At 46.1% G+C, this 179,368-nt stretch carries 157 protein-coding genes, 1 tRNA gene and 2 pseudogenes; 69 read left to right on the top strand and 91 right to left on the bottom strand.

Annotation, left to right across the window (positions count from 1 at the left end):
* From QUB30_RS06845 to QUB30_RS06825, 5 genes are all read left to right on the top strand, one after another.
* Positions 1-1,407 (top strand): SUMF1/EgtB/PvdO family nonheme iron enzyme (locus tag QUB30_RS06845; RefSeq protein WP_333330949.1); only part of this gene is annotated, 1,407 nt, incomplete at its 5' end.
* Positions 1,408-1,650: 243 nt separating this feature from the next.
* Positions 1,651-1,899, top strand: coding sequence for a type II toxin-antitoxin system ParD family antitoxin (locus tag QUB30_RS06840; protein ID WP_333330946.1), 249 nt, complete (start codon positions 1,651-1,653; stop codon positions 1,897-1,899).
* Entirely contained in the window at positions 1,896-2,222 is a 327-nt protein-coding gene (locus QUB30_RS06835; RefSeq protein WP_333186360.1) for a type II toxin-antitoxin system RelE/ParE family toxin, read from the top strand. The genes QUB30_RS06840 and QUB30_RS06835 overlap by 4 nt, the downstream gene beginning before the upstream one ends.
* Positions 2,223-2,919: 697 nt before the next feature.
* Complete coding sequence (gene purF / locus QUB30_RS06830) at positions 2,920-4,386, top strand: amidophosphoribosyltransferase (protein WP_333330943.1); 1,467 nt, start codon at positions 2,920-2,922, stop codon at positions 4,384-4,386.
* Between the two features lie 744 nt (positions 4,387-5,130).
* Positions 5,131-6,207: a DUF3474 domain-containing protein gene (locus QUB30_RS06825; RefSeq protein ID WP_333330940.1), complete on the top strand. Its 1,077-nt coding sequence runs from the start codon at positions 5,131-5,133 to the stop codon at positions 6,205-6,207.
* A gap of 338 nt (positions 6,208-6,545) precedes the next feature.
* Here the strand turns inward: QUB30_RS06825 and QUB30_RS06820 are convergent, their stop codons facing one another.
* Together QUB30_RS06820 and QUB30_RS33775 are read right to left on the bottom strand one after the other, a co-directional pair.
* Positions 6,546-7,445: a calcium-binding protein gene (locus QUB30_RS06820; protein ID WP_333330937.1), complete on the bottom strand. Its 900-nt coding sequence runs from the start codon at positions 7,443-7,445 to the stop codon at positions 6,546-6,548.
* A gap of 243 nt (positions 7,446-7,688) precedes the next feature.
* Positions 7,689-7,949 (bottom strand): annotated as a pseudogene (locus QUB30_RS33775) (zinc ribbon domain-containing protein); the annotation flags it as partial.
* Positions 7,950-8,840: 891 nt separating this feature from the next.
* On the opposite strand from QUB30_RS33775, the gene QUB30_RS33770 reads away from it, so the two are divergent.
* A complete protein-coding gene (locus tag QUB30_RS33770) occupies positions 8,841-8,906 on the top strand; it encodes a hypothetical protein (RefSeq protein ID WP_445300470.1) in 66 nt (21 codons plus the stop codon).
* A 678-nt stretch (positions 8,907-9,584) separates the two neighbouring features.
* Positions 9,585-10,712 (top strand): glycosyltransferase family 4 protein, encoded by a 1,128-nt coding sequence (locus QUB30_RS06810; protein WP_333330934.1) that lies wholly within the window; start codon positions 9,585-9,587, stop codon positions 10,710-10,712.
* Between the two features lie 272 nt (positions 10,713-10,984).
* Here QUB30_RS06810 and QUB30_RS06805 read toward each other — a convergent pair whose 3' ends face one another.
* From QUB30_RS06805 to QUB30_RS06770, 8 genes are all read right to left on the bottom strand, one after another.
* Positions 10,985-12,196, bottom strand: coding sequence for a glycosyltransferase family 4 protein (locus QUB30_RS06805; RefSeq protein WP_333330931.1), 1,212 nt, complete (start codon positions 12,194-12,196; stop codon positions 10,985-10,987).
* Between the two features lie 379 nt (positions 12,197-12,575).
* Entirely contained in the window at positions 12,576-12,800 is a 225-nt protein-coding gene (locus tag QUB30_RS06800) for a hypothetical protein (RefSeq protein ID WP_333243376.1), read from the bottom strand.
* A 240-nt stretch (positions 12,801-13,040) separates the two neighbouring features.
* The gene (locus QUB30_RS06795) at positions 13,041-13,781 is read right to left on the bottom strand and encodes a low-complexity tail membrane protein (protein ID WP_333330928.1); all 741 of its coding nucleotides are present in this window, start codon (positions 13,779-13,781) and stop codon (positions 13,041-13,043) included.
* A gap of 303 nt (positions 13,782-14,084) precedes the next feature.
* Positions 14,085-17,264, bottom strand: coding sequence for a translation initiation factor IF-2 (gene infB, locus QUB30_RS06790; protein ID WP_333330925.1), 3,180 nt, complete (start codon positions 17,262-17,264; stop codon positions 14,085-14,087).
* 381 nt (positions 17,265-17,645) lie between these two features.
* A complete protein-coding gene (locus QUB30_RS06785; RefSeq protein WP_333330922.1) occupies positions 17,646-17,960 on the bottom strand; it encodes a YlxR family protein in 315 nt (104 codons plus the stop codon).
* Between the two features lie 85 nt (positions 17,961-18,045).
* Positions 18,046-19,335 carry a transcription termination factor NusA gene (gene nusA, locus QUB30_RS06780; RefSeq protein ID WP_333330919.1) on the bottom strand — a complete coding sequence of 430 codons (1,290 nt, stop codon included), beginning with the start codon at positions 19,333-19,335 and terminating at the stop codon, positions 18,046-18,048.
* 198 nt (positions 19,336-19,533) lie between these two features.
* Positions 19,534-20,001: a ribosome maturation factor RimP gene (rimP, locus tag QUB30_RS06775; protein ID WP_333330916.1), complete on the bottom strand. Its 468-nt coding sequence runs from the start codon at positions 19,999-20,001 to the stop codon at positions 19,534-19,536.
* Between the two features lie 583 nt (positions 20,002-20,584).
* Positions 20,585-21,958, bottom strand: a complete 1,374-nt coding sequence (locus tag QUB30_RS06770) for a hypothetical protein (RefSeq protein ID WP_333330967.1) — start codon at positions 21,956-21,958, stop codon at positions 20,585-20,587.
* A 690-nt stretch (positions 21,959-22,648) separates the two neighbouring features.
* On the opposite strand from QUB30_RS06770, the gene QUB30_RS06765 reads away from it, so the two are divergent.
* Both QUB30_RS06765 and QUB30_RS06760 read left to right on the top strand, forming a co-directional pair.
* A complete protein-coding gene (locus tag QUB30_RS06765; RefSeq protein ID WP_333330913.1) occupies positions 22,649-24,148 on the top strand; it encodes a GUN4 domain-containing protein in 1,500 nt (499 codons plus the stop codon).
* Positions 24,149-24,450: 302 nt separating this feature from the next.
* On the top strand, positions 24,451-24,630 hold the full coding sequence (locus QUB30_RS06760) for a hypothetical protein (protein WP_332955199.1): 180 nt from the start codon (positions 24,451-24,453) through the stop codon (positions 24,628-24,630).
* Between the two features lie 113 nt (positions 24,631-24,743).
* On the opposite strand, the gene QUB30_RS06755 is transcribed toward QUB30_RS06760, so the two are convergent.
* Positions 24,744-25,271 carry a P-loop NTPase family protein gene (locus tag QUB30_RS06755; protein WP_333330909.1) on the bottom strand — a complete coding sequence of 176 codons (528 nt, stop codon included), beginning with the start codon at positions 25,269-25,271 and terminating at the stop codon, positions 24,744-24,746.
* A gap of 356 nt (positions 25,272-25,627) precedes the next feature.
* Here QUB30_RS06755 and QUB30_RS06750 point away from each other — a divergent pair, with 356 nt between their 5' ends.
* Both QUB30_RS06750 and rph read left to right on the top strand, forming a co-directional pair.
* Positions 25,628-26,188 carry a nucleoside monophosphate kinase gene (locus QUB30_RS06750; RefSeq protein WP_333330964.1) on the top strand — a complete coding sequence of 187 codons (561 nt, stop codon included), beginning with the start codon at positions 25,628-25,630 and terminating at the stop codon, positions 26,186-26,188.
* A gap of 131 nt (positions 26,189-26,319) precedes the next feature.
* The gene (rph, locus tag QUB30_RS06745) at positions 26,320-27,036 is read left to right on the top strand and encodes a ribonuclease PH (protein WP_333330906.1); all 717 of its coding nucleotides are present in this window, start codon (positions 26,320-26,322) and stop codon (positions 27,034-27,036) included.
* Between the two features lie 67 nt (positions 27,037-27,103).
* On the opposite strand, the gene QUB30_RS06740 is transcribed toward rph, so the two are convergent.
* Together QUB30_RS06740 and QUB30_RS06735 are read right to left on the bottom strand one after the other, a co-directional pair.
* Positions 27,104-28,039, bottom strand: coding sequence for a tetratricopeptide repeat protein (locus QUB30_RS06740; protein WP_333330903.1), 936 nt, complete (start codon positions 28,037-28,039; stop codon positions 27,104-27,106).
* A 27-nt stretch (positions 28,040-28,066) separates the two neighbouring features.
* Positions 28,067-29,446 (bottom strand): NB-ARC domain-containing protein, encoded by a 1,380-nt coding sequence (locus QUB30_RS06735; RefSeq protein WP_333330900.1) that lies wholly within the window; start codon positions 29,444-29,446, stop codon positions 28,067-28,069.
* Positions 29,447-29,674: 228 nt separating this feature from the next.
* Here QUB30_RS06735 and QUB30_RS06730 point away from each other — a divergent pair, with 228 nt between their 5' ends.
* On the top strand, positions 29,675-29,968 hold the full coding sequence (locus tag QUB30_RS06730) for a hypothetical protein (RefSeq protein WP_333330897.1): 294 nt from the start codon (positions 29,675-29,677) through the stop codon (positions 29,966-29,968).
* 37 nt (positions 29,969-30,005) lie between these two features.
* Entirely contained in the window at positions 30,006-31,049 is a 1,044-nt protein-coding gene (locus QUB30_RS06725) for a ricin-type beta-trefoil lectin domain protein (protein WP_333330894.1), read from the top strand.
* 205 nt (positions 31,050-31,254) lie between these two features.
* Here QUB30_RS06725 and QUB30_RS06720 read toward each other — a convergent pair whose 3' ends face one another.
* Positions 31,255-31,899: a Uma2 family endonuclease gene (locus QUB30_RS06720; protein ID WP_333330891.1), complete on the bottom strand. Its 645-nt coding sequence runs from the start codon at positions 31,897-31,899 to the stop codon at positions 31,255-31,257.
* A gap of 115 nt (positions 31,900-32,014) precedes the next feature.
* Here QUB30_RS06720 and QUB30_RS06715 point away from each other — a divergent pair, with 115 nt between their 5' ends.
* The gene (locus tag QUB30_RS06715; protein ID WP_333330888.1) at positions 32,015-32,578 is read left to right on the top strand and encodes a Uma2 family endonuclease; all 564 of its coding nucleotides are present in this window, start codon (positions 32,015-32,017) and stop codon (positions 32,576-32,578) included.
* 64 nt (positions 32,579-32,642) lie between these two features.
* On the opposite strand, the gene QUB30_RS06710 is transcribed toward QUB30_RS06715, so the two are convergent.
* The gene (locus QUB30_RS06710) at positions 32,643-38,156 is read right to left on the bottom strand and encodes an AAA family ATPase (protein ID WP_333330885.1); all 5,514 of its coding nucleotides are present in this window, start codon (positions 38,154-38,156) and stop codon (positions 32,643-32,645) included.
* A gap of 911 nt (positions 38,157-39,067) precedes the next feature.
* Here QUB30_RS06710 and bchB point away from each other — a divergent pair.
* From bchB to QUB30_RS06695, 3 genes are all read left to right on the top strand, one after another.
* The gene (bchB, locus tag QUB30_RS06705; protein ID WP_333330882.1) at positions 39,068-40,591 is read left to right on the top strand and encodes a ferredoxin:protochlorophyllide reductase (ATP-dependent) subunit B; all 1,524 of its coding nucleotides are present in this window, start codon (positions 39,068-39,070) and stop codon (positions 40,589-40,591) included.
* An 83-nt stretch (positions 40,592-40,674) separates the two neighbouring features.
* Positions 40,675-40,896 (top strand): hypothetical protein, encoded by a 222-nt coding sequence (locus tag QUB30_RS06700; protein WP_333330879.1) that lies wholly within the window; start codon positions 40,675-40,677, stop codon positions 40,894-40,896.
* On the top strand, positions 40,893-41,177 hold the full coding sequence (locus QUB30_RS06695; protein ID WP_333330876.1) for a type II toxin-antitoxin system mRNA interferase toxin, RelE/StbE family: 285 nt from the start codon (positions 40,893-40,895) through the stop codon (positions 41,175-41,177). The genes QUB30_RS06700 and QUB30_RS06695 overlap by 4 nt, the downstream gene beginning before the upstream one ends.
* A 37-nt stretch (positions 41,178-41,214) precedes the next feature.
* Here the strand turns inward: QUB30_RS06695 and QUB30_RS06690 are convergent, their stop codons facing one another.
* From QUB30_RS06690 to QUB30_RS06680, 3 genes are all read right to left on the bottom strand, one after another.
* Positions 41,215-41,832 (bottom strand): Uma2 family endonuclease, encoded by a 618-nt coding sequence (locus QUB30_RS06690; protein ID WP_333330873.1) that lies wholly within the window; start codon positions 41,830-41,832, stop codon positions 41,215-41,217.
* 121 nt (positions 41,833-41,953) lie between these two features.
* Complete coding sequence (locus QUB30_RS06685; protein ID WP_333330870.1) at positions 41,954-42,583, bottom strand: Uma2 family endonuclease; 630 nt, start codon at positions 42,581-42,583, stop codon at positions 41,954-41,956.
* Positions 42,584-42,694: 111 nt separating this feature from the next.
* Positions 42,695-42,868, bottom strand: coding sequence for a hypothetical protein (locus tag QUB30_RS06680; protein ID WP_333330867.1), 174 nt, complete (start codon positions 42,866-42,868; stop codon positions 42,695-42,697).
* A 232-nt stretch (positions 42,869-43,100) separates the two neighbouring features.
* Between QUB30_RS06680 and QUB30_RS06675 the strand changes: the two genes are divergently transcribed.
* Positions 43,101-43,283, top strand: coding sequence for a ribbon-helix-helix domain-containing protein (locus tag QUB30_RS06675; RefSeq protein ID WP_333200861.1), 183 nt, complete (start codon positions 43,101-43,103; stop codon positions 43,281-43,283).
* A 446-nt stretch (positions 43,284-43,729) separates the two neighbouring features.
* Complete coding sequence (locus tag QUB30_RS06670) at positions 43,730-44,188, top strand: hypothetical protein (RefSeq protein WP_333073129.1); 459 nt, start codon at positions 43,730-43,732, stop codon at positions 44,186-44,188.
* A 254-nt stretch (positions 44,189-44,442) separates the two neighbouring features.
* Here QUB30_RS06670 and QUB30_RS06665 read toward each other — a convergent pair.
* The 3 genes and pseudogenes from QUB30_RS06665 to QUB30_RS06655 all read right to left on the bottom strand — a co-directional run.
* Positions 44,443-44,577 (bottom strand): annotated as a pseudogene (locus QUB30_RS06665) (Mo-dependent nitrogenase C-terminal domain-containing protein); the annotation flags it as partial.
* A gap of 120 nt (positions 44,578-44,697) precedes the next feature.
* Positions 44,698-45,522, bottom strand: coding sequence for an SGNH/GDSL hydrolase family protein (locus QUB30_RS06660; RefSeq protein WP_333330865.1), 825 nt, complete (start codon positions 45,520-45,522; stop codon positions 44,698-44,700).
* A 730-nt stretch (positions 45,523-46,252) separates the two neighbouring features.
* The gene (locus tag QUB30_RS06655) at positions 46,253-46,630 is read right to left on the bottom strand and encodes a Mo-dependent nitrogenase C-terminal domain-containing protein (protein WP_333330862.1); all 378 of its coding nucleotides are present in this window, start codon (positions 46,628-46,630) and stop codon (positions 46,253-46,255) included.
* Between the two features lie 471 nt (positions 46,631-47,101).
* Between QUB30_RS06655 and QUB30_RS06650 the strand changes: the two genes are divergently transcribed.
* Positions 47,102-47,692, top strand: a complete 591-nt coding sequence (locus QUB30_RS06650; RefSeq protein ID WP_242723176.1) for a rhomboid family intramembrane serine protease — start codon at positions 47,102-47,104, stop codon at positions 47,690-47,692.
* A 123-nt stretch (positions 47,693-47,815) separates the two neighbouring features.
* Here the strand turns inward: QUB30_RS06650 and QUB30_RS06645 are convergent, their stop codons facing one another.
* Positions 47,816-50,725, bottom strand: coding sequence for a PAS domain S-box protein (locus QUB30_RS06645; protein WP_333330856.1), 2,910 nt, complete (start codon positions 50,723-50,725; stop codon positions 47,816-47,818).
* Positions 50,726-50,916: 191 nt separating this feature from the next.
* On the opposite strand from QUB30_RS06645, the gene QUB30_RS06640 reads away from it, so the two are divergent.
* The 4 genes from QUB30_RS06640 to QUB30_RS06625 all read left to right on the top strand — a co-directional run bounded on the left by QUB30_RS06640 (position 50,917) and on the right by QUB30_RS06625 (position 52,351).
* Positions 50,917-51,111, top strand: a complete 195-nt coding sequence (locus QUB30_RS06640; protein ID WP_333330853.1) for a hypothetical protein — start codon at positions 50,917-50,919, stop codon at positions 51,109-51,111.
* Between the two features lie 440 nt (positions 51,112-51,551).
* Positions 51,552-51,935, top strand: a complete 384-nt coding sequence (locus QUB30_RS06635) for a hypothetical protein (RefSeq protein WP_333330850.1) — start codon at positions 51,552-51,554, stop codon at positions 51,933-51,935.
* Between the two features lie 9 nt (positions 51,936-51,944).
* Entirely contained in the window at positions 51,945-52,088 is a 144-nt protein-coding gene (locus QUB30_RS06630; protein ID WP_333330848.1) for a hypothetical protein, read from the top strand.
* 74 nt (positions 52,089-52,162) lie between these two features.
* A complete protein-coding gene (locus tag QUB30_RS06625) occupies positions 52,163-52,351 on the top strand; it encodes a DUF2949 domain-containing protein (RefSeq protein WP_333241833.1) in 189 nt (62 codons plus the stop codon).
* 307 nt (positions 52,352-52,658) lie between these two features.
* On the opposite strand, the gene QUB30_RS06620 is transcribed toward QUB30_RS06625, so the two are convergent.
* The 12 genes from QUB30_RS06620 to QUB30_RS06565 all read right to left on the bottom strand — a co-directional run bounded on the left by QUB30_RS06620 (position 52,659) and on the right by QUB30_RS06565 (position 63,422).
* Positions 52,659-52,735: transfer RNA gene (locus QUB30_RS06620), tRNA-Met, on the bottom strand.
* Between the two features lie 118 nt (positions 52,736-52,853).
* Entirely contained in the window at positions 52,854-53,807 is a 954-nt protein-coding gene (locus QUB30_RS06615) for an asparaginase (RefSeq protein ID WP_333330845.1), read from the bottom strand.
* 180 nt (positions 53,808-53,987) lie between these two features.
* The gene (locus QUB30_RS06610) at positions 53,988-54,497 is read right to left on the bottom strand and encodes a CGLD27 family protein (RefSeq protein ID WP_333330842.1); all 510 of its coding nucleotides are present in this window, start codon (positions 54,495-54,497) and stop codon (positions 53,988-53,990) included.
* 2 nt (positions 54,498-54,499) lie between these two features.
* Complete coding sequence (gene rsfS, locus QUB30_RS06605; RefSeq protein ID WP_333330839.1) at positions 54,500-54,919, bottom strand: ribosome silencing factor; 420 nt, start codon at positions 54,917-54,919, stop codon at positions 54,500-54,502.
* Between the two features lie 137 nt (positions 54,920-55,056).
* On the bottom strand, positions 55,057-55,689 hold the full coding sequence (gene yqeK / locus QUB30_RS06600) for a bis(5'-nucleosyl)-tetraphosphatase (symmetrical) YqeK (protein ID WP_333330836.1): 633 nt from the start codon (positions 55,687-55,689) through the stop codon (positions 55,057-55,059).
* Positions 55,643-55,888, bottom strand: coding sequence for a hypothetical protein (locus QUB30_RS06595; protein ID WP_333330834.1), 246 nt, complete (start codon positions 55,886-55,888; stop codon positions 55,643-55,645). Before QUB30_RS06595 ends, yqeK begins: the two co-directional genes overlap by 47 nt.
* Before the next feature lie 340 nt (positions 55,889-56,228).
* The gene (locus QUB30_RS06590; protein ID WP_333330831.1) at positions 56,229-57,497 is read right to left on the bottom strand and encodes a WcaI family glycosyltransferase; all 1,269 of its coding nucleotides are present in this window, start codon (positions 57,495-57,497) and stop codon (positions 56,229-56,231) included.
* A gap of 164 nt (positions 57,498-57,661) precedes the next feature.
* The gene (locus tag QUB30_RS06585) at positions 57,662-58,099 is read right to left on the bottom strand and encodes an ATP-binding protein (RefSeq protein WP_333241818.1); all 438 of its coding nucleotides are present in this window, start codon (positions 58,097-58,099) and stop codon (positions 57,662-57,664) included.
* Positions 58,096-58,419 carry a hypothetical protein gene (locus tag QUB30_RS06580; protein ID WP_333330828.1) on the bottom strand — a complete coding sequence of 108 codons (324 nt, stop codon included), beginning with the start codon at positions 58,417-58,419 and terminating at the stop codon, positions 58,096-58,098. Before QUB30_RS06580 ends, QUB30_RS06585 begins: the two co-directional genes overlap by 4 nt.
* 222 nt (positions 58,420-58,641) lie before the next feature.
* Entirely contained in the window at positions 58,642-59,640 is a 999-nt protein-coding gene (locus QUB30_RS06575; RefSeq protein WP_333330824.1) for a sugar transferase, read from the bottom strand.
* A 373-nt stretch (positions 59,641-60,013) separates the two neighbouring features.
* Positions 60,014-60,682 (bottom strand): DUF3318 domain-containing protein, encoded by a 669-nt coding sequence (locus tag QUB30_RS06570; RefSeq protein WP_333241813.1) that lies wholly within the window; start codon positions 60,680-60,682, stop codon positions 60,014-60,016.
* A gap of 1,684 nt (positions 60,683-62,366) precedes the next feature.
* Positions 62,367-63,422, bottom strand: coding sequence for a hypothetical protein (locus QUB30_RS06565; protein ID WP_333330821.1), 1,056 nt, complete (start codon positions 63,420-63,422; stop codon positions 62,367-62,369).
* A gap of 16 nt (positions 63,423-63,438) precedes the next feature.
* Here QUB30_RS06565 and QUB30_RS06560 point away from each other — a divergent pair, with 16 nt between their 5' ends.
* Positions 63,439-63,696: a hypothetical protein gene (locus QUB30_RS06560; RefSeq protein WP_333330817.1), complete on the top strand. Its 258-nt coding sequence runs from the start codon at positions 63,439-63,441 to the stop codon at positions 63,694-63,696.
* Between the two features lie 145 nt (positions 63,697-63,841).
* Here the strand turns inward: QUB30_RS06560 and QUB30_RS06555 are convergent, their stop codons facing one another.
* From QUB30_RS06555 to QUB30_RS06530, 6 genes are all read right to left on the bottom strand, one after another.
* On the bottom strand, positions 63,842-64,210 hold the full coding sequence (locus tag QUB30_RS06555) for a type II toxin-antitoxin system HicB family antitoxin (protein ID WP_333330814.1): 369 nt from the start codon (positions 64,208-64,210) through the stop codon (positions 63,842-63,844).
* Positions 64,182-64,451 (bottom strand): type II toxin-antitoxin system HicA family toxin, encoded by a 270-nt coding sequence (locus QUB30_RS06550; RefSeq protein WP_333330810.1) that lies wholly within the window; start codon positions 64,449-64,451, stop codon positions 64,182-64,184. The genes QUB30_RS06555 and QUB30_RS06550 overlap by 29 nt, the downstream gene beginning before the upstream one ends.
* 84 nt (positions 64,452-64,535) lie before the next feature.
* The gene (locus tag QUB30_RS06545) at positions 64,536-65,945 is read right to left on the bottom strand and encodes a ferredoxin:protochlorophyllide reductase (ATP-dependent) subunit N (RefSeq protein ID WP_333330807.1); all 1,410 of its coding nucleotides are present in this window, start codon (positions 65,943-65,945) and stop codon (positions 64,536-64,538) included.
* Between the two features lie 476 nt (positions 65,946-66,421).
* A complete protein-coding gene (locus tag QUB30_RS06540) occupies positions 66,422-67,900 on the bottom strand; it encodes a DUF5331 domain-containing protein (protein WP_333330804.1) in 1,479 nt (492 codons plus the stop codon).
* Positions 67,901-67,934: 34 nt separating this feature from the next.
* Positions 67,935-68,801 (bottom strand): ferredoxin:protochlorophyllide reductase (ATP-dependent) iron-sulfur ATP-binding protein, encoded by an 867-nt coding sequence (gene bchL / locus QUB30_RS06535; protein WP_333237439.1) that lies wholly within the window; start codon positions 68,799-68,801, stop codon positions 67,935-67,937.
* A 658-nt stretch (positions 68,802-69,459) separates the two neighbouring features.
* A complete protein-coding gene (locus QUB30_RS06530) occupies positions 69,460-71,643 on the bottom strand; it encodes a CBS domain-containing protein (RefSeq protein ID WP_333330800.1) in 2,184 nt (727 codons plus the stop codon).
* Positions 71,644-71,793: 150 nt separating this feature from the next.
* Between QUB30_RS06530 and QUB30_RS06525 the strand changes: the two genes are divergently transcribed.
* On the top strand, positions 71,794-74,349 hold the full coding sequence (locus QUB30_RS06525) for a PhoD-like phosphatase (RefSeq protein ID WP_445300469.1): 2,556 nt from the start codon (positions 71,794-71,796) through the stop codon (positions 74,347-74,349).
* A gap of 47 nt (positions 74,350-74,396) precedes the next feature.
* Here QUB30_RS06525 and QUB30_RS06520 read toward each other — a convergent pair whose 3' ends face one another.
* The 8 genes from QUB30_RS06520 to purS form a co-directional block, all read right to left on the bottom strand.
* On the bottom strand, positions 74,397-74,744 hold the full coding sequence (locus QUB30_RS06520) for a type II toxin-antitoxin system PemK/MazF family toxin (RefSeq protein WP_333157691.1): 348 nt from the start codon (positions 74,742-74,744) through the stop codon (positions 74,397-74,399).
* Entirely contained in the window at positions 74,741-74,971 is a 231-nt protein-coding gene (locus QUB30_RS06515) for a hypothetical protein (RefSeq protein WP_333309948.1), read from the bottom strand. Before QUB30_RS06515 ends, QUB30_RS06520 begins: the two co-directional genes overlap by 4 nt.
* Before the next feature lie 17 nt (positions 74,972-74,988).
* The gene (locus tag QUB30_RS06510) at positions 74,989-75,114 is read right to left on the bottom strand and encodes a hypothetical protein (RefSeq protein WP_333330794.1); all 126 of its coding nucleotides are present in this window, start codon (positions 75,112-75,114) and stop codon (positions 74,989-74,991) included.
* A gap of 209 nt (positions 75,115-75,323) precedes the next feature.
* Positions 75,324-77,528 (bottom strand): hypothetical protein, encoded by a 2,205-nt coding sequence (locus QUB30_RS06505; protein WP_333330791.1) that lies wholly within the window; start codon positions 77,526-77,528, stop codon positions 75,324-75,326.
* Positions 77,521-79,572, bottom strand: a complete 2,052-nt coding sequence (locus QUB30_RS06500; protein ID WP_333330787.1) for an ATP-binding protein — start codon at positions 79,570-79,572, stop codon at positions 77,521-77,523. Before QUB30_RS06500 ends, QUB30_RS06505 begins: the two co-directional genes overlap by 8 nt.
* A 210-nt stretch (positions 79,573-79,782) precedes the next feature.
* The gene (locus tag QUB30_RS06495; protein WP_333330783.1) at positions 79,783-80,565 is read right to left on the bottom strand and encodes a DUF4058 family protein; all 783 of its coding nucleotides are present in this window, start codon (positions 80,563-80,565) and stop codon (positions 79,783-79,785) included.
* A gap of 138 nt (positions 80,566-80,703) precedes the next feature.
* A complete protein-coding gene (purQ, locus tag QUB30_RS06490) occupies positions 80,704-81,405 on the bottom strand; it encodes a phosphoribosylformylglycinamidine synthase subunit PurQ (protein ID WP_333330780.1) in 702 nt (233 codons plus the stop codon).
* A gap of 282 nt (positions 81,406-81,687) precedes the next feature.
* A complete protein-coding gene (purS, locus tag QUB30_RS06485) occupies positions 81,688-81,972 on the bottom strand; it encodes a phosphoribosylformylglycinamidine synthase subunit PurS (RefSeq protein ID WP_190655998.1) in 285 nt (94 codons plus the stop codon).
* 143 nt (positions 81,973-82,115) lie between these two features.
* On the opposite strand from purS, the gene QUB30_RS06480 reads away from it, so the two are divergent.
* Positions 82,116-82,508, top strand: coding sequence for a Fur family transcriptional regulator (locus QUB30_RS06480; protein WP_172184862.1), 393 nt, complete (start codon positions 82,116-82,118; stop codon positions 82,506-82,508).
* 68 nt (positions 82,509-82,576) lie between these two features.
* Here the strand turns inward: QUB30_RS06480 and QUB30_RS06475 are convergent, their stop codons facing one another.
* Both QUB30_RS06475 and QUB30_RS06470 read right to left on the bottom strand, forming a co-directional pair.
* Positions 82,577-83,536 (bottom strand): SPFH domain-containing protein, encoded by a 960-nt coding sequence (locus QUB30_RS06475; RefSeq protein WP_333330775.1) that lies wholly within the window; start codon positions 83,534-83,536, stop codon positions 82,577-82,579.
* Between the two features lie 112 nt (positions 83,537-83,648).
* Positions 83,649-84,080, bottom strand: coding sequence for an NfeD family protein (locus QUB30_RS06470; protein ID WP_333237466.1), 432 nt, complete (start codon positions 84,078-84,080; stop codon positions 83,649-83,651).
* A 334-nt stretch (positions 84,081-84,414) separates the two neighbouring features.
* On the opposite strand from QUB30_RS06470, the gene QUB30_RS06465 reads away from it, so the two are divergent.
* Complete coding sequence (locus QUB30_RS06465) at positions 84,415-86,583, top strand: protein phosphatase 2C domain-containing protein (protein ID WP_333330771.1); 2,169 nt, start codon at positions 84,415-84,417, stop codon at positions 86,581-86,583.
* A gap of 254 nt (positions 86,584-86,837) precedes the next feature.
* Here QUB30_RS06465 and QUB30_RS06460 read toward each other — a convergent pair whose 3' ends face one another.
* A complete protein-coding gene (locus tag QUB30_RS06460) occupies positions 86,838-87,422 on the bottom strand; it encodes a calcium-binding protein (RefSeq protein ID WP_333330767.1) in 585 nt (194 codons plus the stop codon).
* A gap of 119 nt (positions 87,423-87,541) precedes the next feature.
* Complete coding sequence (locus QUB30_RS06455; RefSeq protein WP_333330764.1) at positions 87,542-87,877, bottom strand: hypothetical protein; 336 nt, start codon at positions 87,875-87,877, stop codon at positions 87,542-87,544.
* A gap of 126 nt (positions 87,878-88,003) precedes the next feature.
* Here QUB30_RS06455 and QUB30_RS06450 point away from each other — a divergent pair, with 126 nt between their 5' ends.
* Complete coding sequence (locus QUB30_RS06450; RefSeq protein ID WP_333330761.1) at positions 88,004-91,615, top strand: WD40 domain-containing protein; 3,612 nt, start codon at positions 88,004-88,006, stop codon at positions 91,613-91,615.
* Between the two features lie 114 nt (positions 91,616-91,729).
* Here QUB30_RS06450 and QUB30_RS06445 read toward each other — a convergent pair whose 3' ends face one another.
* The 4 genes from QUB30_RS06445 to QUB30_RS06430 all read right to left on the bottom strand — a co-directional run bounded on the left by QUB30_RS06445 (position 91,730) and on the right by QUB30_RS06430 (position 95,926).
* On the bottom strand, positions 91,730-92,818 hold the full coding sequence (locus tag QUB30_RS06445; RefSeq protein WP_333330961.1) for an ABC transporter ATP-binding protein: 1,089 nt from the start codon (positions 92,816-92,818) through the stop codon (positions 91,730-91,732).
* Between the two features lie 223 nt (positions 92,819-93,041).
* Positions 93,042-94,103 carry a spermidine/putrescine ABC transporter substrate-binding protein gene (locus tag QUB30_RS06440; protein ID WP_333330757.1) on the bottom strand — a complete coding sequence of 354 codons (1,062 nt, stop codon included), beginning with the start codon at positions 94,101-94,103 and terminating at the stop codon, positions 93,042-93,044.
* Positions 94,104-94,154: 51 nt separating this feature from the next.
* Positions 94,155-95,012 (bottom strand): ABC transporter permease, encoded by an 858-nt coding sequence (locus tag QUB30_RS06435; protein WP_333330754.1) that lies wholly within the window; start codon positions 95,010-95,012, stop codon positions 94,155-94,157.
* 65 nt (positions 95,013-95,077) lie between these two features.
* Entirely contained in the window at positions 95,078-95,926 is an 849-nt protein-coding gene (locus QUB30_RS06430; RefSeq protein ID WP_333330751.1) for an ABC transporter permease, read from the bottom strand.
* Positions 95,927-96,027: 101 nt separating this feature from the next.
* On the opposite strand from QUB30_RS06430, the gene QUB30_RS06425 reads away from it, so the two are divergent.
* Positions 96,028-97,539 carry an FAD-dependent oxidoreductase gene (locus tag QUB30_RS06425; RefSeq protein ID WP_333330748.1) on the top strand — a complete coding sequence of 504 codons (1,512 nt, stop codon included), beginning with the start codon at positions 96,028-96,030 and terminating at the stop codon, positions 97,537-97,539.
* 261 nt (positions 97,540-97,800) lie between these two features.
* Here the strand turns inward: QUB30_RS06425 and QUB30_RS06420 are convergent, their stop codons facing one another.
* Positions 97,801-98,214, bottom strand: coding sequence for a peptide chain release factor 1 (locus QUB30_RS06420; protein ID WP_333330744.1), 414 nt, complete (start codon positions 98,212-98,214; stop codon positions 97,801-97,803).
* A gap of 165 nt (positions 98,215-98,379) precedes the next feature.
* Between QUB30_RS06420 and QUB30_RS06415 the strand changes: the two genes are divergently transcribed.
* Positions 98,380-98,586: a hypothetical protein gene (locus QUB30_RS06415; protein WP_333330742.1), complete on the top strand. Its 207-nt coding sequence runs from the start codon at positions 98,380-98,382 to the stop codon at positions 98,584-98,586.
* Between the two features lie 239 nt (positions 98,587-98,825).
* Complete coding sequence (locus tag QUB30_RS06410) at positions 98,826-99,248, top strand: DUF6335 family protein (protein WP_333330739.1); 423 nt, start codon at positions 98,826-98,828, stop codon at positions 99,246-99,248.
* Positions 99,249-99,341: 93 nt separating this feature from the next.
* Here the strand turns inward: QUB30_RS06410 and QUB30_RS06405 are convergent, their stop codons facing one another.
* Both QUB30_RS06405 and QUB30_RS06400 read right to left on the bottom strand, forming a co-directional pair.
* A complete protein-coding gene (locus tag QUB30_RS06405; RefSeq protein ID WP_333330735.1) occupies positions 99,342-99,443 on the bottom strand; it encodes a winged helix-turn-helix domain-containing protein in 102 nt (33 codons plus the stop codon).
* Between the two features lie 82 nt (positions 99,444-99,525).
* Entirely contained in the window at positions 99,526-99,702 is a 177-nt protein-coding gene (locus tag QUB30_RS06400) for a hypothetical protein (RefSeq protein ID WP_333330732.1), read from the bottom strand.
* 475 nt (positions 99,703-100,177) lie between these two features.
* Here QUB30_RS06400 and QUB30_RS06395 point away from each other — a divergent pair, with 475 nt between their 5' ends.
* The gene (locus QUB30_RS06395) at positions 100,178-100,879 is read left to right on the top strand and encodes a DUF4079 domain-containing protein (RefSeq protein ID WP_333330728.1); all 702 of its coding nucleotides are present in this window, start codon (positions 100,178-100,180) and stop codon (positions 100,877-100,879) included.
* 165 nt (positions 100,880-101,044) lie between these two features.
* On the opposite strand, the gene QUB30_RS06390 is transcribed toward QUB30_RS06395, so the two are convergent.
* The 3 genes from QUB30_RS06390 to QUB30_RS06380 all read right to left on the bottom strand — a co-directional run bounded on the left by QUB30_RS06390 (position 101,045) and on the right by QUB30_RS06380 (position 106,353).
* Complete coding sequence (locus QUB30_RS06390; protein ID WP_333330724.1) at positions 101,045-101,923, bottom strand: sugar ABC transporter permease; 879 nt, start codon at positions 101,921-101,923, stop codon at positions 101,045-101,047.
* A gap of 321 nt (positions 101,924-102,244) precedes the next feature.
* Positions 102,245-103,708, bottom strand: a complete 1,464-nt coding sequence (locus QUB30_RS06385) for a CIA30 family protein (protein WP_333330721.1) — start codon at positions 103,706-103,708, stop codon at positions 102,245-102,247.
* 122 nt (positions 103,709-103,830) lie between these two features.
* Positions 103,831-106,353: an ATP-binding protein gene (locus QUB30_RS06380; RefSeq protein WP_333330718.1), complete on the bottom strand. Its 2,523-nt coding sequence runs from the start codon at positions 106,351-106,353 to the stop codon at positions 103,831-103,833.
* Between the two features lie 489 nt (positions 106,354-106,842).
* Between QUB30_RS06380 and QUB30_RS06375 the strand changes: the two genes are divergently transcribed.
* A complete protein-coding gene (locus QUB30_RS06375; protein ID WP_333330715.1) occupies positions 106,843-107,217 on the top strand; it encodes a hypothetical protein in 375 nt (124 codons plus the stop codon).
* A gap of 125 nt (positions 107,218-107,342) precedes the next feature.
* On the opposite strand, the gene QUB30_RS06370 is transcribed toward QUB30_RS06375, so the two are convergent.
* Both QUB30_RS06370 and QUB30_RS06365 read right to left on the bottom strand, forming a co-directional pair.
* On the bottom strand, positions 107,343-108,203 hold the full coding sequence (locus QUB30_RS06370; RefSeq protein ID WP_333330712.1) for an Hpt domain-containing protein: 861 nt from the start codon (positions 108,201-108,203) through the stop codon (positions 107,343-107,345).
* Between the two features lie 170 nt (positions 108,204-108,373).
* Positions 108,374-109,300: a DMT family transporter gene (locus QUB30_RS06365; RefSeq protein WP_333330708.1), complete on the bottom strand. Its 927-nt coding sequence runs from the start codon at positions 109,298-109,300 to the stop codon at positions 108,374-108,376.
* A 292-nt stretch (positions 109,301-109,592) separates the two neighbouring features.
* Here QUB30_RS06365 and QUB30_RS06360 point away from each other — a divergent pair, with 292 nt between their 5' ends.
* Complete coding sequence (locus QUB30_RS06360) at positions 109,593-110,393, top strand: SDR family oxidoreductase (RefSeq protein WP_333330705.1); 801 nt, start codon at positions 109,593-109,595, stop codon at positions 110,391-110,393.
* Between the two features lie 94 nt (positions 110,394-110,487).
* Here the strand turns inward: QUB30_RS06360 and QUB30_RS06355 are convergent, their stop codons facing one another.
* Positions 110,488-111,297, bottom strand: coding sequence for a calcium-binding protein (locus QUB30_RS06355; protein ID WP_333330702.1), 810 nt, complete (start codon positions 111,295-111,297; stop codon positions 110,488-110,490).
* 206 nt (positions 111,298-111,503) lie between these two features.
* On the opposite strand from QUB30_RS06355, the gene QUB30_RS06350 reads away from it, so the two are divergent.
* The 7 genes from QUB30_RS06350 to QUB30_RS06320 all read left to right on the top strand — a co-directional run bounded on the left by QUB30_RS06350 (position 111,504) and on the right by QUB30_RS06320 (position 120,063).
* A complete protein-coding gene (locus QUB30_RS06350; RefSeq protein WP_333330698.1) occupies positions 111,504-112,484 on the top strand; it encodes an ATP-binding cassette domain-containing protein in 981 nt (326 codons plus the stop codon).
* A 79-nt stretch (positions 112,485-112,563) separates the two neighbouring features.
* A complete protein-coding gene (locus QUB30_RS06345; protein ID WP_333330695.1) occupies positions 112,564-113,352 on the top strand; it encodes an ABC-2 family transporter protein in 789 nt (262 codons plus the stop codon).
* A gap of 294 nt (positions 113,353-113,646) precedes the next feature.
* A complete protein-coding gene (gene nirB, locus QUB30_RS06340) occupies positions 113,647-116,208 on the top strand; it encodes a nitrite reductase large subunit NirB (RefSeq protein WP_333330692.1) in 2,562 nt (853 codons plus the stop codon).
* A 203-nt stretch (positions 116,209-116,411) separates the two neighbouring features.
* Positions 116,412-116,771 (top strand): nitrite reductase small subunit NirD, encoded by a 360-nt coding sequence (gene nirD / locus QUB30_RS06335; RefSeq protein WP_333237529.1) that lies wholly within the window; start codon positions 116,412-116,414, stop codon positions 116,769-116,771.
* 212 nt (positions 116,772-116,983) lie between these two features.
* A complete protein-coding gene (locus QUB30_RS06330; RefSeq protein WP_333330688.1) occupies positions 116,984-119,077 on the top strand; it encodes a HEAT repeat domain-containing protein in 2,094 nt (697 codons plus the stop codon).
* A 97-nt stretch (positions 119,078-119,174) separates the two neighbouring features.
* Positions 119,175-119,336, top strand: a complete 162-nt coding sequence (locus tag QUB30_RS06325) for a helix-turn-helix transcriptional regulator (RefSeq protein WP_333330685.1) — start codon at positions 119,175-119,177, stop codon at positions 119,334-119,336.
* 226 nt (positions 119,337-119,562) lie between these two features.
* Positions 119,563-120,063 (top strand): hypothetical protein, encoded by a 501-nt coding sequence (locus QUB30_RS06320; RefSeq protein WP_333330682.1) that lies wholly within the window; start codon positions 119,563-119,565, stop codon positions 120,061-120,063.
* Here QUB30_RS06320 and QUB30_RS06315 read toward each other — a convergent pair.
* On the bottom strand, positions 120,056-120,754 hold the full coding sequence (locus QUB30_RS06315; RefSeq protein ID WP_333330678.1) for a hypothetical protein: 699 nt from the start codon (positions 120,752-120,754) through the stop codon (positions 120,056-120,058). The two genes, QUB30_RS06320 and QUB30_RS06315, sit on opposite strands and share 8 nt — an antisense overlap.
* Before the next feature lie 798 nt (positions 120,755-121,552).
* Between QUB30_RS06315 and QUB30_RS06310 the strand changes: the two genes are divergently transcribed.
* Positions 121,553-122,236 (top strand): hypothetical protein, encoded by a 684-nt coding sequence (locus tag QUB30_RS06310; RefSeq protein WP_333330958.1) that lies wholly within the window; start codon positions 121,553-121,555, stop codon positions 122,234-122,236.
* Positions 122,237-122,815: 579 nt separating this feature from the next.
* On the opposite strand, the gene pirA is transcribed toward QUB30_RS06310, so the two are convergent.
* Positions 122,816-122,965 (bottom strand): arginine synthesis PII-interacting regulator PirA, encoded by a 150-nt coding sequence (pirA, locus tag QUB30_RS06305; protein ID WP_172185012.1) that lies wholly within the window; start codon positions 122,963-122,965, stop codon positions 122,816-122,818.
* Between the two features lie 263 nt (positions 122,966-123,228).
* Positions 123,229-124,401, bottom strand: a complete 1,173-nt coding sequence (bioF, locus tag QUB30_RS06300) for an 8-amino-7-oxononanoate synthase (protein ID WP_333330675.1) — start codon at positions 124,399-124,401, stop codon at positions 123,229-123,231.
* Positions 124,402-124,467: 66 nt separating this feature from the next.
* Between bioF and QUB30_RS06295 the strand changes: the two genes are divergently transcribed.
* Positions 124,468-125,403: an exopolyphosphatase gene (locus QUB30_RS06295; protein WP_333330672.1), complete on the top strand. Its 936-nt coding sequence runs from the start codon at positions 124,468-124,470 to the stop codon at positions 125,401-125,403.
* Positions 125,404-125,522: 119 nt separating this feature from the next.
* On the opposite strand, the gene QUB30_RS06290 is transcribed toward QUB30_RS06295, so the two are convergent.
* The 8 genes from QUB30_RS06290 to QUB30_RS06255 all read right to left on the bottom strand — a co-directional run bounded on the left by QUB30_RS06290 (position 125,523) and on the right by QUB30_RS06255 (position 134,525).
* On the bottom strand, positions 125,523-125,756 hold the full coding sequence (locus tag QUB30_RS06290; protein WP_333330667.1) for a hypothetical protein: 234 nt from the start codon (positions 125,754-125,756) through the stop codon (positions 125,523-125,525).
* An 11-nt stretch (positions 125,757-125,767) separates the two neighbouring features.
* The gene (locus QUB30_RS06285) at positions 125,768-126,889 is read right to left on the bottom strand and encodes a glycosyltransferase family 4 protein (RefSeq protein ID WP_333330664.1); all 1,122 of its coding nucleotides are present in this window, start codon (positions 126,887-126,889) and stop codon (positions 125,768-125,770) included.
* Between the two features lie 193 nt (positions 126,890-127,082).
* Positions 127,083-129,896, bottom strand: a complete 2,814-nt coding sequence (locus QUB30_RS06280) for a chloride channel protein (RefSeq protein ID WP_333330661.1) — start codon at positions 129,894-129,896, stop codon at positions 127,083-127,085.
* Positions 129,897-129,978: 82 nt separating this feature from the next.
* A complete protein-coding gene (locus QUB30_RS06275) occupies positions 129,979-130,677 on the bottom strand; it encodes a haloacid dehalogenase type II (protein WP_333330657.1) in 699 nt (232 codons plus the stop codon).
* 14 nt (positions 130,678-130,691) lie between these two features.
* Positions 130,692-131,648, bottom strand: coding sequence for a GDSL-type esterase/lipase family protein (locus tag QUB30_RS06270; RefSeq protein ID WP_333330654.1), 957 nt, complete (start codon positions 131,646-131,648; stop codon positions 130,692-130,694).
* Between the two features lie 100 nt (positions 131,649-131,748).
* On the bottom strand, positions 131,749-133,044 hold the full coding sequence (locus QUB30_RS06265; RefSeq protein ID WP_333330651.1) for a TldD/PmbA family protein: 1,296 nt from the start codon (positions 133,042-133,044) through the stop codon (positions 131,749-131,751).
* A gap of 447 nt (positions 133,045-133,491) precedes the next feature.
* Positions 133,492-134,352 (bottom strand): Tab2/Atab2 family RNA-binding protein, encoded by an 861-nt coding sequence (locus QUB30_RS06260; RefSeq protein WP_333330648.1) that lies wholly within the window; start codon positions 134,350-134,352, stop codon positions 133,492-133,494.
* Between the two features lie 32 nt (positions 134,353-134,384).
* On the bottom strand, positions 134,385-134,525 hold the full coding sequence (locus tag QUB30_RS06255) for a hypothetical protein (protein WP_333330645.1): 141 nt from the start codon (positions 134,523-134,525) through the stop codon (positions 134,385-134,387).
* A gap of 98 nt (positions 134,526-134,623) precedes the next feature.
* Between QUB30_RS06255 and QUB30_RS06250 the strand changes: the two genes are divergently transcribed.
* Complete coding sequence (locus tag QUB30_RS06250) at positions 134,624-135,409, top strand: nucleotidyltransferase domain-containing protein (protein WP_333330642.1); 786 nt, start codon at positions 134,624-134,626, stop codon at positions 135,407-135,409.
* A 62-nt stretch (positions 135,410-135,471) separates the two neighbouring features.
* Positions 135,472-136,194 (top strand): pyridoxine 5'-phosphate synthase, encoded by a 723-nt coding sequence (locus QUB30_RS06245; protein WP_333330639.1) that lies wholly within the window; start codon positions 135,472-135,474, stop codon positions 136,192-136,194.
* Positions 136,195-136,579: 385 nt separating this feature from the next.
* Here the strand turns inward: QUB30_RS06245 and QUB30_RS06240 are convergent, their stop codons facing one another.
* Positions 136,580-136,717, bottom strand: coding sequence for a hypothetical protein (locus QUB30_RS06240; protein WP_333330636.1), 138 nt, complete (start codon positions 136,715-136,717; stop codon positions 136,580-136,582).
* A gap of 32 nt (positions 136,718-136,749) precedes the next feature.
* Between QUB30_RS06240 and QUB30_RS06235 the strand changes: the two genes are divergently transcribed.
* Positions 136,750-137,496, top strand: a complete 747-nt coding sequence (locus QUB30_RS06235; RefSeq protein ID WP_333330634.1) for a hypothetical protein — start codon at positions 136,750-136,752, stop codon at positions 137,494-137,496.
* 91 nt (positions 137,497-137,587) lie between these two features.
* On the opposite strand, the gene QUB30_RS06230 is transcribed toward QUB30_RS06235, so the two are convergent.
* Entirely contained in the window at positions 137,588-138,610 is a 1,023-nt protein-coding gene (locus tag QUB30_RS06230) for a tetratricopeptide repeat protein (RefSeq protein ID WP_333330631.1), read from the bottom strand.
* A gap of 351 nt (positions 138,611-138,961) precedes the next feature.
* Positions 138,962-139,324, bottom strand: coding sequence for a hypothetical protein (locus QUB30_RS06225; protein ID WP_333237624.1), 363 nt, complete (start codon positions 139,322-139,324; stop codon positions 138,962-138,964).
* 421 nt (positions 139,325-139,745) lie between these two features.
* On the opposite strand from QUB30_RS06225, the gene deoC reads away from it, so the two are divergent.
* The 6 genes from deoC (at position 139,746) to QUB30_RS06195 (ending at position 146,243) form a co-directional block, all read left to right on the top strand.
* The gene (gene deoC, locus QUB30_RS06220) at positions 139,746-140,426 is read left to right on the top strand and encodes a deoxyribose-phosphate aldolase (protein ID WP_333330628.1); all 681 of its coding nucleotides are present in this window, start codon (positions 139,746-139,748) and stop codon (positions 140,424-140,426) included.
* Between the two features lie 234 nt (positions 140,427-140,660).
* Complete coding sequence (gene recO, locus QUB30_RS06215) at positions 140,661-141,536, top strand: DNA repair protein RecO (protein ID WP_333330625.1); 876 nt, start codon at positions 140,661-140,663, stop codon at positions 141,534-141,536.
* Positions 141,537-141,767: 231 nt separating this feature from the next.
* Entirely contained in the window at positions 141,768-143,339 is a 1,572-nt protein-coding gene (locus QUB30_RS06210; protein ID WP_333330622.1) for an MFS transporter, read from the top strand.
* Positions 143,340-143,365: 26 nt separating this feature from the next.
* A complete protein-coding gene (locus QUB30_RS06205; protein WP_333330619.1) occupies positions 143,366-144,592 on the top strand; it encodes a glycosyltransferase family 4 protein in 1,227 nt (408 codons plus the stop codon).
* 90 nt (positions 144,593-144,682) lie between these two features.
* A complete protein-coding gene (locus QUB30_RS06200; RefSeq protein WP_333330616.1) occupies positions 144,683-145,111 on the top strand; it encodes an NUDIX hydrolase in 429 nt (142 codons plus the stop codon).
* Positions 145,112-145,325: 214 nt separating this feature from the next.
* Positions 145,326-146,243 (top strand): NAD(P)H-dependent glycerol-3-phosphate dehydrogenase, encoded by a 918-nt coding sequence (locus QUB30_RS06195; protein ID WP_333330614.1) that lies wholly within the window; start codon positions 145,326-145,328, stop codon positions 146,241-146,243.
* 235 nt (positions 146,244-146,478) lie between these two features.
* Here QUB30_RS06195 and QUB30_RS06190 read toward each other — a convergent pair whose 3' ends face one another.
* From QUB30_RS06190 to QUB30_RS06180, 3 genes are all read right to left on the bottom strand, one after another.
* Positions 146,479-146,709 carry a hypothetical protein gene (locus QUB30_RS06190; RefSeq protein WP_333330609.1) on the bottom strand — a complete coding sequence of 77 codons (231 nt, stop codon included), beginning with the start codon at positions 146,707-146,709 and terminating at the stop codon, positions 146,479-146,481.
* A gap of 82 nt (positions 146,710-146,791) precedes the next feature.
* On the bottom strand, positions 146,792-147,097 hold the full coding sequence (locus tag QUB30_RS06185; RefSeq protein WP_333330607.1) for a small RNA NsiR4-regulated ssr1528 family protein: 306 nt from the start codon (positions 147,095-147,097) through the stop codon (positions 146,792-146,794).
* Positions 147,098-147,416: 319 nt separating this feature from the next.
* The gene (locus tag QUB30_RS06180; protein WP_333330604.1) at positions 147,417-148,403 is read right to left on the bottom strand and encodes a threo-3-hydroxy-L-aspartate ammonia-lyase; all 987 of its coding nucleotides are present in this window, start codon (positions 148,401-148,403) and stop codon (positions 147,417-147,419) included.
* A 220-nt stretch (positions 148,404-148,623) separates the two neighbouring features.
* Here QUB30_RS06180 and QUB30_RS06175 point away from each other — a divergent pair, with 220 nt between their 5' ends.
* From QUB30_RS06175 to phnE, 3 genes are all read left to right on the top strand, one after another.
* On the top strand, positions 148,624-149,598 hold the full coding sequence (locus QUB30_RS06175) for a phosphate/phosphite/phosphonate ABC transporter substrate-binding protein (protein WP_333330601.1): 975 nt from the start codon (positions 148,624-148,626) through the stop codon (positions 149,596-149,598).
* Between the two features lie 155 nt (positions 149,599-149,753).
* Positions 149,754-150,494, top strand: coding sequence for a phosphonate ABC transporter ATP-binding protein (locus QUB30_RS06170; protein ID WP_333330597.1), 741 nt, complete (start codon positions 149,754-149,756; stop codon positions 150,492-150,494).
* Between the two features lie 115 nt (positions 150,495-150,609).
* The gene (gene phnE / locus QUB30_RS06165; RefSeq protein ID WP_333330594.1) at positions 150,610-151,404 is read left to right on the top strand and encodes a phosphonate ABC transporter, permease protein PhnE; all 795 of its coding nucleotides are present in this window, start codon (positions 150,610-150,612) and stop codon (positions 151,402-151,404) included.
* A 118-nt stretch (positions 151,405-151,522) separates the two neighbouring features.
* Here phnE and QUB30_RS06160 read toward each other — a convergent pair whose 3' ends face one another.
* Positions 151,523-157,459, bottom strand: a complete 5,937-nt coding sequence (locus QUB30_RS06160) for a calcium-binding protein (protein WP_333330592.1) — start codon at positions 157,457-157,459, stop codon at positions 151,523-151,525.
* Positions 157,460-159,134: 1,675 nt separating this feature from the next.
* Here QUB30_RS06160 and QUB30_RS06155 point away from each other — a divergent pair.
* The 3 genes from QUB30_RS06155 to QUB30_RS06145 all read left to right on the top strand — a co-directional run bounded on the left by QUB30_RS06155 (position 159,135) and on the right by QUB30_RS06145 (position 163,374).
* Positions 159,135-160,808 (top strand): CHAT domain-containing protein, encoded by a 1,674-nt coding sequence (locus QUB30_RS06155; RefSeq protein WP_333330589.1) that lies wholly within the window; start codon positions 159,135-159,137, stop codon positions 160,806-160,808.
* Positions 160,809-162,405: 1,597 nt separating this feature from the next.
* Positions 162,406-162,816: an AbrB family transcriptional regulator gene (locus tag QUB30_RS06150; protein WP_172184952.1), complete on the top strand. Its 411-nt coding sequence runs from the start codon at positions 162,406-162,408 to the stop codon at positions 162,814-162,816.
* A gap of 90 nt (positions 162,817-162,906) precedes the next feature.
* On the top strand, positions 162,907-163,374 hold the full coding sequence (locus QUB30_RS06145; protein WP_333330585.1) for a regulatory protein RecX: 468 nt from the start codon (positions 162,907-162,909) through the stop codon (positions 163,372-163,374).
* A 119-nt stretch (positions 163,375-163,493) separates the two neighbouring features.
* On the opposite strand, the gene QUB30_RS06140 is transcribed toward QUB30_RS06145, so the two are convergent.
* The 3 genes from QUB30_RS06140 to QUB30_RS06130 form a co-directional block, all read right to left on the bottom strand.
* Positions 163,494-163,991: a DUF4385 domain-containing protein gene (locus QUB30_RS06140; RefSeq protein WP_333330582.1), complete on the bottom strand. Its 498-nt coding sequence runs from the start codon at positions 163,989-163,991 to the stop codon at positions 163,494-163,496.
* Positions 163,988-164,413, bottom strand: a complete 426-nt coding sequence (locus tag QUB30_RS06135) for a DoxX family protein (RefSeq protein WP_015177615.1) — start codon at positions 164,411-164,413, stop codon at positions 163,988-163,990. The genes QUB30_RS06140 and QUB30_RS06135 overlap by 4 nt, the downstream gene beginning before the upstream one ends.
* Positions 164,414-164,705: 292 nt before the next feature.
* Positions 164,706-164,840: a hypothetical protein gene (locus QUB30_RS06130; protein WP_333330579.1), complete on the bottom strand. Its 135-nt coding sequence runs from the start codon at positions 164,838-164,840 to the stop codon at positions 164,706-164,708.
* A 586-nt stretch (positions 164,841-165,426) separates the two neighbouring features.
* On the opposite strand from QUB30_RS06130, the gene QUB30_RS06125 reads away from it, so the two are divergent.
* From QUB30_RS06125 to QUB30_RS06100, 6 genes are all read left to right on the top strand, one after another.
* Positions 165,427-165,918 carry a DUF4168 domain-containing protein gene (locus tag QUB30_RS06125; RefSeq protein WP_333330576.1) on the top strand — a complete coding sequence of 164 codons (492 nt, stop codon included), beginning with the start codon at positions 165,427-165,429 and terminating at the stop codon, positions 165,916-165,918.
* A 259-nt stretch (positions 165,919-166,177) separates the two neighbouring features.
* Positions 166,178-166,615, top strand: coding sequence for an urease accessory protein UreE (gene ureE / locus QUB30_RS06120; protein WP_333330573.1), 438 nt, complete (start codon positions 166,178-166,180; stop codon positions 166,613-166,615).
* 265 nt (positions 166,616-166,880) lie between these two features.
* Entirely contained in the window at positions 166,881-167,594 is a 714-nt protein-coding gene (locus QUB30_RS06115; RefSeq protein ID WP_333330570.1) for an urease accessory protein UreF, read from the top strand.
* 23 nt (positions 167,595-167,617) lie between these two features.
* Positions 167,618-168,214, top strand: a complete 597-nt coding sequence (ureG, locus tag QUB30_RS06110) for an urease accessory protein UreG (protein ID WP_333330567.1) — start codon at positions 167,618-167,620, stop codon at positions 168,212-168,214.
* Positions 168,215-168,364: 150 nt separating this feature from the next.
* Positions 168,365-168,814 (top strand): type II toxin-antitoxin system antitoxin SocA domain-containing protein, encoded by a 450-nt coding sequence (locus tag QUB30_RS06105; protein ID WP_333206695.1) that lies wholly within the window; start codon positions 168,365-168,367, stop codon positions 168,812-168,814.
* 97 nt (positions 168,815-168,911) lie between these two features.
* On the top strand, positions 168,912-169,211 hold the full coding sequence (locus QUB30_RS06100; RefSeq protein WP_333209543.1) for a hypothetical protein: 300 nt from the start codon (positions 168,912-168,914) through the stop codon (positions 169,209-169,211).
* A gap of 38 nt (positions 169,212-169,249) precedes the next feature.
* Here the strand turns inward: QUB30_RS06100 and murG are convergent, their stop codons facing one another.
* Positions 169,250-170,314, bottom strand: coding sequence for an undecaprenyldiphospho-muramoylpentapeptide beta-N-acetylglucosaminyltransferase (gene murG, locus QUB30_RS06095; RefSeq protein WP_333330564.1), 1,065 nt, complete (start codon positions 170,312-170,314; stop codon positions 169,250-169,252).
* Positions 170,315-170,532: 218 nt separating this feature from the next.
* Here murG and QUB30_RS06090 point away from each other — a divergent pair, with 218 nt between their 5' ends.
* Together QUB30_RS06090 and QUB30_RS06085 are read left to right on the top strand one after the other, a co-directional pair.
* Entirely contained in the window at positions 170,533-171,438 is a 906-nt protein-coding gene (locus QUB30_RS06090) for a nuclear transport factor 2 family protein (protein ID WP_333330561.1), read from the top strand.
* Between the two features lie 328 nt (positions 171,439-171,766).
* Entirely contained in the window at positions 171,767-172,555 is a 789-nt protein-coding gene (locus QUB30_RS06085; protein WP_333330558.1) for an SDR family oxidoreductase, read from the top strand.
* Between the two features lie 1,115 nt (positions 172,556-173,670).
* On the opposite strand, the gene QUB30_RS06080 is transcribed toward QUB30_RS06085, so the two are convergent.
* The 3 genes from QUB30_RS06080 to QUB30_RS06070 are packed head-to-tail and all read right to left on the bottom strand — an operon-like array spanning position 173,671 to position 175,863.
* A complete protein-coding gene (locus QUB30_RS06080; protein WP_333035640.1) occupies positions 173,671-173,892 on the bottom strand; it encodes a hypothetical protein in 222 nt (73 codons plus the stop codon).
* Positions 173,889-175,658: a S8 family peptidase gene (locus QUB30_RS06075; RefSeq protein ID WP_333330555.1), complete on the bottom strand. Its 1,770-nt coding sequence runs from the start codon at positions 175,656-175,658 to the stop codon at positions 173,889-173,891. Before QUB30_RS06075 ends, QUB30_RS06080 begins: the two co-directional genes overlap by 4 nt.
* A gap of 49 nt (positions 175,659-175,707) precedes the next feature.
* Complete coding sequence (locus QUB30_RS06070; protein ID WP_333330552.1) at positions 175,708-175,863, bottom strand: hypothetical protein; 156 nt, start codon at positions 175,861-175,863, stop codon at positions 175,708-175,710.
* A 50-nt stretch (positions 175,864-175,913) separates the two neighbouring features.
* Here QUB30_RS06070 and QUB30_RS06065 point away from each other — a divergent pair, with 50 nt between their 5' ends.
* Positions 175,914-176,330 carry a hypothetical protein gene (locus QUB30_RS06065; protein WP_333330955.1) on the top strand — a complete coding sequence of 139 codons (417 nt, stop codon included), beginning with the start codon at positions 175,914-175,916 and terminating at the stop codon, positions 176,328-176,330.
* Positions 176,331-176,617: 287 nt separating this feature from the next.
* Entirely contained in the window at positions 176,618-178,324 is a 1,707-nt protein-coding gene (locus QUB30_RS06060) for a pentapeptide repeat-containing protein (RefSeq protein WP_333330549.1), read from the top strand.
* 247 nt (positions 178,325-178,571) lie between these two features.
* Here the strand turns inward: QUB30_RS06060 and QUB30_RS06055 are convergent, their stop codons facing one another.
* The gene (locus QUB30_RS06055) at positions 178,572-179,294 is read right to left on the bottom strand and encodes a patatin-like phospholipase family protein (RefSeq protein WP_333330952.1); all 723 of its coding nucleotides are present in this window, start codon (positions 179,292-179,294) and stop codon (positions 178,572-178,574) included.
* Positions 179,295-179,368 lie beyond the last annotated feature (74 nt).

The following is a 179,368-nucleotide window of genomic DNA, read 5'->3' as shown; positions in this document are numbered from 1 at the left end:
GAACAAATGCAAGGGGGTGAAGCTTATGCAGCAAGCGATTTGTTCAGTTTGGGGGCGACGGCTTTTCATCTACTGACGGGGGTACATCCTTATGGTTTGTGGACGGAACACGGTTATAGTTGGACAGGAAATTGGCAGCAACACTTGAAAAGTCCCATAGACAAGGGATTGGAAATGATTTTATCTAAGTTGTTGGCAAAAGATATCCAGCAGCGCTATCAATCAGCAGATGAAGTTTTAATAGATTTTCAACGTCAGTCAATACCAACTCCCGCACCGATACTAAACCCCACAGTCCCTGTGATTCCACAACACTCTTTGCCGTTACAAACTAACACAACAAGGCGAGGTTTATTGCAATTAGCGGGTTTTGCTGGGGGAGGATTTGCATTAGCCCTGCTGAGTCAAAGTTTGTTGAACAACAAATCTTCTTCATCTTCACCAAATCTTCCACCTTCATCCAAAAATGAGCAGCCATCTCCTAAATCATCAGCTCAAAAATCATCTCCAAAAACTACAGCTAAAAAATCATCGCCAAAACCATCTCCACAATCTGTAGCAGAAAGTCCATCGCCAAAACCATCTCCAAAACCATCTCCAAAACCCGCACCAGAAACTCCAAAACCTCAGCCATTTTCCAATGCTTTAAAAAGCTTTACTTTTGAAATAGTGACAGTCAACTCAACGGGGCAAATCGCCAACCGCCGTCAAGGACAAGCACGGGTTTTTATAGAAAATATGGGGAATGGTATTACTCTAGACATAGTAGCAATTCCTGGCGGCAGTTTCCTGATGGGTTCCCCCGATACGGAAGCCGGACGAAGTAGCTATGAAGGGCCGCAGCGTACCCTGAATATGCCTGCTTTTTTTATGGGTAAATACGAGATCACTCAAGAACAATACCAAGCGGTGATGGGAAATAACCCTTCTGAGTTCAAAGGTGCGAAACTTCCTGTCGAAAAAGTAAGCTGGAATGATGCTGTGGAATTCTGCAAGCGGCTTTCTAAAAAAACAGGCAAGACTTATCGTTTACCTTCACAAGCGGAATGGGAATATGCTTGTCGCGCCGGAACTAAAACACCTTTCTCTTTTGGTGAAACAATTACCTCAGATTTAGTTAATTATAATGGCAATAATCCCTACGCTGGGGCATCGAAGGGACTTTTCCGCAAACAAACAACGGATGTCGGGAGTTTTGATCCCAATGCTTTTGGACTTTATGATATGCACGGAAATGTTTGGGAATGGTGCAGTCATCTCGACAACGATCGCAACGATCGCCCGGTGCGGTGTGGCGGTTCCTGGAACGACACTGCGGTGAATTGTCGCAGTGCGTATCGTCTTAGCAATTCGGCGGGCGATCGTTACTCAGACATCGGTTTTCGCGTGGCTTTGGTTTCCGCCTAGTCTCCGGTTTCCGTTGCTGTACAGTAGTCTCCCGCGAGGATTTTTCTTTTAAGGCTTGGCGGTTTCAACCTGGTTTATAAATATAGTCCTGGACGCATCAAAACCTTCATAACCGGGTTTTTTGCAGTTTTTGTGGTCTGTAGCCCGTCTTCTGGGCAAAAAAACCCGGTTTCTGACCACCCGTGCATAAGTCCTATAATAGTTAAAATATGCCAAGGTCACACATCAGGAAGGATAAAAAATATGACCCTCAATCTTCCTCTTCCCGATTCAATTCAAAATTTTATTAACGAACAAGTGGCAATCGGAGGCTACAGTAATGCAGCGGAATACATTTTGCACCTAATTCGCCAAGAACAAGCAAGAGCCGCGCGGGTTGAGTCGTTATTGTTGGCTGGTTTGGATAGTGGCAGTTCTATAGAGATTACCGATGATTGGTGGGAGCAAAAACGCGCTCAGTTGGTGCAGAAACTTGACCGACAGCAGCAATGACTAAACGGATTGTCATTACACCAAGAGCAAGTCAAGATTTAGACGAAAATTTTGCTTATATTGCTCAAAATAATCTTGATGCTGCATTGCGTTTTTTTGATGCAGCACGTCAGACATTTGCGAAATTGGCTCAAATGTCGGGAATGGGTCGCCTGTATCCGGTTCAAAATCCACGGTTGGAGGGTTTGCGAAGATTATCCGTTAGGGGCTTTGAAAATTATCTGATTTTCTATCTGTCTTTTGATAACTATATTGAGGTAGTGAGAATTCTGCACGCAGCGAGAGATTTAGAGGAAGTTTTGTCAGGAGATGAAGCTGATTGACTTTGTAGATTAGGAAAATTTTTCAGGCTGCCAAATCTCCATCCCACGGTTCACTCCTATTGACATTACTTAATACTCTATCGCGCCCAAATTGACTTTACATAACCACACAGATTCCCATGATGATATAGTAGGTCAATTTTATGAATAAGTCAAGCTCGATCGCCCTTAAATCCTAATATTTCAAAAAGCCACTCAAGCAATTTACTAATTTATTTGCCATTGCACGATCGCCTATTTTTTCGTTCCCCTCTGCTGGGAAGAGAGTTTGACTCTTAAGCGGTTTCAAGAGACTGTTGGCGAATTTAAAAATGGTTTCACCCCTCACCCCTAAAAATGGTGGCTCGGGACTAAATGTTTAATTAACCATATAGCTATTAACTAGCAAGAGCGAACCCAAATGCTGCATTCCAGATGTGAGGGGTAACACCCTTGGCGAATTCGCCAACAGTATTTTTCTATCACCGAATCCCTCGCCTGCCGTTAATCAAGGTTAGTATAGGATTTGGCGGCGATCGATACTACAATGCCATTAAACGCCGCATCGCTTCTGTCTGAAATGCTACACGAGTTGGAAATAATGACAGATCCGTGGCAAGATTAAGGGAATGTTAAGTTATGCGACGCTTTCGCAAACAAGATTTCCCGCTGAAACTGTCCCCCTAACCCACCTTCCCCATTAGGAACCCACCCATCTATGATTCCCAACCATTCCTTCGCGGCTGACGAGCATTCTAGCAAACCCGACAAGCCCGAGGAAGCTTGTGGCGTTTTCGGTATCTACGCACCGGGTGAAGATGTCGCCAAGTTGACCTACTTCGGTTTGTATGCCTTGCAGCACCGGGGTCAGGAATCAGCAGGAATTGCCACCTTTGACGGTGAAAAAGTCCACCTGCACAAAGATATGGGACTGGTTTCCCAAGTCTTCAACGAATCGAGTTTAGGTCACTTGCCCGGTAACTTAGCCGTAGGCCACACTCGCTACTCTACTACCGGCTCCTCGCGCGTGGTCAACGCTCAGCCTGTGGTTGTCGAAACTCGTTTGGGAAGTCTGGCTCTAGCACATAACGGGAATCTTGTCAATACAAAAGAATTGCGCGAAGAATTGCTGTCTCGGAAGTGCGAGTTTGTCAGCACGACGGATTCAGAGGCGATCGCAGTGGCGATCGGTTCGGAGGTAGACAAGGGCAAAGACTGGCTGGAAGCAGCGATCAGCGCCTTTGCTATGTGCCAAGGAGCCTTTAGTTTGACGATCGCCACCCCCAAAGGCGTGATGGGAGTCCGCGACCCCCAGGGCGTCCGCCCGTTGGTAATTGGCATCCTCCCCACAACTCCGGTACGATACGTTTTAGCATCGGAAACTTGTGGCTTGGATATTATTGGTGCTGAATTTTTGCGGGACGTAGAACCGGGGGAATTAGTTTGGATTACAGAGGAAGGTATGGCTTCCTTCCACTGGAGTCAGCAACAAAAGCGCAAACTTTGCATCTTTGAAATGATCTATTTTGCTCGACCCGACAGCCAAATGGAAGGTGAAAGTTTATACAGCTACCGACTGCGGATCGGGCGTTTGTTGGCAGCAGAATCTCCGGCTGATGCTGATATAGTCATCGGCGTTCCTGATTCTGGAATCCCAGCGGCGATCGGCTTTTCTCAAGCTTCCGGCATTCCTTACGCCGAAGGATTGATTAAAAACCGCTACGTGGGGCGCACTTTTATTCAACCGACTCAGACAATGCGGGAGTCAGGAATCCGCATGAAACTCAACCCTCTCAAAGATGTGTTGGAAGGAAAACGAGTAATTATTATCGATGATTCGATCGTGCGCGGCACTACCAGTCGCAAAATCGTCAAAGCCTTGCGGGATGCGGGCGCAACGGCAGTTCACATGAGAATTTCTTCGCCACCGGTGACACATCCTTGTTTCTACGGGATCGACACCGACAATCAAGATCAGTTGATTGCTGCTACTAAGTCAGTCGCAGAAATCGGCGTCCAAATTGGGGTTGATTCTTTGGCTTTCTTGAGTTGGGATGGAATGCTGAAGGCGACTAACGAAGACCCGATGAGTTTTTGTTCGGCCTGTTTCACTGGTGATTATCCCATCGACGTTCCAGAAATGGTAAAACGGTCTAAGCTCATATTAGAAAAAGCTGGAACCTAGAAAATCAAAAAGCGAGAAAGCGATCGCCCGTTACTTTCCGCAATTTAGGGATTTTCAAGTTTTTCTGGTAAGTCATTGCCAGAATGTGTGTAGAAATGTTACATTAACTTAGCTTTAGCAATTCTTGCAGACTTGGTGAACTGTAGTGAACACTCGCTTGGGTAGAACTTGTGTGAAACCCAACCCTCGGATTGGAGATTTGAGATTGGAGAATTGGAGATTGGAGATTTGAGATTTGTGCTTGAATCTAAAATCGCCAATCTAAAATCGATGGTTTTTCCCTACACTCTCGTTCACAATTCCTGCTCGAAACGCTGTATGCTACCTGCAGACTGGAGGTAGTTCCTCCAGATGTCCACTCTCAGATGGAAGTCGCATTTCGCACCAACAACGGGCACATGAGATTTTTTCAGATAACAGGGTCGATCGCACTAATTTTTCCCACACAAGTATTCCACAAGCCAACTTGCTTGAGAATCGCGGACGGGCTAATCCTGCGAACTAAAGAACTTTAGAAACCCTTGCAGAGTAAAAATATGGCTCCTTGCAGGTTGAATGTTACCTCACCTGCATAGGGATACAACCCCCCGACTCATGTCGGGAAGAGCCAAAAAATTTAGATCTTAGTTAAGCCCCCAGATTCATCTGTGGAGTGAATCTAAAATCTAAAATCTAAAATCTAAAATCGATTGACTGTTACAAGGCGGAATGCGGTTTCTCAAGTCAGCTTAAATCGGAAACTTCGTGCAATCAAATACTGTTCTCAATCCCCCGAGCAATCAAGACTCGTTCTCTCGTACAACAGAGTTACCTTTTACTCTTGCTGATATCAAGGCAGCCATTCCAGCCCACTGTTTTGATCCATCGGCATGGAAATCTCTGGCTTATTTCTTTTTAGATATTGGCATCATCGCAGGTTTGTATGCGATCGCCTACACCCTCGATTCCTGGCTTTTTTACCCAATCTTTTGGTTGATGCAGGGAACCATGTTTTGGGCATTGTTTGTAGTGGGCCACGACTGCGGACACGGTTCATTTTCTAAGAGCAAATGGCTCAACAACCTGATCGGACACCTCTCCCACGCTCCAATTCTGGTGCCCTTCCACGGTTGGCGGATCAGTCACAGAACCCACCACGCGAATACAGGCAGCTTAGATAACGATGAAAGCTGGTATCCCGTGTCGGAGAGCCATTACGAACAAATGCGCTGGTACGAAAAGCTGGGACGCTTCTATTTGATGTTATTTGCCTACCCAATTTATCTGTTTCGCGGATCGGGCGAGCGGCCAGGTTCTCACTTCATGCCCGGTAGCCCGCTTTTCCGTCCGTCCGAAAAATGGGATGTGTTGACGAGTTCCGCATCCTTGGTACTGATGGTAGGCTTTTTAGGCGCGCTAACCTATCAGTTTGGTTGGCTGTTTTTACTCAAGTTCTACTTGGTTCCCTATGTAGTGTTCGTGATGTGGCTGGATTTGGTAACATTCCTGCACCACACAGAAGCCGATATTCCCTGGTATCGCGGTAAAGATTGGTATTTCTTGAAAGGTGCATTGTCTACGATCGATCGCGACTACGGAATCATCAATTCCATCCATCACGACATCGGGACTCACGTAGCCCACCACATTTTCTCGACGATGCCGCACTATCACTTGAAGGAAGCAACGGAAGCCATCAAGCCAGTGTTGGGCGATTATTATCGCAAGTCAACCGATCCAATTTGGAAGAGCTTTATTCGCTCTTACTGGGATTGTCATTTTGTCTCCGATACAGGTTCTGGAGTTTACTACGAATCACCTAACAGTCGGCGATCGAATTGAGTTAGCAGGTTAACTTAAAACTCTTTAGACTCAAAAACCCGGTTTTCTTGAAAAACCGGGTTTTTTGAATTTATAGAACCTATTTGACTTCTTTTAGCGATCGCGTATGGTAGTCGATCGTTTCACAGTAGCCGATGTTTTCACAACAGTCGATCGCTCATAGCAGTCGATATTTTCACAGCAGTCGATATTTTCATAGCAGTCGATCGCTCATAGCAGTCGATCGCTCATAGCAGTCGATCGGCCTCAAAAGCTCTTTTTTGAGGTCGTTCTGTTTAAAGCCAAGCTCGGAAACCCGGTTTCTTGAAGAAACCGGGCTTCTATTTCACTGCTTATGACTACGCCACGACGAGGAAGTCTGTATTGGAGAGGTTATCCGGAGAACCCACAATTGTGGCAAACAGACCACCACCTACCCCAAAGCCTGGCGCATTACCGTTCTGGTTGTACCACACCTTGCCAGTCTGACGGTTGTAAACAATCTCATCCAAGCTGTTTCCTGCTACGCCGACTTCGACTGCGGCAGCCGCATTGATTGTCGAAAAGTCTCCAGCCAGCAAAATATTACCAGCACCCGTTTCGAGAGCTGCGAAAACTGTCTTGTCCAGGACAATTTTATCGGTCCCAACCACGAAGTCATTGATTGTATCTACACCAGCCCCAGGAAGAGCCGTATTGAAGAGGAATCGGTCAATACCAGCACCCCCAGCTATGTTGTCATTGCCAGCACCCCCAGCTATGTTGTCATTGCCAGCACCCCCAGCTATGTTGTCATTGCCAGCTAAACCATTGAGGGTATTGTTGCCGCTGTTACCCGTGATTTGGTTGCCGAGGACGTTACCCGTACCGTTGATATTGGCAGCTTCGGTGAGGACTAGGTTTTCCACGTTAGCATCGAGGGTATAGCTGGCAGAAGACCGGACAATATCGATGCCCTGATTGGAATCCTCAACCAGATTGTCGGTGGTCCTGTTGACCAGGTAAACGTCGTTACCAATTCCACCGAAGAGGTTGTCATTACCCTCTCCAGTTGCATTAAAGGTGTCGTCGCCTTCCCCACCGTACATGAAATCTAGACCTGCGCCACCAGTTAGCAAGTCATTTCCCGAATCGCCATAGATATTGTCGTTACCACCACCCCCATTGAGGATGTCATTTCCACCAGCCCCAAAAATATTGTCCGCTGCTACACCTCCAGTAAGGTTGTTAGCAAGATTGTTTCCGAATAAATTTGCCATGATAGTTGCCCCTGAAAAATTTCAGTACATTAGATGTGAATTTGCAGGCTAAAAAATGGCTGTGAATAACTCTCAGATGTTAAAATTGCCAAGCTCAATTAATACAAGCCTTGACAAGAAATTTTTACCTTGACACTGAAGAGTTGTATCAGTAAAAACTCTGATGAGATAAATCCCCCACTCCTCTAAGATTCATCGTTGCAATTACTGACTTCAGCAACCTATTTATTGACACTCCCCGACCTAAAGGCACGAGGATTCTTGATTCATAGAGCCAACTTGCCGATAAGCGAATTGCTTTAACATTAGTAGCGGTCAGCTCTCCACAAGCGTGTAGGGCTTCACCCCCAATTGCCCGTAAGCCCTACGGTACTTAATCTCCGACTCAGGATATTCTTCGCGGCCTTGTGATCTCTATCTAAAATACATCCACACTCACAAACATGAGTAGGTGTGGATAGACTTTTGACAGGCCACCTTCCCGCAGTTAGAACATTCTTGAGATTGCGCTTACCTAGAATCACTCTAGGTATAATTCGGTATGACGATACTTTTATAGCAAGTATCACTTAAGTAGTGCTAGATTGTTAGCAAAACTTTACAAAAAAGTTGAGTTATTGATCGTGTCTGCTAAACTTATAGCAGAGCTTGGAGTCCAAGATAAATCACGAAAAAAGAACAGCATTTAAATAAAAAATAAGAAATCTTAAAAATAGAAAAAATTTTTATAAATATTTGCCGATATCGTTTTGGGACTAGACTATATTTAGTTTAAAAGTCACAATAAGAAAGACATAGTATAAAAAAACGCTAAAAAATGTCATAAAATTTTAAATAAAAAGGAGATTAAACTTAATGGAATAGCTGAGAAATTTAAATAAAAAAGGTTAATTAATATATTTTGTATTTTTAATTATTTTTAGTTTAAAAATTCTAAAATTATTAATAGTTAATAGCTGATACATAAAAACATACGCAGGTACTTACGCAGTAAGTTTTCCTAAAAAAAGCGAAAATAGCGAACGTTATTAATAATGTTATTTGTCATCAAAAGTAAGACGAACGTACAAAAAAAATGAAACATAATTGCCTAACTTTTATTAATAATTATTGCCCCTAGAATATACCCGAGACTACAACTTAAGTGCATGGGTATAGCCTTCGATAAAAGAATGTATTGCCAATCAAGTTTTGAGGTTATTTTTTTAAGAGCTAGAGTATTTATTAGACTTCTAAAAAAAAATGGTGCGAGGGATCGCCAGCTATAATATGATTTTACCTAAATTTACATGAGTCAAATGCGAGCGCATATCGAAAAAAAACCTGCCGATGCAAACTAGATTAGTCAGGGTTTATTATTATTATTAACAAATAATTGCGCTAAGTATTTAGGGAATTAATAATAAGTTAAAGTTTATAAAACGCAGTGCATTTGGGTTTAGCAATTTTCATGTTTTTTAAATTCGAGCTTTGCTTTTTTGGCTGTTTCCTAAACATTTACCATACTAAAGACGGAACTGCTAAATATACTCACCTGTAGAAGAGTTAATGAATTTAACTCGTATCGTAATCAGCGTTACTTTTATCAACGGGGTCGAGCGGGCGGCAACCAGGCGAGCGGCATGATTCCTAGCTAGAGCCTTTCTCAGTAACATGAGGTGCTCTCGAATCTAGGGCATAGGGCATACCTCACTTTATTGAGCACTGCTATATATTTGTCACCCCCCCTGGAGTGAGAGCTGATCCACGACCGCGATCGGGGGGGCTGTAACCCAATTGCTTTGCGTCAGTTATTTTAGTCAGTAATATCCCGGGGTTGAGTATGTGTCGCAGGAATTTTAAGCTCCAAGTTTTAACAAATGGTTGAAAACTCATATTTAGTAGGAAACTAAACAGATTTAAAAAAATTAGTTCGTTTTAGATGCTACTTTTTAATGATTTATAACGAAAATATATAGTTATTTTTTAGGGCCTTGTCAGTGATTTCACTTAAGTGTTATCCTTTCAGAGTACAATTACTGTCAGGTTACGGAACCTCCTTTTAAATAAAACGAGACTGCTCGCCAAACCGAGGAGCCATGTCCGATCTCAATGTTTAGATAAAAGCAGAAAAACTTTAGTGAACGGAAGATTAACGCTATGTTAAAACTGAGTGCTTTATTTCCAATCCATTGCAATGACCGAGCCATCAGCCACGTATTTTTTTCAGTGTGCAAAGAATGGCAAGACCCTGAGCTGAAGGCTCGCATGGTTGTCCCGAGTTGCGATCGCTCGTGCCGCGACTCCAATATAGTTGAAGCAATTCCCTCATTTCTGAAAAAACTTTATTACCTCAGCCCTAGTCTTCCCAAAATCAAGGCAGAGAAGCGTTTTCTCAAAGATATCAAAAATTTTGATGCTGCCTACTTGTGGCCCGGTATCTCATTAGATACTGTAAAGAGCGTTAACAAGCAAAGTAAGCCAATTTTTTGGGAGCGAGTTAATACTTGTCAAAGGCAAGCTAAGAGTATTCTGGACGATGCTTACTCTCGCTTGGAATTGCAACCTCAACACCAAATTACCCCAGAAACAATTCAGATTGAAGAGCAAAAACTCAAGGTAGTTGACTTTCTGTTTTGTCCCAGTCCGGCAGTAGTAAAATCGTTTCAAGAAGCCGGAGTGCCTGAAGAGAAACTGCTTTTAACGACAGAAGGTTGGTCGCCAGAGCGTTTCCCGAATTATCAATCCCAAAAACCGCCGTCAGAGGAAGTTAACATCCTTTTCTTAGGTTTTGCCTGCGTCCGCAAAGGGACTCACCTGCTTTTGCAGGCTTGGGAGCGAGCAGGGATTAAGGGAAAACTGACAATTTTTGGCAAACTCGAACCGGCGATCGCTCAAACTTGCAGCCATTTGCTGGAACGTCCTGATGTAGTTCACTTTGATTATGCCTTGGACTACAGTTCTGCCTATCGCCAAGCTGACTTTTTTGCCTTTCCCAGTCTGGAGGAAGGTAGCGCACTCGTTATCTATGAAGCAATGGGTCACGGTTTGCCGATTCTCGCTTCCCCGATGGGAGGAGGCGGTGTTGTGCGTGATGGTATTGACGGCATAATTCTCGATCCTTACGATACAGACGCCTGGGTGGAGGGACTGCGAAAACTATCTCATTCTCCTGAGTTGCGTGCTAAGATGGGAGCCGTCGCCCGCCAGCGAGCTTTGGAATTCACTTGGCCACAAGTTGCTGCTAGGCGCGGAGAGCAGATTCTGCAAAAAATGAACGCAAAATGACAACTAAATAGGACAGGACTGACGAAGAGTCGTGATTTACTAAAATATTTAAGAAACGACTCTTCGTCCTCACTACTTGCCTGATGGTGGTTATATGACAGGACTACATATAAGTCCTACTCAAGTTTAATTAGGTTGACCTAATTGGCGTTGCTGATTTACGGTATGCAAGGCAAAATATGCAAGTCATAGAAACCATTTTCGACACAGTTTCTGGATTTTAAACTTATGTTTTCATACCCTGATTAAGCAACGCCACCTAATTATTAACTTTATCTTGAGTTGTAGGCTCCAGAACCTAGTCGTTGTTCAAATAACGACTGCTTGCTTTCAGGAGAATCCTCCAGCCAGCGATCGATCAAATCCGCCCATTTGACAGGCAGGCGCAACTGATGCCAGGTTGAGTGAGAAGCGACAGAAATATTGTGGTAAAGCCCTGAATCAGAAATAACTTTTTCGATACATTCGGCTAAAGCCAGAGAGTTCCCCGCCTCAAAAATCATCGAATTAATACCGTGTTTCAAGTGGGTTTTAAACATCGGGTGATCCGAAGCTACTATCGGTGTTCTAGTGCGTAAAGCGTGCTGAATTGTCAGCGGAAAACCTTCGGGATATTCGTGCCTGCTAGTAACTAAAACGAGATCTGATTCTCTCATTAAAGGTTCTAAAGTCTGAGTTGGCACGATTCCCAGAAATTCTACAGAATCTTTAATTTGCAACTGTTCGACTCGCTGGGCAAAAAACTCTTCTTCGCCTTTCCCTGCCATTTTTAAGTGAACTGATATATTCCGCTCTCTTAACTTTGCTACGGCTTCTAGGATGTCGCCAACTCCCTTGCTTTGTATTAACAAGCCTGCGTAAAATAGTTTCAAACTTTTGATGCCAGCAGGAATTGTTTTCGGCAACAAAGAGCCTGGATTAGTCTCTATCAGAAAATCCCAAGGAATTATTTTATCGGGTTTTACTCCAATTTCCTTGAACAATAAAGATGAAGTAATGCCGTAAGTCCCAACCCATTCTATTTGCTTATTATTCAACAACTTAGCGAAGAAATAGTTGCGGATTTTATTGCGCCAAGTTGTTGTTGCAATAGATTCTGCAAATACAGCGAGGGTTCTAATTTTATTTTTAATTGCCCACTTAAAAACGTCTGGAATGACAGTCCGCATGATTAAGTGAGTCGGATTTTGTGCAGCAATTAATTCGATCAATTTTTGGGAATTAATTGGATAACTAAATCCGCAAGCGATCGCTCGTACGCCGTTTTCTAGAACCTGCTCGTTAAATTCTGGTGCCATGCAGCAGATAACCGTTACTGACTCCGCTCGTTTTGCCATCTCGGTAACGGCATCAACAGAATATTTTTGAGCGTAGTATGTTTCGCTTCCACCTTTGGCTAAACGCTCAAAGGCTTCTGCATAATCGCCGGCATACTGAACTATGACTAAGCGCATTTTCCTCAACTCTGATTGTAAAGTATTCATAAGACTTACGGTGCCAAAGATTTGTAATCAGGTTTATGTGGACGGTTTGATGTACTGCCACTCTAAAACTGTTCATTTTATTTTGCTTCAGCCTTATTATAAATAGTTTTGGCAACAGTCACGTCAATAGATAGCGGCCGCAGTCGCTTTGTATGGGGGGTTTCAAGCTAATTTTATCTTGATTTTTCTGAGAGTGTGTTGCAAGTAGAATGCGGAATTAATCCCGACTAAGTAACGAGAAATACTGTCCCCTGCAATTTGATGTCCGAAGTTGCGATCGGCACTCACTGTCGGCACTCACATACCATATTGGAGGGGATGCCAGCAGAATTTGCCTGTAAAATTCACAAACCGTTACAATATTTGGTTTTTAGGGCATTCAGTAAGCCAAAGTTTCTAAAGTTTCCCGCAGATAGGAGCGAACCTGCTGATCGATGGTGGCATTTTCCTGTTGGCGCTCAAAATTGAGTTCTAGCTGCCAGCGTTGAAATCCTGAACTTGCGCCGATCGCGGATTTGAGACTGCCCCAGATTTCAGAATCTGCGCACAGCTCGATCGGCTCTGCGGCGTTAGGTTCTTGTGCGAGCGGTAGATAATTCGCCATATTGTTATACCTCTGTTTTAATCCCCTGTAAGGATTGAAAGCTTACTTTGACACTCTCTATTATAGATTCTTCTCTCCAAATAGCCCATATAAAATATCCACACCCTGCGATTAAAAATTAAATATTAAGACTATTAATAATCTCAATCAGAGGACTGACACTACCTATTTTTGTAGAGCATACATCTGTCCAAATGAAGGTAGCTTAAACTACAATTATACCCATCTTAATTTTTTATTTCACTTTTTTTCGCTCGACTGTTCGGGTAGGGATGTAACGCCGTTGGTGTCAGCAGTTTTTGGGCTGACAATACTGCCGGCTGACGAATTCCCTATGCCCGATGCTGGTTCAATTGACTCTGCGGGTGGAGCCACAGCGGCAGTTGTCTCGACGGCGAAAGCCGGCAAAAGTCGATCGACTTGCCAACCCGCGATCGTAAAATCCTGCCGAATTTTTTCTAAAATATGAGGCTTTGTGGCTGCAAATTCCGATTCCGGGGTCAGCAAAACAGCGATGACACTAGCAGACACCTGCAAAAACAAATTGCTAGCTAAAAAAGCAGAAGCTGCCAACAACAATCCAGCCCACCGCCAGGAAGGAGGAAAGGGAGCCACCGAAGCAGCGAGGGGAGCGAATCGGTAGAGCTGCCACAAAATTACTGCCAGTAAAAGAGCGACAAAAAGAGCTAGTCCTTGATTTAACTTAGTTTTAAACCGAGTCAGAATCCGGTGCTGCGCATTAGTTAAATTCTGCGGTTTCACCGCCACAACTAAAATACTAAAAATGTAAAAAGGGCGGAACCACTGCATCCACAGCACAGGAACAATACCTGCTACAGCCACTAAAAACATTTCTAACCATACAGGAAGCAGGGGAGAACCCACTGCAAGTCCCAGCAAGCACAGTCCCAGGAAAATCGGCAGTGCAGCCGCCCCAGAAAGGTGAATCCACAAGAAAGGATCTGACCAAAAAGAACGCACTTTAAATAGTTATGAGTTTTGATTTTTGAATTTTTAGTTTTGAGAGTCTCGGACGCACTCTTGACCCAGAAACCCGGTGTGAGGAGTACATATCTAGCTGTCAAACCGAGGACTTACGGGAAGAAACCCGGTTTCTTTCCGTAAGTCCTATTTGAATGCGTGAATTTTGAATTTTAAGTTAAAAACCAAAGTTGCGAGTGATGACTTTTTGAGTATTGAGTGAAGAGAATAGTTGGGAGGTAGAGGCAATTTAATTGCCTTTGCTCAAAACTTCTCTTCCACCTCAACACTCAAAGCTCAAAACTATTGAGATAGAGTCCGCCGCTTAGTAACCATCCGGTAGGCTTCAATAATATCGCCATCCGCCCAGTCGCTAAACCCGCTCAAAGAAATGCCGCATTCAAAGCCAGCATTGACTTCCTTGGCATCTTCCTTCATCCGTTTCAGGGAGTCGAGGACGCCTTCGTAAACGACATTGTTGCTACGGCGCACCCGCACCTTGCAGTTACGGATGACTTTACCAGAGAGTACCATACATCCAGCCACAGCCCCGCGACCGATCGCGAAGACAGCGCGCACTTCCACGCTTCCCAGAGGTTCTTCCACCAGTTCTGGTTCCAGCAAGCCTTCCATCGCCCCTTGAATGTCATCCAAGAGGTTGTAGATGATGCTGTATTCCCGCACGTCTACGCCCGCTTGGTCGGCCGCTTGGCGAGCGCCGCTGGCGAGAGTAGTATTGAACCCGATAATCACAGCATTGCTGGCTGCGGCGAGGTCAATATCCGTTTCTGTGATTTCCCCAGGAGCAGATAGCAGCAGTCTGAGTTGAACTTCTTTTTGAGGAAGTTGAGTCAGAGCGCCGACAATTGCTTCGAGCGAGCCTTGAACATCTGCCTTCAAGATCAAGTTTAGTTCCTTGAGAACGCCTTCTTTAGCTTGTTGAGAGAAGCCGCTGAGGCTGATCCGGCCGCCTTGCAGGAGGCGCGAATCTCGTTGGAATGTAGCTCTTCCAGAGGCGATCGCCGCTGCTTCTTTTTCGTTTTGGAAGACATCAAACTCGTCTCCCGCGCGAGGAACTTCCCGCAGCCCCAGCACTTCCACCGCAAAGGATGGAGTTGCTCGATCTACGCGATCGCCCCGGTCGTCGATCATTGCCCGCACCTTGCCCAGAGCCGAGCCTGCGACCACAATATCGCCCACTCGCAGAGTACCGTTCTGCACCAGCAGAGTTGCCACAGGCCCCCTTGCCTTGTCGAGGTGAGCTTCAATCACCGTACCCTTAGCCGGTCGGTTCGGGTTGGCGTTGAGGTCTTCCATTTCCGCGACTGTCAGAATCATTTCCAACAGCGTATCCAGGTTTTCGCCTCGGATAGCGCTGACTGGAACCATCGTGATATCGCCGCCCCAGTCATCTGCGACCAAGCCGTACTCAGTCAGCTCTTGCTTCACCCGTTCCGGCTGAGCGCCCTCCTTGTCTACTTTATTGATAGCAACGACAATTGGCACTTTCGCCGCTTTGGCGTGGCTGATAGCTTCAATTGTCTGAGGTCGCACCCCGTCGTCCGCCGCCACCACCAAGATAGCGATGTCCGTAACCCGAGTTCCCCGAGCCCGCATCGCTGTAAAGGCTTCGTGCCCCGGCGTATCCAAAAATACCACCTGCTGGCTCTTGCCTTCGTGTTCCACATCCACGTGGTAAGCACCGATGTGCTGGGTAATCCCCCCAGCTTCTCCTTGAGCCACCTTGGTTTTGCGGATCGAGTCAAGCAAGGTAGTTTTGCCGTGATCCACGTGTCCCATAATCGTTACCACTGGCGGACGGCGTTCGAGGTATTCCAAATCGGCTGCATCCAGCATCTCGATCACTTTGAGTGCTGGGGCTGCTTTTTCTGGGGTTTCCACCTCTACGCCCATTTCTTCGGCTACCATTCTCACCGCTGAAATGTCCAGGGTTTCGGTAATGTTGACCGCAATGCCTTTAGAGAAGAGCCGCTTAATAATTTCGGTTTCGGGAACAGCCAAAGTAATTGCTAGTTCTTGAACGGTCATCGGCCTGCTCAGCAGCAGTTTTTCTGGACGTTCTACCTTAGCTTCGGCTGTTTTGCCCCGGTTGCCGCGTCCCCCGCTGGAACCTGAAGAAGAACTCTTATCGTGAGAAGGGCCTGGTCTCTTATTTTTTCCGCTGCTTCCGGGTGCGCCGGGAGTTGGTGTTGACTTGGGTGCTGCTTGTCCCTTCGCTTTAGCTGGGCGGGCTAGGGACAGGCTGACCGTGACTGGTGCTGGCAGATCCAAGCCGTTTTCTAAGTCATCGTCATCCTCGTCTATGGGTTTGAGGCGAGAACGTTTTGCCTTAACTGCCTTGGCAGCTTTGGCAGCATCTGAGTTTTCGTCATCATCTTCTTCCCAAATGACCGATGTCTTTTTGGCAGGACGAGGGAGGGAGGGCCTTTCGAGGAGAGGAATCTCCAGCAACGGCGTATTATCTTCTTCATTGTCATCAGTGTCATCCCCTATGGCTCCGGTGTCACCGCCGCGGCTACGCAGCCCGGTAGCTGACGTTGCGGGGGCCAGGCTCCGGCGCGGGCCACCGGGCTGGGGTCGATCGGCAAGTGGAGTTTTTACTGGGCCGCCAGCGCCTTCTCGGCGCGGTCTTTGCGCGTCGCGAGATTCGGTAGCTCCCGGTGCGGGTCTGCTGGGGCGACTCGGTTTAGCCGGCGCTTCCAGAGTTTCTGCCTGTTCTGATTGCTCTTGCTCGGTTTTGGCAAGTTTGAGTACCGGCTTGTTTCCCAGATTTTGTGGGGTGCGGTTAGCCGACTCAGACGCCGGTCTGACTGGCGGCGACGTGAGTTTTGCCGAGGGCCCGGGAGGGGGTACCTGCTGGCGCTGGGTGCGTTCCGGAGCCTTTTCCGACGGCGGTTGAGGTGCCGCAGGTGTCTGAGCCTGGGCGCTGGTTTCCGGGGCGATCGCACCTACAGTTTCCGACCCTGTTTCCGACACTGTTTCTGACGGAGCAGCCGAGACAGCCACATTTGGCTTCGACAGTACAGGTCGATTGATATTTGGTTTAGCGGGAGGCTGGAGTTGTTGAGCTGCGGGCGATTTGGGAGGAGTTGCCACGGTTGCCGCCGACTGGTCTTTTTTCTCCTCGTTGCCCGCAGGCTGGGAGTTTGCACCAGCCTGCCGTACTTTTGGACTGCGTATTTCTAAAATTTGCTGCTTTTTTTGTTGGTCGTTAGGGTGAGGGCCAGATTCTCTAGATGGCGCTGCTGCTCTTTCGGGGGGAGCTGGCTTGCCGGGGGAAGAGTGGCTGCTGGCTACGTATTTTTCCGCCGTTTTGCGAATGCGTTCTGCTTCGGATTCTGTAATTGTGCTGCTGTGGCTCTTGACTGAAATATTGAGCCGCTCGCAAACTGCCAAGATGTCTTTATTATCCAAATTTAGTTCCCGTGATAATTCGTAAATTCTTACTTTGCCGTTGTTCATCCACTCTGCCCTCTTTTGTGCCAACCAGTTTTTACATTTTGATTTTTTGTTCTAATGACGACATCATTCGCTGTGATTGATTCAGTGTCAGGAATCGGGGTTTTGGTACTCGCTCAGCAATTTTATCTAAAAGATGCAACTTGCTGAAGTCTGCGGTTGGAGAATTCTCAAGTCTGTTTTGGAACTTGGAACTCTAAAGTCTGAATTTTGGCAACAGCCACAAATCAAGCTTCAAAGTTTACCTTTCCACCTTGAGGATACCTCTGCTAGTACCCTACCCTTATCTAATCTGACACAAATCTTTCCAGACTGGTGGGCAGATCGGATTGGGGTTTTATAGCTGGCGCTACCGGTAATTACTGGTAGGGCTGCCAAGAGGGTTTATACAGTCGATGCCGAACTCTTGTCGGTTTTTCGTCCGGCCCGGCCAGAGTAAGATGTACAGTCAGATGTGGCTAAACGCTGCCAAAGTGTTTGGTACAGTTCGTCAGACACAGGCGCTTTGAGCGATCGCCCAAGTCGATTTTTTTTCTGAGCTGCTTTGAGGCATTCTGCTTCCGGACAAAGGTAAGCGGAACGACCGAGGCCGCGATCTAATTGTACCTGATGAGAAGGATAGAGCCTGACAACTCGCCAAAAAGCTTCCTTAGGAGCTATTTTTCTACAACTTGCACAGCACCGGTAGTTCGGTTTCATCGGAGTAGGGGGAGAGGGGGGGAGTAGGGGACAAGTCCTGATTGTCTCCCGATCGGGAAAATCGTGTGTGTGAATGTCGCAGTTGTTAGACTGTGGCTTCGGTTTCCTCGGTGGCGGCTGCCTCCTCTTCCTCAAATTCTGCTATTTCCTCGTCGCCGTCGAAGTCTGATGCTTCGTCTGCGTCGTAGTCGCCTGCTAGTTCTTCGAGCCTGGTTGCTTCTGCTGCCAATTTGGTGTCTTCGGCGGCGCGATCGTACTTAGCAATATCTTTGATATCGATTTTCCAACCGGTGAGGCGGGCTGCGAGGCGGACGTTCTGACCTTCTTTGCCAATGGCAAGACTCAGTTGGTCTTCAGCGACCAAAATGTGAGCTCTCCTGCCTTCTGGAGCAACTAAACGCACTTCATCTACTCTAGCGGGACTTAGAGCGTTGGCAATATAGGTTGCCGGGTCTGGAGACCAGCGGATCACGTCGATTTTTTCGCCGCGCAATTCGTTGACTACTACCTGAATCCGCGATCCCCGCGCTCCGATGCAGGCTCCTACGGGGTCTACGTCGCGATCGAGAGTATCAACTGCTATTTTAGTCCGGGGGCCGACGTGCCGGGATGGCGGATTTGCCTCCCTGGCTACGGCGACAATCCTCACCACCCCGTCTTCTATTTCTGGTACTTCGTTAGCAAACAGGTAAACCACCAAACCTGCGTCGGCTCTAGAAACAAGTAACTGCGGCCCTCTAGTAGAACCTTCGCCTACTTTTTTGAGATAAACCTTGAATGTAGCGTTGGCGCGGTAATTGTCGTTGGGCAACTGTTCGCGCTTCGGGAGTTCGGCATCTACTTCTGGCTGACCGAAACTGCTGGTGACTGCTAAAATTACCGACTGCCTCTCAAACCTGAGCACTCTTGCTTGAAGAACGGTTTCTTCTAAATCTTTAAATTCTTCTTGAATCATTTTGCGCTGTTGGTCGCGCAGTTTTTGAGCCAGGACTTGTTTGGTCTGGATAGCGGCCATGCGACCAAATTCTTTTTGATTTGGTGTTACGTCTACGAGTACGATGCTCCCAGGCTGAGCTTCGGTGGCTACTTCTTGCACTTCGGAAAGTGAGATTTCGTGATCGGGATTGATGACTTCTTCGACAATAGTTTTATTTGCTAAAACGCGGAAACCTTCTTGTTCAGCGTCGAGTTCTACATCAAAGTTGTCGAAGTATTCTTCGCTGAAGTGGTCGAGTTTTTGGGTGCGGCGGTAGCGTTCGTATCCTTTGAGCAGGGCTTCTCGCAAGGCTGCTTGGACGGCGTGTTTGGGTAAATTTCGCTCTTTGCTAATACCTTCGACCATTTCTTTTAGTCCGGGCAGGGGAACCATTGACATATAAAACACTCCTTTTTTGCTTGGGTAATAAGTAACTGGTAATTGGTAATTGCGGATGGTAAGTGATGAGTGATGAGGAATTAGTTACAGAATTCAATTGGGTTAAATAGGCGTTATAACCTTTTTTTGTTTCACTTTAACCCGTAGTTATAGTTTTTATAACTCCCAACTCACGCACTCAAAATTCAAAACTTCCCTTTACCTCTCTTTGCCTTCGTCTAGTTCAACTTTGACAATCTGAGGGCGGGGAATTTTAACCTGTCGCCCTTTTTGATTGAGATAAACCGCTGTTTCATCCCGGCCCACGAGCAGTCCTTTCCACTCTTTGATTCGCGAGTCAGGTTCGGTGGCTTTGACTGTCACGGGGAAACCTTTAAAGGTAATGAATTCTCGATCGCTGCTGAGCAATCGGGATATGCCGGGACTAGAAATCTCTAGCACGTAGGCGTCGGGTATGATTTCGGATGCGTCTAACTCGGCTTCGAGGGCTGTGCTCATCCGCTCGCAGTCGGCTAAACCTGTGTCTTGCTGGAGGTTGCGAATATCTACCCGCAAGACGGGAGGATTTTGGTTGGTGTGAAACACTGCTCCCACTACTTCCAATCCCAGTGTTTCCGCAACGGGGGTAGCTAAGTCAATGATTTGTGGGATTAGAGGATGAGTCATATCGAATACTTAAGTTAAAACTCCTGAACTCGGACACGGGCATGGAAAAATTTGGTGTTGAGATTGCTTGGCTTTGAGGTGGTTTTATGGGGTCGCTGCGACTTTTGTCTTCAACTTTGGGACTTTACGCAACATCCCTGCCGGGGCTATCACGGGGGGATTACCCCTACTAGAGCAGTCCTCAACTTGCAAGTCTGACGCCCTGAGTTCTTTTCCTGCGACTAATGCAACAAAAAAAGTGGGCTTGACCCACTCCTAGGTAAAACACTTTCTTCCAAGAAGTTTGAGGACTCCCTCCGATCGAAGGCAGGCCTCATTTCTCAGTTTAGCTCGATCGCCCGCCCACTGACAAACCGATCGCGCCGGGGGGAGTGTCTGAAGAGGTGACTGGGGGAGTGGGGGAGTTGAACAGAGGAGGAAAGTTGGGAAAATCTTCCTTCTTGCCTCAACATCCATCGGTTAAATTCATTACATAAATCAGTTAAATCCCCTACACTGCTTCGTTAGCGAACTTCCCTCGAACCTCGAACCTGAAAATCCATCCGTTAAATCAGTTGCCGAACTTCCTTCAATATCGGTTAGCTTAACGCGGGGCTATCCGTTGCAGTTCTTTGGCTTGTTCTAAAATTTTCTCGAAGTCTTCTTCGCTCAACCGCTGAATGTAGTTGATTTTAAACTCTTCTAGGAAGTCGCACAGCAGCAGTTGTATTTCTTGCCAGGTTTGCTGCTGTTGCAGTTCGGCTCCCAAAGCTTGCCCGAAATGTTGGACTAGCTGGCTTGAGAGTTTGGTGCCGATGGGGTCTTCACTGGCGATTTTGAAGGCTTCGTAGGCATCTTGGGGGCCGAGTGTGACTAATTTGGATAGTTCTGCAACTAATTGCTCTGCTAGCTGTGCGGGCAGGTTTCCCAGTCCGGGTACTTGCTTCCATCCTTGATAAAGGGGGGATTGTTTGAGAAATATTTCTATATTGTACCGCAGGAGGGCTTCTAGGTCGGGCTGGAGTTGGGGGAGGACTTTGTAGACGGTTACTTGGACTAGATGCGTGGCGATCGCTTCTATTTCATTGATATTGTTTATGTCTAGATAGCGCTGTTTTTGGGATTGAAATAGTTGACGAGCTAGTTCGCCTGTGGTAATTGATTGTTGCATCTGGTTGATGAGTTGAATTACTACTACTTCGGTCAATTCTTGGGCGAAGTTGGCGACGAAACCTCGGCTGATTTGGGTGCGTATGGATTGGAGATCCGGGATTTTGGCTTGGTGGATGCGAATTGTGACGGGTAATACTCGCAACAAGCGCCAGAATGGTAGGAGCAGGAAGATGTCGTACCACCGCCAGAGCATGGCTGCTCGCCAAGTAACGCTGCGGTGGCGGCGGCTGATGAAGTAGGTGCGGGCTAGAAATTCGATCGCGAATATAGCAATAAATGGCAGGTCTATTTGCCAGAAATTGTCGGTAAATTCGCCGTTGTCTCCGATCTCGCGGTAATAGTTGGTGGCGATTAATGGCTTGATTTTGGTGTCAAACCACTTGATTTCTTGTTGCCAGCCTTGTTTGTTTAAATAGTCTTGGCTCCAAAATGTTTGGAATGATTGTTTGGCGGAGTCTTGGGGATTCGGGGCGCGATCGCGCATCCGGTCTTTGATTTTTTCAAGGGTGCCGCTTTTTGATGCTACTCGAAAGGGATCTTCCTCGATCATTTTCGCGCTCAGATTGTTTATTTCCTGCAATTTGGCTGCTACTTGGGGAGAGGGCAAGCCTGTTTGCACTACTTGACTTTTTAATTCTTCTAAGGTTTCTAGATATTTCTGGGTGTCTCGGTGGGGTTTAATTCCTTTAAATGGGTCGTATACTTGAGTTAGAACTGGCAGTTGCCGGAAGTAGAAATCTCGCCAGGGGACATAACTTATGTCAAATAATACTAAGCTTAAATTTCCTAGGGCTACCAGTGCCATGAACCGCTCAAACCAGGGTACTTTTGGCGATTCTTTGCGGGATTTGGAAGTTGGAGAGGGCTGTAATTTTGGTGTCACTGGCAGTTCCTAATTAAGTTGACCGAGCGAAATAAATGTAACTGGTAATAGCTGAACAAAGGAAACAGGAAAAAACGGGATAATTTTCTGTCTGGCTCGGATTGCGATCGAGCCAGCTAGTATCTATTTTAACGTGGGTTTGTTGGGGAATTTTGGATTGTTGATTGGGCGGGCTTAGGTAAAATTTTATACGGGTAAAATATTAAGGTCGATTGAACTTGAGGGAAGCAGCAGCTCCCGTCAGTCTGCTTCTCTGTAGCAATAAAATTATATCTCAGGTGGAATCCTAAGTTTTTTTTCGGCGTTGCAAAGCTAACTAGGCGGAGAATAAATTACTATTTCTGTTTAATCTCCTGGCTATTTGACCGCTAAATCAAATGTATTGCACCTATCGAAGTTTAAGGTTAGATTTGGACTTCGAGTTTGAGCTCAAACCCTCAAGAGAGTTATACTTGCTCAGGGGCAGTCTGGCGAGAGCGCCTTCTCAGAGGGCGAGGGTGGCTGCCGCCTCGGTAAGGTTCGGGGTCTCGCCTCAACAAAAAACCAGCTCGCGATCGGACTCTTGAATAATATGAAATCCTGACTATAATTTTGTTCGCATTTTTTTAATATATGACATACTGCCTTAATCTCGATTGCCCAAGAGACAAGCGTCAGAACCCACCAGGCACAAAGTATTGTCTTAATTGTGGTTCAAAGCTGCTGCTAAAAGACCTTTATGCAGCAACTGAGCCGCTGCGCGACGGAGGATTTGGCAGGACTTTTCGAGCTGTTAATCATGGAAAATTTGAGGAATTGTGCGTGATCAAACAGTTGTCGCCCCCTCAAGAATTTCAGCGGAAACCCGGTCATTTTAAAAAGTATGTTCGACTGTTTGAACAAGAGGCAAGGCGGCTTTATGAACTGAAACACTCGCAAATACCTCAGTTAATTTCTTATTTTCAGGAAGATGGGCGCTTGTATTTGGTACAAGAGTTTATTGATGGCAATAATTTAAAAGATGAGTTAGAAAACTACGGTGCTTATAGCGAAGTCAAAACTAGGGAACTGCTCTTAGATTTGTTGCCTTTGTTGAAGTTTGTTCACGATAGAAATGTAATTCACCGCGATATTAAGCCTGAGAACGTGATCCGCAGATCTCGGGATCGCAAGTTGGTACTGATAGATTTTGGAGTTTCCAAACAGGTAGTAACAGCTTCTCCTAACCAAACGGGAACTAAGTTAGGAACTCCCGGTTATGCGGCTCTCGAACAGCGTCACGGTAAGGCGGTTCCTGCTAGCGACCTTTACAGTTTGGGGGTGACGTGCATTCGCTTGCTGACTTCTGTTATGCCTTATCTCGATATCTACGGGGACATTCACGATGACCTTTACGACCCGCTTGAAGGTCGCTGGCTTTGGAGGGAGGCTTTGCCGAAAGGAACGCAAATTAGCCAGGATTTAGGTCAGGTTTTGGATAAATTGATTCAGGAATATGTTAAAGACCGCTACAAGTCTGCCGTAGAAGTTTTGGAGGCTTTAAAACCTCCTATTCTTGTTATCCGACCGCCGAAAAAGTTGCAGCAGGCAACTGTTATTAGTTCTTCTGTTTCGACTCAAATTGTGACTGAGACTCCGGTAGTTTCTGTAAATTTAGAGTCGGAAAAAGGGATTGATTATTCTCAGTTAGAAAGGCTGCTGGCGGCTAAAAATTGGCGGGGTGCTGATGAGGAAACTTCTGTAAAAATGCTGGAGGCTATGCAGCAAATTTCACGGGGTTATTTGAGCGAGGAAGATATTAGGAAGTTTCCAGCTAAGGATTTGCAGACTATCGATCAACTTTGGGTTCGGCACAGTCACCGCAGATTCGGTTTTTCTGTGCAAAAGGGTTTGTGGGTAAAGTCGGGGGGAAGGGCTGGTGTTTATGATGCTAATGTTTGGGAGAAGTTTGGCGATCGAGTGGGTTGGCGGGTTAACAGCCAGTGGGTATACTATTCGGAGCTGAATTTTACTTCTAAGGCCAAGCCTGGACATTTGCCAGGGGGGACTGTTTTTGGGTGGGAAGGCGGGGTTTTATGCGGTGTTTTAGGTTTGGGTGGGGTCTGGTTTCTGCTGTCGCGGCGGGATTTGTAGAAGGAAGGTAGAAGGCAGAAGGCAGAATTTATTAGTCACGCTGCACCCCAAGCCAAGTCGAAGTGTTAATAATTAAATAGTTTTGAGTTGCGAATTAAAGAGTTAACAAGTTTTGAGTTTAATCATAGGTTATGTAGAAATTAGGTATAAAAAAAGCGGCAAATAAGATATAATCACAAACTATTTTTTTTGTGCTATGTTCTTAGAGAAGGGCAAGTTTACAAAGTCAAAAGCCAGTCCTCGGCCATGGCAAAGCATGGGGACTGGCTTTGGCTCCAATTTACCAAGGAGATATATCTATTATGTTGCAAGAAAAACGTCTCAAGCCGTGGACTGTAGTTCGCTCGCTTCCAAATGTGGAAAAGGTGGTTGTGGGTGAGTTTCGCAGTTGGTCTGATGCAGACGGTCACTTGAAAATTCTCAAGCGGATGGTTCCGGCGGATCGATTGACTGTTGTGTTCGATCCGGTAGTTCAAGCGTAATGTCGCTGCTAAATTGAGCGGCGTGCGATCGCTCTTTGAGCTAAGCGATCGCCTCTTTTTTTACATACAAAATGCGACCGCAAAAAAGGCGATCGCAAATGGAATCATTGTCCTTAACTGCGGCGAATTTCAGTAATTTGGTCGGCAACATCCAAAATTCTTTGGGGCATGGATGGCCCGGTAAAAATCATATCCAAATGATGTGGCTTGCTGTCAATCAATCCCAGCACTTCTGCTTCGGGAATCAAGCCCAAATTAACAGCTAAACTCAATTCATCAAGAATAACTAGCGCATAACGGCCTTCCCGCACCGCATTTTGAACGTACTGCCACAATTGTTCGATCGATCGCGTCTCCAGCTCATCTAAATCAGCATTCTCAATGCAGCGTGACAAATCGCAGCGCACCCAATCTAAATTTTGCCCCAGCCGCACCGGATGCTGATGCCCTTGATTAATTCCCCCTTTGAGGAACTGCACCGCCAGCACCGGAGCTCCCTGTCCTGCAATTCGGAGCGCCTGAGCCATGACACTGGTAAAAAAGCAGCGGTGCGGACCTGTAAAGACTTGCACCAGCCCTTGAACTGTGTAGGGCAAGCTGTGGGTTAAATTGAGTTTAGGGGTTTGTAACTGAGCAACCATAGGGCAATATTTAATCAGCAACTAAGTCTTGAGTGCAGCTCCGACCTTGGCGTGCCTGAAGCCTGCTTGACAATATATAGTGTACTGGGCCGAGTGCATATCCGATCGAACGCTAGATATACAAGTTGTCAAAAGCTAGTGCCAGTGGCATTCGCAGTTGTTTGTGGGATTTGGGAACTCAATTACCACTTACGCAGAAACCAGTTTTTTTTACCAAAATCCGCCGGGAGCGCGACAGTTATACAGTCATAGGGTGAAAAACCAAGGTGATGAGAGTCTTGCTGCGTCCAGGACTCTCAAGAAAATGTACGCACATCGCGTAAAATTTGAATGTCGCGGCACTAGGAGCAGGTACTGTGAGATTGGTGATTCTGGGAGGGCCAGGAGCGGGAAAGGGAACTCAGGCACAGCAATTGTGCAGCAATTTGAGCATTCCTTTGCTTGCAGTAGGGGACATTCTCCGCGCGGAAATCGCAGGTGAAACAGACTTGGGCAAATTGGCGGTGCCTTATGTCGAAAAAGGAGAGTTAGTTCCCGATGAAATTTTGATTAAATTTATCGGTCGCCGGCTGCTGCTGTGGGATGTCTTTAATGGCTGGCTGTTGGAGGGATATCCGCGAACGGCGTTTCAGGCTGAGGAATTGGATTTTTTATTAGAGGAGTTGGCCCAGGAACTAGATTGGGCAATTTGGCTGAAAGTGCCGATCGAGGTTTTGCGGAGCAGGTCGATCGAACGAGATCGATCGGATGACCATCCTGAAATTTTACAGCGTCGGCTCGATTTGTTCCACGAACGCACTATTCCTCTTTTAGAGTATTACGAATACCGCAACAAACTGTTAACTGTCAATGGCGACCAATCCCCAGAACAAGTCCAGCAGGATATTCTCCAATTGATCGAGGCTAAGGTCAAATAGTCATAGCATTTTAGATATTAGATTTTAGATGGGAATGACTGCATATTTAACGAATCAAAAAAATCCGAAAGATTAATCCCCAATTCCAAATTTTTAATTCCCAATTCCCCATTACCAATTATCTAAATATTATGTCTTTCCAGCGTCCTGACGGCAGACAACCAAATCAACTTCGTCCGATTAGTTTCGATCGAGAATTTACCAAATTTGCTAGCGGATCGGTGCTAGCGAAAAGTGGCGATACTCAGGTACTTTGCAGCGTTACAATCAAGCCGGGAGTGCCGAGATTTCTGGAGAATACCGGACAAGGTTGGCTAACAGCGGAATACCGAATGTTGCCTGGTTCTACGCCGCAGCGACAAGAGCGGGAATTTATGAAATTATCGGGACGCACTCAAGAGATTCAGCGGTTGATTGGGCGCAGTTTGCGATCGTGCTTGGATATGCAACTATTGGGAGAACGCACCATACTTGTCGATGCGGATGTTTTGCAAGCGGACGCGGGGACTCGCACGACTTCAATTACTGGCGGGTTTGTGGCTGTGGCTGATGCTTTGAATAAGTTGGTGCAAAAAGGTGATTTAGTGCGATCGCCCCTGATTCGCCAAGTCGCGGCCGTGTCTGTGGGAATTTTGGAAGGCGAGCCATTTTTAGATTTGAATTATCTTGAAGATGTGGCGGCGGAAATTGATTGTAATGTGGTAATGAATGGAGATTTGAATATCATCGAAATTCAGGGAACTGCGGAAGCAGGAAGTTTCAGTCGGAGTCAGTTAAATCAAATTTTGGATGTGGCAGAAACTGGGATTCAGGAATTGTTGGAGGCTCAGCGGCAAGCTTTGGTTTAGTAGGTAAATCTAATTCCATATCTATTTAGAAATAGAGTAAATCCGGTATAGTCTCACTATTCCAAGGTCAAAAGATTGTCTTTGACAGCAATTTTTCCTTGAAAATAGCAGCTCGCTCCCGTACAGAGGTAATTTCAGTACCAGCAACATTCTCGGCTTCACCTGCAAGTTTTATAGCCTCTTCCTTGTTGCCCTTTACCTCTTCTAACTCAGCTAAACTTAGTAGTAAATTAGCTATTGTATCATTGCGACTAATTTCTCTGCTGACTAGGAGGCAGTCTTCATAGCAACGTCTAGCTTGCTCGTAATCTCCTTGTAGAAAGTGACATTTTCCCAAATTCATTATTAGCTCGGTTTGATAGTAGCGATATCGAATTCTCTTATGAGGATAATCTTCTAGCAAAACTTGATAGTTTTTTAGAGATAGATTAAACTGCTGATAACTCGCAGAAAAATCTCTCAACTCAAGATACACGCATCCAATAACATTTGGTAACTCTGCTTCATGAAGAGCCAATTGATCGTCAATAGGTATTTGACTGCGCTTGGTATTCAAAATATCCCAAGCTTGTTGATAATGCTCTAAAGCAAGTTCATACTGCTTTTGCCGATTTGCTAAATTTCCCAAATAGCGTAGCAACTTACATTCTTTTGAAAATTCTTTAAGCAATTGATACTTCTGTAGCGATTCCTGGAAATTTTGCTCAGCCCGGACAAAATCTTCACCTTCCATGCAAGCGTAGCCCACTTCACCTAATAGCTGTGCTTGAATCTTGACATCATTTATATGTCTAGCAGCTTTAAGAACGATCTTACCGCAGCGAAAATAATCGTTCCAGTAACATTCAAACCATAGTTTTCCACTAACTTTTTCCCACACCTTAAATAGTAAGTTGAATGAATGTTCACTTTCATCATTTTGTGATAAACACATCTCGGTCCACCGACTCAAAGCACTAAATAGATTGGTTCTCTCTTCTTGTAATGTTAAATCTATATTCATAATTACCTTTCCATTTAATTGTCTGGATTAGTCAATATCGTACTTCCATTTTGCGATCTGTTCCCATTCCTGAAGTGATAGTTGCCACTTATCTACCAATCCTCCCCGCAGGCTGCGTCTTACCCAAGGATGCAAGTTATAGCGCGGTTTACCTTTGGCATCTGTTTCCTTTTCAATCAAATACCACCGCCCCAGTTCGCGCCGCGTTACAATCCAGTCAGATTCCTGTACCTGTCTAGCACCAGACAATTCTTCCCAAGTCACACCTGCATCAGAGTTCCCCATGTAACGGAGTACGTTCTTAGTTACATTGCTAATTCGCTGCCAAGCTGTCTTTAGGGAAAACTCGTAAATTTTTTCAACATCTCCGCCAGCTTGTTCTAGTGCCGACAACACAGGCTCCAATGTACCATCGTCAAAGACACGCCCAACGATAAAATGTAATGCAAGCGGAGCACCGCAAGATAAATGATAGACTTGTTGAAGTTGCTCTGTGTTTGCTTGTAGTATTGCAGGTACATTTTTGTATTTAGCTTCATCTTGCAACAACTGGTAAGAGCTGTTCTCTTCCAAGGGCGGAATATTAATCAGTCCAACATAAGAAGCATTCGTTTGGAAGCGACTGGTTAGTAATACCCGACTAGGGTTAAGCATTTCATTAAGTTTGGGTAAAATTTCCTCAAGTTGTGCGGTTTCAGCATTGTCTAGTACAATCAGCCTCTTTTCTTCTTTAATGCGCTGGTGAACTCGCTTTACCGAACAGCCATCTAGTTGATGGGCAATCTCTTGAAGTAACTGATTCCAACTAAGCGCCTCATCTCGTGCTGACTGGCTGATTTTACCATCTGAAAATTCAGTGTCTCTTGCTTTAACCCATAGCACATCCGCAAAGAGATTGTTACGCACTGCTGCCATAGCAACTTTACAGGCTACTTCTGTCTTGCCGTACCCCGCACTACCGCATAGAGAGAGGATAGGTGCTTCTTGCGGGTCGTTTAGCCGATGTAACACATCTTCGCTGAAACTCTCTCTTCCCCACACCTTTCGGCATCGTAAATTGGGAATCCATATCCCACGCTGGTTTTTGCTGTAAGCGTCAATTGGTTGTAGTGGTAATACGTTAATTTGGTCTTCCAGTGAAGGTGTTGTGCTGGCAACAGATACCACAGGTAAATCTGTTTCCTGAATTTCGCTGGGTTCAGCAACTTCTTCCCATTTAACACCCACCACCTCACAAATATTTATAAAAGTATCTCGATCAATCCGCTCTCCCTTCAAAAACCGCTTCAACGTTGAGATTGAGGTAAAAGCAGCTTGCCGCCACTTTTCTTGAGTCCAGCGTTTCTTGCGTCTAGCCTCCTTAACAATTTTTAGCCCCTGTTCTGATGCCCTCAGCTTATCAGCCATACTTCACCATTATCCTAAAATTGCTTGCTCTGAGCCAATTTTAGCTCACTTTGGTTCAGTAACAGAAGCAGTGAAGCATTTAGTGAGCTATTTACTGAGCTAAAAGAATGAGCCAAACTGAGCCGTCAAGCCAACTTGTATCTGAGATATTAGAAATATGGGAAGCCAATTGTGGAATAACCAAGGCAATAACGAAAATCGATCACATTCTTAGCTAAATTCATTCCAATGTCAAAGTCAGCACTTTTTTTATGGCGATTAACTTTTTTAATCGCTTTGCAATTGACTATTTTATTTTTAGGTACAAAAGCACAAGCAGGAGGTGGAGACTCAGACTCTGTTGATTCAGAATCAGAAAATCGACCAAAAATAATTAATGCTACTGCCAACATTAAATGGGATAAATGGAGTCAACCTTATTGGTTGAATGCCCAAGTTTGTCGGGACAGAGCTGGCGATACTGCCTGTTTCCGATCTGATACTGCTAGAAAATTGGGCTGGAATATTCCTGAACGTAATTAATCTAAATTACTCATCTCATCATTAGGGGAGTCTGACAATGAATTTCAAAAAAGTTCAAAAATTTGCTGCGACCGCCATTGCTAGTGTTTCTTTAGTAGCTACAGCACAGGCAGCTCAAGCATGGGAAACTTTTCAGGTAAATGGTGGATATGCACTGAATACAAATAACTCTTTTCGGTTAATTGACGGTAATCCTCGGATGTCTCTTTATCAGCATAATATCAACGATCCTGACCAACAATTCGATCGTTTACCTGGTAAATCGGGGACACTTTTACGTCATCGTTCTACAGGAAAGTGCTTAAATGCTTATTTGCCCGCCCAAAACAAAGAAATAAATGTTTGGTCTTGCAACGCAGGCGATCCCGATCAAAACTGGAATTTACAGAGTGTTGGTAATGGAGAGTTATTAATTAGCCGTACTGGAACTAATTTTTGTATAGACTCTCCTACTCGTAGTAATAATGGCAGGATTCATCTAATTACTTGCAATCCTAATAATGCGAACCAGCGTTGGAAAAGCAGTGCTAGTAGTGTAAGCGGTAACATTGATTTACCTTTTGGTCGAGGTCAAACTTGGTATGTTTGTCAAGGCTATCAAAATAGCACCATCAGTCATAACGTTAACACTGGCAGTACCTATGGTTTAGATTTGACTTTCTCAAATCGAGACTTTGGTACAAATGGTTGTTATGCCTCTGACAGCAACGTCAATAAATCGGCAAATAAACAAGTTTTATCTCCTGCATCTGGGACAGTTTATCATGTGGCTGGAACCTCAGATTTAGTTTGCTTATCTATTGACCAAAATCGTAGTCTTTTGATTGGTCATATAAATCGTAGTGTTGCTAATGGTCAAAGAGTGAGCGCAGGTCAAGTCCTAGGTACAACCCTTTCTTACACACTAGCGAGTAATAAATATGCCCACATTCATTTAGAAGGACGACGTAGCTCCAAGTGTGCAGTGGGAACTTCAGTGCCTTTAACTGCTCCTAATGGACTTCAGCTTATGGGTGTGGGAGATTTACCCGATCTCCCTGGTAGTAGCGATCATTTTAAACGTGGTTTAACTAGACCATAGTTCCTGAGACATCTCCGAAAGTTTCCCAACCCCTTCTACTATTAATTTTTGAGGAGATCGCAATCAAGTATGTGACTCCTCAAAAGTAACTTATTCAACCGCCAGATTAGGAAACTATTGTGCCCACGCACGGGGGTCTCGCCTGTGCAATAGATCGATTCAAAAAAGAGCGTAAAGCGCAGCTATCTCGTAGGCGATCGCCATTTCATTCCCCTGACTGAATTTGACTCCTCACCCACTGCATAAACCCTCGAATCATCGATGTTTCCCCCACATCTTTTTGCGTTTCCAAAAATCCCATAATCTGAGATGGCGACAAAAAAGGAAAGTGAGGAGAAACCTGGCGTTCTACATATTGCTGACTTTCTAACTGATAGAATATTAAACGCGAACCGTCATAACGCCAAACCTCTGGCACGCCCAAACTCGCATACAATTCCATGCGGTTGATAGAACTGCTAGTAATATCAATCTCGATTACTAAATCAGGTGGCGGATATTCATTTAAGTCAATTTGATTTACAGCTCGAATAAGTCGCTCATTCTCGATATAGTAGCACTGCTCCGGTTCTAATCCGCGAGCCAAATCCTCGCGCTTGCAAGTTCTCGAACCCAAGCTGCGAATTTCTACATTTAACTCTTCGGTTACTGTTTCTACAAAACGTCCTAAGATTTGTTTGTTACCTTCATGTGGATCTGATGGAGTCATAATTTCTAATGTTCCGCGATCGTAAGTTAAACGAATTCCCCGCTGTTGCGCTAACTCGTTTACCAGAGATTCGTAAGTCTGCCAGCTAATATTTTTCAGCACAACTCCCGGTTGTGGGGTTTGAATCAGGGTGGCTGTCATGGCTACCTGCTTGCTTTTTAGCTTATTTATTACATCTTAGCAAAACTCGGTTTAATTAAAGGGCGATCGCCATCTTCGAGCTATTATAAAAACAGACTTCATTCCCGATCGCATTATGGTTGCTTTACCCGATCGCACATTGATGACCGCAGAAGAATACCTGGCTTGGGAACCCACCCAAGAGGAACGCTACGAGTATTGGGATGGCGAAGTCGTCGCCATGACTGGCACAACGCGCAATCATAATCGGATTGCAGGCAATTTCTTCAGAATCCTAGATGACGCCCTTGTCGATCGCCCTTGCGAACCTTACATCGGAGATATCAAAGTCCAAGTGGAACCAGGACGAAAGTATTTTTATCCTGATGTTGTCGTAACTTGCGACGATCGTGATAACGATCCGCAATTGGTGCAATTTCCTTGCTTGATTATCGAAGTTTTATCACCTTCAACAGAAGCAGTAGATCGGGGTATCAAATTTGCTAATTACCGCCAATTTTCAACGCTACAAGAGTATGTATTGATGCAAGTTGAACAGCCAGGAGTAGAGATGTTTCGCCGCAATCAACAGGGGCAATGGGTGCTCTCGGAGTATGGTTTGGGCCATTCTTTGCAACTTGAATCGGTGGATGTAGAAATTGCGATCGCAGATTTATACCGCCAAGTACAATTTTCTTAGTCTCGCGTTGCGCGGACTTGATTTGACAAAAAGCGAATTCCATTCGCCCTTGTTTTTTATTTACTTACAAAAAATGCCGTGGGGCGATCGGAATTTCAATAATAAACTCGCTCCCCTCTCCCGGTGCAGACACGCAAGTCAACTTTCCGCCGTGAGAACTAACAACAATCGAGTGAGAAATAGACAATCCCAAACCTGTTCCCGAACCCACAGGCTTAGTTGTAAAAAACGGATCGAATATCTTGTGCAGCACCTCAGTGCTCATCCCAGGGCCGTTGTCAGCAATTTTAATTATAGCAGAATTCCTGTCTGTCACCTCTGTAGAAATTGTAATAGCAGGCTGTTTCTGAGAGCTTTCCGGGCAATCTCTGGCTAAGAGGAGAGCATCGATCGCATTTGTCAAAATATTCATAAACACCTGATTCAACTGCGACGCATAACAAGTAATTAGCGGTAGATTGGTGTACTTTTTAATCATCTCAATCCCCAAACGGCCGCCCTCTTTTCTCAGGCGCGGTTGCAGCAGCATCACCGTACTGTCGATGCCTTCATGAATATCTACCGACTTCATTTGCGCTTCGTCGAGGCGCGAGAAATTCCGCAAGCTGAGCACAATATCCCGGATTCTTTCCGCTCCTAATTTCATGGAATCCAGAAGCTTTTGCAAATCTTCGGTCAAAAATTCCAGTTCTATTGTTTCTATTTCCTCTAGGATTTCATCAGCAGGTTCGGGATAGTGCTGCTGGTAAAGAGCGATCAATTTTAGCAAGTCTTTAACGTATTCGCTAGCCGGATTGAGATTGCCGTAAATGAAACTTACAGGATTATTAATTTCGTGAGCTACACCAGCCACCATTTGACCCAAACTCGACATCTTTTCCGTTTGAATTAACTGAGCTTGAGTTAGTTTAAGCTCGCGCAAAGTTTGTTCTAAACGCTCGTTTTTTTCATTTAACTCCTGGGTTCGCTCTTGCACTTTCTGCTCCACTGAATTGTAAAGCAGAGCATTGTCCAAAGAAATAGCAACTTGGGAAGAAAGTAGCCTTAAAACTTCCAATCTGTGGGAATTAAACGCCCCGACAGTTAAGTTATTTTCTAAATAAAGAATACCGATTAGTTTGCGTTGATTGATGATCGGCGTACATAAAAGAGATTTGAGCTGGTGTTTGGCTACGTAAGGATCGGCAGTAAATCGTCCCTCAGCAGCCGCATTGCTCAACACCAAGTCCGAGCGAGTCCTTTCCACATAATTAATCACCGTCACAGGTAAATCCTGACATTCTTCAACAGGCGTAAATTGCAGCACCGCTACATCTTCAGCAACTACTGACGCTTTAGCAGAAATTAACAGTTTTCCATCTCTAAGCAAGATTAAAAAACCGGATTGTGCGCCCGCGTTTTCCAGCGATATCCTCATCAAAGAAGCCAGCAACTTGTCGAGTACAATTTCGCTGGAAATGGCCAGAGATGCTTTCATTACAGTTGCTAAATCCAGCACTCTCGCATCGCTGCCAGTAGAAGTATGAATAGTTGTTGTAGCTTGATTGTTGTTAAAACTTCCGTTGAGCGGGGTCATTTCCCGCAACTGCGGATACTTCTCTTCTAAATCTTCAACTTTGCGGACTGCGCCCCAGCGCAAGTAGCACGAGTGAGCTTCGCGCAAGTGGATTTTGGCATATTGATATTTGCCTTTACTCAACCAAAATTTAGCTGCTAGTTCATTGGCGAGCGCTTCATTTTGGACAAACTCATTGTCTTGGGCTAAATTTATAGAAAAATCGTACAGTTCTACAGCTTCTGAATCTTTCTTGGAAATTCTGGCTATTTCTGCTTGTACTAAAAGGTACTTGTGCAGAAAATTCTCGGCACAGTTGTCTGACCAAATTTTCATCTGTTTTTGATTGGTCTCTAACTTTTCCAGGTATTGCTTTTGCTTCTCTTCTGAAACATTTGGGAAAACAGCAGCTAAAACTAGAGAAAAGAAAAAATTCCATTCGGTAGCAGGTATTGCTCCGGTAATAAAAGATAGCTGTTTTTCTACTTCTAAAGCTAGTTGCAGTGCTTCGTTGAAATTGCCGTACCAGTACATTACCTGGCATTTGCGAATCTGATAAAGGCACAGCGAGTACAAATTTTGATGAGCTTGACAGTTGTGTACGTATTCAGCTTCGCTGAGATCTTCGCTTTCAAATACAAACTTTTCAGAAGTGAGTTTGCTCAAGTTGCGCAGAATTAAGTCTGCCCCTAATAATATATCGGTTACGAGCTGATTTTTGGTTTTTTGGCTGAACTGCAAATACCTGCTCGTGTCGGCCAGAATTTGCGAGATTTCTTTACCTTGAAAAAAGTAATTGGCTATGCGGTTGGATAGAATATAACCTGCATACTCTAAATCTCCTGATTCTAAAGCTGCTTGATATCCTTCATTGCTAATCGTGTGGGAATCTTTGATGTGGTTGAACCAGTAATAAAAAATACTGACCAGGGATGAACAAGCTCTGCACTTCAAGCCGATATTGCCAGATTTTTCGCTGAGATTCAGCGACAGCAAGCCGAATTGATACGCAGCTTTGTAATCTCCCGAAACTGCGTTTAAGAACATACCGTAGCCAGCATAGCAAAGAGAGGCTTCGGGTACTAAACCGTATTGTAGAGAAAGATTGACTCCTTTTAAAACGCTGACTTTCCACAAGTCGGGATTTTTGAGGTACGCCGATGTGAGCAAGTTTGTAATTAATTTGACTGCAACTTTTTTTTCGGGTACAGTCATTTCGGGGGCGTCAATCAGGGAAGCTATTTCTCTACCTGCTAAAAAGTTAGTGGCTGCTGCAAATTCTTCGGATATGACTTTTTGGAGCCCGTCTAGCGGCAAGTCAATTCCCAGCAAGTTCAAAGCTTTGATTCCGGCTTTAACGGCTTCCTCGTACTTCGCCCGGAGGGTATACTGCACGATCAGCAGGTTGTAAATTTCTACTTTTTCTAAGGCCGATCGCGCTTTTTCCAAAGTTATGTTGATAAATTCTTCTGAATGCTCGAAATAGCCGTTTAAATACTCAACATTGGCCCGCTCCATGTGCAAGGCAAAGGCTAAATCGTAGTGGGAATCCCAAATATCGGCGGTCAAACCGTCCATGCCTGCGGTCAAATACTGCAAGGCAGCAACATAAGCAGTGGCATCTTTGGCTCTACGGGCCGCGTCTAAATTCAGCGTTGCCAGTTCAATTAATTCTCGATCGTCTCTAATTAGCGATCGAGCCACATTCAAGTGATCGACTAATTCAAAAATTCTGTCAGCGCGATATTCAGCGGGAGTGTTTTCGAGGATTTGCCTGCCTATTTTCAGGTGAACTGCCTTTTTTTGCGAGTCGTCGATCAGAGCGTAAGCTGCTTGCTGTACGCGATCGTGCAAAAATTTATAATTGAGAATTAACAGCGGAAACAGCACGTAATCTAATGACTTGCTTTCCAATTCCGAAGTTGGCAGGATCAGTCCAGACTTAATCGCTGGCAACAGGTGAGAGAAAGTTTCCGAGGCTTCTTTTTCATTAATTAAAGAAAGAGTATTCAAGTCAAATTCGTTGCCCAAACAAGCCACTAAACGCAAAACCTGCTGCGTTGAACTTGGCAGTTTTCTCAATTTTTGTACCATCAAATCTACTACATTGTCAGTGATAGCGCACTGCTCAATTTGAGTCATATCCCAATGCCAGCCGCCCTTGCTCCCCGACTGGGGCGGGTGAAAAACTAGCAGGTTTTCCTGATACAATGTTTGCAGGAATTGATTGACAAAAAAAGGATTTCCGTCGGTTTTGCTGACTACCAGTTCAGCTAAGGGTTTGACAGATTCTCGATCGCTGTGCAAAGTCTCGGCAATCAAATGAGTGATGTTTTCCACTCCCAGCGGCGACAAAGCAATCTGATTAACGATGGCTTCCTGATTTCGCAGCGTCTCCACAGTCATCATTAAAGGATGAGTCGGACTGACTTCATTATCCCGATAAGCGCCAATTAAAAACAGATATTGGGTAGCTTCATCTGTCATCATCAATTCGATCAGCTTGAGAGTAGCAGAATCAGCCCACTGCAAATCGTCCAGAAAAATTACCAGCGGATGTTCTGGCTGGCAAAATACGCGAATGAAATTTTGAAATACTAAATTAAAGCGGTTCAGAGATTCCGTCGGGCCCAATTCAGCTACAGGAGACTGAGATCCGACAATTAGTTCAACTTCGGGAATTACATCAATAATAATTTGTCCGTTTTGACCGAAGGAACTGCGGAGTTTTTCGCGCCAAACGGCTAATTGAGTTTCGCTTTCAGTTAACAGTTGCCGCACCAATTCCGAAAAAGCGCTGACAACTGCCGAGTAAGGAATAGTCCGCTTGTACTGGTCAAACTTTCCCCAAATAAAATAGCCGCGCCTGCGGGTAATAGGTTTGTCTAAAATCTTCACCATTGCAGATTTGCCAATGCCCGAATAACCGGCAATCAGCATCATCTCGCTGCGGGATTTATGCTGTCCTCTCGCCAGCACAGACAGGGAAGTTTCTTTTTTCGATTTGATCTCTTTCTTGATAACGGAAATTTGGGAATCTTCGATGCGATAGCCTCGATTATTTGTTGCTGCTACCCGTTCAAATGCAGCTAAAAGAGTTTCAACTTCTCGCTGTCTGCCGTAAAGTTTTTGAGGAATTTGAAATTTGTCGGAAATATCTTGGCTGCCGAGAGCCAACTCGGAAATAAATTCAGAAGTTTGCAACTGAAACAGACAGGATTCCAAATCAGCTTTCAGTCCCCAAGCACTTTGATAGCGCTCCTCAGCAGTTTTTGCTAACAATTTCATCACAATATCTGAAATAGCTTTAGGAATTTCCGGTGCAATTTCAGCGAGAGGTACTGGCTGTTTGGCGATGTGACAATGAACTAACTCCATTGGATCTGTAGTGGTAAAAGGGAGCTGTCCTGCTAGGATTTCATAGAACGTGACGCCGAGGGAATAAAAATCTGTGCGGTAATCAATTATCCGGTTCATTCTGCCAGTTTGTTCTGGCGACATATAGGCTAAAGTGCCTTCTAAAAAATTTGTATTTTTATTCGTAACGTTTTCCAGATTTGATGCAGTTGAGATGCTAAAATCTATGAGTTTAACTTGTCCGGTAGCAGGATTAAAAACTATATTAGAGGGGTTAATATCTTTATGAATTACATTTTTGGCGTGAATTTCTCCTAAAGTTTCAGCAACTTTGATTGCCGTAGTCAAAAATCCTAAAATGGTAAACTTCTGGGTGGTCATAAAAATTTTTAAAGATTCGCCACCAAAATCTTCTAAAATCATTGCCAGACTATTTCTAACCTGCTGCAACTTGTACACTTTGACAACTCCGTCCAGCAGCTTTAAGTTGGCAGTAATGTCATATTCGCGCTTGTATCTATTCAGTTCTTCAGGAGTCGGATAGTCTTCTTTGATAAGTTTGATAATAACAGGTTGATTGTCCTGCTCGTTGTGGCCCCGGTAAACCAGGGAAGTGCTGCTTTCATAAATGAGAGCGAGAACTGCAACGCCGGGAATTGCCATCATAGTTGGGTTCTCTCAAATTAGGTGTGCTTGGTCAATGTTACAGGACTGACGCGCGGCGGGCTAGAAACCGGGTTTCTTCGTTGCTAGTGGTTGACAAACCCAAGATTTTTTCGTATAAACCGGGTTTCTTTTCGTAAATCCTATGTTATTCTTCATTATCGCTCAAGAGCTATCTTTTGGGATGTGTGGGAAGGCAACCCTTGACAGCAAAAGCTGCTGACAAAACCGCGCTGGGGCTTTCGTTACCTCAGCAGTTAGGTTAACAAGATCGCAAATACAGTAGTTGTGCAAGGATTTACTCTAATACTCGATCGCCACGCTGACAACTAAATCATCTCAGCTTCCAAGCAATTGCTTGATTTTAGCCGCTCGCCACCACATCTCGTGAAAATACGCAAGTGCTGAAAGATTTATTTTTTTGGTGACAAGGCGCGAATTGTGGGTGCTAAAAAAACCGGGCGGTGCAAGTCTTAACTGCAATTCGGGGCCGAGGCGCTGAGGGAAGTAAGTGTTGCTTCGGGAGCGGCAATTTCCCTCAATTATATCTATTTTGGCTCATCTATTAACAATACTAACTGACAGTTAAAGTAAAGTAAATTTGACCAAAAATGCAGAATTATTGCACCTTGTCTGGTGGGCGGCAGCGAGCCCTACATTAATCAAATTTGCCTAACTCTTAAGAAAATTTGACGAAAGATTAAGAATTATTGCCTTAAAACCGAAGTAAAGTTGTTGGAATTGCGAGTCAAATCCCAAGCAGCAAAAGCGTTTGAGCATTTCCCAAATCTGTAAATCCTCAGAAAGTTACTATTTCTAAAGGATTCATCCGGTGAGAAAATCAGAAACAACCTTAAAATTTAGCAGTAATCGCCCGATCGGGCAATTCTCAAGCAGCACCAGGAAAAATACCTATGAAATTGGCTTATTGGATGTACGCAGGGCCAGCCCACATCGGCACTTTGCGCGTTGCCACTTCCTTCAAAAACGTCCATGCAATCATGCACGCACCGATTGGAGACGACTACTTCAACGTTATGCGTTCCATGCTGGAGAGGGAACGGGACTTTACCCCAGTAACTACCAGCGTCGTTGACAGACACGTACTGGCGCGGGGTTCGCAGGAACGGGTGGTGGACAACATCACCCGCAAAGACAGAGAAGAGCACCCAGATTTAATCGTGCTCACCCCGACTTGCACCTCCAGCATTCTGCAAGAAGACTTGGAAAACTTCGTGGAGCGAGCTCAATTGGATGCCAAAGGCGATGTAATGCTGGCGGATGTCAACCATTACCGCGTCAACGAACTGCAAGCAGCCGATCGCACTTTAGATCAAATCGTCCAATTTTACATTAACAAAGCCCGCAAAAAAGGCGATTTGGAAGGTAAAAGCGAAAAACCATCGGTCAACATTATCGGTATGTCTACGCTGGGTTTCCACAACCAGCACGACTGCACCGAGTTGAAGCGTTTGATGGCAGATTTAGGCATTGAAGTCAACGAAGTTATTCCCGAAGGTGCTTCGGTTCACAACTTAAAAAGACTGCCGCGCGCTTGGTTTAACTTGGTTCCTTATCGGGAATTGGGGATGATGGCCGGGGAGTATTTGCAAAAAGAATTCGGCACGCCGATGGTGGATATTACGCCGATGGGTGTGGTGGAAACGGCGCGCTGTATCCGCAAGATTCAGCAAGTTTTGAATGCTCAAGGTGCGGATGTTAATTACGAAGATTTTATTGACCAACAAACTCGATTTGTGTCGCAGGCTGCTTGGTTTTCGCGATCGATCGACTGCCAAAATTTAACCGGCAAAAAAGCCGTCGTATTTGGCGATAATACCCACGCTGCGGCGATGACGAAAATTTTGGCTCGCGAGATGGGAATCCACGTTGTGTGGGCAGGAACCTACTGCAAACACGATGCTGACTGGTTCCGGGAACAGGTTAGCGAGTATTGCGATGAAGTGCTGGTGACGGACGATCACGGGGCGATCGGAGATGCGATCGCCAAAGCGGAACCTTCGGCGATTTTCGGCACCCAAATGGAACGCCACGTTGGTAAGCGCTTGGATATTCCCTGCGGCGTAATTGCTGCACCGATTCACGTCCAAAATTTCCCGATCGGCTACAAGCCATTTTTGGGTTATGAAGGCACGAATCAGTGCGTAGATTTGGTCTACAATTCCTTCACTTTGGGAATGGAAGACCACTTGCTGGAAATCTTCGGCGGCCACGATACCAAGGAAGTGATTACGAAGGGTATTTCGGCTGATTCTGATATGGGTTGGACGAAGGATGGACAGGCAGAATTGAATAAAATCCCTGGTTTTGTGCGGGGTAAGGTGAAGCGGAATACTGAGAAGTTCGCGCGCGATCGGGGGATTGATAAGATTACCGTTGAGGTGCTTTACGCAGCGAAGGAATCTGTCGGCGCGTAGTTTATTGGTAGGGTGGGCATTTGCCCACCTCACTTAGTAAAATAGAAATGCACTGTCACTTTTCAAACATAGAAAAGTTCTTTATGGCTAATTCTGTTGCTTTCCAGACCGCGATCGAATATGTAGAATCTCTGGCAATTGAAGAGCAAGATTTGTTAATTGAATTAATTCAGAAACGGCGAATTGAAAATCGGCGAGTCGAAATTGCGAGCAATGCAAGAGAGGTTTTGGCTGCTTTAAAAGCCGGCACAGCAAAGCGAGGCAACTTTGCACAGTTAAAAGCTGATTTACTGGATGAAGAATGAAAACTCTAGTTTGGAACAACAGTTTTAAACGGGCTTTTAAACGGGTTATCAAGAGAAATCCGCAATTAGGTGAGAAAATCTTTTCGGTTTTGGAGTTGTTAGTGAACGATCCATTTTCTCCTCCATTGAAGCCACATAAACTGCGGGGGCAATTAGAAGGACTTTGGGCTTGTTGGGTTGAGTCCGATTGCCGAATTATCTATACTTTTGAGCAAGATAATGAAACGCAAGAGGAATTGATCGTCTTGATTGATATTGGGACGCATGATGAAGTATATTAAGTAACGATCGCCCTTTTTAAACCAAGTGCGATCGCCCTCACTCCTCATTTTGACTATCTTCTTGCTCAACTTGCTCAAAATTCACTTTCTTATAAATAGCAGATAGAGGAACTTCTAACTGGAAGGAATTAAACACTAAAGCCGTATCTTCCTCATCATATTCGCTATACAACCATCTTTTATTCTCGGTTTTAGAATACTGCTCGATTTTGATTTTTGTTTGGTCAATCAGAATGTATTCTCGAAAAGAAGGAATAGTTTTGTAAAATGCAAACTTGTCAACTCGATCGTAATTTTTAGTAGACTTTGATAAAACTTCCACAATCGCTTGAGGGTTGGTAATCGTGTCTGTGCGATTGTTGCGGTACTCAGGTAGCCCAAAAATTACCATTACATCGGGATAAGTGTACAGTCGCACTTTTGGTATCCACAGACGCACGTCACCGATGAAGACATCATACTCTTGTTCTGGAAGAGCGAAATTTAAAGCAATGTAAACGTTTCCTGCGATCCGATTGTGATTGGTAGATCCGCCTGTCATAGGAATAATTTCCCCGTCGAGATATTCGCTTTTGTACTCTGCTGTTTCTTCCAGTGCTAAATATTGCTCTTCTGTGCAGTAACGTGGCTCGATTGTTTGCAAAGTGCCTGTCATGCTGATGTTCTCCCACAATGATGTTGAACAAATATTTCTTTTGAGTACGCGCGTGCGAAGCTATCCCGAAGGGAATCGCTCACTTAAAAGATAACCTGCATTTCCACAAAAGCGATCGCCCTTATTCCTCCCCGCTTTCTTCTGGCTCATTCTCCGCCTCAAAATCCACCTTCTCATAGACATCTGCCAGCGGCACTTCAACTTGAAAGAAATTAAAAACTAGCGCCACATCCTCTTCATCATACTGACGGTACGACCACCGCTTATTTGCCAACTTACAATACTGTTCTACATAAACCTGAGATTGATCGATCAGAATATACTCTTGAAATGTCGGCAGCGTTTGATAAAACTTAAACTTATCACTGCGATCGTAAGCTTTCGTAGATTTCGATAAAACTTCCACAATCACTTGAGGATTCATCACCGTATCCTGGCGATTATTGAAATACTCAGGTTTCCCCGGAATTACCATCACATCGGGATAAGTATAAGTTCGCTTTTTCGGCAGCCACAGACGCACGTCGCCCATGAAAACATCATAGTCAAGTCCCTTAAGAGCAAGACGTAATGCTATGCTCATATTCAGGGCAATGCGATTGTGATTTGTAGTTCCACCTGTCATTGGAATAATTACTCCGTCGCGATATTCACTTTTGTACTCTGCTGCTTCTTCCAGGGCTAAATATTCTTCTGGAGTGAAGTAGCTTTGTGCTGTTGGCTGTTCTGTTGCTTGTAGAATAGCTGTCACGGTTTTTTCCCCAACTCAATTGATATTTTGCGTCCAGTTTAACATTGCGCGAAATTGCGATCGCCCTCCTCAAACCAAGGACGATCGCACTTAATCAACTCACAACCAAAATTAATCGATCGGATCGAAAACTAGAGTCAATCGAGCAGCCGGAAGCAGTTGTTTGAGAACTCGCAAATGACCATCTGCATCAGACCAACTGCGAAAGCGACCGACAACGACCTTTTGTAGATTCGGAAGCAAACGAACCACAATCCACGGCTTGAGACGTTTCTCATACGGCATAATAGGTGTATCTCCTTTGTAAAGGTATCTCCTTTGTTAATGGGAGCCATAGCCAGTCCTTGCTTTTCCACGGCGGGGGACTGGCTTTTGACTTTGCACCTGTGGTGTGCTGTACAAATTATTGCACAAAAGGCCCTCATTGGTAGCAGAAAATTACTAAAATAGCGTTATAACACCGCGATCGGCGTAAACTTGTATGATTGGGAGCGTTCACAAACAGTAAATATTGACAGTGAGCAAGCGCGTTCACATCACACTCCCCGACTACATCTATGAATCCTTAGAACTGTGGGCCGACCGGCAAGGTAGACCCACAGCTAGTTTGATCGCTTTTATCGTTGAAACGGCGGTTTTGGAAGCGAAAAAAAAGGGAGATTTACCTTCTGAACCTGAAAAGCCCAAAAGCGGCGCGTAAAGACTTCCCTCCTGGGTTGCGGGTGCGTGTCGCCCCGCACTTATCGAAATTGATGAAAATTAGCATCCGCGCCCGCAGTTGGCGCACAATATTTAAAATAATTCTCTGCTTTGTCCTCGCGATCGCCTATTAGTACATAAGTCCTCTCAGCAATCGAAAGTGCCAGTTATTTAATTGTCCGCCGGCTAGTCAGTTGCAGGGAAACTCACAGAAAAATATCATTCTCAGTAACGAGATTTCGACTATACATTCAATCCTATTGTGGGGCGGGCTTCTAGCCTGCCCCTAAAAGCTTATTGAGAATAGTGCCCGATCTCAGGGGAAACGGAAATTTCATCCAAGGATTTCCTCCTTGAGGCCAATTGTGAAAACTGTACAGTTCGATCGCCCTCATCAATCCAACTTACCTAGATTAGACGCATCAACATATTTTAAAGGAATGACTTATGAACTTCACAGCAAGACTCACACAAACCAGCTTACTCGGTTTAATGCTATTTGCCAGCAATCCAGCGGCAACCTTTGCTTTAGGACAATCGAACACAAGCACTGCACCAACAGCGTCTCGCACTCAGTCTCCGATTGAAACCATACAAATAGCTAATGTATCCACTCCCCAAAAACTGGTGAGGGATTTTTGTGCTCGCAAAAGACAGAAAGTGGAAAACTATTTCGAGACCAGCAACTTTCGGATTTATCTGTGCTACAACCACGCCAATCAACTATATTACTACGGCGTTAAAAAGAGTAACGGCAGCACGATCGCCCTGCGTGCTCGAACTGAAGAGGGGACTGGTTACGTGGCCAAAAATGGCACCTACGATTACATTGTTACAGGAGCCAGCCTTAGTATTTATAACAAAGGCAAACGCATTCTCGAACAACGAGTGATTCGCTCCCTTTAGTATTTAAATGCGATCGCTCTTTCAAGTCCCGACTTCTTCAAAAAGCTGGGGATCTAACAGAATATCTGGCTTTTATGCTGAGGCAGACGAAAGTTTGTGTAATTTCACCTCGAACTCAAATGACCGGTTCTTCGCCACATTTGAGTTTGAGGTTAACAGGTTGCAACCGCGGAATAATCTCAAAATAAAAAAACCCTTCTCAACAAGGAGAAGGGAGGGTGAAAAAGCAGTGAGAAATTTAAGTTTTTGCAGAATTAACAATAACGAGTTACATCTTCGCCACACTCGTCAGCCAAATAACACAAAGCTCGAAAGTGCAGCCCAACCCCTTGCTCGTAAAGCGGATTTAACTTGCACAATGGCGGAATGGAAAATAAAGTGCGATCGCCCACGAGGAAAATTTCTACAATATCAGATGAGCCAATCTTGCTCTCATGCAAAAAATTATGTCAACCTCTACGAAAAGGCAGCATCCCGATATTGTGGCGCCCCGAAAGCCTAATAATAATTTACCGAAGCATCCCCAATTCCGATTTAATCATCCCGCTTTCCTGCACAACAGCCGACGCCGCTTCCCCCAAAATCCTGTGTGCAGCCGTCGTCGGATGAATGCCGTCCCAAAACAAAAATCGATCGGGACTACCACAAACACCTCCACCCGATAAACACGCACTCGTCACATTAGTCAAGGCATATTTAGCCGGAGAAGCAATGGCTTCCCGATAAAGCGCATGAGCATCAAGAGTCGCAATCTTTAAGTCAGAATGCTGTTGACTTAATACCTTAACCGTTCGCCTCAAACCCTGATTGTGTGCTTGTGTTAATGCAGTGAGCCTTGCAGAATTAGTGCCTGTTCGGGTCGCCGGTAACTGCCCCAACTCGGGTAAATTTGCTAGCAGGATATTTTTGGCACCCACACCAGCAAGAGATGCGATCGCCTTCGCCACATTTTCAACGGGAATATTCGCATTATTTCCCCCCTGCAAATAGTCATTCGCCCCCGCCCACAGTACATACAGCGCATTAGGATTTGCCTGTTTTTGCGAGTTAGTCCATGACTGAACTTGAGTTAACAAACCAGGGACAAGGCTATTGCGTTCGCTCCCCGTTGTTGCACCTCCATAAGCCAAATTAGTGACTCGTTCAGGCTGCAACTTCAGGCGATCGGCAAGATATTCTACCCAAACCTTACCATTCGAGTAACGCCCTTGAAAGTAAGTCGAACGAGGCGGATATTGACCCCCGCTTGCTCGAAACACCATTCCCATATCCGAAAGACTGTCCCCAAATACATAAAGTTCATTGACAGCCTCAGAAGTTTGAGCTGATAGCATGAGTGAAACCATAAAAGATAAAAGCGCAATAATTACTGCAAAAAAAGTTCTTTTTAACACTTGGTATTAGTTAGATTCGTAAAATATTTGATAATTTGTGTTGATAATTACCGAGTTCGTGATTTTAACATTGAGTTTTACTTATATTCTTGAAATAGCTTAAATATTTGCCTCAATTACTAATCTATCAATTTTGGGAAAAATGTAGGGAGTAAAACAGAACTTTAATTGTGGGTTGCCTCACTCCACGGCTCAACCTACATAAATTGGTGATGTCCTTGACACTTTTCTCATGGTATCTAGCTCATAGCGCTCTAGAGGGGATAAAACCGTACATCTTTTGGGAGATTACCCAATAAAGTTAGGCAAGAGGCGAACCAGCAGCATCCCGGTTTTAAGCTAGCACAAGCTTTAAAACGCTCCTTTTGTTCAGGGGTCATAGCCACTCCTCCTACGAATGCAGTTCACGCTTCTGTTGACGCTCTACCTATTATCCTCTCTTGATAGTTGTTTTACCTAACCGGACTCCTCCCTACAAAAGCCTCCCAAACAACCACCCTTGAGATAACTATCAATCACGAAAAAAAAGAATTGATTCAAAACTGATTTACTGGGCGATCGAGAAATTGACCGCACTTTTGTTCCTGGAAAGCCGACACAAAACAAAAACCCTCCCCAACAAGGAGAAGGGAGGGTGAAAAGACAGTGAGAAATTTAAGTTTTTGCAGAATTAACAATAAGGAGTTACATCTTCGCCACACTCGTCAGCCAAATAACACAAAGCTCGAAAGCGCAGCCCAACGATTTGCTCGTAAAGCGGATTTAACTTGCACAGCGGCGGAATGGATAATAAAGTGCGATCGCCAATTTTGACTTCTCGCTCAAACGGACACTGGCTGGGAATAAACTTACACAGCAACCGAGCCAATTTTTGACTTTTAATTGCAGTGTTATCAAGCCATTCTTTTAGCGGATGCAAGGGGTCAAAGTGTGGCTTTTGACCGTAAGGGTGAGAATTTGTAGCGACATTAACGGCGGTTTCTTGTTTACCAAATCCTACCCAATTTGGCAGAGTTCGGTAGGAGACTGTATGCTCAAATACGTTCATTTTGCTCTGTTCCTCTTTTATAACGAGGTGCCAAGAACTCTCTGTAGAGCTTGTGCGATATTATCTACAATCAGTATCTACAGCATCTCGTTTTGCTTTACCGGATTGAACTTCTTAAATTAATGACTTAGGGCGAGAAAAGTAGTTCCTGATTTTTTTTAAAAGGCGGTGTGCGCTCTAAAAAGTGTCCTCATTTCAAGCCCAACAATTGATTGATAGGGTAAAAATTCTGTCTTCTACGTTTTAGCTTCAACCTTCGGTTGACTCTCCTTTTGTAGTTCAATTACTATTGTGAGGCATCCAGGTGAATTATCCTATACGTGAAAATGCGGAACTTTTAATAAAACTTATCATATTTCTAAATAAGCTCTGCTGCAAAAAACCCTGAAACCTCGCCCCAACTATCTTTGCTCGCGATCGCCCAGAAACTCCTACAATTAGAAATAATCGGTATCACCGCCCTCACAACCCATGAGTAACCCAGAAACCAAAGCTATCACCCGCGAATTGCAAAGCCACGCCGCCATTCTCGGTGGCTTCGTCTCCCTCCTCTGGATTATCGAAATTGTCGATGTATTCCTATTCCGAGGCAGGCTGAATGCCTACGGAGTCCGCCCCCGCAGCCTCGACGGACTTCAAGGCATCCTGTTGATGCCTTTTCTGCACGGCAGTTTTGCTCACTTAGCCGCCAATACCCTCCCTTTAGTGACATTGGGTTGGTTGATCATGCTGCGAGAAATTAGCGACTTTTTTATAGTGAGTGCCGTAACCGTGCTAGTCAGCGGATTCGGAGTTTGGCTGACTGGCGCGCCCTATTCCGTTCACATTGGTGCCAGCGGATTAATCTTTGGTTACTTCGGCTTCTTACTGCTGCGGGGCTATTTTGAACGCAGCTTTACATCTATTTTGGTATCTTTAATTGTTGGTTTCTTCTACGGCAGTTTAATTTGGGGGGTTTTGCCCTCGCAGCCGGGAGTTTCCTGGCAAGCGCATTTCTTTGGCTTTGTCGGTGGCGTATTAACAGCCCAACTTTTGGGGCGGCAGAAACGGCAAATTAGCTAGGATTAGGACTTATGGTGCAGAGTATCATCACCTTGGTTTATTGCCCCAAAGTTCTGTGAAAAGATAGGTTTTTGGTCAACAAACCAGGTGTCTTTTGTAATAATTGCGTCGCCGACAGCAAGACTAACTGCTGACCAATAATTCAACGCGGGCCGGCAAGCACACAGTAAAAACCGAACCAGAACCTAACTCGCTTTCAACGTGCATATCGCCACCCATCATCACGCAAAAGTGACGGCTAATAGTCAATCCCAAACCCGTGCCGCCGTACTTGCGCGTAGTTGATGCGTCGCCCTGCATAAATGCTTGAAATAAATGCTGCAATTGTTCGGGGGAAATCCCAATGCCCGTATCAGCTACGCGAAAAATTATTGAGTCGGAAGGTTCTGCTATTTCTTGAGTGGTTAAGCTGTCATGTTTAACTCTTTCAATGCAGAGGGTAATAGTGCCACCTTCCGTAAATTTGGCTGCATTGCTCAGCAGGTTGAGCAATATTTGACGAGTTTTGGTAATGTCAGCATACATCACTCCCAAGTCGCTACCACAATCAACTTCAAACTTATTAGAATTTTTATCTACCAAGGGTTTCACAGTAGAAACTACCTCGTCAATTAAATTAACCGGATTGAAAGTTTCTAAGTAAAGTTCCATCCGACCCGCTTCAATCTTAGAAATATCTAGAATGTCGCTAATTAAAGATAGCAGGTGTTTGCCCGCTGTTTGAATTTTTTCCAAGTCGGGGATAAAATCTTCGCAGCCTAAATCCTCGGCGTCTTCTTTGAGCATATCGCTGTAACCAATAATCGCGTTGAGGGGAGTTCGCAATTCGTGGCTCATATTAGCTAAAAAGGCGCTTTTGGCTTGGTTTGCAGCTTGAGCAGTTTGAGCGACTTTTTGGAATTCTTCTGCTAATTTGCGCTGGGTAATATCTTCGGCAATACCGACGATTCGGTAAATTTCTCCGGTTTGGCTGCGGACTGGAAAAGCCCGATCGCGCACCCAGCAAACTGAACCTTCCGTTGGCGTAGCCCCCGTAGGGGATCGCACTACCCGATACTCTTCATCATAATCACCCCGCACCTGTTTCTCAAAAGCAGCCTTGACGCGATCGAGATCCTCCGGGTGAATAGCATCCCAAAAAGCCTCCGGTTCTGACTGCAAACTCTGACAGCTCAAATTCCATATTTTCTCGCAAGCAGGACTCACATAAAGTAGCCGCTTTTGATTGGGTTCTCTAATCCAAAATACCTCATGAATATTTTCTGCCAACTGACGAAACCGCTCCTCGCTAGCCCGCAACTTCTCCACAGCACTGTGAAATTCAGTCACATCCTGAATCAGCGATGCCACCCCGATAATGCTGCCGTCAGCATCAACCAAAGTTGTATTGTACCACTCGCAAAGAATAATTTTGCCGTCTTTTCTGATATTCTCGTTAATGCTACTAATTCCTCCTTTATTAGTTAGCAAAGTGATAGATAGTTGCCTGACATACTCCTTAGCGCTTTCAGGAACTATGAGATCGACTCCGTGGCGTCCCATTGCTTCCAAGCGGTTGTATCCAAAAATTCTTTCTGCTGACAAATTCCATTCCGCTACTTCAAAATTTAGATCCCATTCAATCGCCCCCAAAGGAGTTTGGTGAAGATGGAGAGCCAGTTTTTGCTGCGATTTTTGCAAATAAAGAATTAATTCATTTTTGTCGGCGATCGCAGATTCTACCCGCTCTTCTAGAGTAGTAAACGACTCTTCCAATTGACCGGCCATCGTATTAAAAGAGCGAGCCAGGACACCCACCTCATCCTCCCGGTCTACAGACGCCATCAAGCCGGGATCTACGGCCATCCCGTCCCATTCTCCTCGCGACAAAGCCTCCGCAGCCTTGCTCAGACGCTGAATCGGTACAACAATCCACCTAGAAGTCAGAGCGCCAATCGCCGTTGCCACAACCAAAGCACCGAAACACAGCAACACTGTGTAGCGAGTGTTGGCGTTAATCCTTTCCATAAAATCGGCTTCAGGAACAGCCACCACAATCAACCAATCGAGACCCCTGCTGTCTGAGAGCGGCGTCACCTGTAGAAATTGCCGTTGACCGTCGATCGTAAAATCTAACTGGCGAGAACTGTCTATTTTGCGCAAGTCCCCGAAGCGTTCTGTCAAATAGCGGGCTGTCGATCGAATCAGAACATTATTGCTGCTCGTTGCCACAATCCGTTTCGGAACGCCGTTGCTAACAATAAATGGCGGTTCCAGAGTAGAATTAGCCACCAATTGCCCCGACCTTTCTACAATAAAAGTCTGTCCTGATTTGCCAATTTTTAGAGTTTCCAAAAATTGATTGATCTTGGAAAGTGCCAAATCACAACCCAGGATGCCAATCAGTTTACCATCCTCGCTATAAACTGGTTGAGCAGCCGTAATCGCTAGTTTGGGAGCATCAAAATAAGTATAAATTTTACTCCAAGTCGGTTTCCCTGCCTGCACTGGAGCTATGTACCAAGGTCGAACGCGGGGGTCGTAGTTGAGAGTAGTTTTTAATAGGTTGGTTGCTTCCCCGAACTCTGAGGGCGCGTAGCTTTGAAAGTTATAGCCAGTAGATTGATTAGAAATCTGAACTTGCAGCTTGCCATCGTCTAGGCGTTCAACTCCAATAAAATCTTTTTCTTGAGAGGCGAATTGAATGTAGCTAATTTTATCAAAGGTTTTGATTTGTTGGGAGAAGTAGCGTTGCAAATTATCAGTATCCTGCACGTTCAAAATGCCGAGACGGATGGCATCGGCATTGAGCTGATTAATTTGGTGGGGTGTTTTGAGATAAGTATAAATATGTTGCTGGATGCGCGATGTGACTTCTGCTCGCAGTTGTGCAGCAACATCGTTAACGGCTATCCGCCCGTTCCGCAGCGACAGCCACCCCGTCAACCCTACCGCAGCGAAAGTCTGGAGGGCAAAAGGCACAACAAGGACGATGCGAATTGGCACTTGGCCCGACATTTTTAAAATCGGGTCGGTCAGATATTTGATTGGCATGGTAAAGCAGAACGATTATGAACCCACAACATTCCGGTCATTCGATTTTAGATTTTAGATTTTAGATTTTAGATTGACACCACGGATAAATCCGGGGGCTTGAGGATGCAAGGATTTTGGATTTTAGATTGACACCACGGATAAATCCGGGGGCTTGTACCATCAAGAAATTATTGGTCAAGTACAACCTGATGAGCGCAGATTTTGAAGTTGAGATGGTTTTAGTAGGCAAAGTGCTGTTAATAACTCGCAATCTGCCGCTGGCAACGGAATTTTCAACGACCGCCACCGCCATCTTAGCGCGCTCGGGAGCTCTGGGAACATTGGCGATCGAGATGAATGCAGTATCAATCCTGAATGCACTCTACACGCTCATAATATTATAGATTTGAGATTAAAGAATTAAAGAATTGGGAAAGACAGATTCTGTAAGGGTTTAGAACTTGCCTGCTATTGCATTCTTTTTTTTTACTGGTATCTGAAACCGGGTTTTTTTAGCGTTTTGGCTGGCTGCAACTAACTATTTTCGTGAAAAAACCAATTGGTGAATAGCCGCCCGTTCATCCACCACTAACTATTTTTCCACTCCTGACCCGCCCTAATCAAACAAATCGAGTTTTTGGTTGACTCATTCCTGAAATGACCTATTCTGGGGTTTCAACCGGGTTGCTGGGTCAGTTCTGTTTTTCCGATAGCGCGATCGAAAGTTATAAGTTTTCACAGAAACTTTAATTGATATATCCACAAGCAGCTACTTTTGATAGAGTACAACTTAATTCCGGCTCGGTACAATAAGCATAGTAGGATGCAACTAGCGGAGGCATGGATGATGAACGCAGTTATTGCTACTCTTGGCACTGCTCTTGGACTGAGTTCAATTTTTATCGGTTTGACCCCGGCGGTTCTCGCCCAACCAAGGCTGCAACCAGCGCCCCAAAATTCGGAAACGACTTTATCTGGGGACTCCCTCAGGAGTGTGGAGGACAGAACCGTAGACTCGGACTACCAAAACTTGATTGGTGAATCTGAAACCGCGGCTAATTCTGCTAGAAGGGAAAGCAGCTTGGGCGAGACATTTCGCCTCAGAATCGATGGCCCATTGGAATTTATCACTACTCCTTCGGACGCCCAGCGTCAAGGAAATCCTTTACCTCCAAAACAAACCGACAGTGGCACAGAAGCGGGAGTTCAGCTTCAGCTAGGACTTTAGCAATTTTAAATGAATTCATTTGAAGCAAGCGATCGCAAAACCCAATTTTTGATTCTCAGACCTGTGACTGCGATCGCCTTTTTTTATGATTTTTATCACAATTTGCGTGCGTTTTCCATCACACCACATCGCCGCTTTTCAACAGATAATTAGGACTATTAAACTTCCGATACAGCCTGATTAGCTACATATCTTTACAAAAGCGCATACAACTGGCGGTGAAGGTGATGGGAAAAGCTCAACTGATCGATTATTTGCGGGGAGAGTTGGCGATATCGAATTCGGCGATCGCCGTGGCTCTCCGCCACGGTGAACAAGATGGCAGCCAATTGCCTATGGTTCTGTGGCAGTACGGGTTAGTTACCCTGGAACAATTAAACCTGATTTTTGATTGGATGGAAGCCCAGCCGATTTAGCAATTTCCAATTGAGAGTTAAAAAATATGGATCTCGGATTGCAAATTTTTGACAAATAAAGCTTGCACAAACGCTCGTCGAAAAGTATAGGGTTAAGTGTTTAGGTTGAGGGTGGGTCTTATTTTTTCCCATATAAAAATACAAATATACGGTAGGGACACAGCACTGCTGTGTCCTCATTTTTGTTGCCACCTAAAATAAACTGCTTTCAATCTGTCGAAGAGGCGATCGCAGACGGCATCAAACAGAGGGTATAAAACAAATATCCCAGCAACTTTTAGGCTACCGGGGCTTGTCTTAGTTAATTTGGTGGCGGGAAGTGGATTTGAACCACTGACCTTCGGGTTATGAGCCCGACGAGCTACCAGGCTGCTCTATCCCGCGTCGCTTTTTGTATTCATCTAGTATAAACATATCTTTCTGAAAATTGCAACCCCTAAATCAAAAAAACTTTTTAGATTATGGGAGGGGTTGCTCAAATCGGCTCAGAGTCTCGATCGCCCTAAAGCATCGAAACTTCCCCGATTACCTCCAAGCGCTTGAAGTCACTGAGAGTTAGGTAAGTCTCCGCCAGAGTTTCGGCGATCGTCGGAGTAATCCACCCCAACTGCTTGAGCAAGTGAATCGCCACAGCAAATTGAGCGCGCTTTCCTCCATCCGTCACCTTAATTGCCAAGCCCATGCCTTCGCCAACGCGGCCAATGCACTGCACCCCTTCGGCGCCGGACTTGCTCACCAATTCCCCTTGAGTCAAGCGCATCAGTTCCGTGTCAAATTTGCCCTCACCGGCAACCATCATCGGGTGATGAGTCATAGCGCGGACAATCCGCTCCATCTCCACATTGTCGCCGGAAGCCAATTTAGCGTACAAAGAGGCCATTTGCCCCAACTGCAACAGATAGGTAGGAGCGCCGCAGTCGTCACGAGCGCTGATAAACTCTTCGGCAGGCATTGCCAGCAACTCAGCCACTTTGCCCAAAATAAGCTGCTGGACAGGATGTTTGCGGCGTAAATAAGTGTCCAGTGGCCAGTGCAGTTGCTGGCAGACAGCCAGCATTCCGGCGTGTTTCCCGGAGCAGTTGTATTGCAGGGGGCTCTTTTTGCCTTCGGGAATGGGGCATTGAAGTTTAGAGGGGTCAATGTCGCAGCGCCACAGTACGTTAAATACCTGGCGCGATTGCTCGATCGTACCTTGATGGGAACTGCAAATAATCGCTAAATCTCGATCGGTCAATTCGTAGCGTTCTAAAGTGCCAGTCGCCGTCACCGCCAAAGCTTGAAAAGGCTTGAGTGAAGAACGGACAAATGAGGCCGTTTCCGAGTTACCAGCAACCGACAAAACGCGGCCGCGGTTGTCACAGACAGCAGCTTGGGCGCGGTGCCTCGATTCCACAATACCTTCGCGCAGCAGTGTGACTTCCAATTCGGCAGCTTGGGTTCGTTTTCCCCTTGTCATATCAATTTTAGATTTTAGATTTTAGATTTTAGATTGGGGTTCAGGAAGTTATGAGTTGCGAGCTGGCAGTTACGAGTTGTAAAGTTAATCTTTGTGCGATCGTTTCTGACTCATGCACCCCGTGTGTGTTGTTGGCTGTGCGCGGCTATCTCAAAACTCAAAACTTCCTTGCATTTCCGATTACAAACAACTCCAAATTAGTCCCCCGGCAACCAGCAATACTGTCAAACCATAAAATGTCTGCCGCAGACGCCTGAGAATTGGTTCTAGTTGGTAGTTGACAATCAACTGATCTTGAAGCAAAACTTCGGGAGTTTTAGGCCAAGATTGACAATCGTACCAGCCAGACTCTTCGTAGACGACCGTGGGATTTGAAAGGCGCGATCGCACGTAGAACCAACCCAAGTAGAGTCGCAGCAAAGCTAATCCTAGAATAAAACCGGCACCTGCGGCACTGCTGAGGACAAACTGAGCTGGATACTTGACAGGAGCAAAGCTAGAAGCAGCTATCGGCCCCGATACCAAGCAACTCCAAGCCCACACCCAAGCTAGTTTTGCCAGGTATCCGGGCCAATTGAGTGTTACCCAGCTAAAAAACCAGGATTCTTTAAGTTCTTGGTATTCATTGATCGGTCGCTGTTCTTGCGGAACGGGACAAATAGAAGCAGAAACGTTTTTCACATTAGCCATCCTCACGGCGCGGGGGAAAAGTCAATGCGTTCGGCGTGTCCCCAGAACGCTTCTAAATTGTAGAACTCCCGCTCTTGAGGCTTCAAAATGTGAATAATCGCGTCGCCGTAGTCCATGACTACCCAACTAGCGTCTGATAGGCCTTGTGTACGCAGTGGCAAGCGTTGCCACTCTTCTTCCACTTGGTCTGCTATCGCTTGGGAGATGGCTCGTACCTGCACGTTGGAAAATCCGGTGACGATCGCAAAGTAGTCTGCCAAATAGCATACTTCTGCCACTCGGAGCAATACAATATCTACTGCTTTGCGGTCATCGGCTGCTTGGGCAACGGTCATGATCATGCCGCGGGCTTCGTCTGAGGAGGTGCCGTCGGTTGCTGTAGACTGGGCCCTGGAGTATTCGAGTTGAGTTAGATCTGACATTCAGTGTTTAAGTTCCTAATTGATAGGGTAAGGAGAAATGGGTGCGCTTTCGCGATCGGTTGTTGGCAGTTTGAGACGGGAAATAGGAGTTAGGTTGAAGCCAAAAGTAAGGACAGAATTTCTGGTGAATTTTACTTTCAACTTGTGATTTGTTCGATCGACTTCTGGGTCGAATTTCCTGTTTCCGGCGATCGAGCCATCAGCAGCGCCCAATTCCGCGTAAGTACGGTGCGGGGGTGGATGTAGCAGCGAGTTTCTAGCAAATATTTAAGAGAATAATCGCTAGTTTGCCACACGGCTGCATAAAGATTTTGCAAGCTTGCCTCGCGCAGTGCTTCTAGTTGGGCTGTGTTGCCGCGGCTCGGCTCTATGGTATCTGCTATGAATACGGTACAACTGAGCTGGCTCATGTTTGGTCTGCCGAGGGTGTGATTGGCGATTGCTTCCAAAATTTCTCGATCGACCACCCCGAATTCGTCTCTAGCGACGATCGCGCTGGCATCTGCGTGCAGCAAATGCGGGTGCGCTTCCAACACTGAGTCTAACTCTAAACCTTCCGCCGAGGCCATTTGCAGCAGCAGTTGAGGTTTAAAGTATTTTGCCAAATCGTGTAACAAACCGGCCGATCGGGCTTTTGCTTCGTCCAGACCGTAATGGCGAGCCAAGTCACCTGCTACCTGTTCGACTCCCAGAATATGTTTGATGCGGGCAGCAGGAACGCGGTCACAGAGCCAAGCTAGGACGTTTTCGCGCGCGGGTGCAAGTGTCAAATATTAACTCCAAAATTGTATGATCTACTATTTTAGCGTTTTCTTTTAATGGACTGCTGTGTGGCGTAACGGCGGTTTCGTGACATCTGCGGTGCTTCCGGGCGATCGGCTGTTTGGGAGTCCATACCCGAACAATTAGTCTAATGTAGTTGGTATTTTTGGTAATTATCTCATTTTTTATATTTTTAGTCAGTGCCATCAAAGGTTATTTTATAGTTGCTAGACTTCTGGCTTCTATGGTAATTTTGATTACCCTTTTGTTGATAAAATTAGGGGATGTTCGATAAAAAATTTAATCATAATTGCTGTTATTGGCAGTCAAAAATCTTTATTAATTTATTGCTGTTTTACTTTTAATTTGTGCAGTAATGTCTGTCTGGATGGTTCGGTAACAGTTCCGGTTCTGGTATATTGGGGAATTAAATCAATCGCTCCTCAGTATTTCATTTTTTTTGTTTATCTTAACGAGCGTTATTTCTGTACAGCTTGGAACATCTTTTGGCACTGTCACCACGAGCGGTTTCAATCGCTTATATTATTTATTTTGGCAGAGCTGCCAATATTTTCTGAGCATGGCTGGCTGCAACCGCCGCAAATAAACCTTCATAATGATTCAAAGCTTCCTCAAATCCGTAATTCTCAACAGCATAATTTCTGCCTTGCTCGCCCAACGCATCCACGAGAGCGGGATTTAAGTACAAATCCTCAACAGCCTCGGCCAAAGCCTGCGGATCTTCCGGCGCTACCACCACCCCGCCACCGCTTTGCTGCACTGCTTTCTGGGCCGTACCAGTTTCTGGAACCGAAGCCAAAATTGCCCGGCCGCTGGCGAGAATTACTTGAATTTTTGAAGGCATATTGAAGTTAGTAACGCGGCGCTTTTGTACTACTAAACTAACATCAGCAGCAGCTAACAATTCTGGCAATTTTTCTCGCGGTTCAAATGGTAGCAACATTACATTATTAGCTTTGTAAGTTTCGCAATCTTTTTGCAAGCGGGCGAGTGCTGTTGATTCCCCTACTATTACAAAAGCGATTTCCGGTATGTGCTTCAAACGAGCGGCTGCTTGGACAACTGTTTGCAAGCCTTGAGTGAGGGCAATATTGCCAGCATAGAGAACGACAAATTTGCCCTTGAGTTTGTGAGTTTCTCGAAATGAGTTATTTTCCTTGGGTAAGGGGCGAATGAAATTGACATCAACCCAATTGGGCACGCAAACTATTTTTTCCGGGGGTACTCCCTGAGAGTGCAATTTTTTGATAAAACCGCTGTCGATGACGCTGACTTGGCTGGCTGTGCAGTATGCCAATTTTTCCAAAGCGTCAGCAATGCGAACTAGCAGTCCGTTTTTTTTGACCAAGCCGACGCGCACGGCTGCTTCTGAGACGATATCCTGAACGTTGAGGACGATCGGGCAAGCGCGAATCCAGCCGTAAAAGGCGACTGGGACGCAAATCGGTAAAGGGGGCATGGTCGAGAAAATCACGTCGGGACGCCAGCCTCTGAAGGCTTGGACGGCGCTGGAGACGACAAAACTGCCGTCTAGCACAAGTCGGTCTAGGAGGCTGGGGTGGGGGCCGTTGACACGCAGATAGCTGCGCTGAATTGTGACGCCGTTGTGTTCTTCGGTGAGGTACAATTTGCCCTCATATTGCGGATAAATCCGGCGCTGCGGATAGTTGGGCATTCCTGTGACGACTCGGACTTGGTGGCCGCGCTTGACTAGGCCTTGCGCTAGTTCTGTCATCAGGGGGGCAATGCCGATCGGCTCTGGATAGTAGTTATAGGAATAAATTAAAATACGCATAATATTTATTTTGAAGCAAATTGTCCTGCCGCCGCGTGCCTCGAGCCTGCACCCGCAGAATTGCACAGGATGTGCTTGGGTTCCTGGTAGCACAACAGGGGGCGGCGCTGTGACCTTCCACGGGAGCGAAACAAACCGCCCTGGCTCGGGCGGGTCTCGCGCCATCAGGTAAGGTTTTTGCGCATTACCAGGCAGTTGCGGCGATCGTCGGTACGGATATACCGAAGGTCGTCTGTGAGCTTGTACATGAACACCAGTCCCCTTTCTCCTTCTCTGTCCAAGGGATCGCGCTGCTCTTGCATGATCGAGTGCAGCTTTGCTTCGAGGTTGAACGGTTGACCCCTGTCCCAAATCCTAATTTCTAAGTAATCGGCAAACACTTTTACCTCAATGTCGATCGGCGTCGCGGGGGGCAAGTTCTGGTGAGCGTGGCGGACAGCGTTTGTAAAGCCTTCGTTGATTATCAGCCGACACTGCCACCAGAAATCCGCTGGCAGCAGCGGCAAAACGATATTCTCCAACCATTCCAAAACGGATGTTAAAGCCTTCAGGTCAGTTTCAACCTGAAGGTGCGACTCGGCCTTTGGTTGCTTGTCTTTCATCTTTCTTCCCCCTGGTCGGTTCCCACCCCCGCTGTACTCAGCGCAGGTGGGAGAGGAAAAGGAGGGCAAGGTCTTGGCAACATATTAGTTAAGTCAAGCTTGAGTTGAAGAAGCCCGTTTTGCCTCAAGGTGAGCATTCCTTTCGCACCATTTACTCGCACAGGAAATGAGAGACTTCCGATACTGTAAACCGCCTCGGTAGGGCGTATAAATAGGGAAAATTCCAGAGTCAGCTTGCGAGGATTGGTTTGAGCTTCGACCGCGTTAGCAGTCGGTACTTTTCTAAACCCACCTGAGTTAGGGTCGTCCTCAAAAACCATGCTGGGATTATTCGAGTACGACCTCGAACTCGCAAATTGCTAATTAATGCTCTGATTGCAGAGCTGGCAACTAGCTACGCATTTTCTTCGGTGTGAATTTTAACACTTAATCCTAGCGTAGGTATCGCTACCGATCGCCTGCTTGAGTAAGTATCGAGTTCGAGTTCCCGCTACCCGTCGGCAACAGGACCTGAAAGTTGAGCGGTGGGTTTTTGACCGTTCCTACACAGCGCCGCTATTTTTGTTAAACAGGACTGTTACGGTTTTAACAATTAGTTTCAAGTCATACATCAGGCTCCAGTTTTGTTGGTATTTTAAATCTAAACGGATGACATCTTCAAAATCGCGGACTTGAGAGCGACCGTTGACTTGCCATTCCCCGGTCATCCCGGGTTTGACATCCAAACGCTGCCACTGAGGGACTTCGTAGCGCTCCACTTCGTCTGGGGTAGGCGGTCTAGTCCCGACTAGACTCATTTCGCCTTTAAGCACGTTCCAAAACTGCGGCAGTTCGTCGAGACTGGTTTTGCGCAAGATGCGCCCGACTTTGGTAATCCGCGGGTCGTTGTCATTTTTGAAAAATGCGCCAGAAGCTTGGTTTTTGATTTGGGCTTTCATTGCTTCGGCGTTGGTACACATCGAGCGAAATTTCCAAATCCGAAATTGTTTGCCCATCCAGCCACAGCGGGTTTGACCGAAAAATATCGGGCCTGGATCGTTGATAGTGATAGCTGCAGCTATGGGTACAAGCAAAATTCCTGTAATCACCAAACCGACTATTGCCCCAACGATGTCTATCAGCCGCTTCACCCACGATTGCACTGAGGGGTGGGTCATCGGTAGCTGATTGTCCGAGGGGTTGGTCTCTGTGGGAGTTGAGGTTGCAGAGGGCTGCTCGATCGTCAGCACTTGATCTAGACTGGTGAGAGCAAATACTGCCATCACCTGCGGCTTAAGGCTGCGGAGCACTAAGTCGCTATCCCGCTGTTTGGCAAATTTCAGATTGCTAACTAAAGCACCGATCCCGCTACTGTCGATGAATGTCGTCTGACTGAAGTCTAGGACAATCTTGCTGGGAACGGTGCTTCCAGAGAAAAGTTGCTGGCAGGTTGTCTTGAAGTTTACGGCTTCAAGTACGCTCAAGCGCACGGGTATGTGAACTGAGGGAATCTCGTCCAAGTACGTAACCCGAAAATCTGCCTCTGGGGTTTGACTGACCATGAAGTCCTAGTTTCAAATTTCAAGCTGATGTCTTTAGCCTATTCTGTCCTAGCAGCTCCACCTTAGGCTAGCTTTATACAAACTTTACAAAAACGCCTTAAAACTCGCCCGCCGCGCGTGATATCACAGCCAAAGATAGACTTGAGTCTACCAGTCAAAGTTTTGGTCCAAAGATTTTTGAACGCAATCGCTGCCAAACTTTGACATCGGAATCAAGATTTTTGGGGATTCAGGCCGATTAATCTGGTCGTTAATAATTTTCGTGCCTGTCGTGCAGGGGATAGCGACCGCAGTTAACAGCTAACAGTTAATAGGAAAGTCAAAAGTTAACTGTTAACTGGAAAACCCCCGTACCAAGCGTCGGGGGATAAGATTAGGAATTGTAGACGTTTTCTGACTGGGAGGTTTCGCGGGTGATGGGTTTGACTTTGGCTTTGGCTTTGGCTGCGTTGCGTTTCAGCGCCTGGAGACGAGCTTCGTATTTAGCCCGCTGCTGTTTTTTGGAGGTTTGCTCGATTAAAGTTTTTAAGGCGCTGCCGAGGCTTTTGTAGGCGTTTGGGAGTGTGTAGCCGAAGCGGGTGGCGAGGGCGAGGGCTTTTTCGTCTGCGTCTACTGCTTCTTTTAAACTTTTCTCTCCGTTATTTTTTTGGTAAAGTCTCCAGCCGGAGACGCCGCAGAGGGAGAGGGCCAGTATCAGCAGCAAGCCGTCTTGCACCCAAAGTTCGCCGACGGCACCGCCCATGCCAATGGCGAGGGCTGCCATTTCCCAACCGTCTCTGGGGATGGTGTCGTTTTGGATTCTGGCAACTTCGTGCCAAAACAGGAGGTTACGCTGATCCATTGCTAGCTGTTCCCAGCGGATCAGGTCTATTTGGATTTCTACCTGGTCTTTGCCTATTTCTTCGCTGCGGATCAGGGTGGGATTAACTTCTATTGTTTTTTCTACTGTTACCCAACTTTGGAGTTCTGGGGGCAGTATATTTTTCAAGCGCCGGATCTCACTCATCTCGGCTCTTGCTGTAGAGGTTGCATAGGATGTCATAGCTCCGGCCTATTGATTTTCCAAAGGTTAATATGTGTCTATTTCTGGAGTATAGCAAACCTTGAATCCAAATACAGTCTAGCAACGGGGGTCGATCGACCAATACTTGCAAATTTACTTGATTTTACTCGAAGAGGGCGATCGCAACTGCCGACTCGATCATTTCCTTTGGAGTATTTGATCGACGGTTGGATTTGCCGCAATTTCGACCAAACAGACAAAACTTCCGGCTTAGAAGTTATGCCATTTTGAACTCCCACCCCTCCGTCCAATACTTCAGAAATTTTCTAATAACCGTGCCGCCGAGCTTCGCCTGTAAAACTCACTACCCTCTAACTCTACTTCGGTTTATGAGAGCTTTTACATTGTTCTACTGCAACTGCCAAAAGTCCAGCAATCCATAATCGACATCAACATTTTTTCCCTCTTCCTCTCGAAACTCCATCACTTCTAAACGGATAATTTTCGGGGAGTTCGACGGTCGATAAACTATAGCAAATCTCCATCATTTGTGTACAACCATCATATTTTTTTAGGATTTAAGAGGATTGAAAAAAATAAAATTAAATCCAAGTTGCAATAGTTTCTTAACCATGCTAAAATTTTGACAGCTATCGTAAAAACCTCTAAGATGTTTTTACCTTGTAGCCCAATAGTTTATACATAATTTTCTGCTGATTCATAATGGCTAAATAAACAACAAGTTATTGACCATTCCGACTGTAATTTACCCTCGTTTTTCCTGAGCGATTAATAGCTGCTGCATTTTTTGATTTCTCTGCTACCTAGCACCATCCCAGATTAACAACATTTTTTTAGGTGGATTTTTTTAAGTTATTCAATAAATTTTACGGTATTTTCTATATTTCCCGCTTTACATAGCTTCACAATAAATTATGGACTCACTAGATTTAATGCACCTCCGGTAAGTTTTTTGATCTCGTTGATTATCCAGATTGACTCCCGATCTTTTATTGACGCTAGCCCCATAAGTAGTTACAAATACCATTACCTTGGAACTGACACTCATCTAAGCCATGCACTAGCAGTTATCCTACTGCTAGTGCATGGCTTATACTTGGATAATAGTTTTTGGGAAAAATAGCATTTTTTATGAATAACTTATCGTTGTTTTATCGATGATTTTTATACCTTGGCTTTCTGGCAGGTTAATTAACCGCTTTCAAGATTCGATACTAACTTGACCCGCATTTAAATATTAAATAATAATTTAACCTCAAAAATCTTTCTAGTTCTCAGCTATTTTGGTTTTGGGGTTGAGATAGGGACTGGATGCGTTGCGGAAAGCTGTTTGGCCGTTTAATAGCTTTTTGAACCTTGATATTTTAACTTTAATTACACGATTACAGGCTAAGTATTTTATGTTATTTTGTGCAATACAACTTCTTGAAACTTCTAATCTTGTTTCCATTTATTTATCGATAACTAAATTATTTTAATCCGATTTAAATAGTTTGAACAATCTTCCATTAGATGATGATATTTGTTATAGTAATAAAAGCGTGCAACTCTTCTAGGTATTCCTCTATCCTATCTTTTTTGGGGCGTTGCTGATTAACGGTATGAACCTACTTTTTTCGGAAGTTACAACAAAATTAACCATACTTGGCTTATGGCAATTGTGAAATATTCAATTATACCTGTATTAAGCAACGCCAAATGATTAAAGTGACTTGAGAAGACCGCTTTCTAACTGATAAATTGCTGCCATGATTCCGCTTTCAGGATTTTTTAGAAGAGCTTTTTTGACATCTTTCAAGTATTCTACAATGTGTTCCCGCAAAATCGGTCTTTCTACTTTGACTGTGTGATTGTAATCCCACAAATCCCAAATGATAATCCCGATGCCGACAATAGGGTCGATTAAACTTACTCCCAATTGACTAGCCACTGTACCGCCTGTTTTTGTGGCTACCTTGGCGGCAGCTTTGCTGGCAACTTTTGCGGTAACTTTGCTGCCAACTTTAGCTGCTACTCCCAAAATTAAGGGTTTAGCAATTAAGTAGCCGCTGCCGCCAACTAATACTTTTAATGATAGATTCGAGACGTTTCCTTTGTCGCTAATGGTGGTGGCAATATCGTTCAGGTATTTGTCCCACTGTACTTGCGGTATGTTATAATTGTTTTGAACTACTTTCACATTCTTGCTAACTTCTGATATATACAAGTTAGCAGTATCTTGAGTGATTAATTGAAATCGCAGTTGAGCGTTTTTGGGTACCAGCACTCGGTTAGCAAATTCTCTTTGAAAGTCTTCGGTTAATTTTTCGGAAACAGCTTGAGAAGCTGCTGTCATATCAAATCTGTTGAGGACGGCAGATTTCACGAAATTGAAAGGTACGGTAAACTCCATCTTTTTTTGATTGAAGTAATCGAAATACCAATCGAGGAAACTGTTGTCAACCCGCGCGATTACTTCTGTTTCCCATTTGTCCAACTCTTTAGATGCGAAAGTTTCGGCAGTTATATGGGATTGTTGGATGGCGTTTTTAACGTCTTGATTCACTTTGCTAAAATCGTGCGGCGGCGAGACTACAACTGCTGTGGTTCCGGTATTTGTTAGTGACTGGGAAATTAGAAAGTTACCGCATAGGGGAATGATGACTACTAAAATTACGATCGTCCAAATCATCGGTGTCACAGTTTTGATAAACTGACCGATAACTCTGAGACGTTCTGTTTTCTCTGAATAGCTAATTTCTTCCTTGTCTTGACTCATGGCGGTTTCTCAACTGATGAGAGTTGGGCTAGTTTCGATTATAGGCGATCGTACCTGCGATCGTGTTACGGGCGCGTGGCCTGAGATTCTGGAAAGGTTGGGGAAAAGTCCGCGCGAGGGAGGCTACCCCAAAGGGAATCGCCAGTTTTTAATTCTTGACTGCATAGAAATTAAAGTGGTACTATTTTTGAATATATCTCAAGCTGTTAATATGACCTTAGATCCTTATTGTAAATTGATTGAAAAGTACGATCGCACTCTTCATCCGCGTTAATCTGCGTTAATCTGCCTGCATCAGCGGTTCATAAAAAAATAAAAGAGCGTGAAGCGAAGCTATCCCGTTCGCGAAGCGTTCCCGAAGGGTAGGGAATCGCCCTTTAACCCTCCCTCAAACTCGATCGTCCTTATCTGATTATCTTTTAACCTGCTTTACTTAACACAACCAGAATGTACTGGTCAAGACTAACTCCTTCCCTTTCCGCTTTTTCTGCTAAACTCAAATGTAGAGATTTAGGAATCTGTAAAGATAGACTTCCGCTATACTCAACCTCCGTTGCAGGTAAAGGAATCTCATGTCGGCACTCATAAGCAGTCTCTATCCACAATTCCCTAGCTTCCTCAATGTTCTCCATTGCTTCTGACAAAGTTTCTCCTACAGACATACAACCTGGAAGGTCTTTGATGAGGACTGTATAGCCTCCTTCTGGATCTGGGTAAAAACTTATAGCATATCTCAGGCTCAAGTAATACTCTAAAGATTTATTCTTCACTTCTATTTTCTGATTCATTGCTCCATTCCTCCAGTTTTAATAGCGCAACAATTTGCTTTACATATATTCCTTTTACCTTTTGACCGCCTTTTTTAGGAACTGTAATATTTAATCCATCAGCATTGACAAAAGAATGGTGACTTCCTTTCGATCGCTTTTCTTCAAATCCAAAAGCTTTGAGAAGATAGCACACATCGTCAAAGCGCACTTCTGGTGGATTTGCTAAAAATTGTTCTACCAGTTTCCCTAACTTGCCCATGAAGTTTTACAGATGCTTGTACTATTCTAATAAAAAAGGGCGGGCCTTGCCCACCCTCGCTAGGAGTCAGGTGAAATTCACAAATTAAACTTTCGCTTCATTCTTCACCAAATTACCCCAACCCAAATCCTTCAGCGAATTATTCCGGCGCAGCGGACGAGTCACCAACTCCAAAATATCCCGCGCATTACCAAAGCCGTGAATCTGAGCAAAAGTAAACTCAACAGACCACTTAGTATTAATTCCCCGCGCTTCCAAAGGATTAGCGTGAGCCATACCAGTAATCACCAAATCAATATTCTGCTCGTAAATCCGCTGAAGCTGATTGTAATTGTCCGGTTTCTCCACAATCCGAGGAGTAGGAACTCCCATCTCGTGACAAGTCTTTTCTAACAAAGCCAATTCTGCCGCCTGATAGCGCTTGTCCATGTAAGGAATGCCGATTTCCGGGCAAGTCATGCCACAGCGAATCAAGAAACGTGCTAAAGAAATCTCTAGCAAATTGTCGCCCATAAAGAAGACAGATTTGCCGCGAATTATTTGCAGGTAATCTTCCAAACCCGCCCAAATTTGCGCTTCCCGTTCGTCCAAACCTTTTGGTTCAATTCCCAACACTGAGCAAATCTTTTCAATCCAAGCGCGAGTTCCGTCAGGGCCGATCGGGAATGGCGCACCAATTAGCTTACACTTGCGGCGGCGCATCAACGTAGAAGCAGTACGCGACAAGAAGGGATTCATGCCCGATACATAATAACCTTCTTCCAAGACTGGCAATTCAGTGTAGCGCTTGGAAGGAAGCCAACCGGAAACTTTGATTCCTTGTTTCTTCAATTCTAAGGTTAGCTGAGTGACAACCGGATCGGGCAAAGAACCGAAAAGTACCAGCGGTGTGTGCTTGACATATTCGGATTCATCTGCTGCAACTTCCTCTTTTTTCTTGCCGAAATTCAGCAGTTGAGAGATAGCATTGCGTTCTTGCTTCTGAGATTCCATCACGGGCGCTTTCTCAGGACATTTAGCAGCCATCGCTGCTAAAACGGTATCTTCCCCTTGAGTAAAAGCGTAATCCAAGCCGTTAGCGCGAGCAGTGACGATGGGAATGCCAATTTCGGCTTCCAGCTTGGGCGCTAACCCTTCCAAGTCCATTTTGATGATTTCGGTGGTGCAAGTGCCGATCCAGACAATTACACTGGGGTTACGATCGCGCTTAATTTGCAAGCACAGCCGCTTCAACTCCTCATAATCGTTTAACTGAGCGGAAATATCGCCCTCTTCCAACTCAGCCATCGCATACCTAGGCTCAGCAAAAATCATCACGCCCATTGCATTTTGCAAGAAATAGCCGCAAGTTTTAGTACCGATAACCAAGAAAAAGCTATCTTCAATTTTTTGATAAAGCCAAGCTACGCAGCTAATCGGACAAAAAGTGTGATAATTACCAGTTTCGCATTCAAAGTTTAAAGCTTCGGGTTCAGTAGTAGTAATAGCAGTCATATCTCAAATCTTCTCCCTTTAAATTGTTTTTCGTCTCGAACAGGACAGGCTCGCTAAGCGAGGAAATACCTGTATTTTGCGATCGCCTCGCTGCTCTCGCGGACGAGAGAAATAGGTTGTTTTTCCTCTCAAACGCGAACAGGCAAAGGAGCGAAAAAAAATCTGTTTTTTGCGTTCGCGCTTTCGCAGCGAACAATAATAGAAATACCTGATTTTGGGCTAATTCCTCTGAAAAATAGATGCAACAAGCTCAATATTTCCGCAGCCGCAGCATCCAAAATTTGAGCTGAAAAATTCTGCGCGAGGGCATATAATCCCTCACAGCAGGGATTTAGTTTTCTTCCACTCGCTCCGGCAAAAAGCCTTTTGGCAGTTGTGAGTTTGAGCTAATTAAAAATTAACAACTCGCAACTCACAACTCACAAATAGAGCGGGAAACTTCATCACTAGGAGAGACTCGGGCGATCGCAACAACCTTACTTAAAATCAGATAAAAAGCCGGAAATTTCTTCATCCTCATCGTCGGAATCCAAATCGCCGAGACCTAGAGCATCTAAATCATCTTCGTCAGGATCTCCGGTAGTTGCTTCCCCCAGATCGTCAAGTCCGAGATCGTCGAGGTCATCGTCATCCGATACAGAGAAATCGTCAATACCGTCTTCGTCCAAGTCGCCCAGATCCATATCTAGGTCATCTGAGGTCGGTGCCCCAAACGGATCGGGTATTTCTTCGGCGACAAACTCTGCATCTTCTTCCCCAAACGGATCGGATATTCCCGATTCGAGATCCCCAGAGGTCAAAGTCCCAAATTGTGAGGCTTCTTCTTCGTCATCGTCGAGGTCGAGACCGTCCAAAGCCGAGGCTTCTTCTTCCTCGTCATCGCCGAAGCCGAGACCGCCCAAAGCCGAGGCTTCTTCTTCGTCATCGTCGAGGTCGAGACCGCCCAAAGCCAAGGCTTCTTCTTCCTCGTCATCACCCATATCAAAGTCAGATATGGCGTCTTCCTCGTCGTCGCCGAGACCGAAGTCAGATACGGCGTCTTCCTCATCGTCGCCGAGACCGAAGTCAGATACGGCGTCTTCCTCATCGTCTTCGAGACCGAAGTCAGATACGGCGTCTTCCTCATCGTCTTCGAGATTGAGACCGTCCAAAGCCGAGGCTTCTTCTTCGTCATCGTCGATGTCGAAGTCGGAGACAGCTTCTTCCTCGTCATCGCCTAGGTCGAAGTCGGAGACAACTTCTTCCTCGTCATCGCCCAGGTCGAAGTCGGAGTCAGCTTCTTCCTCAAACTCATCAAAGGATTCCTCCTCGGAGCTCAGTGCTGACGCTGCTGCTGCCAGACCGGCGGATCCGGCGACTCCGGCGACTACTCCGGCTGCTGCTAAGGCCGCACCGCCCAATTTATTAGATTTGGCATCACCGGGTGCAGCTTGCTCGATACCTGCTGCGGGTGCAGCTTGCTCGATACCTGCTGCGGGTGCAGTAGTTGCGGTTTGAGCGGCTGCGGGTGCAGTAGTTGCAGTTTGAGCGGCTGCGGGTGCAGCAGTTGCAGTTTGAGCGGCTGCGGGTGCAGCAGTTGCAGTTTGAGTGGCTGCGGGGGGTGCTGTGGCTGCCGCTGGCGGTGCTGCGGTTGTGGGAGATTGGCCGGCCGTCTGTGGCGCGATATTTGAGGGCATACCCAGCGCCAGGTCGGGGTCAAAATTTAGCCCCAACACTTCGATCAGGCTGTCTGCATCCGGCTTGAGTTTTGAGAAGGGCAGCATTAATTGCTGGAGTTCCGGCTCCAGGGCAGCCGCAATTCCCAGGATGAGGTAAGAAACAGGCCTTTTCCCGCCGTCGGGTGTGGCGACCGTGTTGTCAGCCGTCATGTGCAGGAGCAGCCAAGCCCGATTTACCTGGTAGTAGTCCAACCACTTCTGTTTGAGAGCAACTGAAAAAGTATCAAAAAAAGCCATAACCTCTTTATCCTCATCCTGATCGCTAGACCTATTAAACCATCATCAGGTCTAGCTCATCTTCCTCCTTCTTGACCACAGGTTGAACTGGATTTAGATAAAAATCTGAAAGCAACGAGAATAATTCGCGATCCGGCAAGTCGTTGGGCACTACTCCTTCGGGTCTTGCCAAAATCTGGTCGGCGATATTGAGGTAGTAATCGCAGACGTAGTTTAGGGAAGAATCGGTCTCGGCCATTTCAAACAAAGTTTTGCCTTTGACACGAGAAACGCGGATGTCTTCAATCAGGGGCAGCACTTCGAGCACTGGCATGGGTACGGAGTCTACGTACTTGTCGATCAAGTCGTGCTTTGAGGTGCGGTTGCCAATTAAACCGGCGAGCCGCAACGGGTGAGTGCGGGCTTTTTCGCGGACTGAGGCGGCGATGCGGTTGGCTGCAAATAAAGCGTCGAAGCCGTTGTCGGTAACAATCATGCAGTAGTCGGCGTAGTTCAATGGGGCTGCAAAACCGCCACACACTACGTCGCCGAGCACGTCGAACAGGATGATGTCGTATTCCTCGAAGGCATTGAGTTCTTTGAGCAGTTTGACGGTTTCGCCTACTACGTAGCCGCCGCAGCCAGCTCCTGCGGGAGGACCTCCTGCTTCTACGCAGTCAACGCCGCCGTAGCCTTTGTAGATGACATCTTCGGGCCAAACGTCTTCGTAGTGATAGTCCTTTTGCTGAAGGGTGTCAATAATTGTGGGGATCAAGAAGCCAGTGAGGGTAAATGTGCTGTCGTGCTTTGGATCGCAACCGATTTGCAAAACTTTCTTGCCGCGCTTGGCTAGGGCAACGGAGATGTTGCAGCTTGTTGTCGATTTGCCAATTCCACCTTTTCCGTAAACTGCGAGTTTCACTCTTTGTTCTCCTATAGGTTTCTATCAAAACGATCGGGGCTGGGGTTTCACGCTTTTTTTCGATCGCCCAACTGCACCCAACTGCAATAGCCCAATTGCAGTCCCCGACTGCAATGCCATTCCTGTGAATTTGGGAGTCGGCGCAACTTAGCTCGTTGAAAGCATTATTAGCTAACTTGCGAGGAAAAGAAAGGGGGCGACCAAATGAAAATGCTAGTAAATTTGTGTATTTTCCATCTTTGGGGATATTAGCTTTTTTTTTGACCTATCAATCTATTTTTATAATGTTTTTAGATTTTTAATTGTTTTTAGAATACTTTCTTAATATAAAGAGGTACAAAAATAAAACAAAAATTAACTTCTCAAACAATCTCGGCTTTTGGCTTTGGGGCTAGGATGCAGGCAGTTGATGGCTTGTGCGGGTAACTTGAAGGGGCACAAAGGGCCTGGTGGATGAGGCAAACTCCAAGTGAGTTGGGCTGATTTGGGTCTGGGGAGGGCAAAGTTATAGGATTTGAGATTTGAGATGTGAGATTTAAGATGGGGAAAGATTGATTTTGCTGGGGTTTCTGGTGTTTTGTAAAAAATTGTGAATATTTAGGAATTGGCGGCGAGTGGGAGATGGGGTGATGGGGAGATTATGATTTCTGCCGCATGACTAATGACTGCTGACTGCTGACTCGTGACAACTGACTATCGGAATCTCGATCGCAAACTCAGTACCCCTTCCAGCTTGCGAAACGCAGTCGAGCCGCCCCCCGTGCTGTTCCACAACTAAGTGGTAGGAAATAGACAGTCCCAACCCCGTACCCTTGCCGACGGGTTTGGTAGTAAAAAACGGATCGAATAATTGGCGGCGAATCTCCTCCGGTATGCCCCGCCCGTTGTCGGAAATGCGGATCGCCACAAAATCACCGCCAACAACTTCAGTGCGAATTGTAATAGTGGGAAGAGTCAATGGAGAAGTAGAATTTAACGGCGGTGAATTTTTCGCATTTCTCCTAGCCCATTGCCCGTTCTGGATTTCTTCATCCAAAGCATCAATAGCATTGCCAAGAATATTCATAAACACCTGATTGATCTGACCGCCGCAGCACTGGATCTGAGGCAAATTGCCGTATTCTTTAATAATGTTAATAGATGGATGTCCGCCGTGAGCTTTGAGCCGGTGCTGCAAAATCAACAAAGTGCTTTCGAGTCCCTCGTGAATGTCAACGAGCTTGATGTTAGATTGATCCGATCGCGAAAAATTGCGCATCGACAAAACTATTTGGCGTATGCGCTCGGTTCCTACTTGCATAGAAGACAGGATCTTAGATAAGTCTTCCACCAAAAAATCGATTTCCATCTCTGTTGCTGCTTCCCGAATTTCCGAGACTGGTTCGGGATAGTGCTGCTGGTAAAGTTCCACGAGTTGAAGTAATTCTTTGATGTAGTGGCTGGCGTGGGAAAGGTTGCCGTAGATAAAATTAACAGGATTGTTAATTTCGTGAGCGATACCGGCAATCATTTGTCCCAAAGAAGACATTTTTTCAGTTTGCACAAGTTGAGTTTGAGTTTGCTGCAACTTTCGCACAGTTTCCTCTAATTGCTGCGCTTGATTTTTCAAGCAAGTTTGCTTTCGGCGCAGCACTTCTTCGACTCGCTGGCGCTTGATAATATCCCGTCTCAACAATTCATTTGATTCTAAAAGTTGAGCGGTGCGTTCTTCAACTTGTTTTTTTAAGTCGTCATGAGCTTGGCGCAGGGCTTCTTGGGCCCGCTGCCGCTCTAAAATTTCTTGCTGCAAAAGTTCGTTGGCTTTCTGCAATTGGGAGGCTCGATCGTCAACTGCTTGTTGCAAAAGCTCGATCGTCCCGTACATTTCTGATTGATTAAAAACTTGCGGCAAACTTGTCACGGAGACAACGCCCAAAAGTTCTCCGTGACTGCCAACTACTACCAAACGGCGGACACAGTGCCGCTGCATCGACTGATGGGCACTCCAGAGGGAATCGGCGGGAGATATGCAAAATAAAGGCGCACTCATTACCCTTGCTGCCGGGATTTCCGAGAGGTTTAATTCGAGGGCGTGAAACTGCACAATATCCCGCTCGGTGACAATGCCGATCGGAATTTGGTAATTTTCTATTGGTGCGATCGCCCGCTGTGGATGCTGAGTTCGCTCTTCGACAATGACGACGCAACTAACTCGATACTTGACCATGAGTTCGGCTAAATCGAGGGCTGAGGCAATTTTTGGGGCCGAAATGACATCTTTAGTCATGACATCTGCTGCACAGCGCAAATTGGTTAGCAAGTTAACCGGTTGCAGGGCTTCGTGAATGGCTTCGCGGGTGATGATGCCGAGAAGCCGCGAGTCTTCGTCCACTACGGGCAAATGCCGAATCTGATGCTGGCGCAACGTGAATATAGCTGTGAAAATATCTTGAGACTCGGATTGTTTGAGGGTAATGGGCGATCGAGTCATTACGTCAGCAATTGTCAGTCCTACCGCACAAGCTGCTACGGTAGTTAGCTTGACGATATCTCGTTCTGTAAAAATGCCGATGGGCCGATTATCTTCCACAACTAACACGCAACTGCGCTTGGCCGGACTCGGAAGAGCGTGTGGTTTTTCGCCATAAAGCAGACAGGAGACACGCATCGGGTTCATCAAAGCCAACACTTGGGCGATCGGGGTTTCTGGAGCCACGGTGAGGGGGTGGCGGTCGATCGCCCGATCTAAAGGTGACGAGTAGAGCGGCGGACTGTTGGGCCGCCCGGCGGGTTCTGATGTTTTAATTGCTGGCGGCTGCGGGGCTGAATCTAGGAACTGCTGTAATTTTTCTTCTTGTAGCATGGTTGATTATTAATTTTAGTTAATGAATTGTTACAATTTTGCAGACTGGGGTTGGCAGACTTAGCATTAATTAAGCGGATTACAGATGCTCGATCGCCTGAAATTTCATTGCTAGAAAACCCCTGATTGAATTTTTATTTTTTAAATCCTATGTCGTGGACGCCATTAAGTCATCGAATTCATCATTTGCCGCTCATCCTTGCGGGCCCGATTTTGCGCCGGACTGAAAGTCGGGCCGTGACAGTTTGGCTGGCTCTGAAAGCACCCCGCCAAGTCGAACTCAAGGTTTATTCGACAGAGGGCGGAACCGGCGAAATTGTCGGGGTGCCGTTACTCCAAGGTGCGAGCTCTACCGTGCAGCTCGGCAAATACCTGCACGTAGTGGCGGTGACTGCTAAACAGATCGACAGCAATGTCTTGACATCCGGGCAAATTTATGCTTACGACATTGAGTTTGCTGGGGGCCGCGAGTCGCCGTCGGTTGGAGTCCCAGAAAATGAGAAAGAAAATCTCATTTCTTGCCTGTGGCCGGCATCCCTTGATTTGTCGGCTTTGGGCCCGGAGACGATCAGTTATTTCGCTCACCAGTTGCCGACTTTTGCCCTGCCGCCGAAAGATTTAAACTATTTGCGTATCGTTCACGGTTCTTGTCGCAAGCCCCACGGAGACGGCAGAGATGCCCTGCCAATTTTGGATAATTCGATCGAACAGTTTGCAAGAACGGCCAATAGCAGACCCCACCAACTGTTTTTAACGGGCGACCAAATTTACGGCGACGACGTTGCCGATGCGATGCTGTGGGCCCTGACTGATGCTGGCGATACCCTGTTGGGCTGGGAAGAGAGTCTACCCCTGATGGATGATGCCCAAATTAAAAAGAATTTGTGTATCAGTATACCTAAAAATGCGGAAAACGAAAATGCAGTTGGTCATGAGAGGGAAATTTTTAGAGAGTCACCTATTGAGAAACCCTCTGATGCTAAGTATGAGTCCAAAAAACCAATTGAGTTACAGCCGGGGACTCGCAGCGATATTGCCAGAGATTTTGGCGGCTTTACGGCGATGTTGGTGAATAAACCCAAAAATGCTAAAAGTCACTTGTTTAGCTTGGGCGAATATTGCGCGATGTATTTGTTAGTTTGGTCGCCGGTACTTTGGTGCGAGCGTTTTCCGAAGGGTAAGGATATTTGCCCAAATTCTAAGCAGGCCAAAGTCTGGGATAGAGAAGTTGTTGAACTTGACGGTTTTGCTCGCAATTTGTGGAGGGTGAGGAGGGCGCTAGCGAATATTCCTAGTTATATGATTTGCGACGACCATGATGTTAGCGACGATTTGTATTTGAATCGAGAGTGGTGTTACCGGGTGCTGGGGAAGCCGCTGGGCCGCCGCGTGGTGCAGAATGCTTTGGTGGCTTACGCTGTGTTTCAGGCTTGGGGAAATACGCCCGCACAGTTCGATCGCGAAAAACCGGGTGATAAATTATTAAAAGCTGCTGAAAAATGGTCGGATTCGGCGGGGACTGATGTTTCTGCTTGGGAGGAGGCGGCTTCGTATTTGGGAATTCCAGGACTCGACCCGAAAACTCATTTGCCTAAGTTGAAATTAGATGAAGATGTTTTTATTTTGGATCGGGAGGGCGAGGGTGTAAGTGAGGTTTTGAATTGGCATTTTACTGTAAGAAGTTTTAAGCACGAGGTGATTGTGCTGGATACGCGGAATTGGCGGGGATATCCGTTAAAAAGCGCGATCGATCCGCCGATGCTTTTGACTCACAAAGGTTTTGAGGAGCAAATTCAGAAACCTTTGAAGGAGACTGAGTTGCTGAATAAAACTGGGGAGTTTGAGATTGAGGCGACGTTGGTAGTGGTGCCGACAAATTTGGTGGGTTTGTGGATTATTGATGCGGTGCAAAAGCGGGATGTCGAACAGGGAAAAGTTTTTAATAGCGATGCGGGGGATGCTTGGAATTTTCACGAGTTGGCTTTTGTGAAGCTGTTGTCGGAGTTTTTTAAGCAGCGCGATCGGGTGATTGTGTTGACGGGGGATATTCACTATGCTGCTGCTGTGCGGCTGAGTTATTGGTCTGATTGTCATTTTGGCGATTCTCGGCCGAATATTGAGCCTTTGAATATGGCCAATTATCAATCAAATTGTCACTATTCTGTGTTGGCGCAGTTGACTGCTAGTGCTTTTATCAATGAGGAGTGGAAAACGCATTTAATTCATACTAAGATTAAGTCGCTGCTTCCTGAGCGATCGCACGAATGTTTGGGATGGAATGAGCCGCTGGAATTAATGAAAATTCCCAGGAGTGGCAACAAGAAAGCTCTGGCGGCTGCTGTCAGGAACAGACAATCTCTGCCTGATTGGGGGTATCGGATTGACTGGATTAAACGGCAAAGAGCTCGGGTGTTTTTGCTGCTAGAAAAGGGAACTGCGTCAGATAGATCGCATAAAAATAAACAATTGCCATTCCTGCGTAGGTTGTGGAATTTTATATCGCTGTTGTGGCGCAATCGCTGGCTGCAAGAGGGTAATGAGATTGTGGGATATAGCAATATTGCGATCGTCAGTTTTCAGTGGCCGGAGGATAGTGATGGGGAGAAGGCGGTGATCCAAAATATTTATTGGCGGCCGCTTTGGGAGCCGGATAGTGTGGTTTACAGTCAGTATTTTGTGCCGCTGGGATTGGATGAGGATGGTTAGATTCCCGGCGGTTTCAATCGCCGTTTCAATCGCGGAGGATTTCTTTTTTAAGGCAAGTAACCCAAGGTAAATAATATGATATTTTCTAATTGTACCAGTATCTCTGGATTGACTTCACCAATTTTATTTCGCAATCTTGTTTTATCCAAAACTCGCAGTTGATGGCACAATGCAACAGAATCTTGAGTCAATCCTCCCTCGCCGCCGGGAATCAAAACACAGGAAGGAAGAGAGGCACGACGCAGATTAGTTGTGAGAGGAATACTGATAACAGTAGTTGTGTACCTCGAAATTGTATCGTTTTGAAAAATAATTGTGGGACGCACGCCTGCTTGTTCGGAACCTTGTGTGGGATCGAGGTTGGCAATCCAGATTTCACCTCGTCTGATTGTCATGCCAAATCCTCATGTTTGAGGAGTTCTGAATATTCGCTGATTCCGAGTTCCGCAAGTTGTCGGTCTTCTTCGGCAAATTCGCTGTAGAGTGCAGCTAAGTTAGTTTCATCGATCGCAGGAATAGTCACTAATCTGGCACGGAATTTCAGGAAGCTAATAAATTCAAATACTTGTTGGAGTTGTTCTCGATCGAACTTTTCTAATTCTTGTTGGATTAACTCTCTCATGACAGTAATTTTTGTTGTCAAGTTTTCTGTATTATAGCCGATCGCCCATCCACCAAAAATGCGATCGCCCCATCAACAAAAAACCCGATCGCCCGATCCACAAAAATCCGATCGCCCGATCGACAAAAAACCCGATCGCCCATCCACAAAAACTCCGGCGGTTGAAACCGCGTCTACACGAGACTTTACCCGCCTTCGCGGGTTGAAGATTTCACCCGATGATTTTCAATCTCCAAATACCCTCTTCGTCCGCGTAGGCGGACATCGTTTGTGTAGACGCGGTTTCCAACCGCCGGGATTTCAACCGCCGAGGATTTCAAATTAGATCGCCCAAATCGACCCAAAAATCCGATTATCGCCCGCCGCTAACTCCCTCCAATCGCAGGAAATGCACCCGGCCCAACGAATCGCCCGCTACAACTGTCACTCCATCCGGGGCGATCGTACAGCACTCAAACTCAACATCTCCGCTGAAGCTAGCAACCTCTTTGCCACTAAGCAAATCCCAGATTTTGAGGGTGTCCCGTGAAGACGAAATCGCTCGTTTGCCGTCGGGTGCGATCGCGACTGCATTTACGAAGCTAGTATGACCCATGAGAGTTCTGAGTTCCGTGCCGCTGTCGATGTCCCAGATTTTTATGGTGTTATCCCATGAACCGGAAATGGCTGTTTTGCCGTCGGGTGCGATCGCGACTGCACGTACCCAGCCAGTATGACCCGTGAGAGTTCTCAGTTCCCTGCCGCTGTCGATGTCCCAGATTTTCAGGGTTTTATCGTCTGAAGCTGAAATCGCTGTTTTTCCGTCTGGTGCGATCGCCACTGCACCTAGGGAGTCAGTATGGCCGGTGAGAGTTCTGAGTTCGGTTCCGCTGTCGATGTCCCAGATTTTCAGGGTTTTATCGTCTGAAGCTGAAATCGCTGTTTTGCCGTCTGGTGCTAATGCGACTGCACCTACCCGTTTATGATCCGTAAGAGTTTTGATTTCCCTCCAGCTAAGCATATGCCAGATTTTAAGGGTGTTATCTGATAAAGCGGAAATTGCAAGTTTGCCATCATTCGATATTGCGACTGCCCTTGCCCAATTAGTATCACCAATGAGAGTTCTCGTTCTCAATTTAGTCCCGTTGTCTGTGTCCCAGACTTTTATGGTGTTGTCTACTGAAGCTGAAATTGCTCGTTTGTTGTGTGCGATCGCGATTGCTAATACATGGCCAGTATGACCTGTGAAATTTCTTAATTCGCTACCGCTATCTAAGTCCCAGATTTTTAGGAAATTCATTGAAGCCGAAATCGCTGCCTTGCCGTCAGGTGCGATCGCGAGTGCCCTTACCTCATAAGCATGACCGGTGAGAGTTCTCAGTTCGATGCCACTGTAGATGTCCCAGATTTTTAGAGTTTTATCGGCTGAAGCGGAAATTACTCGCTTGCCGTCAGGTGCGATCGCGACTGCACGTATCCAGCCAGTATGACCCGTGAGAGTTCTCAGTTCAGTGTCACTATCAATGTCCCAGATTTTCAGGGTGTTATCGGCTGAAGCGAAAATCGCTGTTTTACCGTCGGGTGCGATCGCGATTGCTGATACCGGCTCAGTATGACCCGTGAGAGTTCTCAGTTCAGTGCCACTATCAATGTCCCAGATTTTCAGGGTTTTATCGTCTGAAGCTGAAATCGCGGTTTTGCCATCCGGTGCGATCGCGAGTTCTGATACCCTGTCAGTATGGCCGGTGAGAGTTTTCAGTTCCCTGCCACTCTCTGTGTCCCAGATTTTCAGGGTTTTGTCCCATGAACCAGAAATCGCTATTAGACCGTCCGGTGCGATCGCGACTGCATCTACCGAGTCAGTATGACCGGTGAGAGTTTTCAGTTCCCTGCCACTCTCTGTGTCCCAGATTTTCAGGGTTTTATCGTGTGAAGCCGAAATCGCTGTTTTACCGTCTGGTGCGATCACGACTCTCCTTACCCACCCAGTATGACCGGTGAGAGTTTTCAGTTCCCTGCCACTCTCTGTGTCCCAGATTTTTAGGCTTTTATCGAATGAAGCCGAAATCGCTATCTTGCCGTCTGGTGCGATCGCCACTGCTACTACCGAGTGAGTATGACCAGCAAGTGTCCGCAGTGCCCCTTCATTTGCCCTTTCCAGATTAGCCTTCAAAGGCCGTAACCAAAGACTATCTTTCCATTGCTTAGCCTGTTCCAACATCTCCTGAATCTCAGGCACTTCAAAATCCAGCAACCTCCCCAACAATTGCCCACCCAGTTGCGTTTTATCCTTCTCCAAAACGTGCGCCGACTTGCGAATTGCCCCTTGAATCAAATTCAGCGTTTCCGTTTGCCCCTCCGACAACAAAACATCAGAAACTCTCGCCAAATTGTAATCCTCAATTAACGCTTGAACCCCCACCGCATCCAACTTCGCCTCAATAAAATCAAAATCCGTCAACAACTGATGCAGCCGTTCCCCTTGAACACTCTCCGCCAAATGCCCCGGCAGAGTTTCCAAAGCATAAAGCCGCTTTTTCCCCGACAGTTTCCCCAACCGTTCTTTAAACTTACTCATCGCCGTACAAATCCTCCCACAAATTATCAGAAATCGCCGTTTCGATATCCCGCAGCGACACCCCAGCTTTCTGCACCACATCTATACGATGCAGAAATCTTTGGAAACTCGCGTGATAGATACTGTAATCGGGAGGACTATCACCGCTACGCCGCAGAAACTGTTCCCAATCATCGAGAACTTCCTGCACATCCAAAGCATCTTCCTCAGCAAAATCCGCCAAAATATCGCAGGAAACCGGCTTGCGAGTTTTGGTCAACAAATAAATCACCTTCAACTTCCGGCGGCGCAATTCTCTATCTCTAACCGCCATTTCCATCCGCGCCCAATGCTTCTCATAATATCCTTCCAACTCCCTCGGCAAATCTTGCAAAGTCACATCGCTGTACTTGCCGCTATCGATATCATTCAGCACATAGCGCAAGTACATAAAGTTATTCTGGCTTTTTTCCGCCACCGCCGCCACAAACTGTTCGCGCTGCAAATTTTGACGGCTAATCCAATTCTGAATTGACACACTGTTGCTGGTGCGTTTGTCAATATAAAGCTTGACATCCGCCAAACTTGCTGCACTGTACTGCAACTGCATTAAATCAAAAAGCTGATGATTTGGCAAAGGCAGAGTTTTGGGCTGCTTCGAGACAATAAAATAAACATTATCCGGCAAAACATCAGGCAAATAGAGGACATTGCTGCCACGCCCCTGATCGCTCATATCGACTTCATCGAGGGCATCCACAACAAAAACTAACTTTTTTCCGCCCAATTTAGGACTGACTTCCCCCAACAATCGACTGAGAAAGTTGCCATCTGTAGTCGCATTTTCTGGCAATTTTGGGTAATCCAGTTTAAAGGCTTGAATTAACTGAGTGCAGGCATTTTCCAGAAATTGCTTTGCCTTAACCGTGCCTTGAGATTGCGAGTTAAAATGGGCAACGCAGCGCCGCTTCATCAGCAGCACTAACTTCGCCATAATTGAAGTTTTCCCGACACCCGGATCTGCTTCTAAAACAAAATATCCTTTCGGCTTTTTCTGCAAGAATTCGATAATTGCTTCAAACACAAATCGGCGGCCAGTAAAGTCTTGAGTCCGGTCTTGAATAATCGTTTCGCACTCGTAGGGAAGCGGCAATTGAGGCGCGGAAGTATCAACAAATCGTTCCAGTGATGTTTTTATTTGCGCCAAATCGTCGCGGATGCCGATTTCTATGGCTGACAATTTCCCCATCACTTGACAAATCTGCTGCCCCGTCGCCACAGCCTCCAACTTTTGCAGAATTGCCCCATTTTGCAGCCCCAAATCTCTCAGTTCTGCCAAAGCAATTTGGTGCAGATTCAACAGCATCGCCGCAAACTTTTCTCCTCCCTTCGCCGCATCCTGTTTCAGCACTTCGCGGTACGCTTTCGGGAAAGTTGCGTACAGTTTGTCCGCGACAAATTCCACAATTTCCGCATCGAAGGATTTCCCCTCGCTGGCCGCGAATTCGTTGACGAAAGTTGCCCAATCTGCCGTTGTCAATCCGGTAACTCGCTCGAACTCCTCGGCATCCGCAGAAAAAATCTTGGTTAACTGGTCTTCGGAAATATTTAAACTCCTTGACAAATCGGCTGTATTCGTATTAATATCCAGCCAGTATTCAGGAGTTTTCTCAGCTAATTGACTGAGTGCTGTTTCAGGATAAGGCAATTTTTTGGTTTCGGCGATCGCAATTAAGCGATCGGACTTCGCAACCTCTCTCAAAATATAGCAGATCGCCTCACCAGCCGCCTTAATCAAATCGTGATTATCGAGAATCCTCGGATTTTTGCTCAACCGTTCGGTCATCCGATTTCCGAGGTCATTAGCCGCGATATTCCCCGCTATACCACTAGCAATCGCCGCTAAGATAGAAACTCCCCCAACTGCGATCGGACCGCCTATCATACCCGCTGCTGCTTGAGTTGCCGGATTGGCGATCGCATTTGAAATAACTTGTCCAATAGCCATCACCGCACTGCATCCAATTACCCTAGTTTTAAAATTAGCTAAGTCCATTAGCGGCATAAAATAAATCTTCCTCTTTTAAATAGTTGGTAGTAATTATATCTCGCCGGCTGCCGCTTAGTCCGTCGGGGGTTGAAATCCACATTATGCACCATTCTCAATAAGTCTTTCATGAACAGGCAAGATGCCTGTTCCACAAAGAGTAAATTTCTTGTGGAACAGGCATCTTGCCTGTTGCTGACAATATAATTAATTATCTCGAAGTTCTTTTTATTGCAAAATTTGGGTAGCCCAAACCCGATCTTCTTCCGATAGAGACGGTACGGGTTCTCGATTATAGTCGATCCGATAATCATAGCCAGCGCGATCGTAAATACCTCCAAATATTTCTGGTAAATTAACAATAGGTTCTACATCTTCCTCGCGCAATGGAAGCGGAAATATAGGTAGAGAATCGCGGAGATTAAAAGCATAAAGTTCGGCAAACGGACGGCGATTACTGGGACTGACCAAAACCCGATAATCGCTTTGAATAGAATTGTTAAGGATCGGCATAGATTCCCCTTTTCGTAGTAAATCGATTTCCACTAAATGAGTTAAACTACCTAAAATACTCTGGCGTTTTTTGAGATAAGTAATTCTTCCTTCTCCACTACGTTTGTTGACAGGAGAAAGAATTTCAATTGCGGTGACAACTTGTTTCGTTGCCATTTCTCGCACTTCCAGATAAGTCTGTTTAATTTTTTCAGGAGCAGGCACTTTAACGGTAGTCGGAAGTGTTACACTTACAGTTGCAACTGAACGAGTAGGAACATCGGGGATATTAGATTGATGCTTAATCGCGACATCGGGGATACCTACTAAAAGGGACTCGTCGTTACTTTCATTTGGATCGGTAATTTCATAGATTCGTTTGTCAATTGCAACCTCATATTTAGGGCGAATTTGAGGCATGATGGTATCAGCGATCGCGATAATCAATCTATTGTGAGTTTCCTGCCAGAAATCGGGGTGTTCTAAGTAGGGGTCCATTCCAGGAAAGGGTGAAGGCATAGGACTGTTTTCCGAGGTATTGACTTTCAAATCATTTTAGCATTTTTAATTTTGTAGGGTGGGTCGCTGCGAGATTTTCGAGTGTCCCTACAAGAGCGACACACCCTACGGTATGTACAACAATGTCGTAAATATTAACTACAAAACAGCAGCAACACTTGCCATCAACAACCCTTGAAACAATTTCACCCCATCAGTTTCGCCCAACATCGGATCGGATGCCCGTTCTGGATGCGGCATCATTCCTAACACATTGCCTTGGCGATTGCAAATTCCGGCAATATTATTTAACGAACCGTTGGGATTCCCAGCATCGCTAATTTTGCCCGCCGGAGTGCAGTAGCGAAACAACACTTGATTGTGATCTTCTAGTTCTGCTAATGTATCGGCATCAGCATAATAATTGCCTTCACCGTGGGCGATCGGCAAATCGATGATTTCACCCGAAGTATAAGCCGCAGTCCAACGAGTATTACCGCGTTCGACTTTCAAAGAAGCGCGATCGCAAATAAAATTCAATCCCGCATTCCGCACCAGAGCACCGGGCAACAAACCAGCTTCAGTCAAAACCTGAAAACCGTTGCAGATGCCTAATACAAGCTTTCCTTGTTTAGCGTGTTCCGCAGTAGCCCGCATCGCGGGAGAAAAACGGGCGATCGCGCCGCACCGCAAATAATCTCCGTAACTGAAACCACCGGGAATTACAATGATATCAATATCCGAAATATCGGTATCTTCGTGCCAAATCATGCGAGTTGGTTGGTGCAGTAACCCTTGAGTCACCCATACCACATCGCGATCGCAATTTGAACCCGGAAAAACAATAACTCCAAATTTCATAAGCTGAAGGAAGAAGGAAGAAGGAAGAGGGAAGAAGGAAGAGGTGTCAACATAAGACTAAAATCTTATGTTTTTCTCCCTTGTATCGAAGTCTAGATCCCCCTAAATCCCCTTTAAGAAGGGGGACTTTGAGTCGTTATAGTTCTTGTGTTTTTAACGAAGACTTTGAATGCTCTTGTCCCCGCTTTTTAACAAAGACTTTCAGAACCCTCTTGTTCCGCCCTTATTAAGGGGGGTTAGGGGGGATCTCCGAGTTGAAAAACACCCTAGGGGCGATCGCATTTATGCCGTCGCTGTCTCCACAGCAACAGGAATTTCAGTCAAATCAAAGCGATAATTTTCAATAACTGGATTCGCCAAAAGTTGGTCGCAAACGCGATCGAGTTGTTCGCGGGCCTCCGATTCACCAGCAGCAGTCAGCGTCAATTCAACGTATTTCCCGATACGCACGCGCTCAACATTGTCGTATCCCATGTGTTGCAAACCAGACTGTACGGCAGTGCCGGCGGGGTCTAAAACCGAAGGGCGGAGGGTAACATAGATTTGGGCAAGATATTTCTGAGTCACGGGAATGTTGCGGTAGGTGATGTGAAAGTTAGCGCCATTTTATTCTACAACCGAGCTGCGCGCCGATCGCCATTTAACTCCCCCAAGTGAGATAGCCTAGAAATAGGGACAAATTTGATTCCAGCAGATTCGAGAAAAAAATTATGAGAACCAACCACACCCGCAGTCAGGAGCGTATTTTAAACTTGCTCAAAGTCCTGAATCGATCGCTCTCAGCGCAAGATATCTACTTAGAACTGCGTAACAGCGACCAAAGCATGGGCTTAGCAACCGTTTACCGCTCCCTCGACGGTTTAAAGCGAGAGGGGTTCGTTCACGTCAGAACCCTCGCTAGTGGCGAGTCTCTCTACGGTGCCGCCCACCAAGATCAACACCACTTAACTTGTCTGGAATGCGGCGCCTCAATTACGATCGACGAATGCCCGGTTCACCACTTAGAAAGCCAACTACAACAATCTCATTCTTTCAAGATTTATTATCACACTTTGGAGTTTTTCGGATTGTGCGATCGGTGTACTTTGGCTCAAGAATCTTAAATTTAGTAATAGGTAATAGGTAATGAAAATAGTCAGCAGTTAACAGTTAACTGTCAACTGCCAACTGGCTAATCAGCCTTATTACCTTCCCCAACAATCGATCGCAATCCCTCCATCGTAGCGGGAATGCTGCGCGGGTCCATAAACATCACCTTGCTGCTGTCGCTGCTGCCAATTTTCAAGCCCATATCCAGATAGTTTTGAGCTAACAAAAATTGTAAAGCTTCCCGGGCAGTGGGGTCATTTTGCAGAGTTTTGGCGATTATTTGCAAAGCCTCAGAAGTAGCTTGAGCTTTCAAAACCTGACTTTGGCGTTCTGCTTGAGCTTTCAGGACGATCGCCTTTTGTTGAGCTTCCGCCTCCAAAATAGTCGCTTTTTGGCGCGCTTCTGCATCCAGAACTTGCGCTTCTGCTTTACCTTTGGCGCTGTTAACTGCTGACTCGCGTTCACCCTCGGATGTCAAAATTGCCGCCCGCTTCCGCCGATCGGCTGCCATCTGCAATTCCATCGATTCCTGTACAGTTTTAGAAGGGATAATATCGCGCAATTCTACCCGCGTTACTTTCACTCCCCAAGGATCGGTAACAATATCTAAATCTCTGAGCAAGATTTCATTAATTTGAGAACGAGCAGTAAAGGTTTGTTCGAGGTCGAGTTGACCCATTTCGGCGCGAATTTGAGTCAGCACCATATTTACCATTGCTGACTGGAGATTTTCTACTTTGTAACAAGCTTTTTCCAAGTCTACAATCCGCCAGTAAACCACAGCATCAACGGTAAAGGAAACGTTGTCGCGGGTAATACAAGCTTGCGGGGGAATATCTAAGACTTTTTCCCGAATTGTTTGCTCGTAAACGACGCGATCGAGAAATGGCGTGACAAAATTCAAACCGGGTTCTAGTTTTTTGCCGCTGTATTTACCTAAAGTTTCCACCAGCGCTTCATTTCCCTGATTGATAATTTTGACGGAACCTGCGAGGGCTGAGCCGCCTAAAGCTAAAAATACAAGTAAAAAAATTTGTTCCACGGTCGCCTCCTATAAATGTTGACTGTTGACTAAAAACTAATGACTAATGATGACTTATGACTAATGACTGATGACTAACTACTAATTGTCTGTGATTAATTACGCATTTTTTTTAAGAATGCAATAAATGTTCTGGCAAAACTATCAGAGTAGTGCCTTTTCGTCCCACGACAATTACGTTTTGGTTGGGAGGGATGGTGGCGTTGGTATCTTCGCAGCGAGCTTGCCAAGAATTCCCCTCATAAATGACTCGGCCGGCTTCTCCGGGGGGAATTTCTGTTAAAGTTTTTGCTTCCTGAGAATCTGCGATCGCCCTTGCCTTGCCTTTTGGTATCAACCGCCGGGACAGCAGCACAAAAACTGTCGAAAATACCATCCACAGAAATATTTGTAAATTAACGTAAGGTAGAACTAGAGAGCATCCAGCTACGGCGAAGGCGCTCAGTCCCATCATAAAAGCGACAAAAGCAGTCGGGAGAAATAGCTCTGCCAAACAGAGCAAAGACCCAGCTAGCAGCCAAAGAAGCGTGGGAGTCCAGATCATAAAAAGAATAGGTGATACTATTTAGATCTTAGATTGGAAATTTAAGATTTAAGAAATGCAAACAACAGACTCTGCAAGGGTTTGCGACTTGCGGACCCTCAGAGCGATTTTTCGCGCCGCAGTATCAGGTTGAGGCTTCCATCGTACTCCAAGTCAGAGTTTAGTAACTTAGATTACAATTTTAGCCGGTGCAGACTGGCAGAAACTACAATTTCTAGGGGCCCAAAGGCAGTTAAGAAATTGATAGGGGCTAAAATCAGTTTATTCTCAAGCTCATGAATTTGGGCTTGCGAATCATATATCTTCAGAATGTTTTTACACAAATTATTTCGATATGATCAGCAGTTTCTCCGAACCCATTTATTGCCCGAATCTTAGCTGTGCCGAGCCACGCAATACCTTTGGCCGCCAGCACTGTGCAGCTTGCGAAACCGATTTAATTTATCGATATTTGTGGGCCGTGGGACAAGCAGCCGAGGAAGTGCCGGCGGGTAAGGTAATAGCCGATCGATATTTTGTCATTGCACCCCAAATCTGGCTCGACAGCCGTCCAGCTTTGCCTCCAAGCGTCCCAGAACAACTGCCGGATAGGATTATGCCTTACCTGCATTTGTATCCCCAACGGCTGCATACGCCTGAAGTATACGGTTTTTGTTCTTTGGGGGAAGCACCGGAAGCGTCAGAGGTGGTGTTGTTAGAAAATGTGCCCATCAATAATTTCGGTCGCCTGTATCCTTCTATTTTAGAAGCTTGGTCTGGGACAACAGCCGCGCGCCAAGTTTACTGGCTGTGGCAAATGCTCCAACTGTGGACGCCGCTGTCGGAACAGGGAGTCGCTTCGAGTTTGCTGGTACCGGAAAATTTGCGGGTGGAAGGTTGGCGGGTACGCCTGCTGGAACTGCACCGGGGCAATTTTGTACCGACGCTGCGGGATTTGGGAGATGTGTGGTCAGGTTTGGTGGAATCCGCGCAACCCGAGGTGCAGTCGAGACTCGGAGAGATTTGTCAGTTTATGCGCCGCAGCAGCATGAATTTGGAGGCGCTGGCCCTGGAACTCAACGATTTACTGTTAGAACAAGCCGCTAAATTGCCCCTGCACTTAGAAGTAGTCGGCATGACTGATACCGGCCCGCAGCGCTCCCAAAATGAAGACAGTTGCTATCCGACTGCTGCGGATTTTCAATCGAGCAAAACTTCAGGGAATGACAAATTAATTCCTTATTTGACAATGGTTTGCGACGGGGTTGGAGGCCACGAAGGAGGAGAAGTTGCCAGTCAATTAGCCGTGCAGTCCCTGAAAGCTTTAATCCAAAATTTGCTCGCAGAAATCGCTCAACAAGAAGAGTTGATGACGCCACCAATGGTAATTAAGCAACTCGAAGAAATAGTGAGAGTTGTGAATAATGTGATTTCCGCTCAAAATAACGAGCAGGGAAAAGAGTTGCGGCAGCGGATGGGGACGACTTTGGTGATGGCCCTCCAGTTGCCTCAAAAACTGAAAATTTCCGAGGATTTGCCCTCGAATAACAGTCACGAACTTTATTTGGTCAATGTTGGAGACAGCCGCGCTTATTGGATTGGCAAAAATTACTGTCACCGCCTGAGTGTGGACGACGACGTAGCCTCAAGGGAAGTCCAGCTAGGACACAGTTTATACTGGGAGACTCAACTGCGATCGGATGCAGGAGCCTTGACTCAAGCTTTGGGCACGCGGGACGCCGATTTCCTGCGCCCGACGATTCAGCGATTTATTGTCGAAGAGGAAGGCTTACTGCTGCTGTGTTCCGACGGTTTGAGCGACAACGACTTGGTAGAGCAGTATTGGGAGAATTACGGCCCAGAGGTGCTTGAGGGCAAAATGTCTTTGGAAGCCGCGGTTCAGTCTTGGATTCGCCTCGCCAACGAGAAAAACGGTTATGACAACACCTCTGTGGTGGCGACTCACTGTCGGATGTCGCCGGAGAGATTGGTACTGTTCCATCCGGCCGTGGCGTCAGCGCCGGCATCAGCGCCGGTGTCAGCCTCGGTGTCGCTGCCGCCGTCCCTGCCGCGGTCCCTCCAGAAGTCCGGGAAGATTCCAGAATCTCAGCTTTCTGAATCGTCCAAACAGTTGTTGTACCCCGAAACTCCCCTCGCCCCGGAACCTGTTCAAAAACCGAAGTTCAAGCTTTTGCTGCCCCTGCTGGGGCTGTTGGGGCTGATGTTAGCCTGCGGTGCTTTAGGTTTGTGGGTGCAAAGCCTCCAAAGCCCCCAGCCAGATCCCGCACAACTTCCGCCACCGCCGGAAACTCCCGCCCCGAGTCCTTCGGAGAGTCCCTCGCCGTCCCCCGAATCGAGTCCTTCTGAGATTCCCTCCCCTGGGGCCGAGAGTCTCTCGCCGTCGCCGGAATCGAGTCCTGCGGAAATTCCGTTGCCCGAAGCGGAAACTTCTTCGCCGTCGCCAGAACCAACTCCTGCGGAGATTCCCGCGCCTTCCCCAGAACCCGAAATTCCCCCACCTTAAAAGTTTGCGAGTTTGGGAACTTGTTGGATGTGCATAACTACAAAAGTCTTTCTCTTGTTTTCACCCTCGGGCTAAAAGCGCGGAGGCTCTCAACTCCGACTCGGTAGTTCGACATCTTCGATCGATAATTTTTGACTCTTTTTAATCGGAACTTCCCCCATAGGGAGAAGTTCCAGTTAGCCTGCGAGTGATGCACCTCTCAAATAGGATTGCGATCCAATCAGTAAGGTTTTGATTGATTTGCGATCGCCAGCCTAGAAGAGGTTATTGCCTGTATTGGTAAACAAGTTAGAACTCGACACAAATTTGTCGTCAACAATGGCAAATAGGTCATTGCCTTTGAATATTTGCGTATCGTTTGCTGCACCACCAGAAACATTTTGGTTAGACACAAATCGGTAATCTGAGACGCTACCTTGGACGGCAATTCTGTCACCGTCAAACGAGTTAAAATCGCGAATTATAGCATGGTCAAGCCCGCTGTAGCCAAAGGGGCCCTGGGCCAGACCAATGACAAATATATCTGCCCCACTGCCACCTGTCAGGGTGTCAAATTCATTCTCAAAAAAAGGTCCAATGCCAATCAGTACATCATTACCTGAGCCACCAGACAGTACGTCATTACCACCAAGACCAAACAGTTGGTCACGGCCTGAGCTACCAAACAGTTGGTCATTACCATTCTCACCAAACAGTTGGTCATCACCCAAGCCACCAAACAGTTGGTCATTACCAAAGCCACCTTGAAGAGTGTCGTTTCCTCCAAGGCCACTGATTATGTCATTCTCAAATGTGCCGATCCGCTTGTCATTGCCTTCGGTACCTGTGATGTTTGCCATGTTACTTTCTCCTGTTGTTTAAAGACAATCACCCAAATAGGTGATTGGGAATTGAGCGAGTCTTGTTGTTGAAATTGCAAGACTTTGTTTTGCTATAAACCCAAGTTAAACAATCGGTATCAGTTCGACGACAAGAAAAAGTCGTAAAAAGTCAGGAAAAAATAGTCTGAAAAAGTCATACGACTTTCGCACGAGCGATCGGAAACCGGGTTGATGGACGAAAATCCTTCGCTGCCAACCGCAGTAAGGATAAAAAACCCGGTTTCTTTGGTATTGGTGCCTAATACTAAATCCGGGTTACTTACCCCGGAAATCGATCGCTGTAGGGAAACGGCACTGCCGTGTCCTCTATCTGTGCACCTTACCTGAAATCTGCTGTAACTGTTGAGAGTGCTATTTTCAGAAAAATCTCGAAAAGTCTTGTTAAAGTAAGAAGACTCAGATTTTGCATCCATAGACTAAGCCGGGGAGACGCCTACCCCACAAGAGGTTAATTTTTCTTGTGTGATGGGCCCTCTTAACCCTTCTCACGCGAATAACCGCAAGATCTCAGGAGACTAAATTAGAGGTGCTGTAAAGTTATGACTGTGGAAGAAGCGCTGAGAATTTTAGATACAGCGATCGCCCCAACTTCCCTCAGCAACATCCAAGAGATTGTATTTCGCGAATCTTGGGAAGGGCTATCTTATTTAGATATTGCAGATCGCGCTGGCTATGACCCTAGTTATATTAAGGACGTGGGTTACAAGTTATGGCAGCTACTCAGTGCTGAACTTGGAGAAAAGGTTACTAAAAGCAATCTTCAAGCAGTCATAGGACGGCGATCGCGTCAGACAACCGTAGAATTACTGAACACAGAGATAGAAAAAATACCACCGCTGCAACAGCAAGCTCAACAACAAGAAATTGCCGCGCACCGCCACTGGGGAGAAATGGTTGATGTCTCCACATTCTACGGTCGAAATCAGGAATTAGTGCGACTGCAACAATGGATTCTTACCGACTCCTGTCGTTTGGTTGGCTTGGTAGGAATGGGTGGAATTGGCAAAACCTCATTGGCTGCAAAAGTAGCGATCGCACTTCAAAATGAATTTGACTTTCTCATCTGGTATTCCTTGCGCAATGCACCACCGCTTGAGGACGTATTATCAACGCTGATTCAAATTCTATCTAACCAACAAGAAATAGCACTCCCGACATCGCTTGAGGCTCAAGTCTCTCAACTGATGGGGTATTTACGCTCCTCACGCTGTCTTTTGATCCTGGATAATTTTGATGCGATTCTAGGGGGTGCGGATGGCGCAATATCCGAAGCAGGGCAATACCGAGAAGGCTATGAGGGCTACGAGGAAGTTCTCAGACGAGTGGGAAGCGAATGCCATTCTAGTTGTCTTGTCTTGACAAGTCGGGAAAAACCCACAGCTTTGATGTCGTTGGAAGGCGAAACCTCACCTGTGCGAACCTTACCCTTAATCGGGTTAAGTTCCTTGGAAGTGCAAGAAATTTTACAAGCCAATAGCTGTTTTTCCGAAACAGCAACCGATTGGATAAATTTAACTCAACATTATTGCGGCAATCCACTGGTACTCAAAATTGTCTCGACAACTGTTCTAGATTTATTTGACGGCAATATTACCAACTTTTTGGAGCATGGAGCGATCGCGTTTGGAGATATCAATATTCTGCTCGACGGACAATTTCGGCGGTTGTCCGACTTGGAAAAGCAGGTGATGTATTGGCTGGCGATCGATCGAGAATGGATTTCTCTAACCGACTTACGGGCAGATTTTGTTTCTATCCCTTCACAATCTAAACTGCTGGATGCTTTGTCATCTCTGAGCCGGCGATCGCTAATCGAGAAGAATGCCGGAAAATTCAGCTTACAACCTGTGGTAATGGAGTATGTTACCGAACAGTTAATCGAAGGATTTGAGCGGGAAATTAAGTCAAAAAATCTCGATTTATTCGTCACCCATGCGCTAATCAAAGCAGAAGCAAAAGATTACATTCGCGAAAGCCAAACTCGATTAATTTTAGCACCGCTGGCTGAACGAATAATGGGGGAATTGCGATCTAAGAAAGATTTTGAATATCAACTAAATCAAGTTTTGTTTTGTCTGCGAGCGCAATTTCCTAATTCAGTTGGATATGGTGGTGGAAATCTGATTAATCTGTTACTTCAACAGAAAATAGAATTAAGCAACTATGATTTCTCGAACTTGAGCATTTGGCAAGCTTATCTCATTGGTACAAACTTGCATGGAGTTAACTTTGCTAATTCCGATCTGTCTAAATCCGTCCTTACCAGTAATTCAAATGGAGCTATATCTGTTGCCTTTAGCCCAGATGGTAATTTTTTGGCAGTTGGCAACCTCGATAGTAAAATTCGAGTCTGCCGCACCCAAGATTATCGAGATTTTCTCACCTGTGAAGGACACACCAGTTGGATTGCTGGTGTCGCTTTCAGTCCCAACAATCAAACTTTAGCAAGTGCATCTTTTGACCACATCGTCAAGTTATGGGATTTGGCTACGGGTGAGTGTATTCAAACATTAACAGAGCATACCGGATGGGTAGGTTCCGTTGCATTTAGTCCCGATGGTCGAACCTTAGCTACTGGGAGTTGGGACTGCACAATTAAGTTGTGGGATGTGGCAACTGGTGAATGTTTAAATACGCTTCAGGGACACGCGAATTTTGTAACGACGGTGATTTTTAGTCCAGATGGTAAGCTTTTGGTGAGTTGTAGTTACGACAAAACTATAAAATTATGGCAGCTTGAAACTGGGGAAGTTATTAACACATTGGAAGGGCATACACACATCATTCGATCGATCGCTTTTAGTCCAGACGGTCAAACCTTGGTTAGCGGCAGTTGGGACTGTACGGTTCGTTTGTGGGATATTTCTACGAGACAATGTTTAAAGATTCTGCGGGCGCATACCGATCCTGTCGTAGGAGTGGCATTTAGTCCAGATGGTTGTGCGATCGCCAGTGCCAGCTATGATTGCACAGTGCGACTCTGGGATGTTGCGACTGGACGGTGTTGCCAAGTTATGCAGAAACACTGCGGTTGGATATGGTCGATCGCATTTCACCCGCAAGGTCATACTTTGGCAAGTGGTAGCTTAGATTGCACCGTTACCCTCTGGAATACGCAAACAGGAGAATCATTGAGAACTTTGTATGGCTACAGCGCTGGGATTAAATCGCTTGTTTTTAGTCCAGATGGGCAGTTTTTAGCCAGCGGTAGCGATGACACAACGCTCAAATTATGGGACGTGCAATCTGGTAAATGCAGCAAAACACTGCCAGGACATACAAATTGGGTTTGGTGTGTTGCCTTCAGTCCAGATGGTCAAGTGCTTGCTAGCAGCAGTAGTCGTGGCATTATCCGTTTGTGGGATGTCGCTACGGGTCAATTGCTGCGGGTAATGCAGGAAGGTAAAAGCATTGCCAACAACTTTGTATTTTCTGTTAGTTTCAGTCCAGATGGTCGCACATTAGCAAGTAGCGATAATTTTCACAATCTCCGATTATGGAATGTTCGGACTGGTGAATGTTACCAAATTTTGTCAGATTGTTGTCGTGCTTGGTCAATTGCTTTCAGTCCAGATGGCACAATTTTAGCCAGTGGCAGCGATGATAGGCTGGTGAGATTGTGGGATGTTTGCTCTGGGGAATGTTTCAAAACCCTTTCAGGTCATACCAGTTTGCTGTTTTCAGTTGCTTTCAGTCCGGATGGAAAGATTTTAGCAACCAGCAGTGACGACAAAACGATAAAACTGTGGGATATTGAGTCGGGAGAATGTCTGAAAACCTTCGAGGGACACAAGGCTTTGGTATGGTGCGTCCGGTTTAGTCCAGATGGGCGAATTTTGGTCAGTGGCAGTCACGATAAAACGATCCGGTTGTGGGATGTGTGCTCCGGGGAATGTGTGAAAATGTTACAGAATGATTCGTCTCAGATATGGGCGATCGCAATTTCTCTCGATGGTAAAACCATAGCCAGCGGCAGTGCCGATGGAACTATTAAGCTGTGGGAAATGGAGACAGGAGAATGTGTAAAAAAAATGCGATCGCCCAGGCTTTACGAAGGTATGAATATTATAGGTGTTACGGGTCTAACCGATGCTCAAAAATCAACCTTAAAAGCACTTGGAGCAGTAGAAATAGATCAGTTTACCTACTGAAAAACCCGTTTTCTTTGGTATTGATGTGTCAGTGCTATACTCATAACTCCTGAGTGCCGCTATAATACCTGCATTCGTGTGAAAATTCGTGTCGTGTCTGCCTTCTTCCTGCTGCTATAAAATACAGATACTTTCCGGCGGCACGGCGACTCGAACGCTGTCGCCGACTTGGTATCGCTGCAAGTCATCTCTGTGCAAGTTTTGTCGGCGAAGGGCGATCGAACTTTTAGCAGTCAACCGTACCGTATAGCGCGTGTCAGTGCCAATATAAATCGCCTCTTCTACTATTCCCGGCCAGCTATTTTCAGCCTCATAATTAGCCGGATAAATAGCAGCTTTTTCGGGCCGCAGCACCAGGGTGACAACTTTCCCAATGGGCATATCTTCTGCTGTGGCAACTAACACGGGCAACTGCTGGTCAACCAACACGATTATTTGACCGTGTGGCTTTTCTATTACTCGACCACTTAAAAAATTGCTGTCGCCAATAAAATCAGCAACAAACCGCGTTTTAGGATATTCATAAATATCAACAGGCGTCCCGACTTGTTGCAGTTTTCCTCCACCCATCACTGCAATTCTGTCCGACATTGTTAGTGCTTCTTCCTGATCGTGAGTCACATAAATAAACGTAATTCCCAATTTTCGCTGCATTTTTTTTAATTCTAATTGCATCTCTTTGCGCAATTTTAAATCCAGCGCTCCTAAAGGTTCATCCAACAGCAAAACAGACGGCTGTTTGACTAATGCTCTTGCTAGCGCTACTCGCTGCTGCTGTCCCCCTGACAGTTGGCGGGGATAGCGTTTTTCTACATCGGTTAACTGTACTAATGCTAAGGCTTCAGCAACGCGATCGCGAATTGTTTTCTGTGGCAAATTCTCCATTTCCAACCCAAAAGCGGCATTTTGTGCTACTGTCATGTGCGGAAATAAAGCATAGTTTTGAAATACCGTATTTACTGGGCGGTGAAATGGCGGGCGATTTTGCATCGGTTGGCCGTGAATGTAAATTTCGCCCGCTGTGGGCATTTCAAAACCGGCGATCATTCGCAAAGTTGTAGTTTTGCCGCAGCCGGAAGGGCCGAGTAAAGAAAAGAATTCGCGATCGTAAATTTGCAGGTTGATGTTGTCTACAGCTAAGAAATCTTGACTGCGGGCGCTTTTAAATACTTTGGAAACTTCTAAAACTTCGACGGCGTGCATTGTGTTAGTATTTGGGAGTAATAAAAATCTGAGTTCGAGTCCGGTTAAACTGATATCTTGCACCATTCTCAATTACTTGTTTAGGAACGGGCAAGATGCCCGTTCCACAAAACTTAATTTTCTTGTGGAACGGGCATCTTGCCCGTTCTTGACGATGGTGCAACTCCAATACAAACCACTCAAAATTTAAGTAAACCAGCCCCGGCAGAAACCTGTTTTATATCTACTTTCCGGCTCCAGCTTTAACTTCCGTCCAAGCTCGATCGTACAATGCGGTTGCTTTCCCGACATCCTCCAATAATTTCATTTTGCCAAACACCTCAGACGGCGGGTAAATTTGAGGATTTTTCAAATCTTTCTGGTCGATTAAACCTCGATCGATTGCTGCTTTGTTTGGCGAGCCATAGTGGATAAAATTGGAAATTTGGGCTCCTACTTCTGGCTCCAAAATAAAGTTAATAAATTTCTCTGCTAACTCTTTTTGGGGCGCACCTTTGGGAATTGCCATGTTGTCAGAAAAAATGATTGTTCCTTCTTGGGGAATAGCGTAACGGATATTGGGATTTTCTGTCATCACTTGGAAAATATCACCGCTCCATTCCATTGTCAGATTTACTTCTCCTTGATCCAGCAGATTTTGACCAGTATCCGGGACAAAAGCGGCAATGATATTTTTACTTTTAATCAGCAAATCGCGGGCTTTGTTAATCTCTTCGGGATTGGTTGTATTTGGGTCAAATCCTAAATACATTAAAACTACTGCAAATGTGTATCTGGCATCATCTTGCCACGCCACTTTTCCGGTATATTTAGAATCGAACATCGCCGCCCAACTGTTGATATCGCCGTTGGTGGTTTTCACGTTGTAGCCAATTCCCATCGTTCCCCACTGGTAGGGCAGGGAATATTTATTCCCCGGGTCAAAAGCTTGATTGATAAACTTAGGTTCGAGGTTTTTTTGGTTGGGAATATTGTTTAAATTCAGCGGCTCAATTATATTTTCTGCGATCATGATTTTCACCATGTAATCGGCGGGAAATATTAAGTCGTAACCGGGGTTTCCCTGTTTGAGTTTGGCATAGAGTGCGTCGCTGCTCTCGAAAGTGTCGTATTGAATTTTAACATTGTTCTCTTTCTCGAATTGGGCGATCGCTTCTGGGGCGATATAACTTGCATAATTGTAAATGCTGAGGACTTGCTGCTGGTTCCCACCTGTGGGGCTACAGCCGAAAGCCACCGTTGCACTCATCACAAACAAAATTAGGAAAGTCAGCAGGCGTTTCATAGGTTGTGTTAGTTGCAGACGACAATAATTATGACACAGAAAGCTATTTTTTTAACTTTTCTGAACTTTTAACGATGATAAAACCAGCAATAAGGAAGCGAACAACATCAAAGTTGAAATGGCATTAATCGCTGGCGTTACTGCAAATTTTATCATGCCGTAAACAAATAGCGGCAGTGTCACCGAACCGACGCCGGTGGTAAAGAATGTCACGACAAAATCGTCCAGCGACAGAGTAAAAGCCAGCAGTGCCGCGCTGAAAATAGCGGGCCAAATTAGAGGGAGAGTGATCCGCCAAAAAGTCAGCCATTCGTTAGCACCCAAGTCAAAAGCTGCTTGTTCTAATTGAGGATCTAGTTCCGCCAAACGCGCTCTGACAGTAATAGTCACAAAGGAAATATTAAAGACAACATGACCGATAATTACAGTAGGTAAGCCGAGGTTGAGGCGAATTCCCGTGAGATTTTCTACGATCCGAAATACTAGGGTAAAGAAAACTAGCAGCGAAATGCCGATCGTAATTTCGGGCATGATAATCGGCAAAAACAGTAAAGCTTCTACTGCTTTGCGCCCGGGGAAATGAAATCGTTCCAATGCTAGCGCGATGGTTGTACCAAAAACGGTTGCTAACAGAGTCGAAATAGCTGCAATTAGCAAGCTGTTGTTGAGGGCTGTCAAGATTCCGGCGCTGCTACTCGTAGCAATCGTCGCGCCTGCATTGCTAAACAAACTGCGGTACCAATCGAGGGTAAAGCCGCGCCAAACGGCATTGAATCTGGAGGCGTTAAAGGAGTAAATAATTAAGATGAGAATTGGCAAGTAAAGAAAGGCAAATGCTAGTGCAGCTTGTACCCAAAGCCACTTTTTGCCGATCGCCCGCACGAGCAAGTCTAGTTTTGTTTTAGTCATCAGTCATTAATAATTAGCGCATTTTAACCTAAATGCAGAGTGCACCGATTAATGTACACCTTACCTTATTGAGGTTCGTCAGACACGCGGAAGTAAATTAACACAGGAATCAATATGATTACCGTCAACAGCATAGAAAGCGCTGAGCCAAAAGGCCAGTCGCGAGCTTTCATAAACTGATTTTGAATCAAATTTCCGACCATAACTGTTTTAGAACCGCCCAATATATCCGGTGTGATGAAAGCGCCGACTGCGGGAACAAAAACCAGAATCGAACCTGCCACAATGCCGCGACTTGTTAATGGTAAAAATACGCGCCAAAAAGTGCGGATGTCATTTGCCCCTAAATCGTGAGCGGCTTCTACCAATGAAAAATTGAAGCGTTCTATGCTAGAATATAAAGGCAGAACCATGAAAGGTAAATAGCCGTAAATAAGACCGATCGCCACAGCGAAAGGCGTAAAAAGCAAGTTTAACGGTTCGCTAATAATTTGCAGGCTTTGCAAGGCTGTGTTAACTACTCCTTCGCTACGCAGGAGTATGATCCAGGCGTAGGTTCTCACTAAAAAATTAGTCCAAAATGGAATAATTACCAGCAAAAGCAAAGCATTTCGCCAGCGGGGAGAACGGGTGGCGATGAAGAATGCTAGGGGATAGCCAACTAACAAGCAAGCGGCTGTTGTTAGAAAAGCCAGCCAGAGCGATCGCCCAATTACTCCTAAAAAAAGTCCGCTGAACAAACGCTGGTAGTTGCTGAGAGTAAATATCCAAGTAACGCCCCCGTAAGTACCGCGTTCTAAAAAACTGTACAACAGTACAATTAGCACGGGCAAAATGAAGAAAACCATCAGCCATGCCGTAGCGGGAAATAATAGCAGCAACAGGTTAGTTTGCTGGCGGTTTTTGACACTCATTATTCACTCAAGCGAAATTTAGCACATAATCCAACACATTTTATATCAAATCCGGATTTTATGAATTATGTCATCATTAATAAATTATCAAGAGGTACGCAATGTCAGCACAATCGTCAACCCCAAAAATAGTCGTCGTCGGTGCAGGATGGGCCGGTTTAGGCGCTACCTATCACCTAGCCCAGCAAGGCTATGATGTCACCCTGTTAGAAGCCGGCCCCTATCCGGGAGGCTTAGTTGCAGGGTGGAAAACCGTCGGCGGGCGTTCCGTAGAAGCTGGGATTCATGGCTTCTGGTATCCCTACAAAAACATCTTTTCCTTAGTCAAGGAATTAGGACTCGATCCCTTCACGCCTTGGACTCGTTCTTGTCAGTATTCACCCGCCGGATTGGAAGTAGAATCGCCGATTTTTCAGGACGAACCGCGGCTTCCCACACCGTTAGGAACCTTTCTTTACACGCGATTTAAAAGGCTGCCATTAGTCGATCGGCTTTCAGCCTTACCCTTACTCTACGCCGTCCTAGATTTCGACAATTCCGACGAAGCTTGGCGCAGGTACGATCGCGTCACAGCCCGCGAATTGTTCAAACAGTTTGGCGTTTCTGCAAGACTGTACCGCGATGCTTTTGAACCGATGTTATTAGTAGGTTTATTTGCACCAGGAGAACAGTGTTCTGCTGCCGCAGCTTTGGGAATGCTCTATTATTTCATATTAGCACACCAACCGGATTTTGATGTAGTTTGGTGTCGCGGAACAGTCGGAGAAAAAATCTTTCGTCCCTGGGTCGAACGCCTGGAAAAACTCGGTGCAAAAGTATTGACAAACCAACGAGTTACTGATTTGATTGTTGACAGCAACAATCAAGCAACTGGCGTTGTTTGCGGCGAAGAAACCTTCGATGCAGATGCAGTTATTTTTGCAGTTGGCGTCACGGGAATGCAAAAAATTATCAGCAGCAGCCCCGCTTTGCAAAGCCGCCAAGAGTTTCGGGACGCGATGAATTTGGGTGCCGTTGACGTGTTAGCTGTTCGCCTGTGGTTTGACAGGAAAATTGACATTCCCCTGCCTTCTAATGCCTGTTTTGGATTTAGTTCAACTACAGGTTGGACATTTTTTGATTTGAATGCTTTGCACGACGAATTTAGAAACGAGCCGGGAACAGTTGTCGAAGCTGACTTTTATCACGCAAATCAATTAATTCCCCTGAAAGATGAGGAAATTTTTTCCCTAGTTCAGCGGGATTTAGCGACTTGCATTCCGGCTTTTCGGGAGGCAAAAGTAATTGACAGCAGCGCGATTCGGCTGTCGCGGGCGGTGACGCATTTTGCCCCTGGCAGCTATCAGTATTTGTTGCCTGCGGTAACAAGTTACGATAATGTATTGATGAGCGGCGATTGGGTTGTGACCCGCCACGGTTCTTGGTCGCAGGAAAAAGCTTATGTTACTGGTTTGGAGGCGGCAAATTTGGTAATTTCGCGTTTCGGCATCGGAAACAAAGCGGCAATTATTCCTGTGGAAGCTGACGAACCGCACATTCAAATCGGGAGAAAGATTAATCAGTTTACTCGCAGTTTGATTAAAACATTCATTCCAGATTTTTGGCTGCCATAAGAAGAAGGAAGTTCGGCAACGGATTATGTAACGGATTTAACGGATGTCAGGAATAAGAAAGAGGGGAGAAGGAAGAGGAAATTTCTTGATTTAAGCGGTAAGGTGCGCATTGCGCACCCTACATATAGACTAATAACCAATGACCGCTGACTGATGATACTATTTTCAAAAAAAAATACAACTGTAGACAAGCTCAAAACCACGAGCTTCGTCAGTCATAGCCAATCTAAAATCTAAAATCTAAAATCTAAAATGGCATGACTATCGCCAATAAGGTCGGCCCTTCCAAAAAACTCCCACCGTAATTCCTATTAGTGCAGTTTCTGATAAACTTGCTAAAGAAGCAGGTATGGGTAGGAATGATTTTAAAACCAAACCCAAGAGCAGGCACAAAACTAAAACCCACAAACTAATTCGGTTGAGCAAAAATTGTTGTTGCCAATACTCTAAAAAGTACACTGCTAAAGCTCCCATTCCCACTGCTGCTGCAAAAGGTATCAATATCCCGAGGGAGGAACCGTAGAGAAGCGTCACCCCGTTGCGGATTGCCCGCGATTGCGTGAAACCCCAGGCTAAAAATAGCTCTAGTCCAATCACGATTGAGTTGACGAGGGCGGCAATTTGCAGCATTTCTCGCCAAGGTAAAAGTTTTAAGCGCCGCAGAAAATTGTTCACGATCGGCAGATTAGGTAGGTTGCTTTGATTTTATAACAGTTTTGCCCTGGCGATCGACCTTTGATGACAATTTGTGAAGTAAAATAAAGATATAGAGCAGTCTCTTGACAAATTAACCCAGAGTACCTGCCTATTAGTTGTTGGAAATGTGAAAGGAAAAAAGTTATGGTGGAGAACACTGTCGATTGTGCTGTAGCTTGCGTCAATGGCTGCGTTCTGGGCGACAAGTGCCCGAAGCGGGAATACGCAGAAGCAACGTCCAACTTTATTGAAAATACTTCTCTGGATAAAATGCTAGAAATAGCAGAGGAAGCGGTGAGAAGGAAACGGATGGAACCCCCCAAATGGATAATTCCTGATTTTCCTGAATAGAATTACCCTCCCCATTAAAAAGCGATCGCCCGTTGCAAAAGGGCGATCGCTTTTTGTATTCCCAATGAAATAGCTGAGCCGACTCAATATATTTCCTGGGATAGAAGCTAAAAGCTGAAATAGCAATTATAATACCACTTAATTATAGCCAATGGCAATATAATAAAAACAATTCTGTTAAAGCCAAATTCGGACATCTTTAATTTAATGTAGTTCAAAAACAAACAGGAGCAAGTATCGTGGCACAGCAAAAGAAAAGCAACGAAAAAACAACAACAGAACGCGATAATTTGGGCGAATTGCCTCAAGAAATTACCGAATCTTACGGTACCGGCGTCATCGATCAACCGGGAGCGAGCCAAGACGACATAACAACCCTGCAGGACAGCAGTTCGGAATACTCTTCCACAACTTCCCAAATCGGCGGCGAGGATGGCGATCCTGCTGCGGAACAAGAAAGTGCCACTGGCGAGCAATCGGTGGGCGGAACAGCGCCTACTCCCGACATGGATATGGTTGACGAACTCGGAGCCGCTGCGGGCATAGAGATGGCCGATGGCGCTATTTTGAACACAACAAATATGCTTGAACATCGAGATGAAAGTCGCTGGGAATTAGACCCTAGTTCTGCGGAAGATTATCAGGAACGACCGGATTTATAGGTCTATTTGGGATAAAAAAATAGGTAGTATAATATGAGCGGGTTGACCATTATCCATACTTCATATCCCAAGTATTTGTAAATCCGCCCCTCATCACTTTTGCTCTCGAAGCACATATCCAACTCCCCGAACAGTATGCAGCAGGCGTTTTGAGTTACTTGCTTCTAACTTAATCCGTAACGCACTAATATACACTTCAATAATGTTTCACTCGCCCATAAAATCGTAACCCCAGACTTTTTCTAAACTGCGCTCGCCTAAGGAATTGACTGGGATTTTACAGCCTAAATTCTACCAAATTCAAGTCTTTTGCAGTGAGTTCAATTAGTTGACTGCCTCGATAAACTTCACGGGTTAAACCGTTCAAGATTAGGTCTTCAAATTGTAAGTTATCCGCGTCATTTTGTTGAGTTCTGCGCAGACGTGCTTTCACTCTCGCGAGGAGTTCTTCCATACTAAAAGGCTTAGTAACATATAACCTCAAAGTGATGCAGGGAATTAGTGGCTAACCGGCACTGACATTACCGCCAGCAGTTTTCATTTCCCTGAGAACAAGGTAATTGTAATTGCGTAATTGCGTAATTGCGTAATTGAGAAAGCTGTACCTCACCCAATAGACAACTGCTATAGCAATCTTAAATAAGTCGTAAATTTTTTACCCCACCCCAACCCTCCCCTTATCAAGGGGAGGGAGTAAGAAATTCACAAATGATTTAGGATGGCTATATATCTTCTGATTTATCCACATTTCCGGTGAGTTACCCTTCATAAAGCGTGTTTGTAGTCAGGAATTCTATCCTCTCTATGCGGGTGAATAATCGCTATTAGTCCTGACTACAAACTTACTGTGGTTACAGTACCGGATATGATATTATGTATAGCAAAAACCGGGTTAATGAAGCCAACCCTCCTCAAGAAAAAGGTGATCTATGGAATTTAAAGATTTTCTGGCTTTGCTGCATCCTATTTTAGCTGTAGCGATTGTTTTTCCTATGCTTGGTATTGTTCTCAATATGGCGTGGCAAACCATGCAGCGTCGGAAGCAAATTGCGATCGACACCAAGAGCAAAATTCCACCTGTAGTCGGTCCAGAACACGTCAAAGCAGGTCGAATTCTGTCAGGTTCTGTGGTAGGAGTGACGCTGTTGGGTCTAGCCTACCCGATTTTTGAGCATATTTGGAGCAAAGATGTTTGGAGTAAAAACTCCTTTCAGGTCATTTTCATTGTCCTGATGTTTGTGGCAACTGTCGGCTCTTTGGTCATGCTGTATCGAGCTACACCCGCTTTATGGCGCGGCATATTTGCGACGCTAACAGGTACTGGTTTGGTGATTCTTGGCACTCAAGATGGGGTTTATCGGCGAACCAATGAATGGTATTGGTCTCACTACTACATTGGCATCGCCGCTGCGCTAATTATGGTTTTCTCCCTTGCCATCATTGAAGACATTTACAAAGACCGCTCAAATCGCTGGCGCACTGTCCATGTGATCTTGAACTCGATCGCTGTGCTGCTCTTTCTGGGACAGGGAATCACCGGAACCAGGGATTTATTAGAAATTCCTCTGAACTGGCAGAAACCCTATATTTATACCTGTGATTTCACTAATAAGACCTGCCCAAAGCCGTGAGCGATCGCATTACTACGAGATTCAAGTCTAAATTTAGTATAAATTATAAGGGCGGGCGGGACGCCCACCCCACAAAAAATTTGATGTATTGTGGAACAGGCATCTTGCCTGTTCTTGAGATGAGAATAGTGCAATATCTCAGTCACTACCAATCAGTCATAAATCTTAATCATTGCGAGTCAAACCCTGAAGGCTAACTTGCAAAATCGACAAACCCAAAATTAGCAAAAACAAAACCAGCCCGATCGTACAAGCATAGCCAATTTCCAAATCCTTAAAAGCCCGTTCGTAAAGATAATAAACCACAGTCTTAGAACTATTGCGAGGCCCGCCCTGAGTCATAATATAAACTTCTTCAAAAACCTTAGTAGCAGAAATCGCAGAAATTACCGCAACTAAAACTAAATAAGGCTTCATCAGCGGCACAGTAATATCCCAGTGCTTTCCCAAACCATCAGAACCATCAATAGCAGCCGCCTCATAAAGTTCTGCCGGAATAGCTTGCAGCCCTGCCAAATAAATCACCATGTAATAGCCCAATCCTTTCCAGATAGTAACCGCCATGACGCTAAAGATTGCTAACTTCGGATTAGCCAGCCAAGAAACCGGAGGTAAACCTAACAATTCCCCCAACTGATTCAGCAGTCCAGTCTCAGCAAACAGCCACTTCCAAGCAATCCCGGCGACAACCATGGAAATCACCGCCGGCGTGTAGTATGCGGCTCGAAACCAGTTCATCCCCTTAAGTTTTTGGTTGCACAAAATCGCCATTCCCAACGGCACAACAACCAATACAGGCACAACGCAGGTGAGATACAGCAGCGTATTCGTCAAAGTTTGCCAAAATGTGCGATCGCCCCACAACCTGTAAAAATTCTTCAAACCCACCCACTGCGGCATTTGAGTTAAATCATATTCGTAGTTGGTAAAACTCAAATAAAAAGCTTGCACCGCAGGCCACAAAACAGTCAAACTCAAAATAAATAAAGCCGGAAGTAAAAACAAATAAGGCGTCAAATAGCGTCGGGAAAAAGTGACAGACATAGTAATTGGTAATTGGTAATTTTACTCGTTAACAGGCTCTGCCTGGTAACGCATATCCGGAGGCTCTGCCTCCAATTTTCCTACTAACAAGCGAGGCAGAGCCTCTGGACATTGATTCCCAAGCCTAGCCTGGGAACCAGTTATAAAACTCGCATTTTACTCGTTAACAGGCTCTGCCTGGTAACGCATATCCAGAGGCTCTGCCTCCAATTTTCCTACTAACAAGCGAGGCAGAGCCTCTGGACATTGATTCCCAGGCCTAGCCTGGGAACCAGTTATAAATCACCAAGCGTACCCCATTTTACTAAGAAGTGCTATATGTTATTTAACTCCAGAAAACAAACCCTGCCAGTCTCGGGGAGAAGTGGCATTTTCCCCCTCTTTCACCTCAAAAGTAACGTTGCAAGCTTGCGGTTGTTCCAAAGCCTCCACGCACAATTCTGCAATATCTTCCCGACTGACTTTGCCCCTAATATTGTCTCCTTGCTCAAATATTAAAGCTTTGCCACCCGGTTCTTCAGTCAAAGCGCAAGGTCTGACAACCGTATAAGGTATGCCGCTCGATCGCACGCAATCTTCCCCTTTCAACTTCCAAGTCAAAATCCCCCCCAACATATCATTCATTCTGACTGCCGGCGGTTCTTCTTCCAAGTTAATTCCCGGGCGGCCCGGGCGGGTAACTCCTGCCGAACTCACCATCACAAATCGCGGCAAATTCTGTCCTCCATAAGCTTTAACAGATTCTAACTCCAGTTGAAAAATACCCGGTGTAAATTTCGGGTTGAGCGCGCCGTCATATTCAAACTTGCTCAACATTAACTGAAAAGAAAAAATACTGCTGGCATCAAATTTAGAGCCATCTTTAACAGTTTTCGCGCGGAATACTGGAATTAACTCATCAAAGGGAACAGTGACAGTAATCCAGATATTGTAAACAGTATCAAACGAATAGCAATAGCCAATTCCATCCCATTTAGCTTCGTTACGAACAATCAATTTGTAGCGCTTGCCGTCCCCTTTCACACGTAGTTGGAGGCCGCTAAATCCTGCGAGATTGAGCGGAGGATCGAAGTTGCGGGTACGCACAGAAGCAAAGCCGCCCGAGTTGGCAGTAGAAACATTGCCTGTGAATATAGCTGTATTGTCTGTAAGTACGATCGAACTTTCGCTAGTGCCGCCCATCACGATATCGTCTAGCGCACCCCAAGTTTCTTTCAAATCTTGGCTGGGTTTTGTGAAGTCAAAAATTGTTTTGTCGCCTGCTTTTATTACCTGGCTGCGAACAGCTTGGACTAAATTATTGATGCCTTTGTATTCGACTATTTCGGGAACATCGACAACTTCCGGCATATAAAATTTGATGCCTTGATAATATTTTTCCCGGGTTGGGGTGTCTCCTTCTATCGGTTGAACTTTAGTGCCGGTACAGCAGATAACTGCTTCTATGCCCTCGGTTACTAGCGGTGTTAGGGTTTCTGGGAGTGTGATATCTCCTTCGACTAACTCGACATTTTTGCCGAGAATTTCTGTTGCTCTTTTAGCATCTCTGACGAGGCAGCGTACTCTATATCCCCGCTGTTGCAGCCGCTTGACAACTCGCTTCCCGACGCCGCCGGTGGCACCGGCTACCAGTATCAGTTTGGGTTGGTCTTTTTTAGTTTTGCTGCTGCTTCCAAAGAGTTGTTGCAGCCAGCTAATGCTGCCAATGAAGGGAATGACGCCGAAATAAGCCAAGGTTTTGAGAAACCGGCCGGCATCCCATTGGGCGGTTTTTTTTTCAGTCATACTAGCTTCCTCAGAATTGGCTCAAATCTACTTAGCTGCTTTTGTATTTTAATCGAATTTTCGATTTTTGAATTTGGTCGATTCCCTACTTTCGGGATAGCTTCGTTCGCGCGGACTTTTTTTCACTTGACAATGGGTTTGGGATGAGTTTGGTTCAAGGGAATCTCAATAATAAACTCGGTTCCCTCTCCGGGGGCTGAAATGCAAGTCAATTTGCCGCCGTGTTGTTCCACCACAATTTCGTGGCTAATCGTCAAACCTATCCCCGCACCTTTGCCCACAGGTTTTGTGGTAAAAAACGGCTCAAATATTTTCTGGCGAACTGTTTGGGTCATGCCCCAACCGTTGTCCTCGATCCGAACTGCTACGGCTTTTTCTCCCGGACAAATTTCAGTCACAATCCGAATTTGTCCGTACTTAACTGGCTCTTCTTTTTCCCCGCCGTGGGACAATAAATTATTGTTGACAAAGGCATCTTCGAGAGCATCAATTGCATTTGCCAGTACATTCATAAATACTTGGTTGATTTGAACTGGGTAACACTCAACCAAAGGCAAGGAGCCATATTTTTTGATGAGATGAATTGCTGGGCGATCGGGCTTCGGTTTGAGTCGGTTGCTCAAAATCAGCAAAGCGCTGTCCAATCCGTCGTGAATGTCAACTGGTTTAATGTCTGCTTCGTCAATTCTAGAGAAATTTCGCAGCGACTGAACTATCTCGCGGATGCGGTTAGCTCCTACTTTCATTGAACCCAGCAACTTCGGTAAGTCTTCAACTATAAACTCTAATTCTACTGCTTCTATTTGTGCTTGAATTTCTGGCGAAGGCGAGGGATAGTGCTGGTCGTAAAGCTGCAATAAATCGATCATTTTTTGACTGTATTCATTAGCATAGCTAAGATTTCCGTAGATGAAGTTAATCGGGTTAGTGACTTCATAAGCAACCGCCGACACTAACTGTCCCAAACTTGACATTCTTTCGCTTTGCACCAATTGAGTTTGCGCCCGCTTAAGCTCGGACATCGCTGTTTTTAAATGAGCAGTTTTTTCGCGTTCTCTGGCGACTGATTCTTCTAGTGCTCTATTTAATTTTTCGAGTTTGGCTACTTGGCGTAGCACTATATTAATCATTGCTGTTTTCAGTTCCAATGCAGCGTCTATTTCGCATTTTTTCCAAGGCAACGATTTGTACCTTACATTTTCTTTCCACAGCTCGAAGGATTTCCGAGGAGACAGTCGATGGCTGCCATCTTCCTCTATTTGAACTGGTTTGTTGGGGTTGCCCGCCCAATTTACTGTCTTAATTACTTCCGGGCGAAACCACAAAACGTATATTTTCTGAGTCGGCGATATTGCTATGGCCAAACACCCGCTGGCCGTGTCTTTAAATTCCTCAGCTTCTGGATAGCATTTTGTCAGCGAGTCTGTATAAAATATTTCTTTATTTAAATGCTCTTGCACCCAATTAGTTAAGTATTTGAGCGCTTCTCCTTGAGGTGTTTGCCCTACTTGATAGCAATTGTCTCCAAATACTATTGCTGCTCCCTGGGCGTTGACTGCTTCTAGCAAATTATGCTGACATTTAACTAACACTTCTGACAAGTTTTCGGACGTGGATATGTCTTCAAAAATCTTGGTTTGAATGGATTTTAAGTGTAGTTTGTAGTCGTAGTCTTCGTTTCCTTCTTTGGATTGCAGTTCTAAGGACATTACTTGCCCGATAAATTCGCAGGCGGCGCGCAATTCATAGTTGAGGTATTTTGGTGTATAGTTGTGACAAGCAATCAATCCCCACAGTTTTTTATCTTTGATTAATGAGATTGACATCGAAGCTGCAACGCCCATATTTTGCAGGTATTCTATGTGAATGTGAGAAACGCTTCTCAACACGCTGAAACTGAGGTCGGTGGGCTGGGTGGTGACATGATTGTTTGCTGAAACAAGGGGGACGGGTTGATAATTAATATCTGGGATTAACCTCAGCCAATTTAACGTATACAGTTGTCTGGCTTGTTTGGGGATATCTGAACTTGGGTAGTTTAATCCTAAGAAAGGACTCAGCATTTCTGCTTTGTCTTCAGCGATCACAGCGCCGTTGCCTTCGTGGTCAAATTGATAGACCATCACTCTATCAAAACCAGATATTTTTCTGACTTGTTCTACAGTTATTTGAGATAATTCCTTGAGATTTTGGGCGCTTTGAATTTTGCTGATAGTGGCTCTCACTGAATGATAAAAACTAAAAACAGAAAGATTTTCTGGGCTTGTGGCTAATTCCAACTCTACCATCAATACTTCTTCTACTCGGTGGAGGATGCAGTCAAATTCTAAATATTTACCTTTGTTTATGACAGAGAGTTTAATGGGATTAACGGTTTTTAAGTTTTCATTGCACAAACAAAGCTTGAGTTTTTTTAGTTGAACTCGATTGAAGAATAAGCTCAAATTTCGACCGATCGCACTTTCCGCCTCGACTCCTAACAAATCTTGCGTATTTTCGCTGGCTTGCAGTATTTCTAGTTCAGGTTCTCGTACAACAAGTAGCACCCCGTGCGGCTGAATGTGCCCCGATATGTGAATGGGTTCTCTGTCGCAGTTTGTCAAGTCAACTTCTTCGAGTGCGGGAATTGTGATTTGTAGATCCATTTTCTTTGTCTTCCGCTGTAAAATGTCGAGAGGGTTCTAATGATTTGAGATTTGAGAGCAAATTGGCTTTTCCATAATAATCTCATATTGTTCGATCGCATAACGGATCGATCCCTGGACGGACACTGAGAATCAATCATCCGAGAATCAGCGCATCAAAAATGATTAAGTCGAAAATCAGCCTGCCCTATGTGTTGCTGTTCAAGCCGCCTCAGCCTTCTAGAATTTTTACCGACTAGGCTCTTATATACTATCGCTTCCCGATGTTAATTATCATAGCAATTGTTGCCATTCTTCAAGTATGTTTAAGAATTTCCCAAAACTTTAATATTTGTGGTAAGATTTTGCCAGCAGGAAAAGGGGAAGAGAAATGCGTCTCCAGAGCGGCCTACTGACGAAAATATTAAGTTAAGGTAAGGGTGACAAGATCTGAAAGTCAAGTCACGCTAAGCTCTTTAAGTATATCCAACAGGCCCGACAATTAGACTGATGATCGACTTCAATACAGTTACAGAATTTTCTCATACCTACTGCATAGCTATCTGTGCCTTCTTAGTTCCGGCAAACTTGCTGACTACTTTGCAGACAGCGATTTTGACAGGACTAAACCGACCTCGAATGCAAGTTTGGGCCTCTGTGCTTGTGGCCAGCCTTTGGGCTACAGCAATGATATTTCACGTTTTTACCTGGTTCGCGATCGGGGTAGTCATGCCTCCGACATACATCTTGCTAGTTATGGCAATCACTTGTCTGGCTATTAATATCTGGGCAGTGGGGCATCCGGCGAGCATGATGCAATTAATTGGAATTGCGGTATCAGCTTTTAGGGGAGGTTTTGGAAGGAAGAAAGATTTAGTTATCTAGGAGATCGAAAAGAATTTGGCAGGGGGTAATGTGAAAGGCTTCAGGGAGAATCAGGGAGAAGATGAGTTTCAGAAGAAAGTTTTTCAGGTGGCAAATCGTGCATCCGAAGGCTGATTTTTCAGCGGTTATTCCGGTTCGCGATCGCGACAGTCTTCTTCTTTTTCTGGGCCGCGGGGATGGATGGTGCAGTTGAGTCGATAGCCGCCGTCGCTTCTGCCGTAATAGTAGCGGCATCCGGCGCAAATTGCGGGACGTTCGATCGCACTTTGGTAAACCGGATAATCTCCACTCGCCAGTAGCGAAAAATCGCGGTGCGTCTGAACAGTCCCGATCGTAGCGCCTGAAAGTTCGACAGCTTGGCGGATGTTTTCAATCCTGCTATAAGGCGGCAGGTAAATGTCAATAAAAAGGCGTATGCCCTCGCCTTCCTGTTCGTGGCGGGTAATAGTGCCTCCCAGCAAACCGATGCGCGAAGCAATGGCGGAGGAAAATTCCTCCAGGGAGGTGCAGTAACCGGAGAAAACGTGAATGTGTTCATCGGTGTTAGCCCTGACACTCAGGCGAGTGGGAATGAGCACTCTCAGGTAAGCGTCGAGTTCGTCAAAAATCGGTTCGGCGAGGGAGAGGATTTGGTTTGCGTCTTCGTTGTTGAGCCCAAAACCCTTAGAAACCTTGGACACGAGGGCTGCTAAAATATCAAAAACTTGGGTTAATAGCGATTGCAGCCTGCTATCAATGGCGATCGGACATTCTCTGAGCAGTTTTAAATAATCCTCCAACCGGTGGGCAATTCGCTGAATGCTGCTAAATCCGAGCATAGCGGCTCCCCCTTTAATCGAGTGCGAGGCTCGAATGAGCTGGTGCATCCTGTGGGAAGCCGGCACCGTGTTTTGCAGGCCCTGCAAGCCTTGTTCGATGATTTGGATGTTTTCTGTGGCTTCTTCGAGAAAGTACCCGATGATGCGCTGTAGTTGTTCTGGCAGCATAATTTTATTCTCCGAAAGGCACCCGAGTATCATTAGTCATTAGTCATTAGTCAGACATTTGATAGTTTGGAAGCGATATTTAACTGACGAGTTATTTTTGTTTTTAAGCCCTAATCTGTTTTATTCTGACTCACGGCAACTGTAGTGGCAATGCTGAAAAATCTGAAATATTAACTGTTGACTGTGATTTTTTTTGCTCCGACGGTAGCGGTTGCTACCCCCAACAGCAGCACCGCAGCACCTGCGAGTACCGCCGACGCCGGCACTTCCCCAAACAGCAAATAACCCAACCAACTCGCCCCAACCGGTTCAAACAAGATCGCAAGAGTTACCAGAGTTGGGGAAATCTGCACTACGGCCCAGTTCAAAATGGTGTGGCCGACTAACTGAGGCAAAGCGGCCGTTAGCAAAATATAAAAATATACAATGTCGGGGTAGTTAGTATAAGTAGTGCCGAAGGCGAAGGGGAGAGGCAGCAGGACGATCGCAGCAACAGTATAAGCGATCGCGATATAGCCACCAATTCCCAGTCCCCGCCGCTGAGCTTCCCGGCCCAGCAGCAAATACAAGCTGACAGCCCAGGAACCAGCCAGAGCCAGGAAATCGCCAAGCAGTTGGCTGCTGCCAGCATGGGCTGCGCCCGCACTTCCGAGGGCGATCGCCATTCCCCCAGCCAGCGCTATAGTAATGCCAGCGATCGACATTTTGCTGAGTTTTTCCCCGAACCAGAAGCGCGACAACAGCGCTACCCAGACAGGATTAGTGGTGACGAGGGCAGTCGAGGCGGCGATCGAAGTATAAGAAAGTGAGGTAATCCAAAGGGCAAAGTGCAGGGCCAGACACAAACCCGCAGCAGCAGCATAGCGCCGAGCTCCCGGTTGCAGGGCGTTCCACTGAATTTTCCGCCAAGCCGGAAGCAGAATTAAAGCAGATAAAGTCAGGCGAGAGGCCGCGAGTACCAGACTGAAACCGAAGCCACCCGCCCCTGCTGAAAAGTTAGCCAGCCGAATTAATATCGAGGAAGTTGAGACGGCTAAAACGCCGATAATTAACACTAGGGCGATCGACCAATTCGGCGTTGGTTTCGGAAGATTCATTTTGGGGATAATTCGTAATTGGTAACTGCCTAAAGTAATATATACATAGCAATTTTTGCACAAATCTGAACTCTTTCTCTTCTCTTCTCCTCTCTTCCTACCCTTCGGCAACGGCTTCGCCGAACGTGTCCTTCGCGCCTTCGCGGTTCGTTAAAAAAAAGCCTGTTCGCGAAACAAAAAAAATCCTCTAGTAAATAATTATTAATCTAGAGCGCGCCTAAAATTACGTGACCTCTGTTATAGTTTCAATATCGCAAAAAACAAATTACCCACTTAAAATTTATAACTATCTATGGCTCCTACAGTTTTGATTACAGGCGCTTCTCAAGGAAGCGGCAAAGCAACAGCAATTTTATTTGCCAGTAAAGGTTACGATGTAATTATGGTAGCTCGCCAGCCAGAGAGATTGGCAGCAGCAGCGGCTCAAGTGCAGCGAGAAGGCACTTCCGCTGTTGCTATTCCGGGGGATGTTGGCGACATTCAACAAGTGCGCGCGCTCGTCCAAAAAGCCCTAGATGCCTGCGGCAGCATTGATGTTTTGGTTAACAATGCTGGCATTTGTCTCGCGGGGGCGATCGAGCAAACTACCTCCGAAGACTGGCAGCAATTAATGAATACCAATTTTTGGGGCTGCGTTAACACAATTCAAGAAATTTTGCCACATTTTTTGGAACGAAAAACAGGCACAATAGTCAATGTTGGTTCCATTGGCGGCAAAATGCCTTTGCCTCAAATGACTGCTTATTGTGCCAGCAAATATGCAGTAACCGGTTTAACAGAAAGTTTGCGATTGGAATTAGGGCCTCAAGGCATTCACGTTTGCGCCGTGCATCCGGGCTTGATTAACAGCGATTTTTTAGAAAGAGCTCAATTTCGCGCTCGAGACGAAGCCGCAGTCGAATTGCGCCGCCAACAAATGACCAAAATGGTGAAATCTGAGTGGGCAACTAAACCAGAAGATATTGCTCAAGCTATCTGGGATGCTGTGAAAAATCAGCGTGGAGAAGTTACCGTCGGCCCTGCTTTTTTGGCGTCGGAAGCTTATCGGTTGTTCCCCGGTTTGATGCAGTGGGCAATGGCAAAGGGCAACTGAAGAACAATCAAGATGCCTGTTCCACAAAAACTAAGTTTTTTTGTGGAACGGGCATCTGGCTAGTTCTTGAGAGATAATTAATCAATTAGCTGCTTCAAAGCAAAGAATTAGCACTAATAAAACGGCCGTTTAAATCGGCTGGGGTCACGTTCAACACAGTACCCAACAAAGCATTAGTAAAACCAAATCTAATATTAGTAGCTTCTACGCTGCCGTTGCCATCGGGATCGAGACTTTGCCGCGAGATGCCGCCCTTGGCTAAGAAACTCGTTCCCTCCGCTATAGTTGCAGGCTCGATCTGCTGCAGTCTCGGATCGTTTAAGCTATAACTTACCTGTTCCAAGGATATATTGCTGTTGGTAAATTCCACACTAATTCCAATCGAATCGTTAGACTGATCAAAATCCACAATTACCGCGTCAGGAACTTCAATTCCAACTACTCTGATTCCCGCTTGATCGACTCTAAAAACAAAGACATCGCTACCCCCACCACCTTTGTAAATATCCACATCTCTGTCGCCAATTAAAGTATCGTTGCCGTCACCGCCAACTAATAAATCAACACCTTGTCCTCCGCGCAGCAAATCATTTCCCGCACCCCCATCAAGGAAATCCCTATTTCTATCTCCTGTCAAGATATCCTCGCCAGTTTCTCCCAAAATATCGTCATCATCTTTGCCACCGTAAATAGAATCACTGCCGACACCGCCTAACAGGCTGTCTTTACCATCGTTGCCGAAAATCCGTTCTGCATCTGACGATCCCCTGACAGTATCATTGCCGCCCAGCATCCAAAGTCCCCCAGAAAAACTAGCAAGTTGTCCTGGTGCAAGTGTAATATTTTCAGAAGAATTGTCTCCTACCAAACGAGAGATGTCTGAATTATCTGGGGTGAGTACCATAGTTGTATAGTTATAATGTTTGTGCGATGCGATCGTGGATATTTTGCAATATTCTACAGCTTAGTACGGTGCGCCAGAACACAGTTACTTTATCATTGGCGATCGAGCAATCGCTGGCGCACCCTACTAGACAGCTCTATGGATTCATCTTGGCACAAGCCTGATGGAAATACCCTAGATTAAAATAAAAGTTAAAATTTGAGCCGATGCCAATTATCTTAGTTGAAGACTTGAGCAAAGTTTATCCGGTAGCCGTTAAAGAACCGGGACTTAAAGCAACAGTGCGGCACTTTTTTAACCGTACTTACCGCAATGTCAAAGCTGTTGAGGGCGTTTCTTTCAGTATTGAACCTGGGGAAGTGGTGGGGTTTCTAGGTGCTAACGGTGCGGGCAAAACTACTACGCTGAAAATGCTGACTGGTTTGATTTATCCGTCTGTTGGTACTGTGAGAGTGTGCGATCGTACTCCTTTCCGTCGCGAAGCAGATTTTCTGCAAAGAATCACGTTAGTGATGGGACAGAAACAGCAGTTAATTTGGGATTTACCAGTGCTTGACTCTCTGCGAATCAATGCCGCTGTCTACGGCATTACCGATACAGATTATCGGCGGCGAGTCGGAGAATTGACAGAGATGCTGTCGCTAGAAGGCAAGTTAAATCAGGCGGTGCGGAAGCTGTCTTTGGGCGAACGCATGAAAGCTGAATTGATGGCCGCACTAATGCACCAGCCGGAGGTATTATTTTTAGATGAACCTACTTTAGGTTTGGATATAAACGCACAGTTTAGCGTCAGGCAATTTCTGCGAGAATATAACGAGCGCTATCAAGCAACGGTGCTGTTGACGAGCCACTACATGGCTGACATTACTGCTTTGTGCAAGCGCGTTTTGTTAATCCATGAAGGTCAATTAGTTTATGATGGCAGTTTGGACGGATTGCTCGACAGGTTTGCACCTTATCGGGAAGTTCAGGTAAAATTAGCTAATCCGCTGGCAAAAGATAGCGCTTTTGCTTACGGGGAGGTAGAATCAATCGAGGGACAATCAGTGCGGTTTTTGGTCAAAAGGGAAGAGCTTACGGTGAGCGTGGCGAAAATTTTGGCGGAGTTAGAAGTGATTGATTTGACTGTTACCGATCCGCCAATTGAAGAGGTAATTGGACGAGTTTTTCGCACGGGAAAAGTGTAACATAATTCACGCATAAATTCTACTTGTAGGGTGCGCAAGGCGCACCTTAATATTGAAAAAATAAAAAAATAAAATTGACATGAAACGATTCATCAAAATTGCTCAAACTTTGCTAGTTACCTACTACGCTTATATGCTCGAATACCGGGCGGAATTGTTGTTGTGGGCGCTGTCGGGAGCTTTACCGTTTATCTTGATGGGCGTGTGGATGCAAGCAGCCGAAACTGGTCAATTCGGGCTGAATTCGCTCGACTTTACCCGTTATTTTTTAGCCACTTTCATTGTCAGGCAAATAAATGTAGTTTGGGTGATTTGGGAGTTTGAAAAAGAAGTAGTGCAAGGCAGGCTATCTAATAGATTGTTGCAGCCTCTAGATCCCGTATGGCACCACTTCTTATCTCACGTTTCCGAAAGGTTTGCGAGGCTGCCTTTTGTATTCGGATTGGTGCTGCTGTTTTTTGCACTTTACCCGCAGTCTTTTTGGCTGCCGAGTTTGGGCAGGTTTTTGCTATTTTTGTTGGTTGTCGTCTTGACTTTTTGTTTGCGGTTTCTGATACAGTATACTTTTGCGCTGTTTGCTTTTTGGCTGGAAAGGGCAAGTGCGATCGAACAATTCTGGTCTTTAATTTACCTGTTTTTATCGGGAATTACCGCGCCGCTAGAAGTGTTTCCCGCACCCGTGCGCGAAGTAGTTTTGTGGACCCCTTTTCCTTATTTGATTCATTTTCCCGCTTCAATCTTGATCGGATTGCCCGTAGATGTAGGCCGCAGTTTGCTGGTAATGTTGGGTTGGGGTGCGGTGTTTTTTGTGTGGAATCGCTGGCTTTGGCGGCAGGGCTTGAAGCAGTATTCGGGGATGGGAGCTTAAATAATAATTAAAAATTAGAAAACTGTAAGCTGCGTCACAGTAAAAAAATTAATCGTTTTATCAAAAAGACTTACGTGACGCACCCTACTTAACTGTGGAGTAAATCTAAAATCTAAAATCTAAAATCGACTGACGCACCTACTTAAGTCAACTGCAACATCATGCAAAAATGCAATCGGGAGTATTCGACAATTGCATAAATATCCATTTTTTGTATCTATAAGTACAAAAGTTTACAATAAAGTCTTATATTAATAAACCCAACGACTGATAAACGGGATAAAAGAGATTCTAATGACAGCCAAAAAAAACCTCATTGTAATCGGCAATGGCATGGTAGGTCACAAGTTCCTAGAGTTAATGGTCAGCTCGGATGCTGCCAAAAACTGGAATTTAATTACTTTTTGTGAAGAACCGCGCGTTGCTTACGATCGCGTAAACCTCAGCGGATTTTTCTCTGGCAAAACAGCGGGAGATTTGTCTCTAGTTGCACCTGGATTTTATCACGAAAACGGCATCCAAATTCATATCGGCGACAAAGCAATAGCCATCAATCGCGAACAAAAAACAGTCTCTTCAGCCAATGGTTTAGAAGTTCCCTACGACAAAATTGTTCTGGCCACCGGTTCCTATCCATTTGTGCCATCAATTACAGGCAAAGACGCTACAGGAACTTTTGTTTACCGGACAATTGACGACCTGGAGGCGATGTCAGATTACGCTAAAAATTGCAAAAAAGGTGTAGTAATTGGCGGCGGTTTGTTAGGTCTAGAATGTGCTAACGCTCTTCAAAATATGGGCTTAAAAACTCACGTTGTTGAGTTTGCGTCGCGGCTGATGCCCGTGCAAGTTGACGAAATTGGCGGGGCAATTCTCCGCAGCAAAATAGAAGAGTTAGGGGTTTCGGTTCATACCAGCAAATCAACCACAGAAATTGTCAGCGAAGATGGCAAAGTTACTAAAATGCTGTTTGCTGACGGTTCGGAATTGGCAACAGATATGATAGTGTTTTCTGCTGGCATTCGCCCCCGCGACGAAATTGCCAGAAGTTGCGGTATAGAAGTAGGAGAACGCGGTGGCATCATCATAAATGATAGCTGCCAAACCTCCGATCCTGACATTTATGCGATCGGAGAATGCGCGCTGTATCAAAATCGCATCTACGGCTTAGTTGCGCCTGGGTATACAATGGCAAGCGTAGCAGCAGATATTTTGAGCAGTGCAGCGGATGACAGGCAAGATGCCTGCACTAGCACTTTTACAGGTGCGGATATGTCCACTAAACTCAAACTTTTGGGAGTGGATGTTGCTAGTTTTGGTGATGCTTTTGCCAAGTCTCCAGATGCTAAAGAAATTGCTGTTGCTGACACCTTCCAAGGCATTTACAAAAAATTAGTTTTAAATCAAGATGGCAGCCGGATTTTAGGCGGTATTCTCGTTGGAGATGCTTCTGCTTACGGCACTTTGCTGCAATTCATGCAAAATGAAATTGCTCTGCCGCCGCATCCTGAAGATTTGTTAATGCCACCGCGATCGGGGGCAGCATCTGCTGGCTTGGGTGTGGACAGTTTGCCGGATTCGGCTCAAATTTGTTCTTGCAATAATGTCAGTAAAGGGCAGATTTGTGAAGCGATTCGCGATCGCAATTTAACTGATGTTGCCAGCGTCAAGAAATGCACTCAAGCTGGGACGGGCTGCGGCGGGTGCGTGCCTTTGGTGACGGATATTTTCAAGTCGGAGATGAAGAAAGCTGGGTTTTCTGTCAAAAATAATCTATGCGAACATTTTGAATATTCTCGTCAAGAATTGTACCATTTAGTGCGTTCTCAAACGATTAAAACCTTTGAGGAGTTGATTGAAAGACACGGCAAAGGTAAGGGTTGCGAAATTTGCAAGCCTGCTGTTGGTTCGATGCTGGCTTCTACTTGGAATGACCATATTTTAGAGAAGCCTCACGTCGGTTTGCAAGATACGAACGATTACTTTTTGGCAAACATTCAGCGCGATGGTACTTATTCGGTGGTGCCGCGAATACCGGGGGGAGAAATCACGCCGGATAAGTTGATTGTTTTGGGTGAAGTTGCCAGGGATTTTGGGCTTTATACTAAGATTACTGGCGGGCAACGGATTGATTTGTTTGGAGCTCGCGTGGATCAATTGCCCCATATTTGGCATCGGTTGATTGATGCGGGATTTGAGTCGGGACACGCTTACGGTAAGGCTCTGCGTACTGTAAAATCTTGTGTTGGTAGCACTTGGTGCCGCTTTGGGGTGCAGGATTCAACGAGTTTGGCGATCGAAGTTGAATTGCGGTATCGCGGTTTACGATCGCCCCACAAGCTCAAATCTGCTGTCTCTGGTTGCACTCGCGAATGCGCGGAAGCTCAAAGCAAGGATTTTGGGATAATTGCGACAGAGAATGGTTGGAATTTGTACGTGTGCGGCAATGGTGGTATTAAGCCACAGCACGCGGTTTTGCTGGCGACGGATATCGATAAGGAAACGCTGATTAAGTATATCGATCGATTCTTGGTTTTCTACATCCGCACCGCAGACAGATTGGAACGCACTGCTACTTGGTTGAACAAACTTGAGGGCGGGATCGAATACTTGAAACAGGTGATAATTGAGGATTCTCTGGGCATTTGTGCTGAATTAGAAGCGCAGATGGAACATTTAGTGAACACTTATCAATGTGAGTGGAAAACGACCATTGAAGACCCACAAAAGGTGCAGCGGTTCCAGCATTTTGTGAATTCCGATTTGCCCGATCCGAGTATTGTTCGTGTTGCGGAACGGGGACAAACGCGGCCTGCTAACGAACATGAAAAGGCTCTGGTTGGAGTTTCGGAATAATCGATCCCCCCTAGCCCCCCTTAATAAGGGGGGGACAAGAGTATTAATCTCGTTCCCAGGCTCTGCCTGGGAATGAATTCCGGGAGGCTCTGCCTCCTTCCGCGAGGCGAGGCAGAGCCTCGAAACGCGAGGCAGAGCCTCGAAACCTACGTTCCCAGCCGGAGACTGGGAACGAGATTGAAGTAAATTAACAGGAAAAGAAAATGGTTCAATCATTACAAGTTTCCGATACAGTAACAACTTGGGTAGATGTGTGTTCTCTGGATGCGATCGCCCCTTATACTGGAGTTTGCGCTTTAGTTAAAGGCGAACAAGTGGCGATTTTCCGAGTGGGAAACGGGGATGAAGTTTATGCGCTTAGCAATTACGACCCGTTTAGCAAAGCTTTTGTTTTGTCGCGGGGACTTGTGGGCGATCGCAACGGCACTCTCAAAGTTGCTTCTCCCATTTACAAGCAAAACTTTAGTCTCACTACCGGGCAATGTCTGGATGATGAAACGGTAAAGATTCCTACTTTTGCGGTTCGGGTTGCAGCCGATCGCGTCCAAGTAGCTGTTAGTTAGATTCAGGGGCTTAATTGTTCGATCGCCATCCGCCACCACCTAACATTTCTTTGGGTGGTGGCGGATTTTGCATTGGGACGCGACCCCGTAGTTGTGGTATAAAATGGAGTTAATCGGCGACCTACTCCAGGAAGGCTCAAAAAACTCTAAACTAATACTGGATCGGGTTTCGGATTTTTAATGCAAACAAACTCGAGGGGCAGGATATCGGTATGTTGTTAAAAAAACTTGTTTCCGAAAATAATCCCCAGACTGTAGCAGAGTTAATCCACGCACAACTCAAAATCGGTCAACTGACTTGGGGCGAACTCAACACACAAGTTTTCGGCCAGCACTGGCGGGACGAATTTTTGCACGAAGTCCTCAGAGAAATTGCAGTTAAGCTCGACAAAGAAACAGCGAGCCAAATTATAGAATATCTCATAGCTCAAAACGGTCAACAAGAAAAATTTATTAATTTGTTTTTAGCAGCGCAATGCCTGTTAAAAGTTAAAAATGATGTTAATAAAAAAACCGCCAAAAAACTGTTAAATGCTTTAAAAAAGTTATCGCAATACGGCACGGGTTTCCTAATTCTTTATCAAAGCGCTCAAGAATTGCAGGAAACTTATCAAATTCGCAATCGCTCGATAGCCGCGATCGCCCAAACTTGGAAAAACGACCCGCAAACCCTGCCTTGGCTGAAAATACTCGCTCACTCCAGTGACTGCGGCGAAGTCCGAGCCACAGCAGTCGCAGCAATAGCCCGCGGTTGGCCAGACCAGCCTGAAATTTACCTGATGCTCAAAAACCTCGCCAAATCCGATGGAAGCTGGGCAGTGCGATCGACCTGTGTGCGAGAAATGGCTTGTGGTTGGCCAGACACGAGCGATACCTTGCCGCTGCTGACTGCCTTGGCTCAGTTCGATCGAAGTCCCGCAGTCCGCACCGCAGCACTCGAACAGTTGGCCTCTAATTGGCCCGCTCGCACAGATACCTTGCTGCTGCTGAGAACCGTCGCCGAATCAGACGAAAATTTGGGAGTGCGAGTCGCAGCGTGGCAAGAAATAGCCAGAGGTTGGCACAGCCTTTTAGGCACGGCCTCCCTGCTCAAAAACCTTGCCCAGACAGGAAGTTCTATCCTGCGAACCGTAGCGGTGCGCGAGTTGGCAGCGGGCTGGCCCGCCGCAGCCGACGTTTGCCTCTTGCTGAAAACCCTAGCCGAATCCGACAGCAGCAAAGAAGTGCGGACAGCAGCCTTAGAAGAATTGGCCTCGCACTGGCCCGGCGAGCCCGACATTTACCCGCTGCTGAAAACTAAAGCCGAGTCCGACGCGAGTTCTAGCGTCCGGCGCGCAGCAGTGAAAGCAATTGCCTCTGGCTGGCCCGGGAACCCCGAAACTCTGACTTTTTTGAAAAATATAGCATTGGGCGATCGCGACGCCGACCTGCGAGAAATAGCCCTACAACAGATAGCCGCAGGTTGGCCCGACCACCCAGAAACCCTGCCCCTGCTGCAAAAAATAGCTGATTCCGAGGATTACTGGACTGTGCGGCAAGTAGTAGTGGAGGCTGTCGCCGCACTGGCGTCAGGAAGTCTCGAAGTCTTTGGCTGGTTGCAAAATCTCGCCGCGTCAGACAGACACCTGAACGTCCGAGAAACTGCGGTGGAAGAGATCGCAAAACGCTGGTCTGACCGGGGCGAGACGCTGCCTTTCCTCAAAAGCCTGGTCGAGTCAGAGCAAGATTCTCATCTGCTGAGCGTGCTGGTGCGGGCGATCGTGCGGGGGTGGCCAGACGACCCGGAAACGTTGCCTTGGCTGAAAATTCAGCTCGATTCTAGCCATGCGCTTGTCCGCCCAGCAGCCGTGCTTGAACTCGCTTACAACTGGCCCGACAATCCTGAAACTTGGATGCTGCTGGAGGCTAAAGCAGAGGGGGATGAGAGTCCGGCTGTCAGGCAAATGGCTTTGCAAAAGTTAGCCCGGGCGCGGACAAATCAGTCTCAAACTTTCGAGTGGCTCAAAAGTAGAGCTCAAAAGGATGAAGATTCGCAGGTGCGGGCGATCGCCTTGGTAGAGTTAATGCGGGGATGGAAAGACGAGCCGGGAATGTTTGAGTTTTTGCGCGATCGAACTTTGAGCGATGTTGACAGTCAAAACAGTTCTTTTCCTTACAATCCCAGATTTACAGCACTCGAAGCGATTATCGAACATTATCCCGAAAATCCGGGAGTTGTGCCTTTGTTGCGATCGCTTGCAGTTTCCGAGGCCGACGAGCAAATCCGGGCCTTAGCGGGTCGCCGCCTGCGCAGCCAAGACTGGTAAATAGCTGACAATAAGGCTTTTTCAAAAGAGGCTCAGATATGGCTTGAATACTATTGTCTGTAGACTTATAGTCTCTCCTCGTGAGATCTTTTTAGGCATGACAGACATTAATAAGGCTCTGGGTAAAGTTTTAGCTAAGCACAGAACGATAGCAAACATATCTCAAGAGGAACTTGCTGACAGAGCAGGGATTCACTGCACTTACGTTAGCCAAATTGAGCGCGGTTTGAAATCTCCTACTTTGTCCGTTTTGTTTTAAATATCAAAATCTTTAAACACCACAGCCAGTATCTTGATTGCCGAAGTGGAACAAAATATAGATGAGTTATATCATTAACCCTAAGTTTAATATTTCTTGTGGATTTGAAGTGAATGGTCAGCATATTGAATCTGCATTGCATCAAACAAATGAGTTTTTATCAACCCTTCCCTCAAGTGTTTATAAGAACATTGACTATAAAACTACAAGTTCAATTGTTGGCTAAATGTTCTGTCAGTCCATTGCAAATGTAACGGGAGCTATAGTTAACCCAATTGAAAAGGGACATCCCGATGTTATTCCTAAAGCAGGCGAAAACTCTTCGGAGGAGTTGTTGCGCAATTATCCTGTGGGTTTAGAAATTAAATGTACTGTTGGAAACATCACGAAAGGGGCCAATTTGAGGGCAGGACAACCCAGAATTAGTTCGTTACAGGGAATTATCTGGCAAGCTCATCATAGAGAAGTCAAAAAACTTCTGGGATTAGTCTGGGACTTTGTGAAGAGCGAGCATGATTTCAATTATCCGAAAATTACCGCTATATTTTATGCCGAAAATCTTGTTACTGATGACTGGGGCGAGATCAGCGGAACTGAAGGTAGAAATACTAAAGTGACGGGTATGACAGCCAGTGGAAAACAAAAGATGGGACAAGGGTGGGTAGCCCTAATTGATGAGCAGTCATACAAAAATATTTACCAAAGGATCGTGAAATTTTCTATTTAATAGCAAGCGGAAAAAGCTCAATTTGTTTGTTTGCTTTATTAGATTGGTAATAAATAACTTCCTTGCTAGTTTTACCCGCCACACCTTTGAGATATAGTAATGGTTTGAATGGCAAATAATCACCACAATGCCCTTCGCAAAATATAACTTCTCCCTTCCTATTCTTTGCCCAATCTGCCAATTCCTTGTAATTAATGAGTTTGCTACCGTATCGGTAACCTTTACCAGCGTCTTCTTTATAGGGCGGATCGATAAACCAAGTTGCTTCTATGTCAGGAGCTAATGTGTAATCCCCGCTAATAATTTTCCAATGCTTAACCTTGAATAAATTTTCCGCCATGTATCGTTTATTGATCTCCCAATTTCTCGCTAAAACAGGAGTTACTTTAATAGTCTTGTAGTGAAAAGCCATTTTGGTGGCAGCATGAATTATGTGAAGGAACTCTGAACTCTTTTCACCAACCTCTAAATCAGGGAGGCTACTAATTTTTGATGGGGTTGCCTCATCGATCAACCACTGCCAAATGTTAGTAACTCGCTCATCTCTCTCAATGAGAGTAACTTCCTTTTTCCAATTATTCCCATATAGTGAATAAGCTGCTGAACCTGCAAACGGTTCTATGACGGCATCAAAGTTAGGAGAGGGGTAATGTTTTGCTATTTGCTTTTTTCTGCCGTAGTAGTAGAACATTGGCCCTTTAATATTTGTGAACACTATAGTATTATATGACGGTGCGCAGAAGTCAAGCAATTTCAATACACGCGACCCTCACCCATCAGGGCATGGTCAAAAACTCGTTCGCGTGTTGCAGGCAATCTAGCGCCTGCCACTTCAGGGGGCGACAAGCGCCCCCGAAGCTTGACAGGCTAGGGTTTTCGCGCGATCGACCCTAGGCAAAAATTTCTGCTTATTGACAAAATATCTCCTGAGGGAAAAGAGTACCCAGTTGTGATAAAAAAGAAGGGTCCTGCTAATACCACAAGACCCAAGCCAATAATATGTTGCCATCATTCTATCATCAGATCCTCGAAAAATATCTAACCCCAGCACAATTACTTACCCTTCAAATGCTCGCGCGTGTTGTTACAGACTCAAAAAGAAGTGAGAATAGAACGATTAGCTGCCACCCTACAATTGCCGATATTGCAAAGTAGTCGCCGGCGTCACATACAACGATTTTTACAGATTAAGGCACTTAGTATACTCATATTCTGGTTCCCGATCGTTAAACAGGTGATATCCCGTCAGCTTAAAGCCGGGAGTCAATTAGTTATTGCCTTGGATAGAACCCAATGGAAAGAATACAATAGACCTCTTGCGAAAGTGCGATCGTTCAAAAAAGCGCATTTCCTCTATTCTGGACGCTGCTAGGTAAACAAGGGGCTTCTAATCTTGCCGAACAGCAACAAGTATTGCGTCCAGTTATTCGGCTACTGAAAAGATATAAATTAATCGCGATCGCCGATCGGCGATCGCGAATTTCACAGCATAGAACTGGCGCAGTGGCTGCACCGCCAGCATCTGAGCTTTGTCTTGCGTCAAAAAGGAAACACAACTTTCCGAGAAAATAGACTTGCATTTCAATCGCTCGATACTATCCCAGTACAGCCAGGAATTCATTTCTTCTATCCGAAAATTAGTTGCACGAAAAAGAAAGGTTTTTCTCGCTTTAACTTAGCAGCTTCTTGGAAACGCAAATATCGAGGTCAACAAGAAGATGAACCTTGGTATCTGCTAACAAATCTCCCGGATTTGAAAGGTGCGATGGCGTACCGCCCCGCAAGCTACGGAGTTTACAGTCAACGTTACGGCATCGAAGCAATGTTTAAAGACTGTAAAACAGGAGGATACAACCTGGAGGGATGTCAGGCATCACCTGAGAAATTAATTGCTTTGATAATTTTAATAGCTATGGCGATGACAGCGGCCTGGCTGCGAGGGAAAAGAACTCAGCTTCAAAAACAGGAAAAATATGTGTGTCGTCCTCAAGAACCCGGTAGAAATAGAAGAAGACATAGCAAGTTTTGGATTGGTTTGTATGGCGAACATTGGTTAATTGCCAGCGAATGCTGTCGGGAGTGGGTAGAATCCATGATGGGCTTAGTTCGCAATAAGCGAGCGTTTTATCAGAGGGGACTAAAAGCTATAAAGCTTATAGAACAACCGCTTTAGCCTCGTTGTCGCCCCCTGAAGCCTGCCACACCTGTTTGAGCAATTTTGACCTATTTGAAAGTGATGCAGGCAAGAGCGGGTTTAGAATACAACCTCAAGTAAACATTAAACCTGTTTAGCATCTAAAATTTAGATCCCTAAGTAGGTAGGCGGGATTAAACTGAACCATTTAAGAGTAGGTAAACATTGCTCTGTCAGCCACGTTTAGGGTTAAGGAGACTTTACAATCATTTACATAGTTGCGTTTTACAGCGCCTACCTACTTATAACTCCTGTTCTCTTTTCTTCCCTCTTCCTTCTGACTTAATAACTAACGCAAAAAATGGTTCACTGCGCTATTTGTAGAGTCTCTGGGGGCCGAGGCGCACCCTACAGATAAAGTTTGGGCGTCCAGGACTTTTCCCTCTTGCTTGTTTTTTCTTCCTTCTCAATAAAAAACCCCGGTTTCTTCAAGAAACCGGGGTTTTTCCTACCAACTAAGAGAGGAATCAAAACTTAACAGGTAGCGGTTGCCGGAATTCTGCATTTCTCGCACAACCCTCTAAACCAAACTACGGGCAAATTCTCGTTGCAGCTTCTTTAAAGCTGTCTCATTTCCTCTTCAAGCACCCGAACCAAATCTTGGTTGCCACTGGATCTCGCTACTTCTATGCGGTGCATCAGTTGCTTGTGAATGTTAGCGCGGTGGGTTTCTGCGACTTTTTTTACGTTTTGACGATTTGTGTTCATGGTGGACGTTCCTTATATTAAATTTGGTGTACCTGCTACTTCTCTAATATAGCGCTAAATTTCAAAAAGTATCTAAATTTACAAAAAATTTACAGTTATTGACCGATCGACCACACTACTGTATAAGATTTGCCATAAGTCAATAGCGATATCTTGACAATAAAAAAAGGCAGAAGGCTAGAGCTGCTGAAGGCTGAAGTAGAAATTCTCCCTATCTCCCAACATTTACTCAAAGGGCTAGGTACTTATGGCGCACCCAACATTTAGTCAAAACTCAAAACTTCCTCCAGCGCCTCTACCAAATGCTCAAGGTGTGCGAGCTCGTGAGTTGCCATCAGCGAAATCCGAATCCGACTCACGCTTACAGTCGGAGGCCGAATCGCCGGAGCAAAAATACCTCTCTCCTTGAGTTTGCTGCCCGCTGTTAAAGCTGCGGCTGCATCTTTTAACGGAAGAGTGAAAATTGGGGAGAGGGAATTGCTAATTGGTAATTGGTGATTGGTAATCGCGCAATATTTGAAAGTTTCGATATTTTGTCGCAACCGAAGTCGGCGTTCTGGTTCTTGCTGGACAATTCTGACAGCTTCCAAAGCAGCCGCCGCGTCAGCAGGCGTCAATGCTGTAGTATAAATCCAACTCGCAGCTCGATTGCGGAGAAAATCAATTAAAGCAGCAGAGCCCGCAACGTAGCCGCCCAAACTTCCCAAAGCTTTGCTGAGCGTGCCAACTTGAATTAGCGGCAATCCCGTACACCTGAAATGTTCTACACAACCAGCACCGCTAGCGCCGAAAACTCCTGTAGCGTGAGCTTCATCTACTAATACCATACAGTTAAATTGTCCGGCCAAAGCTAATAACTGCGGCAGCGGACACAAGTCCCCATCCATGCTAAAGACGCTATCGGTAATAATTAAACACTTGCGGTATCTCCCGCGATTTTGCTCTAGCTTGGCCGTTAAATCCTCAAGATTGCAGTGACTGTACTCTAGGGAAGTTGCACCGCTGAGTGCGGCACCGTTTTTCAGGCTCGAATGGTTGTACTTGTCAGATAATATCAAATCGCGCTTGCCGACAACGGATGCGATCGCCCCTAAATTCGCCAAATATCCCGAACTGAATACTAAAGCATCTTCAGTTTGTTTTAAATTAGCAATAGCTTGTTCTAGCTCTCGGTGCAAATCGCGGTGTCCGCTTAGCAACCTCGAACCCGTCGCACCCGTACCAAATTCCGTAGTTGCAGCCATAGCTGCTTGAATTAACCTGTCATCGCCGGCAAATCCCAGATAATCGTTGCTGGCAAAGTTAATCAGCCTCTGGCCTGCTAACTTTACCACAGGCCCGGGGCAACTTTCGATCGATTGTGGCGATCGATACCAATGGGCGCGGCGAACTGTGTCCAGGGCCTTGTCTATCCAAGCGTAAGGGTTAGCGTTCATATTGGAAAGCGATCGGGTAATACGTTATATTAGCGGGTGATCAGTTCCTCCCTATCACAGAAGCATATGCCACTCACTAAAAAATACAGATTAGTCACCCGCAGCGATTTCGACGGTCTTGTCTGTGCGGTTTTGCTCAAAGAACTCGATATGATCGACGAGATAAAATTCGTGCATCCTAAAGATATGCAGGATGGAAAAATCGAAATAACAAATAACGATATTAGCACCAATTTACCCTATGTAGAGGGAGTTTATCTAGCTTTCGATCACCATTTCAGCGAAACTCTCAGACACGAGAAAATTAAAATCAACCACATCATCGACCCGTATGCAGCTTCCGCAGCTAGGGTGCTGTACAAATATTATGGAGGAAAAGCAAAGTTTCCTGATATTTCCGACGCGATGATGGATGCAGTTGACAAATCAGATTCCGCTCAATTTGCCAAAGAAGAGGTTCTGCATCCCGAAGAATGGGTGCTGTTAAACTTCATAATGGACGCCAGAACAGGATTGGGAAGGTTTAAAGAATTTACGGTTTCCAATTATCAGTTAATGATGCAGTTAATCGATTACTGCAAAAATCATACCATCGATCAAATCTTGCAGCTTCCTGATGTGAAAGAAAGAGTAGACCTCTACTTCGAGCAAGAAGAAAAATTTAAAAAGCAAATACAGCGCTGCGCCAAAGTTTATAATAATTTAGTTGTTTTGGATTTGCGCAACGAAGAGGTGATTTATGCGGGGAATCGTTTTGTAATTTACGCTTTGTTCCCCGAGTGCAATATATCGATTCACGCACTTTGGGGACTGAAACAACAAAATACTGTTTTCGCAGTTGGGAAGTCAATCTTTAACAAAACTTCTAAAACTAATATTGGGGAGTTAATGTTAAGATATGGCGGCGGCGGCCACCAAAATGCCGGAACTTGTCAGATTGAGAACGATCGAGCTAGTAAAGTTTTGAAAGAGTTAATTGCCCAGATAGAGCAAAATGGTTAAATTGGCTTAATCTTTTTTGCAGTCAGGACTTGAGTCTTGGATTATTTGAATTTTCAGGACTGAAGTCCTTAGTGCAAACTGGGATTTTCAAGACTGAAGTCCTTAGTGCAAACAGAAGTTTAGTCCTTAAGGTTTTGATCGGGCGGGTTCTGGCCGTTGAGAGTTTCTGAAATCTTGCCTTTGACTGGCGGCAAATGGTCTACCAAACCCATATCAAAAGCGACATCTGGCAACTCATCAGCGTTATATTTTCCTGGCTCAAACAATCGCCCGGGAGTAAAACAAGGCTGTTTCAATTGTACCACTTCCCCAGGGGAAAACATTCCCCTAAACATTTTGCGTTCGAGTCCCATATTTTCCGCTCCTAAAACAACTCTCGCATTAATCTTAGCAATTTTTGAGCTGCAGCTTCCCAATTAAATAAATCCGCCGTCTCTCTAGCTTTTTGAGCTACCTGAAAACGCATCGGGTCTTCAACAATTTTTCGCAACTGTTCGCGAACAGACTGAACATTTGGTTCTGCCCAATGAGGAGCATTTCTGATTTTTAGATACTGAGTATCGTAACACTTTCCTACGGGAATTAGATCGTAAGCAATGGGATAGCAGTTATCAGCATTGGCGTACTCAGTCGGGCCGCCGTACATAGTCATAGCGACGGGTAAACCCGCAGCAAAGGCATCCAAAATCTTAATCGCAAAACCCTCGCCGCGAAAGGGAGCTAAAAAAGCATCGGCTGACAAGTATAAATCGGCCAGTTCTGCTTTATTACAAAATTTAGGGACGATCAGAATTTTTGACTTTAACTTGCCGAATTTTTTTTCGATATTTACGATATGTTCGACTATGACCTCAGGATTTTTGCCGCCATCTTTGATGATTAACTCTACGTTGGATTCATCTTTAAACTCTTCACAAAAAGCTTGAATGGCGAGATCCGTGCCAAATCTATACAAATCAAAAGAATTGGTCATGTGCAGAATATGTTTTACCTCTTTTTGGGTTTTTTGAGGTCGGGGAAAATAGAGTTGCGAGATTAAAGGATTGAAACCTAGAGGCATGACTGATACTTTTGCCGCCGGACATCCAGCTTTTATTAAAACGTTTTTAGAATATTGGCTGACGGCTAATTTGTGTGATGAATTGTTGACAGCATCGTAAATCCAGTAATCATAATCATCAGTGTTTTGGGCGAATTCGTAATTGATAGCAAAAAGTTCTAAATTGAGATGACCCTCGAGCTGTTTTAAAAAATAAGGTTTCCAGTAATGAGACCATTTAAGATGAAATAATTCTGATGGTGCGGTGTTCATCCACTTCTCTAGCAGGTGGTTTTCTTCTGCGGTGGAATTGCGGGTGAGGTGAGAGGCGATTTGTGAGGGTTCGACGGAAATAGGAATTCCCATTTGATCTAAAGTTGTCGCCAGCGATAGGGTAATATCTGCGAAAGAATTAAAGTGTTGAAAGCCAACGTTAAAGTGAACCATGTTTATTAGTCATCAGTCATTAGTCAGTAGTCATCAGTCATTCGTCCGCAGTCAGCAGTCAGCAGTCATTAGTCATCAGTCATTAGGGAAAATTACCAATTCCGAATTACCAATTCCCCATTCCCCATTACCAATTACCAATTATCAATTACCAATTCCCAATTCCCCATTCCCCATTCCCCATTAGCAATGACTAAGAAGCCGATCGCACTAAAATGACTGTACAGTCGCAACCGCGCGCCACAGCTTCCGGAATGTTCCCCTGAATCACCTGCTTCAGCAGCCCTTCGCGGCTCGCTCCCAGGACGATCGCATCGCACTGATCGTTCTGAGCCAAATCAATTAAAGCATCAGAAACCGATGTAGCGCAAACCGAAGTCGCTACGATCGAACAGCTAACCCTGCGCTTGATAAACTCCGCCGCTTGTTTTAATTCCCCGCGATCGGGTTCTGAAACAGAAGGCTGGTGAACCTGACACAATTTAATCTCCGGTACAGCACTCGCAGCCACCAAAGCCGGTAGCAGCCGCAAAGCCGCAGCTTGCTTGTAACCGCCGCGAATTGGCACCAACCAGCGGTGCAAACCCATCAGCGTGTGCAGTCCCAATTCTGGGGCCCGAATGTCTGCATTCGGCGGGGAAAATTCAGTCTCTGGAGTCGCTGGCGAATCGGAGACGATCGGCAATGCAGGATTATCTGCGCCGTCAACTCCTTCGGCATTTAACTGCCATTCTACAGACGCATATTTCCGCCCGCTCAAAGTAGGCGAAAACTCATTTTTCTTGCGGTTTGCTAATATTTTTTCGCTCCATTTAACCAAAATAACCTCGCAGCCTGCTTGCCGAATTACGGTATCTACCACATCGCCAAAAATGCGTCCTGTGGTGGATGTTTCGCCTTGCCATCCCATTAAAATTAAATCGATATGTCGCTCCTTAATAGTCTCTAAAATCGCGTGAGGCACGTCATGAGCTACCCGTATTTGGGTGTGTACCGGCAAGTTCAAATTGCGAATAATTCGTTCGGCTTGTTGCAGCAGGCGGCGGCTTTTGGTCGTCCGCACTGCGGTTTCAGAGGGGGAACTGTTGCGCGGTACTAAGATGATTTGCAGGCATTCTAATTCGTAATTGCGATCGCGCGCGATCGCCGCAGCCAGCCGCAGCAAAGCGGGTGCTGTTTGGGGGTTGGAAAGCGGCACTAATAAGCGGCCGTTTCCGACTTGCGGATCTCTGGTTTGATAGACTACATAGGAAGGTTCTGGATGCGGGCCCTGGGTTGTTTCTCCGCTGAGGCGATCGGATTCAACTCGGATAATGTCGCTGCGGGTAATAATTCCCACCAAACGGCGGCCTTCTACGACGGGCAAGCGGCTGATATTGTAGTTGTTGAGCCTGTACAATACCTCGCTTAAAGTATCGCTTGCTTTGACTGCGATCGGCTGTGGAGTCATAAATTCTTTGAGCAGCGAGTTGCCGGATAAATTGCGCTCGCTGGCATTTGCCAAATCGGTTTGACTGACAATTCCGACTAATTTTCCATCTTCCACTACTGGAAATCCTCGGTGGTGCGATCGCGAAAATGCCTGCATCACTTCATCGAAAGTCAGCAAACTCGAAAGAGTTTCAACTCGGCTCTGCATCACGTCATCTGCGTGCAAGTCGCTCAAAGTATTGCTCGCAGCTTTTGCCTGCGTCAGTTGAATGCCGTTAAACTCCAAAAGGTGAGTGTACAGCGAGCCACTGTCTACTTTTTCCGCGACTAAATAAGCAACTACAGAACAGATCATCAAAGGCAGCACTAATTTGAAATCCGCCGTAATTTCAAAGACAATTACTACCGCAGTAATCGGCGCTCTAGTAACCGCGCAAAAAAACGCTCCCATTCCCGCCAAAGCGTAAGTTACGGGCAAACCGACACCCAATAAATCTGCCTGCACAATGCCCACCATGTGACCGAGTGCAGAACCCATAACTAGAGAAGGGGAGAACAATCCTCCCGGAGCTCCAGAAGCAGCGGAAATAATTGTCAGGAAAAAGTGAGCTACAAAAGCAATTAAACTCGTTATCCCGCTTGCTTCACCCGTCAGCAGAAACTCCCGCAAACCCGTATTGTTGCGGAAAGTTTCTGGAAGAAAAGCTATTACTGAACCGCAGATTATGCCAGCTACAGCCACTCGCACTGGCAAAGCTAATTTGAGCGATCGCCTGTTAAATTGCAAGCTAGCAATAATCCCTTTGCTGAACAAAGCTCCCAGAAATCCCGCTAAAACTCCTAACAGTATGTAGAACGGAATTTCCTGAGCTTCAAAACTGCTGGGGTACTCGCGAAGGTTCAAATTTAAACTATCGCCGCCCAAAAGCTGCGAGACAACTGCACCGATAAATGAAGCGATAATTGCAGGCCCTAAAGTCAATCCCGAAACGTCGTGCAGCAGTTCTTCCACTACAAACAAAACTCCTGCAATGGGAGCATTGAAGCCAGCAGCCAATCCCGCAGCAGCACCGCAAGCAATCAATTGTCGGCGGTAGTCTGGAGAAGTAGGCATCAAGTGACCGATCCAGCCGGCCAAAGATGCTCCTATTTGCACAGTCGGGCCTTGCCTTCCTAAAGTTAAACCGGAACCAACTGCTAAAATAGTGGTCAGCAGTTTGGCGACAGCTACTCGCAAATCTAAGGAAAGATTGACTCCACCGAGAGCAGCTTTGACGTGAGGAATGCCGCTGCCGGCAGTTTCGGGAGCAAAACGTTCTACCAAAAAACCTGTCAGGAACCCACCGAATAAACCGACAGCCGGAAGCAATATCCAAGCTGGAATTATTGTCGAGGTAGCAACTCGCCAACTGCCGAGCCATCCGACTCCTGACTTTAGCAAAACGCCTGCCAGTCCGGCCACTAAGCCGATCAGACAAGCTTCAAAAATAGCGAGGCGTTTCGGTCGTAAAAACAGTTGAGATTTGATGACCCTGGAAGGTTCCCTAAGTTGTTTAGGGATAGTAATGTACGGCATAAATTTGGAGGAACTTTTTAACCGCAGATCCACGCAGATTAACGCAGATTTAGAGAATTAATCTGCGTTAATCTGCGGTTGTTTACCGTATCATTTCCACCAATGTTTTTAAATCGGGGACTTCTAAATCTGGCTTGCCCCTAGCCGGCATTGTTGCCCCAGATCCTGTTTTGTCGTGTCGCCGATTTACCCAAACTGTTGAGATTCCCATTGATGCGGCCGGTACAATGTCGTGATAGATGCTCTGAGCAACGTGCAGGAGTTTGTCAGCAGAAATTCCCATTGTTTCTAGGGCTATTTCAAAGTTGCGAGTTGACGGTTTGTACGATCGCACTTGTTCCGCAGTAATCAACCAGTCGAGTTCAACTTTTAAGTGTTTGGCAGTACCAGCAAACAAGTCATCGTCAATATTGGAAATTACTGCCAGTTTGTATTTCTGCTTGAGTGCTTCCAAGGCTGCAACGGTATCGGGAAATGGTTGCCAATTTTTGACGGAATCAACCAAACAGTTGATTTCTGTTTCTGTCGGTGCATAATTAAGTTTTTGACAGAACTTTTTCATTATTTCTTGCAAAATCTCCCCATATCTTATATAAGGATTATTTGGGTTTTCTAGTTCTGATTCATATTCAGCAAAAAGCTCTAAAATGCCGTCATCGGTGAAATCAATTTCCCGATTTGACAGCAATTGTTTCAAGGCGGACAATATCCCCCTTTCCCAATCTATCAGAGTACCGTAGCAGTCAAAGCTCACAACTTCAAATTGATTTAATTCAAGCATACTTCGCTCCTAGTTTAGGGTTGATATTCAGCAAAAATTTCAATTTTTCCGACAATGTTTTGATTGAATTGAGCCAATTCTTCTGCGGGAATCCAATATTCTTGGTGAATCGAACTGGCCACATTTTGAACTGGATATTTTTTTAAGAATTCTGCCGCAACCCGAAAGCGCGTGACATAGCCGAAATATCCCGATGCTGCATCTCTTGTATTCCAATCTCTCGCGATTTGTATGGCATAGGCTTTGTGAAGTACGGGATAAAAAGTAGGCTGAAAGGATAAGCGTGGCGGAAATGCCAGAAAATCGCTTTCTTTAATCAGTTCCATTTCTTTTTTGCCGACGGCTCGGAACAGCGTTACTGTCTCTTGATCTGAGATATTGATATTTTTAAACCAAGCTTTCCAACCGTCCCAATTGTGCACTATTTTCGCCAATTCAGCGTAACCGGCGGCGCCTGGATGGGAGCCATCGTTTTCGGTAAGTTCTTTTTGCCAAATTTCCGAGTTTTGCAGCGGGGTGCAAACATCTAAATAAGGCACATTTAACTCGTTGCAAACTTGGGAAAACTGTTCAGATAAGTTGGCAATCCGCCTGGTGCGATCGGCATCAATAACTGGCGGTGGCCCTACCATTAATACTGGAAATATTTCTTGGGCTGATCTGAGAATAGAACGAGCATTATCAATGGATTTTTCAACTTCTATGCGAAGTTTTTCGTTTTCTAGGTGAGTGTCGTTGACGCCAAAGGAAAATACTATTCTGCCGTCGCCGTAGTGAGGTAAGCGGCCAGAAATTTCGTTGAACCAACGAGTTTCTATATCGGCACTGGTTTGTCCCCTTATTCCTAAATTGTAGTAGGTAATATCGTGTCCTTGTCCGCAAGCGGCAGCGCAAATCCGTCCTGTCCAACCGAGACATTTGGGATCGCAAGTACCGTTTACAAAAGAATCGCCGATAAAACAAATACGCATAGTATGTGTGTGGATTGGGAATTGGGAATTGGGAATTGGGAATTGGGAATTGCTAATTGCTAATTGCTAATTTCTAGTAAATAACAAATAACAAATGACTTTAATTCTTGCCGATGACAGACAATCCCTCTACAATTACAGACGGTGTGTGGCAAGAACCATTCCACTCGGAGTCTCCTCCCAATTCTACTAATTGTTTGAGGACGCTGTAGACGTTGCCGGCTACCATTGTATCTTTGATTCTGCCGACTATTTGACCTTTTTTGACTCGGTAGCCGAGATCGACGTTAATTGAAAAATCGCCGGAAATTCCGGCACTGCCGCCAAGCATTTGATCGACTACAATTCCGTCGTCTAATTGAGCGATTAAATCGATTAACGAAAGCGAACCTGGTTTAATCAAAATATTGAACAAACTCGGGGTGGGATAGCTGCCTAAACCGGGGCGAAACCCGTTGCCGGTGGTGCCGCTGCCCAAGGCTCGACCTGTGGTGCGATCGGTATAAAATAGCTGCAACACTCCGCTGTTGATAAAGACGATCGCCCGAGTCGGAGTACCTTCGTCGTCAAAAGGACAGCTATAGGGCCCGATATCCGGCTGCTGCGAGAGGGTGACAAGCGGCGATGTCACTTGTTGGCCCAATCGATCGCTCCAAGGCGAAGCGCCTTCGAGTACCTGTTTGCCGTTCAACGCGGCACAGACAGTCCCCCACAGCAAATCGGCTGCTTTGGCTGTAAATAACACCGGCACGCGGCCCGTGGCGGGAGCCACATTATCTTTCGCCCATTCTAAACGCTGCAAAACCCGCTTGGCACTCGTGTTTAAGTCGAGGCTACCGCGTTGGGTTTCGCCTTCCCAAATGTTGAGGAAATCTTCGCCCCGCACTAATTCTGCTGACAAGTAACCGCTGAGGGTGGTGTCGGTGTGACTCGAATCCAAGCCTTTGGTGTTCACCAAGCGGGTGCTCTCGATTTCGCAGTCGAGTTCGGCGGTGCAGAGGCTTTCGGGATAGGCTTCGCGGACGGTCGCGATCGCCTCTTTTCCCCAGTTTACTAGCTGTTCGGCCGGCACCGACACTCCGCGATCGGGATAAACAACTTTCTCACCGGTGCCGAGTTCGATGGTTTCCGGTTCGTTGAGTTGCGAAAGCGCGATCGCCCTGTCCACCAAAATTTGCGGTTCCACGGGCCCGTAGGCCACCGCCAAACCCGGCCGCCCATCCCGCCACAGCCGCAGGGCAATGCCTTCTGCTTGGGCGGTTTCTAGCTGTTTGAGGCGGTTTGCTTCAAAAAAGACCGGCCGCGAGAGCGATTGCGATTCCAATACCTCGGCAGCTTCTGCACCTGCTTTGGTGGCTAATTCTAGCAGTTGTTCTGCTGATTGGTCGTTGGTCATTGTTGTCGGTGGTTGGTAATGGGCGATTCGATTTTCGATTGCCGATTTTCGATTTTCGATTAAAGAATTGGCAATAACTTACTGGATATGGGTTGGGTGCACGGGTTTACATTTAGATTCTTTTGAGAAACTGGTGCAATGCGCCATAACAAGATTCTACGCATTTGTGATTGTTTGCATCTTGCCAATCCCATCAGTCGATTTTAGATTTTAGATTTTAGGTTTTAGATTTACTCCACAGATGAATGTGGGAACTTGAACTATAATCTAAAATTTCGAGCTTTCCACGACAGGAATACGTGGCACGGTATCCGTTTTTGGGTGCGGTCAGAAACCGGCTTTCTTGCTGCGGGTCAGATCTGAAAGCCGAGATTTCTCCTGAAAAAACCAGGTTGCTTAAATCTGATTGAGAATGCTGCCAGATATCAGTTATTGCCAAGCGAGCGACTAAATAGTTAGTTCGTGCAGCAGCCAAAATCCTGCAAAAGATTCCGATTCGGGATTCGACTGAATTGCTAAAAAATGTACTTGTTTTGCTTGCTTTTTCGCGGCTTCAAATCTTTTCGCTTCTCTCTCAGTTGCTGCGTCTCTGAGATTAGCTAAAATCCAGCGATCGTTAGCTCCGGTATCTAATACCAGCCTAGCGGGCGGGCCGCTTTCAAATTTGAGAAAAGCCAACTCTAAACCCGACATCCAACCTGCCAAAGCTGTTGCTCTCGACGAGTAGATAATCAGTCCCGGAATTTGCGTTTCCGGGCCCAAGCCTGTCATCGGCAGCCCGAAAGCTTCGCCAAATCCGATATCCCACTCGGACATTTCGTCAAAAGCGGCGATCGGCAAACTCACAAACGCCCATTTTTCGCCGATTAAAGCATCCGGCAGCGCAACTGGCGTTTCGGGTACAAATTGAACGCTCGGGTTCACAACCTTTTGATAGCCCGGTTCGGCGGGATAAACGTCTTGCATCCGTTCTTCCAGCCACAGGCTGAGGGCGAGGGTGCGGCGGCTGCAGGCGGCGGGAATGTCCAACTCCTCGCAGGCTTTAGTAATCATGTTCCCCATTTGGCGGCGGAAAAAGCGGATTTTTTCGGGTCGTTTCGGTGCTGCGGCGATCGCCTCTTTAATTGCACCCGCCAGCCACAGGGAATTTACGGTAGAACTGGAGCAGAATTGCGAGTAGCGAAACAGAGATTCGGCCTTGTCGCCTACCTTCAGCGGGCTTTCGCAGATCAACACTTCCCATTTTTTTTTCTCTCGCTCGTCTATGATTGGACGGCTGTAAAAGTCGAGTTCCCAAATAGTAGCCATGCCGCGCTGTTAAAAATTAATCCTTTCTCATGTTACCGGACAGCGGGCAAGTTTCTGATTCTGACAATATAAGGCTGATTTTCAATCGCGGGCGATCGCACTTTCCCAAAGATTGCCACTTTCCCTTGCAGCTTCCCGTGTAATTTTTGGTAGCAGTGTACAACCGGAAGCATTAGCAACTCCTCGGAGAACTGTCGCGGAGCAATCTCAACACGCGATCGTTTGTTAAACTTGTGCAAGCCAGGGAAAACAAACAGTATAGCTTGATTCCATGAGACAAATCATTCTCGAAAAGATTGTTTCAACCTTACAACCTTTAGATTTTGTTCTCGCTTTGTGGCAAGGAGGTTCAGCAGCCCACGGATACACCGACGAGTGGTCAGACCTCGATATTGCGGTTGTGGTTGAAGATAACTGCGTGGAAAAAACATTTGATATTGTGGAAAAAGCCCTCGCCGAAATTGGCGAAATCCAACTCAAATATCGAGTTCCCGAACCCGCTTGGCACGGTCAGTCGCAGTGCTTCTGGCGGCTCAAACAAACCCCGCCGTTTTTGCTAATTGATTTTGCCGTTTTCCGGCGCAGCAGCCGCAACGATTTTCTGGAAATAGAGAGACACGGACAAGTCCCGATCGCCTTTGACAAAGTTAATCTAATTGTACCGCCTCTTTTGGATAAAAACCAGCATTTATCCCAAATGCAAACCCGATTCAACGAGATTAAAATCCTTTTTGATTTGCTGCAACCTCTGGTAAAAAAAGAGATTTATCGCGGACATTTAGTAGATGCGATCGGCAACTATCACAACTGGACGCTTCTACCCTTAGTCGAACTGCTGGGCATGATTTACCGTCCGCACAGATACGACTTTGAACTCAAATATTTCAGCCGAGATTTTCCGCCCGAAATAGTCGATCGCATCGCACCGCTTTTCTGCATTGCCAACCTTGAAGATTTGGCAGCAAAACAGCGAATAGCTGAAGCTTTTTTTGCAGAAAGTTTACCGCTTGCAGAAGCTAATTTTTACTTTGATAACACCCTAACCCTACCGCAATAGGCTCCAGGTTTCGTACCGAAAGCGATTAATATAGTAGCATCAACCTTAAAGAGTAACATCTCGTGACAAAACTCAGCGTCAACATCAACAGAATCGCCCTCCTCAGAAACTCTCGAAACATCGGCATCCCCAGCGTTACGGAAGCCGCAAAAACAGTAATTGCTGCCGGAGCTCACGGCGTTACAGTCCATCCCCGCCCCGACGAAAGGCACATCAAAGCTACCGATGTTTACGAATTAGCCAAAATGCTAACTGTCGAGTTCAACATCGAAGGAAATCCGTTTCAGCCGCCATTTATGGATATAGTTTGCGACGTAAAACCGGCTCAGTGTACCTTAGTCCCGGATGCTCCAGACGTGCTAACATCCGATAGCGGTTGGAATATTCCCGAAAATCGCGATCGGCTCTTACCAATTATTGAAAAACTCAAAAACAACGGCATCAGAGTCAGCCTGTTTATGGACGCAGATCCTGCTATCATGCCGCTAGCAAAAGAAGTGGGAGCAGACAGAGTAGAATTGTACACGGAACCCTACGCAACTGCTTTTCGCGAAGGTAAAGTAGAATCTGTTTTTCAACAATATTTCTTAGCAGCTCAAGCCGCTCAATCAGCAGGTTTGGGAGTGAATGCCGGACATGATTTAAATTTGCAAAACTTAGCTAAATTTTGCTCTATTCCTGATATACTCGAAGTATCAATTGGTCATGCTTTAATTGCTGAAGCGCTAGAAATGGGGTTGTCCAACACAGTACAAGCTTACCTGAAAATCCTCGCAGGTTCGTAGTACAGATTAACCTCGTGGGGGAGGGCGGGTAAGTGCCCCGGTAAACTCGTTTGTATCAGAGGTACTAACCGGCACCCGCCATTACAAGTGGTAAGGTGCGCACTGCGCACCTTACAGGTAGAGTGTGTGCGTCCAGGACTGATAATTAGTCGATCGTCAAAAACTAAGTAAGACTAGGGGCTGTTACCCCGTGGGGGGTGCTAGCCGTTTTCTAGTAGTAAGGCAGAGCCAGAATCCAAAACACCGCGTTTTTTGGGTGGGGGAATTTTTTAAGCAAGATCCTCCGAAACAGCTTGAATTTTCCTCGACCAAATTACTAATATTCTCTAATGATATTATGTGTAGGGAGTATGATTGAAATGTCCCGAAAAACTGAGGCTACTACTTAGCTCCCGAACTGCCAATCTGCTACCATCAGTTTTTGTGCAAGTACGAGATATTTACGTGTATCCTCTATGCTGCTGTAGCCTCTGTGCGATCGCCAGATTAGATCCGGTGAAAACAGGCAAACACAAGTAACCATATACAACTCCTTACCCCCCTCGGAAGTGCGACATGAAAAAACTAATTTTACTGACTGGAATGCTACTGATGATGACGGCAAAATCAGTATTTGCCAGCCCAGTAGCCCCAAAATTTGAACCGAGCGAGCTGATGGCTGCCTCGGAAATTACAGAAACCATTAACAAAGCCCCTACATCTGCCGCAGTTCCAAAGCTCGAACCCATCGAGCGAATGTCAACCTCGGAAATTCGAGAAACCATCAACCAACCCACCACCTATATTTTTGAAGGCGTCAAAGGGCGAGAACTCACTCTCTCGCTGTGGGCGGGACAACTGAAAGCCGAACTTTACAGTCCCAATGGTGAAAATATGGGGGTTATTGAAAAAGCAGACAATCAATGGATTGGTCAGTTGCCAGAGTCCGGCATCTACCGCGTGCGAGTTATCCCGAAAGGTGAAACCAGCAGCTTTGTACTCGGACGCGACTTTAACGCCAAGTGGACTTATAGACCAGATCGCGCAATTCCCATAGCATTCAGGGAAAAAGAAGCCACAATTAAACTCAAAATGTCCGGCTACCAAATCCAGCCCATCACGGTTCAAGGCAAGCAGGGACAGACAATTAGGGTGACAGCTAGCAACAAAAATCTAGATCTGGCGATCGAATCTCCGTCGGGACAACTCCTGGATCAAGGCGAAGGTCAAACTTTTGCTCAACTACCGGAATCCGGCACTTACCGGGTGATCGTAGTTGCCAAGAGGCCGGTCAAGCCCTCCATCAGAGTTTCTGTGCAATAGCAAAGATCGCACAAATACTTTCGGGCGATCGAATTTGCGCCCCCCAAGCAGAAAAGCTCGCCCGATCGGCGAGCTGTTTTTTTGCCTAAAATCAACCTTGGATCAGCGCTTCAAAACGTTCTTGTTTCCAAATGCAGCTTAAATCCGAGTCAGCTAAAGCTAGCTCTCGGTATAAATTAGGGATAAACTCCACAGCCCGCTGCAAATTGTCAAGGGCCAAATCAGCAAATCCCAGTAGCGCATAACAACAAGCTTTATTGTAAAAAGCATTAGCAAAATCAGGATTTATTTCTAAAGCAATTTCGTAGCAAGCAATCGCCTCCGAGTAGCAGCCTTTTCGCGCCAATTCCACACCGCAGTTATACCAAATTAAATAATCTTCAAAGGGAGACTCAGATGTGGGAGTGAACTTGGCATTTGTCTGATTTAAACCTACTAATTTCCCCAAAGCAACTCTCCGTTCGCCCACAGCTTCGGCTCTGCCGGGTTTCAGAGCGAGCGACCGGCTAAAACTAGCCACTGCTTGTTTGTAAAGTCCCATTGAGTTGGCCGCTAGACCGCGATTGTACCAAGCCTTCGCATCGTCAGGGTTAAACTCGATCGCCCTGTCAAAACTGTTGAGCGCCTGATAGTAAAGCTTGAGTTCCAACAGAGCATTACCTCGGTTGTACCACGCCCAAGCAGCCTCCGGGTATAATTTTAAAGAGCGATCGAAACTCAGAACCGCCTTATCGTAAAGCCCCATATCAATCAGCGTCAGTCCCCGGTTGTGCCAAATACTAGCTGCGCAGGGATTGAACTCCAGAGCCCTGTCAAAACTGTTGAGAGCCTCCAACCAGCGGCCCAACTTTCCTAAAGCAATAGCCCGGTTGTGCCAGCCAAAGCTCGCATTCGGCTCCACTACCAAAGCCTCATCAAAACTTTTCAAGGCCTCTAAGTGCCGTTCTAAGTTCCCCAAAGCCATACCTCGCCCAAACCAAGCCTTATAATGATCCGATTGCAACTTCACAGCTCTGTTAAAGTTGACCAGAGCACCATCATTATCGTTAGCTTCGAGGTGGCGCGAACCCAGATGGTAATACCAAGCGGCTTCCAAGTTTTGAATTAAGTTCATAATACTTCGCATCTATCTTAAGACTGATTTTATATGAAACAATACCGGGATTTAAACGGTAATTCCACTAAAAATCTGAAATTTTTGATACAAGGCGATCGCCCGTACACACTGCTAGTAACAACCTCAACCATTGATCCTCCAAAATAACTATTTTCCTCTCGTAAAATGCTCTTTCTGCTAACCGCACTCATCGTTTTTGAGAGCTGCTGCGAATCTTAAATCTGCGTGCATCAGGCAACTATTACCGCATCCCGAATTAAGTTTGCAGTCACACAAAGAGTGCTGGAGCGCCCAAAGTCCAACTGCAAATCTCATAACCCTTATAGCTCCTACTTCTGCTTGCCCAATTCAAGCAACCACAACCGCTGTTTTAGCATTCTCGCTCAACAGCAATCTGCCAGCAGCATCAATACTAAAATCCTTCCCCAGCACAAAACCCTTGCCCATCAACCGCTGGCAAACAACCAGCGCCGTAATCCGGCGAATTTCTTCCATCACGTCAGCAGGAATCAAATAACTCAAACTCCAGATCACCGACTCGCAGTCAGACCAAATCAAACGCTCAATACTGACAATCATCAAAGCAGCTACACTGTCAACAGACAGCCGCCCTCTGAGATCGGCAATCAAATCTTTACCAATTAAGCTATTGCGAGTCATCATCGCTCTAGCCATCTTTCCAATTTCTTGTTCGAGTTCTAAATGATTCATGCTTGGCACTGGCTTTGATGTTTTTAAAGCACTACTAAGAGTAAAAACAGTAGACGCTACCAGGCTCTGCCCTAGCGTAGCTGACGCAGGCTCTACCGCAACTCCTTTTAACAAAGTATACCTAAAGAAAGATCCAAAATGTATCTAAAGGCAGATATCAAAATATATTTTTTTTGGCAAAAATAGGTGAACCAATTCCCACAAGCGTTTTTACGACGAGCAGCGAATTGAGTATTTGTGCTCGCTCAGGCCCCGAGTAAAGTCAATCGATTTTAGATTTTAGATTTTAGATTTTAGATTGAAGAATTGGAGAAAGCGACCTCACGGATGAATCCGGGGGGTTGTACCCGGGCTGCTTTCGACCGAAGATTGGTAAATTCGATACATACTTAATAAAGTAGTTACTTCGGAGAAAAAAATAATGGCTGCAAACCAGCCAGACATCGATATTGCCCCCTTTATCGACTACGGCCTGATCGACCCCACCGCTACGCCAGAGCAAGTAGAACACTGTTGCCAACAAGCAGAGAGATTTGGCTTTGTCACAGTTTGCGTGTATCCCGCCTACGTCAGACAAGCAGTTGAGCTGCTGCACGGCAAACGTCCCAAAGTCTGTACAGTTATAGGTTTTCCCACCGGTGCTTCGACTTCAACTGTGAAACTTTACGAAGCTCTAGAAGCTGCAGATAATGGAGCCGTAGAGTTAGATGTCTCCGTTAACTTAGGATTGTTGAAAGCTGGAAGAATCGACGAATTCCACCGGGAATTAGCCCAAATTTGCGAAGAAACTAATCTCACCATCAAAGCAATTATCGAAAGTTCTCTCCTTTCGGATGCCGAAAAACAATTAGCGGCTGAGATTTGCATGGAAGCTGGTGTGGCTTACATCAAAACCAACACTGGCTTTTTTGGCCCGGCGAAAGTTGACGATGTGCGACTCCTGAAGGAAGTTACTAAGGGCAGGATCGGGATTAAAGCGGCCGGCGGAATTCGCACTCACGAACAAGCTCTAGATTTGGTAGTAGCTGGGGCAACTCGTTTGGGGACTTCTCGTGGCCCGGAATTACTCCGCCAGCGCGATAATTTAGATAAAAGTCATTAGACAGTTGACAGTTGACAGTGGGCAATTGTCATTAGTCATTAACTGGTTCCAAGGCTCTGCCTGGGAATCCATATTTAGAGGCTCTGCCTCGGCTGGGATTAGGAGGCAGAGCCTCTGGATCTGCGTTACCAGGCAGAGCCTGGTAACGAGTAGCTAATAAAAGTTCTGCGTCGCGGACTGTTTTTGCTACTGTCCTTCTAAATCTAAAATCTAAAATCTAAAATCTAAAATCGAGTGACTCGAACTTACAAAGCAACTGGAATCAATCTTAAGAGTGCGCCCATCGGCGAATCAGATCGAGTGCTGACAATTTTGACGCGGGAATTCGGCTTAATTCGAGCCGTAGCACCGGGTGTTCGCAAACAACGATCGACTATCGGCGGTAGAAGCGAATTATTTGTCGTCAACGAATTGCTAATTGCCAAAGGCCGATCGCTCGACAAAATTACCCAAGCCGACACGGTACAATCCTATCCGGGTTTGAGCCGCAACCTCGGGAAACTCGCAGCCGCGCAATATCTGGCCGAATTGGCGATCGCCACGGCCCTTTCCGACGAGCCCCAAGAAGAACTCTTTTGGTTGTTGGGCGAACATTTGAGCCGTTTGGAGCGTTTGTCCGATCGCACAGAAATCGAATCCGCCGCCGTGCTTGTCGCCCACCTCAGCCACGGCATTTTTCACCTGCTAGCCTTAGCAGGCGTCGCGCCCCAAGTCCAAGTCTGCTGCGCCACCAGACGCCCCCTGATCCCAAATTTCAGCGATCCGAACTGGCAAACCGGGTTTAGTATACCCTCTGGGGGAACCTTCAGCTTGTCCGAGCTAGCTAACCTAGAGGCAGAACTCTCTTCCGAAATCGGTAGCTTGTACAAATCCGCCTCCCGTTCCCGGCAAACTAATGGCAGCAAACACTTGACAAATTTCGAGATTAATGCTAAGGAATTAGCAGCGCTGCAACAGTTGGCTAGTGCAGAACTAGGAGAGGGGATTGCCGATCGAACACCTTGGGTATCAGTAGAAAATATTTTGCGACAATATGCCCAGTATCATTTAGGTTGCACGATTCGTTCGGGAAGCTCGATCGACACCTACCTAGAGAGTTTTGAGTTTTAAATTTTGAGTGTGGATTTAAATAGGTGAAGGGGCGATCGTACATCGCACCTCCAGCCGGGGGGATACCCGAACCTGTAGGCAATTTCAGGTAAATTCTCAAGGTTGTTGCGACATCAGATAATAGATAGAGATAAAGTTACGAGATTATTAATAAACTTAGGGGTTAACACCTCAAATTCAAATTCCCATTCCCCCAACCTCAACCACCCCAGGCCATCCACCCCAAATTCTATGATGCGACTGTCCGATTCTGATTTGACAATATCTGTTTTAGCCGTAACCCACCACAAGATGGAAGAACGAGAAAATTTTCCAGAGTTTGACTCTTATCCCGTCTCCGCCGATCGACAATGGAGCAACGTCCCAGACCCAGAAATGGATAAATACCCCACAACTCCAGAAACAGACTGGAACAACGGCAAAAGCCAAGAAACCGAAGCAATCCCCCCGGTTCCCACACCAGAGCCAGCAGCAGAAGTCTCGGAAGCAGTAGCCGAAACTCCCGAAAAAGAAACAGGATTTCTGCCAGTGCTCAAAAACCCAAATTTTCTAGCACTGTGGAGCGGGCAAGTTTTCTCTCAACTAGCAGATAAAGTTTATCTCGTACTGACGATCGCCCTAGTGGCCAGCCGCTTTCAAGCGCCAGATCAAACCATCAGCAGGTGGGTATCGGCAATCATGATCGCCTTTACCATTCCCGCAGTGCTGTTCGGGGCTGCCGCGGGCGTGTATGTCGATCGGTGGTCGAAAAAAGCAGTGCTCGTAGCCACAAACCTGCTGCGGGGAGGCTTCGTTTTAACATTGCCCCTGCTGCTGTGGATCTCTGACGGGTGGGAACTCGGTCAACTGCCGCTCGGATTCTGCTTGCTGCTGCTAGTGACATTCCTAGTCTCGACCCTAACTCAATTTTTCGCCCCAGCAGAACAGTCAGTGATTCCCCTAATTGTGGAACGCCGCCACCTGCTATCGGCAAACTCCCTCTACACCACAACCATGATGGGTTCGGTGATTATTGGCTTCGCAGTCGGAGAACCCTTACTAGCTTTAGCCGACACCCTATTTTCCAACCTCGGCGGCGGACTCGGCATCGGCAAAGAATTAGTAGTAGGCGGAAGTTACGCCTTCGCCGGAGTGCTGTTGCTGTCGATGAAAACAGGCGAAAAAAACGAAGTCGAACACGAACCGCCGCACCCCCTAGCAGATTTGCGAGACGGCCTGCGTTACATCAACGATCAACCGAAAGTCCGCAATGCTTTAATTCAACTAATTATTCTATTTTCCATTTTTGCAGCCTTGGCAGTTCTAGCAGTTCGGCTGGCAGAAATCCTCCCCGGTATGAAAGCGTCGCAATTTGGCTTTTTGCTGGCGGCAGTGGGCGTTGGCATGGCTGCTGGGGCGGCGACAGTCGGCTATCTCGGCCACAAATTTTCTCACTCCCAACTGAGTTTAATCGGATCGATCGGCATGGCACTTGCTCTGATGGGTCTTTCTGCATTTACACAGCATTTGTGGATCTCGGTGCTGTTCATTACCTTGTTGGGTTTATTTGCCTCATTGGTGGGAGTGCCCATGCAGACTACAATTCAAGCAGAAACCCCAGAAGAAATGCGGGGAAAAGTCTTCGGCCTGCAAAACAATGCCACTAATATCGCTTTGAGTTTACCATTGGGTTTGGCCGGGGTAGCAGAAACATTTCTGGGTTTGCCGACAGTATTTTTGGCTTTAGCAGGATTAGCGATCGCTGGGGGTGTCTTAACCTGGTATATTTCCCGTAGCACTAATAGCAAAGTCGATCGAATCTAAAAAATAACAAACTCTGATTTACTGGAATGCACATCGCTTGGCTAGGAAAAAAATCACCTTTTTGCGGTAACGTCACTTACTCCAGGGAAGTCACCAACGCACTATTAGACCGGGGATACCAGGTCAGTTTCCTGCACTTTGCCCAAGAAGCGGGCCCGCTGGACAGGAACAATACAGCGTGGAGTATGGCAAATGGTTCGTGGGGAAAGGGAATTGCTCAAACCTCATATACCAATTCGCTTTCGCCCGCTAGTTGCAACGAAGTCTCTTTACCCTGTCACTACAAATCGCAAATTTATACGATTCCCACTCTCAAATCCCGCACAGTGCTGATGAAATCTCTGCGGCGGCTGAAACCCGATGTTGTTCACGCTTCCCTGACGCTTTCGCCTCTAGACTTTTTGCTGCCGGAAATTTGTCAAGAATTGAATTTGCCTTTGGTAGCGACTTTTCACCCGCCGTTCGATCGCAAATTGCGGAATTTGACATCGGGAACCCAACACCTGATGTATCAACTGTACGCTCCGTTTTTGGCTCACTACGACTCGACGATCGTATTTTCTTACATTCAGCGAGATATTTTGGTGCGCTTGGGAGTGCCGGAAGAACGGGTAGCCGTGATTCCCAACGGAGTAGACGCGGTTAAGTATTCGCCCGGGCCTTCGGGGTTGAAGTCGCAATTAAAGGCCGATCGAATTTTTGTTTACCAAGGCCGCATTGCCCAGGAGAAAAATGTCGAGGCTTTGCTCAAGGCATGGAAACAGTGCAATTTTGGCCCTGGGAACGTATTGGCGATCGTAGGCGACGGGCCCCTAGCAGCCTCGCTGCAACTGTTTTACGGCGAAGATGATGGCATTGTGTGGCTCGGATTTGTTGCCGAGGAGGAACGCCGGATCGAAATTCTGCGGGGTGCAGACGTATTTATTTTGCCTTCTTTGGTGGAGGGACTGTCGCTGTCGCTGCTGGAAGCGATGGCCTGCGGTTTAGCTTGTTTGGCAACCGATGCCGGTGCTGACGGCGAGGCCTTGGAGGAAGGCGCGGGGATAGTTTTGAACACTCAGCGGGTACGGAGTCAGTTGCAAACCTTGCTGCCGCTGTTTTGCGACCATCCTGAGTTGGGAATGCTGCTCGGTCAAAAAGCACGCCAACGAGCGATGGAGCGATACACTCTCAGTCAGAATATTACTGAGTTGGAAAAGCTGTATGCAGAGGTTTTGCAAAAGCAGCGCGTACTAATTCGCGGTTTAGCATAATTCAGCAGGAAGAAGGAACTCCGAACCCGTTGAAATTAATCCGTGTATCCGTGTCAAAATCCGTGTCGTGCCTTCCTTCTTCCTTTGCAAATGACTTACAAAAATCCCGCTCCTACAGTTGATATTATCATCGAATTAGCCGATCGCCCGCACCGCCCGATCATACTCATCGAACGCCGCAATATTCCCTACGGCTGGGCAATTCCCGGCGGCTTTGTCGATTACGGGGAAGCGGTAGAAACGGCGGCAAAACGCGAAGCTTTAGAAGAAACCAGCTTGAATGTAGAATTAATTGAGCAATTTTACGTTTATTCCGACCCCAATCGCGACGCCCGCGAACACACTATCAGTATTGTATTCTTGGCTTCTGCAACGGGCGAACCTCAAGCCGCCGACGATGCTAAAAATTTACAGATTTTTGAATCTTGGCAGATTCCCCAGCAATTATGTTTCGATCACGATCGCATTTTGCGCGATTATTGGCGTTACCGTCATTATGGATTGCGCCCGCGTTTGTAGGAGGGGAGTTTTTGTTTCTTTGTTCATTTCACATCTTGCACTAATGTCAGGAACAGGCAAGATGCCTGTTCCACAAAAAAATTCAATCTTCTTGCACTAATGTCAGGAACAGGCAAGATGCCTGTTCCACAAAAAAATTCAATCTTCTTGTGGAACGGGCTTCTAGCCCGTTCTTGAGAATGGTGTAACATCTAAATTCATTAAACTAAATTCTATGGCAAGCTTGACAATATTAGGCGGAGGTGCTTGGGGTTCGGCCTTGGCCAATCTGGGAGGCAAAAAAGCCGATCGAGTTAATTTGTGGTCGCGCCGCACTTCTGTTAATCTAAAATCAGTTATAACAGGTGCGGATGTTGTCGTTTCGGCAGTTTCGATGAAAGGAGTTGGAGAAACAGTCGATCGACTTTTGGATTTAGAGTTAAGTCCCAGTACAATTATAGTTACTGTCACCAAAGGTTTAGACCCTGCGAGCACGCGCACTCCGTCTCAAATTTGGCAAAATGCCTTTCCTAACAATTCAATTGTGGTACTTTCGGGCCCCAATCTTTCCGAGGAAATTCAGCAGGGATTGCCGGCTGCAACGGTAGCGGCGAGTTCGGATTTAGCGGCGGCCAAGCAAGTGCAAAATATTTACAGTTCCGATATTTTTCGGGTTTATGTGAATGAAGACCCGCTGGGGACTGAGTTAGGTGGAACTTTGAAGAATGTATTTGCGATCGCCGCTGGTGTTTGCGACGGTTTACAATTAGGAACTAATGCTAAATCTGCTTTGCTGACTCGCGCTTTACCGGAAATGATTCGGGTGGGAGTTCGTTTGGGAGCTCGCGCAGAAACTTTTTACGGTTTGTCTGGTTTGGGAGATTTGCTCGCTACTTGCAACAGTCCTTTATCGCGCAATTATCGGGTTGGTTTCGGATTGGCGGAAGGCAAATCTTTAGAGCAAATTTTGCAGGAATTGCAGAGCACTGCTGAGGGAGTCAATACTACTAATGTGTTGATTGATTTAGCGAATCGACGCGAAATAGAAGTCCCAGTTTCCAGTCAAGTTTATCGCTTATTAAATGGTGAAATTAGTCCAGAACAAGCCGTTTTATCGCTGATGGAACGCGCTTTGAAACCGGAGATTTTATAACCTGTGCGACTAAATAGGTAGGGACTTAAGCAAAGCCTAAGTCCCTACCCGTCCTTCAAATTAAAATGATTGAGATCGCGAGTTGCTAGTTATGAATTAAGAGTTGTAAGCGGGATTGTTCTAGCGGTCAGACAGATGTTTCAATCGCTCGGTAGATAAAGAATTTAAGGAATTGAAGATGAGTTGTGAATCCCAAACTATTTAACTCATAACTTCCCAGCGAGTTGCACCAGCTTTACATCTTGCCTTTCTGCATTACCTCTTGAAGGTGCTGCCGAATTTCCTGCGCGTGTTCCATGTCAGCTTGCTGCAATTTGTGAAACAGCTCGGCACAAGGCGCAGAACCCATTTCCTGAGCATCTTTCATGTAAGTTTCGTAGGCTTTCAAAGCTTCCGACTTGTTTTGCAAAACTGTTAACAAATCATACTCGAGGTTGCTGATGACTTTACTACCGTTAGTGTTCATAAACTGACCCTCTACTAGGATTTGTTCCAAGTTTGACCGATTTGGGGATGACTGTTCATCTGTCTAAAAGGGTAGATAATTTTTACTTTCCGCCGTAATAAAACGCAACTTCTTTATCTTTCAGCGGTGCGAAGTCAGCAGCAACTAGCATTTTATCGAGCTCGTTTTGAGGCAGATGTTTGACACCGATTCTGACAATGCGCGATCGCATGGTATTCGACACGCCACTGCGCTGTCTCCCGGCTTCTAATCCCATCACTTGCTCGTAAAGGTCTAATTTTGCCTTGGGAATCGGAGTACCGTCAAAGTCGATTCCAGAGGCGATCGCAACATCGATCGCATCTGCACCAGTTGTAGATTTAGCCGCTGAGTTTGTTTCTGAAGACATTGTGCTATTAGATCGAAGTTTGTGGTGGAAGCATTTTATCAGAGAACTCTTTACTTTGGTCAAATTTGTCAATATTAATTAGGACTTACGCATCGGGGCCCAGAAACCGGGTTTTTTTACGAAAAGACGCGTTGCAGCCCCCACCCAAGGTAAAAAACCCGGTTTCTTTGTCGGGGTGCGATCGCGAACTGTTAATGTTGTGCGTTTACCCAAATATTTGACCTTGGTATGAATATTTAGCATTTGCCCGGAAGTCCGCCGGGGGTTTTAAACCCTGGGGGAGTTTCGGACTGACGAACTAACAGAGTGGCGGACTTAACTACAGCGAAAACAAGTGACCAGCTTCCTTCAAATCGACATTTCCGCCGCTGACAATCACACCCATCCTCGCATTTTTAGCCTGCACAACACCTGACAACAAAGCCGCCGCCGCTAACACTCCTGTCGGTTCAACAACTATCTTCATGCGTTCCCACATAAAAAACATTGTGCTGCGAATTGCCTCTTCTGAAACTGTTGCCATATTATCAACATAATGCAGCACCAAAGGAAAGGTTAATTTCCCCAAAGATGGCGTGCGCGCGCCGTCAGCAATCGTATCCGGGTTAGTAACAGTTTGCAGCGTTTTTGTGCGGAACGATCGCGCTGCATCGTCTGCTTGTTCCGGTTCTACTCCTATTACTTTACATTTCGGCGATAATGTTTTAGCCGCGATCGCGCATCCCGATAGCAAACCGCCGCCGCCACAGCAAACCAGCAGCAAATCCAACTCCCCAACTTCTGCGATTAATTCCAGCGCCGCCGTACCTTGTCCCGCAATCACCCGCGCATCGTCATAAGGAGGAATTATTGTCAAGTGTCGCTCCTCGGCAATTTTGGCGGTGAGCTCTTCCCGGGAAACTTGAGTTCGATCGTACAAAATAATTTCCGCACCGTAGCCGCGAGTCGCCTCTTGCTTGACTTTTGGCGCGTCTGCCGGCATCACCACAGTAGCAGGAATTCCCAACAACTGTCCCGCTAGGGCGATCGCCTGCGCGTGATTTCCCGAAGAAAAAGTCAGCACTCCCCGCTGTTTTTCGGCTTCAGATAGCTGCATCAAAGCATTGCAAGCACCTCGAAATTTAAACGAACCCGTCCGCTGAAAGTTTTCGCACTTGAAAAATACCTGAGAATTCGTCTGTTTGTTGAAAGTTTCCGAAGTCAGCAACGGTGTCTTGAAAGCTTTGCCATGCAAGCGCTTTGCCGCCGCCTCCACATCGGCGAAACAGACTGGCAAGGGATTTTGGGCACAGAAATCGGCACTCATAGATTTTAGATGGGGACGATCGAGGACTCTATTTGTAGGGTGCGCATTGCCCGCTTCACTCCTACCATTAAATCATAAGTTTTTATTATAAAATTATTAAAAATTCTTATCATTAGCTGTGGCGCTTAATTGTTCAAAAAGCTTTAGACTAAAATCAAACTTATTGCAACTTACTATCAAAAAGTAAAGTTGCGTTTGTACTGCCATAGGAGAGCGATTAATGAATGTAAAGTTAAAAGTGCTAGCAGGTGCTAGCGCGGGATTCCTGCTGCTAGCGGGTTTGACGGCGAATGCAGTTGGAATCGGAAAGAGGCCGATCGCCCAGACAACCCCGAAGGGCGATCGAGATTTGAGAGCACAAGCTCCTATAAATCGCATTAGAATCGTATTTGCCAACCGCAGAGATGCTACAGATTTGCAAAATAAAGCCAATCAAGTAGCGCAAATACTTTCCAAACAAATCGGAATGCCCGTAGAAGCAGTCATCGGCGACGAAACCGCCGCTGTAGAAGCTTTGAGAGCCGACAGAGCAGATGTGGCATTTGTAGCAGGCCGCGCGGCATTAAAAGCAGAACAATTAGCCAAAGCGCGGATGTATTTAGCCGAAGTTCGCAGCGATTATTCCGGCGGAAATACCTACGATTCAGTGTTTGTCGTGCGCCAAGACAGTCCCCTACGCCCTAAAGGTTCGGCAAAGCAAACTCTCGAACAATTAAAAGGCAAAAAAATGGCTTTTACCTCTCGAACTTCCGGTTCGGGATTTATTTTCCCAGTTGGAGAATTGGTCGGTCAAGGATTAGTTTCAGGGCCGGATAGGCTAGAAACGTTCTTCGGAAATGTCACCTACGGCGACGGTTACAGCAGCGCTTTGCAAGCAGTTTTAAAAGGTCAAGCAGAAGTCGCAACCGTCTCGGAATACGCTTTGCTGCCGCCTTGGATCACAGCAGCAGAAGGCAAGCAGTTGCGAGTGCTGCAAAAAGTCTCCGGAGTTCCAGCCCACGGAATTGTGATAGACGATAGCGTTCCTGCACCCATGCGGGAAAAGCTGGTTAATGCTTTCATGAAAATGAACGAACCTGCAAACAATCAATTGTTCCGCAGTTTGTACAATTCCCAGCGCTTGGTGAAAGTCGATCACACCAGCCATTTAGCAACGTTGCGCCAAGCTTTGCAGCGCGCCAAACTCGAACCGTAATCTGATAGCAATTCTACAAATTACAGTTACGTATAGATTGCACCAAAAATTCGTAGGGACACGGCACTACCGTGTCCCTACCGCAATATAAATCTCCAACCAGCCATCTGGTTCATTAAATTAATTACAAGCAAATTTTTTAATAAATATTCGCCATGACTATCGAATGCAACCAATTACAAACAGCTTATTCACCATCGCTAAATCGCCCGATTTTGAATGGAATTGATTGCCAAATTAAACAAGGCGAATTTGTGGCGCTGCTGGGTTTGAACGGTGCGGGAAAATCCACGCTTTTGCGTTCTTTTGTCGGGTTAATTCCCGTCAAAACCGGAGAAATTCGGATTAACGATACACTCATCACTCCGCGCACGCTGAGGCGAATTCGGCGCGATATCGGCTTAATTTTTCAAGGCGGCGGGTTGGTAAAACAGCTACCCGCGATCGACAACGTGCTGTGCGGTTGCTTGGGAGGTTTGAATACTTGGGAGACGCTGTGGGGTTTTCCGAAAAAACAGCGCGATCGAGCTTTTGAATTGCTGGCAAATTTCGGACTCAAAGACCTAGCCTATCAAAAAACCGGACAGCTCAGCGGCGGACAGCAGCAAAAAGTCGCAATCGCGCGCGCTTTAATCCAATCTCCTCAAATTTTATTAGCTGACGAACCCACTGCCGGATTAGACGTAATCGCAGCCCAGCAAGTAATCGAAATCCTCGCTCAACTGCACCGAGAACAAGGAATGACAGTAGTTGTAGTATTGCACGATTTAGGAATGGCCAGCACTTATCCAGAAAGGGCGATCGTCCTCGATGCCGGTCAGATAGTTTATGATGGCAAATGCCACAACCTGTCCGACAAATTTAGCAAATTAACACCTCCCAAAGTAGAAGTGTGAACTCCTCTCTTCTCCACTCTTCCTCTGTGCCCTCTGCGCCCTCTGCGGTTCATTAAAAAAAGCCCCTTCACCAAACAAAAAAAATCGCTGTACCTAAATCTCAAAATAAACGCAGATGACCGAAAAAAAATTAGATAATTTCTCAAAAAACTACGGCTGGATCAAAAATCTGGGTATAGCAGCCGGCTTAATTGTAATTTACGGTTGGGCCCTGCGAGGACTAGAAATTGATGCAACAACCCTGGCCGGCAGTTGGCCTTACATGACCGATTTTATCTCGCGCTTGTGGCCGCCGAATCTCGAAATTATTGATGTAGCAATTAAAGCTTTGATCGAGACAATTCAAATGTCGCTTTGGGGAACGACAATCGGGGCAGTTATTTCCGTGCCAGTTGCTATTTGCAGCGCCCACAACATAGCACCAAGGTGGCTGCAATGGCTGGCAAATTTGGTGCAAAATGCGGTGCGTTCTGTTCCTTCAATTGTGCTGGGATTGCTGTTTGTATCGGCGACGGGTTTGGGCGCGCCGGCAGGTACTTTAGCCCTGGCAATTTATACGATCGGCTATCTGGCTAAATTTTATCAGGAGGCGATCGAATCAGTAGAAGCGCGATCGGTCGAATCTTTAAAAGTCGTAGGTGCATCTTGGCTGCAAGTTGCCCAATACGGCATTTTCCCGCAAGTATTGCCGCTAGCATTGGGTTATACGCTGTGGATGTTTGAGTATAACATCCGGGCGGCTTCGGTGTTGGGAGTGGTCGGCGCAGGTGGAATTGGCTTTGAATTGGTGAATTATATCAGAGCTTTTGAATACAACAAGGCAACAACCATGATGTTAGTGCTGTTAGTTGTAGTCACAGTGATAGATGTTATTAGCAGCAAATGGCGGCAGCGACTAGAAACAAAATAAGGACTGGTTTAGAAACAAAACAAGGACACGGCTATGCCCTGTCCTTGTTTTGTATTGTAGGGACACGGCTATGCCCTGTCCCCCATACCGCCGATATCCCGATTAGAATTCTTGCCGTTTAGAACAAGAACAATTCAGAATTACCGGAAACTCCCAAATTGACATCGACAGTTGCAAACAAACTGTTACCGCCAACAGTAGAACCGTTGCTATCGTAATACAGTTTAGTAGATGCAGACAAACTGTCGTAGATAGCCATGATCGACGGCCCGGTTAAAGTTGCTTCGAGCGCAGTTACAGAAACTGTACTGCTGTAAGCGTAGAAACTCGAACCCAAAGGCCCAGATCCGGTTGTAAACGCTGCAAAACCAGTTTTGTCGAGGTTAATTACATCATCAGCAATGCTGTAATTGGTAATTAAATCCCCGCCGCCAGCAGTAGTTCCGCCGAACACAAACACGTCCAAACCAGCACCGCCGTTGAGAACATTGGTTCCCAAACCACCGATTAAAGTGTCATTCCCGATGCCGCCGTTGAGAGTATCGCTACCGCCACCGCCGAAGAGGCTGTCGTTACCATCGTCGCCGGAAATGCTGTCGTTACCCAAACCGCCGTCGAAAATGTCGGCACCAGAACCGCCGCTCATGAAGTCAGCAAACTGAGTACCAGTGACGCTGTTAGCACTGTCATTGCCGGTAAACAACACAGGCGTGGTGAAGTTGTAACCGCCAGCACCTGAACCGAAATTGTTAAATGCCGTCGGGAAAGTATTTCCAGCAGCAGTTAAATCGGCAACACTACCAGTATTAGTAGAAGTACCTGTGGGAGAAGATGCGATCGAACCTGTGAATACAAAGTCCGTCGTTCCCAAAGTCCCAGCAGCAGTACCCAAATTAGCAATCAAGGTAGAACCACCAGCTACGGTACCGTTCGAGTCAAAATACAACACTGTTTCGTTCGCAGCATTCGTAAAGGCGAAGAAACCAGCAGTTGTAGAATTGCCCAGGGCTTTAGCTTGTGCAGCTTCCAAAGAGGCATAACTGCCGCCGGTGAAAATCACTAACTCTTTGCCAGTAATGTCAGGAGAAACCCCGCTCACACCGTCAAAGTTTGTCGTAGTCAAATTGCCGAAAGCGTTGGCGCTAAACTGCAATTTGTCAACCCCAAAGGCAAAGTCAGTAATCGTATCAGGGCCTTCACCGTTGGCTTTGTAAACAAAGATATCCGCACCAGCACCGCCTGTGAGAATATCTGCACCGCTACCGCCAGTGAGGATGTCAGCAAACTGAGTACCAGTGACGCTGTTAGCACTGTCATTGCCAGTAAACAACACAGGAGTGGTGAAGTTGTAACCGCCAGCACCTGAACCGAAATTGTTAGATCCGATCGGGAAAGTGTTCCCAGCAGCAGTTAAATCGGCCACGCTACCAGAATTAGTAGAAGTACCCGCAGGAGAAGTTGCGACCGAACCTGTGAATACAAAGTCCGTCGTTCCCAAAGTCCCAGCAGCAGTACCCAAATTAGCAATCAAGGTAGAACCACCCGCGGAGGTACCGTTCGAGTCAAAATACAACACTGTTTCGTTCGACGCATTCGTAAAGGCGAAGAAACCAGCAGTTGTAGAATTGCCCAGGGCCTTAGCTTGTGCAGCATCCAAAGAGGCATAACTGCCGCCTGTGAAAATCACTAACTCTTTGCCAGTAATGTCAGGAGAAACCCCGCTCACACCGTCAAAGTTTGTCGCAGTCAAATTGCCGAAAGCGCCCGCGCTAAACTGCAATTTGTCAACCCCAAAGGTAAAGTCAGTAATCGTATCCGGGCCTTCGCCTGCTGCTTTGTAAACAAAGATATCCGCACCAGCACCGCCAGTCAGAATATCTGCACCGCTACCGCCAGTGAGGATGTCAGCAAACTGAGTACCAGTGACGCTGTTAGCACTGTCATTGCCAGTAAACAACACAGGAGTGGTGAAGTTGTAACCGCCAGCACCTGAACCGAAATTGTTAGATCCGATCGGGAAAGTGTTGCCAGCAGCAGTTAAATCGACAATGCTGCCAGAATTAGTAGAAGTACCCGCGGGAGAAGTTGCGACCGAACCTGTGAATACAAAGTCCCCCGTTCCCACAGTTCCAGCAGCAGTACCCAAATTAGCAATCAAGGTAGAACCACCGATGGAGGTACCGTTCGAGTCAAAATACAACACTGTTTCGTTCGACGCATTCGTAAAGGCGAAGAAACCAGCAGTTGTAGAATTGCCCAGGGCCTTAGCTTGTGCAGCATCCAAAGAGGCATAACTGCCACCTGTGAAAATCACTAACTCTTTGCCAGTAATGTCAGGAGAAACCCCGCTCACACCGTCAAAGTTTGTCGCAGTCAAATTGCCGAAAGCAGAACCAGCAAACTGCAATTTATCAACCCCAAAGGCAAAGTCAGTAATCGTATCACCGCCTTCACCGTTGGCATTGTAAATAAAGATATCCGCACCAGCACCGCCAGTCAGAAGATCTGCACCGCTGCCGCCGTTGATAATGTCTGCACCGCTGCCGCCGTTGATAATGTCTGCACCGCCACCACCGTTGATGATGTCTGCAAATTCAGTACCGGTGACGCTGTTAGCACTGTCATTGCCGGTAAACAACACAGGAGTGGTGAAGTTGTAACCGCCAGCACCTGAACCGAAATTGTTAGATCCGATCGGGAAAGTATTCCCAGCCGCAGTTAAATCGACAATGCTGCCTAAGTTAGTGGTAGTGGGAGAAGATGCGATCGCATCTGTAAATACAAAGTCCGCCGTTCCCAGATTGCTAGCAGCCGTACCCAAGTTCGCAATCAAGGTAGAACCACCGATGGAGGTACCGTTCGAGTCAAAATACAACACTGTTTCGTTCGACGCATTCGTAAAGGCGAAGAAACCAGCAGTTGTAGAATTGCCCAGGGCTTTAGCTTGTGCAGCTTCCAAAGAGGCATAACTGCCGCCTGTGAAAATCACTAACTCTTTGCCAGTAATGTCAGGAGTTGAACCGGTAACACCGTCAAAGTTAGTCGTAGTCAAATTCCCGAATTCGCTGGCTAAAAACTGGAATTTATCAGTTCCCGCCTTAAAGTCGGTAATTTTATCGCCGCCTTCTTTAGTTGTCCTGTAAACAAAGAGATCCGCACCAGTGCCACCGCTTAGGACATCGGCACCGAGGTTGCCGGTGATGGTATCGTTGCCGTCGCCGCCCTGGAGGGTATCGTTTAAATTGCTGCCGACAATGTTGTCATCGCCTGCTAAACCATCGAAATTAACTGCGGTCGGAGAATTGCTGAAATTCACATTGTCAGGGCCGGCAGTACCCACAGGAACAGTTAGTGGCGGGCCGGTAAAGACAAAGTTAGTGACTTGCAGGCGAATTTTCAACGAGAAACTAGCCACAACTTCAAAGCGCGTCCCAACATTAAATACCAGCACGGAACGGCCTGTCTCGGCATCTGTAAACTGACAGAAAGTAGGCGTGTCTAGGTTGCCGCCCAAAGCTGCAAACCGCGCTTGCAAAGTGGCGATGCTAGTAACGCTGATATCGTCGGTGAAGTCGAGCAAATTAGCGCTGCCGATCGACCCAACAGCAGAAGTAGCAGTAATCACCAGTCGGGTCAAGCTAGAAACGCTGAGATTCGCAAAAGCAGCCGCAGAAAACTCTAAAAGATCGTCATCGACACTAAAGTCAGTAATTAAGTCAGCTTGTGCAACTGTTTTAATCTCTTGGCGGGAAGTGCGGTAAATAAAGCGATCCCTTCCATTACCGCCACTCAGATTATTGGTTCCCAAGCCGCCTTCGATACTATCATCGCCCTCATTTCCGGTTAATGTGTCATTGCCACTACCGCCGATGATTTTGTCTGTGCCGATGCCACCGTCGATACTATCATCGTCATCGCCGCCGTCGATATCGTCATCATCATCGCCACCTTTAATTTTGTCCTTGCCTAAGCCTCCTTTTATTTTGTTTTTGCCTTTACCACCTTCGATATCGTCATCGTCATCCCCGCCGTCGATATCGTCATCATCGTCGCCACCTTTAATTTTGTCCTTGCCTTTACCTCCGATTATTTTGTTTTTGCCTTTACCGCCGTCGATATCGTCATCGTCATCGCCGCCGTCGATATCGTCATCGTCATCGTCGCCTTTAATTTTGTCCTTGCCTAAGCCTCCTTTTATTTTGTTTTTGCCTTTACCACCTTCGATATCGTCATCGTCATCGCCGCCGTCGATATCGTCATCGCCATTGCCGCCTTTAATTGTGTCCTTGCCTTTGCCACCTTTAATTGTGTCTGCGGCATTACCGCCTGTAATGTCATCGCCCGCATCGCCGCCTGTAATGTCGTTAGCCAGCGTCGCGGAACCGACAATAACTTGAGCAAGTGTATTGCCAGCAAAATTAAAGATAGTTTGATTGAATGGCGGAGGAGTAATCACCCTCGAACCTGGAGTTGGAGTTGGAGTGGAAACATTGTTGTTGCCCGAAACATTAACTCCCAAAAAGTCGCCAGCAGTGAGAATGCTTGCGTTGACATTCAACAATAGCGCCAGCGCGAAGTTATTGACCCGAATTTCGGTGTTGACACCGACTTGTACAAACGTCAAGCTGCTAAAGTTCAAGTCACCAAACAGCAGAAACTTGTCGCTGTCGTCTGTGTAGTCAGTGATGACTGCACTTGCCCCAGAGGTACTGTTACTCACGACATAAACGTCAGATCCAGCACCGCCGACACAGGTATGGTTGCCAGTACCGCCCATCAGCGTATCGTTGCCGTCGCCGCCCATCAGCGTATCGTCGCCGTCGCCGCCGCCCATCACGCTGTCGTCGCCGTCGCCACCGTCTGCCATGTCATCGCCGTTGCCAGTAACGAGGGTATCGGTGCCTCCACCGCCCATTACCGTATCGTCACCGTCGCCGCCGCTAACGCTGTCGTCGCCGTCGTCGCCAGCACAGTTGTCGCTGCCGGCACCGCCGATCACCGTATCGTCGTCGCCGCCGCCGCTAACGCTGTCGTCGCCGTCGTCGCCGCTAACGTTGTCGCTGCCGCTACCGCCGGTCGCGGTATCGTCGCCGATGCCGCCGCTAACGCTGTCGTCACCGTCGTCGCCAGTCACGTTGTCGCTGCCTGCACCGCCGACCACCGTATCGTTGCCGATGCCGCCGCTAACGCTGTCGTCACCGTCGTCGCCACTGCAAACGTCGCTGCCTGCATCGCCGCTAACGCTGTCGTTATCTTTGCCGCCGTTAACTTGGTCGTCGCCGTCGCCACCGCTAACGTTGTCGTTGCCTGTGTCGCCCCTGACGGTATCGTTGCCTTCGCCGCCCTCACAATCGTCGTCGCCTTTGCCGCCGTAGACGCTATCGCTGCCGGTGCCGCCGTCAACCTCATCATCTCCTTCGTTGCCTTGCACCCAGTCATCGCCGTCATCGCCTTTGCAGATATCTTTGTCGCTGCCGCCAAAGATACTGTCGTTGTCTTTACCGCCGTTAATGGTGTCGTTGCCTTTGCCACCGTTAATCTTGTCTTTATCGCGATCGCCCTTTATTTCATCGTCGTCATCGCCGCCCTCGCAATCATCGTCATCTTTACCGCCGTAGATTTTATTTTTTTTGCCGGGGTTTCCTTTGATTTTGTCCTTGCCTTTCTTGCCGTATATCTCCTCGTTATCGCCGGTGGCGACAATTACGTCATCGTTATCAGTACCGAATAGGGTTCGGCGGCGATCGAGGCCGTTGCCATCATCATTGTCTAAGTCACCGTCATCTTTGTCGCCCGCACCTTCTTCGGGTACGCCTTTAAATTCAGCAATTGTGCTGTTATCGGCAGCACCTGTTTCGGCTGCGCCGTTTGACAGATCCGAAACTTTTCCGTTACCTGTGTTTTCGGAGATCGCTACCTTAATTAATTCCTTTAACTCGTCATCGGAATTTTCAGGGATGTTGTTGCTGAGAGTTATGTCAGAATTTTCTGTTTCATCTCGATCGGAAAAAAGTGTTCCCGATACATTTTTTTCTACCAACATTTCTTCGCCCATCGTTGATATTTCCCAAAAAATGGTAAGCTTCTTACAATCAATTTATCAGCAAACAGGAGACAGCAGAAGAAAAAAAATCTAACTTCATACTTTCGCCTGTTTTAGGAGCTGGTGTCCCGATCTTTACTATTATAGATGCCACCTAAACTGCAAGGTTTTTTTTCGATCGGTTGCGAGTTTTATTTTCGGCAATTCCACTCTCAAATTAATTGCTCCGCCACATACACTGTAAGTGCTGCGCCCAAGCGCATATCTTTTGAGATGTTCTCCGTAATTTCTACAGTAAGCTGCGCCGAGTTGCGCCGATTTGTAGATGTTCTACGTAATTTCTACAGTGAATTAGCTGAATTTAAACTCGCAACTGACAACTCCCAAATAACTCCCCAAAACCTTTATCCCCAAAATTTTACCCTTGCTTTTTTTGCGAGCGAGCCTGGGTGCATTGAATTTTTGTAACACTCCCAGGTCTGACAAATCCTTCCCTGACTTAGGATTTGAATTTCTTTACTAAACGACTGCACCCTCCTAATTTTAGTTCCTGATGATTAATTAGAAATTTAGATAGTTCGCCCGGGCAAATATTTGTTTTAATTTTCAGTGGCACAATTTTCTCTCGCTTCGACCGAGCCGATCGAACTGAGAAAATTATGTTTTTAGAGTAAAAAAACAGCTATCCAAAAACCTATCTCAAGACAGATGGTAAAATTTCGCAACGAACAGGAATAAAAGCAGGAGTTGTTTTTGGTAACAGTTGCAAGCTCGAGCGGCATTTTGAGCGGGAATGACACACGGCGACGCTGAGGAACTCGGTTGCTGTGTAGAGGCTTCGCTGCCAACGTCAATATGTCTGGGAGAAACCAGCTTGATGAGCCTGAGTCCTGTAGATGATAAAAATGATTGTTGTTTGAGAGGAGGGGAATAATTAGATGGTCGTTGTATTGTTGAGAATTCTTAGCTCCTTAACTTGATTTTTGCTGCTTAACTTTAACTAGATTAAGACAGTTAAATTTAAAACATCTATATAACATGAAAGTGGTAAATTAGCAAGACTCGATTAGCAATTATTGATGGTTAACTATCGATTACCGATCGCCCCTGAGGTCTTACGGATGAGGGCGGAGACCTTACGGATGAGGACCCAGCGCTGACCAATTCATTAATTGACACAAAATCAAGATTTCAGATGGGGGGTTGGTGGTACAGGATAAGCGGTTGAGACCGATCGACCCATCGCCACAAAAAAAAAATTACTCAACTTTGCCTCCGGTATTGCCCTGAAACCGGTTGGCGAGAGCCGAAGTAATTTTAATAAGAACTAGAGATCCGCCTGGTAAAGTGCCTCCAATTTAACTTTACTCAGCAATGAGAAACTCAAGTTCGCGACGAATCTAAAGGGGTCTGCGGTAGAGGTGCAAAATGTTAAAGATAGCAAGATTGGAGAAAATTCGGCTTTCACTGAGCCACAGGGCAATCAAAACTAATAAACTGTTATTAAAGTACAAGTTTTATAGCCTCAAAGTGTTTGAACAAATATATTTGACCTCAGCGTTCGCCCGATCGGGGGAAGCGCATTCAAAAACTTTGATTGAAAGAGTAAAAATTAGTTTGCCGGTCGCTATTGCTAGCGACAAAAACGCAGGCAAGTTCAGAATTAAGGCGGGAGGGCGCTAAATCGGTGAGCCAGGAATTTCAACTCTCAGTCACCCCTGTTGGGGACGATGAATATCTAGTGCGGACAGAAAGGGTTGCACCCGGTGTACCCTTAGCAGAAGAACAAGTCCGCTGGCCGATCGACGAATGGCTGGCACTGTCTGCTCAACTGATGAACGACCCGCTGGTGGGCTTGCTCCAAGGAAAAGTATTACAGGGAACCAGTTTGGCCGGTCGCGGACTCTCGCGCTCGGGAAACAACTCAGCGCCGAATTTAGTAGCCCTCGGCCAACAATTATACAGCGGGCTGTTTCAAGGAAACTTGCGCGATAGCTGGACTTGCGCTCAAGGCATCGCCCAGCACCGCCGAGAAGTGCTGCAACTGCGGCTCGGACTCAAAGGCCGGCGCTTGCCGCGGCTGCCCTGGGAAGTTCTGCACGCGGGCGATCGCCCTTTGGCAACCGGCACGGATGTCGTGTTTTCCCGCTACCAACCAGGTACAAGTTTGTTCAAACAAACCCGGATACTGCCCAGCAGCGGGCCGCTAAAAATCTTAATGGCGATCGCCTCTCCGGGCGATCGAGACAGCTTGCAGCTCAAGCGAGAAGTGTTCCACCTGCAACAAGAACTCCAAAACCGCACCGCTAACCCCCTCAAAAACAGCCCCCATTCGGAAATTCAACTGACTATTCTCGAACAGCCCGATCGAGAACAGCTTACCCAAGCCCTAGAACAAGGACAGTACCAAGTCCTGCACTACGCAGGTCACAGCAACTTAGGTTCCAGAGGTGGCGAACTCTACCTAGTCAGCAGCCGCACCGGCTTAACCGAAACCTTGAGTGGCGACGACTTAGCTGGATTGCTCGTTAACAACGGTATTCAGATGGCCGTGTTCAACTCCTGCCGCGGTGCCTACGGCGACCCCTCAGAGATCGCGGACGACAGCCCGGAACGCAACTTAACCGAAGCTCTAGTCAAGCGGGGCATTCCGGCAGTGCTAGCAATGGCAGAAAGCATCCCCGACGATGTAGCCCTGACTCTGACGCGGCTGTTTTACCGCAACCTCAATCAAGGCTATCCAGTCGATCTCAGCCTCAGCCGGGCCAGAGCCGGACTAATTTCTGCCTACGGTTCTCACCAGTTATACTGGGCTTTGCCTATTCTTTACCAGCACCCGGACTTTGACGGCTATCTGACCGGCGCGCCAGCCCACAGCGCGGCATCCGGTTCTATGGTGCAAATAATCGGGTCGGGAACGCCGCCGGCGGTCGCGGGTACAGAATGGAAGGCACCGTCTTCGCTTTCGGCGATCGCCCAGTACCCGCCAATGCCCGCCAATCGATCGCATGAGTCAGACAGTTCTGACGGCGAAGTCTGGGAATACTTTCCGGATCAATTAAAAGATCGCAGGGATTGGGTTCATCAGAACGATCGACCCGACGCTGCTAATTCATCCAACTCGCCGAATCCTGAGTGTTCGGTTAGCCAAGCAAATCCCACCGCAGCAGGGACTCAGAAACCGTTAAAAAAACCGGGATTGAAAAAATCTGTGGCCCTGATGCTTTGCTTGTTGCCCGTTGCTTTGAGTGCTGGCTTTTTTGGATGGCGCTACTCGCACCACCGAAGCACGAAACCGGAAGAGTTACTGCCTGCAGTACGGACTCCGCTGTCGCAAAATTACATCCAACAACGTCACTAAAAGCGATCGCCTGCGCGGACTGCTTAGTTTAGATCCGCTTGCCCTGGCTCCAAACGGGGTGCAGTTTTTGCTGGCAATTTGCGATCCGCTGCCGCTGGAAAAGTTATCAAAAGTATGCGGCTCGATCGAATCTCCGACTTACGCTCATCAAGCCGGTTTCTACCCCAAATAAGCAGCAGCACAACCAAGCGTCTAGGAAGAAACCGGGTTTCTCGTCGAGAGAGTAAGTCCGGGATTGCTTGATGCAGTATTCGTCAGTTAATTTTAGATTTTAGATTTTAGATTTTAGATTTACTCTACAGATGAATCTGGCAGCTTGAACAACGGTCTAAAATTTCGATCTGTCAACGACTGTTGTCGGGGGGTGGTATCCGTTTTTGGGCCGAGTCATTCCGCAGCCGGAGCATTCGTCATTCGGCACAAGACAATAAAAGCCAGAGTTGTAACAATTAAAAACGTCCTTACCGTCAAGGCGGTTGCTATATTTCACAATAATTAATTATGGAAGCGGCTGTGAGTTTGACGCGCCCCTCCAGTTGGTGCATAAATTTTGAGAGTCTGGCAGTTTGCAGGCCACGAGTGGAAACCAGTACATTTCCACCGAAACTCCATGTCGGGAACCGCTGCTAATTTGTAGTGCATCAAACATTTAAGCAGTTGTGCATTTAACTCGGTCTTTTTCAATTCCCCTGTGGAAAGAACCTCAAATTCTCTGGCTTTGGGCCGGAGGAGGAAGATTTTCCCGAGAGTTGCCTAGAAATCTACTGATTCGCGGGGAAGCGTGAAGAGTAACGAAGCAATCTCGCCCGCTCGAAACTATTCCCCTCCTGGTGGCTGCGCGATGTTTCTGCCGCCGCGCCCATTGAGTCGGCTTTAAGCTAAAACCCGTTCAACGAACAGGTGAAATTTCCTTCAATTTTTACCGGATTGGCTTCCCCAGACTGCTTTCTGTGCAAGTTATATGCCGAACACCTTAATAGAAGATTGCTCGTTGGTATTTGGGGTTTTAAGGGGATTTCCCGCCCGAAAAACAGGGTTTATACCATTTTAGATTTTAGATTTTAGATTTTAGATTGAAGAATTGGGAATGACTTATTCCATAAGGGTTTGGAGCTTGCCTACAGTTGGATTCTTTTTGTAAACTGGTGCGTGCAAGTAGCTGGCAGGGGCACCCTTGAACAAGTGCTGCCTCCCCTTGTTGAGGTAAAAGTTAACCCCGGCCGGTAAATGCTTTCGGCAGATTTGCAGCGGCCGCGCTCTAGGTATTTCGATTCATGGCTGTCTTGTTTTTACCTTGACCGCAGACTCGATCGGGGATTGGTGAATGCAGGGAACAGACTTTACTGTAAAAAAGTAAAGCATTTAATTTGCGACAATAATTCCCCGCGCGATCGCAAGAGAGGCTTACACAAGCATTTGGGCCGCGAGGAGCAAATTGATCGCCCTTCGAGCATCCTTACTTGCACCCCCCGTCTTCAGGCTGCAGAAATTTATCCAGAATCTTAATATTCAGAATTATTAGTATTGACAGTGAAACAAAGTTAATCTAATGTGTTGTAATTGATATAAGTAAAGTCCAATAAGCGAGGTACGGTCAATGGCAGAAACAGCTACAGCACCCTTAACAGGAAAAGGTCTGCTTCAAAAAATCAAAGGCAGTGATTTGCCGCGCAGAGAACTTGCAAAGCTTTGCGGCTACTTCACGGTCAGCAAAAGTGGAGAAACCCGGATTAATCTGGCTGAGTTTTACGATGCAGTGTTAGCTGCTAAGGGCATTGAGCTAGAGAAGTCGAAAGCAGACGGACGCGGACGAGAAGCGAGTTATCGAGCTAGCGTTCACAAGAATGGCTCGATCGTGATCGGGGCAAATTATACCCAAGAAATGGGATTAAAGCCGGGAGACGAGTTTGAAATTAAGCTCGGATACAAGCACATTCGCTTGATTCAGATCGATGTGGACAGACCGGATGTGGATGTGGATGATGAAGAGGAGGATACAGAAGAATAGAGCCGATGGCGATGCAGTCAGCCGATAGCAAGGCGACTGGATTTGGCATTCGCTACAGGAGTATTTGCGCGCCACCCTTCGATTGAACTGATGAGCTGTCTTGACTATTTCTATTTTCTCTTGTCCCGCAAAGACTACAGTGCCTCTGAACTTCGCAAAAAGGGGCAAGAGAAAGGTTTTGGCAATGAGGAAATATTGGAGGCGATCGCGCAAATTCAAGACCGCGGCTATCAGTCTGACACTCGCTTGGTGGCAAACTCGATCGCCTCTGCAGCAGGCAAATACGGGAAATCGGCCATCAAGCGCAAGTGCTTGCAAAAAGGAATTACCAGCGATTTGTTCGAGCAAGTCTGGGAAGAAGAAATCGCCGAAAATCAGGACTCCGAAGCAGAAAAACTGGCCGAATTAAAAGCCAAAGTCATGCGAAAATACAAGATCGATACTTGGGGTAAAGCCGATCCGAAAACCAAGGGCAAAGTCTTGAATTACCTGCAATACAGGGGCTTTAATGCCTTTGAAATTTGGCGGCAGTGGCAAACAGAAGAAGATGACGAGTAAATAGTAGGGCCAAGCAAATAGATGCGGCTCAGATAGGCAAGCACAACTGCATGGCTGCCGACGGGGCTAAAGTGTAAGTTCTGAGTTTTTGTAAATGTATGTCAATCCTCAGGGTTGACTCAATAAGATTCGTACATCTGCCGGTGTCTGGCTAAAAGCTCGAGATATTTCTCGTTGATTTTGGCCAGCATCCATTTTTCTTGAAAAATGGCCGCCGATTCTGCTTTCACCGGATCTGCTTGTAGCGGCAAAATGTCTTTTCGAGCTGCGCTTTGCTCTGCAACGGACTTCAGCTTCTGAGGGTTTTGCTGGTATTTTCGCCCGCTTTTGTGGTTAGCGTAACGACGCGATCGAGTATACCCCATCTGCAAGAACTTGCGGGCCATGTCGGCTCCCACAAAATCTTCCCGATCGAGATACTCTAAAAACAAGGAGTAAATTTGGCTGCTCGACTCCCTAGCAATTTCAGGAGTCTTAAATCTCCAGAAAGGCAGAATTTCTCCTTTGTAGGGTTCCACCAACAGCACTCCCTGTTCTCCTTTCCCTATGCGATAAAGTTCCGGGTGCTGTCGAAAGTCGATGTTCTTAAAATCCAAAGAGTAGTCGAACTGCTTCATCGGGCATTTTCTGTTCTATCTGGAACTATAGAAGCCCGGGGTTTACCTTCGTCTGGTTGGGTATAAACCCAGGCCCAAGCAATCAAGACGGCTTGAAAAGGCAGCCTGAACCAATACAGTAATTGGTTGTGGGGAATCCCTTCTATGGGAATGTTGTTGACGGCTTGATTGATATTAGCTGGAAACACGGCAATAAACAAGGCAATTAATCCCCACGCCGCCGCCCTGCTCACAGGAGGAACTAACAGCCCAATTCCTCCCAAAATCTCGAAAAAACCGCTGATATAAACCAAGGCTTCCGGGTAAGGAAGCTGGGGCGGCACAATTCTGATAAAAGGTGCGGGTACTGCAAAGTGCAGCACGCCTACAATACTGATAGCTACTGCGAGGATAACTCGCCAAATTTCTTTTTGACTTTTCATGGGCAATCGGTAATTAATAATTGTTAACTTGCTGCGATAATGCTTGCCAAAGTTCGCTATCTGCGATCGAGATCACAAGAAAACTGAGGCCTAAAATTTCCAACTTTCCGGGGTTTGTCTACTCTTGCTGATGGCTGTAACGATTTTATTTCGTAGAAAAACCAGATTTCTGGGTAAGTCCCAGACAAGTTTTGGCAGCCCTAAACTCCAGGAAGCAAGAACTGGAATTGAAGACCTGCGCGTTGACTGCCGAAAACAGATAGCACGCGTTTTGATAACAAGATTTTAATGTCTAGTTCCCCGCTGCTGCCTCTATCTTCGGGTAGTAAAATCTGATTTTTGTTCCGGCTCTGGCTCCGTCAGCAGCCAAACCAGGGGGATTTTCTCGCTCTACAAATGCGCCACAGCTTAATTTTAAATAAATCATCGCGGGAATTGATGAGTGCGATTGCTGTTAAATTTGACCTTGCCTTGCAGGCAATTCGGGAGCATCTCATATTTGTAAAAACACTTCTTCTGGCTCCTTCCTTCTTCCTCTTTCCTTCTGCCTGCTGCCTCCTGCCTGCTGCCTCAAAACAGAGATTTCTACTTTGGCTGCTTTCATTGAGATGCTCCCGGCGATTTCCTACCCTTCACCGAAGGCACGCGCGTTCGGGATAGCTTCGCTCGCGCGTACCTTAATGAGACTAATTAATGCGAGTAATTTGTCAATAACTTTTAGAATTATTTAATATTTGCGCTTTGAGAATTATTTGCAGAGGTAATTCCGGAACGCTCTGTAATTAAAATTACCGTCTCAATTTTGGGTTTTGTCAACTGCCCAAAGATGTTACAATGGATCAAATTATAGAATTTGCTAAAAAGTCGATCGCCGTAGCAACTGCCAAATCATCCTGCGGGAATTCAAGATTATCACCAACGGCAGGAACTTTTTAGCCACAACATTATTCAAAAAGATTGAGCCTCCCAGCGCTGTGTCATTTTTATCTACACGCAAGCAATCACCGACGACCATGAACACCTCACTTAACAACTCTAAATTTCGCCTCAACCGGATGCTGCGGCAATCGCTGTTCGCAGGCATCATTTCCGCAGCAGCTTTGGCTAGCGGATGGGCGCCCGGTTTGTACGCACAATCCCCAAGCCTCGTTTTCGGAGCAGCAGCCCAAGCTCAAGACATTAGCAACGAGGAAATTACTAGCTACGCTCGCTCTGTATTGGCAATCGAACCCAAACGGCTGGGAGCCTCTCAAGAAATTAAAGGAATAGCAGGAGGCTCGGTGCCGCGGGTGGTGTGCAACGAAACTAGCCAAATCAACAGGCTATCTGGAAATGTTCGCGGTATTGTGGTAAATTACTGCGATCAAGCTAAAAAAATTATCGAAACCAATGGTTTGACAGTTAGTCGCTTCAACCAGCTCACTTTGCTCCAGCAAGCCAATCCGGCAGTCAAACAGCGAATTCAAGCGGAACTGCTGCGGCTGCAACAACCGAGCAATCAATAAGCTTGAGAGTTTGAGTCTTTCTTCCTCTCCCGTTCGATTGTTCGAGTGACTAGACGGTAGGCAAAAATATTTGAAAAAATGGCGATCGTCTGTAATAAAGTGCTTGACAAAATAACTAAAATTTGGTATGCAGACAAGAACGGGAGCGGTTTAGAGAGATGACTATTTTCCCACTCGGTGTAAATTCCCATTAAAGAGCAAAAAATATTCCTCAAAAACTAGATGTGCAGTGAATTGCTCTGAGGAATAGAATATAAAAATGCTAACTTTCACAAAACATTTGCCTGCAAATCCCGATGCTATTGTCAGCTTTACTTTACCGATGACAGCCGACGATCGCACTCGCAGCCGCCACCGGTTCGAGACAGATACGGGGGAAAGGCTGCACCTGAATTTGCCCAGAGGTACGGTACTGCGCGATCGAGATTTATTGCAGTCGGAAGACGGTAACTGTTTGGTACTGGTAAGTGCAAAACCCGAACCGGTGCTGACAGCGCGGGCATCAAGTCCGCTGCTACTGATGCGGGCGGCTTATCATTTAGGAAACCGTCACATAGCTTTAGAAATTGCCGATAATTATTTAAGACTTTCTCCCGACTCTGTGTTGCAGGGAATGCTCGAAAAAATGGGTTTGGAAGTAACAGAGGAAATTGTGCCGTTTCAGCCGGAAATGGGCGCTTACGGGCACAGCCATTAGATTTTAGATTTTAGATTTTAGATTTTAGATTTACTCCCACCGATGAGTCCGAGGGCTGATGACTAAATTGCTTTCGGCAATTCAAGAAGCAAGAAGTCAATCGATTTTAGATTTTAGATTTTAGATTTTAGATTGAAGCATTGACCCCACGGATAAATTCGGGGGGCAAGTTTCTCGGATACAGATTTTTTATTTGTGGACGGAGGAATCCGGGGGCTTGTATCCTGGATGCTTTCGGTCAACAGTCAACAGTCAACAGTCAACAGTGAACAATCAACTTTTATCTTTGTTGCAGTTAGCTTTTGCACCTGTGGGAGCTTATAGTTATTCTGAGGGAATCGAAAGTCTGGTAGAAACCGGTGCGATCGACAGCGAGATTACTTTGAGGAATTGGTTAGAAAATTCGCTGCAATTCGGGGCTGTGCGAGTAGAAGCCGCTGTGGTGGTACGCGCTTTGAGGGCGGCCCAGATAGGGGATTTGACGGCTTTGAATTACTGGAATGCTTGGGCGACGGCTACTAAGGAAACAGAAGAGTTGCGCTTGCAAAGTTGGCAAATGGGGCGCACTTTGGTCAGGTTGATGCTCGATTTGCGTGAAGCGAAGCTATCCCGCAGGGAATCGCCCGTTTCTTCTGGGTTAACAACAAGTGTAAAAGATTTGGTGGAATTTGGCGGCAATCCGTGCAATTTTGCGATCGGCTTTGGCATTGCCGCGGCAAGTTGGCAGATTGAAGAGGAAGCGGCAGTGTTAGGATATTTGTACAGTTGGGCTGCCAATTTGGCGAGTGCGGGCGTGAAACTGATTCCCCTCGGTCAAACAGCCGGTCAACAGTTACTGTTAGATTTGCAGTCTCAAATTAGCTGTACGGCGCAAGAAGTTTTAAAATTAGAAGATGATGAGCTTGGTAGTTGCAGTTGGGGATTAGGACTGGCTAGCATGGCCCACGAAACTCAGTACACTCGGTTGTTTCGCAGTTAAAAATTAGAAAATCTAAAATCGCTATGGGTGCTTTTCGTGTAGGAATTGCTGGGCCTGTTGGTTCGGGGAAAACAGCTTTACTGGATGCTTTGTGCAAAGCGCTGCGACAGCAATACCAGATTGCGGTTGTTACTAATGATATCTATACTCAGGAAGATGCCCAGTTTTTGGTTCGGAGTCAAGCTTTAGAGAGCGATCGAATTTTGGGCGTAGAAACGGGAGGCTGTCCCCACACAGCCATCCGCGAAGATGCTTCTATTAACTTAGTAGCGATAGAAGAGTTAGAACAAAAATTCACTGATTTAGATTTAGTATTTGTCGAAAGCGGCGGCGATAACTTAGCTGCCACTTTTAGCCCGGAGTTAGTAGATTTAACAATTTACGTAATCGATGTCGCTGCGGGCGATAAAATTCCGCGCAAAGGCGGGCCAGGAATTACTAAATCTGATATGTTGGTAATTAATAAAACAGACCTCGCCCCTTTTGTGGGAGCAGATTTAGGCGTGATGGAACGAGACGCGAAAAAAATGCGCGGGGAGAAACCTTTTGTGTTTACTAACTTGAAGACCCAAGAAGGATTAGAATCGGTAGTTAACTTTGTTAAGTTGAATATGGCATAGATTGAGAAAATATAGTATAATGTAAATTAAAGTGAGACGGCTCGCAATTCCCCGTGAAAACGTCTCCAGACAAATATAGTCTGCTTGAGTCGCGGGAGTATCAAAAAAATCTCGTTCTAGTTTTGCCGTTTAATGACTACCAAGTAAGTTATGCTGAGTTGTTATGATGCAGCCGAATACTTTTTGGCTCAGGCAAGTGAAGATGCTGGCGATCTGATATCTAATCTCAAGCTTCAGAAATTGGTTTACTATGCTCAAGGCTTTCATTTAGCTTTGTACGATGAACCGCTATTTCCTGAAGCCATAGAAGCATGGACTCACGGGCCCGTTGTTCCTGATTTGTACCGTCACTATAAAAAGTATGGTACTGGTGCAATTCCTTGTCCAGAATATATAAACTTTTCGATTTACGACGAAAAAACTAAGAGCCTGCTTGATGAAGTTTACTCTGTGTTTGGGCAGTTTGCTGCATGGAAGTTAAGCAACATGACACACGAAGAATATCCCTGGAAACTTGCTGCTCAAAATAGCGGAGAAATTACTCATCAATCCCTGAAAAAATACTTCAAGACTCAACTCAATTGTGAAGAAGCATCTTAAGGCAAATCAACGCCAAGAAAAAGGGAAAAGGATTTCACCTAGAGAAATTGTTGATTTACCGCCTGAGCAGGAGTCACCTCTATTTTCTTTGCGATACATGAATAAAGATTACTCTCTTTCTCAATGCACAAAAGATGAAAAGGCTGCTTTTGCAGATACGCTCTACAAATTAAATCAGCTTACCTGGAGTGAGATTAATGCTTGTCCCCGTCACGGATTAGGCTACGAGAAGATAGCCCGAAGTTCCATTAGAGCACCTATTCCCAGCCATCTTAAGGATGATGTAAATTTTATTGCTTTTCGGTTTTGCGGGAAGGCTCCGATGGTTGGTTATCGGGATGGGGCTGTGTTTTATGTTATTTGGTTGGACAGGGGTTTTACGCTTTACCCTCATTAAAAAGAACTCGTTAAATTAGTGGCGGTGTCCAATTTTCGCTACCGCACCAGCAATTCCCTGACCAAATTAGCCAAACGTTCTGTACTGTCTGTCACCGCTAATTGAGCAGCAGCTTTAGACATTTTTTCCAAATATTCGGCATCTCTTAACAAATACAACACTTTGCTTTGCAACACATCTGCTGTCAGTTCGCTTTGACGGAATACCACGGCGGCGCCGGCTTTAGCAAATACTTCCGCATTAAATCTTTGGTGGTCGTCAGCGGCGTGAGGAAAAGGAATTAAAATAGAAGGTACGCCCGTCACTGCTAATTCTGTCAGAGCACTCGCGCCCGATCGACTAATTGCTAAATTTGCTCGCTGCAACAAACTCGCTACATTGTCGTAAAATGGCATTGACAAATATTGCTCGTGTTTCAAACTCTCAGCATCCGGGTCATTATTTCCGGTGAGGTGAACCACCCAAGCACCGGCATCAAACCAAGCCGGAGCACACTCGCGCACTAACTTATTCACTGCGACAGCACCTTGAGAGCCGCCCATGACTAAAATTACAGGTACACTGTCAGGAATTGGCAAATTTAGAGGTTGGCGAGTCAGGAATTGCGATCGCACCGGTGTACCAGCAACCACAGTTTTCGCGCGGGGTAAATGCTGGGCTGCGGCTTCAAATCCGATCGCCACAGCAGTGCACAAAGGACTAAACCAGCGCGTCACCTTCCCCGGAATTGCATTAGATTCGTGGAGAATTACCGGCAAACCCAAAGAACGGGCCGCCAGAATTGCCGGTGCTGCAATGTAACCGCCGGTAGTAAACACTCCCTGAAAATTTCCCGCTTTGAGCAACTTCCGCACCTGAAGGATCGAGCCGGCGAGTCCGCCCAAAATTCGCAATGTACCGAGCCCAAATCCCTGCTGAAAGCCTTCGACAGCGATCGTGTGGAGGGGGTAAAGGGATGAAACTAACTCGGTTTCCATGCGGTCTGGGACTCCTAGCCATTCGATCTGACAGTCGTTCAACTGGCCAGCGGTGGCGATCGCAGGAAATAAATGTCCACCAGTGCCGCTAGCTGCAACCAACAACCGGAGGGGGGCTTTTGTCAAGGTTTTTGTTTCTTTTACAAGTACAAGTTCCACAGGTCGATCAATTTTATATTTGAGGTTTTAGATTATTATGCTTATTATTCCGGCAGTTTCAGCCAATTTTCAATCAGCAATCTAAAATTAGATTGTGCCGTGTCCCTCCTTCCGTTGTCAGTTTTCGTTGCAGGCGAACAGTTGCCCGCGCCACGACTCCTGACAAATAACCAAATTATCACCTAATGCGTAATTTTTTGAATTTAGTGCCAAGTGCATCTCAGTATTTTTCCAGCCGTCGGGACGAAAAAGCCGATCGGGCGATCGTTTTTGGCTTTAACTGCGGGCAGTCGATCGCTCAAATGTTGTTATGTTTAACAGTGGTAAGTGCTGGCGTGCTGCATCCTAGTGCGGCAAGAGCGATCGGTGCGATCGCAGCGACTCCCCAAACGATCGCCCAAACCCCTGCAAATGCGCCTGCCCCACTCACAAAAGTGCTAACAGAAATTGACGCAGCGGCCAACCGACGCGATGTCAAAGCAGTCATGGCATTTTACAGCCCGAATTTCACTCATTCTGACGGCTTAAACAGCCAAAGCATGGAAAAAGCCCTCACCCAACTCTGGGAGAGATATCCGAGTTTAAATTACCGCACCGATATCAAATCTTGGAACACCGAAGGTAGCGCGATTGTCGCAGAAACCGTAACTACAATTGCCGGCACTCACAAACAGGAGGGCAGAGAATTAACTCTCAAAGCTACCATCCGTTCTCAGCAGCGCTTTGAAGGTGAAAAAATAGTTAAGCAAGAGATTTTAGCAGAACAAACTCAGCTTAGTTCTGGCCAAAATCCTCCCACAATTCAAGTGAACTTTCCGGATCAAGTTAAGGTGGGCGAAGAGTACCATTTTGATGCCATTGTGCGAGAGCCGATCGGCGATGATATTTTAATAGGGACTGTTTTGGAGGAACCCATTAGCGAAAAAACCTTTTTTAATCCCTCAGAAGTCGAGCTGGAGTTGTTAAATTCCGGGGGAATTTTTAAAGTAGGTAAAGCTCCGGCTACGCCCGAAAATCGGTGGGTTTCAGCAGTTTTGATGCGACAAGGCGGAATTGCTACAGTTAGTGTGCGATTGCGGGTTGTCAAGTAATAAAATAGGTGTTATGGGTTATACCATTTTAGATTTTAGATTTTAGATTTTAGATTTTAGATTTTAGATTTAGATGGGAATAACTTATGAATTAAATGTTGGGAGCGCTGGTCTACAGTTGCATTTTTTAGGGGATGGTATTATTTGGGTAATTTTAGTAGTGGCGGGTTCAAGAAAATCTTGAAGAGAAATGACTGAAGTCCCTAAACTCGTCACTACAATAATTATGTTGAATTGACAGTATGAAATATCCAAAGCCTTATCTCATTAGTCATTCCCAATTCCCAAATCTAAAATCTAAAATCTAAAATCTAAAATCTAAAATCGTATGATTTCTATCCAAAATCAAATTGTTTTCATTACAGGTGCTAGTAGCGGTATCGGAGCAGCCTGTGCCAAGATATTCGCCAAAGGTGGAGCAAAACTAATTTTAGCAGCCCGCCGTCTTGAAAAGCTCGATCGACTGGCAAACGAACTTGTAGAAACAAAATCCATCGCATCGGCGAACGAGATTTATTTGCTAGAATTGGACGTGCGCGATCGCCCGCAAGTCGAATCGGCGATCGCTGCGCTTCCCGATGCCTGGAAAAACATAGATGTTCTCATTAACAATGCTGGATTGAGCCGTGGTTTAGACAAACTGCACGAAGGCAACTTTCAAGATTGGGAAGAAATGATTGATACCAATGTTAAAGGCTTGCTTTACATGACTCGCGCGATCGTGCCGGGAATGGTAAGCCGAGGCCGCGGTCACGTAGTGAATATCGGCTCAATAGCAGGCCGCCAAGCTTATCCGAAAGGTAATGTTTATTGCGCTTCCAAAGCAGCAGTGAGAGCTATTTCCGAAGGGTTGAAACAAGACCTTTTGGGAACAGCCGTGCGGGTGACGGAAATAGAACCCGGTTTGGTGGAAACAGAATTTAGCAATGTCCGGTTTCACGGCGATGCAGAAAAGGCCAAAAATGTCTATCAAGGATTAACACCGCTGACTGCTGACGATGTAGCCGATGTCGTGTATTTTTGCGCGACGCGATCGCCCCACGTCAATATTAGCGAAATCTTGCTAGTTCCGACAGACCAAGCTAGTGCAACTCTGGTTCACCGAAAAGAGTTTTGAGTTTTTAGTGGTAAGTGTCCGGATTGCGCTCGAATTCTCAGGAAGCTTAATTGGTAGATGCACCCTGATTAATTAACTCCCGACCAATTTTGGCCGGGTTTTTTTTTGCGATCGCACCCTTAGCCACAAATTATTCTAACTTCTGCCAAAGTGCCCTGAAAGAGGTGCTGTGAGGCGGGAGATTAAATTAGTAGATGCACCCTGATTAATTAACTCCCGACCAATTTTGGTTTGGGGTTTTTTTTTGAGCGATCGCCCGCCAGAAATTCTCCTAAATTATGCCAAAGTGTCCTGAAAGAGGTGCTGTGAGGCGGGAGACTAAATTAGTAGATGCACCCTGATTAAATAACTCCCGACCAATTTTGGCCGGGTTTTTTTTGATCTCGCACGCCCTCGCCACAAATTATCGCAAATTATGCCAAAGTGTCCTGAAAGAGGTGCTGTGAGACGGGAGACTAAATTAGTAGATGCACCCTGATTAAATAACTCCCGACCAATTTTGGTTTGGGGTTTTTTTTGCGGTATCGACGGTGATGCTGAAGAAACTTTGAGGTTGTCCGGATGGCGCTCGAATTCTCAGGAAGCTTAATTGGTAGATGCACCCTGATTAAATAACTCCCGACCAATTTTGGTTTGGGGTTTTTTTTTGCGGTATCGACGGTGATGCTGAAGAAAGTTTGAGGTTATCCGGATTGCGATCGAATTCTCAGGAAGCTTAATTGGTAGATGCACCCTGATTAAATAACTCCCGACCAATTTTGGCCGGGTTTTTTTTTGAGTTCGCACCCCAAACCACGAATTTTCCCAAATTTTCCCAAACTGTCCCGAACAGGTGCACCTCGAACCGGAGACTAAATTAGTAGATGCACCCTGATTAATTAACTCCCGACCAATTTTGGCCGGGTTTTTTTTTCGTATTGCAGCCAAAACAGCAAAATTTCAATAAATCAAGAATTATCTGCGTTAATCTGCGTGCATCTGCGGTTAAAAATCAAATTGATCCCGAACATCGTGCTAGCCACTGGAAAGTAAATAAAGATGCACCCTGATTAATAAACCCCAGCCAATTTTGGCCGGGGTTTTTTTTAGCTCAAAAGCTGCATTAACCAATTAGGCTAAATCGCCTCAAAAGACTGCACCTCAAGAACCGGGCCGATCATAGCAAAAGTCATCACATCCTTGCGGACTTCACCTTTAACACTGACTTTCAAACCAGCTTTTTTCAAGTCAGAAGGAGCATCCTTAAGTTCGTAAGTTTCCCCATCTTCGCCGACCAAAGCCCAAGTACCGGGACCCAATCCTTTGCGTTCAATTACACCTTTGACAGTAATACTCATGCCGATCGCACCTCTGTTTTAATTGCTAAACGCGCCAGTCCGAAACACAGTAAAGCATTGACAATCAAGAATGTTTGTGATACCAAACCAGTTCCCAATCCCCAGACTGCGGGAGACAGGAAAGCATTCACCGCTAAACTGCTGGCACAACCGATCGAAATTGCGATCGCGATCCACTTCCACTGTTGATGTCCCAACAGCAAAGCAATCAAAATCCCAGGAATCAAAACGCTAGCAAAAAAGGGATTCAGCATACTGCTGCCATTAATTGCGCCGCCGAGTTCGGGAATAGAACTGCCCATCACCCGCATCGGCCACTGCGGCAAGTCAAATACAAACAAGTTGCGGAGGAAAAAGAACCCAGAACTACCAGCCATCAAACCGCCGGAAAAGCCCCAAGTCCACTGGAACGGAAAATAATTCCGCATCAAGAAAGCCAGCAGGTAAGAACCGAGCACCATGGCAATTTTAGGCAACAGGGCGACTGCACCGCCGTCAATCCAAAAGCGGGGGCTGAGATAGCCGTTATCGCGCAGCCAGCGGAAGAAATCGCGGAAGTTGATTTGTCCGCGCTGGGCTAGCTGAACTGCTGCTGCTGCGTCGAGGTGTCCCGAACCAAAATGGTTTAACGGATCTTCAGCGACATTTCGCGAGGACTGCAAGAGTACGCTGCGAATTTCGTCGGGTTCTGTGATGCCGGAGGCCTTGACAAGGGCTGCAACGGCGGCAACGTGGGGAGAAGCCATGCTAGTGCCTTGGTAGCCTTCAAAGACTTCGGCACCTGTTTCCGGGTCGATCGTACTTTGGAGGATTTTGCCCATTTCAGAACCGCCGGGGGCTGCAATGTCAACCCCTGCGCCGAAATTGGAGTAAGAGGCTTTTTCGTCGTCGGGGCCGAGGGCGGAAACGCCGATGACGTGGGGATAGCGGGCGGGATAGGAAGCGGAACTCTCGCCGGAGTTGCCGGCGGCTGCGATGATGACAACGCCTTTAGAGTGGGCGTAGTCGATCGCCTCTTCCATTAACTGACTTTCACCACCGCCGCCGAGACTCATGTTGATTACATCTGCGCCGTTGTCAGCAGCAAATTTAATCGCTTCGGCGATGTCAGAAACCGTGCCTCCGCCGCTGCCGCTTAATACTTTCAGCGGCATTAAAGCTGCTTCGTAGGCGATGCCCGCGACGCCGTAATTGTTGTTAGTTGATTGGGCGACAGTACCTGCGACGTGAGTACCGTGGCCGTTGTCATCGTAGGCCTCGGCGCGATCGTTTACAAAGTCGTAGCCCGGTACAAATTTGGTTTCTTTTAAGTCAGCGACGGGACTAATGCCCGTGTCAATTATCGCTACTGTTGTGCCGCTGCCTTTGGTTTCGTTCCAGGCAGATTCTACGTTGATACTGCGGAGATTCCACTGCTTGGTATACATGGGGTCGTTGGGAATCTCGAAAGCGCTGTAGACGTAGTTGGGTTCAATGTATTCGGTATCTTTAGCCAAATTTGATTTTTTCAGGGCCTTTAGCAAAGTGCGATCGCCCTTAACAACATATACATTGTCGCCTGCTGAGAATTCGCTGTTGAGTTGCGGTGCGACTTGGTACTGTTGGGCGATCGCATTTACTTCTTTCGCAATCTCAGCAGCACCCAAATCTTCGCGGAAATCAAGCACAATCGAGTCGTAACTGCCTTGAGTAGCAAGTCCTGGGAAATTAGAAATCGCCCAGCCGAGCCCGATTAAAAATAAGCACAGAAGGAAAAACTTTTTCATGGCCGATCGTCCGTTTAGGGAAGGCTTGTTCCCCACAATAACCCAATTTTCACCGCCAGCGCCAGTTTTCCTTGCTGCGACTTGTGGATATCTCCCACGCGGGCTTTTGGTAGTTTTCGGCGGTGGCTGTTGCTCGAACAAAAATTGCTCTAATTTCTAGTTTAAATTGCAGAGCAAGTTTTAGGAGTTCAATTAATTGTATCATGATAGAAGATGACAAACAGAACAAGCGAGTATTTTCAACAAGGGTATTGCATGGAAAGAGGTTTAATGTGGCTGCCGCTGCTGGCAATTTTTATTTTTCTGGCTTGGGCTGGATGGAACGAGTATCAAAAGCTGGAAGCGTATCGCGTCTGGGCCGAACAATTCGCTAAAGCCAAGTACGATATTTATGCTGTACTCGGTCAAAAAGAAGACTGTTTAACTTGGGGAAAACCTACTCGCAGCGGGCCTGTGAATTTGCAAACTTTTTCTTTAAAAGACGTGCAGTCGCTGCGGTTGTTAGTCAACTCTCAGGCAGTTGATTTAGAGTCGCCGCCGAATTCTGGAAGTCCAATCGCCCTCGAATTTTTGTTGCAAGATGCTGCTGCGGTGCAGGTTCCTTTTACAGAAATTTCTCTAGCGACTAAATGGGGAAAGCACTTGCAGCAAGAATTGCAGCGCTTTAGGTAAAAACACTCTCCGGTGGGGCAGCGTATAAGATGTGAACTCTGCTGCTTTAAGTTACAAAAGTCTGTAAAGCTGGTAGTAGAAATAGAACTTACGCAACAAATCCTTTGAGCTGCTATCTATAGGGGTAAAGTGCGCACGGATCGCCCGGAGGACGTGAGTTCTGGCAGTAAGTAGTAGAGGTAGTGTCCCCGTGCCTAGCCCGCTAGTGTTCCGTGCGCACCTTACAGTTAAAATTATGGACCAGCGCGTCCTAAAACAGCTAAATTGCCAGCCCCCAAACCTGCGGAATGCAAACACAAGAATTTTTACAGCGCTATCAACAGGGAGAGCGCAACTTTGGTCACATTGACCTCAGCGGCGCTAGTTTAAGCGGTGTTAACCTGCGAGAAATAGACCTCACTGGTGCTAACTTGACCGGTGCTAATTTGAGCTGGTCTTTTTTGAGCAATGCCAAGTTGATAGGGGCTTGTTTGCGCCGCGCGGATCTCCGCAGTGCGGGGCTGGCTGGGGCGAATTTGAGCGGGGCAAATTTGAGCGGGGCAAATCTTGCTAAAGCGGATTTGCGCCTTGCTTGTTTGGAAGCAGCAGAACTCAATTGGGCAGCGCTGCCTGAAGCGGATTTGGGGGGTGCTAATCTTCAAAGAGTTAAATCTGACCAAATTAATTTTGCGGGCGCTAAACTCGACGGCGCGAAGTTGATGGCGGCGGAATTGATGGAGGCGAATCTCAACCGCGCCAGTCTTGTTGGTGCTAATTTAACTGGTGCTAATTTGCGGGAAGCGCATTTGGTGGAAGCGAATTTGCGAGCGGCAATTTTACTCGGTGTAAATTTGATTGAAGCTGACTTGAATGGCGCTCAAATGCGATCGGCAAATCTGGCGGGCGCTGACTTGCACCGAGCAGTGCTGGCGGGGGCTGATTTGACTGAGGCGGTGCTGGATAACGCTGATTTGAGTCGAGCTAATCTGGCGGGTTCTTATTTATTGAAAGCGAGTTTTAAAAAGGCGCTTTTGCTGCGAGCTAACCTGCAAGGAGTGTATTTGTTGCGGGCGGATTTGAGCGAAGCTAATTTGCGCAATGCTGATTTGCAAAAAGCTGATTTGAGCGGCGCTTATTTGATGGATGCGATGTTAGGTGAGGCGGATTTAAGAGAAGCTTGTTTGATTGAGTGCCGTTTGATTAGGACGAATTTGGAGGGGGCGCAGCTTACGGGCTGCTGCATTCAAAATTGGCAAATTCAAGATGTCGATCTGTCGAAAGTTGACTGTCGCTATGTTTTTACTCAGTTTGATTATACTGCGAAAGTTGCGGCAAATCGCTTGCCGGTCGATCGCGATTTTGAGTCTGGGGAATTGGGGCGGCAGCATCAAGAGGAAAGTTCGATTGTTGAGGTGTCTTTTGCTGAACCTCCTAATTGGGAGGCTTTGGTTTTTACGGTGCGTCGGGTGGAGTTGGAAAGCCGCGAACTAAAGTTGAACGTTCAATTTTTTGAGTCTGCTGGAGAACAACATTTACTGCGGCTGAGCGCGAACCGTTTGGTGAATGGCAAGATTTTGGGCGATCGTATATTGGCGCTTTATCCAGATATGCTGGAAAAAGTTTTAGCTAAGGGCGCTGAAATTTTGAGTTTGCTCGACTTGGCTGTTGCTAGGAACAGCGCGCAGCCGGAGCCGGGCCAAAAGGAAGTATTGCTCAGAAGACAGGAAATCTACCAGCGAATGGTGCGCCAAATTTCATTTATTTTGATGTCTCAGACGCCGGATAAATTTTCCGACAGCGTGCAGCGGCTGTTGGATTATTTGAAGCAGCAAGGTATCCCGACAGAGCAGATTCAAAAGAAAGTCATCAGTCAGGCGATCGTGCAGCGGGCCAAGCAAGACCCGGTGTTTCGGGAACAGTTACTCACGTGGGAAAAAAAGGCGTCCGATCGCGTTCGCTGTTCGATGATGGGGGAAGCGGTGCGGTATGCAATTACCCTTTTGATCGATTATTAACAGTTAATTTTTAACACTTGAAGCTGGAGAGCCGCTAATACCCGCACTTGCTCTTCTGCGTCGGAAACTGCAAGCATCGTGCAGCGGGCAAAGCAATAGCAAGTTTTTCGGCAACAGTGGCTCACGTGGGAGAAAACGGCTTCAGAGTGCGTTTGCTGTTCGGTAATGGGGGAAGCGGTGCCCTGTTGTGGGAATGAATACACACAAAATCTTACCCCCATTAAAAATCCTCCAACCGGATCTCGATTCAACTGTCCGGTTGATTAGGATATAGTTCAGTTTCGTCCTTCAAAAGCTTACACAACTTATCCAAATCTTTCTTACTATGTTCAATCAGTTTTTCACCTCGCTCCTCAAGGTGTTCAATATTACTGGGACTGGCGTTGTCCATTTGGTCGTGACCATTGTCACTACTCAATTGAAGTTGAAAACGATAGTAGTTTCTGTTCTCTCCTTCACTCACCATTAGCTGCTGAAGCTGAAACGCAACAGATTCGCTGTTACCATCTAAAACAACGTTAAGTAAGGGAAGTGCCCATTTGATTTGTCCCCAATTTTTGGCATCTCTATACTTATACCTCCTGGTTACTGATCCAGTACCTAAAGAAACAACAAGGGTATCCTTACGGTGTAGTTCTTCACGAGTCTTGTTCTTGTAAGAAATCATCGCCTCCATCATTGCAAGTGAGGAAGGATTATTTGCAAAAACTCCACCGTCTACCAAAGCGTAATATCCCTCATCGGTATTATGTCCCGTTTCGAGTTTGTAGGGTGGAAAGAATGTCGGTGCAGCAGAAGTTGCCATTGCTGCCTCCCACATTTTGAATCCGCTACATACTTTGCGGCTATGAATACTGTTGAGTTCCTCTGCGTCCGGATTGCTTGTAAAAAAAACTGGTGCTCTCAGTTCGATATCATAGCTCGGTATGAAAATTTTTCGTAATGCATCTTCAACGTTAGCTTCACCTATAGCAATCCTAAATGATTTACAAAATCTTATAAATTATAATACCTAGGGAGTATAATAATACTTGGATACTGGAA

This window comes from Microcoleus sp. BROC3 (assembly GCF_036702515.1).
In the GTDB taxonomy this organism is placed as follows: domain Bacteria; phylum Cyanobacteriota; class Cyanobacteriia; order Cyanobacteriales; family Microcoleaceae; genus Microcoleus.
This window is presented reverse-complemented; position numbering and strand designations above follow the sequence as displayed.

What these genes read in the sequence shown, in the direction of transcription:
- QUB30_RS06840 (WP_333330946.1), top strand. Translation starts at nt 1,651, where the DNA reads ATGACCCTCAATCTTCCTCTTCCCGATTCAATTCAAAATTTTATTAAC.
- QUB30_RS06835 (WP_333186360.1), top strand. Translation starts at nt 1,896, where the DNA reads ATGACTAAACGGATTGTCATTACACCAAGAGCAAGTCAAGATTTAGAC.
- purF (WP_333330943.1), top strand. Translation starts at nt 2,920, where the DNA reads ATGATTCCCAACCATTCCTTCGCGGCTGACGAGCATTCTAGCAAACCC.
- QUB30_RS06820 (WP_333330937.1), bottom strand. Translation starts at nt 7,445, where the DNA reads ATGGCAAATTTATTCGGAAACAATCTTGCTAACAACCTTACTGGAGGT.
- QUB30_RS06810 (WP_333330934.1), top strand. Translation starts at nt 9,585, where the DNA reads ATGTTAAAACTGAGTGCTTTATTTCCAATCCATTGCAATGACCGAGCC.
- QUB30_RS06805 (WP_333330931.1), bottom strand. Translation starts at nt 12,196, where the DNA reads ATGAATACTTTACAATCAGAGTTGAGGAAAATGCGCTTAGTCATAGTT.
- QUB30_RS06800 (WP_333243376.1), bottom strand. Translation starts at nt 12,800, where the DNA reads ATGGCGAATTATCTACCGCTCGCACAAGAACCTAACGCCGCAGAGCCG.
- infB (WP_333330925.1), bottom strand. Translation starts at nt 17,264, where the DNA reads ATGAACAACGGCAAAGTAAGAATTTACGAATTATCACGGGAACTAAAT.
- QUB30_RS06785 (WP_333330922.1), bottom strand. Translation starts at nt 17,960, where the DNA reads ATGAAACCGAACTACCGGTGCTGTGCAAGTTGTAGAAAAATAGCTCCT.
- nusA (WP_333330919.1), bottom strand. Translation starts at nt 19,335, where the DNA reads ATGTCAATGGTTCCCCTGCCCGGACTAAAAGAAATGGTCGAAGGTATT.
- rimP (WP_333330916.1), bottom strand. Translation starts at nt 20,001, where the DNA reads ATGACTCATCCTCTAATCCCACAAATCATTGACTTAGCTACCCCCGTT.
- QUB30_RS06770 (WP_333330967.1), bottom strand. Translation starts at nt 21,958, where the DNA reads ATGGCACTGGTAGCCCTAGGAAATTTAAGCTTAGTATTATTTGACATA.
- QUB30_RS06765 (WP_333330913.1), top strand. Translation starts at nt 22,649, where the DNA reads ATGACATACTGCCTTAATCTCGATTGCCCAAGAGACAAGCGTCAGAAC.
- QUB30_RS06760 (WP_332955199.1), top strand. Translation starts at nt 24,451, where the DNA reads ATGTTGCAAGAAAAACGTCTCAAGCCGTGGACTGTAGTTCGCTCGCTT.
- QUB30_RS06755 (WP_333330909.1), bottom strand. Translation starts at nt 25,271, where the DNA reads ATGGTTGCTCAGTTACAAACCCCTAAACTCAATTTAACCCACAGCTTG.
- rph (WP_333330906.1), top strand. Translation starts at nt 26,320, where the DNA reads ATGTCTTTCCAGCGTCCTGACGGCAGACAACCAAATCAACTTCGTCCG.
- QUB30_RS06740 (WP_333330903.1), bottom strand. Translation starts at nt 28,039, where the DNA reads ATGAATATAGATTTAACATTACAAGAAGAGAGAACCAATCTATTTAGT.
- QUB30_RS06735 (WP_333330900.1), bottom strand. Translation starts at nt 29,446, where the DNA reads ATGGCTGATAAGCTGAGGGCATCAGAACAGGGGCTAAAAATTGTTAAG.
- QUB30_RS06730 (WP_333330897.1), top strand. Translation starts at nt 29,675, where the DNA reads ATGTCAAAGTCAGCACTTTTTTTATGGCGATTAACTTTTTTAATCGCT.
- QUB30_RS06725 (WP_333330894.1), top strand. Translation starts at nt 30,006, where the DNA reads ATGAATTTCAAAAAAGTTCAAAAATTTGCTGCGACCGCCATTGCTAGT.
- QUB30_RS06720 (WP_333330891.1), bottom strand. Translation starts at nt 31,899, where the DNA reads ATGACAGCCACCCTGATTCAAACCCCACAACCGGGAGTTGTGCTGAAA.
- QUB30_RS06715 (WP_333330888.1), top strand. Translation starts at nt 32,015, where the DNA reads ATGGTTGCTTTACCCGATCGCACATTGATGACCGCAGAAGAATACCTG.
- QUB30_RS06710 (WP_333330885.1), bottom strand. Translation starts at nt 38,156, where the DNA reads ATGATGGCAATTCCCGGCGTTGCAGTTCTCGCTCTCATTTATGAAAGC.
- bchB (WP_333330882.1), top strand. Translation starts at nt 39,068, where the DNA reads ATGAAATTGGCTTATTGGATGTACGCAGGGCCAGCCCACATCGGCACT.
- QUB30_RS06700 (WP_333330879.1), top strand. Translation starts at nt 40,675, where the DNA reads ATGGCTAATTCTGTTGCTTTCCAGACCGCGATCGAATATGTAGAATCT.
- QUB30_RS06695 (WP_333330876.1), top strand. Translation starts at nt 40,893, where the DNA reads ATGAAAACTCTAGTTTGGAACAACAGTTTTAAACGGGCTTTTAAACGG.
- QUB30_RS06690 (WP_333330873.1), bottom strand. Translation starts at nt 41,832, where the DNA reads ATGACAGGCACTTTGCAAACAATCGAGCCACGTTACTGCACAGAAGAG.
- QUB30_RS06680 (WP_333330867.1), bottom strand. Translation starts at nt 42,868, where the DNA reads ATGCCGTATGAGAAACGTCTCAAGCCGTGGATTGTGGTTCGTTTGCTT.
- QUB30_RS06670 (WP_333073129.1), top strand. Translation starts at nt 43,730, where the DNA reads ATGAACTTCACAGCAAGACTCACACAAACCAGCTTACTCGGTTTAATG.
- QUB30_RS06660 (WP_333330865.1), bottom strand. Translation starts at nt 45,522, where the DNA reads ATGCTATCAGCTCAAACTTCTGAGGCTGTCAATGAACTTTATGTATTT.
- QUB30_RS06655 (WP_333330862.1), bottom strand. Translation starts at nt 46,630, where the DNA reads ATGAACGTATTTGAGCATACAGTCTCCTACCGAACTCTGCCAAATTGG.
- QUB30_RS06650 (WP_242723176.1), top strand. Translation starts at nt 47,102, where the DNA reads ATGAGTAACCCAGAAACCAAAGCTATCACCCGCGAATTGCAAAGCCAC.
- QUB30_RS06645 (WP_333330856.1), bottom strand. Translation starts at nt 50,725, where the DNA reads ATGCCAATCAAATATCTGACCGACCCGATTTTAAAAATGTCGGGCCAA.
- QUB30_RS06640 (WP_333330853.1), top strand. Translation starts at nt 50,917, where the DNA reads ATGAGCGCAGATTTTGAAGTTGAGATGGTTTTAGTAGGCAAAGTGCTG.
- QUB30_RS06635 (WP_333330850.1), top strand. Translation starts at nt 51,552, where the DNA reads ATGATGAACGCAGTTATTGCTACTCTTGGCACTGCTCTTGGACTGAGT.
- QUB30_RS06630 (WP_333330848.1), top strand. Translation starts at nt 51,945, where the DNA reads ATGAATTCATTTGAAGCAAGCGATCGCAAAACCCAATTTTTGATTCTC.
- QUB30_RS06625 (WP_333241833.1), top strand. Translation starts at nt 52,163, where the DNA reads ATGGGAAAAGCTCAACTGATCGATTATTTGCGGGGAGAGTTGGCGATA.
- QUB30_RS06615 (WP_333330845.1), bottom strand. Translation starts at nt 53,807, where the DNA reads ATGACAAGGGGAAAACGAACCCAAGCTGCCGAATTGGAAGTCACACTG.
- QUB30_RS06610 (WP_333330842.1), bottom strand. Translation starts at nt 54,497, where the DNA reads ATGGCTAATGTGAAAAACGTTTCTGCTTCTATTTGTCCCGTTCCGCAA.
- rsfS (WP_333330839.1), bottom strand. Translation starts at nt 54,919, where the DNA reads ATGTCAGATCTAACTCAACTCGAATACTCCAGGGCCCAGTCTACAGCA.
- QUB30_RS06595 (WP_333330834.1), bottom strand. Translation starts at nt 55,888, where the DNA reads ATGGCACTGACTAAAAATATAAAAAATGAGATAATTACCAAAAATACC.
- QUB30_RS06590 (WP_333330831.1), bottom strand. Translation starts at nt 57,497, where the DNA reads ATGCGTATTTTAATTTATTCCTATAACTACTATCCAGAGCCGATCGGC.
- QUB30_RS06585 (WP_333241818.1), bottom strand. Translation starts at nt 58,099, where the DNA reads ATGAAAGACAAGCAACCAAAGGCCGAGTCGCACCTTCAGGTTGAAACT.
- QUB30_RS06580 (WP_333330828.1), bottom strand. Translation starts at nt 58,419, where the DNA reads ATGGTTTTTGAGGACGACCCTAACTCAGGTGGGTTTAGAAAAGTACCG.
- QUB30_RS06575 (WP_333330824.1), bottom strand. Translation starts at nt 59,640, where the DNA reads ATGGTCAGTCAAACCCCAGAGGCAGATTTTCGGGTTACGTACTTGGAC.
- QUB30_RS06570 (WP_333241813.1), bottom strand. Translation starts at nt 60,682, where the DNA reads ATGACATCCTATGCAACCTCTACAGCAAGAGCCGAGATGAGTGAGATC.
- QUB30_RS06565 (WP_333330821.1), bottom strand. Translation starts at nt 63,422, where the DNA reads ATGAGTCAAGACAAGGAAGAAATTAGCTATTCAGAGAAAACAGAACGT.
- QUB30_RS06560 (WP_333330817.1), top strand. Translation starts at nt 63,439, where the DNA reads ATGAGAGTTGGGCTAGTTTCGATTATAGGCGATCGTACCTGCGATCGT.
- QUB30_RS06555 (WP_333330814.1), bottom strand. Translation starts at nt 64,210, where the DNA reads ATGAATCAGAAAATAGAAGTGAAGAATAAATCTTTAGAGTATTACTTG.
- QUB30_RS06550 (WP_333330810.1), bottom strand. Translation starts at nt 64,451, where the DNA reads ATGGGCAAGTTAGGGAAACTGGTAGAACAATTTTTAGCAAATCCACCA.
- QUB30_RS06545 (WP_333330807.1), bottom strand. Translation starts at nt 65,945, where the DNA reads ATGACTGCTATTACTACTACTGAACCCGAAGCTTTAAACTTTGAATGC.
- QUB30_RS06540 (WP_333330804.1), bottom strand. Translation starts at nt 67,900, where the DNA reads ATGGCTTTTTTTGATACTTTTTCAGTTGCTCTCAAACAGAAGTGGTTG.
- QUB30_RS06530 (WP_333330800.1), bottom strand. Translation starts at nt 71,643, where the DNA reads ATGCTACAAGAAGAAAAATTACAGCAGTTCCTAGATTCAGCCCCGCAG.
- QUB30_RS06525 (WP_445300469.1), top strand. Translation starts at nt 71,794, where the DNA reads ATGTCGTGGACGCCATTAAGTCATCGAATTCATCATTTGCCGCTCATC.
- QUB30_RS06520 (WP_333157691.1), bottom strand. Translation starts at nt 74,744, where the DNA reads ATGACAATCAGACGAGGTGAAATCTGGATTGCCAACCTCGATCCCACA.
- QUB30_RS06515 (WP_333309948.1), bottom strand. Translation starts at nt 74,971, where the DNA reads ATGAGAGAGTTAATCCAACAAGAATTAGAAAAGTTCGATCGAGAACAA.
- QUB30_RS06510 (WP_333330794.1), bottom strand. Translation starts at nt 75,114, where the DNA reads ATGGGCGATCGGGTTTTTTGTCGATCGGGCGATCGGATTTTTGTGGAT.
- QUB30_RS06505 (WP_333330791.1), bottom strand. Translation starts at nt 77,528, where the DNA reads ATGAGTAAGTTTAAAGAACGGTTGGGGAAACTGTCGGGGAAAAAGCGG.
- QUB30_RS06500 (WP_333330787.1), bottom strand. Translation starts at nt 79,572, where the DNA reads ATGCCGCTAATGGACTTAGCTAATTTTAAAACTAGGGTAATTGGATGC.
- QUB30_RS06495 (WP_333330783.1), bottom strand. Translation starts at nt 80,565, where the DNA reads ATGCCTTCACCCTTTCCTGGAATGGACCCCTACTTAGAACACCCCGAT.
- purQ (WP_333330780.1), bottom strand. Translation starts at nt 81,405, where the DNA reads ATGAAATTTGGAGTTATTGTTTTTCCGGGTTCAAATTGCGATCGCGAT.
- QUB30_RS06480 (WP_172184862.1), top strand. Translation starts at nt 82,116, where the DNA reads ATGAGAACCAACCACACCCGCAGTCAGGAGCGTATTTTAAACTTGCTC.
- QUB30_RS06470 (WP_333237466.1), bottom strand. Translation starts at nt 84,080, where the DNA reads ATGATCTGGACTCCCACGCTTCTTTGGCTGCTAGCTGGGTCTTTGCTC.
- QUB30_RS06465 (WP_333330771.1), top strand. Translation starts at nt 84,415, where the DNA reads ATGATCAGCAGTTTCTCCGAACCCATTTATTGCCCGAATCTTAGCTGT.
- QUB30_RS06460 (WP_333330767.1), bottom strand. Translation starts at nt 87,422, where the DNA reads ATGGCAAACATCACAGGTACCGAAGGCAATGACAAGCGGATCGGCACA.
- QUB30_RS06455 (WP_333330764.1), bottom strand. Translation starts at nt 87,877, where the DNA reads ATGGATGCAAAATCTGAGTCTTCTTACTTTAACAAGACTTTTCGAGAT.
- QUB30_RS06450 (WP_333330761.1), top strand. Translation starts at nt 88,004, where the DNA reads ATGACTGTGGAAGAAGCGCTGAGAATTTTAGATACAGCGATCGCCCCA.
- QUB30_RS06445 (WP_333330961.1), bottom strand. Translation starts at nt 92,818, where the DNA reads ATGCACGCCGTCGAAGTTTTAGAAGTTTCCAAAGTATTTAAAAGCGCC.
- QUB30_RS06440 (WP_333330757.1), bottom strand. Translation starts at nt 94,103, where the DNA reads ATGAAACGCCTGCTGACTTTCCTAATTTTGTTTGTGATGAGTGCAACG.
- QUB30_RS06435 (WP_333330754.1), bottom strand. Translation starts at nt 95,012, where the DNA reads ATGACTAAAACAAAACTAGACTTGCTCGTGCGGGCGATCGGCAAAAAG.
- QUB30_RS06430 (WP_333330751.1), bottom strand. Translation starts at nt 95,926, where the DNA reads ATGAGTGTCAAAAACCGCCAGCAAACTAACCTGTTGCTGCTATTATTT.
- QUB30_RS06425 (WP_333330748.1), top strand. Translation starts at nt 96,028, where the DNA reads ATGTCAGCACAATCGTCAACCCCAAAAATAGTCGTCGTCGGTGCAGGA.
- QUB30_RS06415 (WP_333330742.1), top strand. Translation starts at nt 98,380, where the DNA reads ATGGTGGAGAACACTGTCGATTGTGCTGTAGCTTGCGTCAATGGCTGC.
- QUB30_RS06400 (WP_333330732.1), bottom strand. Translation starts at nt 99,702, where the DNA reads ATGGAAGAACTCCTCGCGAGAGTGAAAGCACGTCTGCGCAGAACTCAA.
- QUB30_RS06395 (WP_333330728.1), top strand. Translation starts at nt 100,178, where the DNA reads ATGGAATTTAAAGATTTTCTGGCTTTGCTGCATCCTATTTTAGCTGTA.
- QUB30_RS06390 (WP_333330724.1), bottom strand. Translation starts at nt 101,923, where the DNA reads ATGTCTGTCACTTTTTCCCGACGCTATTTGACGCCTTATTTGTTTTTA.
- QUB30_RS06385 (WP_333330721.1), bottom strand. Translation starts at nt 103,708, where the DNA reads ATGACTGAAAAAAAAACCGCCCAATGGGATGCCGGCCGGTTTCTCAAA.
- QUB30_RS06380 (WP_333330718.1), bottom strand. Translation starts at nt 106,353, where the DNA reads ATGGATCTACAAATCACAATTCCCGCACTCGAAGAAGTTGACTTGACA.
- QUB30_RS06375 (WP_333330715.1), top strand. Translation starts at nt 106,843, where the DNA reads ATGATCGACTTCAATACAGTTACAGAATTTTCTCATACCTACTGCATA.
- QUB30_RS06370 (WP_333330712.1), bottom strand. Translation starts at nt 108,203, where the DNA reads ATGCTGCCAGAACAACTACAGCGCATCATCGGGTACTTTCTCGAAGAA.
- QUB30_RS06365 (WP_333330708.1), bottom strand. Translation starts at nt 109,300, where the DNA reads ATGAATCTTCCGAAACCAACGCCGAATTGGTCGATCGCCCTAGTGTTA.
- QUB30_RS06360 (WP_333330705.1), top strand. Translation starts at nt 109,593, where the DNA reads ATGGCTCCTACAGTTTTGATTACAGGCGCTTCTCAAGGAAGCGGCAAA.
- QUB30_RS06355 (WP_333330702.1), bottom strand. Translation starts at nt 111,297, where the DNA reads ATGGTACTCACCCCAGATAATTCAGACATCTCTCGTTTGGTAGGAGAC.
- QUB30_RS06350 (WP_333330698.1), top strand. Translation starts at nt 111,504, where the DNA reads ATGCCAATTATCTTAGTTGAAGACTTGAGCAAAGTTTATCCGGTAGCC.
- QUB30_RS06345 (WP_333330695.1), top strand. Translation starts at nt 112,564, where the DNA reads ATGAAACGATTCATCAAAATTGCTCAAACTTTGCTAGTTACCTACTAC.
- nirB (WP_333330692.1), top strand. Translation starts at nt 113,647, where the DNA reads ATGACAGCCAAAAAAAACCTCATTGTAATCGGCAATGGCATGGTAGGT.
- nirD (WP_333237529.1), top strand. Translation starts at nt 116,412, where the DNA reads ATGGTTCAATCATTACAAGTTTCCGATACAGTAACAACTTGGGTAGAT.
- QUB30_RS06330 (WP_333330688.1), top strand. Translation starts at nt 116,984, where the DNA reads ATGTTGTTAAAAAAACTTGTTTCCGAAAATAATCCCCAGACTGTAGCA.
- QUB30_RS06325 (WP_333330685.1), top strand. Translation starts at nt 119,175, where the DNA reads ATGACAGACATTAATAAGGCTCTGGGTAAAGTTTTAGCTAAGCACAGA.
- QUB30_RS06320 (WP_333330682.1), top strand. Translation starts at nt 119,563, where the DNA reads ATGTTCTGTCAGTCCATTGCAAATGTAACGGGAGCTATAGTTAACCCA.
- QUB30_RS06315 (WP_333330678.1), bottom strand. Translation starts at nt 120,754, where the DNA reads ATGTTCTACTACTACGGCAGAAAAAAGCAAATAGCAAAACATTACCCC.
- pirA (WP_172185012.1), bottom strand. Translation starts at nt 122,965, where the DNA reads ATGAACACAAATCGTCAAAACGTAAAAAAAGTCGCAGAAACCCACCGC.
- bioF (WP_333330675.1), bottom strand. Translation starts at nt 124,401, where the DNA reads ATGAACGCTAACCCTTACGCTTGGATAGACAAGGCCCTGGACACAGTT.
- QUB30_RS06295 (WP_333330672.1), top strand. Translation starts at nt 124,468, where the DNA reads ATGCCACTCACTAAAAAATACAGATTAGTCACCCGCAGCGATTTCGAC.
- QUB30_RS06290 (WP_333330667.1), bottom strand. Translation starts at nt 125,756, where the DNA reads ATGGGACTCGAACGCAAAATGTTTAGGGGAATGTTTTCCCCTGGGGAA.
- QUB30_RS06285 (WP_333330664.1), bottom strand. Translation starts at nt 126,889, where the DNA reads ATGGTTCACTTTAACGTTGGCTTTCAACACTTTAATTCTTTCGCAGAT.
- QUB30_RS06280 (WP_333330661.1), bottom strand. Translation starts at nt 129,896, where the DNA reads ATGCCGTACATTACTATCCCTAAACAACTTAGGGAACCTTCCAGGGTC.
- QUB30_RS06275 (WP_333330657.1), bottom strand. Translation starts at nt 130,677, where the DNA reads ATGCTTGAATTAAATCAATTTGAAGTTGTGAGCTTTGACTGCTACGGT.
- QUB30_RS06270 (WP_333330654.1), bottom strand. Translation starts at nt 131,648, where the DNA reads ATGCGTATTTGTTTTATCGGCGATTCTTTTGTAAACGGTACTTGCGAT.
- QUB30_RS06265 (WP_333330651.1), bottom strand. Translation starts at nt 133,044, where the DNA reads ATGACCAACGACCAATCAGCAGAACAACTGCTAGAATTAGCCACCAAA.
- QUB30_RS06260 (WP_333330648.1), bottom strand. Translation starts at nt 134,352, where the DNA reads ATGGCTACTATTTGGGAACTCGACTTTTACAGCCGTCCAATCATAGAC.
- QUB30_RS06255 (WP_333330645.1), bottom strand. Translation starts at nt 134,525, where the DNA reads ATGCTTCCGGTTGTACACTGCTACCAAAAATTACACGGGAAGCTGCAA.
- QUB30_RS06250 (WP_333330642.1), top strand. Translation starts at nt 134,624, where the DNA reads ATGAGACAAATCATTCTCGAAAAGATTGTTTCAACCTTACAACCTTTA.
- QUB30_RS06240 (WP_333330636.1), bottom strand. Translation starts at nt 136,717, where the DNA reads ATGGTTACTTGTGTTTGCCTGTTTTCACCGGATCTAATCTGGCGATCG.
- QUB30_RS06235 (WP_333330634.1), top strand. Translation starts at nt 136,750, where the DNA reads ATGAAAAAACTAATTTTACTGACTGGAATGCTACTGATGATGACGGCA.
- QUB30_RS06230 (WP_333330631.1), bottom strand. Translation starts at nt 138,610, where the DNA reads ATGAACTTAATTCAAAACTTGGAAGCCGCTTGGTATTACCATCTGGGT.
- QUB30_RS06225 (WP_333237624.1), bottom strand. Translation starts at nt 139,324, where the DNA reads ATGAATCATTTAGAACTCGAACAAGAAATTGGAAAGATGGCTAGAGCG.
- deoC (WP_333330628.1), top strand. Translation starts at nt 139,746, where the DNA reads ATGGCTGCAAACCAGCCAGACATCGATATTGCCCCCTTTATCGACTAC.
- QUB30_RS06210 (WP_333330622.1), top strand. Translation starts at nt 141,768, where the DNA reads ATGATGCGACTGTCCGATTCTGATTTGACAATATCTGTTTTAGCCGTA.
- QUB30_RS06205 (WP_333330619.1), top strand. Translation starts at nt 143,366, where the DNA reads ATGCACATCGCTTGGCTAGGAAAAAAATCACCTTTTTGCGGTAACGTC.
- QUB30_RS06200 (WP_333330616.1), top strand. Translation starts at nt 144,683, where the DNA reads ATGACTTACAAAAATCCCGCTCCTACAGTTGATATTATCATCGAATTA.
- QUB30_RS06195 (WP_333330614.1), top strand. Translation starts at nt 145,326, where the DNA reads ATGGCAAGCTTGACAATATTAGGCGGAGGTGCTTGGGGTTCGGCCTTG.
- QUB30_RS06190 (WP_333330609.1), bottom strand. Translation starts at nt 146,709, where the DNA reads ATGAACACTAACGGTAGTAAAGTCATCAGCAACCTCGAGTATGATTTG.
- QUB30_RS06185 (WP_333330607.1), bottom strand. Translation starts at nt 147,097, where the DNA reads ATGTCTTCAGAAACAAACTCAGCGGCTAAATCTACAACTGGTGCAGAT.
- QUB30_RS06180 (WP_333330604.1), bottom strand. Translation starts at nt 148,403, where the DNA reads ATGAGTGCCGATTTCTGTGCCCAAAATCCCTTGCCAGTCTGTTTCGCC.
- QUB30_RS06175 (WP_333330601.1), top strand. Translation starts at nt 148,624, where the DNA reads ATGAATGTAAAGTTAAAAGTGCTAGCAGGTGCTAGCGCGGGATTCCTG.
- QUB30_RS06170 (WP_333330597.1), top strand. Translation starts at nt 149,754, where the DNA reads ATGACTATCGAATGCAACCAATTACAAACAGCTTATTCACCATCGCTA.
- phnE (WP_333330594.1), top strand. Translation starts at nt 150,610, where the DNA reads ATGACCGAAAAAAAATTAGATAATTTCTCAAAAAACTACGGCTGGATC.
- QUB30_RS06160 (WP_333330592.1), bottom strand. Translation starts at nt 157,459, where the DNA reads ATGGGCGAAGAAATGTTGGTAGAAAAAAATGTATCGGGAACACTTTTT.
- QUB30_RS06150 (WP_172184952.1), top strand. Translation starts at nt 162,406, where the DNA reads ATGGCAGAAACAGCTACAGCACCCTTAACAGGAAAAGGTCTGCTTCAA.
- QUB30_RS06145 (WP_333330585.1), top strand. Translation starts at nt 162,907, where the DNA reads ATGAGCTGTCTTGACTATTTCTATTTTCTCTTGTCCCGCAAAGACTAC.
- QUB30_RS06140 (WP_333330582.1), bottom strand. Translation starts at nt 163,991, where the DNA reads ATGAAGCAGTTCGACTACTCTTTGGATTTTAAGAACATCGACTTTCGA.
- QUB30_RS06135 (WP_015177615.1), bottom strand. Translation starts at nt 164,413, where the DNA reads ATGAAAAGTCAAAAAGAAATTTGGCGAGTTATCCTCGCAGTAGCTATC.
- QUB30_RS06130 (WP_333330579.1), bottom strand. Translation starts at nt 164,840, where the DNA reads ATGATTTATTTAAAATTAAGCTGTGGCGCATTTGTAGAGCGAGAAAAT.
- QUB30_RS06125 (WP_333330576.1), top strand. Translation starts at nt 165,427, where the DNA reads ATGAACACCTCACTTAACAACTCTAAATTTCGCCTCAACCGGATGCTG.
- ureE (WP_333330573.1), top strand. Translation starts at nt 166,178, where the DNA reads ATGCTAACTTTCACAAAACATTTGCCTGCAAATCCCGATGCTATTGTC.
- ureG (WP_333330567.1), top strand. Translation starts at nt 167,618, where the DNA reads ATGGGTGCTTTTCGTGTAGGAATTGCTGGGCCTGTTGGTTCGGGGAAA.
- QUB30_RS06105 (WP_333206695.1), top strand. Translation starts at nt 168,365, where the DNA reads ATGCTGAGTTGTTATGATGCAGCCGAATACTTTTTGGCTCAGGCAAGT.
- QUB30_RS06100 (WP_333209543.1), top strand. Translation starts at nt 168,912, where the DNA reads ATGAATAAAGATTACTCTCTTTCTCAATGCACAAAAGATGAAAAGGCT.
- QUB30_RS06090 (WP_333330561.1), top strand. Translation starts at nt 170,533, where the DNA reads ATGCGTAATTTTTTGAATTTAGTGCCAAGTGCATCTCAGTATTTTTCC.
- QUB30_RS06085 (WP_333330558.1), top strand. Translation starts at nt 171,767, where the DNA reads ATGATTTCTATCCAAAATCAAATTGTTTTCATTACAGGTGCTAGTAGC.
- QUB30_RS06080 (WP_333035640.1), bottom strand. Translation starts at nt 173,892, where the DNA reads ATGAGTATTACTGTCAAAGGTGTAATTGAACGCAAAGGATTGGGTCCC.
- QUB30_RS06075 (WP_333330555.1), bottom strand. Translation starts at nt 175,658, where the DNA reads ATGAAAAAGTTTTTCCTTCTGTGCTTATTTTTAATCGGGCTCGGCTGG.
- QUB30_RS06070 (WP_333330552.1), bottom strand. Translation starts at nt 175,863, where the DNA reads ATGATACAATTAATTGAACTCCTAAAACTTGCTCTGCAATTTAAACTA.
- QUB30_RS06065 (WP_333330955.1), top strand. Translation starts at nt 175,914, where the DNA reads ATGGAAAGAGGTTTAATGTGGCTGCCGCTGCTGGCAATTTTTATTTTT.
- QUB30_RS06060 (WP_333330549.1), top strand. Translation starts at nt 176,618, where the DNA reads ATGCAAACACAAGAATTTTTACAGCGCTATCAACAGGGAGAGCGCAAC.